The sequence below is a fragment of the Pseudomonas paraeruginosa PA7 genome, from assembly GCF_000017205.1.
Lineage (GTDB): Bacteria > Pseudomonadota > Gammaproteobacteria > Pseudomonadales > Pseudomonadaceae > Pseudomonas > Pseudomonas paraeruginosa.
The window spans coordinates 810,001-1,035,813 of sequence record NC_009656.1; the positions used below are offsets into that span (position 1 = coordinate 810,001).

Genomic DNA, 225,813 nt, shown 5'->3' on the forward strand with positions numbered 1-225,813 from the left:
CCAGAAGTGCCGAGCATGGGAGACACACGGCGGGTGCTAACGTCCGTCGTGAAAAGGGAAACAACCCAGACCGCCAGCTAAGGTCCCAAAGTTGTGGTTAAGTGGTAAACGATGTGGGAAGGCTTAGACAGCTAGGAGGTTGGCTTAGAAGCAGCCATCCTTTAAAGAAAGCGTAATAGCTCACTAGTCGAGTCGGCCTGCGCGGAAGATGTAACGGGGCTCAAACCACACACCGAAGCTGCGGGTGTCACGTAAGTGACGCGGTAGAGGAGCGTTCTGTAAGCCTGTGAAGGTGAGTTGAGAAGCTTGCTGGAGGTATCAGAAGTGCGAATGCTGACATGAGTAACGACAATGGGTGTGAAAAACACCCACGCCGAAAGACCAAGGGTTCCTGCGCAACGTTAATCGACGCAGGGTTAGTCGGTTCCTAAGGCGAGGCTGAAAAGCGTAGTCGATGGGAAACAGGTTAATATTCCTGTACTTCTGGTTACTGCGATGGAGGGACGGAGAAGGCTAGGCCAGCTTGGCGTTGGTTGTCCAAGTTTAAGGTGGTAGGCTGAAATCTTAGGTAAATCCGGGGTTTCAAGGCCGAGAGCTGATGACGAGTCGTCTTTTAGATGACGAAGTGGTTGATGCCATGCTTCCAAGAAAAGCTTCTAAGCTTCAGGTAACCAGGAACCGTACCCCAAACCGACACAGGTGGTCGGGTAGAGAATACCAAGGCGCTTGAGAGAACTCGGGTGAAGGAACTAGGCAAAATGGCACCGTAACTTCGGGAGAAGGTGCGCCGGCTAGGGTGAAGGATTTACTCCGTAAGCTCTGGCTGGTCGAAGATACCAGGCCGCTGCGACTGTTTATTAAAAACACAGCACTCTGCAAACACGAAAGTGGACGTATAGGGTGTGACGCCTGCCCGGTGCCGGAAGGTTAATTGATGGGGTTAGCGCAAGCGAAGCTCTTGATCGAAGCCCCGGTAAACGGCGGCCGTAACTATAACGGTCCTAAGGTAGCGAAATTCCTTGTCGGGTAAGTTCCGACCTGCACGAATGGCGTAACGATGGCGGCGCTGTCTCCACCCGAGACTCAGTGAAATTGAAATCGCTGTGAAGATGCAGTGTATCCGCGGCTAGACGGAAAGACCCCGTGAACCTTTACTGTAGCTTTGCACTGGACTTTGAGCCTGCTTGTGTAGGATAGGTGGGAGGCTTTGAAGCGTGGACGCCAGTTCGCGTGGAGCCATCCTTGAAATACCACCCTGGCATGCTTGAGGTTCTAACTCTGGTCCGTGATCCGGATCGAGGACAGTGTATGGTGGGCAGTTTGACTGGGGCGGTCTCCTCCTAAAGAGTAACGGAGGAGTACGAAGGTGCGCTCAGACCGGTCGGAAATCGGTCGCAGAGTATAAAGGCAAAAGCGCGCTTGACTGCGAGACAGACACGTCGAGCAGGTACGAAAGTAGGTCTTAGTGATCCGGTGGTTCTGTATGGAAGGGCCATCGCTCAACGGATAAAAGGTACTCCGGGGATAACAGGCTGATACCGCCCAAGAGTTCATATCGACGGCGGTGTTTGGCACCTCGATGTCGGCTCATCACATCCTGGGGCTGAAGCCGGTCCCAAGGGTATGGCTGTTCGCCATTTAAAGTGGTACGCGAGCTGGGTTTAGAACGTCGTGAGACAGTTCGGTCCCTATCTGCCGTGGACGTTTGAGATTTGAGAGGGGCTGCTCCTAGTACGAGAGGACCGGAGTGGACGAACCTCTGGTGTTCCGGTTGTCACGCCAGTGGCATTGCCGGGTAGCTATGTTCGGAAAAGATAACCGCTGAAAGCATCTAAGCGGGAAACTTGCCTCAAGATGAGATCTCACTGGGAACTTGATTCCCCTGAAGGGCCGTCGAAGACTACGACGTTGATAGGCTGGGTGTGTAAGCGTTGTGAGGCGTTGAGCTAACCAGTACTAATTGCCCGTGAGGCTTGACCATATAACACCCAAACAATCTGATGATTGTGTGTTGTAGGGTGAAGTCGACGAACCGAAAGTTCGCATGAACCGCAAACACCTTGAAATCACATACCTGAATCCGGATAGACGTAAGCACAAGCAAACGGATATCCAACCGAATTGCTTGACGATCATAGAGCGTTGGAACCACCTGATCCCTTCCCGAACTCAGAAGTGAAACGACGCATCGCCGATGGTAGTGTGGGGTCTCCCCATGTGAGAGTAGGTCATCGTCAAGCTCCTATCCCAAAACCCCTGGCCAGCAATGGCCGGGGGTTTTGCTTTGGCGCGCGGAAAAGTCTGCCAGAATCCGTCCAAATGGCCGCGTTATAACAGGGCTTTTCGTAGGCAAAGCGCAAGTGCCTCTATATGATGCGTGCCTGGCTAGTGTGGGGCGTCTATGCAGACCTTGCTGAAAATACTTCAAGACGGGCGATTTCACTCCGGAGAGGAGCTGGGGGCCGTGCTGGGCATCAGCCGTAGCGCGGTCTGGAAACGCCTGCAGCATCTGGAGGCCGAACATGGCCTGCAGTTCCACAAGGTGCGTGGACGGGGCTACCGCCTGGCGAGCCCCATCAGCCTCCTGGATCCGCAACGAATCGAGGGGTTCTGGCCCGTCGAGATTCTTTCCGCCATCGACTCGACCAACAGCGAGGCCATGCGCAGGCTGGCGGCAGGTGCTTCGACGCCTTTCGTCCTCGTCGCCGAGCAGCAGACGGCCGGACGAGGGCGGCGTGGCCGCGTCTGGATCAGTCCCTATGGAGAGAACCTCTATTATTCTCTGGCCGTTACCGTCAGGGGTGGGGCCCGGGAGCTCGAAGGGCTGAGCCTGGTCGTCGGCCTGGCGGTGCTCAAGGTGCTGGATCTGCTGCAGGTCTCCAAGGCAGGTTTGAAGTGGCCGAACGACCTCCTGCAGGATGGTCGGAAAATCGCCGGAATACTGCTGGAACTCAGTGGGGATCCGGCGGACCTGTGCCAGGTCGTCATCGGCATCGGCATCAACGTCAATATGAAGGTTGCCACCGATATCGACCAGCCATGGACATCCTTGCGCGAGGCGCTGGGTGGGTTGGTGGATCGTTCGCACCTGCTTTCCGTGCTCAATCAGCAACTGGCGTGGTACCTGGACAGGCATTCGCGTGAGGGCTTCGCGGCGAGTCGCGAGGAATGGGAGGCGCGCAATCTCTGGCAAGGTGCCCTCGTCAGCCTGTCGACTTCCTCGACGTCCATCGAGGGTCGGGTGTTGGGCGTCGACGCTCGAGGTGCGTTGCGCCTCGAGGTGGGAGGAGTGGAGCAGAGCTTCAGTGGGGGAGAGCTAAGTTTGAGGTTGCGCAATGATTCTTGAGCTCGACTGTGGAAACTCGCTGATCAAGTGGCGGGTCATCGATGGGGGCGGCGGACGCTCGGTCGCGGGTGGGTTGGCGGACTCCGACGAAGCCCTCGTCGAACAGCTTTCCCTGCGCCGGGGCCTGCCGGTTCGTGCCTGTCGTCTGGTGAGCGTGCGCAGCGAGCAGGAAACCTCCCAGCTGATCGCTCGGCTGGAGCGGCTGTTTCCGGTTTCCGTCCTCGTTGCCGCGCCGGGACGGCAACTGGCCGGTGTGCGCAATGGTTATCTCGACTACCAGCGCCTGGGACTGGATCGCTGGCTCGCCCTGGTCGCCGGCCATCACCTGGCGCAGAAGGCCTGCCTGGTCATCGACCTGGGCACGGCGGTGACCTCCGACCTGGTCGCGGCGAATGGCACCCACCTGGGCGGCTATATATGCCCGGGCATGTCGCTGATGAGAAGCCAGCTACGTACCCATACGCGGCGGATTCGCTACGACGATACCGAGGCCCGCCGGGCGATGGGTAGCCTCCATCCCGGGCAGGCAACTGCCGAGGCGGTGGAGCGTGGCTGTCTGCTCATGCTCAGGGGGTTCGTTCGCGAGCAATACGCCATGGCCTGCGAGTTGCTAGGCGCGGACTGTGAAATCTTCCTGACGGGAGGCGATGCCGAGTTGGTTCGCGACGAGTTGGCTCGGGCCCGGATCATCCCCGACCTGGTGTTCGTGGGGCTGGCTCTTGCCTGTCCGATAGAATGAGGGATCTATGCGCTGGTTTTTCCTGTTTCTCCTGGCCCTGAACGTTTTCTATTACGTATGGCATCAACAGCAGTCTCCGCTTCGGGCCAAGGAAATCGCCCCGCTGGGGCTCTATAAGGACGGGCAGAAGAACATTCTGCTCCTGGCCGAAAGCGACCTTGCCGGCAAGGCGCACACGGAGCGGACGCAGGTGCCGACGATGCCTCCCGCGCAAGCTGAAACACCGGCTGGCTCCGAGTCAGCCTGCCTGTATCTGGGAGGCGGCGGGGCGGAGGCGGACGCTCGGCGACTCCAGCAGCGCCTGTTGGGGTTGGATATCGAGGCTGAGGTCGAGGCCCGCGGTGAAATGAGCGTCGATTATTGGGTCTATCTTCCTCCCCTGGCTTCGCGGGAGGCGGCTCTGCGGCAGTTGAAAGAACTCCAGGCGCGCAATATCGACAGCTATCTGATCGGTGAGGGCGCGCTGGCGAACGGCGTTTCCCTGGGAATGTTTTCCGCCCGGGACTCGGCCGAAAGCGCGCAGGCGCGGCTCAAGACAGCCGGCTACGAGGCGGAGCTGAAGGAGTTGCCGCGCGGGCAGCGCGATTTCTGGGTGCGGGTGGCGCCCGCCAGCCGCCGCCTGGTGGACGAGCAGTTGCTCCAGGAGCTGGCCCGGGACTTCAAGGGGCTGCAACATCAAATAATGTCGTGCAAAGGTGTTGCATCCCCCTGACGCATTGCATAGAATGGCGCCCGCTTCGCAGGGGGAAGGCTGAAAGACTCCGACTACGAAGTTGCTGTTGAAACCTAAGTTCAGGTTTTTTAAGAGAAAACTCTTGACAGCAAGGTGGCAGACGTAGAGAATGCCGCCCACCAGTTTGGAGGGATTCCCGAGTGGCCAAAGGGATCAGACTGTAAATCTGACGTCATAGACTTCGAAGGTTCGAATCCTTCTCCCTCCACCAGTTTAAAAGCGTGAGCTTCGGGCTCCGCGGGTATAGTTCAGTGGTAGAACCTCAGCCTTCCAAGCTGATGATGCGGGTTCGATTCCCGCTACCCGCTCCAGTCAAGTCGCTTGTGTTTTGCTCATGTAGCTCAGTTGGTAGAGCACACCCTTGGTAAGGGTGAGGTCAGCGGTTCAAATCCGCTCATGAGCTCCATTTATTCAAGGGCAGATATGAAAATATCTGCCCTTGTTCTAATGGTAGCGTGATCCGCTCAATTCCTTGAAGGGGATGGTCTCCATGGCTAAAGAAAAATTTGAACGGAACAAGCCGCACGTCAACGTCGGCACCATCGGTCACGTTGACCATGGCAAGACCACTCTGACCGCTGCACTGACCAAGGTCTGCTCCGACACCTGGGGTGGTTCCGCTCGTGCCTTCGATCAGATCGACAACGCGCCGGAAGAAAAGGCCCGCGGTATCACCATCAACACCTCGCACGTTGAGTACGATTCCGCTGTTCGTCACTACGCTCACGTTGACTGCCCCGGTCACGCCGACTACGTGAAGAACATGATCACCGGTGCTGCCCAGATGGACGGCGCGATCCTGGTTTGCTCGGCTGCCGACGGCCCCATGCCGCAGACTCGCGAGCACATCCTGCTGTCCCGCCAGGTAGGCGTTCCCTACATCGTCGTGTTCCTGAACAAGGCCGACATGGTTGACGACGCCGAGCTGCTGGAACTGGTCGAGATGGAAGTTCGCGACCTGCTGAACACCTACGACTTCCCGGGCGACGACACCCCGATCATCATCGGCTCCGCGCTGATGGCGCTGGAAGGCAAGGACGACAACGGTATCGGCGTAAGCGCCGTGCAGAAGCTGGTAGAGACCCTGGACTCCTACATTCCGGAGCCGGTTCGTGCCATCGACCAGCCGTTCCTGATGCCGATCGAAGACGTGTTCTCGATCTCCGGCCGCGGTACCGTGGTAACCGGTCGTGTGGAGCGCGGCATCATCAAGGTCCAGGAAGAAGTGGAAATCGTCGGCATCAAGGCGACCACCAAGACCACCTGCACCGGTGTCGAAATGTTCCGCAAGCTGCTCGACGAAGGTCGTGCTGGCGAGAACGTCGGTATCCTGCTGCGCGGCACCAAGCGTGAAGACGTAGAGCGTGGCCAGGTTCTGGCCAAGCCGGGCACCATCAAGCCGCACACCAAGTTCGAGTGCGAAGTGTACGTGCTGTCCAAGGAAGAAGGTGGTCGTCACACCCCGTTCTTCAAGGGCTACCGTCCGCAGTTCTACTTCCGTACCACTGACGTGACCGGTAACTGCGAACTGCCGGAAGGCGTAGAGATGGTAATGCCGGGCGACAACATCAAGATGGTTGTCACCCTGATCGCTCCGATCGCCATGGAAGATGGCCTGCGCTTCGCGATCCGCGAAGGCGGCCGTACCGTTGGCGCCGGCGTGGTTGCCAAGATCATCGAATAATATCGGTTGATCTTCCCTCCTCAGGCCGGCATAATGGCCGGCCTGATTTTGCTTCAGGCCAGTAGCTCAATTGGCAGAGCGGCGGTCTCCAAAACCGCAGGTTGGGGGTTCGATTCCCTCCTGGCCTGCCAGATTTCAAAAGTAAATCTGGCTTTTCTTCACGAGATTCCTAACAGATGAATGCCAAGGCAGAAGCCAAAGAATCACGTTTTGATCTCTTGAAATGGCTCTTGGTTGCCGTTCTGGTTGTGGTTGCCGTCGTAGGTAACCAGTACTTTTCGGCTCAACCAATCCTGTATCGCGTTCTCGGTATTCTCGTTCTAGCGGTGATCGCTGCTTTCCTGGCGTTGCAAACGGCCAAGGGGCAGGCCTTCTTTAGTCTTGCTAAGGAAGCGCGCGTCGAGATTCGCAAGGTCGTATGGCCGAGTCGTCAAGAAACAACTCAGACCACGCTGATCGTGGTCGCGGTAGTGCTGGTGATGGCGCTGCTGCTGTGGGGGCTCGATTCCCTGCTGGGTTGGTTGGTTTCCATGATTGTAGGTTAAGGGTGCGCCGTGGCTAAGCGTTGGTACGTTGTGCATGCATACTCGGGTTACGAGAAGCATGTCATGCGCTCGCTGATCGAGCGTGTCAAGCTTGCTGGCATGGAAGAAGAGTTCGGCGAGATTCTGGTTCCCACCGAAGAAGTGGTGGAGATGCGGAACGGCCAGAAGCGCAAGAGTGAGCGCAAATTCTTCCCTGGCTATGTGCTGGTTCAGATGGAGATGAACGAAGGCACCTGGCACCTGGTGAAGGACACTCCGCGTGTCATGGGCTTCATCGGTGGAACCGCCGACAAGCCTGCTCCGATCACCGATCGGGAGGCCGATGCCATTCTGCGTCGCGTCGCCGATAGCGGTGACAAGCCCAAGCCGAAGACCCTGTTCGAGCCGGGCGAGACCGTTCGTGTCATCGATGGTCCGTTCGCCGACTTCAATGGTGTCGTCGAAGAAGTCAACTACGAGAAGAGCCGGATCCAAGTGGCCGTGCTCATCTTTGGCCGCTCTACTCCGGTAGAGCTGGAGTTCAGTCAGGTCGAAAAGGTCTAGCTGAAAACGCATCCCTCACCCCGCAGCCCAAGGCTGCGGGGTTTTGTCGTCACTGGGATAAACGCGAAAGCAACCGGGGAGCCTTCAGGCGCTTGTACCCGAATTTGGAGTAGCAAATGGCTAAGAAAATCCAGGCTTATATCAAGCTGCAAGTAAAGGCCGGCCAGGCCAACCCGTCGCCGCCGGTCGGCCCTGCCCTGGGTCAGCACGGCGTGAACATCATGGAGTTCTGCAAGGCGTTCAACGCCAAGACCCAAGGCCAAGAGCCGGGTCTGCCGACTCCTGTGATCATCACCGTTTACAGCGACCGTAGCTTCACCTTCGAAACCAAGAGCACCCCGGCTGCCGTCCTGCTGAAAAAAGCAGCTGGCATCACCAGCGGCTCCGCTCGTCCGAACTCCCAGAAGGTCGGCACCGTTACCCGTGCCCAGCTGGAAGAGATCGCCAAGACCAAGCAGGCTGACCTGACCGCTGCTGATCTGGACGCTGCTGTACGTACCATCGCTGGCTCCGCGCGCAGCATGGGCCTGAACGTGGAGGGTGTGTAATGGCTAAGCTGACCAAGCGCCAGAAGGCGATTGCCGAGAAAGTAGTTGCCGGCAAGCAGTACAGCTTCGAAGAGGCCGCCAAGCTGCTGGCCGAGCTGTCCACCATCAAGTTCAAGGAGTCCGTGGACGTTGCCGTCAACCTCGGCGTCGATCCGCGTAAATCCGACCAGGTCGTTCGTGGTGCCACCGTTCTGCCGAACGGCACCGGCAAGAGCGTCCGCGTTGCCGTCTTCACCCAGGGTCCGGCCGCTGAAGCCGCTCTGGCTGCCGGCGCCGACAAGGTGGGCATGGACGAACTGGCTGCCGAAATGAAAGGCGGCGACCTGAACTACGACGTCGTCATCGCCTCCCCGGACGCAATGCGTGTCGTTGGTCAGCTGGGCCAGATCCTCGGCCCGCGCGGTCTGATGCCGAACCCGAAAGTCGGTACCGTGACCCCGGACGTCGCCACCGCGGTGAAGAATGCCAAGGCTGGTCAGGTACGTTTCCGTACCGACAAGAACGGCATCATCCACAGCTCCGTTGGCAAGGTCGATTTCGAGCCGGCCAAGCTGCAGCAGAACGTCGAAGCTCTGCTGGCGGACCTGAAGCGCCTGAAGCCGTCCTCGTCGAAAGGCGTGTACGTCAAGCGCGTGACCCTGAGCACCACCATGGGTCCGGGCCTGCAGATCGACCTGGCTTCCCTGGAAGCCTAAGTGACATCGTGCAGCGGGTTCTGCCCGCTGCACAGGTATTGGGGTCCCTGCCTGGCGGGGGCTATCCAAGACCGTAGGTGGCGCGAGCCTTAAACCACAAGCCTACGCAGATGGTGCTCCCGATTCGGTTACCGAATCAGACACCAAAACGACGTCCGGCCCCGGCTGGACGAAACGGTAACATCCAGGAGTAAACCCGTGGCAATTAAACTCGAAGACAAGAAGGCCATCGTCGCTGAAGTCAACGAGGCTGCCAAAGCTGCCCTGTCCGCTGTCGTGGCCGATGCCCGTGGCGTGACCGTAGGCGCCATGACCGGACTCCGTAAAGAGGCCCGCGAAGCTGGTGTGTACGTGAAAGTCGTACGTAACACCCTGCTCAAGCGCGCCGTTGAAGGCACCCAGTTCGACGTGCTCAACGACGTGTTCAAAGGCCCGACCCTGATCGCTTTCTCCAACGAACATCCGGGCGCTGCCGCTCGTATCTTCCGTGAGTTCGCCAAGGGTCAGGACAAGTTCGAGATCAAGGCGGCTGCCTTCGAGGGTCAGTTCCTCGCAGCCAATCAGATCGACGTACTGGCAAGCCTGCCGACCTACGACGAAGCCGTATCGCAGCTGATGAGCGTGATTCAGGGCGCTACCAGCAAGCTGGCTCGTACTCTGGCGGCCATTCGCGACCAGAAAGAAGCTGCTGCCGCCTGAGTCGGCTCGCAACCTCTTTCAATCTTATTTGTTTAATACGATGGCCGCAGGCCGTCCCCCAATACAGGAATTAGAGTCATGGCTCTGACCAACGAAGACATCATCAACGCCGTATCCGAAATGTCCGTCATGCAAGTGGTCGAACTGATCAAGGCGATGGAAGAGAAGTTCGGCGTTACCGCTGCTGCCGCTACCGTTGCCGCTGCTGGCCCGGCTGCTGCCGCTGCCGAAGAGCAGACCGAGTTCACCATCGTCCTGGCCGAAGCTGGCGACAAGAAAGTGAACGTGATCAAGGTCGTTCGCGAACTGACCGGTCTGGGTCTGAAAGAAGCCAAGGCTGTCGTAGACGGCGCTCCGGGCGTGGTGAAGGAAGGCGCTTCGAAAGAAGAAGCCGAAGCTGCCAAGAAAGCCCTGGAAGAAGCAGGCGCCAAAGTCGAGCTCAAGTAAGCGACGACCTTGCGTCTACAGCCCGAGCGTCAAGCGAAAGGCTGATGGCTGGTGGCTTTTGCCACCGGCCTTTTTCCGTTCTGGGTGGACTCGCCTCGGGCGTTCCACCCAAGACGTGAAAGTGCCCCGAGTGGGCAATGCAGGCCAAGGGGTCTGCAAGATTTTCCGGCTGCTCCCGTCGGAGACGCCAAACAAGCAGGTGACCAAGCTGGGGAACGCTGATGGCTTACTCATACACTGAGAAAAAACGTATCCGCAAGGACTTTAGCAAGTTGCCGGACGTCATGGATGTGCCGTATTTGCTGGCCATCCAGCTGGATTCCTATCGCGAATTCCTGCAGGCTGGCGCAACCAAGGAGCAGTTCCGCGATATCGGTCTGCACGCGGCCTTCAAGTCCGTTTTCCCGATTATCAGCTATTCCGGCAATGCTGCCCTGGAATACGTCGGCTACCGTCTGGGTGAGCCGGCATTCGATGTCAAGGAGTGCGTGCTGCGCGGCGTGACCTTCGCCGTACCGCTGCGCGTGAAAGTCCGCCTGATCATCTTCGACCGCGAGTCGTCGAACAAGGCGATCAAGGACATCAAGGAACAAGAAGTCTACATGGGGGAAATCCCCCTGATGACCGAGAACGGTACCTTCATCATCAACGGTACCGAGCGCGTCATCGTCTCCCAGCTGCACCGTTCCCCGGGTGTGTTCTTCGACCACGACCGTGGCAAGACCCACAGCTCCGGCAAGCTGCTGTACTCCGCGCGGATCATTCCTTACCGCGGCTCCTGGCTGGACTTCGAGTTCGACCCGAAGGACTGCGTGTTCGTCCGTATCGACCGTCGCCGCAAGCTGCCGGCCTCGGTACTGCTGCGCGCGCTCGGTTACAGCACCGAAGAGATCCTCAACGCCTTCTACGCGACCAACGTCTTCCACATCAAGGGCGAGACCCTGAACCTGGAGCTGGTCCCGCAGCGCCTGCGCGGTGAAGTCGCGAGCATCGACATCAAGGACGGCAGCGGCAAGGTCATCGTGGAGCAGGGTCGCCGTATCACCGCCCGCCACATCAACCAGCTGGAAAAGGCTGGCGTGACCCAGCTGGAAGTGCCGTTCGACTACCTGATCGGCCGTACCATCGCCAAGGCGATCGTGCATCCGGCCACCGGCGAGATCATCGCCGAATGCAACACCGAGCTGACCCTCGACCTCCTGGCCAAGGTGGCCAAGGCTCAGGTCGTGCGCATCGAGACGCTGTACACCAATGACATCGACTGCGGTCCGTTCATCTCCGATACCCTGAAGATCGACAACACCAGCAATCAGCTGGAAGCCCTGGTCGAGATCTACCGGATGATGCGTCCGGGCGAGCCGCCGACCAAGGAAGCCGCCGAGACCCTGTTCGGCAACCTGTTCTTCAGCGCCGAGCGTTACGACCTGTCGGCCGTGGGCCGGATGAAGTTCAACCGTCGTATCGGTCGTACCGAGATCGAAGGTCCGGGCGTCCTGAGCAAGGAAGACATCATCGATGTGCTCAAGACCCTGGTCGACATCCGTAACGGCAAGGGCATCGTCGATGACATCGACCACCTGGGCAACCGCCGTGTCCGTTGCGTCGGCGAGATGGCCGAGAACCAGTTCCGCGTGGGCCTGGTGCGTGTCGAGCGCGCGGTCAAGGAACGCCTGTCGATGGCTGAAAGCGAAGGCCTGATGCCGCAGGACCTGATCAACGCCAAGCCGGTGGCTGCCGCGATCAAGGAGTTCTTCGGTTCGAGCCAGCTGTCGCAGTTCATGGACCAGAACAACCCGCTCTCCGAGATCACCCACAAGCGCCGCGTCTCCGCGCTCGGCCCGGGCGGTCTGACCCGAGAGCGTGCGGGCTTCGAGGTTCGTGACGTACACCCGACCCACTACGGTCGCGTGTGCCCGATCGAAACCCCTGAAGGTCCGAACATCGGTCTGATCAACTCCCTGGCGACCTACGCCCGCACCAACAAGTACGGCTTCCTCGAGAGCCCGTACCGCGTGGTCAAGGACAGCCTGGTAACCGACGAGATCGTGTTCCTGTCGGCGATCGAAGAAGCCGATCACGTCATCGCCCAGGCTTCGGCGACCCTCAACGAGAAGGGCCAACTGGTGGACGAGCTGGTGGCCGTGCGTCACCTGAACGAATTCACCGTGAAGGCGCCGGAAGACGTGACCCTGATGGACGTTTCGCCGAAGCAGGTCGTTTCCGTCGCTGCCTCGCTGATTCCGTTCCTCGAGCACGACGACGCCAACCGCGCACTCATGGGCTCGAACATGCAGCGTCAGGCCGTGCCGACCCTGCGTGCCGACAAGCCGCTGGTGGGCACCGGCATGGAGCGCAACGTGGCGCGCGACTCCGGCGTCTGCGTCGTGGCTCGCCGTGGCGGGGTGATCGACTCGGTCGATGCCAGCCGTGTCGTGGTTCGCGTGGCGGATGACGAGGTCGAGACCGGCGAAGCGGGTGTCGACATCTACAACCTGACCAAGTACACCCGTTCCAACCAGAACACTTGCATCAACCAGCGTCCGCTGGTGAGCAAGGGTGACGTGGTCGCGCGCGGCGACATCCTGGCCGACGGTCCGTCCACCGACATGGGCGAACTGGCCCTGGGCCAGAACATGCGCGTAGCGTTCATGCCCTGGAACGGCTTCAACTTCGAAGACTCCATCTGCCTGTCCGAGCGTGTGGTCCAGGAAGATCGCTTCACCACGATCCACATCCAGGAGCTGACCTGCGTCGCTCGCGACACCAAGCTCGGCCCAGAGGAAATCACCGCGGACATCCCGAACGTGGGCGAGGCTGCGCTGAACAAGCTGGACGAGGCCGGTATCGTCTACGTCGGCGCCGAAGTGCAGGCCGGCGACATCCTGGTCGGCAAGGTCACTCCGAAAGGCGAGACCCAGCTGACTCCTGAAGAGAAGCTGCTGCGCGCGATCTTCGGTGAGAAGGCGTCCGACGTGAAGGATACTTCCCTGCGTGTGCCGACCGGCACCAAGGGCACCGTGATCGACGTACAGGTCTTCACCCGCGATGGCGTCGAGCGCGATTCCCGCGCGCTGTCCATCGAGAAGATGCAGCTCGACCAGATCCGCAAGGACCTGAACGAAGAGTTCCGCATCGTCGAAGGCGCGACCTTCGAGCGTCTGCGTGCCGCCCTGGTCGGTGCCAAGGCCGAAGGCGGCCCGGCGCTGAAGAAGGGCACGGAGATCACCGACGACTACCTGGACGGCCTCGAGCGCGGCCAGTGGTTCAAGCTGCGCATGGCCGACGATGCCCTTAACGAGCAGCTGGAGAAGGCCCAGGCCTACATCAGCGATCGTCGTCAGCTCCTGGACGACAAGTTCGAGGACAAGAAGCGCAAGCTGCAGCAGGGCGACGACCTGGCTCCGGGCGTGCTGAAGATCGTCAAGGTCTACCTGGCGATCAAGCGTCGCATCCAGCCGGGCGACAAGATGGCCGGCCGTCACGGTAACAAGGGTGTGGTCTCGGTGATCATGCCGGTGGAAGACATGCCGCACGATGCCAACGGCACCCCGGTCGACATCGTCCTCAACCCGCTGGGCGTACCGTCGCGTATGAACGTCGGCCAGATCCTCGAAACCCACCTGGGCCTCGCGGCCAAGGGGCTGGGCGAGAAGATCAACCGCATGCTCGAAGAGCAGCGCAAGGTCGCCGAGCTGCGCAAGTTCCTGCACGAGATCTACAACGAGATCGGCGGTCGCGAGGAAAACCTCGACGAGCTGGGCGACAACGAGATCCTCGCGCTGGCCAAGAACCTGCGCGGTGGCGTACCGATGGCGACCCCGGTGTTCGATGGCGCCAAGGAACGCGAGATCAAGGCCATGCTGAAGCTGGCCGACCTGCCGGAAAGCGGCCAGATGCGTCTGTTCGACGGTCGTACCGGCAACCAGTTCGAGCGTCCGACCACCGTCGGCTACATGTACATGCTCAAGCTGAACCACCTGGTGGACGACAAGATGCACGCCCGTTCCACCGGCTCGTACAGCCTGGTTACCCAGCAGCCGCTGGGTGGTAAGGCACAGTTCGGTGGTCAGCGCTTCGGTGAGATGGAGGTGTGGGCGCTGGAAGCCTATGGCGCGGCGTACACCCTGCAAGAAATGCTGACGGTCAAGTCGGACGACGTGAACGGCCGGACCAAGATGTACAAGAACATCGTGGACGGCGATCACCGCATGGAGGCCGGCATGCCCGAGTCCTTCAACGTTCTGATCAAAGAGATTCGTTCGCTCGGCATCGACATCGAACTGGAAACCGAATAACACGTGACGCTAGACGGTGCGGCTGGTCAAGGCCGGTCGCACCGGGTCCGTGAGGAGGAAAGGCCTTGAAAGACTTGCTTAATCTGTTGAAAAACCAGGGTCAAATCGAAGAGTTCGATGCCATCCGTATTGGCCTGGCTTCGCCCGAGATGATTCGTTCCTGGTCTTTCGGCGAAGTTAAAAAGCCGGAAACCATCAACTACCGTACCTTCAAGCCGGAGCGCGACGGCCTGTTCTGCGCCAAGATCTTCGGCCCGGTGAAGGACTACGAGTGCCTGTGCGGCAAGTACAAGCGCCTCAAGCACCGTGGTGTGATCTGCGAGAAGTGCGGCGTGGAAGTCGCCCTGGCCAAGGTGCGCCGCGAGCGCATGGGCCACATCGAGCTGGCTTCGCCGGTCGCCCACATCTGGTTCCTGAAGTCGCTGCCGTCCCGTATCGGCCTGCTGCTGGACATGACCCTGCGCGATATCGAGCGCGTGCTCTATTTCGAGAGCTACGTGGTGATCGATCCGGGCATGACCACCCTGGAAAAGGGCCAACTGCTGAACGACGAGCAATACTTCGAGGCTCTCGAGGAGTTCGGTGACGATTTCGATGCTCGCATGGGCGCCGAAGCCGTTCACGAACTGCTCAACGCCATCGACCTGGAGCACGAGATCGGCCGCCTGCGCGAAGAGATTCCGCAGACCAACTCGGAAACCAAGATCAAGAAGCTGTCCAAGCGCCTGAAGCTGATGGAAGCCTTCCAGGGCTCCGGCAACAAGCCCGAGTGGATGGTCCTGACCGTCCTGCCGGTGCTGCCGCCGGACCTGCGCCCGCTGGTTCCGCTGGACGGCGGTCGCTTCGCGACTTCCGACCTGAACGACCTATATCGTCGGGTGATTAACCGTAACAACCGCCTGAAGCGCCTGCTCGACCTGGCCGCTCCGGACATCATCGTGCGCAACGAAAAGCGCATGCTGCAGGAAGCCGTCGACGCCCTGCTCGACAACGGCCGTCGCGGCCGGGCCATCACCGGCTCGAACAAGCGTCCGCTGAAGTCGCTGGCCGACATGATCAAGGGCAAGCAAGGTCGCTTCCGTCAGAACCTGCTCGGCAAGCGCGTGGACTACTCCGGTCGTTCCGTGATCACCGTGGGCCCGACCCTGCGCCTGCACCAGTGCGGTCTGCCGAAGAAGATGGCCCTGGAGCTGTTCAAGCCGTTCATCTTCGGCAAGCTGGAAGGTCGTGGCATGGCCACCACCATCAAGGCCGCCAAGAAGATGGTCGAGCGCGAGCTGCCCGAGGTCTGGGACGTTCTCGCCGAGGTCATCCGCGAGCATCCGGTTCTCCTGAACCGTGCGCCGACCCTGCACCGTCTGGGCATCCAGGCGTTCGAGCCGGTCCTCATCGAAGGCAAGGCGATCCAGCTGCACCCGCTGGTCTGCGCCGCGTACAACGCCGACTTCGACGGTGACCAGATGGCCGTGCACGTTCCGCTGACCCTCGAGGCCCAGCTGGAAGCGCGCGCGCTGATGATGTCCACCAACAACATCCTGTCGCCCGCCAACGGCGAGCCGATCATCGTTCCGTCGCAGGACGTGGTAATGGGTCTGTACTACATGACCCGTGAAGCGATCAATGCGAAGGGCGAGGGTATGGCCTTCGCCGACCTGCAGGAAGTCGACCGCGCCTACCGCAGCGGCCAGGCGTCCCTGCACGCCCGGGTGAAGGTACGCATCAACGAGAAGGTCAAGGGCGAGGACGGTCAGCTGACCGCCAATACCCGCATCGTCGACACCACCGTCGGCCGCGCGCTGCTGTTCCAGGTCGTTCCGGCCGGTCTGCCGTTCGACGTGGTCAACCAGTCGATGAAGAAGAAGGCGATCTCCAAGCTGATCAACCACTGCTACCGCGTGGTGGGTCTGAAGGACACCGTCATCTTCGCCGACCAGCTGATGTACACCGGTTTCGCCTATTCGACCATTTCCGGCGTCTCCATCGGCGTCAACGACTTCGTCATCCCGGACGAGAAGGCGCGCATCATCAACGCCGCCACCGACGAAGTGAAGGAAATCGAGAGCCAGTACGCCTCCGGCCTGGTAACCCAGGGCGAGAAGTACAACAAGGTGATCGACCTGTGGTCGAAGGCCAACGACGAAGTGTCCAAGGCGATGATGGCCAACCTCTCGAAAGAGAAGGTCGTCGACCGCGAGGGCAAGGAAGTCGACCAGGAGTCCTTCAACTCCATGTACATGATGGCCGACTCCGGTGCGCGGGGTTCCGCGGCCCAGATCCGCCAGCTGGCGGGCATGCGCGGCCTGATGGCCAAGCCGGACGGCTCGATCATCGAGACCCCGATCACCGCTAACTTCCGTGAAGGTCTGAACGTACTCCAGTACTTCATCTCCACCCACGGTGCGCGTAAGGGTCTGGCGGATACCGCGCTGAAGACCGCGAACTCCGGTTACCTGACCCGTCGCCTGGTCGACGTGGCCCAGGACCTGGTGGTGACCGAGATCGATTGTGGCACCGAGCACGGCCTGCTGATGTCGCCGCACATCGAAGGCGGCGACGTGGTCGAGCCGCTCGGCGAGCGCGTGCTCGGCCGCGTGATCGCGCGTGACGTGTTCAAGCCGGGCAGCGACGAAGTCATCGTGCCGGCCGGTACCCTGATCGACGAGAAGTGGGTCGATTTCCTCGAGGTGATGAGCGTCGACGAAGTCGTCGTGCGTTCGCCGATCACCTGCGAAACCCGTCATGGCATCTGCGCCATGTGCTACGGTCGCGACCTGGCCCGTGGCCATCGCGTCAACATCGGTGAAGCGGTCGGCGTCATCGCCGCGCAGTCCATCGGTGAGCCGGGCACCCAGCTGACCATGCGTACCTTCCACATCGGTGGTGCGGCCAGCCGGACCTCGGCTGCCGACAACGTCCAGGTGAAGAACGGCGGCACCATCCGCCTGCACAACCTGAAGCATGTGGTGCGTGCCGACGGCGCGCTGGTCGCGGTATCGCGTTCCGGCGAGCTGGCGGTCGCCGACGACTTCGGTCGCGAGCGCGAGCGCTACAAGCTGCCGTACGGTGCGGTGATTTCGGTCAAGGAAGGTGACAAGGTCGACCCGGGCGCCATCGTCGCCAAGTGGGACCCGCACACCCACCCGATCGTCACCGAGGTGGACGGTACCGTGGCCTTCGTGGGCATGGAGGAGGGCATTACCGTCAAGCGTCAGACCGACGAACTGACCGGCCTGACCAACATCGAAGTGATGGATCCGAAAGACCGTCCGGCTGCCGGCAAGGACATCCGTCCGGCCGTGAAGCTGATCGATGCCGCGGGCAAGGACCTGCTGCTGCCGGGTACCGACGTACCGGCGCAGTACTTCCTGCCGGCCAACGCCCTGGTCAACCTGACCGACGGCGCCAAGGTGAGCATCGGTGACGTTGTCGCGCGTATTCCGCAGGAAACCTCGAAGACCCGCGACATCACCGGTGGTCTGCCGCGCGTTGCCGACCTGTTCGAGGCCCGTCGTCCGAAAGAGCCTTCGATCCTGGCGGAAATCAGCGGCACCATCTCCTTCGGCAAGGAGACCAAGGGCAAGCGCCGTCTGGTCATCACGCCGAACGATGGCAGCGATCCGTACGAGGAGCTGATTCCGAAGTGGCGTCACCTGAACGTGTTCGAAGGCGAACAGGTGAACCGCGGCGAAGTCATCTCCGACGGCCCGAGCAACCCGCACGACATCCTGCGCCTGCTGGGCGTGAGTTCGCTGGCGAAGTACATCGTCAACGAGATCCAGGACGTCTACCGCCTGCAGGGCGTGAAGATCAACGACAAGCACATCGAGACCATCCTGCGTCAGATGCTGCGCAAGGTCGAAGTCAGCGAGTCCGGTGATTCCAGCTTCATCAAAGGCGACCAGGTGGAACTCACCCAGGTGCTGGAAGAGAACGAACAGCTCGGTACCGAGGACAAGTTCCCGGCCAAGTACGAACGCGTTCTGCTGGGTATCACCAAGGCCTCCCTGTCGACCGAGTCGTTCATCTCCGCGGCGTCGTTCCAGGAGACCACCCGCGTCCTCACCGAAGCGGCGGTCACCGGCAAGCGCGACTTCCTGCGCGGCCTGAAGGAGAACGTGGTCGTGGGTCGCCTGATCCCGGCCGGTACCGGTCTGGCTTACCACAGCGAGCGCAAGCGTCAGCGCGACCTCGGCAAGCCGCAGCGTGTGAGTGCCAGCGAGGCGGAAGCCGCACTGACCGAAGCGCTGAACTCGAGCGGTAACTAAGCATCAACGACAAGCCCCGGCTATCCCGATAGCCGGGGCTTTGTCTTGACGGTGTACAAGAACCTCTTTACTATTTTGTACCCCGAAAATTGGCAGGGCGCACGCTCTGTCATTTCGTTTGTGTGTCGTAAGACAATCAGTGGAGCTATAGATGGCAACTATCAACCAGCTGGTGCGTAAGCCGCGCAAGCGCATGGTCGACAAGAGCGACGTGCCTGCGCTGCAGAACTGCCCGCAACGTCGTGGCGTATGCACCCGCGTATACACCACCACGCCGAAAAAGCCGAACTCGGCACTGCGTAAGGTATGCCGTGTACGTCTGACCAACGGTTTCGAGGTTTCCTCGTACATCGGTGGTGAAGGTCACAACCTGCAAGAGCACAGCGTAGTGCTGATCCGTGGCGGTCGTGTAAAGGACCTTCCGGGTGTGCGTTACCACACCGTGCGCGGTTCGCTGGACACCTCGGGTGTCAAGGATCGTAAGCAGGGTCGTTCGAAGTACGGCGCCAAGCGTCCGAAGTAATAGCGTTTTTATATTTATCTGAGTCGATAAGAGTAAGGTCGGGCGTAACTTGATTGTTATGGTCCCGGGCTAACCTGAAGACCGTTTGAGGGCTTATCAATGCCAAGACGTCGTGTAGCGGCCAAGCGTGAAGTGCTGGCTGATCCGAAATACGGAAGCCAGATCCTGGCCAAGTTCATGAACCACGTGATGGAAAGCGGCAAGAAAGCCGTTGCCGAGCGTATCGTTTACGGTGCGCTGGACAAGGTGAAGGAACGCGGCAAGGCCGATCCCCTGGAAACCTTCGAAAAAGCTCTCGATGCCATCGCTCCGCTGGTCGAAGTGAAGTCCCGCCGCGTAGGTGGTGCGACTTACCAGGTTCCGGTCGAAGTCCGTCCGTCCCGCCGTAATGCCCTGGCCATGCGTTGGCTGGTGGACTTCGCCCGCAAGCGTGGCGAGAAGTCCATGGCCCTGCGTCTGGCTGGCGAGCTGCTGGATGCCGCTGAAGGCAAGGGCGCAGCAGTCAAGAAGCGTGAAGACGTGCACCGTATGGCAGAGGCCAACAAGGCCTTCTCGCACTACCGGTTCTAATCGCGCTGCCCAACCCCCGAGGACCTTATTGTGGCCCGTACTACACCCATCAACCGCTACCGTAATATCGGTATCTGTGCCCACGTTGACGCGGGCAAGACCACCACCACGGAGCGGGTTCTGTTCTATACCGGCGTCAACCACAAGCTGGGCGAAGTGCATGACGGCGCTGCGACCACCGACTGGATGGTGCAGGAGCAGGAGCGCGGTATCACCATTACCTCCGCTGCCGTTACCACCTTCTGGAAGGGCTCGCGCGGTCAGTACGACAACTATCGCGTGAACGTCATCGACACCCCCGGTCACGTAGACTTCACCATCGAGGTGGAGCGTTCCCTGCGTGTACTGGACGGCGCTGTCGTGGTGTTCTGTGGCACCTCCGGCGTAGAGCCGCAGTCGGAAACCGTATGGCGTCAGGCCAACAAGTACGGCGTACCGCGCATCGTCTACGTCAACAAGATGGACCGCCAGGGTGCGAACTTCCTGCGCGTCGTCGAGCAGATCAAGAAGCGCCTGGGTCATACCCCGGTTCCGGTCCAGCTCGCCATCGGCGCCGAGGAGAACTTCGTCGGTCAGGTCGATCTGATCAAGATGAAGGCCATCTACTGGAACGATGACGACAAGGGCATGACCTACCGCGAGGAAGAGATTCCTGCGGAGCTCAAGGACCTTGCCGAAGAGTGGCGTTCCAGCATGGTCGAGGCCGCGGCCGAAGCCAACGAAGAGCTGATGAACAAGTACCTCGAAGAGGGCGAGCTCTCCGAAGCCGAGATCAAGGAAGGCCTGCGCCTGCGCACCCTGGCCTGCGAGATCGTTCCGGCCGTCTGCGGTTCCTCGTTCAAGAACAAGGGCGTTCCGCTGGTTCTCGATGCCGTCATCGATTACCTCCCGGCTCCGACCGAGATCCCGGCGATCAAGGGTGTCAGCCCGGACGACGAGACCGTCGAAGACGAGCGTCATGCCGACGACAACGAGCCGTTCTCCTCCCTGGCGTTCAAGATTGCCACCGACCCGTTCGTTGGTACTCTGACCTTCGCTCGCGTTTACTCCGGCGTCCTGAGCTCTGGCGACTCCGTCCTGAACTCGGTGAAGGGCAAGAAGGAGCGCGTTGGTCGGATGGTGCAGATGCACGCCAACCAGCGTGAAGAGATCAAGGAAGTACGCGCAGGCGACATCGCTGCCCTGATCGGCATGAAGGACGTCACCACCGGTGACACCCTGTGCTCGATCGACAAGCCGATCATCCTCGAGCGTATGGACTTCCCCGAGCCTGTGATTTCGGTTGCGGTAGAGCCGAAGACCAAGGCCGACCAGGAGAAGATGGGTATCGCCCTCGGCAAGCTGGCCCAGGAAGACCCGTCGTTCCGCGTCAAGACCGACGAAGAGTCCGGTCAGACCATCATCTCCGGTATGGGTGAGCTGCACCTGGACATCATCGTCGACCGCATGAAGCGCGAGTTCGGCGTCGAGGCCAACATCGGCAAGCCGCAGGTGGCTTACCGTGAGACCATCACCAAGGACAATGTGGAGATCGAAGGCAAGTTCGTTCGCCAGTCCGGTGGTCGCGGCCAGTTCGGTCACTGCTGGATCCGCTTCTCGGCCGCGGACGTGGACGAGAAGGGCAACATCACCGAAGGCCTGGTGTTCGAGAACGAAGTCGTGGGTGGTGTGGTTCCCAAGGAATACATCCCGGCGATCCAGAAGGGTATCGAGGAGCAGATGAAGAACGGCGTCGTCGCCGGCTATCCGCTCATCGGCCTGAAGGCTACCGTTTTCGATGGTTCCTACCACGACGTCGACTCCAACGAGATGGCGTTCAAGATCGCTGCTTCCATGGCGACCAAGCAACTGGCCCAGAAGGGTGGTGGCAAGGTGCTCGAGCCGATCATGAAGGTAGAGGTGGTGACTCCTGAGGACTACATGGGTGACGTGATGGGCGACCTGAACCGTCGTCGTGGTCTGATTCAGGGGATGGAGGACACGGTTTCCGGTAAGGTTATTCGTGCCGAGGTTCCGCTGGGTGAGATGTTCGGTTATGCGACCGACGTGCGTTCCATGTCCCAGGGTCGCGCGAGCTACTCCATGGAATTCTCCAAATACGCCGAAGCTCCGTCGAACATCGTCGAAGCGCTGGTTAAAAAACAAGGTTGATTCAGCCCTTTAAGTAAGAGGTTTACTGTCGTGGCTAAGGAAAAATTCGAACGTAACAAACCGCACGTCAACGTCGGCACCATCGGTCACGTTGACCATGGCAAGACCACTCTGACCGCTGCACTGACCAAGGTCTGCTCCGACACCTGGGGTGGTTCCGCTCGTGCCTTCGATCAGATCGACAATGCGCCGGAAGAAAAGGCCCGCGGTATCACCATCAACACCTCGCACGTTGAGTACGATTCCGCTGTTCGTCACTACGCTCACGTTGACTGCCCCGGTCACGCCGACTACGTGAAGAACATGATCACCGGTGCTGCCCAGATGGACGGCGCGATTCTGGTTTGCTCGGCTGCCGACGGCCCCATGCCGCAGACTCGCGAGCACATCCTGCTGTCCCGTCAGGTAGGCGTTCCCTACATCGTCGTGTTCCTGAACAAGGCCGACATGGTTGACGACGCCGAGCTGCTGGAACTGGTCGAGATGGAAGTTCGCGACCTGCTGAACACCTACGACTTCCCGGGCGACGACACCCCGATCATCATCGGCTCCGCGCTGATGGCGCTGGAAGGCAAGGACGACAACGGTATCGGCGTAAGCGCCGTGCAGAAGCTGGTAGAGACCCTGGACTCCTACATTCCGGAGCCGGTTCGTGCCATCGACCAGCCGTTCCTGATGCCGATCGAAGACGTGTTCTCGATCTCCGGCCGCGGTACCGTGGTAACTGGTCGTGTGGAGCGCGGCATCATCAAGGTCCAGGAAGAAGTGGAAATCGTCGGTATCAAGGCGACCACCAAGACCACCTGCACCGGTGTCGAGATGTTCCGCAAGCTGCTCGACGAAGGTCGTGCTGGCGAGAACGTCGGTATCCTGCTGCGCGGCACCAAGCGTGAAGACGTAGAGCGTGGCCAGGTTCTGGCCAAGCCGGGCACCATCAAGCCGCACACCAAGTTCGAGTGCGAAGTGTACGTGCTGTCCAAGGAAGAAGGTGGTCGTCACACCCCGTTCTTCAAGGGCTACCGTCCGCAGTTCTACTTCCGTACCACTGACGTGACCGGTAACTGCGAACTGCCGGAAGGCGTAGAGATGGTAATGCCGGGCGACAACATCAAGATGGTTGTCACCCTGATCGCTCCGATCGCCATGGAAGATGGCCTGCGCTTCGCGATCCGCGAAGGCGGCCGTACCGTTGGCGCCGGCGTGGTTGCCAAGATCATCGAGTAATCGCTGATCCTGCCATCAGAAAAAGGGGCCCTTCGGGGCCCCTTTTTTCGTTCGTTGGTTAAATATTGACACCCTGTGGGGGCATCCGTACAATTGCGCCTCCTTTTAACGGGCGTAGTCCGTCCGTTGGGAATGGTAAATTGGAGTCTGAGGTCAAATGCAAAACCAACAAATCCGGATTCGGTTGAAGGCTTTTGACCATCGCCTGATCGATCAATCAACCCAGGAAATCGTGGAAACCGCGAAACGTACTGGTGCTCAGGTGCGTGGTCCAATCCCTCTGCCGACCCGCAAGGAACGTTTCACCGTGCTGATCTCTCCGCACGTCAACAAAGATGCGCGTGATCAGTACGAAATTCGTACACATAAGCGTGTACTGGACATCGTCCAGCCGACGGATAAAACCGTCGATGCGCTGATGAAGCTCGATCTTGCTGCAGGCGTTGAAGTACAGATCAGCCTCGGCTAATGCCTTCGGCATTGGTCGTGTAACGCTCTGAAATGGGCGGCCATAGCGGGTGAAAGCCCCGTACACTCAAGAGGTTTACAACATGACAATTGGTGTTGTCGGTCGTAAATGCGGCATGACCCGCATTTTCACCGAGGAAGGTGTCTCTATTCCGGTTACGGTCATCGAGGTCGAGCCGAATCGCGTCACCCAGTTCAAGACTGAAGAAACCGATGGCTACCGTGCAGTGCAAGTCACCGCCGGCGAGCGTCGCGCTTCTCGCGTTACCAAAGCGCAAGCTGGTCACTTTGCCAAGGCGAATGTCGCCGCCGGTCGCGGCGTGTGGGAATTCCGTCTGGGCGAAGAGCAGTATGCCGCTGGTGACCAGATCACTGTCGATCTGTTCCAGGCAGGCCAGATGGTAGACGTTACCGGCGAGTCCAAGGGTAAGGGCTTCGCGGGCACCATCAAGCGCTGGAACTTCCGTGGTCAGGATAACACCCACGGTAACTCCGTTTCCCACCGCGTCCCGGGTTCCATCGGCCAGTGCCAGACTCCTGGTCGAGTGTTCAAGGGCAAGAAAATGTCCGGTCATCTGGGTGCGGAGCGGGTAACCGTTCAATCCCTGGAGATCGTGCGCGTCGATGCTGAACGCAATCTGCTGCTGGTCAAGGGTGCCGTTCCCGGCGCTACCGGCGGTGATGTGATCGTGCGTCCGGCAGCCAAGGCTCGCGGTTAAGGGGGAAGCTGAGATGCAATTGAATGTGAACGGCGCTCAGGCTATCGAAGTCTCCGAGCGTACCTTTGGTGGCGAATTCAACGAGACCCTGGTGCACCAGGCAGTCGTGGCCTACATGGCTGGCGGCCGTCAGGGCAGCAAGGCGCAGAAGACTCGCTCCGAAGTCTCTGGTGGTGGCAAGAAGCCGTGGCGTCAGAAGGGCACCGGCCGTGCTCGCGCTGGCACCATTCGTAGCCCCATCTGGCGTGGGGGCGGCACCACTTTCGCCGCTAAACCGCGTAGCCACGAACAGAAGCTGAACAAGAAGATGTACCGCGCAGCACTGCGCTCCATCCTTGCCGAGCTCGTTCGTCTGGACCGTCTGGTCGTCGTTGCCGACTTCGCTGTCGATGCACCGAAAACCAAGGGCCTGGTTGCCAAGCTGGACACCCTGGGTCTGAAAGACGTGCTGATCGTGACCGATGGTGTCGACGAGAACCTGTACCTCGCTGCGCGCAACCTGGCGCACGTCGATGTACGTGATGTCCAAGGTTCCGACCCCGTCAGCCTGATCGCCTACGACAAGGTGCTGGTCACCGTGTCCGCCGTGAAGAAGTTCGAGGAGCTGCTGGGATGAACCAGGAACGCGTATTCAAAGTGCTGCTTGGTCCGCACATCTCCGAGAAAGCCACGGGTCTCGCGGACGGCAAGAGCCAATTCGTTTTCAAGGTTGCCACCGATGCAACCAAGCTGGAAATCAAGAAGGCCGTAGAAAGCCTGTTCAGCGTGAAGGTACAGCGCGTCACTACCCTGAACGTCAAGGGTAAGACCAAGCGCACCGCTCGCGGTCTGGGCAAGCGTAACGACTGGAAGAAAGCGTACATCGCTCTCCAGCCGGGCCAAGATCTCGATTTCGCCACCAGCGCTGAGTAAAGGGGTGCATCATGGCAATCGTTAAGTGCAAACCGACTTCCGCTGGTCGTCGCTTTGTCGTCAAGGTGGTGAATCAGGAGCTGCACAAAGGCGCTCCCTACGCACCGCTGCTGGAAAAGAAATCCAAGTCTGGCGGCCGTAACAATAACGGTCGTATCACCACCCGTCATATCGGTGGTGGTCACAAGCAGCACTACCGTCTGGTCGACTTCCGTCGCAACAAGGATGGCATCCCTGCCATCGTTGAGCGCGTCGAATACGATCCGAACCGCACTGCACACATCGCTCTGCTGAAGTATGCAGACGGCGAGCGTCGCTACATCATCGCCCCCAAGGGCGTTGCTGCAGGTGACCAGCTGATCTCCGGTATCGGTGCGCCGATCAAGGCAGGCAACAGCATGCCTCTGCGCAACATCCCGGTGGGTAGCACTGTTCATGGTATCGAGCTGAAGCCGGGTAAAGGCGCTCAGATCGCTCGTTCCGCTGGTGCTTCCGCCCAGCTGGTCGCGCGTGAAGGTGCGTACGTAACCCTGCGTCTGCGCTCCGGTGAAATGCGTAAAGTCCTGGCTGAGTGCCGTGCGACCCTGGGCGAGGTCTCGAATTCCGAGCACAGCCTGCGTTCGCTGGGTAAAGCCGGTGCTACGCGCTGGCGTGGTGTTCGCCCGACCGTTCGCGGCGTGGCGATGAACCCGGTCGACCACCCGCATGGTGGTGGTGAAGGCCGTACCTCTGCTGGTCGTCATCCGGTATCGCCGTGGGGTCTTCAGACCAAGGGTAAGAAGACTCGCTCGAACAAGCGTACCGATAACATGATCGTCCGCCGCCGCAAGTAAATAGAGGGATACCACAGTGCCACGTTCACTGAAAAAAGGTCCGTTTATCGATCTTCACCTGTTGAAGAAGGTCGAAGTCGCGGTGGAAAAGAACGACCGCAAGCCGATCAAGACCTGGTCGCGTCGTTCGATGATTCTGCCGCATATGGTTGGTCTGACCATCGCCGTGCACAACGGCCGTCAACACGTACCGGTTCTCGTCAACGAGGACATGGTCGGCCACAAACTGGGCGAGTTCGCCGCTACCCGCACCTATCGCGGGCACGCTGCGGACAAGAAAGCCAAGCGTTAAGGGGTAAGGAAGATGGAAGTAGCCGCTAAGCTGTCGGGCGCTCGTATCTCCGCCCAGAAAGCCCGCTTGGTCGCCGACCAGATCCGCGGGAAGAAGGTGGGCGAAGCGCTCAACCTCCTGGCTTTCAGCAGTAAGAAAGCCGCCGAGATCATGAAGAAAGTGCTGGAGTCGGCCGTTGCCAACGCTGAGCACAACGAAGGCGCCGATGTGGATGACCTGAAGGTTTCCACCGTCTTCGTCAACGAAGGTCGTTCGCTCAAGCGCATCATGCCGCGTGCCAAAGGCCGTGCTGATCGCATCGTGAAGCGGTCTTGCCATATCACGGTCAAGGTTGCGGACAAGTAACGGAGTCGACAGATGGGTCAGAAAGTACATCCCAATGGCATTCGCCTGGGTATCGTCAAGGAGCACACCTCCGTTTGGTACGCAGACCGCAAGAACTATGCGGATTACCTGTTTGCCGACCTGAAGGTGCGTGAGTACCTCCAAGACAAACTAAAAAGCGCGTCCGTAAGCCGTATCGATATCCATCGTCCGGCTCAAACCGCACGTATCACCATCCACACCGCTCGTCCCGGCATCGTGATCGGCAAGAAAGGTGAAGATGTTGAGAAGCTGCGCCAGGACCTGACCAAGCAAATGGGTGTGCCCGTGCACATCAACATCGAGGAAATCCGCAAGCCGGAACTCGATGCCATGCTGGTTGCGCAGAGCGTAGCCCAGCAGCTGGAGCGTCGCGTAATGTTCCGTCGCGCCATGAAGCGCGCCGTACAGAACGCCATGCGCATTGGTGCCAAGGGCATCAAGATTCAGGTCAGCGGTCGTCTGGGTGGGGCTGAAATCGCCCGTACCGAATGGTATCGCGAAGGTCGTGTGCCCCTGCACACCCTGCGCGCCGATATCGACTATGCCACCTACGAAGCGCACACCACTTACGGTGTGATCGGTGTCAAGGTTTGGATCTTCAAGGGCGAGGTCATCGGTGGCCGCCAGGAAGAACTGAAGCCTGTTGCACCCGCTCCTCGTAAAAAAGCTGCTAGGTAAGGAGTACGCAAATGCTGCAACCCAAGCGTACGAAGTTCCGCAAACAAATGACCGGCCACAACCGTGGTCTGGCTCATCGCGGTAGTAAGGTCAGCTTCGGTGAGTACGCACTGAAGGCCACTGGTCGTGGCCGCCTTACTGCTCGTCAGATCGAGTCCGCGCGTCGCGCGCTGACCCGTCACGTGAAGCGTGGCGGCAAGATCTGGATCCGCGTATTCCCTGACAAGCCTGTCACCAAGAAGCCCCTCGAAGTTCGTATGGGTAAAGGTAAGGGCGGGGTCGAGTACTGGGTAGCCCAGATTCAACCGGGCAAGGTCCTGTACGAGATCGAGGGTGTTTCCGAAGAGCTGGCGCGTGAGGCTTTCGCCCTGGCTGCTGCAAAGCTGCCCCTCGCCACCTCCTTTGTTAAGCGGACGGTGATGTGATGAAAGCGAATGAACTTCGTGAAAAATCCGTTGAGCAGCTGAACGAGCAACTGCTCGGCCTGCTGCGCGACCAGTTCAATCTGCGCATGCAGAAAGCAACTGGCCAGTTGGGGCAGTCTCACCTGCTCTCGCAGGTTAAGCGCGACATCGCTCGCGTTAAAACTGTGCTCAATCAGCAAGCAGGTAAGTGATCATGGCTGAAGCTCAGAAAACCGTCCGTACGCTGACCGGCCGCGTCGTCAGCGACAAAATGGACAAGACCGTCACCGTTCTGATCGAGCGTCGCGTCAAGCACCCGATCTACGGCAAATACGTCAAGCGTTCGACCAAGCTGCACGCACACGACGAATCCAATCAGTGCCGCATTGGTGACCTGGTCACCATCCGCGAAACCCGTCCGCTGGCCAAGACCAAGGCCTGGACCCTGGTTGATATCGTTGAACGCGCGGTGGAAGTCTAAGGACTAGGGGTCGGAGAAATTATATGATTCAGACTCAATCCATGCTCGATGTCGCTGACAACAGCGGCGCGCGTCGTGTGATGTGCATCAAGGTGCTCGGCGGTTCCCACCGCCGTTACGCCGGCATCGGCGACATCATCAAGGTCACCGTCAAGGAAGCGATTCCGCGCGGCAAGGTGAAGAAGGGCCAGGTCATGACTGCCGTGGTCGTTCGCACCAAGCACGGCGTACGTCGTACCGACGGTTCCATCATCCGCTTCGACGGCAACGCCGCCGTCCTGCTGAACAGCAAGCAGGAGCCGATCGGCACCCGTATCTTTGGGCCAGTGACTCGTGAACTCCGTACCGAGAAGTTCATGAAGATCGTCTCGCTCGCCCCCGAAGTGCTGTAAGGAGTAGCCGTCATGCAAAAGATTCGTCGTGACGACGAAGTAATCGTCATTGCCGGCAAGGACAAGGGCAAGCGTGGCAAGGTGCTGAAGGTTCTCGCTGACGACCGTCTGGTCGTCGGCGGGGTGAATCTGATCAAGCGCCACACCAAGCCCAATCCGATGCTCGGCCAACAGGGCGGTATCGTCGAGAAGGAGGCGCCTCTGCACGTCTCCAACGTCGCCATCTTCAACACTGAGACCAGCAAGGCTGACCGCGTTGGCTTCAAGGTAGAAGACGGTAAGAAAATTCGTGTCTTCAAGTCGACCCAGAAACCGGTTCAGGCTTGAGGCTGCTAGGTAGATCACCATGGCACGATTGAAAGAAATTTATCGGAAGGAAATCGCGCCCAAGCTGAAAGAAGAGCTTCAGCTGGCGAACGTGATGGAAGTTCCGCGCGTTACCAAAATCACCCTGAACATGGGTCTTGGCGAGGCGGTCGGTGACAAGAAGATCATCGAGAACGCCGTAGCCGATCTGGAAAAGATCACCGGTCAGAAGCCGATCGTGACTTACGCTCGTAAGTCCATCGCCGGCTTCAAGATCCGTGAAGGCTGGCCGATCGGCGTCAAGGTCACCCTGCGTAGCGACCGGATGTACGAATTCCTGGATCGTCTGCTGTCCATCTCCCTGCCGCGCGTGCGTGACTTCCGCGGCCTGAATGCCAAGTCCTTCGACGGCCGCGGCAACTACAGCATGGGCGTGAAAGAGCAGATCATCTTCCCGGAAATCGATTACGACAAGATCGATGCGCTGCGTGGCCTGGACATCACCCTGACCACCACCGCTCGTACGGATGACGAAGGTCGCGCCCTGCTGCGTGCTTTCAAATTCCCGTTCCGTAACTGATTGGAGTAGGAACATGGCTAAAGAGAGCATGAAGAACCGCGAGCTGAAGCGTCAGCTGACGGTAGCCAAGTACGCCAAGAAGCGTGCCGAGCTGAAAGCGATCATCGCTAATCCGAACTCCTCTGCGGAAGAGCGTTGGAATGCCCAGGTCGCCCTGCAGAAGCAACCGCGTGACGCCAGCGCCAGCCGCCTGCGTAACCGTTGCCGCCTGACCGGCCGTCCGCACGGCTTCTACCGCAAGTTCGGCCTGAGCCGTAACAAGCTGCGCGAAGCCGCCATGCGCGGCGACGTACCGGGCCTGGTGAAAGCCAGCTGGTAATCGCAGCGAACGGTGCCGCCAGTCGGCGCCGTTGATCGCGACATCGAATCAAGCCCCTCATGGGGCTTGATTCGTTTTGGCGTGATCTCTAGAATACCCGGCTCCCCTGAGCCTGGGTTTGTTTCGCCTGGCGTTTATGGGCGAATTGAAGTTGAAGGCTTATTCTTTTGTATCAGGAGCGTTAAGCCCATGAGTATGCAGGACCCGTTAGCAGACATGCTAACTCGCATCCGTAATGCCCAGATGGCTGAAAAGACCGTCGTAAGCATGCCGTCCTCGAAACTGAAAGCGGCGGTAGCCAAAGTCCTGAAGGACGAAGGCTATATTGCGGATTTCCAGATCAGCTCGGAAGTAAAACCCCAGCTGTCCATCGAACTGAAGTACTTCGAAGGCAAGCCTGTCATCGAAGAGGTCAAGCGCATCAGCCGTCCTGGCCTGCGTCAGTACAAATCCGTTGAGCAACTGCCGAAAGTTCGTGGCGGCCTCGGTGTGTCGATCGTCTCCACCAACAAAGGTGTGATGACCGATCGTGCTGCCCGTGCTGCTGGTGTTGGCGGCGAAGTGCTCTGCACTGTGTTCTAAGGGGAATCAGCATGTCTCGCGTTGCTAAGAACCCCGTCAAGCTGCCCGCCGGCGTCGAAATCAAACTGGCTGGTCAGCAACTGTCCATCAAGGGCGCCAAAGGTGCTCTGGAGCTCAAGGTCCATCCTTCGGTCGAAGTGATCCAGGACAGCGGTGAGCTGCGTTTCGCTGCGCGTAACGGCGACCAGCAGACCCGCGCCATGGCTGGTACCACCCGTGCTCTGGTGAACAACATGGTAGTCGGCGTCAGCCAGGGCTTCGAGCGCAAGCTCCAGCTGGTCGGCGTTGGTTACAAAGCGCAGGCCAAGGGCCAAGTGCTGTCCCTGTCCCTCGGCTTCTCCCATCCGGTTGATTACGAACTGCCGGCCGGCATCGTCGCTGAGACCCCCAGCCAGACCGATATCCTGATCAAGGGCATCGACAAGCAACTGGTCGGTCAGGTTGCTGCCGAAATTCGCGACTTCCGTCCGCCGGAGCCTTACAAAGGCAAGGGCGTGCGTTACGCCGACGAAGTCGTCCGTCGTAAAGAAGCCAAGAAGAAGTAGGGCATAGCAAATGAGCGTCAAGAAAGAAACCCGTCTGCGTCGCGCTCGCAAGGCACGCCTGAAGATGCGCGAGCTGGAAACCGTACGCCTCTGCGTGTACCGCTCTTCCCAGCACATTTACGCCCAGGTCATTGCGGCCGACGGCGGCAAGGTCCTGGCCAGCGCCTCGACCCTGGACAAAGACCTGCGCGAAGGTGCCACCGGCAACATCGATGCAGCCAAGAAAGTTGGTCAACTGGTCGCCGAGCGCGCCAAAGCGGCCGGCGTCACCCAGGTGGCGTTCGATCGTTCTGGCTTCAAGTACCACGGCCGTGTGAAAGCGCTGGCTGATGCCGCTCGTGAAGGCGGACTGGAGTTCTAAGTTATGGCAAACAACGAGCAAAAGCGCGACGAAGGCTACATCGAGAAGCTGGTTCAGGTTAACCGCGTCGCCAAAACCGTAAAAGGTGGCCGTATCTTCGCTTTCACCGCACTGACCGTGGTGGGTGATGGCAAGGGCCGCGTTGGTTTCGGTCGTGGCAAGGCGCGTGAAGTGCCGGCCGCCATCCAGAAAGCAATGGAAGCCGCTCGCCGCAACATGATCCAAGTCGATCTGAACGGCACCACCCTGCAGTATCCGACCAAGTCCGCCCATGGCGCCTCCAAGGTGTACATGCAGCCGGCTTCGGAAGGTACCGGCATCATCGCCGGCGGCGCCATGCGTGCCGTTCTGGAAGTGGCTGGTGTGCAGAACGTCCTGGCCAAGTGCTATGGCTCCACCAATCCGGTGAACGTGGTGTACGCCACCTTCAAGGGCCTGAAGAACATGCAGGCTCCGGAAGCAGTAGCGGCCAAGCGTGGCAAGAGCGTCGAGGAGATTCTCTAACCATGGCAACTGTCAAAGTCACTCTGGTCAAGAGCCTGAACGGCCGTCTGGCCAACCACAAGGCTTGCGTCAAGGGTCTCGGCCTGCGTCGCATCAATCATACCGTCGAGGTTCAGGACACCCCTGAAAACCGCGGCATGATCAACAAGGCCTACTACCTGCTGCGTGTGGAGGGTTAATCCATGCAACTGAACGATCTGCGTTCCGCGCCGGGTGCCCGTCGCGAAAAGCACCGTCCGGGCCGTGGCATCGGTAGCGGTCTGGGCAAGACTGGTGGCCGTGGTCACAAAGGTCTGACCTCCCGCTCCGGTGGCAAGGTCGCCCCGGGCTTCGAGGGTGGTCAACAGCCCCTGCACCGTCGTCTGCCGAAGTTCGGCTTCGTCTCCCTGAAGGCCATGGACCGTGCCGAGGTTCGCACCTCCGAGCTGGCCAAGGTCGAAGGCGACGTCGTCAGCCTGCAGACCCTGAAGGATGCCAACCTGATCAACCAGCACGTACAGCGCGTCAAGGTCATGCTGTCCGGCGAAGTTGGTCGCGCGGTCACCCTGAAAGGTATCGCCGCCACCAAGGGTGCGCGTGCGGCTATCGAAGCAGCTGGCGGTAAATTCGAGGACTAAATGGCTAAGCAAGGTGCTCTCTCTGCGCTAAGCAACGGCGGTCTGTCCGAGCTCTGGGCACGTCTGCGTTTCCTGTTCCTGGCGATCATCGTCTATCGGATCGGCGCGCACATCCCAGTTCCGGGCATCAACCCCGATCGCTTGGCGGCACTGTTCCGGCAGAACGAGGGGACCATTCTTAGCCTCTTCAACATGTTTTCCGGCGGCGCGCTGGAGCGCATGAGCATTTTCGCACTGGGGATCATGCCGTACATCTCGGCCTCGATCATCATGCAGCTCATGACCGCTATCAGCCCGCAGCTGGAGCAGTTGAAGAAAGAGGGTGAGTCTGGGCGTCGCAAGATCAGCCAGTACACCCGCTACGGTACTGTAGTCCTGGCACTGGTCCAGGCCATCGGCATGTCCGTTGGCCTGGGCAGCCAGGGCGTAGCCTTCTCCAACGACTTCGGCTTCTACTTCGTGGCTGTCACCACCTTCGTGGCTGGTGCCATGTTCATGATGTGGCTGGGCGAGCAGATCACTGAGCGCGGTGTCGGCAACGGCATCTCGATGTTGATCTTCGCTGGTATCGTTGCAGGCCTGCCGCGCGCCATCGGTCAGTCTTTCGAGTCTGCCCGGCAAGGTGACATCAACATCTTCGCCCTGATCGGCGTCGGCCTCCTGGCCGTGGCGATCATCGCGTTCGTGGTGTTCATCGAGCGTGGCCAGCGTCGCATCGCGGTGCATTACGCCAAGCGCCAGCAAGGTCGCAAGGTGTTTGCCGCGCAGACCAGCCATCTGCCGTTGAAGGTGAACATGGCGGGCGTGATTCCCGCGATTTTCGCCAGCAGTATCCTGCTGTTCCCGGCGTCCCTGGGCTCCTGGTTCGGTCAGTCGGAAGGCTTGGGTTGGCTGCAGGACGTCGCGCAAGCGATCGCTCCGGGGCAGCCGCTGAACATCTTGCTGTTCACTGCAGGGATCGTTTTCTTCTGCTTCTTCTATACAGCGCTGATGTTCAACCCGAAGGACGTGGCGGAGAACCTCAAGAAGTCCGGTGCATTTATTCCGGGCATCCGTCCGGGCGAACAGTCCGCTCGCTACATCGATGGCGTGCTGACCCGTTTGACCATGTTCGGTGCTCTGTACATGACGGCTGTCTGCCTGCTGCCCCAGTTCCTGGTGGTTGCGGCGCACGTGCCGTTCTATCTTGGCGGGACCTCGCTGTTGATCGTGGTCGTGGTTGTCATGGACTTTATGGCCCAGGTGCAATCTCACCTCGTTTCTCACCAGTATGAATCCCTGATGAAGAAAGCCAACCTGAAGGGCTACGGCAGCGGCATGCTGCGCTGATAGACCCGTAAGGTTCGAGGAGTTGGTGATGAAAGTTCGTGCATCGGTCAAGAAGCTGTGCCGTAACTGCAAGATCATCCGTCGCGATGGCATCGTGCGGGTGATCTGCAGCGCGGAACCGCGTCACAAGCAGCGCCAAGGCTGAGTGTGATTCACGCGTGATAACCCGGCAGCTAGTGTGCTGCCGGGTTGATTATTTGCTATTACAGCGCTAATATCCGCGCCCTTTCTTGGCTTCCTGGGCGCAGGGTAGCTGTCAATTGGAGTTTTTCTGAATGGCCCGTATTGCAGGCGTCAACATTCCGGATAACAAGCACACTGTTATCTCGCTGACCTACATCTATGGTGTTGGTCGCACTACTGCTCAGAACATCTGCGCAGCTACCGGTGTAAATCCGGCTGCCAAGATCAAGGACCTGAGCGACGAGCAGATCGATCAGCTGCGTAACGAAGTCGCGAAGCACACCACCGAAGGTGACCTGCGTCGCGAAATCAACATGAACATCAAGCGTCTGATGGACCTCGGTTGCTACCGCGGTCTGCGTCATCGTCGCGGTCTGCCGGTTCGCGGTCAGCGTACCAAGACCAACGCGCGTACCCGCAAGGGCCCGCGTAAGCCGATCCGCAAGTAATCGCGTAGGAATCTAGTCATGGCAAAACCTGCTGCTCGTCCCCGTAAGAAAGTCAAAAAGACAGTGGTCGATGGGATCGCCCACATCCACGCGTCTTTCAACAACACCATCGTGACCATCACCGACCGTCAGGGCAACGCACTGTCCTGGGCGACCTCCGGTGGTTCCGGTTTCCGCGGCTCGCGTAAGAGCACTCCGTTCGCTGCCCAGGTAGCGGCCGAGCGTGCCGGCCAGGCTGCCCTGGAATACGGTCTGAAGAACCTGGACGTCAACGTCAAGGGCCCGGGCCCGGGCCGCGAGTCCGCTGTTCGCGCTCTGAATGCTTGCGGCTACAAGATCGCCAGCATCACCGACGTAACCCCGATCCCGCATAACGGCTGCCGTCCGCCGAAAAAGCGTCGCGTGTAATAGGAGACAGTGAGAAATGGCTCGTTACATTGGTCCCAAGTGCAAACTGTCTCGCCGTGAAGGCACCGACCTGTTCCTGAAGAGCGGCGCCCGCGCCCTCGACTCGAAGTGCAAGGCTGAAAACGTTCCCGGCCAGCATGGCCAGCGTCGTGGCCGTCTGTCCGACTACGGTCTGCAGCTGCGTGAGAAGCAGAAGGTCCGCCGCATCTACGGCGTACTGGAGCGTCAGTTCCGTGGCTACTACCAGGAAGCCTCCCGTCGCAAGGGTTCCACCGGTGAGAACCTGCTGCAACTGCTCGAGTGCCGTCTGGACAACGTCGTATACCGCATGGGCTTTGGTTCCACTCGCGCCGAATCGCGCCAGCTGGTGTCCCACAAGGCCATCACCGTCAACGGTCAGACCGTCAACATCCCTTCCTACCAAGTGAAGGCCGGTGACGTCGTAGCTATTCGCGAGAAGTCGAGGAATCAGCTGCGTATCGCTCAGGCTCTGGAACTCTGTGGCCAGCGCGGTCGTGTCGAGTGGGTCGAAGTCGACCTCGACAAGAAGACTGGTACCTTCAAGAGTGTTCCGGCTCGCAGCGACCTGTCCGCTGATATCAACGAAAACCTGATTGTCGAGCTCTACTCCAAGTAAGGGCTAGAAAATAGGTGCATCCATGCAGAGTTCGGTAAATGAGTTCCTGACCCCCCGCCACATCGATGTGCAGGTGGTCAGTCAAACCCGCGCCAAGATCACGCTCGAGCCTCTCGAGCGTGGTTTTGGTCACACCCTGGGCAACGCGCTGCGTCGCATCCTGTTGTCCTCCATGCCTGGCTGCGCAGTGGTCGAGGCCGAGATCGACGGCGTACTCCACGAGTACTCGGCGATCGAAGGTGTGCAGGAAGACGTAATCGAGATCCTGCTGAACCTGAAAGGTCTGGCCATCAAGCTGCACGGTCGTGATGAAGTGACGCTGACCCTGGCTAAGAAGGGCTCGGGTGTTGTGACTGCTGCCGATATTCAGCTGGATCACGATGTTGAGATCATCAACGGTGACCACGTTATCGCCAACCTGGCAGACAACGGCGCGCTGAACATGAAGCTGAAGGTAGCTCGTGGCCGTGGCTACGAGCCTGCCGACGCACGTCAGAGCGATGAGGACGAAAGCCGCAGCATCGGCCGTCTGCAGCTCGACGCATCGTTCAGCCCGGTCCGTCGTGTCTCCTACGTGGTGGAAAACGCCCGTGTCGAGCAGCGCACCAACCTGGACAAACTGGTCCTAGACCTGGAAACCAACGGCACCCTGGATCCCGAAGAGGCTATCCGTCGCGCCGCTACCATCCTGCAACAGCAGCTGGCAGCGTTCGTGGACCTCAAGGGCGACAGCGAACCCGTCGTTGAAGAGCAGGAAGACGAGATCGATCCGATCCTCCTGCGTCCGGTCGATGACCTGGAACTGACCGTACGTTCGGCCAACTGCCTGAAGGCGGAAAACATCTACTACATCGGTGACCTGATCCAGCGCACCGAAGTAGAGCTGTTGAAAACGCCGAACCTGGGCAAGAAGTCCCTGACCGAAATCAAGGACGTTCTGGCTTCCCGTGGTCTGTCCCTCGGTATGCGCCTCGACAACTGGCCGCCGGCAAGTCTTAAGAAAGACGACAAGGCCACTGCCTGATCGTCGTAACTACCGAACGTAAAGTTTGGAAAGGAATTGAACCATGCGCCATCGTAAAAGTGGTCGTCACCTGAGCCGCACCAGCGCGCACCGCAAGGCTATGTTCCAGAACATGGCGGTGTCGCTGTTCGAACACGAACTGATCAAAACCACCCTGCCCAAGGCCAAGGAGCTGCGTCGCGTTGCCGAGCCGCTGATCACCCTGGCCAAGGAAGACAGCGTCGCCAACCGTCGCCTGGCTTTCGACCGTACCCGTTCGAAAGCTGCCGTCGGTAAGCTGTTCAACGACCTGGGCAAGCGCTACGCCAACCGTCCGGGTGGCTACCTGCGCATCCTGAAGTGCGGTTTCCGCGCTGGCGACAACGCCCCCATGGCGTACGTCGAGCTGGTTGATCGTCCGGTCGGCGGTGAAGTCGTGGAAGCTGCCGAATAAGGTAGCTGCCGCATAAGAAACCGGGCCTAGGCCCGGTTTTTTATTGCCCTGTCTTAAAGTTTTTATCTATCGACTCGCTGCCTTTAATAAATTGGATTACTGGAGGGCTGTCATTCATCCTTAACCTGCTTTTACGAAAAGCTACGTTCGGGTAGGCGAGATCAATGCAGCGGGCGTTTGGCACAACCGAGAGGTTGTCCTGCGGCGATCCCTGGTCCACGCTGATGATTTCCGTGTAGCCGCTTCGCTTCATAGCACGTTAGCCGTTGAGGAGAGAGTAAATGGAAGAGAAAACCCGTTTGACCACCGCTGCCGGAGCTCCGGTGGTCGATAACCAGAACGTGCAGACCGCCGGCCCGCGCGGCCCGATGTTGCTGCAGGACGTGTGGTTCCTCGAGAAGCTCGCCCACTTCGACCGCGAAGTGATCCCCGAGCGCCGCATGCACGCGAAAGGCTCCGCGGCCTACGGCACCTTCACCGTCACCCACGACATCACCCCTTATACCCGCGCGAAGATCTTTTCCCAGGTGGGCAAGAAGACCGACATGTTCCTGCGCTTCTCCACGGTCGCCGGCGAGCGTGGCGCAGCGGATGCCGAACGCGACATCCGCGGTTTCTCCATGCGCTTCTATACCGAGGAAGGCAACTGGGACCTGGTCGGCAACAACACCCCGGTGTTCTACCTGCGCGACCCGCTCAAGTTCCCCGACCTCAACCACGTGGTGAAGCGCGATCCGCGCACCAACCTGCGCAACGCCACCTTCAAGTGGGATTTCTTCTCCCACCTGCCGGAATCGCTGCACCAGTTGACCATCGACTTCAGCGACCGCGGGCTGCCGAAGAGCTACCGGCACATCCACGGTTTCGGCAGCCACACCTTCAGCTTCATCAACGCCAGCAACGAGCGTTTCTGGGTCAAGTTCCACCTCAAGACCCAGCAGGGCATCGAGAACCTGACCAACGCCGAAGCCGCCGAAGTGATTGCCCAGGACCGAGAGAGTTCTCAGCGTGACCTCTACGAGAGCATCGAGAAAGGTGATTTCCCGCGCTGGAAGATGTACGTGCAGATCATGCCGGAGAAGGAAGCGGCGACCTACCGCTACAACCCGTTCGACCTGACCAAGGTCTGGCCGCATGGCGACTACCCGCTGATCGAGGTGGGCTTCTTCGAGCTGAATCGCAACCCGGACAACTACTTCGCCGAAGTCGAGCAGGCCGCCTTCACCCCGGCCAACGTGGTGCCCGGTATCGGTTTCTCGCCCGACAAGATGCTCCAGGGCCGCCTGTTCTCCTACGGCGATGCCCACCGCTATCGCCTGGGCGTCAATCACCACCAGATCCCGGTCAACGCCGCGCGTTGCCCGCACCAGGTCTACCACCGCGACGGCGGCATGCGGGTGGATGGCAATAACGCCCACCAGCGCGTCAGCTACGAGCCGAACAGCTTCAACCAGTGGCAGGAGCAGCCGGACTTCTCCGAGCCGCCGCTGAGCCTGGAGGGTGCCGCGGATCACTGGAACCACCGGGTCGACGACGACTACTTCAGCCAGCCGGCCGCGCTGTTCCGCCTGTTCACCGACGAGCAGAAGCAGCGCCTGTTCGACAACATCGCCGAAGACATCCGCGATGTGCCGGAACAGATCCAGCGTCGACAGATCGGCCTGTTCCACAAGATCGATCCGGCCTACGGCAAAGGCGTCGCCGACGCCCTTGGCCTGAAGCTGGACTGATGGCCTGATGAGGCCCGGCCCCCTTTCTTCGCAAAGGGGGCTTTTTTATGGCCGTTCGCTTGACCGGGGTCAGGCGAAGCCGGGAGCATATGCGGCTAGATTCTTTGTTTTCTCCAGGGAGAGCGCCGATGCAAGGCCATCCGGAAGTCATCGACTACCTCAACACGTTGCTGACCGGCGAACTCGCCGCGCGCGACCAGTACTTCATCCACTCGCGCATGTACGAGGACTGGGGCTTCAGCAAGCTCTACGAGCGCCTCAACCACGAGATGGAGGAAGAGACCCAGCACGCCGATGCCCTGCTGCGCCGCATCCTCCTGCTCGAGGGCACGCCGCGCATGCGTCCGGACGACATCCACCCCGGCACCACGGTGCCGGAGATGCTCGAGGCCGATCTCAAGCTCGAACGCCACGTCCGCGCCGCGCTGGCCAAGGGCATCGCCCTCTGCGAGCAACACAAGGATTTCGTCAGCCGTGACATCCTCAAGGCCCAGCTGGCCGACACCGAGGAAGACCATGCCTACTGGCTGGAGCAGCAACTCGGCCTGATCGCCAGGATGGGCCTGGAGAATTATCTGCAATCGCAGATCTGATCTCCCTGTGGATACGAAACGCCCCTGCGCCTCACGGTCGCAGGGGCTTTTTCATGGGCGTCCGCGGATCAGGCGCGATCCCGTTCCAGCAGCGGCTTGAGGAAGTGCCCGGTGTGCGACTGGGACATCTCGGCCACCTGCTCCGGCGTGCCGTTGGCGATGATCTGGCCGCCCTTGGAGCCGCCCTCGGGACCGAGATCGACCAGCCAGTCGGCGGTCTTGATCACGTCCAGGTTGTGCTCGATCACCACCACGGTGTTGCCGTGGTCGCGCAGACGGTGGAGCACGTCGAGCAGTTGCTGGATGTCGGCGAAATGCAGGCCGGTGGTCGGTTCGTCGAGGATGTACAGGGTCTTGCCGGTATCGCGCTTGGACAACTCGCGCGACAGCTTGACCCGCTGCGCCTCGCCTCCGGAGAGGGTGGTCGCGCTCTGCCCCAGCTTGATATAGGACAGGCCGACGTCCATCAGCGTCTGCAGCTTGCGCGCCAAGGCGGGGACGGCGTCGAAGAACTCGCGGGCTTCCTCGATGGTCATCTCCAGCACCTCGTGGATGCTCTTGCCCTTGTAGCGGATCTCCAGGGTCTCGCGGTTGTAGCGCTTGCCCTTGCAGACGTCGCAGGGCACGTAGATGTCCGGCAGGAAGTGCATTTCCACCTTGATCACGCCATCGCCCTGGCAGGCCTCGCAGCGGCCGCCCTTGACGTTGAACGAGAAACGGCCGGGACCGTAGCCGCGCGAGCGGGCCTCCGGCACGCCGGAGAACAGTTCGCGGATCGGCGTGAACAGGCCGGTATAGGTCGCCGGGTTGGAGCGCGGGGTACGGCCGATGGGGCTCTGGTCGATATCCACCACCTTGTCCAGGTGCTGCAGGCCGTCGAACGAATCGTACGGCGCCACTTCCAGGGTGGTCGCGCCGTTCAGCGCGGTGGCGGTGATCGGGAACAGGGTGTTGTTGATCAGCGTCGACTTGCCCGAGCCGGACACGCCGGTGATGCAGGTGAACAGGCCGACCGGGATCTCCAGGTTGACGTTCTGCAGGTTGTTGCCGCGCGCGCCCTTCAGCTTCAGCAGTTTCTTCTTGTCGCGCGGGGTGCGCTTGGCCGGTACCACGATCTTCTTGCGCCCGGAAAGGTACTTGCCGGTCAGCGAGTCGGGGTGGTTCATCACCTGGTCGGGCGTACCTTCCGCCACTACCTGGCCGCCGTGCACGCCGGCGCCGGGGCCGATGTCGACGACGTAGTCGGCGAGTCGGATCGCGTCCTCGTCGTGCTCGACCACGATCACCGTGTTGCCGAGGTTGCGCAGGTGGGTGAGGGTGCCGAGCAGGCGCTCGTTGTCGCGTTGGTGCAGGCCGATCGAGGGTTCATCGAGGATGTACATCACTCCCACCAGGCCGGCGCCGATCTGGCTGGCCAGGCGGATGCGCTGGGCTTCGCCGCCGGACAGGGTGTCGGCGCTGCGGTCGAGGGTCAGGTAGTCGAGGCCGACGTTGACCAGGAACTGCAGGCGGTCGCGGATTTCCTTGAGGATCTTCGCCGCGATCTCGCCACGGCGGCCGGTCAGGCTGAGTCCGGCGGCATACTCGCAGGCTTCGCCGACCGGCATCGCGGTGATCGCCGGCAGCGTCCGGTCGCCGACCCACACATGCCGCGCCTCGCGGCGCAGGCGGGTACCGTGGCAATCCGGGCAGGGCTGGGTGCTGAGGAACTTGGCCAGCTCCTCGCGGACCGTGGCCGACTCGGTCTCGCGGTAGCGCCGCTCGAGGTTCGGCAGGATGCCCTCGAACGGGTGCGAGCGCTTGACGATATCGCCGCGGTCGTTGAGATAGCGAAAGTCGACGTTCTCCCGGCCGGAGCCGTAGAGCACGACCTTCTGGTGCTCGGCGCCGAGCTCGTCGAAGGGCTCTTCCAGGCTGAAACCGTAGTGCTGGGCCAGCGAGCCGAGCATCTGGAAGTAATAGACGTTGCGCCGGTCCCAGCCGCGGATCGCGCCCTCGGCCAGGGTCAGCTCGCCATTGACCACCCGCCGCGCGTCGAAGAATTGCTTCACGCCGAGGCCGTCGCAGGTCGGGCAGGCGCCGGCCGGGTTGTTGAAGGAGAACAGCTTGGGTTCCAGCTCGCTGATCGAGTGGCCGCAGACCGGGCAGGCGAAGCGCGCCGAGAAGATGATCTCCTCGACCTCCTCGTCCTCATCCATCGGCGCCACCAGGGCGATGCCGTCGGCCAGGGCGAGGGCGGTCTCGAAGGACTCGGCCAGGCGTTGCTGGAGGTCGGCGCGGACCTTGAAGCGGTCCACCACCACGTCGATGCTGTGCTTCTTCTGCTTGTCCAGCTTAGGTACTTCGTCGAGCTCGTAGAGCTTGCCGTCGACCCGGGCGCGGACGAAACCCTGCGCGCGCATCTCGTCGAACACCGCCAGGTGCTCGCCCTTGCGCTCGCGGATCACCGGCGCCAGCAACATCAGCTTGCTGCCTTCGGGCAGGGCGAGGACCTGGTCGACCATCTGGCTGACGGTCTGCGCCTCCAGCGGGATGTCGTGGTCCGGGCAGCGCGGGGTGCCGACGCGGGCATAGAGCAGGCGGAGGTAGTCGTAGATCTCGGTGATCGTACCCACGGTGGAGCGCGGGTTGTGGGAAGTGGACTTCTGTTCGATGGAAATCGCCGGTGACAGGCCCTCGATGGTGTCCACGTCGGGCTTTTCCATCATCGACAGGAATTGCCGGGCATAGGCCGAGAGGGATTCCACGTAGCGCCGCTGGCCTTCGGCATAGAGCGTGTCGAAGGCCAGGGAAGACTTGCCGGAACCGGAAAGTCCGGTGATCACGATCAGTTTGTCGCGTGGCAGTGTGAGGTCGACGTTCTTCAGGTTGTGGGTACGCGCCCCACGAATCAGGATCTTATCCACAGCGGCCTCGCATGGCGGGCGAAAACCGCTGAGTATACGGCTGGCCGCTACCGCGCGGCAAAGTGGCGCGCCTGTGCCGCGAGGGGGCGGGCTGGTAGAATGCGCGGCATTTTTCCGGCGCGGGGATCGCCCCGGTCGCCCAGGAGCGGGCGGCGGCGCCATCGGCAGGGGCATGAGGCCTTGCCCAGCAGCGTTTTCTTCCATGAGGGTGTTATGCACGACTCACACACTGAGCGGATGAGCGGTACCGAAACGCGAGCGGCCGTCGGGCTGTCCCTGGTCTTCGCCTTTCGCATGCTCGGCATGTTCATGGTCCTGCCGGTGCTGGCCACCTATGGCCAGGACCTGGCCGGCGCGACGCCGGCGCTGATCGGCCTGGCCATCGGCGCCTACGGCCTGACCCAGGCGATCCTGCAGATTCCCTTCGGGACCATCTCCGACCGCATCGGCCGACGTCCGGTGATCGTCGTCGGGTTGCTGATCTTCGCCGCCGGCGCGGCCCTCGCGGCCAATGCCGACTCCATCTGGGGCGTGATCGCCGGCCGCGTCCTGCAAGGCGCCGGGGCGATCTCGGCGGCGGTGATGGCGTTGCTCTCCGACCTCACCCGCGAGCAGCACCGGACCAAGGCGATGGCGATGATCGGCATGAGCATCGGCGTGTCCTTCGCCGTGGCCATGGTGCTCGGTCCGGTGCTGACCCACCTGTTCGGCCTGCACGGGCTGTTCTGGTTCACCGCCGGGATGGCGCTGGTCGGCCTGCTGCTGATCCTGTTCTTCGTCCCGCAGCCGGACCACATGACCCAGCATCGCGAATCCAGCGTTGCGCGCCAGGCCCTGCTGCCGACCCTGAAGCACGGCGACCTGCTGCGCCTGGACGCCGGCATCCTGATTCTCCACGCCATCCTCATGGCCAGCTTCGTCGCCCTGCCGCTGGCGCTGGTGCACGAGGGCGGCCTGCCCAAAGAGCAGCACTGGTGGGTCTACCTGACCGCGCTGCTGGTCGGTTTCTTCGGCATGGTGCCGTTCATCATCTACGCCGAGAAGAAGCGCCGCATGAAGCGCGTGCTGACCGGCGCGGTGGCTACCCTGCTGGCCTGCGAACTGTTCTTCCTGGCCTTCGGTCACAGCCTGGCCATGCTGGTGGTCGGCACGGTGGTGTTCTTCACCGCCTTCAACCTGCTCGAAGCCTCGCTGCCGTCGCTGGTGAGCAAGGTCTCGCCGGCCGGCGGCAAGGGCACGGCGATGGGGGTGTACTCCACCAGCCAGTTCCTCGGCGCGGCGCTGGGCGGCATCCTCGGCGGCTGGATGTTCCAGCACGGTGGGCTGAGCATGGTGTTCATCGGATGCGCGGTGCTCGCTGCCCTCTGGCTGGCGATTGCTGGTACCATGCGCGAACCGCCTTATGTGACCAGCATCCGCCTGCCGCTCGCGCCCGCCGCGCTGCAGGACGCGGCGCTGGTCCAGCGATTCAGGGCGTTGCCCGGTGTGGCAGACGCCGTGGTGGTGGCCGAGGAGGCCGCCGCCTATGTCAAAGTGGATACCCAACAAGTGGATCGCACCGCCCTCGAGCGCCTGGCCCAGGCCGCGCCGGGCGGATGCTGAACCTTAGGAGAACGTCATGGCCCGTGGGGTTAACAAAGTCATTCTGGTTGGCAACGTCGGTGGTGACCCGGAAACCCGCTACATGCCCAATGGCAATGCGGTGACCAACATCACCCTCGCCACCAGCGAGAGCTGGAAGGACAAGCAGACCGGCCAGCAACAGGAGCGCACCGAATGGCACCGCGTGGTGTTCTTCGGCCGCCTGGCGGAGATCGCCGGCGAGTACCTGCGCAAGGGGTCCCAGGTCTACGTCGAAGGCAGCCTGCGCACCCGCAAGTGGCAGGGCCAGGACGGTCAGGATCGCTACACCACCGAGATCGTGGTCGACATCAACGGCAACATGCAGTTGCTCGGCGGCCGTCCCTCCGGCGACGACTCGCAGCGCGCCCCGCGCGAGCCCATGCAGCGCCCGCAGCAGGCCCCGCAGCAGCAGTCGCGTCCGGCCCCGCAGCAGCAACCTGCGCCGCAGCCGGCCCAGGACTACGACAGCTTCGACGACGACATTCCGTTCTAAGTCGCGACCTTGGCCGCGCGCGGTCCAGGCCGCGCCGCGGCGCTTCTTCGAAGCCCCCTGCACCCCGGGTCGCAGGGGGCTTCGTGTTTCAGGCGACGCCGCGTTGCAACGGTGCCTCGCCCAGGCCGCCGGCGGCGGACAGGGCGTCCTGCATGGCGCTGAGCTTAAGGCAGGTTTCGCGGTACTCGTGGGACGGTTCCGAATCGCCTACCAGGCCGCAGCCGGCGAACAGGTAGCCCTGGCCCGGAGTGAGCAGAGCCGAGCGCAGCGCCACCAGGAAGTCGCCGTTGCCTTCGCCGTCGAGCCAGCCCAGCGGCGCGGCGTACCAGCCACGGTCCATGCCTTCGTGCTGGCGGATGTGGTCCAGCGCCGCGCTGCGCGGGTAGCCGCCCACCGCGGGGGTCGGATGCAGTGCTTCGACCAGGCGCAGGATGCCCTGGCCATCGGCCAGGCGAGCCTGGATCGGCGTGTTCAGGTGCTGCACCCGGGCCAGTCGTTTCAGGGCGGGCGTCGCGGGGATCCGCAACGCTTCGCTGAAGGGCTCCAGGGCCGCGCGGATCGCTTCCACCACCAGTTGGTGCTCGTGTCTTTCCTTGGCGCTGTCGAGCAGCGCCTGGCCGAGCCGGGTGTCTTCCCCGGCGTCGCCGCCGCGGGCGGTGGTGCCGGCGAGGGCGTGGGTGCGCAGCGCGCCGTCGCGCACCTGCACCAGGCGTTCCGGCGAGGCGCCGAGGAAGCAGGCGTTGCCGCGCCGACAGGCGAACAACTGGGCCTCGGCGTGACGCAGGCGCAGTTGTTCGAGTACCTGCCAGGGCTCGACCTCGCCGAGCGGCTGGACCTGGGCGCGGGCCAGCACGACCTTGCCGAAGCGTCCCTGGCGCACGCCGTGAACCGCGTCGGCGACCTTGCCTTCCCACTGCCGGCGCTCCAGCGGCGAGGCGTCCTGCTGTTCGCCGGCGTTCGCCGGCAATGCCCGGCGCCGGGCCGGCTGGCGCAGGCGCAGCAGCGCCGAGCAGTGGTAGGCGGCCAGGGCCAGGGCATCTTCGCCGGGCTTGGCCAGGTGCTGGCAGAGCACCCGGTGGCGATCGCCCTCGCGCAGCACGGTGAGGCTGGCGAGCATCAGGCTGGCGTCGGCGAAGGCCTGCCAGTGTTCCTGGCGCGGGCCGCGCGGATCGAAGCGGAAGCCGCCGCACAGGCGCGGCGCCAGCGGACCCTCGACCACCGCCTCGGCGCAGAGCAGCCGCCAGCTGTCCTCGAGCCGGGCGAAGCGCTGTTCGCCGTGGCCTTGCAGCTCCAGGGCGCAGCCCCAGGCGAAGAACGCCAGCTCGGGCTGTTCCCAGTACAGGCAGGGCGTTTGCCGGTCGTCCCAGGCGCCGAACACCTGCAGTGGGTCCAGCGGGTCGATCTCGAACGAAGCCGCCACCAGGACTGGACGATCGAGCGCCTGCGCCTGGCCGATGGCGTGCTCGAAGGTGCCGCGCAAGGCGTGCAGGCACTGGCTCAGGGGGGCCAGGCAGCTCATGCGGCACCCCGGGTCTGGCGCCAGTACTTGATCTGCTCGGCGATGTACCAGTGGATGATCTGCGCGAACAGGCCCTCGACGAAGGGCGCGTCGAGGCCGTTCTCCTCCGCCCAGCGGGCGCGTTCCGGCAGCATCGCGGCGACCCGCTCGGGCGCCGGGATCGCCGCCTCGCTGGCCTTGAAGCGCGAGGCCGCCTTGACGTAGTCCATGCGCCGGCCGAGGGCCAGGACGATATCGTGGTCGATGCGGTCGATGGCTTCGCGGATATCCGCCAGGCCGGTGTAGTCTTCGGGCATTTTCATCATGCAACCTCTCGAGAACGGGTGTCGGGGTGTTCGAGGCGGCGCAGCAGGTGGTCGATCACCGCGTCGCGTCCCTCGCTCAGGTAGAAGTGCCCGCCGGGAAAGCGCCGCAGCCGCGCCGGGTGCCGGCTGGCGTCGCTCCAGGCCTGCGCCTCGGCGGGGCTGACTTCCTCGTCGCCGTCGCCGAGGAGCACGTCCAGCGGGCAGGCCAGGGCGATCGGCTGCGCCCGGCGGTAGGTCTCGATCGCCTGGTAGTCGGCGCGCAGGAGCGGCAGGAACAGCGCGCGCAGGTCGGCGTCCTCGAGCAACTCGCTGGCGCCACCCTGGCGGCGGACGTCCGCCAGCAGCGCCGTGTCTTCACCGCGGTGCAACACGCCGCCGCGCTGCCGGTGCGGCGCCGGATGGGCCGAGACGAACAGGTGGCGCAGAGGCGCGCCAGCGCTTTCCAGACGCAGCGCGGTCTCGTACGCCAGCGCCGCGCCGAGGCTGTGCCCGAACAGCGCCAGGGGCGCATCGGCGAATTCGCGCAGGGCGAGGGCGGCGCCGTCGGCGAGGTCTTCCAGGCGGGTCGCCGGGGCCTCGTTGAAGCGGTCCTCGCGGCCGGGATACTGCAGCGCCAGGAGGTCGACGTCGGCCGGCAGGCGTTCGCTCCAGCTGCGGAAGAAGCTGGCGCTGCCGCCGGCATGGGGGAAACAGGCCAGGCGCAGGCGCGGCATCGGCGTCAGGCGCAACGGACGGATCCAGGCGGCGTTCATGCGCGGGCCTCCAGCTCGCGGCGCAGGCGCTCGCGCAGGTCCTTCTTGCTGATCTTGCCGATCCCGGTCTGGGGGAAGGCCGCGACCAGCTCGATGCGGTCCGGCACCTTGAACGCGGCCAGTCCGCAGGCGTGCAGGTACTGCTTCAGCTTCAGCGCCGAGGGCGCCGGCTGGCGCGGGATGACGAAAGCGCAGGTGCGTTCGCCGAGCAGGCTGTCGGGCATCGCCACCACGGTGGCGTCGTGCACCTGCGGATGGGCGATCAGCAGGTTCTCCACTTCCTCCGCGGCGATCTTCTCGCCGCCGCGGTTGATCTGGTCCTTGTCGCGGCCTTCCACCACCAGGTAGCCGTCGGCGTCGCGGCTGACCCGGTCGCCGGTGCGGTAGAAACCGTCCGCGCTGAAGGCCTTGGCGTTGTGCTCGGGTAGCCGGTAGTAGCCGCGGATGGTGTAGGGGCCGCGCACGGTCAGCTCGCCGATCTCGCCGGGGCCGACCTCGCGGCCGTCAGCATCGACCACCCGCACCTCGTCGTCCGGCGACAGCGGCCGGCCCTGGGTGTGCAGGACGCGTTCGGGCGGATCGTCCAGGCGGGTATAGCAGATCAGCCCCTCGGCCATTCCCAGCACCTGTTGCAGCCGGCAGCCAAGCACCGGTTCGACGCGCCGCGCGGCACTGCTGCCGAGCTTCGAGCCGCCGACCTGGAGCAGGCGCAGGCTGGATAGATCGGCGCGGCGGCTTTCCTGGGCATCCAGCCAGAGCATCGCCAGCGGTGGCACCAGGGCGGTGTGGGTGACCCGTTCGCGGGCGATCAGCGGGAAGCAGTGCTCGGGATCGGCGCGCTGGCTGACCACCACGCGACCGCCGGCCAGCAGGGTGCCGATCACCCCGGGGCAGCAGAGGGTGAAATTGTGCGCCATCGGCAGGCCGGTAAGGTACACGGTGTGCTCGTCGAAGCCGCAGACCTCGGTGCTGGCGCGCACGTTGTAGAGGTATTCGCGGTGACGCCGGGGAATCAGCTTCGGCGTGCCGGTGGTGCCGCCGGACAGCTGGAAGCAGGCGACGTCCTCGGCGCGGGCGGCGCATTCCTCCAGCGCCGGCGCCTGGTACAGCGGTGCCAGCGTTTGCAGCGGAGCCTCGGCCTCGCCGTGGATCAGCGCCATGCGACAGGCGCCGCTGGCGAGCAGTTCGCCGGCCATCGGCCGCGGGTCGAAACCATCGATCCGCTCGGCGCCGATATAGGCCTTGGCCCCGGCGAAGCGGCAGAAGCCGCCGATCTCGTGCTGGCGGTGTGCGGGCAGGGCCAGTACCGGGCACACGCCGAGCTGGAACAGGGCGAAGCAGGTCTCGACGAAGGCGATTCCGTTGGGCAGGTGCAGCACCACCGTGTCGCCGCGCGCCAGACCGAGCTGGCGCAGGCCGGCAGCCAGGCGGCGACAGCGCAGCAGCAGCTCGGCGTAGCTGAGGCGCTGCTGGTCGGCGCACAGCGCGATCCGTTGCGGATGGCGCGCGGCGCTGGCGGCGAGGGCTTCGGCGAAGCTCTGCTGCTGCCAGTGGCCAGCGGCGATGTAGCGGCGAGCGAAGTCGGCGGGCCAGTCGGGGGCGTCGTCGACGGCCGTTCGAGGGACGGGCGAGGAAGTCATGCGATCTCCGTGGATGCGGTCGATTGCCAAGGCTGGGAAATGAGATTTATTATCATTGGCGGCTGGCAGGGACCGCGCAAGCCCGCGCCTTTCGATTGCGGGGCTTTTTCATTCGCTACAGGGACGGAGTGCCGGATGCTTTGTCCATCTCCGCTAAAAAGTCCCCCCTGTCTCCACGTTTCGAGGAAGGCGTCGCCGCGTCGGTGGCGCCCGGGCTACAGGAAAACCTGATGACCATCACCATCATCGCTCCACAGGCCGACGGTGCCGCGCCGGTGCCGGGCAACCGGCCCGGGGTGGCGCACATCGATCCGAACATGAAGCTGGTGACCGGGACCTTCTGCTCGGCCAGCGAGGACTGGTTCGAGGAACCGCTGGAGCGCGGCCTGCGCCTGATCCTGGTGCAGAGCGGCCAGTTGCGCTGCCGGATTCCCGGCCAGCCCGAGCACCTCATCGAGGGGCCGAGCCTGTGTACCATCGCCAACGACGGCGACTTCACCTCGGCGCAGATCTACGGCACCGACAAGCCGCTGCGCTACACCATCGTCCAGCTCGGCATCGAAGCCCTCGACAGTCGCCTCGGCTGGTTGCCCGAGCAACTGGTGCGGCGCCCCGGCGGGGATCCGCGGATCATGAGCTGCCCGGCGCCGCGGGCGATGCAGGCGCTGGCCTCGCAGATCGCCACCTGCCAGATGCTCGGTCCGACCCGCGACCTGTACCTGGGCGGCAAGGCCCTGGAACTGGCTGCGCTGAGCGCCCAGTTCCTTTCCGGCGAGGCGCGTCCGGCAGAGGAGCGGCGCATCACCTGCACCGAGGTCGAGCGCATCCACGCCGCCCGCGACCTGCTGGTGGGCGAGCTGCAGGAGCCGCCGTCGCTGGACGCCCTGGCCAGCCGCGTGGGGATGAACCCCCGCAAGCTCACCGCCGGCTTCCGCAAGGTGTTCGGCGCCAGCGTGTTCGGCTACTTGCAGGAGTACCGCCTGCGCGAAGCACACCGGATGCTCTGCGACGAAGAGGCCAACGTGTCCACGGTCGCCTATCGGGTCGGCTACAGTCCGGCGCATTTTTCCATCGCCTTCCGCAAGCGCTACGGCATTTCCCCCAGCGAAATCCGCTGAGCCGGAGCGACGCTGCCCCGACCCGGCCGCGGGAGGGGCGTCGTCGTTTCCGGTTGTCCCTGCATCTAACGAAACAGTCCGGCTGGCTAAAGCATTGCCGGCCTGCGTTCCTGCCCAGGTGAGATAAGGTCGCATTTGATAATGGTTGCCAGTAACTGGCGGCCGACCTCCGATGCTTGCCCTAGGGAGCCCCCATGGATCTGCCCCCCGATTCCCGTACCGCCCTGCGCGACTGGCTGGCCGAGCAGCTCGCCGAATTGCTTGGCGAACCGCTCGACGACGTGCGCGCCCTGGCCGACGACGACGATCTGCTGGGTTGCGGCCTCGATTCGATTCGCCTGATGTACCTGCAGGAGCGCGTGCGGGCACGCGGCTTGGCGGTGGATTTCGCCCAGTTGGCGCAGCGACCGAGCCTGGGCGCCTGGCTCGAGCTGCTGGCCGGCGCGGCGCCGCTCGGGGTTCCGCCCGCGGTGGCCGCGCCGCTGGCGCATGACCGGCCATTCGAATTGTCGTCCGTGCAGCAGGCCTACTGGCTGGGGCGCGGCGCCGACGAGGTGCTGGGCAACATCAGTTGCCACGCGTTCCTCGAATTCCGCGCTCGCGACCTCGACCCGCAGCGCCTGGCCGCGGCGGCGGAGTGCGTGCGCCAGCGACATCCGATGCTGCGCGCGCGCTTTTTCGACGGCCTGCAGCAGGTCCTCGCTGCGCCGCCGCTGCCGTGCTTCGACCTGCAGGACTGGCGCGCGCGGCAAACCGACGAAGCCGAGCACGACTGGCGGGCGCTGCGCGAGTGGCGCGCCCATGAATGCCTGGCGGTGGAGCGCGGCCAGGTGTTCCTGCTCGGGCTGGTGCGCATGCCGGGCGGCGAGGACCGCCTCTGGCTGAGCCTCGACCTGCTTGCCGCCGATGTCGAAAGCCTGCGCCTGCTGCTCGCCGAGCTGGGCGCCGCCTATGTCGCGCCGGAACGCCTGGCGGAACCGCCGGCGCTGCATTTCGCCGACTACCTGGCGTGCCGTGCGGCGCAACGCGCCGAGGCCTCGGCGCGGGCCCGCGATTACTGGCTGGAACGCCTGCCGCACCTGCCGGACGCGCCGGCCCTGCCGCTGGCCTGCGCGCCGCAAAGCATCCGCCAGCCGCGCACCCGGCGCCTCGCCTTCCAGCTTTCCGCCGGCGAGAGCCGGCGCCTGGAGCGTCTCGCGGCGCAGCATGGCGTGACCTTGTCCTGCGTGTTCGGCTGCGCCTTCGCGCTGGTCCTGGCGCGCTGGAGCGAAACCCCGGAGTTTCTCCTCAACGTACCGCTGTTCGATCGGCATGCCGACGACCCGCGTATCGGCGAAGTGATCGCCGACTTCACCACCCTGTTGCTGCTGGAGTGCCGGATGCAGGCCGGGGTGTCCTTCGCCGAGGCGGTGAAGGGCTTCCAGCGCACCCTCCACGGCGCCATCGACCATGCCGCCTTCCCCGCCCTCGAAGTGCTGCGCGAGGCACGCCGGCAGGGCCAGCCGCGTTCGGCGCCGGTGGTGTTCGCCAGCAACCTGGGCGAGGAAGGCTTCGTCCCGGCGGCGTTCCGCGAAGTCTTCGGCGATCTCCACGACATGCTCTCGCAGACCCCGCAGGTCTGGCTCGACCACCAGCTCTACCGGGTGGGCGACGGTATCCTGCTGGCCTGGGACAGCGTCGTCGGCGTGTTCCCCGAAGGCCTGCCGGAAACCATGTTCGAAGCCTACGTGGGATTGCTCCAGCGTCTCTGCGACAGCGCCTGGGAGCAGCCCGCCGAGCTGCCGCTGCCCTGGGCGCAGCAGGCGCGCCGGGCCGCGCTCAACGGCCAGCCGGCATGCGCCACGGCGCGCACCCTGCATCGAGACTTCTTCCTTCGTGCCGCCGAGGCGCCGGATGCCGACGCGCTGCTCTATCGCGACCGACGTGTCACTCGCGGCGAACTGGCCGAGCATGCGCTGCGCATCGCCGGCGGCCTGCGCGAGGCCGGGGTACGCCCTGGCGACGCGGTCGAGGTCAGCCTGCCGCGCGGGCCGCAGCAGGTCGCGGCGGTATTCGGCGTGCTCGCCGCCGGCGCCTGCTACGTGCCGCTGGACATCGACCAGCCGCCCGCACGGCGGCGCCTGATCGAAGAGGCCGCCGGGGTATGCCTGGCGATCACCGAGGAGGACGATCCGCAAGCCTTGCCGCCGCGCCTGGACCTCCAGCGCCTGCTGCGCGGCCCGGCGCTGGCCGCCCCCGTGCCGCTGGCGCCGCAGGCGAGCGCCTATGTGATCTACACCTCGGGTTCCACCGGGGTGCCGAAGGGCGTCGAGGTCAGCCACGCGGCGGCGATCAATACCATCGACGCGCTGCTCGACCTGCTGCGGGTGGACGCATCGGATCGCTTGCTGGCGGTCTCCGCGCTGGACTTCGATCTGTCGGTCTTCGACCTGTTCGGCGGCCTCGGCGCCGGTGCCAGCCTGGTCCTGCCGACCCAGGAACAGGCGCGCGACGCCGCCGCCTGGGCGGAGGCCATCCAGCGGCACGCGGTGAGCCTGTGGAACTCGGCGCCGGCCCTGCTGGAGATGGCCCTCAGCCTGCCGGCGAGCCAGGCCGACTACCGCAGTCTGCGGGCGGTGCTGCTGTCCGGCGACTGGGTGGCCCTGGACCTGCCCGCCCGGCTGCGCCCGCGCGGCTCCAGCGAGTGCCGCCTGCATGTGCTCGGCGGCGCCACCGAAGCGGGTATCTGGTCGAATCTGCAGAGCGTCGATACGGTGCCGCCGCACTGGCGTTCGATTCCCTACGGCCGGCCGTTGCCGGGACAGGCCTACCGGGTGGTCGACGCGCACGGGCGCGACGTGCCGGACCTGGTGGTCGGCGAACTGTGGATCGGCGGCGCCAGCCTGGCCCGTGGCTATCGCAACGACCCCGAGCTCAGCGCCCGGCGTTTCGTCCACGATGCCCAGGGCCGCTGGTATCGCACCGGCGATCGCGGGCGCTACTGGGGGGACGGCACCCTGGAATTCCTCGGCCGGGTCGACCAGCAGGTGAAAGTGCGCGGCCAGCGCATCGAGTTGGGCGAGGTGGAGGCCGCGCTGTGCGCCCAGGCCGGCGTGGAAAGCGCCTGCGCGGCGGTGCTCGGCGGTGGCGTGGCGAGCCTCGGCGCGGTGCTGGTAGCGCGCCTGGCGCCACGGGCCGAAGGCTCCATGGAGCTGCCGGCCGCACAGCCTTTCGCCGGCCTGGCAGAGGCCGAGGCGGTACTCACCCGGGAGATCCTCGGCGCGCTGCTGGAGGCGCCGCTGGAGCTCGACGACGGTTTGCGCCGGCGCTGGCTGGACTGGCTGGCGGACTCCGCCGCCAGCGCGCTGCCGCCGCTCGACGAGGCGTTGCGCCGGCTCGGCTGGCAGGCCGCGGGGCTGACCGCGATGGGCAACGCCTTGCGCGGCCTGCTCGCCGGCGAACAGGCGCCGGCCGCGCTGCTCCTCGATCCCTGGCTGGCGCCGCAGGCGGTGGCCGCGCGCTTGCCGGACGGCCGCGAGGCCCTGGCGCGCCTGCTCGAGGCGTTACCGACGCCGGCTGCCGGCGAACGCCTGCGGGTGGCGGTGCTGGACACCCGCGCCGGGCTCTGGCTCGACCAGGGCATGGCCTCGCTGCTTCGTCCGGGGCTGGAACTGACCCTCTTCGAACGCAGCCGCGTCCTCCTCGACGCCGCCGCCACCCGCCTGCCGGAGCGGATCGCGGTGCAGGCGCTGGACGACGGCCTGCTACCTGCCGAGCACCTCGGTCGCTACGACCGGGTGATCAGCTTCGCCGCGTTGCACGCCTACGACGCCAGCCGCGATGGCCTGGCGCTGGCCGCGGCGTTGCTGCGCCCGCAGGGCCGCCTGCTGCTGGTCGACCTGCTGCGCGAGTCGCCGCTGGCGTTGCTCGGTGCGGCCCTGCTCGACGACCGGCCGCTGCGCCTGGCGGAACTGCCGAGCCTGTTGGCCGATCTCGCCGCTGCGGGACTGGCGCCGCGTTGCCTGTGGCGCAGCGAACGGATCGCCCTGGTCGAGGCGCTGGCGCCGGGGCTCGGGCTCGACGCCGCCGCGCTCCAGGCCGGACTGGAGCAACGCCTGCCCCAGGCGATGCGGCCCGAACGCCTGTGGTGCCTGCCAAGCCTGCCGTTGAACGGCAATGGCAAGGTCGACCGTCGCCGCCTGGCCGGGAGCATGACCCGCGCGCTCGGCGAGTGTCGCGACGAGCCCTCGGCGGAGGAGCCGCTGGAAGCCCATGAGCAGGCGCTGGCCGACTGCTGGGAAGCGGTTCTCAAACGCCCGGTGCGTCGTCGCGAGGCGAGCTTCTTCAGCCTCGGCGGCGACAGCCTGCTGGCGACCCGCCTGCTGGCCGGCATACGCGAGCGTTTCGGCGTACGCCTGGGCATGGCCGATTTCTATCGCCAGCCGACCCTGGCCGGGCTCGCCCGCCACTTGCAGGCGCAGACCGACGAAATCGAGGAAACCCAACTGGAAGAGGGCGTGCTATGAGCCTCGGCGAACTGCTGGAAACCTGCCGCCGCCGGCGCATCGAACTCTGGAGCGAGGCGGGCCGCCTGCGCTATCGCGCCCCCCAGGGCGCCCTCGACGCCGGCCTCGCCGAGCGCCTGCGGGCCGAGCGCGAGGCCTTGCTGGAACACTTGGAAGGCGGCCCTGGCTGGCGCGCCGAGTCCGAGCTGGCCCACCAGCGTTTCCCGCTGACCCCGGTGCAGGCCGCCTACGTGCTGGGCCGCCAGGCGGCCTTCGACTACGGTGGCAACGCCTGCCAGCTGTACGCCGAGTACGACTGGCCGGCGGACACCGATCCGGCGCGCCTGGAGGCGGCCTGGAACGCCATGGTCGCGCGCCACCCGATGCTGCGCGCGGTGATCGAGGACAACGCCTGGCAGCGCGTCCTGCCCGAGGTGCCCTGGCAGCGGCTGACCGTGCATGCCTGCGCGGAGCTCGACGAAGCCGGTTTCCAGGCGCACCTGGAGCGGGTCCGCGAACGCCTCGACCACGCCTGCGCGGCGCTCGACCAGTGGCCGGTCCTGCGCCCCGAGCTGAGTATCGGCCGGGATGCCTGCGTACTGCACTGTGCGGTGGATTTCACCCTGGTCGACTACGCCAGCCTGCAACTGCTGCTTGGCGAATGGCGCCGCCGCTATCTCGATCCGCAATGGACGGCGGAACCGCTGGAGGCGACCTTCCGCGACTATGTCGGGGTCGAGCAGCGTCGACGCCAGTCGCCGGCCTGGCAGCGCGACCGCGACTGGTGGCTGGCACGCCTCGACGCGCTGCCGGGGCGTCCCGACCTGCCGCTGCGGGCGCAGCCGGACACGCGCTCCACGCGCTTCCGGCACTTCCACGCGCGCCTCGACGAGGCCGCCTGGCAGGCGCTCGGCGCGCGCGCCGGCGAACACGGCCTGAGCGCTGCCGGCGTGGCCCTGGCGGCCTTCGCCGAGACCATCGGTCGCTGGAGCCAGGCACCGGCGTTCTGTCTCAACCTGACGGTACTCAACCGGCCGCCGCTGCATCCGCAGCTGGCGCAGGTGCTCGGTGACTTCACCGCGCTCAGCCTGCTGGCGGTGGACAGCCGCCACGGCGAGAGTTTCGTCGAGCGCGCCCGGCGCATCGGCGAGCAGATGTTCGACGACCTCGACCACCCGAGCTTCAGCGGCGTCGACCTGCTGCGCGAACTGGCGCGCCGGCGCGGTCGCGGCGCCGACCTGATGCCGGTGGTGTTCACCAGCGGCATCGGCAGCGTGCAACGCCTGCTCGGCGATGGCGAGGCGCCGTGCGCGCCACGCTACATGATCAGCCAGACCCCGCAGGTCTGGCTGGACTGCCAGGTCACCGACCAGTTCGGCGGCCTGGAGATCGGCTGGGACGTACGCCTGGGGTTGTTCCCCGAGGGCCAGGCGGAGGCCATGTTCGACGACTTCGTCGGGCTGCTCCGGCGCCTGGCGCAGAGCCCGCGCGCCTGGACCGACGGCGATGCCACGGAACCCGTCGAGGCGCCGCCGCAGGCGTTGCCCGGCAGCGCCCGGAGCATCGCCGCCGGTTTCGCCGAGCGTGCCCTGCTGACCCCCGACGCCACGGTGATCCACGATGCCGCCGGCAGCTACAGCTACCGCCAGGTCGCCCAGCATGCCAGCGCCTTGCGCCGGGCCCTGGAAGCGCACGGCGCGGGCCGTGGCCGACGGGTCGCGGTGATGCTGCCGAAAAGCGCCGCGCAACTGGTCGCGGTGCTCGGCATCCTCCAGGCCGGCGCCGCCTATGTGCCGGTGGACATCCGCCAGCCGCCGCTGCGTCGCCAGGCGATCCTCGCCAGCGCCGAAGTGGTCGCGCTGGTCTGCCTGGAAAGCGATGTCCCGGACGCCGGCTGCGCCTGCGTGGCCATCGACCGGCTGGCCGCCGACAGCGACTGGCCGCCGCCGCCCGCGGCGGAGGTGGCGGCGGACGACCTCGCCTACGTGATCTACACCTCCGGCTCCACCGGCACGCCCAAGGGCGTGATGCTCAGCCATGCGGCGGTATGCAACACCCTGCTCGACATCAACCAGCGCTACGGCGTCGATGCCAACGACCGCCTCCTCGGCCTCGCCGAGCTGAGCTTCGACCTCTCGGTCTACGATTTCTTCGGCGCCACCGCGGCGGGGGCCCAGGTGATCCTGCCGGACCCGGCGCGCGGCAGCGATCCGTCGCACTGGGCGGACCTGCTGGAACGCCACGCCATCACCCTGTGGAACTCGGTGCCGGCCCAGGGGCAGATGCTCATCGATTACCTGGAGAGCGAGCCGCAACGCCACCTGCCGGGACCGCGCTGCGTGCTCTGGTCCGGCGACTGGATTCCGGTCAGCCTGCCGACCCGCTGGTGGCGGCGCTGGCCGGACAGCGCGCTGTTCAGCCTGGGCGGCGCCACCGAGGCGGCGATCTGGTCGATCGAGCAGCCGATCCGCCCGCAGCACACCGAGCTGGCCAGCATTCCTTATGGCCGTGCCCTGCGCGGGCAGAGCGTGGAAGTCCTGGATGCCCGCGGGCGACGCTGCCCGCCGGGCGTGCGCGGCGAGATCCACATCGGCGGGGTGGGCCTGGCGCTCGGCTACGCCGGCGATCCGCAGCGCACCGCCGAACGCTTCGTCCGTCATCCCGATGGGCGCCGCCTGTATCGCACCGGCGACCTCGGCCGCTACCTGGCCGACGGCAGCATCGAGTTCCTCGGCCGCGAGGACGACCAGGTGAAGATTCGCGGCCACCGCATCGAACTGGCCGAACTGGACGCCGCGCTGTGCGCCCATCCGCAGGTCAACCTGGCGGCCACCGTGGTGCTCGGCGAGACCCACGAGCGCAGCCTGGCCAGTTTCGTCACCCTGCATGCGTCGGCGGAGGCTGGCGAGGATCCGCGTACGGCGCTCGACGCGGTGCGCCAGCGGGCGGCCCAGGCGTTGCGCCGCGACTGGGGCAGCGAGGAGGACATCGCCGCGGCGGTGGCCGCCCTCGACCGCGCCTGCCTCGCCTCGTTGGCCGCCTGGCTGGCCGGCAGCGGGCTGTTCGCCAGCGCGACGCCGCTGGATTTCGCCACCCTCTGCCAGCGCCTGGGTATCGCCGAGAAGCGCCAGCGCCTGCTGCGCCACTGGTTGCGCCAGTTGGAGGAGGGCGGCTACCTGCGCGCCGGGGGTGACGGCTGGCTGGGCTGCGCCGAGCGTCCCGCGCAGAGTCCGGAGGACGCCTGGGCGGCGTTCGCCGGCTGCGCGCCGGAGGCGCTCTGGCCGGCCGAGCTGGTCGCCTACCTGCGCGATAGCGCGCAATCCCTCGGCGAGCAACTGGCCGGGCGGATCAGCCCCGCGGCTCTGATGTTCCCGCAGGGCTCGGCGCGCATCGCCGAGGCCATGTACAGCCAGGGCCTGCATGCCCAGGCGCTGCACGCGGCGATGGCCGAGGCCATTGCCGCGATCGTCGAGCGCCAGCCGCAACGGCGCTGGCGCCTGCTGGAGCTGGGCGCCGGTACCGCCGCCGCCAGCCGCGCGGTGATTGCCCGGTTGGCGCCGCTGGTGCAGCGAGGGGTGGAGGTGGACTACCTGTTCACCGACGTTTCCAGCTACTTCCTCGCCGCCGCCCGCGAGCGCTTCGCCGACCAGCCGTGGGTACGCTTCGGCCGCTTCGACATGAACGGCGATCTCCTCGACCAGGGCGTGGCGCCGCACTCGGTGGATATCCTGCTCAGCTCCGGGGCGCTGAACAACGCGCTGGACACCCCGGCGCTGCTGGCCGGTCTGCGCGAGTTGCTGGGCGCAGACGCCTGGCTGGTGATCCAGGAACTGACGCGCGAGCACAACGAGATCAGCGTCAGCCAGAGCCTGATGATGGAAAACCCGCGCGACCTCCGCGACGAGCGCCGGCAACTGTTCGTCCACACCGGGCAATGGCTGGAGTGGCTGGCGGGACAGAGCGGCGACCTGGCTTGCGGCGTGGTCCCGCCCGGCAGCGCTCTCGACCTGCTTGGCTACGATGTCCTGCTGGCCCGCTGCAAGACCGACCGCGCCCGCCTGGAGCCGGCCGAGCTGCTGGCCTTCGTCGAATCGCGGGTGCCGCGCTACATGCTCCCGGCGCAGTTGCGCGTGCTCGAACGCCTGCCGGTCACCGGCAACGGCAAGATCGACCGCAAGGCCCTGACCGGCTTTGCCCGCCAGCCCCAGGCGGACCTTCGGCGTGGCGTCGCGCAGGCGCCGGCCGACGAACTGGAGAATGCGCTGCTGGCGCTCTGGCGCGAGGTGCTGGACAACCCGTCGCTGGGTGTCGAGCAAGACTTCTTCGCCGCCGGCGGCGACTCGCTGTTGATCGCCCAGTTGATCGCCCGCTTGCGCGAACGCCTGGAAAACGCCCGCCGACATCCGTTCGATCGCCTGCTGCGCTGGGCGCTCAGCCAGCCGACCCCGCGCGGCCTGGCCGAGCGCCTGCGCGGCGCGCCGGAAGAGGGCCGCGGGCCAGCCCTGGCAGCGTCGCGCGGCGTCGCCCCGGTGCACGCCGGCCTGTCGCGCGCACCGCTCGCCGAGGGGGCGGTGGCGCTCGATCCGCTGGTGCGCCTGGTGCCCGGCGAGGGCGTGCCGCGGGTGCTGGTCCACGAAGGCCTCGGTACGCTGCTGCCGTACCGCCCGCTGCTTCGCGCCCTGGGTGAGGGGCGGCCGTTGCTGGGGCTGGCCGTGCATGACAGCGACGCCTACCTGGCGATCCCCGCCGAGCATCTCAACGCCTGCCTCGGCCGCCGCTACGCCGAGGCGCTCCACGGCGCCGGGCTGCGCGAGGTCGACCTGCTCGGCTACTGCTCCGGCGGGCTGGTCGCCCTGGAGACCGCCAAGTCCCTGGTCCAGCGCGGGGTGCGCGTACGCCAGCTGGATATCGTCTCCAGCTACCGGATTCCCTACCGGGTGGACGACGAGCGCCTGCTGTTGTTCAGCTTCGCCGCCACATTGGGCCTGGATACCGCGACGCTCGGCTTCCCCGCGCCGGAGCGTCTTGGCCAGGCGGTGCAGGCGGCGCTCGCGCAGACACCGGAACGTCTGGGCGCCGAGGCGCTGGCGGGGCTACCGGGCCTGGCCGATCTCGTCGCCCTGCGCGGCCGCGTGCTGCAGGCGGCCAGCGGTAGCGCCGACGCCGCCAGCGTCGAGCGCGACACCCTCTACCGCCTGTTCTGCCACTCGGTGCGTGCCAGCCAGGCCGAGGCGCCGGAGCCCTACGTCGGCGCCCTGCGGCTGTTCGTGCCGGACGCCGGCAACCCATTGGTGCCGCGCTATGCCGAGGCCCTGGCGAACCACTGGCGGACCGTCGCGCTCGGCGCGTGCGGCATCCACGAGGTGCCCGGCGGGCACTTCGACTGCCTGGGCGAGGCCCTGGCGCAATCCCTGTCCCAACCCATGCCAGAGGAGGCGAGTCGATGAGCGACGTCCGTTCCGTGGTGGTCGCCGGTTCCCGGTTCGGCCAGTTCTATGCCGCCGGCGTCGCCGCCGATCCACGCTTCGTCCTGCGCGGCATCCTTGGCCAGGGCAGCCGGCGTTCGCGGGCGCTGGCCGAGCGTCTCGGGGTGGAGTCCTGGCGCGAGGTCGAGGCGCTGCCGGACGATGTCCGCCTGGCCTGCGTCGCGGTCGGCGGCGCGGCGCGCGGCGAGCAGGGCCCGGCGCTGGCCGAGGCGCTGATGGCGCGTGGCATCGACGTGCTGATCGAGCATCCGTTGCTGCCGCGCGAATGGCAGGACCTGCTGCGCAGCGCCGAGCGCCTGGGCCGGCGCTGCCTGCTCAACACCTTCTATCCGCAGTTGCCGGCGGTGGCGCGTTTCATCGAACTGGGCCGCCAGTTGCACCGCCGGCGCGGCATCCGCCACCTGGACGCGGCCTGCGGGGTGCAGGTCGGTTTCGCCACCCTGGACATCCTCGCCGCGTTGCTGGAGGGCGTCGGCCCCTGGTCGCTGGAATCGCCATCGAGCGACCTGTCGGCGATGCGCGGATTATCCCTGGTGCTGGCGGAAGTGCCGTTGAGCCTGCACGTGCTCAACGAACTGGCGGCCGCCGACGACGGGCGCATGACCCTGTTGCAGCGCGTCAGCCTGACCACCGACCGTGGCACGTTGAGCCTGCTCAGCCCCCATGGCCCATTGTTGTGGACGCCTGCGGTGGCGGTACCGGCCGAGGATGACGACGGCCTGTTCGCGCTGTTCGACGAGATACCCGGTGAACCGCTGCCCAGCGCCCAGCTCTGGTATGCCGAACCGTGCAACTGGGCCCAGGTGCACCAGCGCCTGTGGCCGGCGGCGGCGGCCGAGGCGCTGGCGCTGCTCGCCGACGGCGACGCGGTGCGCCGGCGCAACCAGCGCAGCCTGGAGGTCGCCGCCCTGTGGCAGCGGATCGGCGAGCGCCTCGGTTTCCCCGGGGCGCCGCCGGCATCGCTGGCGCCGGCGAGCCTGGAACAGGTGCTGGAGCAAGCCTCGTGACCCCGGTGCTGTGGCGCCTGCTGCGCGCCTATCGCTGGCGGATGGTGGCGGCCATGGGTTTACAGGCCCTGGCCGGGCTCTGCTCGCTGTTGCCCTGGATGCTTCTCGCCTGGCTCGCCGAGCCGCTGGCGCGCGGTCAGGCGCAGCCGGCGCTGCTGGCCCTGGTGCTGCTGGCGGTGCTGGCCTGGCTGGGCTGCCAGGCGTTGGCCGCGCACCTGGCCCACCGGGTCGACGCGGATCTCTGCAACGACTTGCGCCTGCGCCTGCTGGCGCACCTGCAACGGCTGCCGCTGGACTGGTTCGGCCGCCAGGGCCCGGACGGCGTGGCGCGCCTGGTGGAGCAGGACGTGCGGGCCCTGCACCAACTGATCGCGCACGCTCCCAACGATCTCAGCAACCTGCTGGTGGTGCCGCTGGTCGCGCTGCTCTGGCTGGCCTGGCTGCAACCCTGGCTGTTGCTGTTCTGCCTGCTGCCGCTGGTACTGGCCGTCGCCGGCTTCCTGCTGCTGCGCTCGGCGCGCTACCGCGAGCAGGTGCTGCGGCGCAACGCGGCGCTGGAGGCGCTCTCGGCGGAATACGGCGAGTTCGCCCACAACCTGCTGCTCGCCCGGCAGTACCCCGGGGCCGGCGTGCAGCGGGGTGTCGAGGCCGCGGCGGCGGACTTCGGCGCGGCGTTCGGCGCCTGGGTGGCGCGGGTCGGGCATCTCGCCGCGCTGGTCTACGTGCAACTGTCGACGCCCTGGCTGCTGGCCTGGATCCTGCTCGGCGCGCTGGCCCTGGACGCCCTCGGCATGCCCCTGGCGCTCGGCCAGGCCTGCGCCTTCCTGCTCCTGTTGCGGGCGCTGGCGGCGCCGGTGCAGGCCCTCGGCCACGGCGGCGACGCCTTGATCAGCGCACGCGCCGCCGCCGAGCGCCTGCAACAGGTGTTCGACCAGCCGCCGCTGGAGGAGGGACGATGCGCCACCGAGCCTGCCGACGGTTCGGTCTCGCTGCGTGGCCTTGGCCACGCCTACGACGACCGCGAGGTCCTCGCCGACATCGAGCTGGAACTGGCCGACGGCAGCCTGGTGGCCTTGGTCGGCCCTTCGGGTTCCGGCAAGAGCACCCTGCTGCACCTGTTGGCGCGCCACATGGACGCGACACGCGGCGAACTGCGGGTCGGCGGCGTGGCGCTGCGGGACATGCCTTCGGCCATGCGCCACCGGCATCTCGCGCTGGTCGGCCAGCAGGCGGCGGCGCTGGAGATCTCCCTGGCCGACAACATCGCCCTGCTGCGTCCCGCTGCCGATCTTCAGGAGATTCGCCAGGCGGCCCGTGACGCCTGCCTCGACGAGCGCATCATGGCCCTGCCGCGCGGCTATGACAGCGTGCCGGGACGCGACCTGCAACTGTCCGGCGGCGAACTGCAACGCCTGGCCCTGGCCCGTGCGCTGCTATCGCCGGCGCGCCTGTTGCTGCTCGACGAGCCGACCTCGGCGCTGGATCCGCGGACCGCCCGGCAAGTGCTGCGCAACCTGCGCGAGCGCGGCGGCGGCCGGACCCGGGTGATCGTCGCCCATCGCCTGGCCGAAGTCAGCGATGCCGACCTGATCCTGGTGCTGGCCGACGGTCGTCTGGTCGAACGCGGCGAGCATGCGGCGCTGTTGGCGGCGGACGGTACCTATGCGCGCTTGTGGCGCGAACAGAGCGGCACGGAGGTGACGGCATGAACCTGTTCGAACGAATGCGCGCGCTGCCCGAGGAGTGCCGTGCCGCGTTGCGCCGGGCGAGCGCCTGGGCGGTCCTGGCGGCGCTGCTGGACGCCGCCTGCGGCGTATTGCTGGTGCCGCTGGTCGAGGCCTGGTTCGCCGAAGGCGCGTTGCCCTGGCGCTGGCTCGCCGCGTTGCTCGGCCTGAGCCTGGCGCAGGCGCTGGTGCAATACCTGGCCCTGCGTCGCGGTTTCGCCGCCGGCGGCTCGCTGGCGGCCGGGCTGGTGCGCAGCCTGGTGGCGCGCTTGCCGCGCCTGGCGCCGCCGGCGCTGCGCCGGGTCGCGCCGGCCGAAGGCCTGCTGCGCGGTCCGGTGCTGCAGGCGATGGGCATCCCGGCGCACCTGCTGGGGCCGCTGATCGCCGCGTTGGTGACGCCGCTCGGGGTGATCCTCGGGCTGTTCCTGATCGACCCGTCCATCGCCCTCGGCCTGCTCGTCGCCAGTGCCGCCCTCGCCGCGCTGCTGCGCTGGAGCGGGCGGCGCAACCTGGCGGCGGAGGATGCCCGGTTGGCCGCCGAGCGCGACGCCGCGCGGCAGTTGCAGGCGTTCGCCGAACGCCAGCCGCTGCTGCGCGCGGCGCAGCGCGAAAGTGTCGCCCGCCAGGGCCTGGAAGAGGCCTTGCGCAGTCTCCATCGCAGCACCCTGGAACTGTTGCGGCGCAGCCTGCCCAGTGGGCTCGGCTTCGCCCTGGCGGTGCAGGCGGCGTTCGCCTTCGCCCTGCTCGGCGGCGCCTGGGCGGTGGAGCGGCAATGGCTGGACGGCGCGCGACTGGTGGCGGTGCTGGTGCTGCTGGTGCGCTTCATCGAGCCGCTGGCCCAGCTCACCCATCTCGACCAGGCGTTGCGCGGCGCCTGGCAGGCGCTGGACAGCCTGCTGCGGGTGTTCGCCCTGGCTCCGCTGCGCAGCCCCGAGCCGGGCGAGCGGCCGCACGACGCCAGCCTGGCGGCCGAGGCCGTGGAATTGCGTCTGGAAGATGGCCGCGCCTTGCTTGAGGACATTTCCCTGAGGCTGGAGCCGGGTACGCTGAACGTCCTCGTCGGCCCCTCCGGGGCCGGCAAGAGCAGCCTGCTGGCGCTGCTCGGGCGGCTCCACGACGCCGACGGCGGGCGCGTCCTGCTGGGTGGCGTGGATGTCCGCCGGTTGAGCGAAACGGCCCTCGCCGCCAGTCGCAACCTGGTATTCCAGGACAACGGCCTGTTCCGCGGCAGCGTCGCCTGGAACCTGCGCATGGCGCGACCCGACGCCGATCTCCAGGCGCTCCGGGAGGTGGCGCGGGCGGTTGGCCTGCTGGAAGAGATCGAGGCCTGGCCGCAGGGCTGGGACAGCGATGTCGGCCCCGGCGGCGCGCTGCTTTCCGGCGGCCAGCGGCAGCGCCTGTGCCTGGCGCGCGGCCTGCTTTCGACGGCGCCGCTGCTGCTGCTCGACGAACCCACCGCGAGCCTCGATGCCGCCAGCGAGGCGCAGGTGCTGCGCAGCCTGCTCGGGTTGCGTGGCCGCCGCACCCTGCTGGTAGTGACCCATCGCCCGGCGCTGGCGCGCCTCGCCGACCAGGTGCTGGTGCTGGAGGAGGGCCGCCTGCGCGCGCGCGGCGAGCATGCCGGGCTGAGTGCCGGCGATGCCTGGTACGCCGCTTTCGCCGGCGCGGCGGCGGGGGAAAGTTCCACGTCCGCCGTGGATCGATAGAGAAAGGCCGGCAATCGAAAAAGCCCGGGGGATGAATTCTTCATAATGATAAGCATTATCAAATCGTATATCCCCCGAGGCTGTCGAACGATGAAGACGGAGACGAAGGTGAACAAGGGACGCCAGGGTATCGCCCCTACTCGGCATGCCCCGCTGTGCCTGGGCCTGCTGCTGGCGCTGAGCCCGCTGGCGATGGCCGTGGCCGACGCGCGCAAGGACGGCGAGACGGAGCTGCCGGACATGGTGATCAGCGGCGAAGGCACTTCCGCCAGCCAGCCGCCGGGGGTGACCACCCTGGGCAAGATGCCGCTCAAGCCACGGGAAATCCCGCAGTCGGCCAGCGTCATCGACCGCGAGCGCCTCGAGCAGCAGAACCTGTTCAGCCTCGACGAGGCCATGCAGCAGGCCACCGGGGTCACCGTGCAGCCGTTCCAGCTGCTGACCACCGCCTACTACGTGCGCGGCTTCAAGGTCGACTCCTTCGAACTGGACGGGGTGCCGGCGCTGCTCGGCAACACCGCCAGCTCGCCGCAGGACATGGCGATCTACGAGCGGGTGGAGATTCTCCGCGGCTCCAACGGCCTGCTGCACGGCACCGGCAACCCGGCGGCCACCGTCAACCTGGTGCGCAAGCGCCCGCAGCGCGAGTTCGCCGCCAGCACCACGCTCAGCGCCGGGCGCTGGGACCGCTATCGCGCCGAGGTCGATGTCGGCGGCCCGCTGAACGCCAGCGGCAACGTGCGCGGCCGCGCAGTGGCGGCCTACGAGGACCGCGACTATTTCTACGACGTGGCCGACCAGGGCACCCGCCTGCTCTACGGGGTGACCGAGTTCGACCTGAGTCCCGACACCCTGCTCACCGTTGGCGCGCAGTACCAGCACATCGACTCGATCACCAACATGGCCGGTGTGCCGATGGCCAAGGACGGTTCCAGCCTCGGGCTGTCCCGCGATACCTACCTGGACGTCGACTGGGACCGCTTCAAGTGGGATACCTACCGCGCCTTCGGCTCCCTGGAGCAGCAACTGGGCGGCGGCTGGAAGGGCAAGGTCAGCGCCGAATACCAGGAAGCCGACTCGCGCCTGCGCTACGCCGGCTCGTTCGGCGCCATCGACCCGCAGACCGGCGATGGCGGCCGGCTGATGGGCGCCGCCTACAAGTTCAAGAGCATCCAGCGCAGCCTCGACGCCAACCTCAACGGGCCGCTGCAACTGTTCGGCCTGACCCACGAACTGCTCGGCGGGATCACCTACGCCCAGGGCGAGACCCGCCAGGACACCGCGCAACTCCTCAACCTGGCGGACACCCCGGTCAACGTCTACCGCTGGGATCCGCACAGCGTGCCGCGTCCGCAGATCGGCGCATATCGCTCGCCTGGCACCACCACGACCACCCAGAAGGGCATCTATGCCCTGGGCCGGATCAAGCTGGCCGAGCCGCTGACCCTGGTGCTCGGCGGCCGCGAAAGCTGGTGGGACCAGGACACCCCGGCGACCCGCTTCAAGCCGGGCCGCCAGTTCACCCCCTACGGCGGCCTGATCTGGGACTTCGCCCGCGACTGGTCGTGGTACGCCAGCTATGCCGAGGTCTACCAGCCGCAGGACCGCCAGACCTGGAACAGCGAACCGTTGCGCCCGGTGGAAGGCAAGACCTACGAGACCGGGATCAAGGGCGAGCTGGCCGATGGCCGCCTGAACCTGTCGCTGGCGGCGTTCCGCATCGACCTGGAGAACAACCCGCAGGAGGATCCGGACCATCCCGGACCGCCGAACAACCCGTACTACATCAGTGGCGGCAAGGTCCGCAGCCAGGGCTTCGAACTCGAAGGCACCGGCTACCTGACGCCCTACTGGAGCCTGTCGGCGGGCTACACCTACACCAGCACCGAGTACCTCAAGGACAGCCAGGTCGATTCGGGTACGCGCTATTCCACCTTCACCCCGCGGCACCTGCTGCGCCTGTGGAGCAACTACGACCTGCCCTGGCAGGACCGGCGCTGGAGCGTCGGCGGCGGGGTCCAGGCGCAGAGCGACTACAGCGTCGACTATCGCGGCGTGGACATGCGCCAGGGCGGTTATGCGCTGGTCAACCTGCGCCTGGGCTACAGGGTCGACGAGCACTGGACGGCGGCGGTCAACGTCAACAACCTGTTCGACCGCACCTATTACCAGAGCCTGTCCAACCCCAACTGGAACAACCGCTACGGCGAGCCGCGCAGCTTCAACGTCAGCCTGCGGGGCACCTTCTGATGCCCCGGCGGTTCGCTGGCCGCCGCCCGCAGGCGCCCGCCATTCCTTCCCGCCTCCCCGGAGACCGCCATGCTTGAGCTGTATCGCCACCGTCGCCTGGTCATCACCCTGGCGTTGCTCTACCTGTCCCAGGGCATACCCATCGGCCTGGCGATGGACGCCCTGCCCACCCTCCTGCGCCAGGACGGCGCGCCGTTGCAGGCGCTGGCCTTCCTGCCGTTGGTTGGGCTGCCGTGGGTGGTCAAGTTCCTCTGGGCGCCCTGGGTCGACAACCACTGGTCGCGCCGGCTCGGCCGGCGGCGCAGCTGGATCCTGCCGATGCAGTGCCTCGTCCTCGCCTGCCTGCTCGGCCTGGCGGCGCTCGGTCTCGGCGTGGCCAGCGCCGGCTGGGCGGTCGGCCTGCTGGCGCTGGCTTCGCTGGCCAGCGCGACCCAGGACATCGCCACCGACGGCATGGCGGCCGAGCACTTCAGCGGCGAGCTGCTGGCCAAGGTCAACGCGGTGCAGATCGCCGGGGTGATGATCGGCTTCTTCGGCGGTGGCGCCGGCAGCCTGATCCTTGCCGGCCACTTCGGCCCGCGCGCAGCCTTCCTGGTCATGGCCTGCGTGCCGCTGGCAAGCCTGTGCTGCGTGCTCGCCCTGGGCCGTGGCGATCCCCACGAACTACCCCCGGCGCCGGCCGCCAAGGCCAGCCTGCTGCGCTTCCTGCGTCGGCCGCTGGCGCCTTCGCTGCTGGCGCTGGCGCTGCTGTCGGCGATGACCGCGGTATCCGGCTTCGGCCTCTCCAAGCTGTACCTCAGCGATGCCGGCTGGTCCTTGCAGGACATCGGCCGGCTGGGCATGAGCGGCGGCCTGGTCACGGTATTCCTCGGTTGCGGCGGCGGCGCCTGGCTGGTCCGGCGGATCGGCCTGTGGCGCGGTTTCGCCCTCGGCGTGGTGCTCGCCGGCTGCTCGGCGCTGCTCTGGTATCTGCAGGCCAGCCGCTGGTTGGCGCTGAGCGAAGGACTGGCCTGGGCCTGCGTGCTGATCGGCTCGCTGGCTACCGGCATCACCTCGGTGGCGATCCTCACCGCGGCGATGCGCTTCGCCGGCCAGGGCGATCAGGCCGGCACCGACGTCACCGCGGTGCAGAGCACCCGCGACCTCGGCGAGATGCTGGCATCTTCGTTCCTGGTCAGCCTCACCGCACAGATGGGCTACGCCGGCGGCTTCCTCAGCGGCAGCGCCCTGGCGGTGCTGGCCCTGCTGCTCGCCCTGCGACTGCAGGCCCGCGAAGGGCGCGGGGAGTGGAAGGGGCGGGCGGAAGAGGCCTGAGACGCTGCCGATAGGAGCGCTGCGCCCGGCACCGCACGGACGCCACCTCTCCCGCTCGCGGGAGAGCTGGGAGAGGGCAGGCGCGGCGGCCTGCCCGGCCTTGCTAGCGCGGCCGTTCCACCTGGTTGCGGTAGCTGCCGGTGATCGCCTCCAGCGCCGCGCTCTTCTCGGTTTTCGGCCGCGAGGCAGCGGCCCATTCCTCTTTTTCCCGTTCGCGGTTGGCCAGGATGATCTTGTTGGCCATCGGCCGCCGCGCCTCCTCGTATTCGCGCAGGGCTCCGGCCACGTCGGCGTTGCGCGCCAACGCGGCGGCCAGCTCGATGCCGTCGAGGATCGCCTGCGAGGCGCCGTTGGCGCCCATCGGATACATCAGGTGGGCAGCGTCGCCGAGCAGGGTGATGCGTCCCCGGCCCCAGTGCGGCAGCGGATCGCGGTCGACCATCGGGTACTGCAGGATCAACTGGTTGCGGGTCAGCAGGTCGCGGATGTCGAACCAGCCCAGGTCCCAGTCGGCGAAGAACGGCAGCACGTCTTCCAGGCGCCCGTCACGGTTCCAGTCGGCCTCGTTGTCGAGCTGGCCGACGGCGGCGCTCGGCACCATGCACACCCAGTTCACCAGCGACTTGCCTTCGGCCGCGTGGCGCGCCGAGATGGGGTAGGCGACCAGGCGCGACCAGTGCTCGTCGTTGGCGACGATCATGGTCTTGCCGTCGAGGAAGCGGTCGAACTCGGTGACGCCGCGCCACATGGTGATCCCACCATGGGACAGCGGCCCCTGGTCGGGATGCAGGTGCGCGCGCACCTTCGAATGGATGCCATCGGCGCCGACCAGCACATCGGCACCGAGCGCCTGGGGCTTGCCCTGTCCGTCGCGGGCACCGATCAGCACGCGGCCGTCGCGCTCCTTGATGCGCTCCACGCCGAGGCCGGTGCGTACCGCCTGTTGGCCGAGGCGTTCGCGCACCGCGGCGAGCAGGATCATCTGCAGTTCGCCGCGGTGAATGGAGTACTGCGGATAGGCGTTGCCGGCTTCCACCCCGCGCGGCTCGGACCACACCGTGGCGCCGCTCTGGTCGATGTAGCGCAACTCGTGGGTGGGGATGGCGGTTGCCGCCAGCGCCGGGCCGAGGCCCAGTTCGGCGAGGGCCTCGACCGCCGCCGGCTGGATATTGATGCCGACGCCGAGGGGGCGTATCTCGCTGCTGCTTTCCAGCAGCGTGACCTTGCCGATGCCGGCCTGGTGCAGGGCCAGGGCGCAACTGAGGCCGCCGATGCCGGCGCCGGCGATGAGGATATCGATGGGTTCGCTCATGGGTGCTTCCTTTTCTCGAGTGTTCGAATCGATGGATGTTCGGTTGCGACGGATGAGCGCTTGCGATCATCCGCCGTGAAACGCCGATGGCGGTATTCGCCCTACGGCCCGATTCCGAGACCGCGTGCGGTTAACCACCGTGAAACGGGTGGGCTCCGAGGCCGCGTGGGGCGAATAACCGCTTGCGGTTATCCGCCATGAAACGTCGGCGCAGCGGCGGATAACGCCGGTGGCGTTATTCGCCCTACGGCCGGATTCCGAGGCCACGTGCGGTTAACCACCGTGAAACGGGTGGGCTCCGAGGCCGCGTAGGGCGAATAACCGCGTGCGGTTATCCGCCATGAAACGCCGACGCTACGGCATCGTCACGGTTGCAGGTAGCGGTGCCTCCAGCCTCCCTCGTCGCGGTCGTAGCGCAGGCGTTCGTGCAGGCGCTCGGTGCCGTTGCCCCAGAACTCCACCGACTCCAGGCACAGCTCGAACAGGCAATAGCCCGGCGGGCGCGGCAGCGGGCCGGCGGTTTCGGCCAGGCGGCGGGCCTCGGCGCGCAGGGCGTGGATGTCGGCGAGGGTCTGGCTCTGCCGCGAGGCGATCGACATCGGGTGGGTCTGGTACGGGCGGCTCAGCCACTGGGCGTCGGCACGCTCGTCGGGCAGGCGTTCGGCGATGCCGTTGAGGATCACCTGCTGGCTGCTCTCGCGCCAGTACAGCACTCCCGAGGCCCAGGGGTTCTGCGCCAGTTCGCGGCCCTTCTGGCTGTCGGCGTGGGTGGCGAACACCACCCCGCGCTCGCCGAGTTCGGCGATCACCACGATCCGCGTCGATGGCCGGCCCTGCCCGTCGACCGTGGCCAGGGCCAGCGCCCGCGGCTCGCGCACGCCATAGCGGCGGGCGCGTTCCAGCCAGTTGCGCAGGACCTGCATGGGGTTCGCCGGCGGCGCCTCGAACTCCGGGAAGGCGGCTTCGATGGTCCCGGTGAGGGACTCGGAGATGTTCGGGTTCACGCCCATGGCGGCGCTCCTTTGCTCTGGGGGTTCACAGGTAGGCCCGGCCTTCGGCGAAGGCCGCGCCGTTGCCCGACACTTCCACCGCCGAGACCCGTTCGCCGGCACCCTCGGCGCGCGCGTACATGCGCGACGGCCGGCCGATCTCGACGCCCTGGAGGATCTCGATCTGCTGCCCGTAGGGGATCTGCCGGTGGCGCGCCAGGTGGATCGCCAGCGGCCCGGCGGCGGAGCCGGTGGCGGCGTCCTCGACCACGCCGTAGGCCGGCGAGAACATGCGGCTGCGCCAGTGCCGCCCGGCGCCGGCGAAGCAGTTCACCGCCAGGTCCGGGAAGTCGCACAGGGCGCGGTGGTCGGGGTGCAGCGCGGACAGCGCGGCGACGCTCTCCAGGCCGACGAAGACGTGGCGCGGACCGTTGCGGTAGACCTCGATGGGAAAGGTCGAGCCCTTCAGGCCGAGGGCGGCGAGCAGCTCGGCCGGGCGGCCGAAGTGCTCCCAGGTGGGGATCGGCTGCCGCATGCTGCAGGCCACCACCTTGCCGTCCTGGCGCTCCAGGGTGAAGGGCACGGTGCCCATCCTGGTCTCCAGGAACAGGCTGTCCTTGTCGGTCTCGGCGCCCAGGGCGATGGCGGTGCCCAGCAGCGGGTGGCCGGCGAACGGCAGTTCGTTGACCGGGGTGAAGATGCGGATGCGCGCGTCGCCGTCCTCTTGCGGGCGGAGCACGAAGGTGCTCTCCGACAGGTTCATCTCCCGCGCCATGCGCTGCATGCGCTCGCCGCTGAGGTCGTCGCAGTCGAAGAACACCGCCACCGGGTTGCCTTGCAGCGGTTCGCTGGCGAAGGCGTCTATCACGACATATCTGTGCATGGGGTCTCCTGGCTCAGGGCCGCCGCTCGACCAGCGCGTGGCGCAGCAGGTCGGCGATGATGCGCGGACCCTCGCGGGTCAGCACCGATTCGGGGTGGAATTGCATGGAGGCGAAGCGCGGCCCGCGCAGGGCATGGACCTCGCCGGTCTCGCGGTCGCGGCTGATCTCGATCGGGCCGACCTCGGGGATCTCGATGCGGTCCTGCAGGGCGCGCGCGGCGAAGGTGTTGTAGAAGCCGACGCGCTCGGCGGCGCCGAACAGGTCGATCTGTTTCTGCACGCCCTGGTTGGGCTCCTGCCGGCGTTGCAGGTCCAGGCCCAGGCACAGGCTCAGCACCTGGTGGCTCAGGCACACGGCGAGGAACGGCCGGCGCTCGCTGAGCAGCGAGCGGATGGCCAGGTGCAGGTGGCCGATCTTCGGCTGGCCGACCTCGGTGGGGTTGCCCGGGCCGGGGCCCATGATCACCAGGTCGTAGCCGTCGAACGAGTACGGCTCCTGGAAGCCGCGCACGCTCACCGCCAGGCCCAGCGACTTGAGCTGCTTGGCGATCATCGAGGTGAAGGTGTCCTCGGCGTCGACGATCAGCACCTCGCGTCCGGAGAGGTCGGCCTGCAACTGCTGGCGCTCGCTGGCGCCGCGCAGCCAGAAGTCGGCGATCGGCGCGTTGCGGCTGGCCAGCGCCGCCACCACGTGCGGATGCGAGCCCAGGCGCTGCGGTGCCTGGCTCTTCAGCGCGGCGATCAGCCCGGAGGCCTTGGCGCGGCTTTCCGCGGCCTCGCCGCGGGGATCGGAGTGGCGCACGATGGTCGAGCCGACGCCGATGCGCAGGCGACCGTCGGCCTCGATCTCGGCGGTGCGGATCAGGATCGCCGAGTCCAGCGTGCGCCCGCCCTGGCCGTCGCCGCCAATCAGCGCCGCGACCCCGCTGTAGTAGCCGCGCCCCTGCGGCTCGTAGCGGCGGATCACCCGGCAGGCGCTTTCCAGCGGGCTGCCGGTGACGGTCGGGGCGAACAGCGTCTCGCGCAGGATCTCGCGCACGTCGCGGTTGCTCTGGCCCTCGATGAAATACTCGGTGTGCGCCAGGTGCGCCATCTCCTTGAGGTAGGGACCGAGCACCCGGCCGCCGTCCTCGCAGATCCGCGCCATCATCTTCAGTTCCTCGTCGACCACCATGTACAGCTCGTCGGCTTCCTTGCGGTTGTCGAGGAATTCCATGACCTCGGCCAGGTCCGGCCCGCTCGGCGGATAGCGGTAGGTGCCGCTGATCGGGTTCATCACCGCCAGGCCGTCGCGCACGCTGATGTGCCGCTCGGGCGAGGCGCCGACCAGGGTGCGTTCGCCGGTGTGGATGATGAAGGTCCAGTAGGCGCCCTTCTCACGCAGCAGCAACTGGCGGAAGAAGCTCAGCGCGCTGGCCGTGGCGTAGCCGTCGATGCGCGCCTGGAAGCGCCGCTTGATCACGAAGTTGGCGCCTTCGCCGCGGCCGATCTCGTCGGCGATGACCCGCCGGACCACCTCGGCGTATTCCTCGTCGTCGAGGTCGAAGCCTTCCTCATCCAGGGCCAGTGCCTGGTTCGGCAGCAGCGCCAGGGCCTGTTCCAGCGGCAGCAGCTCCTGCTCCAGGACCTTCAGCGCCAGCAGCGGCGCGCCGTCGTCGAGCGCCTCGAAGCCGCGCTCGGCGATCTGCCGGTAGGGAATCAGCGCCAGCAGGTCGTGGCGCGGCAGGCCGGCGCCGGGCTCGTCCAGCGGCAGGTCGGCCAAGCTGCGCAGCTCGTGCGCCTCGCCACGGATCACGTCGAGCAGGCCCGGGCCATTGCTTTCCGGACGGTAGAGCAAGGCGAACGGCGCCGGCCGCTCGAGCAGGCGTTGCAGCAGCGATGGGGGCAGGCCGTTCATGCGAGCACCTCGTCGGTGGTGACCACCATCGCGCAGCGGCTGGCGGCGTATTCCAGGGCCATGCGGTGGTGCGCCTCGCTGAAGTCGGCGATGGCGTCGGCCACCAGGAACGGCTGGATGTCGTTGGAGTAGGCGTCGACCGTGGAGATCAGCACCCCGACGTGGGCATACACGCCGCACAGCACCAGTTGGTCGCGGCCGGCGGCGCGCATGCGCTGCAACAGGTCGGAGTGGAAGAAGGCGCTGTAGCGCCACTTGGTCAGCAGCCAGTCGTCCGGCCCCGGCGCCAGCTCCTCGACCACCTCGCGGTCGGCGGGGCTGGCGCGCATGCCCGGGCCCCAGAAGTCCTTGAGCAGGCCGCGCTGCTCCTCGGTCATGCTGCCCGGCTGGGCGGTGTAGGCGATCTGCACGCCCTGCCCGGCGCACCAGCGGCGCAGCCGCGCGGCGTTGGCCACCAGGTCGGCGCGCAGGCTCGCCGGCAGCGGGCGCAGGAAGTAGCGCTGCATGTCGTGCACCAGCAGCACCGCGCGCGCCGGCTCCAGGTTCCAGCGCGCCAGGTTGGCCGGCAGCTGGCCGGCGGTCGGCAAGGGATAGGCGAGGATTTCGGGAATGCCGCTCATGCCACGGTCTCCAGGGGGAAGGTTGCGCTCGGGATCGCCTGCGCGCCGGACCAGGCCATCACCGCGCTGAGCGCCTGCCAGGGGTTGAGCCGCGGATCGCAGAGGCTGGTGTAGTGCCGGCCGACCTGGTGCAGGCCGCTGGAATCGGCGACGCACTCGGTGACGTCGTCCGGGGTGGTCTCCAGGTGCAGCCCGGCGGCCACCCCGCCGGAGCCGGACACCGCCAGGCGGAACGCCGCCACCTCCTCGGCGATGCTGCGCACCAGGCGGGTCTTGTTGCCGCAGGGGGCGACGATGGTGTTGCCGTGCATCGGGTCGCTCAGCCAGATCACCGGGTGCCCGGCCGCGCGCACCGCCTCCACCAGCGGCGGCAGGCGCTCGCCGACCTTCTGCGCGCCCATCCGCGCGATCAGCGTCAGGCGCCCCGGCTCGCGGCGCGGATCGAGGCGCTCGCAGAGCGCCAGCAACTGCTCGCGGCCGATCTCCGGGCCGACCTTGCAGGCCACCGGGTTGAGCACCTCGGCCAGCAGCGCCACGTGGGCGCCGTCGACCTGGCGGGTGCGCTCGCCGATCCACGGCCAATGGGTCGAGCCGAGGTAGACCCGGCGCTGCTCGTCCTCGCGCAGCATCGCCAGCTCGTAGTCGAGCAGCAGCATCTCGTGGCTGGTCCACACCGGCGAGGCGTTCGCCTCCTGCCCGGAAGCGGCGTCCCAGCCCAGGTGGCGCATGACGTTGCGCGCCGCCGCGTAGCCCTTGAGGATCCGCTGCGGATCGGCCTGGCGCCGCTCGGCATGGGCCTCGCGGCCGTTGACCATGTCGCCGCGGTAGACCGGCAGGGTCTGCCCGTCGACCTGCTCGTGCGGCTTGGAACGCGGCTTGGCGTACTGCCCGGCGATGCGCCCGACGCGGATCACCGGACGCTTGCCGGCCAGGCGCAGGGCGCCGGCCAGTAGTTCCAGCACCGCCGCCTTGCGCGCCACGTTCTCGGCATGGTGGTCGTCCATGTCCTCGGCGCAGTCGCCGCACTGCACCACCAGCGCCTCGCCGCGCGCCACCCGCGCCAGGGTCGCGCGCAGGGCCAGGATGTCGCCGGCGCGGATCAGCGCCGGGCTGCCGCGCAGGTACGCCTGCACCTCGCGCAGCCGCGACGCATCGCCCCACTCGGGTTGCTGCAGCGCTTCGCAGCGCCGTACGCGTTGCAATAGATCGTCCATGCTGGGTCCCCCTTCGGCCGGAGATATCGATTCGATCAAGTGGGAATGCCTTCGCGTTTTATTTCCGGAACCGGAATGCTCAAGGCGCGCAGTTGCTGGAATACATTCATGAACTCGCGGTTGCGTTTTATCTTGCCGTCTTCGAGTTCGAAGGAATGCAGGAAGTGATTTTCGTAATAACCTTCGGGATAACCTGGAAAGAGAATCTTGCCGTGGCCATCGCATTCGACCCAGAAATGATTGGGGTCGTCGGTTCCGAATATCTTGATGTTGTACCACTCCCAGTCGGGAAAACATTTCAATGACCAGACGGCATGTTCTGCAAGTTTGTCCTTGCCGCGAATGACGATCGGTTCGCCGGTATCGGTGGTCCACAGGCCGCCGCAACCATCCTCGACGAAAAGTTCATGGCGGCGCAGGCGATCCTGGCCCTTGGTATTCATGTATTTTTCTACGGTGGCGCGATTCTTTTCGCGAAGTTGCTCGGTTTCGCTGTAGTTGGAAAGGCTGGTCGTGTCGGGCATCTTTGCTACTCCATGGCGGTCGATGACATTCGAACTGGGAAGGCCTTCACGTTTTATTGAAGGCACGGGAATTCCCAGGGCGCGGAACTTCTGCAACGGATTCATGAACTCGCGATTGCGTCTTATCCGGCCGCTCTCGAGTTCGAAGGAATGGATGTAGTGGTTCTCGCAATAGCCCTCCGGGTAGCCGGGCAGCAGCACCTTGCCGCGTCCGTCGCACTCCACCCAGAAGTGGTTCGGATCGTCGGTCTCGAAGATCCGCACGTTGTGCCACTGCCAGTCGGGAAAGCACTCCTCGAGCCAGCGCTCGAGCCGCGCCAGGCTCTCGTGGCCTTGGAAAACCAGGGGCTCGCCGCTGTCGGTGGTCCAGTTCCCGGCGCAGCCATCGGCGTGGAACAGGCGGTGCCGCTGCAGCCGCTCGGCGCCCTTCAGCGCCATGTAGCGCTCCACCGTGGCGCGATTCAGGCGCCGCATTCGCTGGATGTCGACCGGGGTATCGCTGTAGCGCTGGCCGCTCATGCCTGCCTCCGGGAGGTCTCTCGGGTATGCCGGGGGAAAACTTCTTCCATGCGGCAGTCGTCATTCGTCGAGGCGCGGGAGTTCGTCGCTCCGCAAAGGAGCGAGATTCGATGCGCACACTATTTACAGGGGCCTTGAAATCCCGCGTTACATGTCGTCGTTCGCGTTTTCGACTTTTCGAAAGGCAATAGAAATTCCCTGTCGGGTTTCCATTGGAAACCTTTTGGTAATGAGTTCGTAATGCTTTCGTTAAGTTGCGACGGACGAGGTCGCGGAGACTTTCAGCGTGATTCCGTGAAGTAGTTCAAATAGCCAGCATCCCTGTTCGCTGATGTGGATTGCATAAAACACAGAACGATCGTGCCGGCTCAACTACAAGATCTGGTAGGTGCCAGACAGGGTATCCGTAATTGCTAAGCTGGGCTTCCCCGCACCGTCGCTGGCTGTGGCGAAGTTGTCATTTCGTACTTTCGATAGACGGGGAATAGCTCTGGAACGGGCGCTTCGAATATTCCGGAGTTGTTGTTGCACCGAGATCCAGGTGGCGCTGGCCCCCAAGGGGTGGGCGCATTTTCTTCTCAATGATCCGAATGAACTTTTGCGTTCTGTGGTGTTTTTCGCCATGGCGGTGAAAAGTGCGAGTTAGAGCGCTCGGATAGTTCTCGGGTTACAGAAATGTGTAACGAGAGAGAATAAAACATGAACAACACGAATCTTGCTGCTGCGCGCGATTTGATACAAGTTGTTACGGGGGAATGGAAGTCGCGTTGCGTCTACGCCGCCACGCGGCTGGGGCTGGCCGACCTGATCGAAAGCGGGGTCGACACCGACGAAGCCCTGGCCGCCGCGGTCGGCTCCGATGCCGAACGCATCCACCGGCTGATGCGCCTGCTGGTGGGCTTCGAGATATTCCAGGGCGATGCCCGTGGCGGCTACACCAACACCCCCACCAGCCAGTTGCTGCGCGAAGCGCCCGGCTCCTTCCGCGACATGGTGCTGTTCTACGGCGAGGAGTTCCATGCCGCCTGGACCCACGCCTACGAAGCCCTGCTCGGCGGCACGCCGGGATTCGAGCTGGCCTTCGGCGAAAGTTTCTATGCCTACCTGCGTCGCTGTCCGGACGCCGGCCGGCGCTTCCTGCTGGCGATGAAGGCGAGCAACCTGGCCTTCCACCAGATCCCCGATCTCCTGGACTTCCGCGAGTGCTGCTTCGTCGACGTCGGTGGCGGTTCCGGCGAACTGACCAAGGTGATCCTGGAAGCCGAGCCCAGCGCACGCGGGGTGATGCTCGATCGCGAAGGTTCGCTCGCCGTGGCCCGCGACAACCTCGCCGGCCTGCTGGCGGGCGAGCGTGTCAGCCTGGTGGGCGGCGACATGTTGCGCGAGGTGCCGGCCAACGGCGACTTCTACCTGCTGTCGCGGATCATCGGCGACCTCGACGAGGCCGCCAGTCTCGTCCTGCTCGGCAACTGCCGCCAGGCGATGGCCGAGGACGGCCGGGTGGTGGTGATCGAGCGGACCATCTCGGCCAGCGAACCGTCGCCGATGTCGGTGCTCTGGGACGTGCACCTGTTCATGGCCTGCGACGGCCGCCACCGCACCACCGAGGAGGTCGTCGGGCTGCTGGGGCGTGGCGGCTTCGCGGTGGAGCGGATCGTCGACCTGCCGATGGAGACGCGCATGATCGTCGCCGCCAGGGCCTGAGCCGGCCGCCTCAGCGGCCTTCGCCGGCGGCCAGTTGGCGGACCTCCGGCAAACGACTGTCGGTGCCCCAGCCGAGTGCCTTGTAGAGGGCGATGACGTTGACGAACGAGGCGGTCTCCGCCTGTGCCAGCTCCTCGCGGATCTGATACAGCGCGCGCTGGTTCTCCAGCACCGCCAGGTAGCTGCCGGCGCCGGCGCGGTAGCGCTCGTTGGCGATCTCCAGGGCGTTGCCGGCGTGGCTCGCGGAGCGCACCAGGGCGACCAGCCGGCGCTGGTGCTCGGCCAACTGGTTGAGAGCGTTGCCGACATCCTCCTGGGCCAGCAGCAGGGTGCGCTGGTAGCGCGCCAGGGCGGCGTCGGACTGCGCCTCGGCGGCGCGCAGGCGCGCCCGCACGTTGCCCAGGCGGAACGCCGGCCAGCTGACCGCGGGCGCCAGTTCGAAGGCACGCGAAGCGCTGCCGAGGTCGCCGCTGCGCAAGGCGAAGAAGCCGATGAAGCCGCCCAGGTCGAGGCGCGGATACAGCTCGGCGGTGGCCGCGCCGACATCCTCGCTGCTCGCCGCCAGTTGCCGTTCGGCGCTGATGACGTCGGGGCGCTGGAGGATCAGGTAGTCGACGTCGCCCAGCGGCAGGTTCTTCGCCAATGGCGCGGCGCCGCCGTCGAGTACCGGGGCGCCGCTGCCCGGCGCCTCGCCGCGCAGCACGTCGAGGCGGTAGCGAGCGGCCTCCAGCGCGCTGGTCAGCGGCGGAACCGCCGCTTCGCTGCGCGACAGGTTGGCCTGGGCGTTCTCCACCTCTTCCGGCAGGCCGCTGCCCAACTGCAGGCTGCTGCGGGTCAGTTCCAGGGTGTCGCGCCAGCTGCGCACCTGGGCGCGGGCCACGTCCAGGCGGCGCTGGTAGCCCTGGACCTCGAAGTAGGCGCGGGCGGTGTCGGCGGCGATGCTCAGGCGCGCCAGCTCGAGGTCGGCACTGGCCGCTTCGGCACGCGCCAGGGCGGCATCGGAAAGATGCCCGAGGCGGCCGAACAGATCGATTTCCCATTGCGCGTCGAAGCCGGCGCGGTAGCTCTCCGAAAGTCTCCGGCGCGGCTCGCCGTCGTAGTCCGCCTGCTGCGCGAGGCTGCGGTTGTAGCCGGCCTGGCTGGTCACCTGGGGCAACTGGTCGAGCCAGCGCTCGTCGTACAGCGCGCGGGCGCTGCGCAGGTTGGCGCGGGCCTCGCGGATATCGTGGTTGCGCGCCAGCGCCTGGTCGACGAGGCGCACCAGTTGCGGGTCGTCGAAGAAGCTCCACCAGGGCGCCTGCCGCCGCTCGGCGGAGAACTCGCCGGCGTGCTGGCTGGCGATGCGTGTCGCCGGTGTCTGCGGGCGCTGGTAGTCGGGGCCGACGCTGCAGGCCGCCAGGCTCGCGGCGATGCCCAGGGCCAGCGCCAGGCGCGGGAAGTGCGGATGCTTCATGTCTTGTTCACCAGGAGGTCGGCCTCGGCCAGTTGGCGGTTGCGCGGGCTCTGGTCGACTTCCGCGTGGTTGCGCGCCAGCAGGGTGTAGACGGTGGGCAGCACGAACAGGGTGAAGAGGGTGCCGACCAGCATCCCGCAGACGATCACCACGCCCAGGCCGAAGCGGCTGGCGGCGCCTGCGCCGCTGGCGAAGAGCAGTGGCACCAGGCCGAAGACCATCGCCGCGGTGGTCATCAGCACCGGTCGCAGGCGGATCTGCGCGGCGCGCAGGATCGCTGCGCGGCGGTCGAGGCGCTCGTGGACCTGCAGTTCGTTGGCGAACTCGACCATGAGGATGCCGTGCTTGCTGATCAGGCCGATCAGGGTGACCAGGCCGATCTGCGTATAGATGTTCATCGTCGCGTAGCCCAGCGCCAGCGGCAGCAGGGCGCCGCAGATCGACAGCGGCACGGTGATCAGGATGATCAGCGGGTCGGCCAGGCTCTCGTACTGCGCGGCGAGCACCAGGTAGATCACCACCAGCGCGGCGAGGAAGGCGAAGGCCAGGGTATTGCCTTCCTGGGTGTACTGCCGCGAGTCGGATTGCCAGTCGTGGCTGAAGCCGGCCGGCAGGCCGCGCGCCACCTCGTCGAGGAAGGCCACCGCCTGGCCCATGGAGACGCCGGGCGCGGGAATCGCCTGGAGGGTCGCGGCGTTCTGCTGGTCGAACTGGATCAGCTTGTTCGGCTCGACCTTGAGTTCCACCCGTACCACCGTCGACAGCGGCACCAGATTGCCGTCCTGGGTGCGCACGAACTGCCGGGCCAGCGCCTGCGGGGTGAAGCGCTGGTCGCGCAGGCTCTGCGGGATCACGTCGTAGGAGCGGCCTTCCATGCCGAAGCGGTTGATGTAGTTCTCGCCCACCAGCACCGCCAGCGACTCGCCGATGTCCTGCATGCGGATGCCCAGGCTGTTGGCCTTGGCCCGGTCGATACGGATCTGCACCACCGGGTTGTTGTAGTCCAGGTCGCTGTCGACCACCACGAACAGGCCGCTCTGCCGGGCCTTCTGCTTGATCTCTTCCATGGTCCGGTAGAGCACCGGGTAGTCCTGCGGGCTGCGCAGCACCAGTTGTACCGGCAGGCCGCCGGTGGAGCCGGGCAGGGCGGCCAGCTGGAAGGCGAAGATACTGCTGCCCTCGACGTCGCCGACCTTGCCTTGCAGCTCGGACTGGATCGCCGAGGCGTCGCGCTCGCGCTTGTCCCAGGCCGCCAGGTTGATCCCGCCGAAGCTCGCCGCCGGTCCGTCGGTGCCGTTGATGATCCAGGTGCCCACGGTTTCCGGGATGCTGGTGTAGACCTGGTCGAGCTTGCGCGCGAACAGTTCGACGTAGTCGAGATTGGCGTGCTGCGGCGCCTTGATCGCGGTGAGCACCGCGGCCTGGTCCTCGGTCGGCGCCAGTTCGCGCTTGGGCATCGAATACAGCAGCGGCAGGCTGATGCACACCAGCAATGCCAGGCCGCCGGTCAGCCAGCGGTGGCCCAGGGAGAATTCCAGGACCTGCCCGTAGCGCCGCGTCAGGCCGCCGAAGAACCATTCGGCGGCGCGGCCCATGCGGCCCTCGTTCTGGTGGGCCTGGAGCAGCAGCGAACTCATCACCGGCGACAGGGTCAGCGCCACCACCCCGGAAACGATCACCGCGCCGGCCAGGGTCAGGGCGAACTCGCGGAACAGCGCGCCGGTGAGGCCGCCCATCAGGCCGATGGGGGTATATACGGCGGCCAGGGTGATGGTCATGGCGATCACCGGGCCGGCCACTTCGCGGGCGCCGATCAGCGCCGCCGCCACCGGCGACTTGCCTTCCTCGATGTGGCGGTGGACGTTCTCCACCACCACGATGGCGTCGTCCACCACCAGCCCGATGGCCAGCACCATCGCCAGCAGGGTCAGCAGGTTGACGCTGAAGCCGAAGGCCAGCATCAGCGCGGCGGCGCCGAGCATCGACAGGGGAATGGTCGCCACCGGGATCAGCACGCTGCGCAGCGAGCCGAGGCAGAGGTAGATCACCAGCACCACGATCACCAGGGCCTCGACCAGGGTCCGCACCACCTCGTCGATGGACGCCTGGATGAAGCGCGAGGTCTCGTAGGCGAGGTCGACGCGGACGTCCGGCGGCAGGGTCTTCTGGATCTCCGGCAGCAGCTTGCGGATGCCGTCGACGATCACCAGCGGGTTGCCGGTGGGCGTCGGGAACAGCCCCAGGTGCACCGCCGGTTCGCCGTCCATCAGCGCGCTGGTCTCGGTGGCCGCGGCGCCCAGCTCGACGGTGCCGACATCGCGCAGGCGGACCAGGCCGTTGCCATCGTTGCGGATGACCATCTCGCGGAAGTCGTCGACATTGGTCAGGTCGGTGTTGACCCGCACGTTGGACAGCACGTACTGACCCTTCACCATTCCCGGCGCGGCCTGGTAGTTGTTGCGGCGGATCGCCTCGGCCACGTCGGAGGCGGTCAGGCCGCGCCCGGCGAGGCGATCGGCGTCGAGCCAGAGGCGCATGGCCAGGCGCTGGCCGCCGAAGGTCTGGACCTTGGCCACGCCGTCGATGGAGGAGAACATCGGCTCGACCACCCGCGACAGGTAATCGGTCAGCGCCGGGATCGGCAGGGTCTTGCTGGAGAAGCCGACATAGGCCACCGCGGTGGTCTCGCCGGAAGAGCGCTCGATCACCGAGTCGTAGGCACGCTCGGGCAGCTTGTAGCGCACCGAGTTGACCTTGGCCATGGTCTCGGTCATCGCCTGGGTCGAGTCGCGGTTGAGCAGCATGCGGATGGTCACCACGCTGCGCCCCTGCACCGAGGTCGAGGACAGGTAGTCGATGCCTTCCACCGAGGACACCGCCTGGGCGATCGGCTGGGTGACGAAGCCCTGCATGAGGTCGGCGGAGGCGCCGGGATATTCGGTGGTGACGGTGATGGTCGAGCTTTCCAGCAGCGGATACTGGCGGATCGGCAGCTTGCCCAGGGAGAACAGGCCGAGCAGCAGGATCAGCGTGCTGACCACCAGCGCCAGCACCGGCCGGCGGACGAACAGGTCGGTAAAGGTCATCGCGGGTTTCCTTCAGCGGCCGGCGACCGGCACGGGGGGCACGGCGCTGCTCAGGGTGTCTTCCTTGACCGGTTCCACGGCCATGCCGTCGCTCAGGTTGATCTGCCCGGAGGTCACCACCCGGTCGCCCTCGGCGAGGCCCTGGAGGATTTCCACGCGACCGTCCCAGCGCTCGCCGACCCGCACCGAGACGCGCCTGGCGCTGAGCGGCTGGTCGCCCTCCTGGCGGGCGACGAACACGGTGTCGCCGTAGGCGGTGTAGGTGACCGCGGTTTCCGGCACGCTCAGCGACGGTGCGTCGGCCTTGCGCGAGACGCGGACGCTGGCGAACATCCCGGCGGCGAGCAGGCCCTCGGGGTTCTCCAGCACGGCCTGGACCTGCACCGTGCGCGACTTGCCGATCAGCGGGTCGATGGCGCTGATGCGCGCCGGGAAGCTGCGCCCCGGGTAGGCGTCGACCAGCACCTCGAGGGTCTGTCCGACCTTCAGCTCGGGGCTGGTGCTTTCGTCCAGGGAAAAGTTGCTCTTGAGGGTTCGCGCATCTACCAGGCTGGCCACCGGCTCGGCGATGCCGAGGTATTGGCCGAGGTGCACGCGGCGGATGCCGAGCCGGCCGGAGAAGGGCGCGCGGATCGCCTTCTGCTCGATCAGCGCCTGGGTCTGGCGCACCGCGCCGAGCGCCATGTCGCGGGCGGCGACGGCATTGTCCAGCTGCTCCTGCGAGGCGACGTTGCGCTCCACCAGCTTGCGCGCCCGGGCATGCAGGATCTCGGCGTTGCGCAACTGCGCCTTGAGACGGATCAGGTCGGCCTGTTCCACCGCGTCGTTGAGCTGCACCAGCAACTGGCCCCGCTCGACCTGCTGGCCGGACTCGAAGGCGATGCGGGTGATCCGTCCGGCCGCTTCGGCGGCCACCTGGACCTGGCGGCCCGCTTCCAGTTCGCCGACGCCGTCGAAGAGACGCGGCACCACCCGCCGCTCCACCGTGGCGAGGGCGACTTTCACCGGTGGGTAGCCGGCGAAGCCGCCGGTGTCTTTCTTCGCCGAACCGGTGGCGTACACGGCGATGCCGACGACGGCCGCGCAGAGCAGCGCGGCGCTGGCGATCAGGACGGGTTTCTGCATGATTGCCTCAGGCCTTCTGGTAGGTGGCGGCGACGGGCGTTTCCTGGCGCAGTCGCTGGCGCAGCGCGCTGGCGATCGCCGTGGCGATCAGGCCGCCGATCACCGCGATGTGCTCGAGGGCGAAGAACATCGCCAGCTTGGCTTCGACGCCGGTCTTGCTCCAGAAGGTATGGACGATGAGGATGGTCAGCAGCAGGAACACCGCCAGCGCCCCGGCGCCGAGCCAAAGCTTGCGGTCCAGCAGGACCAGCGCGGAGCCGGCCAGCAGGGTGATGGCGGTGGCGATGTTGAACAGCCAGGCCGGCTCCAGGCCGGCGGCGCGCATTTCCTCCAGGCTGGCCTGGTAGTCGAACAGCTTCGCCAGTCCCGAGGCGACGAACATCAGGGCCAGGCAGATCCGGGCGGTGAGCCAGAGCCAGTTGCTTTCGAGCGAGTTATCGATGAAGCGCTGCATGTGTCGTTCCTTGTGCTGGGCGCCATCCGGCGTCGCGAAGCGGCCGCCGGGGCTGTTCGTGGTCCTTGGGGAAACGGAGCGGTGCGACCGCTGCGGGGACTATAGAACCTCAACTTAAGTTGAGGTCAAGGGCGCCGCGGACAGGGCTGGAGGGCTTGGCGGGCGCGGGCTGCGGGCGGATTTGCGGGCGCCGTTGAGCTGTGGGAGGAGGGGGCTGGCGATTTGTCGCAGGGGGAGGGTGTCGCTCAAAGCTTGGGTGGGCGTCAGGCTGGGTGGTCTGGCTGCTTGCCGTGCCTGCCCCGACGTCCTGTTTCGCCTTCCCGGGCGAGTCACTTCTTTCAAGCGAAAGAACTAACCAGGAGCGTTCGCCCCGGCATCCGGCCCCAGCCGCTGCGCGACCGGGGTTCCAGCCTTCGGCTGTTACTGCGTTTCCCTCGCTCCACCGATTGGCGGGCAAGCATGGCTTCGTGCATGCCAGGCCGCCACAGGTCGAGCCGGGTTCCGTGGGGCGGATGACCGCTTGCGGTTATCCGCCGCTCATCCGGGGTTTCGGCGGATACCGCCTATGGCGGTATTCGCCCTACGGCTCTATATCGCTCGCGACTTGGCTGCCTGCATGGCAGTTAACAACTGAGGGAGGGTGTCGCTTAAAGCTTGAACGGGCTTCAGGCTGGGCGGCCTAGCTGCTTGCCGTGCCTGCCTCGGCGTCTTGTTTCGCCCTCCCGGGCGGCGTACCTGTCTCACCAGCGGGCCGAACGCGAACTCACGGCACCGCCACGAACCGCAAATCACTCGGCGAGCCCACCTCGACGCTCTGCAACGTCTTGCCCACCTGCCCGCTCTGCGGATCGCGAGCGAACACCCGTAGCTGGTTGCTGTTCTGGTTGGCCACGAGGACGAAGCGCCCGCCGGGCGCGAAGGCGAACTCGCGCGGTTCCGCGCCGTCCATCGAGCGCCGCTCGACGAAGCGCAGCTGGCCGCTGGCCGGATCGACGGCGAAGGTCACCAGGTGGTTGTCGTCGCCACGGTTGAGCACGCCGAGGAAGCGGCCGTCGGCGGACAGGTGCAGGGCGCCGGCGCCGACCTTGCCCTGGAAGCCGGCCGGGGCCAGGTCGTAGGTCTGCAACTGGCGCAGGCGACCAAGGCCTTCGTGGGCGAAGACCATCACCTGGCCGCTCAGCTCCAGGGTCAGGTAGGCGAAGCGTCCGTCGGCGCTGAAGACCAGGTGGCGCGGACCGCTGCCGGGAGGGGTGGGGACGAACGCCGGGTCGGCCACCTGCAGCGGGCGCTCGGCCTGCTCCGGGGCGTAGCGGTAGACGAACACCTTGTCGGCGCCGAGGTCGGGGGCGAACAGGTACTGGCCGTCGGGCGAGGACACCACCGAATGCACGTGGCCGGACGCCTGGCGCGGCTGCACCTTGCTGGCCTGGTGCGATTCCACCTGCACCGCCGGCGCCAGCGAGCCGTCCGCGCGCACCGGCAGTACCGCCACCGAGCCTTCCGGCTGCACCGAGTAGTTGGCGACGAACAGGTAGCGGCCGTCGTGGCTGAGGCTGCTGTAGGTCGGGTGGTCGCCGAGGGTCTGGACCTGGCTGATCTGCTGCAGGCGGCCGCTGATCGGGTCGAAATGGTAGGACGTGGCACGACCGATGGTATCGCCCTTGCCGCCACGGCCGTTCTCGTTGACGACGAACAGGGTGCGCTGGTCCGGGGCGAAGGTCAGGTACGAGGGATTGCTGGTGTGAGCCACGCGCAGCGGGCCTTTCACCGAGCCGTCGGCACCGTCGAAGCGGTACACCTGGATACCCTCGCTGGAGCCTTCGGTATAGGTCCCCACCAGCAGGTTGTAGAGGCTGGCGGCCTGGGCCTGGGGCGCTACGCCGGTGAGCGGCGCGAGGGCCAGCAGGCAGAGGGTGGGCAGTCTTCTCATGGGCAACTCCTTGGCTCGCTATTGTTCTGGTGGCTCGGGGTTGGACCGGAGCCGGGCCAGCGGGTTCGCCCTCGGCGCTCAGCCGCCGCTTTCACCCAGCAGGCCGCGCCAGCGTTCGAAGGCGGCGGTCGCGTAACCCTCGCGCCAGACCAGCCAGGTGTCCACCTCCGCGAGGGACAGGCTGCGCACCGGTGCCGCGCCGAGCAATTGCAGCACCGAGCGCGGCAGCACGCCGACACAGGCGCCGGCGGCGACGCAGGCGAGGATCGCATGGTAGGAGCCGACTTCCTGCACCGTCAGCGGTGCGCCGAGGCTGTCCTCGGCCAGTTGCCGGTAGGTACAGCCGCGGGCGAAGCCGGCCAGGGTGCGCAGGCGTACCTCGGCGACATCGTGGACCGGCGGGTGTTCGGCCGGCAGGATCATCAGCAGTTCCTCGCGGAACAGCGGCTCGCCGCGCAGGCCGCTGCCATCGAGCTCACCGGCCCAGCCCGGGCCGGCGGCCACCAGCGCGCAGTCCAGGCGCCGCGCCCGCACCCCGTCGAACAATGCGCGACTGGTACCGGTGGAGACTTCCAGGACGACCCGCGGACAGGCCTTGTGATAGGTCGCCAGCAGCGCCGGCAGGCGGCTGGCGGCGGTGCTTTCCATGCTGCCCAGGCGCAGGCGTCCGCCGGGCTCGGCGGGATGCATCGACTGCCGTGCCTCGTCGGCGAGAGCCAGCAGTTGCTCGGCGTAGGCGAGGAATTGGCTGCCGCGTTCGGTCAGGCTCATGCGCTTGCCGTCGCGCAGGAACAGTTCGACGCCCAGGTCCTCCTCGAGCTGGCGGATCCGCGTGGTGACGTTCGACTGCGCGCGCTGCAACCGCTGCGCGGCGCGGGTGACGCTGGCTTCGCCGGCGACCGCGCGGAAGATTTCGAGGGAGGAAAGGTCCACCTGTTTATCTCTTTTTGAGAATATCCTGTTAAAAATATTCTTTTATGAAGATATATTGGTCAAGCGTCGGCCGACGCGGTGTCGTCCGACCGGGAGAGGGAATCGCCATGACTGACCGCTTCACGCGCCTGCTCGGCATCCGGCAGCCGATCGTCCAGGCCCCCATGCTCGGCGTCTCCACGCCGGCGCTGGCCGCCGCCGTGTCGAATGCCGGCGGGCTCGGTTCGATCGCCATCACCGGTAGCGCCGCCGAGAAGGGCCGGGCGCTGATCCGCGAGGTGCGCGGGCTGACCGACAAGCCATTCAACGTAAACCTGTTCTGCCACCGCCCGGGGCGGGCCGACCCGTCCCGCGAGCGCGCCTGGCTGGACTACCTGAAGCCGCTGTTCGCCGAGTTCGGCGCCGAGCCGCCGGCGCGGCTGAAGAACATCTACCTGAGTTTCCTCGAAGACCCGACCCTGCTGCCGATGCTGCTGGAAGAGCGGCCGGCGGCGGTCAGCTTCCATTTCGGCGCGCCGCCCCGCGACCAGGTCCGCGCGTTGCAGGCGGCGGGCATCCGCGTACTGGTCAGTGCCACCACGCCGGAGGAAGCGGCCCTGGTGGAGGCTGCCGGCGCCGATGCGGTGGTCGCCCAGGGCATCGAGGCCGGTGGTCATCGCGGGGTGTTCGAGCCGGAGCGCGGCGACGCCGCCATCGGCACCCTGGCGCTGGTCCGCCTGCTGGCGGCGCGCGGTTCGCTGCCGGTGGTCGCCGCCGGCGGGATCATGGACGGACGCGGCATCCGCGCCGCCCTGGAGCTGGGCGCGAGCGCCGTACAGATGGGCACCGCCTTCGTCCTCTGCCCGGAGTCCTCGGCCAACGCCGCCTACCGCGAGGCGCTGAAAGGGCCGCGCGCGGCGCGCACCGCGCTGACCCTGAGCATGTCCGGGCGCAGCGCCCGCGGCCTGCCCAACCGGATGTTCTTCGACCCCGCCGCGCCTGGCGTGCCGCCGCTGCCGGACTATCCGTTCGTCTACGACGCGACCAAGGCGTTGCAGGCCGCGGCATTGGCTCATGGCAACCATGATTTCGCCGCCCAGTGGGCCGGCCAGGGCGCGGCGCTGGCGCGCGAGTTGCCGGCCGCCGAGCTGTTGCGCACGCTGGTCGAGGAGTTGCGCGGCTGAGCCTGACCGTTCGTTCCGCGCGGCGATGACTGTGTCTGTTCAGCCGCCCCTGTGTTGTGCTTTTCTGCCTCCAGCACTGGAACGACAGGTGGAACATGGGACAGGACAAGTTGAAGGTCGCCGTTCTCTTCGGCGGCAGCAGTGAGGAGCGGGACGTCTCCATCGCCAGCGGCGCGCAGGTGATCCAGGCGCTGCGCAGCGCCGGCCACGAGGTGCTGGCGGTGGATACCGCCAGCGGCCTGCTCGGCGCGGAGGAAGAGCGGCGCCTGCTGGCGAGCAAGGTGAAGGAGGTTCCGCCGGATTCCGACTCGCTGGCGATCATCCGCAGCGGCAAGCAGGGCCTGCTGAGCGCCGGCGAGCTGGCCGGGGTCGACGTGTTCTTCCTCGCCCTGCACGGCGGCACCGGCGAGGACGGCACCCTGCAGGCGCTGCTGGATGCCGGCGGCTTCGCCTATACCGGCAGCGGCCACCTGGCCAGCGCCATGGCGATGGACAAGGACGTGGCCAAGCGCCTGTTCCTCGCCGCCGGGGTGGAGACCGCCAGCTGGCTGATGGCGCCGGCCTCGGAAGAGGCGGTGCGCGAGCAACTGGGCTTCCCCCTGGTGGTCAAGCCGAACAGCCAGGGCTCCACCGTGGGGCTGTCCATCGTGCATTCCCAGGCCGAATTGCAGCCGGCCATCGAACTGGCCGGGCGCTATGGCGACGAGGTGATGCTGGAGCGCTTCGTCGCCGGCCGCGAGGTCACCGTCGGGGTGCTCGACGACCAGGCGCTGCCGGTGGGCGAGATTCTCCTCGGCGGCCAGGAAGTCTTCGACTACGAGCACAAGTACCAGGCCGGCGCGGTGCGCGAGGTGTTTCCCGCCGACCTGCCGCCGGCGGTCGCCGCCGAGGCCCAGCGCCTGGCGCTGAAGGTGCACCGGGCGCTGAAGCTGAGCGGCTACAGCCGCACCGACTTCCGCCTCGACGAACAGGGCCGGCTCTGGTGCCTGGAGGTCAATACCCTGCCGGGAATGACCGCCACCAGCCTGCTGCCGCAGGCCGCGGCGGCGGCCGGGATCGGTTTCGCCGAACTCTGCGAGCGGATCTGCCGGCTCGGCATCCAGCGTTGCAAGGGCGCGCGCAAGGCGCGTTGCTGATTCCCGCGGCCCGCCGCCGGGGCGGGCCGCGCCTTTCGCTCAGGCCTGGAGGTTCTCGACCCGCTCGACGGTGTCGTAGAGGCTGTAGCGCTCCTGTTCGTCGCGTCGCACCCGGCCCATGGCGACGCTCGGGTCATGGGTGAAGACCAGCCGGCCGTTGCGGGCGATCAGGCTGTCCAGCAGGCGTTCCTTCTCCTCGATCAGGCCTTCCGGGAAGCGGTCGTAGCCCATGGTCAGCGGCAGGTGCACCCAGGGCGCGCCGGGGATCAGGTCGCCGCTGAATACCACCGGGCCGTCGGGCATGGCGATCTCCGGGAGCATCTGGCCCGGGGTATGGCCTTCGCTGAAATGGAAACGCCAGCCTTCGCCCAGGTGCGCCGAGCGCTCGCCGTCGTCGAGCAGCTCCAGGCGCCCGCTGGCCTGCAGCAGGTCGAGCAGCTCCGGCACGAACGAGGCACGGTCGCGCGGGTGCGGCTGGCGCGCGCGTTGCCAGTGGCGGCGGCCGCTGACGAACTGCGCGTTGGGGAACAGCAGGCGCGCCGGCTGGCCTTCTTCCCAGGCGGCGAGCAGACCGCCGGCGTGGTCGAAGTGCAGGTGGGTGAGCAGTACCACGTCGATGTCGGCGTCGCCCAGGCCGGCCGCGGCGAGGCTGTCGAGCAATACGTGGCGCTCTTCCTGGACGCCATAGCGCTGGCGCAGGACGGGCGGGAAGAAGGCGCCGATACCGGTCTCCACCAGTACGTTGCGCTCGCCGTCGCGCACCAGCAGGGCACGGCAGCCGAGGTCGATGCGGTTCTCCGCGTCGGGCTGCATCCAGCGTGACCAGAGCGCGCGCGGGGCGTTGCCGAACATGGCGCCGCCGTCGAGTTTCTGGCTGTTGCCGAGGAGGGTGGTGAGGGTTCGCATGGATAGGTCCTTGTTCCTGGTCTAGCGAATAACCGACGGTTGCGTCGTTTTTCAGGAATACCTGGCCGGCTTCCCGGGAGTCGCAGGGCGAATAACCGCTTCGCGGTTATCCGCCGTTATCGCGGGCTGTCGGCGGACAACGCGCGACGGGCGTTTCAGAACTGCTCCGCCTCCAGGCCGTACAGGCTTTCGCTGCCGGCTTCGACGGCGGCGGCGAGGGAGTGCACGCGGGGCAGGATGCGGGCGAAGTAGAAGCGCGCGGTGGCCAGCTTGCCGTCGTGGAACGCCGGGTCGGCGTCGCGCTGGCGCAGCGCGGCGGCGGCCATGCGTGCCCAGAGGTAGGCGTAGGCGGTGTAGCCGAACAGGTGCAGGTATTCCACCGAGGCCGCGCCGATCTCGCGCGGGTCGTTGCCGGCGCGGGCGACGATGCCCTGGGTGAGGTTGTCCAGCAGGTCCAGGGCGGCCAGCAGCGGGGTGGTGAATTCCGCCAGCCCGGCGCCGGCCCCGGCGGCGAAGGCGCGCACCTCGCGGCTGAAGATGGAGAGGAACAGCCCGCCGTTGGCGACCACCTTGCGGCCCATCAGGTCGAGCGCCTGGATGCCATTGGTGCCTTCGTAGATCTGCGCGATGCGCACGTCGCGCACCAATTGTTCCTGGCCCCACTCGCGAATGTAGCCATGGCCGCCGAACACCTGCTGGCCGAGCACGCAGCTCTCCAGGCCGGTATCGGTGAAGAAGGCCTTGGCCACCGGGGTCAGCAGGGCCACCAGGGCTTCGGCCTGGCTGCGTTCCTCCTGGTCCTCGGCGTACTTGGCCAGGTCGAGCTGCTGGCCGACATAGGTGGAGAAGGCGCGGCCGCCTTCGGTCAGCGCCTTCATGGTGAGCAGCATGCGGCGCACGTCGGGGTGCACGATGATCGGGTCGGCGGCCTTGTCCTTCGCCACCGGGCCGGTCGGCGCGCGACTCTGTAGGCGTTCGCGGGCGTAGGCGACGGCGCCCTGGTAGGACATCTCGGCGCAGCCGATGCCCTGGATGCCGATGGACAGGCGCTCGTAGTTCATCATGGTGAACATCGCCGCCAGGCCCTTGTTGACTTCGCCGACCAGCCAGCCGCTGGCGCCGTCGAAGTTCATCACGCAGGTGGCCGAGGCCTTGATCCCCATCTTGTGCTCGATGGAGCCGCAATGCACCGGGTTGCGCGCGCCGAGCGCGCCGTCGTCGCCGACCAGGAACTTCGGCACCAGGAACAGCGAGATGCCGCGCGAACCGGCTGGGGCGTCGGGCAGCTTGGCCAGCACCAGGTGGATGATGTTCTCGGTGAGGTCCTGCTCGCCGCCGGTGATGAAGATCTTCGTCCCGCTGATCCGGTAGGAGCCGTCGGCCTGCGGTTCGGCCCTGGTGCGGATCATGCCCAGGTCGGTGCCGGCGTGCGGTTCGGTCAGGCACATGGAGCCGGCCCAGGTGCCGGCGTACATGTTCGGCAGGTACCTGTTCCTCAGCTCCTCGCTGCCGTGGGCATCGAGGGCCAGGCAGGCGCCGGCGGAGAGGGTCGAGTAGAGGCTGAAGCTGGCGTTGGCCGCGTACATCATTTCCTCGAACTGCACCGCCAGCATCTTCGGCATGCCCATGCCGCCATGGGCCGGATTGCCGGTAAGGCCGACCCAGCCGCCCTCGGCGTAGGTCGCGTAGGCCTCGCGAAAGCCGGCCGGGGTGCGCACCGCGCCGTCCTGCCACTGCGCGCCTTCCTCGTCGCCGCTGCGGTTGAGCGGCGCGAGCAGACCGCCGGTGACCTTGGCCGCTTCCTCGAGGATGGCGTCGGCGGTGTCGGCGTCGATCCGCTCGGCCAGTCGCGGCAGGCGCTGCCAGAGGGCGGGGGCGTCGAACACGTCGTTGAGCAGGAAGCGCATGTCGCGCAGCGGGGCGTTGTAGTCAGGCATTGCACACCTCGTCGGTGAGCGGCCGGCGGAGCGGCCGCAGGTACAGGTTCGTCCGTGCCCATCCTGCCTACGGCCGCCGTGGCACGGCCGCTGCACGGGCAATTCGGCGGGCGGCGCTCAGAGGGCGGCGGCCCACTCGCGCAGCACGTATTTCTGGATCTTGCCGGTGGAGGTCTTCGGCAGCTCGGAGAACACCACGGTACGCGGAATCTTGAACGCGGCCAGGTGTTCGCGACAGAACGCGACGATCTCGCTCTCGGCGATTCCCTGATGATCGCTCTTCAGGGTAATGAACGCACAGGGCGTTTCCCCCCACTTTTCGTCGGGACGCGCCACCACCGCCGCCTCCAGCACCGCCGGATGGCGGTAGAGCACGCCCTCCAGTTCGATGGTGGAGATGTTTTCGCCGCCGGAGATGATGATGTCCTTGAGCCGGTCGCGGATCTCGATGTAGCCGTCCGGATGGCAGACCGCCAGGTCGCCGGTATGGAACCAGCCGCCGGCGAAGGCTTCCTCGGTGGCGCTGGGATTCTTCAGGTAGCCCTTCATCACGGTGTTGCCGCGCATGAAGATCTCGCCGATCGACTGGCCGTCGCGCGGCACCGGCTCGAGGGTCTTCGGATCGGCCACCATCACTCCTTCGAGAGTCGGATAGCGTACGCCCTGGCGCGACTTGATCGCGGCGCGCCGCTCCAGCGGCAGTTCGTCCCATTCGCCGTGCCAGGCGCAGACCGTGACCGGCCCGTAGACCTCGGTGAGGCCGTAGACGTGTGTGACGCGAATGCCCATCTCCTCCACGGCGCCGATCACCTTGGCCGGCGGCGCGGCGCCGGCGACCATGGCGTGCACCGGATGGTCGATGGCGGCCTTGGCCGAGTCGGGCATGTTGATCAGCGCGTTGAGCACGATGGGCGCGCCGCACAGGTGGCTGACCTGGTGTTCGCGGATCAGGGTGAGGATCTTCTGCGGATCGACCCGCCGCAGGCAGACGTGGACGCCGGCCAGCGCGGTCACCGTCCACGGATAGCACCAGCCGTTGCAGTGGAACATCGGCAGGGTCCAGAGGTACACCGGGTGCTGGCCCATCGACCAGGTCATCTGGTTGCCCAGCGCGTTCAGGTAGGCGCCGCGGTGGTGGTAGACCACGCCCTTGGGGTTGCCGGTGGTGCCCGAGGTGTAGTTCAGCGAGATCGCCTGCCATTCGTCGCGCGGCCACTCCCAGGCGAACTGCGGGTCGCCCTCGGCGAGCAGCGCCTCGTAGTCCAGCTCGCCCACCGGGCGGCCTTCGCCGTATTCGGGATCGTTGACGTCGACCACCAGCGGCGGGTGGTCGAGCATGCCGATGGCGGCGTGGATCACCTCGTGGAACTCGTAGTCGGTGATCAGCACCTTGGCTTCGCCGTGCTGCAACATGAAGGCGATGGCTTCGGCGTCGAGGCGTACGTTGAGGGTGTTCAGCACCGCGCCGATCATCGGCACGCCATAGTGCGCCTCGAGCATCTCGGGGATGTTCGGCAGCATCACCGCTACCGTGTCGCCCTGGCCGATGCCGCGTCCGGCCAGGGCCGAGGCCAGGCGCCGGCAGCGTTGGTAGGTCTGCGCCCAGTCGCGGCGGATGTTGCCGTGGATCACCGCGGGGTAGTGCGGATAGACGCTGGCGGTGCGCTCGATGAAGCTCAGCGGCGTCAGGGCGATATGGTTGACGGAGGCGGGCGCGAGACCCTGTTCGAAGATCGACATGAAGAGTACCCCGTGGCTGATTGTTAGCTCTGTTCTGGGTAAGGGTCACGATTTGCTGGATGTCGGAAAAACCGCGTTGAAATCGCGTGTCTTTGCCTGGCTCGGCGGATCGTGAACAGCTTCCAGGGGTTTCCCTGGGTGGGTGCGATTTATAGCAACGATGAAAAATATATGGAAGTTAAACCATAAGCTTATAGTATAAATACCATATGCATTTGCAGAGTCCTCTTCCGTCCATGAGTCCGCTTCCCGCCTCACCGGCCCTCAACAGTCTCCTGCGCCTGCTGCGCGAGGGCGCGCCGCTGGCCGAGCGGGTCGGCGCGCTGCGCCGCCTGCTGCTCGAACATCCGGGCACGCGCCAGGCCTGGTACCTGGCCTGGCAGCCGCAGGCGCAGAGCTATACCCCGGTACCGCCGTCGCCGGCCCTGCCGCCGGGCGCCGGCGAGCCGAACCGGGCCAGCGACCTGGCGTTGCGCGAGCGCCTGGCGCGCGAGGGCCGGCTGACGCTGGACGAATTGCGGCGTTCGGCTTCCTGGCTCGGCGCGCGCCTGCGGCGCGCCGGCGTGGAGCATGGCATGGCCCTCGCCCTGGATTTGCAGGCTGGCGACGAAGGCCTGCTGCTGGTGGCCTGCGATACGCCGCAGAGCGCCGCGCTGGACTGGCTCGGCCTGCTTCTCGCTCCGTTGCTCGCCGCCGCCCGCGGCGTCACCCGCGCCGCGCCGTTCCTCGCTGCCGACCCGCAGCCGGCGCTGCTGCTCGACGGCCAGGCGCAGGCGGTGGAATTCAACCAGGCCTTCCTTGCCTTGCTTGGCGAGCGTCCGCGCGAAGCCTGGCGCGCTTTCCTCCCGGCCAACCATGGGCAACTGGTGCGCGCCAGCCTGGGCCAGGCGCGCGCCCTCGGCGAAGTGGAGGCGGAGTGCGACGGGCGCATCCTGCTCTGGCAGTTCATTCCCGACAGCGCCGAGGGCCGGGTGCTGGCGCGCTGCCGCGACGCCACCGCCAGCCTGCGTGGCGAGCGCGAGGCGGCGCGGGCCAGCCGGCTGTACCGGCTGATCACCGAGAACACCACCGACCTGATTTCCCGGCACACCCTCGACGGCGTCTTCCTCGACGCCTCGCCAGCCTCCTGGACCCTGCTCGGCTACTGGCCGGAGGAGCTGCGCGGGCGGCCGGCGCAGGCGCTGTTCCATCCCCGGGACCGCGGCCAGGTGGCGCTGCGCGCGCGCGAAGCGCTGGAGCAGGACGGCTACCTGACCATCACCTACCGCATCCGCCATCGCGACGGCCGCTACCGCTGGTTCGAGACTGCCAGCCGGGCGATCCGCGAGACCTACACGGGAGCGGTGGTGGAGGTGGTCAGCGTATCCCGCGACGTCACCCGGCGGGTCGAGGCGGAGGAGAATCGCCGGCGCCTGGCCGAGGTGGTCGAGGCGAACACCGATCTGGTGCTGTTCGTCGACGCCGGCGGCCGCCTCACCTACCTCAATCCCTCGGCGCGGACGGCCCTCGGCATCGCCGACGGCCTGGCGCCGCCGGCGCTGGAGCGCCTGCTGGCCGCCGACACGCTGGCGCGGCTGGCCGAGGAGGGCTGGCGGCAGGCTGGCGAGCGCGGCGTCTGGAGCCGCGAAGGGCGCCTGCAGCCGCAGGACGGGCGGCCGCCGCTGCCGGTTTCGCTGGTGCTGCTGGCCCACCGCGGCAGCGGCGCGGAGCGCTACTACTCGCTGGTGGCCCGCGACATGACCGAACGCGAACTGCGCGAGGCGCAGCAGCGCCGCCACCAGGACGAGCTGGCGCACACCGCGCGGCTGGTCACTCTCGGCGAGCTGGCCTCGGGCATCGCCCACGAGATCAACCAGCCGCTGGCCGCGGTGATGAACTACGCCGGCGCCAGCCAGCGCTACCTGGCCGGCCTCGGCAGCCAGCCGCAAGCCGCCGAGCGGGTCGCCGAGGGCCTGGCGCGGATCGCCGAGCACGCCGGTCACGCGGCGGAGGTGATCAGGCGCCTGCGCGCCTTCCTGCGCAAGGGCCAGCGGCGCCTGCAGGCGCTCGACGTGAACCAGGTGGCGCGCGAGGCCATCGGCCTCTGCGCCTGGGAAGCCAGCCACTGGCAGGTGGCGGTGGAGGAGGCGATGACCGACAATCCGCCGCCGCTGTACGCCGACCGCGTGCTGCTCGAACAGGTGTTCCTCAACCTGCTGCGCAACGCCATCGAGGCCAACCGCGAGGCACACCCGGGGGCGCCGTCGCGGGTCGTCATCGGCAGCCGCGTCGAGCCCGGCGGGCTGCTCTGCCTGTGGGTCCGCGATGAAGGCCCGGGGGTGCCGGCGGATCAACTGGAACACATTTTCACGCCGTTCCACACCAGCAAGGCGGAAGGGCTGGGCCTGGGCCTGTCGATGAGCCGCAGCATCGTCGAAGGCTTCGGCGGCACCCTCGAAGCCGGGCTGCCGGCGGATGGCGGATTGCTCATGAACTGCCGGCTGCCGTTCGCCGCCGGCGCCACCGGAGGAAAGGATGGCGATGCCTGACGAAGCGCTGGTCTACGTGGTCGACGACGACCAGGGCATGCTCGAATCGACGGTCTGGCTGCTGGAGTCGGTCGGCCTCAAGGCCCTGCCCTTCACCCAGGGCCGGGCCTTCCTCGACGCCTGCGAGGGCGGCCGCCACGCCTGCGTCCTGCTCGACGTGCGGATGCCAGGCATGGGCGGGCTGAACGTGCAGGACGAACTGCTGGCGCGCGGCATCGACCTGCCGGTGATCTTTGTCAGCGGCCACGCCGACGTGCCCATCGTGGTGCGCGCCTTCAAGGCCGGCGCGGTGGATTTCATCGAGAAACCCTACAACGAACAATTGCTGCTCGACAGCGTGCAGCAGGCCCTCGATCGCCACGCCCGTCGGCGCCGGCACCGCGATCTCGACGCCGGGTTGCGCGAACGCCTGGACAGCCTCACCCCGCGCGAGCGCGACGTGCTGCTGCCGCTGGTGCGCGGCTACACCAGCCGCGAGGTGGCCGAGCAACTGGAGGTCAGCGTGAAGACCGTCGACCTCTATCGCGCACGGGTGATGAGGCGCATGCAGGCGCAGACCCTGGCGGACCTGGTGGGCATGGCCATCGCCGCCGGGCTGGTGGATCCGCTGCGCCTGCGCGAGGGCTCCTGAGCGCGCGCTGGATCAGTTGCGCGTAAGCTCCCGGGACGGCGACCGCACCGGCTGGTAGGAACGCTCGCCGCCCAGCGCTTCCGGCGCCCGGCTGCTGCCTTGCAGGGCGGTGTCGAAGACCCCGGCGAAGCGCTGGCGGTCTTCCAGGCTGGTGGCCAGCGCATGTCCATACGAGACGATCGCCTGGTTCACCGGGAAGCGCTCGGCCTGGTAGCCGGCCAGGGCTTCCTCCAGCGCGCAGGCGTCGCGCAGGGCCAGGTCGAGGGCGTCGGCCAGGGCGCTGGCGTCCTCGATGGCCAGGTTCATGCCCTGGCCGGTGATCGGATGCACGTTGTGGATAGCGTCGCCGAGCATCGCCACGTTGCCCGCCCAGTAGCGGTCCAGGTTCAGGTAGCCGATGGGGATGCCCTTGAAGCGCGAGGTGCCGGTGACGGCGGCGATCGCCTCGGCGCTCTCGTCGCCGACGAACCGTTGCAGGCGCCGGCGCAGCGACTCGCCGCGGGTGTCGGCCATCAGCTCGCGCGACTCCTCCCTGGGAAAGCTCACCACCAGTCGCGCGCGGTCGAAACCGATCGGATAGAAGTAGGCCAGCCCGCCGCGCGAGTCCACGTACAGCCGGTTGCGCTCGGCCACGCAGGGCGCCAGGGCGAAGGTCCCGACCAGCATCGGCGACGGGTAGGGGTGGCGCTCCACCTCGATGTCCAGCAGCCGGCGGCGCACGTAGGAGGCGATACCATCGGCGCCCACCACCACCCGTGGACGCAGCACGCGGCCGTCGTTCAGGCGCACCTGGCCGACCGCATGGCGCTCGTCGCGCTGCACCGCCTCGATGCGGGTCTCGAACAGCATCTCGACGGTCGCTTCGCCGTCGATCTTTTCCAGTACCAGGCGGCGCAGCGACTCGCAGGGCATGAGGATGAAGTAGCCGCGCGGGTCGACGCTGGAATAGTTGAAATGGCGAAGCAGCTCGCCGTCGTGATAGACCTCCAGCTCATGGCGGACCCGTCCGCCGCGGCGGGTCACCTCGGCCAGCAACCCGGCCGCCTCGACCACCCGGATGCCGGCCGGCTTGAGCAGGTCGGCGCCGTTGATCGCGCGTTCCCGCCGTGCCTGCTCCACTACCACCACGCGGTGGCCCTGGCGGCCGAGCAGGTAGGCGAGCATCGCCCCGCCGATGCCGCAGCCGTTGATGAGTACATCGATATGGTTGTCCGTCATGGATGAGTCTCCGTGTCGTTCCTGGCGGAAAAGGGAAGGGTGGAGGCAGCAGCATAGCGACGGAACGTTATGCAGAATGGGTGTTGTCCTGCACCTGGTCGCCTGTTCGGCGAACCGGCGACACCGGTTTTCTGACTCGTCCTACATAACCGGAACGGCGCCATCGCTAGATTCCCCCGCGCCGGCATCGCCGGCATTTCAGCGAAGCGCGGCTGTCCGCCTGCCACGTCCGGCGTGGGGTGGCGTGGCCAGCGGCGACTGCCCGTGGGGGATGGATGACGACGAAAAACCTTTGTGTCCTGGCCTGCGCGCTGGGTCTGGCCGGCTGCCTGCAGGGCGCCGTGGTCGAGCGGCCCGACGCGCATGGGGAAACGCTGGCGCCGCCGCCGCTGGCGATCGACTACAACAGCTACCGGACCAGCGCCGCCTACAACAAGAGAGTGCGCTACCTGGTACTGCACTACACGGCGCTGGACTTCTCGCGTTCGGTGGAGATGCTCACCCGGGGGCCGGGCAGCGCCCACTACCTGGTGCCTTCGCCGGCCGACGCCAGCTACCGCCGGGCCGGCTTCAGCGGGCAGCGGATCTTCAACCTGGTCGACGAGAACGACCGCGCCTGGCATGCCGGGGTCAGCAGCTGGGGCGGACGCGAAGGGCTGAACGACAGTTCCATCGGCATCGAGATCGTCAACCTCGCCCGCGACGACGATGGCGTATTCACCTTCCCGGACTACGAACCGTCGCAGATCGAGGCGCTCAGGCAACTGGCGCGGAACATCCTGCAGCGCTACCCGGACATCTCACCCAAGCACGTCCTCGGGCATTCAGATATCGCCGTGGGGCGCAAGTCCGACCCCGGTCCGAAACTGCCCTGGAAGGAACTCCACGACGCCGGCATCGGCGCCTGGTACGACGACGCCACCCGCGATCGCTACCAGGCACGCTTCGAACGCGACGGGCTGCCGTCGCGCGCAGAGTGGCTGGAAGCCTTGCGCCGCTATGGCTACGCCGTGCCCGAAAGGGGCAATGACGAGGACTTCGCCAATCTGCTGCGGGCATTCCAGATGCATTTCCGCCCGGACAACCACGACGGCGTGGCGGATGCCGAGACGGCGGCGATCCTCTATGCGCTGAACGAGCGCTACTCCTGAGCCCGGATTCCGCGACAGCGCTGCTCCGGTGCTACTGCAAGCATCCGTCTTGCGCCTATCATGGGGCTTCGCCGAAGCGAAGGCCTGTCGAAACCAGCCAGGCATCGCTGCCTGTTTCGCTGTGCTTCGCTGGCGAACGAACCAGAAGAAAAACAAGAGGCCGCAAGCGATGCAAAGAAGGCGTTTCAGCGCCGCCCTGCAAGGGCAGAACCTCAGGTTCACCGGGGCCGGGGAGGGGGGCTCGGCACGGGCGCGGGTGGGCTTCCTGCTGCTCGAGCATTTTTCCCTGCCGGCCTTCACCCAGGCACTGGACTCCCTGGTGACCGCCAACCTGATCCGCGGCGAGTCCTTCGCGGTGAGCAATTTCAGCCTCGGCGGCGAGCCGGTGACCAGCGACCTCGGCCTGCTGATCTGCCCGGACCTGGCGCTCTCCGCGACGGCCGTGGAAGGGCTGGACCTGCTGGTGGTGTGCGGCGGGCTGCGCACGCCGCTGCGTTCCTCCGGCGTGCTGGGGGAGGCGTTGCGGGAGGCGGCGGCGCACGGCATCGCCCTGGCCGGGTTGTGGAACGGTGCCTGGTTCCTCGGCGACGCCGGCCTGCTGGATGGCTACCGCTGCTGCATCCATCCCGAGCACCGCGCCGCGCTCGCCGAGATCGCCCGCCACAGCCAGGTGACCAGCGACAGCTACATGGTCGACCGCGACCGGCTGACCGCGGCCAGCCCCACCGGCGCCTTCAACCTGGCGCTGGAGTGGATCGCCCGGCGCCACGGGCGCGACCTGGTGGAGGCGGTGGTGGACATCCTCGCCTTCGAAGAGTCGCGCTACCGACGGGTGCGTCCGGCGTTGCACGAGAAGATGAGCGAGCCGCTGCGCGAGGTGATCAACCTGATGGCGGCGAACATCGAGGAGCCGCTCAGCCAGGAACAGCTGTCCCAGTACGTGGGTCGCTCGCGGCGGCAGATCGAGCGGCTGTTCCAGCAGCAGCTCGGCACCACCCCGGTGCGCTATTACCTGGAGCTGCGCATCACCGAATGCCGGCGCCTGCTACAGCACTCCGACCTGACCATGCTCGAGGTGCTGGTCGCCTGCGGCTTCGTCTCGCCCAGCCATTTCAGCAAGTGCTACACCGCCTTCTATGGCTATCCGCCGTCGAAGGAAGTGCGCTACGGCAACGTCCGCTCGGCGAAATGAAGGCGTTTTACCTGCTGCCGGACGGCCGGTGGCGGAGTTCGTCCACCACCGGCCGCAGCCGGGCGAGACCGGCGGGACCTGAGCGAGGCCCTCAGGGACGTCCCGCGGTGACCCCGCCGTCGACCGGCAGCACGGTCCCGGTGATCCAGCCGGCGGCGTCCGAGGCGAGGAACAGGATGGCCGCGGCGACGTCGCCCGGCTGGCCGTTGCGCCCCAGGGGATGGAAGGCGTTGAAGCCGGGCAGCACCTCGCGGACCTGTTCGGGGTCCATGAAGGTGGCGTAGACCGGGGTCTCGACCACAGCCGGCGCCACGGTATTGATGCGGATATTGGCGCCGGCCAGTTCCAGGGCGAGGTTGCGGGTCAGCGCGTGGACCCCGGCGTTGGCCGCCGAGTAGGCGGCCGAGGGCGTCGCGCCGACGGCCTGGATCGCCCATAGCGAGCCGGTCTGCACGATGGCCCCGGCGCCGCGCCGGAGCATGGCGCGGGCGGCGGCCTGGGCCATGAAGTACTTGCCCTTGAGGATGGTATCGAGGAAATCGTCGTACTCCTCCGGGGTGACCTCGAGGAACGGCTTGGGACGGAAGATCCCGGCGTTGTTGACCAGGATGTCGACGCCGCCGAAGGTGGCGCTGGCCAGGTCCACCAGCGCCTGGGCGGTGGCCGGGTCGGCGATGTCGCCGGCGAGGGTGCGGACGCTGTCGCCGACGGGGTCGATGTCACGGGCGGCGCGCTCCAGCTTGGCCGCGTCGCGGCCGCCGATGACCACCCGTGCGCCGGCCTCGACCAGGCGCCGGGCGACCTCCTTGCCGATCCCCGAGCCGCCGCCGGTGACGATCGCGACCTTGTCAGAAAAACTATTCATGATGGACCTCCCCCAAGCGGGTTGGGCGAAACTGTTACGTTTGTGGGAAAGAGGCCACGTCTCTCCCGCAAAGCTGCTATTTTCGGCAAGAGGCGCGACCTGTGCGGAGCGGATTGTCGAACCGCGGGGATGTCGCCACAACGCATGAGTTCTTTCCTTGCGGAAAAGAAAAACTATCGATGAACGGTCCCGTGTATCTCAACGCCCTGCGCGCCTTCGAAGCCGCCGCGCGGCACCTGAGCTTCTCCGCCGCGGCGGCCGAGCTGAACGTCACTCCCGCCGCCGTTGGCCAACAGGTGCGCAATCTCGAGGCCTGGCTGGGCAGCGAATTGTTCATCCGCGCCGGCCACGGTGCCGCGCGCCTGACGCTGACCGAGGCCGCGCGCGCCGCGTTGCCGGATATCCGCGCCGGCTTCGAGCGCCTGGCCAGCGGCCTGGCCAGGCTGAAGGACAGCGGCCGCCAGGCGGGCCTGACGGTGACGGTCAGCCCGGCCTTCGCGGCGAAGTGGCTGCTGCCGCGCATCGAGCGTTTCCAGCAGGCTCACCCGCGCATCGACGTGTTGCTGGACACCAACTCGCGCTCGCTGGATTTCCATCACGAGCGCATCGACATTGGCGTGCGCTACGGCGCCGGTCGCTGGCCGGGCCTGGCCGCGATCCGCCTGCTGGACGAGGTGATGTTCCCGGTCTGCGCGCCCGGCTATCCGCCGTTGCGCAACGGCCGGCTGAGCCGCGCGGCGCTGGCGCGCTGCACCCTGATCCATGACCTGTCGATGGCCAGCGATCCCGACTATCCGACCTGGCGCACCTGGCTGGACGCGGCGGGACACGGCGATCTCGGCGCCGACCACGGCCTGGCGATCAACAACTCGGCGGCGGTGCTGCAGGCGGCGATGGACGGCCAGGGGCTGGCCCTGGCCCGCAGTGTGATGGTGCAGGACGACCTGGCGGCGGGCCGCCTGGTCCGCCCGCTGATCGGCCGCAACGGCACGGAGCGCGCGCTGGCCCAGGCCTACTACGTGGTCTACCGGCCCGAATGCGGGGCGCTGGAGAAGGTCCGCGCGTTCCGCGACTGGTTGCTGGGCGAGGCCGGCAGGCCGGCCGTGGGCTGAGGTGCGTTCAGCCGCGCCTTGCCCGCGCGCAGTCGCCCATGGCCGCGCCGAGCGCCTGCTCGCCGCGCGCCAGCAGCGCCTCGCTGGCGCCCTGGATGTCGCGGGCTTCCTTGTTCTGGCTGAGCTTGAACTTGCCGACCAGGCGGGTGATCTCGACCTCGATGCCGACGATCAGCCGGAGCATCTCGTCGATGTACTCGGCGGGGCCGTCGGTCATCTTCCAGGGCTGCGCCTGGGACGCCTCGTGGGTGCGCGTCAGGCGCGCCACCAGGCCGCGCACGTAGCGTTGGTCGTCGCGAATCCGCACCCGGCCGTGGGCGTGGACCACCCGGTAGTTCCAGGTCGGCACCTGGCGGTGGTGCTCCTGCTTGCTCGGGTACCACTGCGGCGAGATGTAGGCGTCGCCGGCGCGGAACACCACCAGCACCTCGTCGCCGTCGCGCAGCTCGCGCCACACCGGGTTGTTGCGCGCGACATGGGCTTCCAGGGTGCCTTGCGCGCCCTTTTCCGGGCTCAGCTCGAACGGCAGGTGGTTGGCGTCCAGGCCCGCTTCGCCGTGGGTCAGCAGCAGGCCCAGCGGGTATTCGCGGATCAGCGCGTGCAGCGCCTGCGGGTCGGGCTCTTCGAAATGCGAAGGCAGGTACATGTTCCGTTCTCCTCTCGGGGCAGCGCCTTTATACGCTTTCCGCGGGCGATGCCGCCACGGGCAACAGGCGCGCGTCGGCGCGCATGCCGGGCATCATCAGGCGCAGTTCGTCGAGCAGCAGGTCGCCCGCTTCGTACAGGGCTCGCAGCGGCATCTCCGGCAGGCTCTCGAGGATGAACCACATGCGCCGGGCACTGGCGTCCAGGCGGGTGCGCACGCCCTGGCGCCAGTTCCAGCGGCGGCAGGTGACGCCGAGGTCGTCGCGCCAGACCACCTCGCCGGCTTCCGGCGACTCGACCACCGCCTCGCCATTGCTCAGGGTGTCGAAGGTTTCGCTGCCGTCGGCGAGCACCAGGCGCGGCGTGCCGGCATAGGCGGCGAGGTTCTCGCCGCCTGCCGGAATGGCGAACTGCACGCTGATGGCGTTGTACAGGTCCACCACCGGGTCGATGCCCGGCAACCTGCCGTCGCGCAGCGCGCGCTTGCGCAGGGCCTCGGCGGAGCAGGGGGTGCGCTGCGGCTTGGCGCCGAAGCGGCGGAAGGTCTCGGCCCAGGCCGCCAGGTGCGCCTCGGCCCAGGCCGGTTCGCCTCGCGCCAGCGCCTGGCAGGCGCGTTCCATGGCGCGGCCGGCGATTTCCGGACGAACGATCGGCGCCGCTTCGACGGTGAGGCTCAGGGCGCGGAAGCCGGGGGCGAGGGCAGCCACCTCGGCGGCGATGACGGGGATGTTCGGGGCGTGGTCGGGCATGGGCGTCTTCTTGTTCGATGGGAGACAGGAGGGGAGCATTCAGGATGGCGGGCCCGGGAAGCGGCGGGTGGATTTCTACCATCCGGGCATCGGCCTCGCCATGAAATCAGCGAATGAATTATTAGCTGTGCTGATGATCGGGCAGGTGGCTTCAGCTGCGCTGATGATCGTTGGCGGCCGCCGCGTGCCGGCGAAGCCGACGCCAGAGCCTGCCGCCGGCCAGAAGGGCTGGACAGCGCGACGCCAGGGGCGCAGTGTTCGAGCGGTCAGAAATCGCCACCACCCGAGGTAATACGCAGATGGCCAAGGCAGCCGATGTGGTTGTGCAATGCCTGGAGAACGAGGGCGTGCAGTACGTCTTCGGCATTCCCGGCGAGGAAAATCTCGACCTGCTGGAATCCCTGCGCAAGTCGCAGATCCGCCTGGTGCTGACCCGCCACGAGCAGTCGGCCGGCTTCATGGCCGCCACCTACGGGCGCCTCACCGGCAAGACCGGGGTCAGCCTGTCGACCCTCGGCCCGGGCGCCACCAACCTGGTCACCGCCGGCGCCTACGCCTACCTGGGCGGCATGCCGATGCTGATGATCACCGGGCAGAAGCCGATCAAGAAGTCCAAGCAGGGGCGCTTCCAGATCCTCGACGTGGTCGGCATGATGCAGCCGCTGACCAAGTACACCCATCAACTGGCCTCCGCCGACATCATCCCCTCGCGGGTCCGCGAGGCGTTCCGCCTGGCCGAGGAGGAGAAGCCCGGCGCGGTGCATCTGGAGCTGCCGGAGGACATCGCCGCCGAGCAGACCGACAGCCTGCCGATCCCGCCGAGCCTGAGCCGCCGGCCGCTGGCGGAATACAAGGCGATCTGCGCCGCGGTGGAGAAGCTGCGCGCCGCGCGCAGTCCGATCCTGGTGATCGGCGCCGGGGCCAACCGCAAGATGACCGCCAAGGTCCTCAAGCAACTGATCGACAAGACCGGTATTCCCTTCGTCACCACCCAGATGGGCAAGGGCGTGGTCGACGAGCGCCACCCGCGCTTCCTCGGCAACGCCGCGCTGTCCGCCGGCGACTTCGTGCACCGCGCGGTGGAGGCGGCCGACCTGATCGTCAACATCGGCCACGACGTGATCGAGAAGCCGCCGTTCTTCATGGTTCGCGGCGGTACCGAGGTGATCCACGTGAACTTCCGTTCCGCCGAGGTGGACCCGGTGTATTTCCCGCAGATCGAGGTGGTGGGCGACATCGCCAACGCCGTCTGGCAGATCGGCGAGGCGTTGGACGATACCGCGCACTGGGACTTCAGCCGCCTGCTGGCGATCCGCGAGGCCAACGAGGCGCAGGTCGCCGAAGGCGCCGACGACCCGCGCTTCCCGCTCTATCCGCAGCGCCTGGTGGCCGATGTGCGCCGGGCGTTGCCGTCGCAGGGCATCGTTGCCCTGGACAACGGCATGTACAAGATCTGGTTCGCCCGCAACTACAAGGCGCACATGCCCAACACCGTGCTGCTGGACAACGCCCTCGCCACCATGGGCGCCGGCCTGCCCTCGGCGATGGCCGCGCACCTGGTCTACCCGGACCGGCCGATCGTCGCGGTGTGCGGCGATGGCGGCTTCATGATGAACAGCCAGGAACTGGAAACCGCGGTGCGGCTGAAGATGAACCTGACGGTGATCATCCTGCGCGACAACGGCTACGGGATGATCCGCTGGAAGCAATCGAACATGGGCTTCGTCGACTTCGGCCTGGACTACGGCAACCCGGACTTCGTGCGCTACGCCGAGGCCTACGGCGCCCACGGCCACCGGGTCGACAGCGCCGAGGGCTTCCTGCCGCTGCTGGAGCGCTGCCTGGGCACGCCCGGGGTGCATGTGATCGATTGCCCGGTGGATTACTCGGAGAACGACCGCATCCTCAACGTCGAGCTGCGCGAACGCGCCCTGGCGGTCTGAACCGCCGGGGCGTCGCGCCGGCGTGCGTTGCGGCGCGACGGCTCAGAACAGCGACAGGTTGTAGCTGGCGATCAGGCGCACCTCGTCCACGTCGCGCGCCGAGCGCTCGAAGTCGGTGCGGTAGGTGGCGTTGCGCAGGCGCAGGCTGAGGTCCTTGAAGCGGCCGCTCTGTACCACGTACTTGAGCTCGACGTCGCGCTCCCACTCCTTGCCCTCGTCGCCGTTGGCCAGGCGGATATGGTCGCCGTTGACGTAGCGGGTCATGAAGCTCAGGCCGGGCACGCCGACGCTGCGCAGGTCGAAGTCGTAGCGCAGTTGCCAGGAGCGTTCCTCGGGGTTGGCGAAGTCGTTCACCTGCAGGTAGTTGGCCAGGTACGGATTGCTGCCGTCGAGGTAGGGCATCGAGCTGGCGCCGTTCATCCGCTGCCAGCCGGCGCTGAGCGTGTGGCCGCCCTGGGCGTAGGCGAGCAGCAGGCTGAGGGCGCGGTTGTCGATCCTGCCGGCGCGGGCCGCGCCGGCGTCCTCGCTGTCGAACCAGCGCAGGTCGGCGCTCAGCTTGCCGGCGCCGAGCTGCCGCTTGCCCACCGCGCCGAGGTAGCGCTGGCGATAGACGTTGCGCAGGCCGCCCTGGGCGTATTGCAGCAGCAGGCCGTCGTTGACCTGGTAGTCGAGCTGGTAGGCGTCGAAGCGGCTGCCGGTGATGTCGCAGGCGTAGCGCTTGTTCTTGCAGTGCACGCGGATATCCTGGGCGTCGCTGGAGTCACGCGCGGTGTAGCGTTCCAGGCGGGTGGCGGAGAGCCTGAGCCCGGCGATCTCTTCGCTGGTCAGCTGCGCGCCGTGGAATAGGGTCGGTAGCAGGCGTCCGTCGTTGTATTTCAGCAACGGCATGTCCGGCAGCATCGCGCCGTACCTGAACTGTGTCTGCGAGAAGCGCATCTTGCCGGCGACGCCGGCCTTGGCGTACTGGTCGACCGAGCGACGCGGATCGTGGCCGCTGGAGGGCAGCAGGCCGCTGTTGCTGTCCGCGGGGCTGGAGTCGAGCTTGATCCCGAGCATCGCCAGGGTGTCCACGCCGAAGCCCAGCGCCCCTTCGGTATAGCCCGAGCGCAGGTCGAGGATGAAGCCCTGCGCGGCTTCCTCGCGCTTGGCGGCGCCCTGCGGGCTGGATGAGCTGCCGTCGCGGAAATCGCGGTTGAAGTAGACGGTGCGCGCCTCCAGGCGCGCGCTGCTGTCCTCGAGGAAGGCGGCGCTGGCCGGGGTGACGAAACCGCCACACAGGGCGAGGGCGCCCAGGCCGCGGAGCGTGCGGGACGAAGGAGGGGAAAACGGGGCAGACATGCGGTGACTCTCGACAGCGGGGGTAAAAAAAGCGCGCGAAGGTGTCACAGATGACCGGCGGGGTCTTTGCGACCTTGGTCTAGCCGAAGGTGGCGTCACGCTCCGCAGGCATCCCCGGCACCGTTGCAGTCTCGCACCCATCGTTCGGTCGGGGATTGATTACAAGAAAATCATTGATGTGAATCTGAATGTAATATTACAGTTGTTTGCATCGAATGATAAAAGAAGTCATGAAAATGTCCCCCGCTCCCCGCGACCTGATCCTCAAGTTCCTCCTGAGCGCCGACGACGGCCAGTTGACCGCGCGCGACGCGGTGGCCGCCTGCGCGCTGTTCGGCATCCGCGAGAACAGCGTCAGGGTCGCGCTGGTGCGCCTGGCCGCCGCCGGCATGATCGAGGCAGCCGAGCGCGGCGCCTATCGCCTGGGTGCCAATGCCAGCGACCTGGCGGAGGACGTGCGCGACTGGCGCAACGCCGAGTCGCGCGTGGGACCCTGGAGCGGTGCCTGGATCGTCGCGCATTGCGCCGGCCTGGGACGCACCGATCGCGCACAGCTGCGCCGGCGCGAACGAGCGCTGGAACTGCTGGGGTTCCGCGAGCTGGAGCGCGAGTTGTTCGTGCGTCCGGACAATCTGCTGGGCGGCGTGACGATGGTCAGGGAGCGCCTGCTCAAGCTCGGCCTCGAACCTTCGGCCTGTGTGTTCCTGGCGATGCAGTTCGACCCGACCCGCGAGGCGCGCGCGCGCGGCCTCTGGGATGGCAAGGGCCTCGATCGCGGCTACCGCAGGACCGCCGAGAAGCTCCGCGGCTGGATGGCGCGGGCCGATGCGATGGAACCCGAGGTGGCGGCGCGCGAGTCCTTCCTGCTCGGCAGCGCGGCGATCCGCCAGTTGGTCTACGACCCGCTGCTCCCCGAGCCGCTGGTTGATCCGCACGAGCGCCGCGCCTTCATCGAGGCCCTGTTGCGCTACGACGATGCCGGCCGAGCCATCTGGCGCAGCCTGCGAGCGCCGGCGCTTGCCGGGGCGCCGGCCGGCAGCGCCGCCGAACCTGTCCGCCACTGACCGTCACGAGGTTGCCATGCTCCAGGATGCCGCCGTTCGCCAGGAAAGTTCACCCGCCACGCGCCGCAAGCTCACGCAGTTGTTCAGCCGCGACGAAATCCGCATGCTGACCCGGCGCTCGGATCTCATGGGATTCGCCGCGGTCGGCTTCACCTGGGGCGTCATCGCCCTGGCGTTCGCCGCCATGGCCTGGGCCAGCGGGCAGGCGCCGGCGCTGGCGGTCCCGGTGTTCCTGCTCGCCATCGCACTGATCGCCGGGCGGCAACTGGCCCTGGCGATACTCATGCACGATGCCTCCCACGGCACCTTGTTCAGGCATCGCTGGCTCAACGAGGTCTTCGCCGACTGGGTGTGCGCCAGGCCGATCTGGAACGACCTGAAGAAATACCGCAGCCATCATCTCGCGCATCACGCCCGGACCGGCCAGGCGGACGATCCGGATCTCTCGCTGGTGGCGCCCTTCCCGACGACCCGGGCGTCGCTGGCGCGCAAGCTGCTGCGCGACCTCAGCGGCCTGACCGGGGTGAAGTTCTTCATCGGTCGCTTTCTCATGGATGCCGGCTACCTCAGGTGGACGGTGGCCAACGAGCGGGTCAGGCTGCCCGCCGACGGGCAGACGTTCGCCAGCCGTGGACTGCTGTTCCTGCGCAACGCGACGCCCACCCTCATCACCAACGCGCTGCTCTTCGGCCTGCTCTGGACCGCCGGACATGCCTGGCTGTACCTCGCCTGGGTGGTCGCCTACATGACACCCTTCGCCGCCTTCGTGCGTATCCGCTCCATGGCCGAGCATGCCTGTACCGAGAACGTCGCCGACAACTTCCTCAACACCCGCACCACCCGCGCCGGCTGGATCGCCAGGGCCACGGTGGCGCCCATCAACGTGAACTACCACATCGAACACCACGTGATGGCCTCGGTGCCGTACTTCCGCCTGCCGTTGATGCATCGGATGCTGCGCGAGCGCAACGCCACCGGCGCGCCGCCAGGCTACCTGGAAGTGCTGCGGATCGTGTCGTCGCGCCGGGCCGCCTGAAGCCTCCCGAGCGCCGGCTCGCGCAGGGCTTGCGGCCTAGCGCCTGACGCAGACGAACAGCGCGTTGCCGGAGTCGCCGTCCCAGGGAGTGATCCGCTGGTAGTCGTGCTCGAAGACCTGTACCTCGAAGTGCGGCCGCAGCAGTTCCAGCAGCTCGCCGAAGCCGAGGGCGACCATGGGGTGTTCATCCTGCCAGGCCTGGGTGGTTCCCGCCGTGGTCTTCTCGATGCCGAGGCGCAGCGTCTGTCGCTCGCCCTCGCCGCCGTAGTGCCAGCCGGAGCCGAAGGTGAAGCGACTGCCCTCGTGTTCCAGGGTGTGGCGGACGAACGAACGGTTGTCGATCCGGTGCTTGTCCACCGCGTTGAAGCAGAAGACCCCGCCGTCTCCAAGCGCCTCGTGGACGCTCGCCAGGCAGGCCCGCAGGGGGGCCAGGCCGGCGTTGTAGTGGATCGAGTAGAGGAAGCAGGTGATCAGGTCGAGCGTTTCCTCGACCTGGAAGTCGGCCATGTCCTGGCGACTGAAACGTGCCTCGGGGCAGCGCTGCCGGGCGAGGTCGAGCATCGGCTGGTTGATGTCCAGGCCGGCGCTGCGGTAGCCGAAGTCGAGGAAGTGGCGCACGTGCGGGCCGGTGCCGCAGGCCAGGTCCAGGTGGCGGCGCCCCTGGTTGCCGAACAGCTGGTGCAGGCGCCGCACGCAGTGGCTCTGCGCCTGGTAGTCGATGTCGGCGCACATCAGGTCGTAGTAGGCGGACAGGTCGGTGTACAGCGCGTTGGAGGACATGGACGGGAGGTCGACGGCGGTTTCGGCGCGGCATGGTACCCCAGTCCCGGGCGCTACCGGCTAAAAACCGCCCGCCGGCCGGCGGATCGCCACCGGGCGCTCAGTCGTGCCGTGGCCAGTCATCGGCGATCCGGTACCAGCAGGCCCGCGACGCCACCTGGACGTGCTTCTGCTTCTGCGTGGGGAGCGGCGTGTCCAGGCTGGCCGGGGCGTCCGTGGTTGTGCGAAGGGGGCCGAGTCAAGCAGGCCGTGTCGCGGTTGTCGAGCCTCCCCGCGGGCGCGGGTTGTCGGTGCCGGGCTGGATGTCTGCTAGGCTCTGCGCTTTCAACCGAGGAGTACCCCCCATGGCCCGAGCCACTGCCCGCCACATCCTGGTTTCCAGCGAAGCCAAGTGCAACGAACTGAAGACCGCCATCGAAGGCGGCGCCGACTTCGCCGAGATCGCCCGCCAGCATTCGACCTGTCCCTCCGGCCGCGACGGCGGCAACCTCGGGTCCTTCGGGCCCGGCCAGATGGTCCGCGAATTCGACCAGGTGGTCTTCAGCGCGCCGCTGAACGTGGTCCAGGGACCGGTTAAGACCCAGTTCGGCTACCACCTGCTGGAAGTCACCAGCCGCCAGGACTGAACAGACGGCGTGGATCGGCGCATGACGCCACCGGCGTCATGCGCCCTACGTGTCCCTGACCGACGAAAGAAACCGCATTTCCACGCGCCGATCCAGGCGTAGGGCGAATAACCGCCGCGCGGTTATCCGCCGGTGCGCGGGTTGCCGGCCCCGCGCGCTCGGTAGCCTGCCCGGTCTTCAGGGCGCGAAGTAGCGGGCGATCTGCGAGTAGACGCCGCTGAAGTCGGAGAAGTAATCGTTGCGCTTGGCGGTCGGTGCGCCGCAGTACGAGGGGCCGCCGTAGAGGCCGCCGCGCAGCTGGTAGGAACCGTCGCTGGCCTGGGTCAGCAGGCCCGAGCCGGACGAGCCACCCTCGACCACCGCCGACGGCCAGTCGACGCGGGTCAGGGCGGTATGCCCGTCGTAGGTGACGCCCACCGCCGTGACGTTGCCCTGCGAGTACTTCTTCGCGTCGCCGCGCGGATGGTGGATGTCATGGCCGAGCGCGCCGTTGGCGATCGGCGTGGCGCTCCAGCCCTGGTAGAACACGCCGGCTGGCGGGGTACGCTTGAGTTCCAGCAGCAGGGTGTCGCGCTTCTCGTCGCGGTGCAGGATGTTCGCCCCGCCGGTCAGCACGGTGACGCTCTGGTTGATGGTCGAGGCGTCGCCGTAGCACTGGGTGGTGTTGTAGAACCAGATGGTCTGCAGCGTCGCGGCGGTAGCCTGGTCCTCGATGCAGTGCGCGGCCGACCAGAACAGCTGGCGCTTGGGCGAGTTGCCGTTGTTCAGCAGGGTGCCGGTGCAGATGTAGCTGCCGCCGTCGGCCGAGTTGGTGAAGACCATCTTCGCCACCGCGGCGGTGGCGTTGTCGTAGGCCGGCGTGCCGCTCTGGGTCGCGCAGACCGCATCCACCTCGCAGCTGCCGCTGGCACCGAAGCCGTCGCGGTAGCCGGCCTTGTACAGCGAGTCGGCGAAATACGATACCTGGGGTACCGACAGGCGCAGGTCCCCCGGTTGCAGGCTGGCCGGCAGGACCAGCTCCACGGTCAGGGTGTCGCCCTCGATCACCGGGCTCCAGTAGGGGCGGTTGGGCGACAGATCCTTGCCGCTGGCCTCGAAGATCTCCTTGCCGGCACCGGCGAAGTGCAGCACGACGTCGTCGGGCAGCGAGCCGCTGCGGGTTTCCAGGCGAATCGCGGCGCGCAGGCTGGCGGCCCCCGCGGCGCTGATCGGGAAGCGCGCGGTATGGCGGCCGTCCGGGGTGTCGATCCACTCGAGGGTGGCCAGGTCGATTTCCGGCGTCGCCGTCTTCAGACCCACGCCCACTTGCAGCGGCGTACCCGGTTTCGGCGCCAGCGGCGCGGCGCGTGCCACGCGGCGGGCGGGGGGCGCGGCGAAGTGGATACCGGCCGCCGAGGTCGCTGCGTTGGGGTTGGCGAAGCGGGCGTGACCGGTGCTCGCCGGAGAAGCCTGGAGCACGGCGACGTCGCCAGCCATTTCGTTCGCACCGGGCGCCGCCGAGGCCTGGTTCGCGCCGACAGTCAGCGCGAGAACCAGGCATGCATTCAGGTATGTAAGCTTATGCATGAATCGACTCCTTGAGTGTGGGGGAGGGCAACTTCCTTAATCATTCGCGTGGCGAAAGATATGCAGGGGTGACGGAGTCGTTCAAATATTTTTTATGTTCGTTTCTGTTAGCTATTAATTCTGCGCAAGTGTGGCTGGTTAGCAAAAGGAATAGCTATTAGTGCGGGCTGGATGAATATTTTGAAGTTCGTCGGAATCCAACGGAAGTTCGGGTTGCAGGCGCTCTGCAATGCGCACTTGTTAGGTTCATGCCTAGAGCTTTGCCGAGCGATGGCGCACTTTCCTGGTGCGCTATGGATTGTGACGGAGTTAACGAATATGAACTTGGAGTATTCGGACTTTTCCGCCGGGCGGCGCTTTGATTGGTTGGTTTGTTTTCGGTTGGAATTTATATGTCTTATTTCTTTTGATGCATCTTGATTTGATGCTTTCTTATAATTGCCGGATATATACCGCTCAGCGAGCGGATGGCGCCGTGCCTGATACTGGGGCCGGCAAGGCGGTACGAGATTACTCATGTTCCGCTGAGGTCAGGACCGTTTGGCACAGGGGACCATCACGCTGTCGATGAAGGGCGCCTTGCCGGCGAGGTACTCGCCGATGCCGCCGGTATTTTCCGCCTCCAGGGCCAGCTTGAGGTCCTGGTAGCGTTGGCGCAGGAGCGAATCCTTGCGCAGCAGGTCGCGGAAACGCAGCATCCTGTCGATCTGTGCATGACCCTCGGTGCAGACATGAATCTTGTGAGTGCGCACGCCGTCGACGTCGCGCCGATGGAAATGGTGCCCCGCCGACAGGTCGCTGCCGCGCACATAACCGAGGTCGCGCAACGCCTCGTCGCGGCGGACCTCGTCACGCTGTGCCGAAACCACCACCAGCAGGTCGATCTCCGGCTTGGCCGCGAGCCCCGGTACGGCGGTGCTGCCGACATGATGGATGGCCAGCAGCTCGTCGCCGAAGGCACCAGCGATCTGTGCGCGGGCGACCTGGAAGCGTATGGGCCAGCGCTCGTCGTAGAGGGTGATGGTGCTGGTCAGGACCATGGGGTGGCGCCTCGCGAGGGGACGGTGGGACGTTTCGGTCGGGCGATGCTACTACCCCGCCGCCTGCCCTGGCGAGCCTGTCCTGGCAGGCTCGGCGGAGCGCCGTCGAACCAGGAACGATAAGTGGCCGATGAAGGCTGCCGGCGCTTACCGTTCCTGCGTCGTCCGGCGTGGCGCCGCGACACGGTCAGGGTCGGCGCAGGCTTACCCAGGCCGGCGCGTGGTCGCTGGCGTGCTCCTCGCCGCGCACCCAGCGATCCACCCCGGCGTCTTCCAGGTGGTCCGCCAGGCTGGCGCTGAGCAGCAGGTGGTCGATGCGCAGCCCGGCGTCGCGTTGCCAGTGCTGGCGGAAGTAGTCCCAGAAGGTATAGAGGCGCCGGTCGGGGAAACGCTGGCGCAGCGCGTCCACCCAGCCCTGCCGCAGGAGGCGCTCGAAGCACTCGCGGGACTCCGGCTGGAGCAGGGCGTCCTTTTTCCAGGAGCGGGTGTCGTAGATATCGAAGTTGCTGGGCACCACGTTGAAGTCGCCGGCCAGCACCACCGGGTGGCCGCTCTTCATCAGCTCGGCGGCGTGTCGGATGAGGTGCTCGAACCAGGCCAGCTTGTAGTCGAACTTCGGTCCCGGCTGGGGATTGCCATTGGGCAGGTACAGGCTGGCCACCAGCAGGCCGTCGACGGCCGCTTCGAGGTAGCGGCTGTGGGGATCGCTGGCGTTGCCCGGCAGGCCGCGGCGTACCTCCAGCGGCTGGCTGTCGCGGGCGAGGATGGCGACGCCGTTCCACGCCGACTGGCCCTGCCAGATCGCGCCGTATCCGGCCTTCTCCAGCGCCGCGGCGGGGAAGCGCGCGTCGGGCGTTTTCAGTTCCTGCAGGCAGACGATGTCCGGCGCTTCCCGCTCCAGCCAGGCCAGCAGCGCGGCCAGCCGGGTCTGGATGCCGTTGACGTTGAAGGTGGCGATCTTCAGGGTGCCCACCGATTGTCTCCACGAGCGACGATCAGGCCGCCGCCCGCAGGGCCTCGCCGATGGCCTGGTTGAACGCCTGCAGGTCGCCCGGGTTGCGCGAGGTGATCAGGGTCCAGCCGTTCGCCGGACAGGTCTTCACCTGGGCGTCGACCCAGTCGGCACCGGCATTGCTCAGGTCGATGCGCACGCTGGAATAGGAGGTCAGGGTCTTGCCGCTGGCCACGCCCGCATCGATCAGCAGCCACGGGCCGTGGCAGATGGCGGCGACCGTCTTGCCCGCTTCGCTGAACTCCTTGACCAGGCGCCGGGCCTCGCTGTCCTGGCGCAGGGTGTCGGCGTTCACCGTGCCGCCGGGCACCAGCAGCAGGTCGTAGTCCTCGGCGCGCTGGCCTTGCAGCCGGGCGTCGGAGTCGACGATCAGGTCTTTCTCGCGGTCATGTACCCAGGTCTGCGCCTCGCCGCCTTCGATGGTCGCATGGGTGACCGCGGCGCCCTGTCGCTTCAGGGCTTTCAGCGGTTCGAGCAACTCGTCGCGCTCGATCCCGGCATTGGCGGTGATGACCAGTACCTTCTTGCCTTGCAGGTTCGTGCTCATGGTTTTCTCCTTTGTCGGGGCGCCCGTGACGGGCGCCGTGGCGTGACATGCAGGAGAGTGGAAAGCTGGAGCGCCGGGGAGTTCGAAAGATTTGCCGGGCGGTGGGCCGCTCCTTGGCCGCCGGCTCCGCCGTCAGCGGAACAGCAGGGAATGATGGACCGCGCCACCGGTGCGCGCGCCGTCGCCCACTGCGATGGCGACGTTGCCGGCCGCCAGCGCCGCGTCGCCGCAGGCGAAGACGCCGGGAACGCTGGTTTCGCGCATGCCGTCGGTCCTGATGAACGGCCCGCTCGGTCCATCCTCGAACTCGCAGCCGAGCAATGCCGCCAGCGGGCTGGCCCATGCGCGTACGTGGCTGGGTGAACAACCCCGCGAGCGGAATCGTGCGTCCGCTGGCCAGGATCACGTCGGCGCGCACGCCGCCCAGAGCGACCACGGCTTCGCGCTCGATCGCCACGCCGCGCCGGTCCAGCCTGGACATTTGCTCGGCATCAGGTTCGAAGACGCCGTTGAGGAAGAAGGTGGTCGTTCCCCAGTCGGGCAACATCAGGGCGTGGTGGATGGCCAGCGGCGAGGCCGCCAGTACGCCAATCGGCCCACCGTCCAGTTCGTAGCCGTGGCAATACGGGCAATGGAACACGTGCCGGCCCCAGCGCTCCGCAAGACCGGGGATCTCCGGCAGGTCGTCGGCTACCCCGCTGGCGAGGATCAGCCGGCGTGCGGTGAAGCGTTCTCCGTTGGCGGCCTTCACCACGAAACCGTCAGCCTCCTTCTTCGCCGCGACGGCGGCTTCGGACAGCCACTCGACGCTGGGATAGGCCAGCAACTGTGCGCGGGCGTCATCGGCGATGGCCGCCGGATCGCGGCCGTCCTGGCCGAGAAAGCCATGGGAGGCCCGGGCGAAGCGGTTGCGTCGCAGGCCCGTATCCATCACCAGCACCCTGCGCCGCGCCCGCGCCAGTTGCATGCCCGCGGAGATGCCGGCATAGCTGCCGCCCACGATGATCACGTCGAAAGTCATGGCGTATCTCCCATTCGGATAGTCATGAAACAACATAAGTTTCATGATATGGGCTTGTCAACGCTCTCGTAACTTTTTCTGTAGCGAGAGATACTCATGGCCTTTCCGTCTCCACGAGCCCGCCGTCCATGAGAAACGACACCCGCCTCTCGCGCATGCTCCATGTGCTGATCCATATGGCCCGCCACGAAGGGCCGGCGACCTCCGAAGCCATCGCGCATATGCTCGGCACCAACCCGGTGGTGGTGCGGCGGACCATGGCGCTGTTGAAGAACGAAGGCTACGTGAGTTCGGAGAAGGGTCATCGCGGCGGTTGGAGGCTGGCCAAGCCGCTGGCGGACATCACTTTGCTGGATATCCACCAGGCACTGGGAGCGTCCTCGATCTTCGCCATCGGCCTGTCTACCGACCATCCGGAATGCCTGGTCGAGCAGGCGGTCAACGAAGCGCTCGGCGAAGCGTTCGAGGCGGCGCAGGCGCTGCTCCTGGAGCGCCTGGGTAGCGTTACGCTGGAGCAGTTGGCGAGCGAGTTCGAGCGCCGCTACCGGCCCTGCTGAGGCGGCTGGAAGGGGTGTTCGAACAGCGCCGCCGCGCCTGTGGAGGCTCGGCGGCGGTCCGAGCCCGGAGCGTGTACTTCACCGTGGACATCAGGTTGCGCGGCTCGCCGTAGTTGAGGTTGCCGAAGTCGATGCCGCTGTAACGGTACTTGTCGCACAGGCTGCCCCGGCCGCCATGGCCGTCGAGGCGAAGCCGATGAACTGCGTTCTGCCAGAGGCTGGCGATTTCCGCTGGAGACCTCCAGTGAAGGCCTCCTTGATTCGTGACTCCAGCGCAAATGAATTTGCTCCATTCTCGTCTTAATCGAAGAGTTGCAAGCCGCCACACTGCGCTTCATTCGAGCCATCCCGCCCACGGAGCGCAACCATGTCTTCCACCGTCCACTCTTTCCCGTCCTTCGGCCTCGGCACCTTCCGCCTGACCGGCCAGGCCGTCATCGACTCGGTGCGCAGCGCCCTCGAACTGGGCTACCGCGCCATCGACACCGCGCAGATCTACGGCAATGAAGCGGACATCGGCCAGGCCATCGCCGAGAGCGGCGTAGCCCGTTCCGAGCTGTTCCTGACCACCAAAATCTGGGTCGATCACTACGCCAGGGGCAGGCTGGTCGCCAGCCTGCGCGAGAGCCTGGAAAGGCTTCGCACCGACCAGGTCGACCTGACCCTGATCCACTGGCCGGCGCCGGGCAACGGCGTTGAGCTACCGGAATACATGGCGGCGCTGGCCGAAGCCAAGGCCCTGGGCCTGACCCGCCGGATCGGTGTCTCCAACTTCAATATCGAGCTGACCCGCCAGGCCATCGCCGCGGTCGGTGCGGGCGAGATATCCACCAACCAGATCGAGCTCAGCCCCTACCTGCAGAATCGCGCGCTGACCGCCTTCCTCGAGGAGCAGGGCATCGCGGTCACCTCCTACATGACCCTGGCCTACGGCAAGGTCCTGAAGGACCCGCTGCTGGCCGGCATCGCCGCCAAGCACCAGGCCACCGTGGCCCAGGTTGCGCTGGCCTGGGCGATGCAACTGGGCTACGCGGTGATCCCGTCCTCGACCCGCCGCGAGAACCTTGCCAGCAACCTGCTGGCCCGCGACCTGCGCCTGGACGACGAGGACATGGCGCGCATCGCCGGTCTCGAGCGCAACGGCCGAGAGGTCAGTCCGCAGGGCCTGGCGCCGGCCTGGGACTGAGCCGGCCTTCCCATCCTCCCGGCGCGCCGCAGCGGTGCGCCGTCGACCCCAATGCCTTCCACCCGACGCCGGGCGAGGACGCTCCGCGTCCCCCCGCCGGTCTCGACGAACACAGGAGAATCACCATGAAAACCTTCGCCATGCTCGCCCTGGCCGCCGCGCTGCCGTTCGCCGCACAATCCGCCGCGGCCGCCGACTGGTACCCTTCCGCCTACGGCGCGAAGGACGAAATCGGCGCCGCCAACCTGCTCACCCCGGAAGTGGTGAAACAGGCGGTCGGCCTGGTCAGGACCGGCAAGACCTACCCGCTGGCGGTGCCGGTGGACAAGAACCTTCCGGCCTTCCGCCACCGCAGCTTCCGCCTCTACAACATCCAGCCGGGCGAACAGGCCGGGCAGTCCCTCGGCCCGAACAGGTTCACCTTCAACGACGAACTGGTGAACGCCTGGACCGGTGTCGGCACCCAGCTCAACGGCATCGGCCACATCGGTATCGACAACCGCTACTACAACGGCAACCAGGCCGCCGACTTCGTCACCGTCGAAGGCGTGAAGAAACTCGGCATCGAGAAGGTCCCGCCGTTCGTGACCCGCGGCGTGGTGCTGGACATGACCGCCCACTATGGCAAGGACATCGTCCCCGGCGGCACCGAGTTCAGCGTCGCCGACATCCAGGCGGTGCTGAAGAAGCAAGGCCTGGCCCTGCGCAAGGGCGACGTGGTGCTGTTCAACACCGGCTGGCTGGAACTGATCGGCAGGGACAACAAGCAGTTCCTCGAAGTCGAGCCGGGCATCGGCATGGAGGCCGCGAAGTGGCTGGCCGACCAGGGCATCGTGGCCTTCGGCGGCGACACCTGGGCCTCCGAGGTGTATCCCAACCCGCACGGCAAGGACGAATTCCCGGTCAACCAGTACATGCTGGCCAAGCGCGGCATCTACAACCTGGAGCTGATCGACAGTCGCGCGCTGGTTCGCGACCAGGCCTGGGAGTTCCTCTTCGTCCTCGGCCAGCCGCTGTACGTCGGCTCGACCCAGGTCAACATCAACCCGGTGGCCATCCGATGAACCGTTCCACCCAGGCGGTGCGCCCGGCACCTTCCTTCATCGAATCGGCGGGGCGCATGCCCCGGGAGCCATCGTGATGGCCAAGGCCCGTGCATCCATCGATCTACGCAACGACGCCGAACAGGTCTGGCGCCTGGTCGGCGGTTTCGACGCGCTGCCTGACTGGCTGCCGTTCATCCTGCAGAGCGTGCCCAGCGAGGGCGGCCGGGTCCGAACGCTGGAGAGCGTCGAGGGCGGCACCAGCGTCGAACGCCTGCTCGACTTCAGCGAGGCTGGGCGCAACCATACCCACGCCATCCTCCAGGACCCGGCCCCGGTGCGCGACTGCCAGGCGACCCTGCGCGTCCTGCCGCTCGCCGACGGCCGTCGACCATTGCCCTGCGACCTTCCGCGGTGCGCATTGGTCGGAACGGCCGGGGCCGAGGCTGGCGCAGACGAAGAGTCGAGGCACCGAGAACTACCTTGGACGGAAGAACAAGGCCGGGAGGCGGGGGCCTCCCGGCCAGAGGGTCACTCGCGTACCAGCGGCGGCGTGCGCGGCGGCACGATGCGCCGCGCGCCGGTCGACTCGAAGGCCGCGGCGAAGCGCAGCAGCGCCGAGTCGTCGTAGGCGCGGCCGGCGAAGGTCAGGCCCACCGGCATGCCGATGTCGGCCATCACCCCCATCGGCACGGTGACGGTGGGCACGCCGAGGTGGCGGATGGCGAGGTTGCCGTTGGCGACCCAGACGCCGTTGCTCCAGGCGATGTCGGCCGAGGCCGGGTTGACGTCGGCGTCCGCCGGGCCGACGTCGGCGACGGTGGGGAACAGCACTGCGTCCAGGCGCAGGCCCTGCATCCACTCCTCGAGGTCGATCCGCCGGGTTTCCTCGAGGCCGCGCAGGCCATCGGGCAGGGTCGCGATCCGATCCCAGGGCTTGATGCCGCGCTCGGCCATCCGCACGTATTCGTCCATGCCGGCGGCCAGGTCGCCCTCGCGGTTGGGCAGGGTGCCGGGGTCGTGGGGGAAGATCTGCGGGCCGTCGACATCCGCCAGGCGGTTCAGCTTCGGATCGCCATTGGCGCGCAGGAAGTCGTCGAAGCCCCAGGCCGAGAGTTCCCACAACTCGTCGTGGAGGAATTCCTTCGACACCAGGCCTCGGTTGAACACGGTGGGCGCGCCGGGGCGGTCGCCCTCGCAGTTCGAGACCAGCGGGAAGTCCACCTCGATCACCTCCGCGCCGGCGGCTTCCAGGGCCTTGCGCGCCTGTTCCCAGAGGGCGATGACCGAGGGCCGGGTCTGGATGCGCTGGCCGGTCGGGCCGCCGATCCCGGGGGATTCGCTGGTGCCCGCATCGGGGTCGGCGTTGATGAACATGCGCGGCACGCCAAAGCGCTTGCCGGCCAGGGCCTCGGCGCCTGCCGCCAGGGCCGGGTAGCTCGCCGGGCGCACCTCGGAGGCCTTGGGGATCGGCACCCAGGGCTGCATGCGCCAGAGGTCGCCGCGGGTATCGGGATCGTCGGCGACCACCACGTCGAGGATCTCCAGGAGGTCGGCCATGTTCCGTGCGTAAGGCACCACCACGTCCATGGTTGGCGTCAGCGGCCAGTTGCCACGCACCGAGATCACCCCGCGCGACGGCGTGTAGGCGCACAGCCCGTTGTTCGACGCCGGGCCGCGCCCGCTCGACCAGGTTTCCTCGGCCAGGCCGAAGGCGGCGAAGCTGGCCGCGGTGGCGGTGCCGGCGCCGTTGGAGGAACCCGAGGCGAAGGGCGCGGTGAGGTAGGCGGCGTTGTAAGGACTCTCCGCGCGGCCGTAGACGCCGCGCTGCATGCCGCCGTTGGCCATGGGCGGCATGTTGGTCTTGCCCAGGCAGATCGCCCCGGCGGCACGCAGGCGCTCGACGGTGAAGGCATCGCGCTGGGCCACCAGGTCCTTGAACGCAGGGCTGCCGGAGGCCGCAGTGAGGCCCTTGACCAGGTAGCTGTCCTTGGCGGTGTAGGGAATGCCGTCCAGCGGGCCGAGGGTCTCGCCACGCGCCCGGCGGGCGTCGGAGGCCTGCGCTTCGGCCAGCGCGTCGGGATTGCGCACCACCACCGCGTTCAGCGCGGTGGGCGTGCCGGGCGCATCGTAGGCGTCGATCCGCGCCAGATAGGCCCGGACCAGTTCGACCGCCGTGGTACGGCCGGAGTCGAGCGCGTCACGCAGCTCGGCGATGGAAACCTCGGTGACCTCGATCATGCTGTCACCGCCTGGCGTATGGATGCGGGGATACCGTTAGCGACGCTCATCATCGTTCCTCTTGTTCACTGCTTGCTGCGACGGGGGCGAGCCCGCGCCCGGTTGCCCGGCCCTTCGCCCGGCGCCGGATCGTCGCCGGAAGCGCCAGTGTACCAACTTGGCCGGTGGCGGCGCTGTCCGGCCGGCGTGTCGCGACCGTCCCTGGCCAGGCCTGGCCTCAGGGCAGCCGGGGAGGATTGGTGGTGCTGAAGATGTAGCGGGCGAAGCGCCATTGGCCGTCGTTTTCGCGGTGCAGGAGGAACACCTCCTGGTTGGCCTCGGCGTCTGCGGGAGCGTCGACGCCCAGCACTTTCAGCGTACCGTTGGAGCGGGTCCGGGCGAAGGCCCAGTCCGGGCCCAGCGGGCGGATCTCGTCGATGCTGAAGTCGATGTCCAGGCGGATCTTCGCGAACACCTGCCGGTAGGCCGCGCGTACCGCCTCGCGGCCCACCGCGGGCAGGCTGTGTTGCGGCATGAACACCGGGTCGCGGGCATAGAGTCTCATCACCGCGTCGACGTCGGAGGCGTTCAGCGCCTCTTCATAGCGTTCCAGCTGCCGGGTGACGGCGGCCTCGATGGTGGGGTCCGCTGCGGCGGCGTGCGCCGCGAATGGTGAGAGGGTGGTGCACAGGAACGGGAGCGCCAGTCGGGCAAGGGGAATATGAAGCATGGTCGGCTCTCCTCTAGACGCGGACCACGAACTTGCCGAAGGCGCGATTGGCCTCCATGAGGCTGTGGGCGCGGGGCAGGTCGTCGAAATCGAAGGTGGCGGACAGCAGCGAGGGCAGGCGGCCGCTGGCCAGTTCCTGCACCACCCAGCCCAACGGCGAATCGCCCAGGTCCAGGTACGCGCCGCCGAGCAGGTCGCTGGGGAAGAAGCTCAGGCGGGCCGCGCCGGGCAGGTCCTGCATCAGTTGGAACCGTTCGAGCGATGGCGGGCCACCGAGCAGGCCGATCACGCATACCGAGCCGAACGGGCGCAGGCTGCGGACGCTGTCGCGCAGGGTTGGCGCGCCGACCACCTCCAGCGCGGCGTCCACGCCCTCCGGCAGCGCTGCGAGGATCGACGCGGAGAGCTCGCCGTTGTCGACGAATACCAGGTCGGCTCCCAACTGCCGCAGGCGCTCCGTGTTTTCCGCGCTGCGGGTGCTGGCCAGCACCCGCAGGCCGCGTGCCTTGGCGTAGGTCAGGGCGGCCAGGCCGACCGAGGAGGTGGCGCCGCGTACCAGCAGGGTCTGCCCGGGTTGGATCGCCAGGCTGCGATCCAACGCGCCCCAGATGGTCAGGTAGGCTTGCGGCAGTGCTGCCAGCTCCTCCCAGGACAGATAGGTGTCGGGCAGGGCGAGCACATTGCTGCGCAGGACCGTGACCTCTTCCGCGTAGCTGCCGTTGCGGCTGAACTGCAGGCCACCCATCGCGGTGGCGACCCGCTGGCCGACCCGGAAGCGCCCGGACGGGTCCAGCAGGACCTCGCCGACCGCTTCGATGCCGGGAACTACCGGCCCGGTGATCGGACCCATCTTGCCGGCGCGCCGATAGAGCTCGGCGCGGTTGAGGCCGAAGGCGCGCACGCGGATCCGCACTTCGTTGGCGTTCGGTTCCGGCGAGGCGATGTCGCGCAGGCGCAGGACTTCCGGACCGCCGGCTTGTTCGATGACATAGGCTTTCATGGCGGTGGTTCCTCAGGCGCGCGACTGGTTGGTGGCGAAGAGATAACGGTGGATCTTCCAGTGACCCTGTTCGCGCCGGAACACGAACAGCTCGTTGTTGCCCTCGGCGATTTCCACGCCGTCGGCCAGCAGACGGGTGCGCCCGGCCGAACTGGTGCGGGCCCAGGCCCAGTCGCCGGCGACCTCGTGGATGTCGAAGCGGACCTGCAGGCTGATGCTGGCGAACACCTGCCGGTAGCCGGCGCGCACCGCTTCGCGGCCGACCAGGGCCGGGGCATGCTGCGGCATGAACACCGGCGCGTCGCCGTAGAGTTCGAGGATGGTGTCGATGTCGTTCGCGTTGAGTGCGGTCTCGTAGGATCGCAGGATGGACTGGATGCTCATGGACGGAATCTCCCGTGGTGGACGGTCGTTACCTTCCTCCTTCCGCATTCGATAAAAAATGCACAAGATAGAGAAGATGGTTTCCATCAATGAGAGGTAGGCATGGACCTGAACGCGCTTCGCATGTTCGTTGGCGTAGTCCAGGCGGGTAGCCTGTCGGCCGCCGCCGGTCGCCTCGGGATTCCCCTGCCGACGCTCAGCCGGCGGGTCCGCGACCTGGAGCGCCAGCTCGCTGTGCAGTTGCTTGAGCGTTCGGTGCGCGGGACGCGGTTGACCGAGGCGGGCATGCGGCTCTACGAGAATGCCTCTCGCGGTGTCGAGATGCTGCACGAGGCGGAGCAGGCCCTGGTCTCGGACCAGGCGCGGCTCAAGGGTCGCCTGCGGCTGTCACTGCCGCCCGGTTTCGAACCCTGGTGGGAGTTGCTCGGGCTGTTCCAGCGGCGCTATCCGGAGATCCGCGTGCAGGTGTTCACCACCGAACGGCGCATCGACCTGATCGAGGATGGCGTCGACGTGGCCCTTCGGGTCGGCGCGGTCGCTCATGAGACGATGGTGGCGCGTCGCCTGCTGGCCTACCGACATGTACTGGTGGCCAGTCCGCGCCTGCTCGAGCGCGAGGGCCTGGCGGAGACGCTCGATGACCTGCGCCGGTTCCCGGCCGGCATGTGGTCCCCCGGCGGCAGCGGCGAGGGTGCCTGGTCGCTGGGCGGGCAGCCGGTCAAGCCGCGGGTGGTGCTGGCGACCAACGACTACGCGCATCTGCGCGCCCGTGCCCTGGCCGCCGAACTGGTCGCCGAGTTACCGCCGTTCATGGCCGCCGCCGCGGTACGGGCCGGGGAACTGGTCGAGCTGCTGCCGCGGTCGCCGTTGCCGGAGCAGGAAATCCACCTGCTCTATCCGTCGCACCGACATCCCTCGACCCTCGTCAGGACCTACCTGGATTTCTGCCAGCAGCACCTGGACCTGTTGCGCGAGGCCTGCGGGCTGGACGAGCCGCCGCCCGCCGAGGGCTGACAGGGCGCCGCCCGGCTCGCGATGTCACTCGGTCTCGGCGAGCGGCCCGGCCGGGAGCTCGGTTTGCCATGTGTGCGGGCTGCCATGGCAAGCTGCCCGCGGCGCTGTCGGAGGCGGTTTGCCGCTGGCGCGGAAATCCGAGGATGATTCCGAGGATCGATCCGCAGGGGCCTCGCTTCCGCATCGCATCGGGCCTGCGTGAACGGCGAAATTTTATTGTTACAACCATCCATCCATTCCTGCGGAAACGAGTGAACTCAATCCCACCGGACGCTGTCTGTCAGCCGTCGGCCCAACCGGGCCGGGCGCATGGCCCTTGGCCATGCGGTAGCCCCGTCCCGGTCGCGCGCTTGTCCATAACAATTCGACTGGCCGGCTTTTTCGCTCCCCTTTGCGGGTTTCGTTCTCTCGCCATGTGAAGATTGCCATGTCCCTATCCCGTCGCTTCCCCGCCGCTCTTTCCCCGTTCCAGAACCGCGTCATCGGAGCCTGCCTGCTCGGCGGCCTGCTGGCGGCCGGCGCTCCGGCGCAGGCCGAGGAGGCGACCGGCAACGCGCGCTGGGTGAGCGACAGCCTGACCACTTTCGTGCGCAGCGGCCCCACCGATGGCTATCGCATCGTCGGCACCCTCACTTCCGGGCAGAAGGTCGAGTTGCTCGGCACCCAGGGCAACTACAGCCAGGTGCGTGGGGAGAACGGCAGCACCGTGTGGATCCCCAGCCGCGACCTGCAGGAGGTCCCCGGCCAGGCCGAACGCCTGCCGCAGCTGGAACAGAAGGTGGCGGCGCTGACCGCCGAGCTGGACGGCATCAACGACACCTGGAAGACCCGCGTGCAGGGCATGCAGGAAACCCTCGACACGCGCAAGAAGCTGATCGACGAATTGCAGGCGGCGCGCAGCAACCTGGACGCCGAGCTCGGCAAGGCCCGCTCCGACCTGCGTGCGGTGCAGGCGCAACTGGGCGACGAGAACAAGCAGGTGCTGATGCGCTACATGGTCTACGGCGGCAGCATCGCCGGCGCCGGCCTGTTCGCCGGGCTGATCCTGCCGTCGCTGCTGAGGGTGCGGCGCAAGCGCAACGACAAGTGGTTCTGAGCCTCCGCCCGCGTCTCTGCGTTTCGTAAAGCAAGCCCCGCCGGCCGCGGGGCTGCGTCGCAAGCGCGACAAGGGCTGAAGCGTCAGCCGCCCGGCGAGACGATGATCTTCACGTTGTGCTCCTTGTTGTTCACCAACTCTTCGAAGCCGCGTTCGACGATTTCCTCCAGGCCGATCCGACCGGTCACCAGCGGCGCGATGTCGAGGCGGCCGTCGGCGATGAAGGCGATCACGTCGGCGAACTCGCCGTTGTAGGCGAGTGCGCCGAGCACCTGCTTCTCGGTGGAAACCAGCTCGAAGAAATTGAATTCGCTGGGCTCCTCGAAGATTCCCACCAGCACGCACTTGCCGGCCTTGCGGATGGCGTCGATGGCCAGCCTGGCGGTGTGCTTGTTGCCGATGCACTCGAAGCTGACGTCGGCGCCAAGCCCGCCGGTGAGGGCGCGGATTTCGCCGAGGGCGTCGCACCGCGAGGGGTCCAGCACCTGGCTGGCGCCGACCTCCAGGGCCTTGGCCTTGCGCGCCGAGGACATCTCCAGGGCGATCACCTGCGCCGCGCCGGCGGCGCGCGCGCACATGATGGTGCACAGGCCGATGGTGCCGGCGCCGACCACCACCACGTTCTGCCCGAGCAGGCTGCCGGCCTTCTTCACCGCATGCATGCCCACCGCCAGCGGCTCGATCAGCGCGCCGGCCTCGCTGGGAAATCCGGCCGGCAGGGCATAGAGCAGGTTGGCCGGGACGTTGACGTACTCGGCGAAGGCGCCGTTGTTCATCAGCCCGGTGAAGGCCAGGTTCTCGCAGATGTTGTACAGCCCGTGGCGGCAGTAGTAGCAGGTGCCGCAGTGCTGGCAGGCATCTGCGGCTACCACCTGGCCGACGGCGAAGCCGGCCACGCCGTCGCCGAGGCGGACGATCTCGCCGCTGAACTCGTGGCCGAGGATGCACTGGCCCTTGAGGCCGGTGAGCGGGTGCGGCGTCTCCACCGGGATGAACACCGGGCCGGCCAGGTATTCGTGCAGGTCGGAACCGCAGATGCCGCACCAGTGCACGCGGATCTGCACCCAGCCGGGCGGCGGTTCGCCCGGGAGCGGCACGTCTTCCACGCGGATGTCGTGGCGACCGTGCCAGACGGCGGCGCGCATCGCCGCGTTGGCTTGCGGGAAACTGTTCATGGCGGTCGTCTCCTCAGTGCTGGCGGAGGAAGTCGAGCAGCAGGCGGTTGACCTGCTCGGCGGCTTCCATCTGCACCATGTGCGCCTGTCCGGGAATGATCTCTACCTGGGCCGACAGGCCCTCGGCATGCCGCGCCGGGATGATCGCGTCATCGCCGCCCCAGATCGCCAGGACCGGCTGGCGGCCCTCGCTCGCCACGGCACGCAGGTCGTTGCGCTGGCGACCGTCGGCGAACAGGTTGTCCAGCAACTGGCGCAGGGCCGCATCGACGCCCTCCAGGCGCTTGTAGCGGAGCATGTCCTCGAGCATCTGCCGGGTGACCAGCGCCGGGTCGGAGAACAACTGCACCAGTTGTGGCTTCAGCGCGTTGCGGTTGGCCGCCTCGACGAAGCCGCGCAGGTAGTCGCCGTTGATCTCCTCGCCGAGGCCGGCGCTGCCGATCAGGCTCAGCGACAGCACCCGCTGCGGCGCCAGGCGCGCGCAGTTCAGCGCCACCGCGCCGCCCATGGAGTGGCCGGCCAGGTGCGCGTGTTCCAGTTCGAGGTGATCGAGCAGGGCCAGCACGCTGGCGCTGAGTTCGTCGAGGTCGCCGCGCGCCAGGAGCTTGCCGGACTCGCCGTGGCCCGGCAGGTCCAGGGCGATCACCCGACGCTCGGCGGCCAGCGCCTCGTGGTTGAACAGCCAGTTGTTCAGGTCGCCGGCGAAACCGTGGATCAGCAGTAGCGGCGCATCTCCCTCGCCACGGTCGAAGTAGCGCAGGACGCGGCCATCCAGCTCGACCTTGCGGGGGGCCGGTCCGCTGTCCGCGGCGTCCTGGTGGCCGGGGACGAACTCGGCCTGGAAGCGTTGCACCACGGCGTCGATCTCCTCCTCGCTGGCCTCGCCCTCGACCACCACGCCGAGCAGCGCGCCGACCGCCAGGGTCTCGTCCGCGCGCGCCACCTGGCGCCGCAGCACGCCGGAGAAGGGCGCCTCGACGCTGCTGGAGATCTTGTCGGTCTCCACGTCGAGCACCTCGTCGCCTTTCTCGATGTGCGCGCCTTCTTCCTTGAGCCAGGCATCCACCCGGCCCTCGCTCATCGACAGGCCCCACTTGGGCATGGTCAGCGTATGGATCCGGCTCATGCCGCGTCCCTCCCTTCCAGGGCCTGGCGCACGGCCGCCTCGATCTTCGCCGCGTCGGGGATGTAGAGGTCTTCCAGGGCGTCGGAGAAAGGCACCGGCGTGTGCGGCGCGGTGACCCGGCGGATCGGCGCGCGCAGCGCGGAGAAGGCCCGTTCGGCGACCAGCGCGGCGATGTCGGTGGCCATCGAGCAGCGTGGGTTGGCTTCGTCGATCACCACCAGGCGGCCGGTCTTTTCCACGCTTTCGAGAATGCTGTCCTCGTCCAGCGGGCTGGTGCTGCGCAGGTCCAGTACCTCGCAGGAAATGCCCTGGCGTGCCAGGCTGGCGGCGGCGTCCATGGCCAGGTGGACCATGCGGCCGTAGGTCACCAGGGTGACGTCGTCGCCGTCGCGGAGGAAATTGGCCTCGCCGAAGGGCACCGTGTACAGCTCCTCGGGTACCTCCCCCTGCATCGAGTAGAGCAGCTTGTGTTCGCAGAAGATCACCGGGTCGTTGTCGCGGATCGCCTGGATCAGCAGGCCCTTGGCATCGTAGGGCGACGACGGGCAGACCACCTTGAGGCCGGGGATGTGGGTCCATAGCGAGGTGAGCATCTGCGAATGCTGGGCGGCGGCGCGCAGGCCGGCGCCGACCATGGTGCGGATCACCAGCGGGGTGACCGCCTTGCCGCCGAACATGTAGCGGAACTTGGCGGCCTGGTTGAGGATCTGGTCCAGGCAGCAGCCGGCGAAGTCGACGAACATCAGTTCGCACACCGGGCGCATGCCGCGGGTGGCGGCGCCGACCGCGGCGCCGACGTAGCCGATCTCCGACAGCGGGGTGTCCAGCACGCGGCCGGGGAACTGGTGGTAGAGGCCCTTGGTGACCCCCAGCACGCCGCCCCAGGCGTCGTCCTCGCCGGGCGCGCCGGCGCCGCCGGCATTGTCCTCGCCCATGATGAAGACGCTCGGGTCGCGGCGCATTTCCTGGGCCAGCGCCTCGTTGATGGCCTGCTGGTAGCTGATCTTTCTCGCCATGATGGTTCTCCTCGTTCTTGTTGTCGGGCGGCTCAGGGATAGGACACGTAGACGTCGCGCAGCAGGTCGGCCGGCTCCGGCTTGGGATCGTTCTTGGCGCGCTGTACGGCATCCTCGATATGCGCTTGGACCTCGGCGTCGATGGCGTCCAGGTCGCCGATGGAGAGCAGGCCGGCATGGCTGGTGCGTTCGCGGAACTGCTCGAGGCAGTCGCGGGTTTCCCGGTAGTGCTTCACTTCGCCGGGGTCGCGGTAGGTCTGCGCGTCGCCCTCGAAGTGACCGTAGTAGCGGGTCAGCTTGACTTCGATCAGCGACGGCCCCTCGCCGGCGCGGGCGCGCTCGATGGCGGCACCGGCGGCTTCGTGGACGGCGAAGAAGTCGAAGCCGTCGACGGTCACCCCGGGCATACCGAAGCCGGCGGCGCGGTCGGCGATGTGGTCGCAGGCCACCGACCAGTTGGCCGCGGTGGCCTCGGCATAGCCGTTGTTCTCGGCGACGAACAGGCACGGCAGGTTCCACACCGCGGCCAGGTTCATCGCTTCGAACACCGCGCCTTCGTTGGAGCCGCCGTCGCCGAAGAAGGCCACCGCCACCGCATCGCTGCCTTTCAGCCTGGCCGCCAGCGCGGCGCCGGCGGCCAGCGGCGCGCCGGCGCCGACGATGCCGTTGGCGCCGAGCATGCCCTTCTCCAGGTCGGCGATATGCATGGAGCCGCCCTTGCCCTGGCAGACGCCGGTCTTCTTGCCGTAGATCTCCGCCATCATGCCGTGCACGTCGACGCCCTTGGCGATGCAGTGGCCGTGGCCGCGGTGGGTGGAGGCGATGCAGTCGTCGTCGCGCAGGTGCGCCATCACGCCGGCGGCGGAGGCTTCCTCGCCGGCGTAGAGGTGGACGAAGCCGGGTATCTCGCCCGTGGCGAACTCGACGTGCAGGCGTTCCTCGAAGGCGCGGATGGTGCGCATCACGCGGTAGGCATGGAGCAGTTGGTCGGTGCTCAGAGTGGACATCTTGTTGTTCTCCAGGTTGTCTTCACGGGGTCATCGGGGTTCGCTGGCCGGCCAGCAGGCGATGGCGGGCGGCGTAGGCGAGGGTGGCCGGCACATCGACGCTGAACGGGCCGGAAGGGTCGAGGGTGATGCTCGGGCGGTCGGTGGCGCTGAACTCGATCTCGCGCTCGCCGTCCAGCGCCAGGGTCCCGCTGGACAGGCTCGGCGCGTGGGCCACGCCCGGTTGCAGGTAGCCGGCGGCAGAGACCCCGCAGTCCACCAGCAGGCCCGGCGCCAGCGGCACCAGCAGGCTCTCGCGGGCGTCCGGATGCAGGCGCATCCAGGCGCCGTGGGGCTCCTCGCGGCTCACCGGCGACCATAGTCCGCAAAGCGCCGAGAGGCCGATGGCGTGGGGTTCGGCGAAGCTGACGAAGACTTCGGCGAGGTCTTCGGCGCGACTGATGGCGCGGGCGCCGATGAACGGCTGCGGCGACACCGCGACGTCCACCAGCGCCCACTCGCAGAGCCCGCGGCGCGCCTCGCGCACCAGCAGGCGCTTGTTGCGTCGCAGGCCGATCTCCGGCGGCACCCGGCCGCTGGCGCAGAGGCCGCCGGCGAGCCCCGCGCCAGTGGCTTCGCGTAGCTCCGGGAAGGCGTTGTTGGTCCCGGTGGACAGCGCCAGCAGGGGGATGTCGCCGACCTCGGCGGCCACCGCCTTGTGCGTGCCGTCGCCGCCGAGCACGGCGATCAGCGCCACGCCGCGCTCGACCATGCGCCGCGCCGCCAGGCGGGTATCCTCGACGCTCTGGCGCAGCGGCATGTCGAGGAACTCCAGGAACGGCCAGTGGCCGTCGCGGGCCTGGCGGGTCTGGCTGGCCCGGAGCACGGCGGCGGCGATGCCGGTCATGTCCGGCGGCAGCAACGCGTGGCGGATGCCGGTGGCGCCGAAGGCGGCGAGCAGGCGTTGCACCACCGATGCCTTGTCGGTGCTGGAATGCAGCCCGGCATGCGCGGTGAGGCGACGCAGGTCGCGCCCGGAGGCCGGGTTGGCGATGATGCCGATGAGCGGCGAGGTCGGCTTCATAGCGAGAAGCCGCCGTCGACGGCGATGCCCCGGCCGATGCCGCGCCCGGCGCCGGTCACCAGGGTGACCCGGGAGTGCAGGGAAAAATCGTCGGACGACGTAGCGTGCATGCTTCACCTCTGATTGTTCTTGTGGGTGGTATGCGGCGGGGCGTTGGGAGGAGCGGACAGTCCGCCCTGCCGTCGCCGTGGCTGGAGCAAGGCCGATGCCAGGTTGCGGCGTGGCGGCCGGAAGGCCCGTCGTAGAGCGCCGGCATGGGAAGGCCGGCGACCGCCGGGGCGACGTCCGGCGAGACAACCCATGTCATCGCGCACGGGTTCCCGGCGAGACGCTGAGACGCTTCGTCTCAGTCGTCGGCCGGGGTCGCCCGGCGCTTGTCGAGGGGCATCGATGGGCGCTTAATGGGCGGCACAACAACAAGATGCCGAGCAACGGAGGCCCCATGCTTTCCGCACACTCGAAGGACCATGTGGACTGTGTCAGCCGTGTCCTGAGGAACGCCGCGCGCCTGCCGCAGGCGCCGGTGCCGACGCCGATCCTCGACTCCTGGCGGCGCTCCATGGAGCAGCACCACCTCGACCCCGGTTCCCTGCAAGGACCGCGGATCCTCTCGCAGACCCTCCTCGACGAATGCCGCGAGCGTTCCGAACTGTTCCTGCGCATCGCCAGCGAAGAGGTGGCGCGACTGCATGGACGGGTGCGCGATGCCGACTATTGCGTACTGCTCACCGATGCCCAGGGGCGGACCATCGACTACCGTGTCGAGTCGACCATCCGCAACGACTGCCGCAAGGCCGGGCTGTACCTCGGCACCTGCTGGTCGGAAGGCGAGGAGGGCACCTGCGGGGTGGCCGCCGTGCTCACCGACCGGGCGCCGGTGACGGTGCACAAGCGCGACCACTTCCGCGCCGCCTTCATCGACCTGACCTGTTCCGCGGCGCCGGTCTTCGATCCGCAGGGCGAGTTGCTCGGTGTGCTCGACGTTTCCGCCGTGCAATCGCCGGACGACCGCCGCAGCCAGCACCTGATCCGGCAGATGGTGGCGCAGAGCGCGCGGGAGATCGAGAACGCCTTCTTCATGCACAGCGCCCAGGGCCATTGGGTGCTGCGCGCGCACCGCGCGCCGGGCTATGTCGACAGCCAGCCGGACTACCTGTTCGCCTGGGACGCCGACGGGCGCCTGCTGGCGCTGAACCCGGCGGCGCGGCACTTCCTGCGGCAGCGCCTGGGGCGGTTGCCGGGCCACATCGGCGAAGTGTTCGACCTCGATGCCCTGCATGCCGCCGCCGACCAGGCGCCGTGTCTGCTGCGCGGCCAGGCCGGCGAACTGCACGTGCGCCTCAGCGCGCCGCGGGTGAAGGCGCGGCGGCTGGAGCGCGAAGTGGCCGCTGACACAGCGCTCGATCCGCGCATCGCCGAGAGCCTGCGCCTGGCGGTGCGGGTCAAGGACCGCAACCTGCCGGTGCTGATCCAGGGCGAGACCGGCGCCGGCAAGGAGGTCTTCGCCCGCCAGTTGCACCAGGCCAGCGCCCGCCGCGACAAACCCTTCGTCGCGCTGAACTGCGCGGCGATTCCCGAAAGCCTGATCGAGAGCGAGCTGTTCGGTTATGTCGCCGGGGCTTTCACCGGCGCGGCGGCGAAAGGCATGCGCGGCCTGCTGCAACAGGCCGACGGCGGCACCCTGTTCCTCGACGAGATCGGCGACATGCCGCTGGGCCTGCAGACCCGCCTGCTGCGCGTGCTCGCCGAGGGCGAGGTGGCGCCGCTGGGGGCGGCGCGCCGGCAGGCTGTGGATATCCAGGTGATCTGCGCCACCCACCGCGACCTGGCGGCGCTGGTGGCGGCCGGCGGCTTCCGCGAGGACCTGTACTTCCGCCTCGGCGGCGCGCGCTTCGAGCTGCCGCCGCTGCGCGAACGCAGCGACCGGCTGGCGCTGATCCGGCGCATTCTCGACGAGGAAACCGCGCACTGCGGCGTGCGCATCGAACTCGGCGAGGCGGCGCTGGAGTGCCTGCTCGGCTACCGTTGGCCAGGCAACGTCCGCCAGCTGCGCCATGTGCTGCGCTACGCCTGCGCGCTGTGTGGCGGACCCACCCTGCAACTCGCCGACCTGCCGGCGGAGCTGCGCGGCGCCGGCCAGGCTCCGGTCAATCCAGTGGAGAGCGGCGGTGGCCCGGAACGCGACGCGTTGCTCGACGCCCTCGTGCGGCATCGCTGGAAACCCCTGGCCGCAGCCCGTGAGCTGGGCATCTCGCGCGCGACCCTGTATCGGCGGGTGCGCCGGCATGGCATCCGCATGCCGGGCCAGGCGGGCGACTGACACGCACCTGCGGATGGCGCGGTCGTCAAGCACGGAAAATCAAAACCAGCCTTGAGTCCTGCCCCGTTAAAGCTCGGGGGCTTTCCCTGTAGCGTTCCGGGCAGCGGCGCGCCCCGTTCGGGCGCGCCCCGCCAGGAGCCTACGGAGGAACCCCGATGCCCGCCCCGCACCAGCCAGCCCGCAACCCGACCGGGGAGTTCGACCCATGCCGCTAGCCCTGCTGCTCGCCATGGGCGCGTTCTCCCTGGGCATGTCCATCTCTCCCGGCCCGGTGAACCTGACCATCGTCGCCTCCGGCGCCAACCATGGCTTTCGCCGGACCCTGCCGTTCGTTTCCGGGGCCACCCTCGGCTTCGTCCTGCTGCTGGCGTTCGTCGGCTTCTGGTTCGTCCGCCTGATCGCGGCCTACCCGCGCTTCTTCGACTATCTGGGCGTCGCCGGAGCGGCGTTCATCGCCTATGTCGGCTACCGCATCGCCACCGCGGATCCACGCCTGGCCCTCGAGGAAAACGGGGTCCCCGGGTTCTTCCAGGGCGTGTTCCTGCAATGGCTCAATCCCAAGGCCTGGATCGCCTGCGCTTCCGGCGTGGCAATGTTCGCCAGCCCGGGCACGCACGCGCCGCTGCTGGTCTTCATGGCCATCTACCTGGTGGTCTGCTACCTCTCGCTAGCCGCCTGGGCGCTGCTCGGCGACCGCGTGGCGCTGCTGCTCGACAGCCCCCGGCGGGTGCGCCTGTTCAACCGGGCGATGGGCGCGACGCTGGTGTTCACCGCCGGCTACATGCTTTACCTGCAGTTCGCCGCTAGCCCGGGTTGAACGCGTCGTGCAGGTGCTTGATGAGGCGGTAGGCGATGCCGCTGGCGGGAACGTTCGGCGGCCACACCGCATACACCTTCAACGGCGCCAGGCGCCATTCCGGCAGCACCGCGCGCAACTCGCCGCGGCGTATCGGTTCGTCGCCCAGGTAGGTCGGCGGCGCGGCCAGGCCGACGCCGAGGCGCGCCAGGCGACAGGAGGCCTCGACACTGTCGACGCGTATCCGCGGGGTGTAGCGGACCTGCGCTTGCTCGCCGCTGGCGGCGTGCTCGAACACGCGGCTGTCGGGGCGCATGTCGAGGCCGATCCATTCCAGGCGTTCGAGGTCGCGCGGATGTTCCGGCGGCGCCTGGCGGGCGAGGAACGCCGGGCTAGCCACCACCTGGCGCGGCAGCAGGAACAGGTGGCGGGCCTTCAGCGAGCTGTCCGGCAGGTCGCCGATGCGGAAGGCGATGTCGATGCCGTCGGCGATGATGTCGTGGCGGCTGTCGTCGCAGGCGACGCTGAGATCGAGGTCCGGATGTTCCTCGATGAAGCTCGCCAGGTGACGGGTGAAGTCGCCATTGATGAACACCGCGGGCATCGAGATGCGCAGGCTGTTGCGGGTCGAGACGGCGCGCTGGCGGAACTCGATGAAGCCCTTTTCGTAGAGTTCCAGCATGGATCGCGCGGTTTCCAGCAGGCGGCTGCCATCCTGGGTCAGGGACAGCTTGCGGCTGTTGCGGTAGAGCAGCGCGCAGCCGAGGTTCCTTTCCAGCCTGGACAGGTGCAGGCTGGCGGTCGCCGCGCTCAGGCCGAGCGCCTCGGCGCCGGCGGAAATGGAACCGCTCTCGGCGATGCGGGCGAATACGATCAGGTAGCGGATATCGTCGATCATGCGGGCTCTCGTCGCGGTGGCTGGGTGCATCCTGCGCGAAGGCGGCCAGCCGGACAAGCGCGAGAGATAGCGGGCGGCGGCGAACTCCGGGCGTTTCAGCGCAGGCTCCAGAAGCCCAGGCGACCCAGGCTCGCCGCCAGCCGCAGGCGCGAAGTCTGCCAGTTGCCGAGGGCGCGGATGTGTTGGTCCTCGGCGCTGGCGTAGGCGGTCAGGGCGTTGAGCAGTTCGATCATGCTGCCGACCCCTGAGCGGTAGCGGCCCTGCACCACCTCCAGGCTTTGCCGCGATTGTTCGACCAGTTCGCGGGTGCGCGCCAGGCTGCGGGTCTCGACGCTGAGCGACTGGTAGTTATTCCACACCTCCAGCGAAACCTGCTGCTCGGTGTCGGCCAGCTCCGCTTCGCTGGCTTCGCGCCGGGCCAGCGCGTTGCGGACCTGGTAGGTACGTTCGAAGCCTTCGAACAACGGGATGTTCAGTTGCAGGCCGATGCTACGGTCGCGCCCGCGGGTATCGCCCCCGGCCGCCAGCGACTGGTCGGTGTAGCTGCGTGCCAGGTTGGCGCTCAGCGCCAGGCTCGGCCGGCCGGCGGCGCGGCTTTCCTCCACCGAGGCGGCGGCGGCCTTCAGCCGCGCCTGGGCGGCGAGCATGGCCGGATGCTCGCGGCGGGCCTCGGCGAGCATCGCGTCGATGGCCTTGACGAAGCCGGTGTCGGGCTGTGCTTCCAGTTCGCCGGAGAGATGCAGCGGGGTGTCCGGCGCCAGGCCCATGCGCAGGGCGATGACGCCCAGGGCGTTGCTCAGGGCGCCCTCGTCGCGGACCTGGGCGAGGCTCGCCTGGGACAGCGCGGTCTGCGCCTGCAGGCGGTCGGAGAGGGCGGCGGCGCCGGCCTTGTACTTGGCGTCGGCGGCCTCCAGGTTCTGCGCCGCCAGTTCCGCCACCTGTCGCGAGGCGGCCAGGCTGCGCTGGGCGGCGAGGGCGTCGTAGTAGGCCTGGGCGGCGAGGGCGAAGGTGTTCTGCAGCGTCGCGTCCTGGCTGGCGTTGGCCGCCAGCAGCAACTGCTGGGCGTTGCGCAGGGCGGCGCTGCGGCGGCCGAAATCGAACAGTACCCAGCTCAGCCCGACGCTGGCGCCCCGTTGGCGGCGATGGCTGTCGGTGGACGGGTAGGGTGCTTCGCGGTAGTCCAGGTCGCTGTCGCTACGGCTGGCGTCGAGGCGGCCGTCCAGGCGTGGCAGGTAGGCGGCCTTGCCGAGCCCGACCTGGGCCGCCTGGGCCTTGGCGTTGGCCCAGGCGAGGCGGGTCTGCGGGTCGTGGCAGAGAATCCGCTCGATGGCTTCCTCCAGGCTCAGCTCGGCCGGCGGTGGCCCGCCACGACACGGCAGGCCGCTGCCGCCGAGGTCGTAGACCGCCTGGCCGGCGACCTGGCCGGCGGTGCCGAACACGTCCGGTTCGTAGGCCGCGGCGCCGGGAACCAGGCCGAGCAGCCCGCACAACAGGCCGGCGAGCGCGCCACGCATCAGGCCTGCTCCCGCGCCGCGGCGGCCTGGCGTTCGGCCAGGCGCGCGGTGCTTTCGTCGAGCGTCACCTTGCCCTGGCCGAGGACCACCACGCGATCCGCCGAGGCGATGGTCTCGGGACGGTGGGCGACCATGATGCGGGTGATGCGCAGCGCGCGGATGGCGGCGTTGACCCGCTGTTCGCAATGCACGTCGAGGTGGCTGGTGGCTTCGTCGAGGAACAGGATGCGCGGCTTCTTGTACAGCGCCCGGGCCAGCATCACCCGCTGCTTCTGGCCGCCGGAGAGCACCGTGCCCATGTCGCCGACCAAGGTGTTGTAGCCCATCGGCATGGCCTGGATGTCGTCGTGGATCGCGGCCATCTGCGCGCACTGCAGCAGCCAGGGCAGGTCCGGCTGCGGGTCGAAGAAACTGATGTTGTCGCTGAGCGAGCCGGCGAACAGCACGTCGTCCTGCAGCACCGTGCCGACCAGTTCGCGCAGGCCGTCCAGGCCCAGCTGGGAAAGCTCCAGGCCGGCCATGCGGATCTGTCCCTCCACCGGCGGGAGGATGCCCAGCAGGACGTTGAACAGGGTGCTCTTGCCGCAGCCCGAGGGGCCGACGATGGCCACCGACTCGCCGCCGCCGATGCGCAGGTCGAGGCCGTCGAGGACCCAGGGCTCCTGGTCCGAGTAGCGGTAGCGCAGGCCCTGGATCTCGATGCTCGCCTCGCGCTCGCGGAGGTTGTCCGGGAGGGTGTCGCCGTGGTTGGCCTCCGGGGCCTGGAGGACGATGTCGGCCAGGCGCTCGCCCTGCAACTGGAGCATGCGCAGCTCGAAGAACTTGTCGATCAGGCTGCCGACGCGGCCGTCGAACTGCGACTTGTAGGCGTTGAAAGCCATCAGGATACCGACGCTGAACTGGCCGTCCATCACCATGGTCGCGCCGAGCCAGATCACCAGCAGGTTTTCCACGCCGAACAGCAGGCCGTTGAGCTGCTGGTAGAACAGTTGCAGCTTCTGCGTGCGCAGGCCGGCGTTGATCTGTTCCACCAGCAGGCCGAGCCACACCGAGCGGCGCTCGTCCTGGCGCTGGAACAGCTTCAGCGGACGGATGCCGCGCACCGTCTCGAGGAAATGGCTCTGCTGGCGCGCGGCGTGGACGATCTGTTCCTCGGTGGCGTTGCGCAGCGGGCGGTACCAGATCCACCGGCCGAGGGCGTAGAGGCTCATGGCGGTGATGGCGATGGCCGCCAGCGGCGGGCTGTAGAGCAGCATCATGGCGAGGGTGGCGAGGGTCATCAGGCCGTCCAGCACCGCCGAGAGGAAGGCCGCGGTGAGGGTCTGCTGGATGCTGTTCACCGCGCCGAAGCGCGACACCACGTCGCCCAGGTGGCGCTTCTCGAAGTACTGCGCGGGCAGGCGCAGCAGATGGCTGAAGACGTTGGCCTGCCACTGCACGCCGAGCAGGGTGCTCATGTGCATCATCACCCAGGCGCGCACCCCGCTGACTGCCTGCTGCATCAGCAGCAACAGGCCGAAGCCGATGGCCAGGGTACTGAGCAGATCGCGGTCCTCGCTGACGATGACGTTGTCGATGGTCCATTGCAGGAAGAACGGACTGACCAGCGAGAACACTTCCAGCGCGCCGGCCAGCAGCAGGACCTGGGCCAGCGAGCGGTACAGCCCGGTGACCTTGCCGAGCATGCCCAGCAGCCTGATCCGCGGCGGCGCCTCCTGTTTCTCGAAGCCGCTCTCCGGCCACAGTTCCAGGGCCACTCCGGTGAAGCTCCGCGACACCTCATCCAGGCCCAGCCGGCGCAGGCCGTGCGCGGGGTCGTGGAGCACCACGCCACGGCCATCGACGGCCTTGAGCACGACGAAGTGATTGAAGTTCCAGTGCAGCACGCAGGGCAGCTTGAGCTTGCCCAGGTCGGCTAGCTCGAGCTTCACTGCGCGGCTGCCCAGGCCGAGGCGGTGGGCGGTGTGGATCAACTGCTTGAGGGAGATGCCCTTGAGCGATACCGAGAAGCGCCGGCGCAGTTCCATCAGACCGGTGTGGTGGCCGTGGTAGCCGGCGATCATCGCCAGGCAGGCCAGGCCGCATTCGGTGGCTTCGGTCTGCAGTACCAGCGGTAGGCGCCGGCCCAGGCGCAGGGCGAGGGTGTCGAGAAAGGCCATGGCTCGTTCCTAGAGTTTGCCGGTCAGGCTGTAGAGCGGTTCCAGCACCCACTCGTAGAGGCGCCGGGTGTCCTGGAGGATGTCGGCCTCGAGCAGCATGCCGCTCTGCAGCGGGCGCGGCTGGCCGTAGGCGGTCACCGCCTGGTCGTCGAGGGTTACCCGCAGTCGGTACAGCTGCTCGCCATCCTGGCCGAGTCCCGGTACGCCGCCGACCATGCTGGAAAGCTCGGCGTAGGAGACGCTGGCGCGGGAGATCGACCGCACCTTGCCGTGGTACTGGCCGAACTTCTGGTACGGATAGGCCTGGTAGCGGATCAGCACCGCGTCGCCCGGCCGGATGAAGCCGATGGACTTGCTCGGCGCATAGAGTTCGGCCTGCAACGGGGTGTCGGCGGGAACGATGCTCAGCAGCGGACGCGAGCTGTCGACGGTCTGCCCGGCCTCGGCGAGCACGGCGGTGGCGATGCCGCTCTCCGGCGCGGTGACCAGCAGGGTGCGCTTGGCTTCGCTTTCGGCCAGGTCCTGCTGCACCGCGCTGAGCTGGCGGCGGGTTTCCGCGAGCTGGTTGGCCTGTCGCGCGGAAAGCCCGGCGAGTTCGTTGCGGCGCTCGGTCAGTTGCTGTTCCAGCGACGTGCGCTCGCGGGCCAGTCCCTGCAGGGTCTGGCGCTGGCCGAGAAGCTCGGCCTGGCGCTGCTGCAACTGGTCCATGGAGATGTAGCCCTTGTCCATCAGCCCCTGGTAGCGCGCGGCGGCGTCGCTGGCCAGTGCCAGCAGGCGCTGCTGGCTGTCGGTCTGGGCGGCGAGGGTGGCCAGCTCGCGCTGCAGGCTGGCGACCTTGCTGGCCAGGCTGGCGCGCTCGTCGTCTTGCAGGCGGCGAAGCTTTTCCAGTTCGTCGCGCAGGGAGTCGCGGCGCTGTTCCAGCTGGCGGCTGATGCCGGCCTGCACCGGTCCGGCGTCGCTGCCGTAGCGTTCGCTGGAGAGCACCATCAGACGCTCGCCGCGCCGTACCGCCTGGCCTTCCTCGACGAACTTGCGCAGCACGATGCCAGCCTGTGGCGCGTGCACCTTGACCTGGCCGCGGGCGGGAACCAGCTGGCCGCTGACGGTGCTGCGCTTGGTGTAGCTGCCGAACAGGAAGAAGCCGACCACCAGTAGCGCCATCGCCGCGGCCAGCAGGGTGAGAAAAGTGAAGGAGACCGGGCGGATCAGCACGATCCGGCCGAGGCTGCCGGCGTGCTGGGCGTCCAGGGCTTCCTGGCGGAACAAGGGGGGACTGCTCATCGAGGGGACATACCTCTGGCTGGAAAGGCGGCAGGCGGGTGCGGGAGGCCACGCTCTGATGATTCATGGCGCCTTCGAAGGGCGCGGAAGGAGCCCGCTCCGGAGATACCGGCTGGCGAGGGTGCCGATATTCCGGAGCCGCGACGGAACCGGTCACTATTGTTCGGAGCGGTTTCCGACCTTTCCTGAAAGTTCAGGAAACAGCCCGTTTCACAAGTTGCAACTGGAACTTCTCGTGCGTGTTGCATTGCACTCGAGGTGTGCGGGAAGTTCGGCGTTCAACTTGCTCTTTCAATATTGAAACTGAATCAGCAGGGCCGCGGACGGCACGGCGGAGGCGGACATACCGGCGGCATCACCGGCCGGCAGTTCCACCAGGGCCAGAAGCCCCTGGCCAGGCGGGTTCCGTCGAAGCCCGGATCGATCTCGCCTAACCCGCGCGCCTTGGCGCCGGGGAAGGAGGGGACCGGCGTTCCCCACACATCGCCGCCCGCTACGTTTTCCATCTCGCTTTCATTCAAGAGTTCCATGATTACCTCACTGGTTGATAGTAACTTTCCTTTGCGAATGAGACGCTGTCTGCATTCGGCGAGGATAATCGCTGGGAATTTGCCGGGCATGAAATAGTAGGGCTCTGAATTTTCCGGATTCCGCTTTATCAAGTTGGTTATCGGGTGTCGCACAGGAAACTGTTTATCCGAATGAATGATTCGATTCGCCACCCGGCTAATTACCGGGGTGGCGAACCGCTCAGATGCCTCCGACCTTCCTCAGGGCATCAGCCGTTCGAGCAACGGTGAACTGAACAAGCGGTGCGGATCGGCTTCGTTGAGCTGGCGCACGGCGCTGTCCCAGTCGTCGCCGGCGACCAGTCCCTGGCGCAGCGACTGCGCGACCAACTGGTCGACCACCGCCGGTTCGTCCCAGGCGGCCGCGGGGCTGTAGCCCCAGCCCTTGCTCCATTCCACCCGCAGCGAGGCGTAGTCGCCGCTGAAGTGGCTGAACAGCCAGGTCTCGAACTCATGGTAGAAAGCGTTGGCCTGCGGGGTTCCGGGCAGGCTGAGGATGTCCAGCCAGATCGCCGTGTCCCATTCCGGCTGGTCCGGGCGCGGGCGGATCGCCGACAGGCTGGGAGCCTGGGCGCCGGGGACGATCGATTCGCCCGGCTGGTCGAGCCCGGTGACGCGGATCTCCACCGGCCCGTTCATCGGGTAGTGGCCGTTGGCGCGGTAGCGGTCGACCATCGCCTGGTACTGCTGGTAGAAGTCGTTGATCACCCGCTGCACGTCGCGTCGCCGGGTCAGCACCGCGTAGCCGTTGGCGGTGACGCGCAGGGTGCTGGGCTTGATGTACAGCAGCAGGTCCTTGCTCCAGCCCCACAGGTCGTAGCCCAGGGTCAGCGCCATGCCGCTCACCACCAGGTCGTACTGCAGCTTGCCGAGCAGCGGGGTGAGTTCCGGGTGGCCGGTGTTGATCGAGGCGAGCAGGTCGGAGACGACCTTGGGGATGTTGTCGGAGAACGGGTAGTTGAACGGTCCGTTCACCGCGCGGGCGCCCAGCGGGCAGCGCGGGGTCGGGGTCCAGACCTTCAGCCACGGCTTGTCGGTGAAGGGGAACCAGATGGCCTCGGCGCGTCCGCTCTTCTGCAGGAAGCTGTCGAAGGTCCGTCCGCCGCTGCCGGCGGGAGCGAACATCTCGCGGGCGGGGATGTTCACGTAGCTCTGGCAGCGCATGCGCTTGTTGACCCCGGCCTGCAGGGTCGCCTCGACGATGAAGGCGCGGCCGAGGTGGGTGAGGAACGGCGCGCAGGCCGGATCGTCGCGGCGGAAGGTCTTCAGTGCGTATTGCCCGGCGGCGCCGTCCCAGACCACCGCGGTCAGCGCCACGATGCTGTTGCTCAGGGAGCCGTAGCTCTGTCCCGGCAGGCGCGTCTCGCCCCGGGCCGGGATGCCGGTGCCGTGGCCGTCGATGGCGAGTACCCCGCCGAGGGTCAGGTCGCCGGGCGCCGGGGTGGCGACGAAGCCGAGCCTGACTCGCTCCAGCTGCTTCAGCAGTGCCTCCATGGTCACTCCGGCCTGGGCGGTGAACAGGCCGAACTCGCCCTGGGCGTCGATCTGCACGCGGGTCAGGTAGCGGCTGGTTTCCACCAGCACGATGCGGCTCTCGCAGTTCTCGCCGCCTTGCAGGAGCAGGGGGGACCAGTTGTGGCCCATGCCGCGGGGGCGCACCTTGAAACCGTTTTGCCAGGCCCAGTTGACCACCGCGAGGACTTCCTGGTTGTTGCGCGGGGCGCAGCTCCAGAGGTCGTCGGCGGCGATTTCGCCCGACCAGTTGCGGAACGCCCTGCGATACAGCTCGAGGCCGGCCGGGAAGCCCGCCGGCGCCGGGCAGCTGCTGGCGGCGGCTTCGGCCGGCTGGATGACGAAGGCCGGCGTCCAGCCGGCGAGCAGGCCGACCGCGCCGAGCGTGGCGCTCTTGCCGAGGAAGTCGCGCCGCGACAGGCCGGCGGCGTCGGCAGCGGGCGAGGCGGGGGTGGTTTGCTGGATGGGGTCGTGCATGGAGGTTCTCCTGACGGGGCGTTCATCCGCCCCTTCCCGTCGTCGGGTCCTTGGCCGTCGCCGTGGCGTTCGGGCCGCTGGCTGGGGGAAAGCCCGCCCCGAAAGGGAGCGGGCGGGGGCCCGGGATCAGGTCCACTCGGTGTCGTAGTGGTAGTCGATGCGGCTGGTGTCGCCGCCGAGCAGGCCGCCGATCGCGGCGACGCCCTTGAACACGCCGTAGCCGAGGGTGTCGGCCAGTTGATGGATGGGCGTCAGGCCGATGGCATTGAAGACCTTGCCGACCGAAGAGATGACCGAGGTATTGAGTACGTCGTTGGACACCTTGACCACATCGACGATGGCATCGCCGACGAAGCTGAAGAGTCCGGCGCCCGATACCTGGTCGATTTCATCGAGATTCAGTTCCTGAAGCGTGGCGAGTTGCATGGCGCTATTCCTTCATCAATCAAGTTTTGAGCGATAGCCGGCCATCTCGCGTAAATCGAAAGTTTGCGCGAAGGGGAGTTGGCTATCGGTTGCCAGCCGCTCTGGAGAGGCACTTTGCCGGCTGGTCATTAAAAATTACTGAGACGCTGGTGACGGTGTCAATGCGGGGGATTGATAGGATGAAAGTTCGATATTGGAATGGCGCCGATATTTTGTCGCTGGGGTGGAAGATATTTTTTCGAAGGCTGCCGATAAGGTATCCGCAGGTGGTTGTTTTAGATTTTCCGGGTGTTCGGTTCAACTCGGTCTGTATTTTTACGATGCGTCGCGACAATGGCTTGCTTATGTCGGGATTTGGTTTTTCAGAAAATTTCAAGTTCCTTGCTGATAGGTTTCGCATCGTAGTAATAGCAAATTAGAGGCCTATTCAAAGTTGGGTTTTCGAAGTTGGCGAAGTGGCGTCAGAAAACCGTGTGGAGAATATTTTTCGAGCTTCTTTGCCTGGCTTCGACCTCCGCGGGGGATAATCGGCGAAGCGCCTTTGCGGCTTGACAGCACGGCGCGGGCGGGTAGAGTGCCCCGCATGAAACGCGCAGCCTTTTCCTTCGATCGTTATTACGCCTATCTGCTCCCTCATTGAGGCGGTAGGTGCGTCGCTGCATTCCCGAACCGCCCGAGGCGGCGGTCCGGTGAACCCACTCCCAACCAGTCTCCTCGGGCACCCACCGTGCCAAAGGAGATATCCGTGTCCGCCCCGACCCATCAGCAAGACCTGATCGCCCTGCTCGAAGAGCGTGGCTTCGTCCACCAGTGCACCGACCGCGAAGGCCTGGCCGCGCACCTGGCCGCCGGCCCGGTGACCGCCTACCTGGGCTTCGACGCCACCGCCGACAGCCTGCACGTCGGCCACCTGCAGGGCCTGATGCTGATGCGCTGGCTACAGAAGGCCGGGCACCGCCCGTTGCTGCTGATCGGCGGCGCCACCACCCGGATCGGCGATCCGAGCTTCCGCGATTCGAGCCGGCCGATCCTCGGCGAGGCGCAGATCCAGGCCAACATCGACGGCATCGTCCGGGTCTTCTCGCGCTACGTCGCGCTGGACGAGGGCAGCCTGGTGAACAACGCCGAGTGGCTTGACGGCGTCGGCTACCTGGAATTCCTCGACCAGGTCGGCCGGCATTTCTCGATCAACCGCCTGCTCACCTTCGACGCCATCAGGCAGCGCCTGGACCGCGAGCATTCGCTGTCGTTCCTCGAGTTCGGCTACACCCTGCTGCAGGCCTACGACTTCGTCGAACTGTCGCGCCGGCGCGGCTGCACCCTGCAACTCGGCGGCGCCGACCAGTGGGCGAACATCATCAACGGCGTGGAGCTGTCGCGGCGCCAGGGCGGCGCCCAGCTGTTCGGCCTGACCATGCCGCTGCTGGCCACCCGTGACGGACGCAAGATGGGCAAGTCGGCGCAGGGCGCGGTCTGGCTCAACGCCGAGCGGCTGGCGCCGTTCGACTTCTGGCAGTTCTGGCGCAACTGCGACGATCGCGATGTCGCTCGCTTCCTCGCCCTGTTCAGCGAATTGCCGATGGACGAGGTGCGCCGCCTGGGCGCCTTGCAGGGCGCCGAGCTGAACGAAGCGAAGGTGGTCCTGGCCAATGCCGCCACCGCCCTGGCCCACGGCGCGGACGCCGCGCGGGCCGCGGCCGATGCCGCACGCGGAGTGTTCGCCGATGGCGCGCGGGACGCCGGGCTGCCGCTCGTCAGGATCTCCCGCGAGCGCCTGGCGCAGGGCCTGTCGCTGACCGAGCTGCTGGTGGACAACGCCCTGCAAGCCTCCCGTGGCGCGGTCCGTCGTCTCGCCGCCGGCGGCGGCCTGCGCCTGGACGGCATGCCGGTCGCCGACCCGGACGCGCCGCTGACGGGTGAGGTGGATGGCCGGCGCCTGAGCCTGGGCAAGAAGCAGCACCTGCAGTTGCGCCTCGATGACTGAGGAACTCGCGGCCCCGGGCGGGCCGCGTTTCACCAGAGCTTCAGGGTGTAGTTGACGATCAGGCGGTTCTCGTCCAGGTCCGTGCCGTAGCGACTGCGGTAGGTGACGTTGCGCCATTTCAGCGCGACGCTCTTCAGCGGCCCGCTCTGGATCACATAGGACAGGTCGCTGTTGCGCTCCCACTCGCTGTCGTCGGCGCGGCCGGCGCCGCGCTCGATGTCACGGCCCTGCACATAGCGGGTCATGAAGTTCAGGCCGGGCAGGCCGAGGCCGGCGAAGTCGTAGTCGTAGCGCAGCTGCCAGGATTTCTCCTGCGGCCGGGTGAAGGTCTGGTAGGTCATCAGGTTGGCCACGTAGGGTGGGGTGTAGCCGTTGAGCACCGGGAAGGCGTCGTTGCCGATCATCTTCTGCAAGCCGACGCCGAAGGCATGGGCGCCGGCGCGCAGGGTGAACATGCCGTTGAGATTGCGGTTGTCCACCGGCCCGGAGATCGCCGCGCCGTCCGCGTCGCTGTCGAAGAAGCGCAGGTCGCTGCGCAGCGAGAGGCCTTCGCCCAGCGGCAGGCTGTGCAGCAGGCCGAGGTAATGCTGCTGGTAGATGTCCTTCAGCTGACCGTAGTAGTAGCTGGCGCTGAGCCGCGGGGTGAGGGCATAGGTCGCCCCGGCGAGGTTGAACTCGTCGCTGGCGTGGGCCTTGTCGCGGCCCATGATGTACATGTCGTCGCTGCCGGCCGATTCGCGGGTGCGCGATTTCCACAACTGGCCGGCGCTGAGGGTCAGGCCGTCGAACTCGCTGGAGGTCAGCAGCGCGCCGTCGAAGGTCTGCGGCAGCAGGCGCATGTCGTCGCGGAACACCACCGGCAGTTGCGGCATGAGGATGCCGACCTGCAGCAGGGTCTTCGAGTGACGCAGCTTGGCGGTCAGGCCGAGGTGGCTGTAATCGTCCACCGGTTGCTTCGAGTTCGGTCCGAACGGCAGCGTGCCGTCGTTGCTGCGTCCGCGTCCCGAGTCGAGCTTGACGCCGAGCAGCCCGGTGGCGTCCAGGCCGACGCCCAGCGGTCCCTCGCTGAAGCCCGATTGCAGGCGCAGGACGAAGCCCTGCGACCAGTTGCCGGCCTGCGCCTGGGGCGCGGCGTGCTGGCGGTAGTCGCGCAACTGGTAGAAGTTGCGCAGGTCGAGGTGGGCGCTGCTGTCCGCGAGGAATTCCGCCTGCGCGGCGAGGGGCAGGAGGCCGAGGCCGAGCGCGTAGCCGCGCCAGGCGTGCGGCCGGGGGCTTGCCGTGATCATCGATTCTTCCCTTGGTTGTTGTTCTTGTAGGTCTGGGTGACGCCGATTGCACGGCGAGTTCTATCATATTGTTAACTTGTTAATGAAGTGCTGGCGATCCTGCCCGGAAGCGGTGGTCGGGACGAGGTTGGAAAAAAGCGTTTCCTCGTGGGCTTCCGCTGCCGGCATGCAAGGGGCGCCGTCTCTTGCCGCCGCCAGGACGCGCGGATCGTGGCCAGCATGGTTTTCGTTGTTTCGTTAACCTGTTAACGTTGTGCCGCCGGCGCGGTCGAAGGCGAACGACGTCGCGCCACCGGGATTTCCCGGGCGCCGGCATTGAATCCCTGTGCGCGCGGGTATTGCCTGGAGGCAACGGCCATGGGCCGGGACAGCGAAGAAGAAAGGAGCGAGGGCATGCCGGCGAGTGCAGCGAAGAACCATCCCGGGGGCGCCGGACGCCACCTGTTGCCGCTGTTGTCGGCGCTGGTGGCGTTCGGCCCCTTGTCGATCGACATGTACCTGCCGAGCCTGCCGGCGATCGCCGCCGACCTCGGCGCCAGCGATGCGCAGGTGCAGCGGAGCATCAGCGGTTTCCTGGTCGGCTTCTGCGTCGGCATGCTGTTCTACGGGCCGTTGTCCGACCGTTTCGGCCGGCGCCCGGTGCTGCTCGCCGGGATCGCCCTGTACCTGGCCAGCAGCCTGGCCTGCGCCCTGGCCGGCAGCGCCGGGCAACTGCTGTCGCTGCGGGTGCTCCAGGCTCTCGGCGGAGGTGCCGCCTCGGTACTGGCGCGAGCCATGGTGCGCGACCTCTATCCGCTGGACGAGGCCGCGCGGATGCTGGCGCTGATGCATCTGGTGACCATGCTGGCGCCGCTGGCCGCGCCGCTGCTCGGCGGCTACCTGATGCTCTGGGCCGGCTGGCGCGCGCTGTTCGTGGCCCTCGCGCTGTTCGCCGGGCTCTGCCTGCTGGCGGTCTGGCGGGTCGCCGAAAGCCATCCGCCGGAGCGCCGCGGCGGCAGCCTTGCCCAGGCCTTCCTTGCCTACGGGCGGCTGCTCGGCGACCGTCGCGCGCTGGGCTACGTGTTGTGCATGGGCCTGGCGTTCGCCGGAATGTTCGCCTACATCAGCGCCGCGCCCTTTGTGTTCATCGAGCACTTCGGCGTGCCGGCGGAGCGCTTCGGCTGGTTCTTCGGCCTGAACATCCTCGGCGTGATGCTCGCCACCTGGAGCAGCGCGCGCCTGGTGCGTCGCCTCGGCCCGCGACCGCTGCTGCTGGCCGGCAGTCTGCTGGCGTGCGTCTCCGGCCTGTTCCTGCTGGCCCATGCCGCGCTCGGCGAGCCGGGCGGATTGTGGGCGCTGGTGCCGGGACTACTGTGCTTCGTCAGCGTCACCGGCCTGCTCGGGGCCAACTGCATCGCCAGCCTGCTGGCGTTGTATCCCGGGCAGGCCGGGGCGGCGTCGGCGGTGGCGGTGTCCGGCCAGTTCGGCCTCGGCTGCCTGGCCAGCCTGGCGGTCGGCTGGCTGGCGTTGCCGGGCGTGCTGCCGATGGCGCTGGTGATGGCCATCTGCGGCATCGGCAGCCTGCTGGCGCTGGGCCTTGCGCTATTGCACGGAGGCCGTTGATTTCCTGCTGCATGCCCGCATGCAGCCTGTGTTTTTTCCGCTACTCTTCTGCACTTTCGAAACCAGCCATCCAAGCTCGGACCCTATGTCGACGCCAAGACCCTCCCTGACCCTGACCCTGTTGCAGGCTCGCGAAGCCGCGATGAGTTTCTTCCGCCCCTCCCTCAACCAGCATGGCCTTACCGAGCAGCAGTGGCGGGTGATCCGCATCCTGCGCCAGCAAGGCGAGATGGAGAGCTACCAGCTGGCCAACCAGGCCTGCATCCTGCGCCCGAGCATGACCGGCGTGCTGGCGCGCCTGGAGCGCGACGGCATCGTGCGGCGCTGGAAGGCGCCCAAGGACCAGCGGCGGGTCTACGTGAACCTGACCGAGAAGGGCCAGCAGTGCTTCGTCTCGATGAGCGGTGACATGGAGAAGAACTACCAGCGCATCCAGGAGCGCTTCGGCGAGGACAAGCTCGCGCAGCTACTCGATCTGCTCAACGAGCTGAAGAAGATCAAGCCCTGAGGCGACTGGCCGGCGTCATGCCGGCCAGTCCTTGTCCCAGTGCCGGCAATCGCCCTGGCAGCGACCGGGGCAGCCGCAGCCGGTGCGGCTCCTGCCGGTTTCCCGCTCGACCCGGCGGGCCACTTCCTCGTCGTCGGCGAACGGCAGCATGCTCGCCTGGTCCAGGGTCTTGGCGTGGCGCAGGCTCCAGTGCACGCCGAAGAACAGCACGGCGACCGCCAGCAGCTCCGGCAGGAGCTCGCTCCAACTGAATTCCATGATGATTCTCCTCGTCGGTTGACGAACCTTGCCCGCAGCGTGGCGGGCGAGGACCGGGGAGGGAAGGGAGGCGCCGTCGCGACTCAGGCCATGCGGGCCGCCGCGAGGACTCCTTCCGGGCGCGCCTGGCGCACCGTGCGCCAGGTGTTGTAGCTCATCAGCAGCATGCCGGTGAGGAAGAACCCGCCGCCGACCAGGCGCACGATGAAGCCCGGGTGGCTGGCCACCAGGGATTCGACGAACGAGTAGGTCAGCGTGCCGTCCTCGTTGACCGCGCGCCACATCAGGCCCTGGGTGATGCCGTTGACCCACAGCGAGGCGATGTACAGCACGGTGCCGATGGTGGCCAGCCAGAAGTGCGCGTTGATCAGGCCGACGCTGTGCATCTTCTCCACCCCGTAGACCTTGGGAATCAGGTGGTAGAGCGAGCCGATGGTGATCATCGCCACCCAGCCGAGGGCGCCGGCATGGACGTGGCCGATGGTCCAGTCGGTGTAGTGGGAGAGGGCGTTGACGGTCTTGATCGCCATCATCGGGCCTTCGAAGGTGGACATGCCATAGAAGGCCAGGGAGACCACCAGGAAGCGCAGGATCGGGTCGTCGCGCAGCTTATGCCAGGCGCCGGAGAGGGTCATCATGCCGTTGATCATGCCGCCCCAGCTCGGCGCCAGGAGGATCAGCGACATCACCATGCCCAGCGACTGCGCCCAGTCCGGCAGCGCGGTGTAGTGCAGGTGGTGCGGGCCGGCCCAGATGTACAGGGTGATCAGCGCCCAGAAGTGGACGATGGACAGCCGGTAGGAGTAGACCGGGCGCCCGGCCTGCTTGGGCACGAAGTAGTACATCATGCCGAGGAAGCCGGTGGTCAGGAAGAAGCCCACCGCGTTGTGCCCGTACCACCACTGGACCATGGCGTCGGTGGCGCCGGAGTACATCGAGTAGGACTTGAACCAGCTCACCGGCAGCGACATGTGGTTGACGATGTGCAGCATCGCGGTGGTCAGGATGAACGAGCCGAAGAACCAGTTGCCGACATAGATGTGCCTGACCTTGCGCTTGAGCAGGGTGCCGAAGAACACCACCGCGTAGGCGACCCAGACGATCGCCAGCCAGACCGCGCCGGTGAACTCGATCTCGGCGTATTCCTTGGTGGTGGTATTGCCCAGCGGCAGGCTGATCAGCAGGATCACCGCCACCGCCTGCCAGCCCCAGAAGGTGAAGGCCGCCAGGGTATCGGAGAACAGTCGTACCTGGCAGGTGCGCTGCACCGTGTAGTAGCTGGTGGCGAACAGCGCGCAGCCACCGAAGGCGAAGATCACCAGGTTGGTGTGCAGCGGCCGCAGGCGGCCGAAGCTGGTCCAGGGCAGGTCGAAGTTCATCTGGGGCCAGACCAGCTGCGAGGCGATGAGTACGCCCAACCCCATGCCGATCACGCCCCATACCACGGTCATGATGGCGAACTGGCGAACCACCTTGTAGTTGTAGGCAGGTTCCGTCGTTGCTTTGTTCATCTGTACAGTCCCGAAAGAAAGGAACAGCCGGCGACCGCCGTCGAGGGGGGAGACGGGGCGCCGGCCGGAGCCTGCAATCTAAGGGCTGGGGCGGGGGTAAAACAGCTTCAGGTCGATATGGAATTTGGGTATCAGATGCGGCAGGAGAATGCGTTTGCGCAGGGCGGCGGCGCATACCGGGATGGGGGGACGCGAGCCGATCAGGGCGGATAACCGCGTGCGGTTATCCGCCCTACACCGGGGTGGCTTTCCGTCTGCGGGGCGTCATCCCGCCAGCGACTGGGCGATCCGCCCGAGGGTTTCCATCGCCTTCTCCTGCCGCGCGCTCCACGGATGCCCGTAGTTGAGCCGGGCGCAGTGGGCGAAACGGCGGGTGGCGGAGAAGATCGGCCCTGGGGCGAGGCTGATGCCCTGGGCCAGGGCCAGTTGGAACAGGCGCAGCGAATCGACCGCCTCGGGCAGTTCCAACCAGAGGAAATAGCCGCCGCTCGGGCGGCTGACCCGGGTCTGCTCGGGGAAGTAGCGCGCCACCGCCGCGAGCATGGCGTTCTGCTGGGTTTCCAGGGCGTAGCGCAGCTTGCGCAGGTGGCGATCATAGCCGCCGTGCTGGAGATAGTCGGCGATGGCCGCCTGGGCCGGGATCGACGCCGACAGGCTGGTCATCAGCTTCAGCCGCTCGATCTGCTCGGCATAGCGCCCGCCGGCCACCCAGCCGACCCGGTAGCCCGGCGCCAGGCTCTTGGAGAAGGAGCTGCAGTGCATCACCAGGCCTTCCTGGTCGTAGGCCTTGACCGGCTTCGGCGCCTGCTGGCCGAAGTACAGCTCGGCGTAGACGTCGTCCTCGATCATCGGCACCTGGTGGCGCGCCAGCAGTTCGGCGAGGGCGCGTTTCTTCTCGTCGTCCATGCTCGCGCCCATCGGGTTCTGGAAGTTGCTCATGAACCAGCAGGCCTTGATCGGCAGGCGCTGCAGGCTGTCGGCGAGCACCTCCAGGTCGATGCCCTCGCGCGGGTGCACGGGGATCTCCACCGCCTTCAGCTTCAGCCGTTCCAGCACCTGCAGGGTGGCATAGAACGCCGGCGCCTCGATGGCCACCAGGTCGCCGGGACGGGTGACCACCTGCAGGCAGAGGTTGAGCGCTTCCAGCGCGCCATTGCTGATCACCAGTTCTTCCACCGGCAGCAGCAGGCCGCCGACCATGTAGCGCAGCGCGATCTGCCGGCGCAGGCCGTGGTTGCCGGGGGTCATGTCGGCGACCACCGACTGCGGGTCCATGTCGCGCACCGCGTGGGCCATGGAGCGCGCCAGGCGCGGCAGGGGGAACAGCTGGGGGCTGGGGAAGGCCGAACCGAAGGGCACGGTGTCCGGGTCCTTGATCGAGCTGAGCACGGAGAACACCAGCTCGCTGACGTCGACCTCGGTGGCGTCGGCCTGGCGCGGGCTGATCTCCGGTTCCGGCAGCGGCCGTTGCACGTGCTGGCAGACGAAGTAGCCGGAGCGCGCGCGGGCCATGATCAGCCCGCGGCTTTCCAGCAGGTAGTAGGCCTGGAACACGGTGGACGCGCTGACCCCATAGGTGCGGCTGGCGTGCCGCACCGAAGGCACCTTTTGCCCGGGGGCGAGGACGCCGGTACGGATCAGCTCGGCAATCTCGTCGGCGAATTTCTCGTAGCGCTTCATCTTGTCCTGGCCGCTGTCCTGGCTGGCCGTGGGCACGGCCGCTGGCGCCCACTCTATGCGCGCCGGGACCGTGTTGTCATGCCTCATCGCGGCCTCCTCAGCGCGCCGGCGAAACGAAGGTGCTGGTGCTGCCGACCGCCAGGCCCGGGTCGTCGATGCCGCGCAGGCTGAACGCCAGCGGTTGCGAGCCGGCCCTGGCGCGTTCGGCGGTGGAGGCCACCGACACCGGGAAGTCGAGGATCTCGCCGGGCTTCAGGCTCAGGATGTGCTCGCCCTGCAGGCGGAACTCCGGCGCGTCGTCGAGTTGCAGGCGGTAGCGCTGTGGCTGCTGGGTCTTGTTGATGACCTTGAGGGTGTAGATGTTCTCGATCTGCCCGGCGGCGTTCTCGCGGAACAGCCCACGGTCGCGGGTCACGTCCAGCGAGGCCAGCGGGCGGGCATCCAGGGCGACGACGAAGGCGCCGATCATCGCCAGCATCACCGCCGCGTAGCCGACCAGGCGCGGACGCAGGAAGCGGGTCCTGCCACCTTCCAGGGCGCGTTCCGAGGTGTAGCGCACCAAGCCGCGTTCGTAGCCCATCTTGTCCATGATCGAGTCGCAGGCGTCGACGCAGGCGGCGCAGCCGATGCAGGCGATCTGCAGGCCGTCGCGGATGTCGATGCCGGTCGGACAGACCTGCACGCATTGCTGGCAGTCGATGCAGTCGCCGAGCCCCTGGGCGCGCGGATCGCTGCCTTTCTTGCGGGCGCCGCGCGATTCGCCGCGGGCGGCGTCGTAGGAAACGATCAGGGTGTCCTTGTCGAACATCACGCTCTGGAAGCGCGAGTAGGGGCACATGTGGATGCACACCTGCTCGCGCAGCCAGCCGGCGTTGACATAGGTGGCGGCGGTGAAGAACAGCACCCAGAACAGGCTTTCCAGGTCCAGCTGGAAGCTGAACAGGTCGGCCACCAGCGGCCGTACCGGGGTGAAGTAGCCGATGAAGGTGATCGCGGTGACCAGGCTGACCCCCAGCCACAGCGCGTGCTTGGCGGTCTTGCGCAGAAGCTTGGCGGCGCTCGCCGGGCCCTGGTCGAGCTTGATCCGCGCGTTGCGGTCGCCCTCGGTGACCTTCTCGCACCGCATGAACACCCAGGTCCATACGCTCTGCGGGCAGGTGTAGCCGCACCAGACGCGGCCGGCGAACACGGTGATGAAGAACAGGCCGAAGGCGGCGATGATCAGCAGCGCCGAGAGCAGGATGAAGTCCTGCGGCCAGAAGGTCGCGCCGAAGATGTAGAACTTGCGCTCGGGCAGGTCCCAGAGCACCGCCTGGCGGCCGTTCCAGTTCAGCCACAGGGTGCCGAAGAACAGCAGGAACAGCAGGCCGCCGCCGAGCCGGCGGAAATTGCGGAACAGACCGGTGAAGCTGCGGGTGTAGATCGGGCCGTTCACCGCCGACGGCAGTTTGCCGGGCGCGGGCGGCTGTTTCGACGGAGCGGCCGGTGCGGCGGGCTCGACCTGGATCGCGGGAATTCTTTCGCTCATTTTTCGTAGGCCCATCAGGCTGGAGAGGCGGTTGCGACTATAGGAACCGGCTGATGGGCGAAACAGCGGCAGATCGAGCGGGAAAAACCGTATCAGATGCCTCCGCAAAGCGCCGGCCCAGCGTTGCCGCGGGTTGCCGGGCGACTTCGGGCAGTACAGATATGCGCCCCGTGGCAACCGGTCGCAGGCGGCGCGAATTCGCCGCCGTCGGCCATCTGATGTGTTTTTTTCGGCGGAATCTGCCGCTGTTTCGCTGTCTGTACGCAGGCGATAGTGGACGCCAGTGAACACCGGCCCATCCTGTCGCCAGAAACAGGGGCGCAGCCGGTCCCCGGTTTCTTCGCCCGCACCCTGCCCGTCCTCGGTGGAGAAACCCTGTCGATGAGGGCTTTGCGATGTACCAGTACGACGAATACGACCAGGCGCTGGTGAGCGAGCGGGTGGCGCAGTTCCGCGACCAGATCGCCCGCCGCCTTGGCGGCGAACTGAGCGAGGAGGAGTTCCTCCCGCTGCGCCTGCAGAACGGCCTGTACCTGCAGAAGCATGCCTACATGCTGCGCGTGGCGATTCCCTACGGCACCCTGTCGGCGCCGCAGTTGCGCGCCCTGGCGTATGTCGCCCGGCGGTACGATCGCGGCTACGGCCACTTCACCACGCGGCAGAACATCCAGTTCAACTGGATCGAACTGGAGCAGGTCGGCGACATCCTCGAACATCTCGCCGGCGCGCAGATGCACGCGATCCAGACCTCCGGCAACTGCGTGCGCAACATCACCACCGAAGCCTTCGCCGGGGTCGCCGCGGACGAGTGGACCGACCCGCGGCCGCTGGCCGAGATCCTGCGCCAGTGGTCGACGGTGAACCCGGAGTTCCTGTTCCTGCCGCGCAAGTTCAAGATCGCCCTCAGCTCGGCGGTGGAGGACCGCGCCGCGGTGCAGATGCACGACATCGGCCTGTACCTCTACCGCCACGCCGAGGACGGCGAGCTGCGCCTGAGGGTGCTGGTCGGCGGCGGCCTGGGACGCACGCCGATGCTCGGCCAGGTGATCCGCGACGACCTGCCCTGGCAGCACCTGCTGTCCTACGTCGAGGCGATCCTGCGGGTCTACAACCGCCACGGCCGGCGTGACAACAAGTACAAGGCGCGGATCAAGATCCTGGTCAAGGCGCTGGGCATCGAGGCCTTCGCCCGCGAGGTGGAGGAAGAGTGGCAGCACCTGCGCGACGGCCCGGCGCAACTGACCGCCGAGGAGTGCCAGCGGGTCGCCGAGCGTTTCGTATTGCCGCGCTACCTGGCCCCGGCCGGCGGCGAGCTGGCCTACGGCAGCGCCCGCGCGGCCGATCCGGCGTTCGCCCGCTGGGCCTCGCGCAACGTCCAGGCGCACAAGGTGCCGGGCTATGCCTCGGTGGTGCTGTCGACCAAACCCGGCGCCAGCGCGCCGCCCGGCGACGTCACCGCGGAACAGATGGAGCGGGTCGCCGACTGGGCCGAGCGCTACGGCTTCGGCGAGATCCGCGTGGCCCACGAACAGAACCTGGTGCTGCCCGACGTGCGCCTGGAGCACCTCCACGCGCTCTGGCTCGAAGCCTGCGCCGCGGGCCTCGGCACGCCGAACCAGGGTCTGCTCAGCGACATCATCGCCTGCCCCGGCGGCGACTACTGCGCGCTGGCCAACGCCAAGTCGATCCCCATCGCCCAGGGCATCCAGCAGCGCTTCGAGGACCTCGACCACCTGCACGACATCGGCGAGCTGAGCCTGAACATCTCCGGCTGCATGAACGCCTGCGGCCACCACCATATCGGCAACATCGGCATCCTCGGCGTCGACAAGAACGGCAGCGAGTGGTACCAGGTCACCCTCGGCGGCGCCCAGGGCAAGGACAGCGCGCTGGGCAAGGTGATCGGCCCGTCGTTCAGCGCCGCCGAGGTGCCGGCGGTGATCGAGCGGATCGTCGAGACCTTCATCGACCTGCGGGTCGGCCCGGAGCGCTTCATCGACACCTTCAACCGGGTCGGCCTGGAGCCGTTCAAGGTCCGGGTCTACGCCAGGACGGAGGAACCGGCATGAACAACCTGATCCGTTTGCGCGATGGCGTCGCCGAGGTCTGCCGCGAGGATCCCTGGCAACTCCTGCGCGAGGTGCCCGAGGCGCTGCCGCCGGGGCCGCTGCTGTTGCCGCTGGCGGCGTGGCTGGAGCGCCGTGGCGAGGGCGGATCCGTGGCGCCCTGGCTGGCGCCGGACGACGAGGTGGAGGTGCTGTTGCCGTACTTCGCCGAGCTGCCGCTGATCGCCGTCGACTTTCCCAGCTTCCGCGATGGCCGTGGCTACAGCCTGGCCTACCTGCTGCGCGTGCGCCTGGGCTGGAGCGGCGAATTGCGCGCGGTGGGCGACGTGTTGCGCGACCAGCTCAGCCACATGCGCCAGTGTGGCTTCGATGCCTTCGCGGTGCGCGAGGACAAGAACGTCGAGGACGCGCTCAAGGGGCTGGCCGGGCTGAGCGTGCTCTATGGCCGCTCGGCGATCGAGCCGCGACCGTTGTTCCGCCGGCGCTAGGCACAGGCTTTGCGGACTGGGCCGCTGCCTGGCCGCAATCTCGGTCGTCCCCTCTCCCGCAAGCGGGAGAGGGGATAGGGCGCGGTCTTCAGCCGTAGACCGAGGAAGCGGCGGACGGCGCGCCGCCCTTGAAACGCCCGGCCAGTTCGCGCAGCGAACGCATCAGCAGGCTGGTGTCCACGCCCACCGCGACGAACGCGCAGCCCAGCTCCAGGTAGCGCCGCGCCAGCGCCTCGTCGGCGGAGAGGATGCCGGCGGCCTTGCCGGCCGCGCGGATGCGGCGGATGGCGTCCTCGATCGCCGCCTGCACCTCGGGGTGGCCGGGATTGCCGCGATGACCCATGGCTGCGCTGAGGTCGGCCGGACCGATGAACACGCCGTCGACGCCATCGACGGCGGCGATCGCGTCGAGGTTGGCCAGGCCCTCCAGGTTTTCCACCTGGACCAGCAGGCACATCTGCTCGTCGGCGTGGTCGAGGTACTCCGCCACGCTGTTCCAGCGCGAGGCCCGGGCCAGCGCGCTGCCGACCCCGCGCACGCCCGCTGGCGGATAGCGCACGGCGCGCACCAGCCCTTCGGCCTGGGCGGCGCTGTCCACCATCGGCACCAGCAGGGTCTGCACGCCGATGTCGAGCAGTTGCTTGATCAGCGCGGTGTCGCCCTGCACCGGGCGGATCACCGGCTGGCCGGGGTAGGGGGCCAGCGCCTGCAACTGGCCGAGCAGGCTGCGCAGATCGTTGGGCGCGTGCTCGCCGTCCAGCAGCAGCCAGTCGAAGCCGGCGTTGGCGGCCAGTTCCGCGCAGTAGGGATCGGCCAGGCCGAGCCACAGTCCGATCTGCGCCTCGCCGCCGCGCAGGCGTTGCTTGAAGCGATTGACGGGCAGGTCCATGGAAATGCCTCCTCAGACGAAACGGCAGGAGATGCTGCCGAGCAAGTCGTAGTCGACGTGGAAGGTGTCCCCCGGCGCGGCCGCCACCGGGCGGGTGAAGGAGCCGCCGAGGATCACCTGGCCGGCCTCCAGGCAGACGCCGTGGGGCGCCAGCTTGTTGGCCAGCCAGGCGACGCCCTTGGCCGGGTGGTTGAGCACCGCGGCGGAGACCCCGGACTCTTCGATCACGCCGTTGCGGTAGAGGATCGCCGGCACCCGCCGCAGGTCGATCTCGCCCGGTCGCACGGCGCGGCCGCCCATCACCACGCCGGCGTTGGCGGCGTTGTCGGAGATGGTGTCGAAGACCTTGCGCGTGACTTTCGTCTGCGGATCGACCTGCTGGATGCGCGCATCGATGATCTCCAGCGCCGGGATCACCCACTCGGTGGCCTCGAGCACGTCGAACAGGGTGCAGCCCGGTCCCTTCAGCGGCTTGCCGAGGATGAACGCCAGCTCCACCTCGACCCGCGGCACGATGAAGCGCTGGAAGGGGATATCGCTGCCCTCCTCGAAGAACATGTCGTCGAGCAGGGCGCCATAGTCCGGTTCGCTGATATTCGACGAGACCTGCATGGCGCGCGAGGTCAGGCCGATCTTGTGGCCCTTGAGCACGCGCCCGTCGGCGATCTTGCGCTCGACCCAGGCGCGCTGGATGGCGTAGGCGTCCTCGATGGCGATGTCCGGGTAGTCGAGGGAGAACTGCCTTACCTGCTGGCGCGAGCGCTCGGCGGCGTCGAGGCGGTTGGCGGCGTCCTGGATCAGGCGGGGATCGAGCATGGTCGGGGTCTCTCGGTTCAGCGTGGGTTGACCACGGCGGCGGGGGTCCGCAGGACCAGGCCGGCGCCGAGGGCGATGAGGATGGCCAGCAGGTACAGGGCCAGGCTGGCGCTCTGGGTGGTGTCGCGCATCCAGCCGATCAGGTAGGGCGCGAGGAAGGCGGCGATGCTGCCGAAGGAGCTGATCAGGGCGATTCCCGCGGCGAGGGTGGCGCTGGAAAGGAAGGCCGGCGGCAATTGCCAGAACATCGGCAGGGCGGCGCTGGCACCCATCCCGGCGATCACCAGGCCGGCCATCACCAGCCAGGCGCTGGTCGGCGCCAGGGCTGCCAGGCTGAGACCGGCGGCGGCCATCAGCAACGGGATGCCGAGGTGCCAGCGGCGCTCGCGCAGGCGGTCGGAGGAGCGGCCGATGAAGATCATGAAGGCGCAGCCGGCGAGATAGGGCACCGCGCTGAGCATGCCGATGCGGCTGTCCCGGGCGATGCCGGCGCCATGGATCAGGCTCGGCATCCAGAACGCGATGGTGTTCACCGCCAGCATCACCGCGAAATAGATCGCCACCAGCAGCCACACCTGGGGATTGCTGAAGATCCCGGAAAAGGAGGTGATGGTCTTGCGCTGCTCCTCGCCGGCCAGTTCTTCGCGCAGCACGCGCTTCTGCTCGTCGCCGAGCCAGGCCACCCGTTCGAAGCTTTCCGGCAGCGCGCACCAGACCACCACGCCGAGCAGCACTACCGGCAGGCCTTCGATCAGGAACATCCATTGCCAGCCGCGCAGGCCGAGGGCGTCGTGGAAACCCTCGAGGATCCAGCCCGACAGCGGTCCGCCGATCACCCCGGCCATGGGCACGGCGATGGCGAACAGGGCGGTGACCTGCCCGCGTCGACGCGCCGGGAACCAGCGGTTCAGGTAGACCAGGATACCGGGGAAGAAGCCGGCCTCGGCGACCCCCAGGAGCAGGCGCAGCAGGTAGAAGCCGCGCGCGCTCTCCACCAGCAGCATGGCGGTGGAGAGACAGCCCCAAACCACCATGAGGCAGGCGATCCAGCGGCGCGGGCCGATCCGTTCCAGCATCAGGTTGCTGGGCAGGCCGAACAGCGCGTAGGCGATGAAGAACAGCCCGGCGCCGAGACCGTAGACGGTGTCGCTGAAGTGCAGGTCGGCGCTCATCTGCAACTTGGCGAAACCGATGTTGATGCGGTCCAGATGGGCGAACACGTAGCACACCAGCAACAGCGGCATCAGCCGCCAGGTGACGCGGCCGTGGGTGCTGTCGCTGAGAGGCGGGGTGGTGCTGTTCAGGGTGCTGGCTGTGCTCATGATCTTGTACTTTTTGTGAGCGCCCGGACGTCCTGGCGACCTGTCGGTGGCCGGGAGGCGAGCTGGGTGAGTGCAGCGTTATGGCGGGCCGGTCAGCCCGCCGGGTTGTTCAGGAATTCATGCACGTTGTTGCGCTTGTAGTTCAGCTCCGCGTCCAGTTCGCTGAGTTCGAAGGACAGCGCCAGCAGGCGTCGCGCCTGGAGCTCGGCGAAGTGCGCGGTGATCACCTCGAAAAGTGCCTCGGCGACTTGCCGGCGAGTCTCCAGGTCGCGACCGGCGCCGACTTTCAGGGTCATGTGGACGAAGGCGTAGTCGTGCCTGCCGTCGGCCATGCGCCAGGTGTCCAGGCGTACGCCGCGGCTGCGGATGCCGCCGAGCGGGAACACGCCGCTGGCGCCGAGGCAGGCGTGGACCTTCTCGAACAGGCCGGGCAGGTCGGCCTCGGCTTCGATGTTGTCGGTGTATTCGGCGATGAAGTGCGGCATGGCGGCGTCCTCAGAGGCGACTGGCGCAGCTGGCGCCGGCCGGGTTGCCGGCCTGGGCGGCGGGGATCGCCGCGCCGTCCTGGGCGGTGACCGGGAAGACCGCGTTGATCTGCCCGGTGCCGGAGGAGCCGAAGTAGGGCGTCACCACCTCCGCCTTGCCGTCGTAGTCCGACCAGCCGAGGGCACCGAGGAGCATCGCGGTGTCGTGCATGAAACCTTCGCCATGGCCCTTGGAGGCGTACTCCGGGAGCATCCCGCAGAACTCGGCCCAGCGGCCCTCCTGCCACATCTGCACGACTTCATGGTCGAGGACCTCGAGGAACGGGCTCCAGATGCGGTCGGAGAAGTCCGGCGCCTGGCCGTTCTGGGCGAAGCGGTGGGACAGCGAGCCGCTGGCGAGGAACGCCACCGTGCCGTCGTAGTGTTCCTCCACCGCCTTGCGCATGGCCCAGCCCAGGCGCGCGCTGTCGTTCAGGTAATGCACGGTGCACAGGGCGGAGACCGAGACCACCTTGAAGTGGCGGTCCTGGTTCATGTAGCGCATCGGTACCAGGGTGCCGTACTCCGGGCCGAGGGTGGTGGCGTCGTGGGCCAGGGTCTCCACGCCGAGTGCGTTGCAGCCCTCGGCGAGGATGCGGCCCAGCTCCGGGTTGCCGGGGAAACCGTACTCCATGTTGGCGATGAAGTGCGGCAGCTCGTTGCTGGTGTAGAGCCCCTCGAAGTGCGGCGCGCAGTTGATGTGGTAGCCGGCGTTGACCAGCCAGTGGGTGTCGAACACCACGATGGTGTCGACCCCCAGTTCGCGGCAGCGCCGGCCGATCTCGCGGTGCCCGTCGATCGCCGGCTGGCGGCAGCCGTGGCGCGGGCCGGGCAGCTCGGACAGGTACAGCGAGGGTACGTGGGTGATCTTGGCAGCCAGAGCGACTTTGCCCATGACGATTCTCCTGGTGGCCCGTTGGGCCTGGCAGCGGGCGCGGCCGTTGGCGGCTGGCCCGGATTCTTCTGATTGTGTCTGCACGCCGGCGCTGCTGGCGGCCTCGGGCGGCCGCTCTGCACGAGCGCGCCCTACACGCCCCAGCGGGGGATGTGATGGCTGCCCATGGATATACACACGTTCTTGATCTCGGCGAATACCTCGAAGCTGTATTCGCCGCCTTCGCGTCCGGTGCCCGAGGCCTTCACCCCGCCGAACGGCTGGCGCAGGTCGCGCACGTTCTGGCTGTTGATGAAGACCATCCCGGCCTCGATGCCACGCGCCAGGCGATGGGCCTTGCCGATGTCCTGGGTCCAGATGTAGGAGGCCAGGCCGTATTCCACGTCGTTGGCCAGGCGCAGCGCCTCGGCCTCGTCCTTGAACGGGATCAGGCAGGCCACCGGGCCGAATATCTCTTCCTGGGCGATGCGCATGCGGTTGTCCACGTCGGCGAACACCGTGGGCTGGATGAATTGCCCCTTGCCCAGGTGCGCCGGCAGCCCGGCCGGACGCTCCAGGCCGCCGGCCACCAGCCTGGCGCCTTCCTCGAGACCGATGCGGATGTAGCCGGTGACCTTGTCGTAGTGGGCCTGGGTGATCATCGAGCCGACCTGGGTCTTCGGGTCCTGCGGGTCGCCGACGACCAGGCGCTTGGCGCGCGCGGCGAATTCGGCGACGAACCGCGGGTAGACGCTTTCCTGGACGAAGATGCGGCTGCCGGCGGTGCAGCGCTCGCCGTTCAGCGAGAAGATGGTGAACAGCGCGGCGTCCAGCGCGCGCTCGAGGTCGGCGTCCTCGAAGACCAGCACCGGCGACTTGCCGCCCAGCTCCATCGAGTACTTCTTGATCCCGGCTGCCTCCATGATTCGTCGCCCGGTGGCGGTGCCGCCGGTGAAGGACACCGCGCGCACGTCGCGGTGGCGGACCAGCGCGTCGCCGGCGCTGGCGCCGTAGCCCTGGACCACGTTGAACACCCCCGGCGGGATGCCCGCCTCGTGCACCAGGCGGCCCAGCTCGTTGGCGGTCAGCGGCGACAGCTCGGACATCTTCAGCACCGCCGTATTGCCCAGCGCCAGGCACGGCGCGGTCTTCCAGGTGGCGGTCATGAACGGTACGTTCCACGGCGAGACCAGCCCGCAGACGCCGACCGGCTGGTACAGGGTGTAGTTGAGCATCTGGTCGTCGACCGGATAGCTGTGCCCGTTCATTCGCGTGCAGACCTCGGCGAAGAACTCGAAGTTGTGCGAGGCGCGCGGGATCAGCACGTTCTTCGTCTGGTGGATCGGCAGGCCGGTATCGAGGGTTTCCAGCTCCGCCAGGTGCGGCACGTTCCGGTCGATCAGCTCGCCGAGGCGGCGCATCAGGCGCGCGCGCTCCTTGGCCGGGGTATTGGCCCATTTCGGGAAGGCTTCCCGGGCCGCCGCCACCGCCGCGTCGATTTCCGCCGCGCCGCCGCTGGCGACCTCGCCGATCAGCTCGCCGGTGGCCGGGTTGTAGTTCTCGAAGACGTCCTTGCTTTCGACCTCGCGGCCATCGATCCAGTGTTTGATCATTCTGCGTGCTCCTGTGCGCGGGCGCGGAAGAACTCGGCCTCGCTGACGATTCGGTTGACCAGGCGACCGACGCCTTCCACTTCCACCACCACTTCGTCGCCGGGGACCACGTCGGACAGGCCTTCCGGGGTGCCGGTGGCGATCATGTCGCCCGGCTGCAGGGTCATGAAGCTGGAGAAGTATTCGATCAGGTAGGGGATGTCGAAGATCATGTCCGCGGTGCTGCCTTCCTGGCGCAGCTCGCCGTTGACCCAGGTGCGCAGGGCCAGCCGGTTCGGTTCCGGCACGTCGGCCGCGTCGACGATCCACGGTCCCACCGGGGTGGTGGCGTCGCGGTTCTTCACCCGCAGGTTGGGCCGGTAGTAGTTCTCCAGGTAGTCGCGGATCGCGTAGTCGTTACACACCGTGTAGCCGGCCAGGTAGCCGAGGGCGTCCTCGCGGCGGACGTTGCGCGCCGGCTTGCCGATCACCGCCACCAGTTCGCACTCGTAGTGCATGTAGTCGACGTTGTCCGGGCGCCAGCTGACCTGGCGGTGGCCGGTGTAGGTGCCCGGCGACTTGATGAACGCCAGCGGTTCGCTGGGCGCCTTGAACGACAGTTCGGCGGCGTGGTCGGCGTAGTTCAGGCCGAGGGCGAACATGCTCCCGGTGGCCGGCGGCAGCCACTCCACCCGGTCCTCGGCGAGCAGGGTGCCGTCGGCCAGGCGCACGGCGTTGGACTCTTCCACCGTCACCTGGTGGACCTGGCCCTGGTAGCGGATGCGTGCGTGTTTCATGGTCGGTTCCTCATTCCGCGACGATGCTGTTGGCGAGGCGGCCGAGGCCGTCGACCTCGACCTCGACGCGGTCGCCGGGATGCACGTCGACACGGCCCTCGGGGGTGCCGGTGATCAGCACGTCGCCGGCATGCAGGGTCATGAACTCGCTGATCTCGGCGATCAGCTGGGGAATGCCGCGCACCAGGTTGGCGGTGCTGTTGCGCTGGCGCAGTTCACCGTTGACGTACAGCTTCAGCTCCAGCGCATGGGGGTCGACGATCTCTTGCGCCGGCACCAGTTGCGGACCGAGCGGGCAGAAGCCGTCGCGGCACTTGGCTTTCACCGCCGGGCGGTAGTAGCTGTCTTCCGGCAGGCTGAACTCGTTGACGATCACGTAGCCGGCGACATGCGCCATGGCTTCCCCGGCTTTCACCCGGCTGGCGTCGCGACCGATCACCACGCCCAGCGCCGGGCCCGGTTGCAGGCGCTCGACGCCGCGCGGGAAGACCACCGCGGCGCCATGGCCATTGCGGGTGTTCGGTGTCTTGATGAACAGCACCGGCTTCACCGGCGGCTTCTGGTACGGCGGCTGGCGGAACTCCGGCAGGCGGCTGTCGAGCAGGCCCTTGTAGTTCAGCGCGACGCCGAACAGGGTGCCGGCGGCGACGTCATTCAGTGCGCGGCTCATTGTGGTTGGTGTCTCCTGGCGCGATGGGCGGACGGCCAAGCGGCTGTCCTGGCGAAAACTCGTTAATGTGTTAACGTTATATTTAACATGTTAATGATCGTCAAGCCCGAACGCCCCGCCATTCGTCCCGGCCAGGTGGCAAGAGGCGCCGCCTGCGGTATACGGATGCCCGCGACGGCTTGCGCACGCAGCCGCAAGAACAACAAGAGAAGATTGCCATGCCAGAGCGCCAGCCGATCCCCAACATCAACATCGGGCAGGTCTACGACCAGCGCTACAGCGATGCCGAGGTGCACTACGACGCGCTCGGCAACCTCGCCGGCTTCTTCGGCCGCAACATGCCGGCGCACCGCCACGACCGGTTCTTCCAGGTGCACTACGTGAAGCGCGGCACGGTGCGGGTGTTCCTCGACGACCGGCGGTACCTGGAGTCCGGGCCGATGTTCTTCCTCACCCCGCCGACCGTGCCGCATGCCTTCGTCACCGAGGCGGACGCCGACGGTCATGTGCTGACCGTGCGCCAGCAACTGGTCTGGAGCCTCCTCGAGGCCGAACCATGCCTGGCGCCCGGTCCGCAGGTGGCGCCGGCCTGCGTGGCCCTGGGCGGCCTGGAGGGAGCGGCGGCCGAGGAGGGCGCACGCCTGGCGCTGCTCTTCGATCAGTTGCGCAGCGAATCGATGGCCAGCCGGCCCGGTCGCCAGCAGACGCTGCTGGCGCTGACCCGCCTGGTGATGATCAGCCTGCTGCGCCTTTCGACCAATCCGGTGGCGGCCCGGCCGATGCGTCACGAAGACCTGCAGATCTTCCAGCGCTTCAATGCGCTGATCGAGGAGCGCTACGCCGAGCACTGGCCGCTGTCACGCTACGCCAGCCGGATCGGTGTCACCGAGGCGCGCCTCAACGATGTCTGCCGGCGCATCGCCGACCTGCCGTCGAAGCGCCTGGTCTACGAGCGGCTGATGCAGGAGTCCAAGCGCCTGCTGCTGTTCACCGGCGGGTCGGTGAACGAGATCTGCTACCAGCTGGGCTTCAAGGACCCGGCCTATTTCAGCCGCTTCTTCGTCCGCTACGCCGGCATGACTCCCAGCGCCTACCGGCAGCGGCAGGTCGACGGAACGGCCGGTCGCTGAGTGGGAGCGCGGGTATACTCGCGCTCCCACTCGAAAGGAAAGCTCTTCCATGCATGACGCAGCCGCCTCCCTACCGCCCCAGGCGCCCGCCGCCTGGGCCGATTATCTTTCCGGCTACCGCTGGCAGGCACAGCGCGAAGGCTGCTCAGCGGCCGCTGTCCATCGTCTCGATGCGGCCCGGCGGCCGACCCTGTTCGTCAAGCACGAGGCGCTCTCCGAGCAGGCCGAACTGCCCGACGAGATCGCTCGCCTGCGCTGGCTGCACGGTGCCGGCATCGACTGCCCGCAGGTACTGAACGAAACCCAGGGTGGTGGTCGGCAGTGGTTGCTGATGAGCGCCGTAGCGGGAGACACGCTCTCCGCGCTGGCGCAGCGCGGCGAGCTGGAGCCGGAGCGCCTGGTGCGTCTGGTGGCCGCCGCCCTGCGCCGGCTGCACGACCTCGACCCGGCCGCCTGCCCCTTCGACCACCGCCTCGAGCGGCGCCTGGAAAGCGTGCGCCGGCGGGTCGAGGCCGGGCTGGTGGAGGAGACGGACTTCGACGACGAGCATCGCGGGCGCAGCGCCGTGGAGCTGTACCGCCTGCTGCTCGACCGGCGCCCGGCGGTCGAGGACCTGGTAGTCACCCATGGCGACGCCTGCCTGCCCAACCTGCTGGCCGAGGGCCGACGCTTCAGTGGCTTCATCGATTGCGGCCGCCTCGGCGTCGCCGACCGCCACCAGGACCTGGCACTGGCCGCGCGGGACATCGAGACCGACCTCGGCGCGCCCTGGGCCGAGGCCTTCCTGGAGGCGTACGGCGGCGATATCGACGGCGAACGACTGGCGTACTTCAGGCTGCTGGACGAGTTCTTCTAGTCGGGCCGGTTCGGATCCGGCCTGCCGTTGCGCGCAAACGGAGGTACAACGGCACCAGCCACCGTCGCGAACGGCAGCGCGCCTTCTCTCGCCTGTTCCGTGGAATCGCCGGCTCAGTTCAGCCGGTATTGCGCCAGTTCCTTCGCCGAGAGCACGCGCATCCGCTTCGGATCGGTGCTTTGCATGGCCTGTACCAGGCTGCTCGGGACATCCATTTCGCGGAAGTAGGCCGCGGAGTCGTAGCGCATGCCGTTGGCCGAGCGCGAGTGCAGCGAGTCGCCGTGGGCGTAGTAGGGACGGTGCAGGCCGACGTAGCCGCGCACGGTCTTGCGCTTGCCGGCCGCCAGCAGGTAGACGCAGGTGCCCTGGCAGACGCTGCTCGACGGCACCAGCGCGTCGAAGCCGGTCTCGCGCAGCAGGCGGCCCATGCGGATCGCCTCGGGCACGCTGCCGCCGATGCTATCGAGCAACAGCAGCTTGCGCGAGAAGGTACCCGGATTGTTGCGCAGGCCCTTGAGCAGGGTCTCGTAGTCGCCCGGCGCTATTTCCTCGGAGACCCGTACCGTCAGCACCCGGCCCATGCTCTTGTGCTGCAGGGAGTGCACCTCGACCTTGGCCAGTGCGGGGGCCGAGCAGAGCGCGGCGAGGCAGGCGAGGGCGGTGCGGAGGCGGAGACGGCGCATGGAGCGGAACGATCCTGTCAGACGGTGATGGCTGCCGAAGATACCTGCAAGCGTTGCATTCCGCACGGTCCTCGTCGTCAGGACGAGGATCCCGCCGCCTCCCGGCTCGCCGGCAGACGCAGGCAGAAGCTGATGACGTCGTCCTGGCAGTCCACCTCGATGCGCCCCCGGTGGGCCTGGGCGATGGCCTGGGAAATGTACAGGCCGATGCCCAGGCCGTTGCGATTGCGCTGGTTGTCCGCCGATTCGCGCTTGAACGGCTCGAACAGGTTGGCCAGCTGCGCCTTGGACAGGCCGCTGGTTTCGTTGAGCACGCTCAGGCAGACCTCGTCGCCCTGGCGGGTCAGCGTCACCAGTACCGGCCGTCCGGGCAGGCCGTGATGCCGGGCGTTGCTCAGCAGGTTGGCGGCGACCTGGGCGTAGCGGTCCGGGTCGACCACGGCGCGGACCTGTGGGTCGATGGCGACTTCGATCACCAGGCCGGGATAGGCGACGTCGGTCTCGCAGACGATCTGCCGTACCAGCTGCGAAACGTCGGTGTCCACCGGCGCCACGGTGAGGCCGATGCCCGACTGCAGGCGGCTCATGTCGAGGATCTGGCTGACCAGCCGCTCCATGCGGCTGCTGGAGGCGGAAATGTGCTGGCGCAGCTCGGTGGTGCGGGTATCGCTGGAGGAGAGCAGGGCGGCGGCCATCGAGATCGACTGCAGCGGGTTGCGCAGGTCGTGGCCGAGCACCGCGATCAGGCGCTGGCGCATGCGGTCGATCTCGGCCGCATGGTTGAGGCACAGTTCCATCAGGTCCAGGCGCAGCTTCTCGGCGATCGCCAGGTCGGTTTCGCTCCACGGCGTGGAGTGGCCGCGGACCACTTCCTCCCAGGCCTCGAACGAGCCGCGCGGGGTCAGGCGCGGGCCGGAGGGACCGATGCTCAGCAGCTTCTCCGGCTTGCCGCCCCAACGGATACGGTGCACCTCCTCGTGGCGGAACCAGAAGATCCAGCCGGATTCCTGGCGGTGGAAACGGATCGCCAGCACCCCGCAGCAGTCGCCGCCGTCCGGTGAGTCGGCGCTGGGTTGCGGCCAGTTGTCGGTGTGGTAGATGTCCTGCTCGGGGTCGCGCTGCAGGCGCTGCAGGACGTTGCCGGCCTGGCGCTCGAAGTCGCCGCGGATGCTCAGAGTGCGTCCGCCGAGCATGACCAGCGCACCGTCGCAGGGAATCAGCCCGGCGATGCCGTCGTCCGGGTGGGCCAGGGCGCCGAACAGGTCGTCGGCGTCCCGCGCGCGTCGCACCAGGGCAAGCCGGCGCTCGGTGGAAACGCGCAGCAGTTCGGCGATGCGCCCCTGCTCGAGGCGGTCGACGATGGCGCTGCAGACCTGCGAGAAGATCTGGAACGACATGCGCACCGGGTAGGGAATCAGCTTGGGCGACATGTGGTGGCAGGAGAACAGGCCCCAGAGCTTGCCGCCGACCACGATGGATATGCTCATCGAGGCGCGCACGCCCATGTTGGTCAGGTACTCGCAGTGGATCGGCGAAACGCTGCGCAGCACGCTGTAGCTCAGGTCGAAGGACCCGCCGCTTTCCGGATTGAGTGTCGGAAGCACGCGCATCGGGATGTAGGCCACGTCGGCGATCAGCCGGATCGGGTTCTGGATGTACAGGCGGCGCGCCTGTGCCGGGATATCCGAGGCCGGGTAACGCTGGCCGAGGTAGCTTTCCAGGTCGTCGCGACGGCTTTCGGCGACCACCTCGCCGGAATCGTCATGGCGGAAGCGGTAGGCCATCACCCGGTCGTAGCCGGTCATCCGGCGCAGCTCCTCGGTGACGCTGCTGAGCAGGGTCGCGGTGTCGTTGTGCAGCTGCACCTGGGCGATGATGCGCTGGGCGTTGAGGGTGAAGGACGTGATCGACAGGGTATCCGTGGTGCGGACCTCGAACTCCAGGTAGAACACGTCCTTGTAGCTGTGCCCGATCACATCGAACAGGTGCTCGCCGATCCGCGTCTCCACGCTGTTCGCCCAGGGGCCGCCGCCGAGCAGTCCGTCCTCGAGCATGCGCAGGACCTCGGCGCCCACCTGCTGTTCCTGCAGGTAGCTGCCCGGCGCGGCGACGAAACCGAGCAGCGCCTGGATGTTCTCGCTCGCGGCGAGCACCATGCCATCCGCGCGCAGGGCGAGCAGCGCGCCGTGCGGCTGGATCGCGCCGGGCACGTGGATGGGTTCGTCCTCGCAGTTCGCCAGGGTTACCGGGGTGATGCTCGTCATCTGTCGTCCAGCCTGGAGCCCAGGCGATCAGGCTTCGTCGATGACCCACCGACGAAACGAAACAAAGGTAGCCCGTGCCGCGTCCTGCGCCAGGCCAATGGATTCGGGGCTGACGACCTGGCGGGCGAGCTGCTCGAGAAAGTCCTGCCAGCGCGGCCCGGTGGCCTGGCCGTAGCCTTGCAGCCACTGTAGCGGCAGACCTGGCAGGCGGGGAGCTAGTCGTTTGTAGAGAAACGCGCCGCCCAGCGTCGCACCCTCCATCACGTAGGCCACGCCGAAGGCCTGCGCGGCGCGTGTCGCGACGGGCAGGTCGGCGCAGCGCGGCAGCGCCTGCACCTCGGCATGGCTCAGGCCGCCGGCCAGCAGGTCGCTTTCCAGCCAGGCGCTTTTCACCAGCCGCGCCTCGGCTCCCAGGGTCGCCGGCCAGCCGCCGCGGTTGTCACGAAACGCGCGTTCCAGGGGTTCCAGCCAGCCCAGGATGCGCCCGGCATGTTCGAGATAGTCCCGCTGGTCGAGATCCTCGGCGCCCAAGGGCGAACGGCGGTCCAGCTCGGCGTGCAGGTCACGGGTGGCGTCGCGTAGTGCGGCGAGGGCTGGCGAAGGACGTGGGGACATGGTGTCAGGGCCAGCGTTTCGGGGGGTGAGCGCAGAGAGTAGCAGGAAGCCGGGGAGCTGGCTGCAAATAAAAAAGCCTCCCCGCGCCGGGGCGCAGGGAAGCCGCGCGGGAGGACTCAGGCGGCCTCGGTCTGCACGACGCGGTAGCAGGGCACATAGGCCGCGCCACCGGGCAGCTTCATCCGGTGCTGCTTGACGAACGCCTGCAACAGGCGGTCCAGCGGCAGCATCACCGCCGGATCGCCGTGGATCTCGTAGGGCCCGTACTGTTCGATCATGCGGATGCCGTTGTCCTTGACGTTGCCGGCGACGATCCCGGAGAACGCCCGCCGCAGGTTGGCCGCCAGTTCATGCGGAGGCAGGCTGCGGCTGAGCTGGAGGCTGGCCATGTTCTCGTGGGTCGGCTCGAACGGGCGCTGGAAGCTTTCGTCGATCTTCAGCAGCCAGTTGAAGTGGAAGGCGTCGTTGCGCTCGCGGCGGAACTGCTTGACCTCCTTCAGACCCTGGGCCATCTGCTTGGCCACCTCGGCCGGGTCGTCGACGATGATCCGGTAGTGGCGCTGCGCCGCGTTGCCGAGGGTGGCGCCGACGAACTCGTGGAGCTGCTGCAGGTAGGCCTCGGCGCTGCGCGGGCCGGTGAGGATGACCGGGAAGGGCACCTCCTGGTTGTCCGGATGCATGAGAATGCCCAGCAGGTAGAGGAATTCCTCCGCGGTGCCGGCGCCGCCGGGGAAGATGATGATGCCATGTCCTACGCGGACGAAGGCTTCCAGGCGCTTCTCGATGTCCGGCAGGATCACCAGCTCGTTGACGATCGGGTTCGGCGCCTCGGCGGCGATGATCCCTGGCTCGGTCAGGCCCAGGTAGCGGCCACCGACGATGCGCTGCTTGGCGTGGCTGATGGTGGCGCCCTTCATCGGCCCTTTCATCACTCCCGGCCCGCAGCCGGTGCAGACGTCCAGGCTGCGCAGGCCGAGCTCGTGGCCGACCTTCTTGGTGTACTTGTACTCCTCGCTGCTGATCGAGTGGCCGCCCCAGCAGACGACGATCTTAGGCTCGACGCCGGGGCGCAGGGTACGGGCGTTGCGCAGCAGCTGGAAGACGTAGTCGGTGAGGCCCTGGGAACTGTCCAGGTCGACGTGCTGGCTGTCCAGCCCGCTCTGCGTGTAGACGATGTCGCGCAGGGCGCTGAAGAGCATCTCGCGGGTACTGGCGATCATCTCGCCATCGACGAAGGCATCGGCCGGCGCGTTGATCAGTTCCAGGCGCACGCCACGGTCCTGCTGGTGGATGCGCACCTCGAAGTCCTTGTAGGCGTCGAGGATGGTCTTGGCGTTGTCGCTGTGGGCGCCGGTGTTGAGGATCGCCAGGGCGCACTGGCGGAACAGTTGGTAGGTCTTGCCGTTGGCGGTTTCGCTGAGTTGCTGCACTTCGCGTTGGGAGAGGGTTTCCAGGGTGCCTTTGGGGCTGACCGAGGCATTGATCACAGGACGATGGGACATGTGCGATTCCATGCAGGGGAGGCGGGGGCGGTGGGCGCCGCCGCGTCCGGGTAAGGGAGCGCCGGGCGGGTTGCGTGCCGGGAGAGAGGGCGATCAGCCGTCGGAGTGGGGCGACGAGGCAACCGTGCGCTGGGGCTTGGCTCCAGGGGTCATGATTGAACGTAATAGCGAGAACCTGACTGATCTGACAAGGAAAATCTCGAATTTATCTGTCGATGGCCTGGCCGCGGGATAATCCTGTCGTCGACCGCGGGCGAAAAAGTCCGCCATCGGCCGGGATAATCTGCCCTTCTCCTGATATCGTTGCGCTTCCGCCGGATGCTCGGCCAGTCGAAGGGAGGAACGAACCATGACGTATGAACAGTCCAGCAGCGTACGTAGCGACTTTCTTTCCTCCTTTTTCCAAGAGCCTGTCATCCATGATCGAACTCAGAACCATCACCCGCGACGACTGGGAAACCTGCATTGACCTGAAGGTCGCCCGCCACCAGGCGCACTTCGTCGCTTCCAACCTCTATTCGCTGGCCCAGAGCCGCTTCCTGCCGGGGTTCCGCGCGGTCGGCATCCACCACGGCGGGCGCATGGTCGGCTTCGCCCTCTACGGTCCCGACGCCGACGACGGCCACTATTGGCTCTATCGCCTGATGATCGATCGTCGCCACCAGGGCAAGGGGCACGGCCGCGCCGCCCTGCAACGGATCATCGCCAGCGTGCGCCGGACGAGGCGGCGCAGCGACCGGCTGATGGTCGCCTACGCCGTCGACAACGATGTGGCCCGCCAGCTTTATCGGGACGCCGGCTTCGTCGAGCAGGGCCTGGCGCCCTGGGGCGAGACGATGGCCTGCCTGATGCTGCCGGAGCCGTCCTATCGGTCCGGGACGCCGGGCGTGCGTGCAGCGAGCGGCTTCCCGGCGTAGAATCGGGACATTCGGCAGCTCCCCCCTATACCTACAACGACTACCCAACGCGCAACGCCGCCCCGGACTCCTCCGTCCGGGGCGGTTTCCGTCGTGCGCGACCTGGGCGCGGGGCCTGCCCGTCCGTCCCCTGCTCCGGAACCGAATACCCCATGCACAGCACCTCCGAAACCCGCAGCGGCAGCTGGCTGAGCGTGATCGCCCTGGCCCTGGCCGCCTTCATCTTCAATACCACCGAGTTCGTCCCGGTCGGTCTGCTCAGCGACATCGGGCACAGCTTCGACATGCCCACCTCGCAGGTCGGCCTGATGCTGACCATCTACGCCTGGGTGGTGTCGCTGGCTTCCTTGCCGATGATGCTGCTGACCCGCAATATCGAGCGGCGCAAGCTGCTGGTCGGGGTGTTCCTGCTGTTCATCGCCAGCCATGTGCTGTCCGGGCTGGCCTGGAACTTCCCGGTGCTGATGCTCAGCCGGATCGGCATCGCCTTCGCCCATGCGGTGTTCTGGGCCATCACCGCCTCGCTGGCGGTGCGCGTGGCGCCGCCCGGCCAGCAGGCCAAGGCGCTCGGCCTGCTGGCTACCGGCACCACCCTGGCGATGGTCCTCGGCATCCCGCTGGGGCGGGTGGTCGGCGAGGCGCTGGGCTGGCGCACCACCTTCATGGCCATCGCCGGGCTCTCGGTGCTGACCCTGCTCTACCTGGTGCGCTCCCTGCCGCCGCTGCCGAGCCAGAACTCCGGCTCCCTGCGCAGCCTGCCGATGCTGTTCCGGCGACCCGCGCTGGTCTGCCTGTACATCCTGACCGTGGTGGTGATCAGCGCCCAGTTCACCGCCTACAGCTACATCGAGCCCTTCGCCAGGCAGGTGGCGCAGATGGGCGGCGAAGCCACCACCCTGCTGCTGTTGCTGTTCGGCGGCGCCGGGATCTTCGGCTCGCTCCTCTTCAGCCGCTACAGCGAGGCCTTCCCGCGCGGTTTCCTGCTCGCCGCGATCCTAGCCCTGGGCACCAGCCTGGCGCTTCTGCTGCCGTTTTCCGCGCAGCCGACCTGGCTGATGGCGCTCAGCGTGCTCTGGGGCATGTCGATCATGTGTTTCGGCCTGGCCCAGCAGTCCCGTGTGCTGCGCCTGGCCTCGGACGCCACCGACGTGGCCATGGCGCTGTTTTCCGGCCTGTACAACGTCGGCATCGGTGCCGGCGCCCTGCTCGGCAGCGTGGTCAGCGAACGCCTGGGGCTGGCCGCGATCGGCTACGTCGGCGCCGCGCTGGCGCTGGCCGGCCTGCTGCTGGCGCTGTTCACCGCGCTGCGCTACGCAGGGGCGTTGAAAACGACCTCGTTGTAAGAGCCCATTCACTGGCCCGGATCACTCGGCGGTGGAATCCGCCTGCTTGATCTAGTCTTCTGGAACCAAGGCGCAGGGACCGCAGGGCTGACCGGCGCTGCACTGGCAGGGATGGACGAACCGGGTGAACGTACGACAGAGCAAGTTCAAATTGAGCCGCTGGGCCGGCGCGACGCTGCTGCTCGGCCTGCTGCTGTCCGGGCTGGGCGCCTGGGGCCTGGCGCTGGTCAACCAGCAGCAGGCGCGGGCGGCGCTGGAGCGTGAGGCTGAACTGGTGGCCGAGGCGGTGACGCGGCGCATCGAGCTTTACCAGTATGGCCTGCGTGGCGTGCGCGGGGCATTGCTGACCGCCGGCGAGGCGCACATCGACCGCGAGCTGTTCCGTCGCTACAGCCTGACCCGCGACATCGACCGCGAGTTTCCCGGCGCCCGCGGCTTCGGTTTCATCCGCCGGGTGGCGGCCGCCGACGAGGCCGGGTTCCTGGGCCAGGCGCGGGCCGATGGCCAGCCGGAGTTTCGTATCCAGCAACTGACTCCGCACGATGGCGAGCGCTACGTCATCCAGTACATCGAGCCGCTGGCGCGCAACGACCAGGCTCTGGGCCTGGACATCGCCTCGGAAACCAATCGTCGCGAGGCCGCCCGCGCCGCCCTGGAAAGCGGGCAGGTGCGCCTGACCGGGCCGATCACCCTGGTCCAGGCCAGCGGCCTGCGCCAGCAGTCGTTCCTCATCCTGATGCCGATCTACCGTAGCGGCACCACCCCGCCCGCCGGCGCCCAGCGCGAACTCGAAGGCTTCGGCTGGAGCTACGCGCCGCTGCTGACCAGCGAGGTGCTGGCCGGGCTGCCCATCGACAACGCCGCGATCCACCTGGAGCTCAGCGACGTCACCGGCGATGGCGCCGCCGTGCCGTTCTTCGTCAACGGCGCCGCGGCCCCGGGCCAGCGCCTGTTCGGCCAGGAGTTGCAGCGGGAGATATACGGCCGCCACTGGCAGATGCAGTTCAGCGCCCTGCCGTTGTTCGTCCAGCGCCTGCACCAGCCGTCCCCGCGTATCCTGTTCCTGGCCGGCGGCCTGGTCAGCCTGCTGCTGGCGGCGCTGGTCAACGCCGGAGCCCTCGGCCGCCAGCGCCGGCGGCGCGAGGCGGCGACCCAGGCGCGGCTGGCGGCGATCGTCGGCAATTCGGCGGACGGCATCATCGGCGCCGCGCTCGACGGCACCATCACCGACTGGAATCGCGGCGCCGAGGCATTGTTCGGCTACCGCGAGGAGGAGGCGGTCGGGCGGCGGGTGGTGGACCTGCTGGTGCCGCCATCGAAGGAGAGCGAGGAACTCGACATCCTCGCCCGCATCGCCCGCAACGAACAGGTGGTCAGCTTCGACACCGTGCGCCGGCACCAGGACGGCCACCTGCTCGACGTGGCGGTGACCGTCTCGCCGATCCTCGATGGGGAAGGCAGGGTGGTCGGCGCGTCGAAGACGGTGCGCGACATTTCCGCGAAGAAGGCCGCCGAGGCGCGCATCCGCGAACTCAACGCCGGTCTGGAACACCAGGTCGCCGAGCGTACCGCCGAACTGCGCCGGCTCAACGTGCTGCTCGGCAGCGTGCTGCAGGCGGCCTCCGAGGTTTCGATCATCACCCTCGACCGCGACGGCATCATCAGCGGTTTCAACCTCGGTGCCGAGCGGATGCTCGGCTACCGCGCCGAGGAAGTGGTCGGCAAGGTCTCGCCGACTCTCCTGCACAGCGAGCGGGAACTGCTCGCCCGTGGCCGCGAACTGGGCGAGCAGGGTTTCCGCGTGCTGGTGGCGCGCGCGGAGCGGGAAGGCGCCGAGACCCGCGAATGGACGTACCTGCGCAAGGACGGTTCGCCACTGAGCGTGACCCTCTCGGTCACCGTCCTGCGCGACGAGGCCGGGGCGATCAACGGCTACCTGGGTATCGCCGTCGACGTCACCGAGTGGCGCAACGCCGAGCGCGAGATGGCCGCGGCGCGCGACCAGCTGCAGATGGCCGCCGACGTGGCGCGCCTGGGCATCTGGCGCTGGACCCTGGCCGACGACAGCCTGCAGTGGAACGAGCGCATGTGCGAACTGTATGGCCAGCCGCTGGCGCTGCGCGAAGGCGGGCTGGTCTACGAGCACTGGCGCAGCCGCCTGCATCCGGAAGACCTCGAGCGCACCGAGGCCAGCCTGCGCGCGGCGGTGGAAGGGCGCGGCAACTACGACGTGATCTTCCGCGTGCTGCTGCCCGACGGCGGCATCCGCTTCATCCAGGCCGGCGCCCAGGTCGAGCGCGACGCCGACGGCACGCCGCTGCAGGTCACCGGGATCAACATCGATATCACCAGCGACCAGCAGTTGCAGGCGCGCCTGCGCGAGGCCAAGGAGCAGGCGGACGCCGCCAGCGCGGCGAAGTCTTCGTTCCTGGCCAACATGAGCCACGAGATCCGCACGCCGATGAACGCCGTGCTGGGCATGTTGCAGCTGGCCCGGCAGACCGACCTCAACGAACGCCAGCGCGATTACCTGGACAAGGCCAGCTCGGCGGCGACCTCATTGCTCGGCCTGCTCAACGACATCCTCGACTACTCGAAGATCGAGGCCGGCAAGCTGCTCCTGGAAATGCACCCGTTCGAGCTGGAGCCGCTGATGCAGGACCTCGCCGTGGTGCTCTCCGGCAACCAGGGCGACAAGGACGTGGAGGTGATCTTCGACATCGATCCCGAACTCCCCAGCGCGGTGGTCGGCGACCGCCTGCGGCTGCAGCAGATCCTCATCAACCTGGCCGGCAACGCGCTGAAGTTCACCGCCCACGGTCATGTGCTGGTCAGCCTGCGGCGGCTGGCGCACGACGCGCATCGGGTAGGCCTGCGCGTCCTGGTGGCGGATACCGGCATCGGCATCAGTGCCGAGCAGCAGCAGCGTATCTTCGAAGGGTTCACCCAGGCCGAGGCGTCCACCTCGCGGCGTTTCGGCGGCACCGGCCTCGGCCTGTTCATCTGCAAGCGCCTGGTCGACCTGATGGGCGGCCGGTTGCAGGTGGAAAGCTCGCCGGGAAGCGGCAGCCGGTTCTGGTTCGACCTGGACCTCGACGTGGCTCGCGGCGAACCGCTGCGCGCGGCCTGCCCTGGAGTCGGCGAACCTCTGCGGCTGCTGGTGGCCGACGATAACCTGATCGCCGGCGAGCTGCTCGAGCGCACGGTGGGAGCCCTCGGCTGGCGCGCCGACTGTGTCGGCAGCGGCAGCGAGGCGGTGGCGCGGGTACAGGCGGCGATGGCCGAGGGTCGTCGTTACGACGTGGTACTGATGGACTGGCGCATGCCCGACCTCGACGGCCTGAGCGCGGCGCAACTGATCCGCCAGTTGCAGGGCGACCTGCCGCCCCCGATGGTGATCATGATCACCGCCTATGGCCGCGAGGTGCTCGCCGACGCCCGCGACCACAGCGCGCCGCCCTTCGTCGACTTCCTGACCAAGCCGGTCACCCCCAAGCAACTGGCCGACTCGGTGCTGCACGCGCTGCACGGCGAACAGGGCGCCCCGGCCAATCCGCCGCCGCGCCCGCAGGAGCGCCCGCAACGCCTGCGGGGCGTACGCCTGCTGGTGGTGGAGGACAACGCGCTGAACCGTCAGGTCGCCGCCGAGCTGTTGAGCAGCGAGGGCGCCCGGGTATCCCTCGCCGATGGCGGGCTGGCGGGCGTGCAGCAGGTGCTGGAGGCCGGCGTGCCGTTCGACGCGGTGCTGATGGACATGCAGATGCCGGATATCGACGGCCTCGAGGCGACCCGGCGGATCCGCGCCGACGGCCGCTTCGCCGGGCTGCCGATCCTGGCCATGACCGCCAACGCCTCGCTGTCCGACCGCGAGGCCTGCCTGGCGGCGGGGATGGACGATCATGTGGCCAAGCCCATCGACAAGGAGCGTCTGGTGCTCTGCCTGCTCGGTCATCTCGGCCGGTCCGTCGACACGGCTGCGGTGCCGGCGCCGGCGGCGGAGACGACCGAACTGGTCGAGGCGCGTGGCGACATCGTCGGCCGCTTCGGCGGCAGCCTCGAGCTGATCGTCCAGGTGCTGCGACGCTTCGTGCCGGACATGCAGGAACTCCTCGGCCAGCTCGAACGCCAGTTGGGCGAGGGAGATATCCAGGGCTGCGCGGCGACCCTGCACACCATCAAGGGCAGTGCCGCCACCGTCGGCGCCAGCGCCCTGGCCGGTCGCGCCGGCGAGCTGGAACTGGCGCTGCGTCGCGTCGATCCGCTGGACGGCGCGGAGTGCCTGGCCGGCATCCGCCTCGACGAGCTGCGCGCCCTGCGCGATACCTGCCTGCAGCGCCTGCAGGGAATGTTCGGCGACGTGCAGGCGGAATCGGCGAGCTGAACGCCGGCGGGACCAGGCGCGGCCCCGTCGGAACGCCAGCAGCAAACGCCTCTGCGAATAGCGTCCTAAGGGTCAGCCGGGACCGTTGCAGCGACAGCGTTCGCGATTTTGGGGTTGCCTGTACGGCAGTGAATCGAGGTTTCCTGCTTTTCCCGGATCGCTGGTACTTTTCTTCGCTGCCTGCACGGCAGTGACACAGGGGGAGGATGCAGCTTCAAGCCTGAGTGTGCTTCAGGCTGGGTGATCTGGCTGCTTGTCGTGCCTGCCTCGACTTCCTGTTTCGCCCCCCCGGGCGAGTTCCTTTTGCAAGCGTCCAAAAGGAACCGAAAGACTCGCCCCAGCCGCTAGGCGACTGGCGTGCCCTCGCTCCACCGCCGCGCCGGGGGCCCGCCGCCACGGTCCGTCCTGGACCAAGGCGGCTTTCGCGGCATCACCGTCGCTCAACCCCCTCCACGACGACTCCGCTCGGCCTCCTGACGGGGCGGGTTCGCCGCCTCCACACTCCGATGTCGGGTTCGTAGGGTGAATAACCGCTTGCGGTTAACCGCCGCTTATCCGGGGTATCGGTGGATAACGCCCACGGCGTTGTTCGCCCTACATGCCCTGGAAACGCCGGACAACTCCCCCGGACATTTCCCCAGCCTCTCTCGGACGCCCAGGAATTGGAGAAAAACCCAGTAGGAGGATGATGGAGGGGTCGCCAAGACCATCTTCCAAGATGCGTTCCAGCGCCCGAAACGACACGGGCCGCAGGTGCTTGCAACACCCACGACCCGCTAACCACAACCCAGCTTAATAGGAGCTGACCCATGGCTAAGCCGAATGATACGTCCACCCCTTCCGTCACAGAACGTCCCTCCGCTTCATCCCGCTGCTGCCCGCCTCGCAGGCCAACTGGTTCCCACGCAACGCCACGCTGTACCTGGACGCCCAGGCGCCACGCGGCCAGTTGTTCGAGAGCGCGAAAGCGCGCCTGCAATCGGCGCTCAGCATCCTCGCCCCGACCCGCCTGCTCGACGAGAACGAGGAGCCCAACTAGGAAACGCCCGGCATGACGTCGCCGTGGGTGCGGCCGGGTTCACCGCCATAGCGACAACCAGGAAATCCATAGGGCTGCATCGGTGCAATGGCCCGGATCCGCTGCCGTGCCGTTCAGGCGTCGCGCAGCAGGTCGTGGGCGTTGAGCAGGGCGTAGGCGATTTCCGGGCGTTTCTCCAGGCCACGGCGGATGGCGGCGGGAATCGCCTGGCGGGTCTTGCGGCAGAGCCCCGGCTGTTCCTCGAAATGCATGCGGATGCCGCGCATGCTACGCACTTCGCCGAACGCCGGGGCGATCCGCAGGCGGATGCCCAACTGGTCTTCCATGCGCCGCAGCAGGTGCTGCAGGTCATCCAGGCTGCGCAGGACCTCCAGGCGCGCCAGCAGGCGCTGTTCTTCCTGGCGGGTCAGGAGGAGGATGCGGCGGTCCGAGCCGGGTGCCTCCAGGCGCTCGCGTTCGCAGACGCAGGCGCCGGGCGGGCAGGGCTGGCGGAGGGGCGGGGAGAGGGTCATGGCTCCATCATAGCCATGACCGGCGCTCCGTGCCGCAACGCGCCATCGTCGCGCGAGAGGGCTCAGCGCACCAGCGGTACCTTGGCCTGCTGTTCCAGGCCGCTGAGGATGGCGTAGGCGATCTTCACCCGCTCGGCATTGGGGTAGTTGCGATTGGCCAGGATCACCAGGCCGACGTCGCGTCCCGGGATGAACGCCAGGTAGGCGCCGAAACCGTTGGTGGAGCCGGTCTTGTTCAGCAGGCGCTGGCCGTCCAGGGCTTGCGGCGCCGGCAACCTGGCGACCTTGTGCGCCTGCAGCGCCATCGGCGCCGAGTTGCCCGCCTGCAGGCGCTTCAGGTCGATCGGCCAGTCGTAGGCTTCCCAGCCCAGGCCCTGGGTCATGTCGCCCACCTTGTAGTAGCCGCGATGGGTGGCGTCGAGGGCCTGCGCCCAGGGCTTCTCCAGGCGCTCGGGGTGCAGGTTGGCCTCGACGAAGCGCAGCAGGTCCGCAGCGCTGGACTTCAGCCCGTAGGCCTCGGCGTCCAGCGGACCGGGTCCGACCCGCAGCGGGCGGTCGTCCTTGCCGTAGCCCTGGGCGTACAGCCCCTGCTGCGCGGCGGGCACCCGGATAAAGGTGTGCTCCAGGCCGAGCGCCGGGAACAGCTGCCGTTCCATGCTGCGCTCGAATGGCTGGCCCAGGCTGCGCGCGGCGAGATAGCCGAACAGACCGATGCTCGGGTTGGAGTACTGGCGGTGGCTGCCCGGGGCGTAGGTCGGTTGCCACTGGCGGTAGTAGTCGCGGATCTGCGCCGGATCCTTCTGCACCGCATCGGGGAACTGTAGCGGCAGGCCGCCAGCGCTGTAGGTGCCGAGGTCGAGCAGGCTGATACCGTCGAAGCGGCTGCCCTGCAGGGCGGGCCAGTGCCGGCTGGCGCGGTCGTCGAGGCGCATCTTGTCCTGGGCCAGGGCGTAGCCGGCGAGGGTGGCGGTGAAGGTCTTGCTCACCGAGCCGATCTCGAACAGGGTCTCGGGGGTCACCTTGCGGGCGTCCTCCTTCGAGGCCACCCCATAACTGAAGTAATGCGGTTCGCCCTTGAGAGTGATGGCGACGGCCAGTCCCGGGATATCATTGGCCTTCATGACCGGTTGCACGGCGGCGTCCACCAGAGCCTTCAGGCGCTCCGCCGGCGCCTCCGTGGCGAAGGCCGATGTTGTCGCGAAGAACAGGGTGGAAGCGGCGAGGCCGCACAGGTTGAGGATTGTCGCATGGCGCATGGGGATTGGCGTCCTATGTCGTTGGCTGCAGGGAAAACCGCCCCGGGAGCGCTCCTTCGTCGGCGGGCGAGGAAAATCTAGGCTTGCGCGGCTCGTTGGGCAAACGATGAATACTCGCAGTAGCCATTAGAAAAATTTGGAGCAGACATGGTTCGACCGCACTTGCCGCTGAACGCCCTGCGGGCCTTCGAGGCTTCCGCCCGGCACCTGAGCTTCACCCGCGCGGCCATCGAGCTGTGCGTGACCCAGGCGGCGGTCAGCCACCAGGTGAAGAGTCTCGAGGAGCGTCTCGGCGTGACCCTGTTCAAGCGTCTGCCGCGCGGGCTGATGCTGACCCATGAAGGCGAAAGCCTGCTGCCGGTGCTGTGCGACTCCTTCGACCGCATCGCCGGGCTGCTGGAGCGTTTCGAGGGCGGCCACTATCGCGACGTGCTCACCGTCGGCGCGGTCGGCACCTTCACCGTCGGCTGGCTGTTGCCGCGTCTCGCGGACTTCCAGGCGCGCCATCCATTCATCGACCTGCGCCTGTCGACCCACAACAACCGTGTCGATATCGCCGCCGAGGGCCTCGACTACGCGATCCGTTTCGGCGGCGGTGCCTGGCACGGCACCGAGGCGCTGGCCCTGTTCGAGGCGCCGCTGACGGTGCTCTGCTGCGCCGAGCTGGCGACCCGGTTGCGCAGCCCCGCCGACCTGCTGCAACACACCCTGCTGCGCTCCTACCGCGCCGACGAATGGCCGCTGTGGTTCCAGGCCGCCGGCCTGCCGGCGCATGTGCCGCTGACCCGCAGCATGGTCTTCGACACCTCCCTGGCCATGCTCGAGGCGGCGCGGCAGGGTGTCGGGGTGGCCCTGGCGCCGGCGGCGATGTTCGTCCGGCAACTGGCCAGCGAAAGCATCCGGCGGCCGTTCGCCACCGAGGTGAGCACCGGCAGCTACTGGCTGACGCGCTTGCAGTCGCGGGGGGAGACCGGGGCCATGCTGGCGTTCAGGGAGTGGTTGCTGGAACAGGCTTCTGCCGAAGTCGGTAAGAGATAGCGCTTAACCAGCGTTTGGAATAGTAAGGAAGAAGCGATCTTCCTGTTCGGACTCTTTTTTGTACGCGATGGCATTTCCGAGATTGATACGGTTCCTGGCGTCGGGGTTGTGATTGGAGTCGCTGACAGCATGGCGGATATGGCGTGGCTCGTCAGCGTTGCTGGTCGGTCCGTCAAGCGTCAGCCCCAGGCTGGCGGTATACGCCCGGCGTGCCGCAACGATCTCGCTCTCCAGCATGCCTTCTTTCCCTGCCGCGGCAACGACGGCAAGTTCGCATAGGCGGCCAGCCTTCCTCGGGGAAAGCCTCAGATCGGCGCCTGCGGACCGCAGGGCAAGCAGCGCTTTGGATTGAGCACAGCCATTTTTGCTGTGCTCTTCGATGGTCTTCAGGAGCGGGCTCATATGGCCTCTTGAAGATTGTCGGCGGATCGCCAGCAGTATTGACGATGGCGCGCTTGAAGCAATCGGGAGCAGGCGATGGCTGCGGCGAAACGGCGGATAACGCTTCGCGTTATGCGTCCTACGGGAGCGGCGTCCCGGCGTCGCCGGCGGAAGGCGTCTACGGTTTCCCCGTTCCCGTGTCGAAATACGATCCGCCGCTGCCGGGCAGCCCCGTCCACAACTCATCGAGATTGCGGAAGTTCCACGCCTCCGCCGGCTCGAAACCGACGATCCGGTCGGTCTGCCCGGCCTGACCGAGGTCCACCACCTGTTGTGGGATCGGCACCTTCGAGCGGGCCGAGAAGAATACCCTGACCCGTGGCGTCAGCAGCGAGCGACCGTGTTGTTCGAGGACCACGCCGAGGCGCCCGCTTTCCAGCCGGACCAGTACGCCGACCGGGTAGATGCCCACCGCCTTGACGAAGGCGCGGAACACCTGCGGGTCGAAGTGCCCGTTCCATTCGGCCATGCGCCGGATCGCCTCGGCGGCGTTCCAGCCCTTCTTGTAGGGGCGGTCGGAGGTGAGCGCGTCGTAGACGTCGCAGACCGCGCCCATTCGCGCCAGCAGGCTGATCTGCTCTTCGGCCAGGCCGAAGGGGTAGCCGGTGCCGTCGACGCGTTCATGGTGGTGCAGGCAGACATCCACCACCAGGGCGCTGACCTGGCGGCAATCGAGCAGCATCCGCGCGCCGTTCTGCGGATGCCGGCGGACCAGGCCGAACTCCTGTTCGGTGAGCTTGCCGGGTTTGCTCAGGATCGGTTCCGGCACCGCCATCTTGCCGATGTCGTGGAGCAACCCGGCGAGCCCCGCTTCGCGCACCAGCGGCTCGGCCAGGTCGAGCTGGCGGGCGAGGGCGATCATGAGGGCGCAGACCGCCACCGAGTGCATGTAGGTGTACTCGTCCGAAGTCTTCAGCCGCACCAGGCTGACCAGGGCGTTGGGGTGGCGCAGCACCGAGGCGGAGATGTCGTCCACCAGCGCGGCGGCATGCGCGGTGTCGATGGCCTGGCCCATGCGCGCGTCGCGGAACATGCTGACCACCGCGCGCTTGGCCTTGCCACAGAGCAGGGCGGCCTGGCGGATTTCTTCCTCCAGGGCGACCCGCGCCGGCGCTGGCGCGGCCGGCATGGTCACCGGCAGCACGGCCGCCGCCGCGGCGGCTTCGGTGGGCAGGTCGAGGCCCTTGCCGACATCGATCCAGACCTCTTTCACCGCGCTTTCGCGCAGGCGTTGCAGGTCGGCCTGGTTATCGAGCAGGAAGCTGCCTCTTTTCCAGAACGGATGGTCCAGCCAGGAGCCGCACAGGCTCTGGATGAACATGCCGGGGCGAAGCTGGGTGACCGGAATGCGTTTCAGCACGATGGAGGTGATCTCGTGGCAGGCCCAGGGGGCTGTCTCCATACGGTAGCCGAGTTGCTCCGGCGGAAACGAGCGTTATCCGCCACTTCCCGGCATGGCGAGACGGCCGGTCGCGGCGTTCGCCGCGTATCGCTCTGTATCTGCGCCCAGCGCCGATACGAGCGGGGTACAAATCGATGCGCCGGGCGATACATCGCCGATACATCTTCCAGGCGAAATGGGCCCGTCCGAACCGGGACGGGCGAGTCGGCCAGACAAGGTCCCGCCGCCCGGTTCGAACCGGCGCCGAAGGCGGCGCCGCGCCTGCGGCCCGGCCGCGTTCACTGTGGAGAAGAAGCATGTCCGTTTTCGATTCGCGTCAAAAGACTTCCGCCAGCCTGCTCGGCGCCGTGCTGGTGGGGGGAATGCTGCTCGGTGGTTCGGCGTTCGCCGTCGAGCCGCTCGGGCAGGGCCTGCAACTGGCGGCGGCCAGCGCCGGCGAAGGCAAGTGTGGCGAGGGCAAGTGCGGCAGCGGCGGGGCGCAGGCCTCGGCCAAGGCTGGCGCCGAAGGCAAGTGCGGAGAGGGCAAGTGCGGTGACGCCTCGTTCGCCCGTACCGATACCGACCACGATGGCAAGGTTTCGCGCGCCGAGTTTCTCGCGGTGGCCAAGGAGCGTGCCGGCGAGTTCGACAGCATCGACACCGACCACGATGGCTTCATTTCCGAAGCCGAGGCCTACGAGCACCTGCGCAAGACCTACGAGGCCAACGGCAAGCCGATGCCCGCAGGGCTGTTCAGCAGGCTGGAACAAGGCCGGCACTGAACCTTCCCTCACCCTGGCGGCGCCCTCTCTTTCCTCCGGGAAAGCGGGGGCGTCGCCGTTTCCGGAGCGATCCCATGACCCTGATCGACAATGCCGCCGGCCTCGGCCTGAGGCGCGGCCTGCTGCCCCAACTGTTGGCGATGGAGGCTGGCGCGGTGGACTTCCTCGAATGCGCGCCGGACAACTGGATCGGCGTCGGCGGTGCCTTCGGCGCCGACCTGGAGCGCCTGGTGGAGCGCTTTCCGCTGACCTGCCACGGCCTGTCGTTGTCCCTCGGCGGTCCCGCGCCGCTGGACGGCGCCTTCCTCGGACAGACCCGGCGCTTCCTCGACCGCCACCGGGTAGCGTTGTACAGCGAGCACCTCAGCTACTGTTCCGACGATGGCCATCTCTACGACCTGTTGCCGCTGCCGTTCACCGAGGCTGCGGTGCGCCATGTCGCCGCGCGCATTCGCGAGGCGCAGGAACGGCTGGAGCGGCGCATCGCGGTGGAGAACATTTCCTACTATGCCGCGCCGTACCGGGAGATCAGCGAGATCGAGTTCGTCAACGCGGTACTCGACGAGGCCGACTGCGACCTGCTGCTGGACGTCAACAACCTGTTCGTCAACGCCTGCAACCATGGCTACGACGCCTTCGAGTTCCTCGCCCGGCTGCCGCCCGGGCGGGTCGCCGCCTACCATGTGGCGGGGCACTACGACGAGGCGCCGGACCTGAAGATCGACACTCACGGCGCCGCCGTGAAGCCCGGCGTCTGGTCCCTGCTCGGCGCCGCCTACCGGCGCTTCGGCGTGCGCCCGACCCTGCTCGAGCGGGACTTCAACTATCCGCCACTGGGCGAACTGCTGCGGGAAGTGGAGCAGATCCGCCAATGGCAACGCGAAGAGGGGCGCCGTCATGGATGAGCGCCTGCGCCAACAGCAGTTCAGCCTCGCCAGGCACCTGCGCGACCCGCTTGGCAACGCGCCGCCGCCGGGTCTCGAAGAGCGGTGCCTGCGGGTCTACCGCGAGCTGTTCTACAACGCCATCGAAGGGGTTCTCGCCAGCGGCTTCCCGCGTTTGCGCGGACTGCTTGGCGACCCGGACTGGCATGGCCGGGTGCGTGAGTTCTATCGCGAGGAGAGAAGCCATACCCCACTGTTCACCCGCATCGCAGGGGTGTTCGTCGACTACTTGCAGGCGAACGTCGGGGCCGACCAGGCCTGGCAGGCGGAGCTGGCCCATTTCGAGTGGAGCGAGACGCGCCTCTATCTGGCCGAGCCGGACGACCCGCCGCACCGGCCTGATGGCGAGCTGCTGGACGAGGTGCCGCTGTTGTCGAGCCTGGCGTTGCCGCTCGGCTATCGCTGGGCGGTGCATGACCTCGACGCGGATCCTGGCGAACCGGCAGCGGCACCGACTCTGCTGCTGATGCGTCGCGACTCCTCGCATCGCGTGCACACCGCGCGCCTGACCCCGCTGGCCTATCGCCTGCTGGTGTCACTGGCGAGCCGGCGCCTGAGCGGGCGCGAGCATCTGGCGGCGCTGGCGCTCGAAGCGGGGCGCGCGCCCGGAACCTTCGACGCGGCGGGGCTGGCGTTGCTGGAAGAGTTGCGGACCCAGGGTATCGTGCTCGGAACCCTGGATCGCGATCCGGCGGGCGAATGACGACGCTGCCCTGGCGCAGGGCGTATGTCCGCCTGCGGTTATCCGCCGTGGCGGGTCCGGTGCATCGGCGGATAGCGCCGTCGGCGCTATTCGCCCTACGCGGTGCGCGGGTTGGCCCTGGCTGGCTGTCCCGACGAAGAAAAACCCCGGAGGCGATCGCCTTCCGGGGTTTTTCGTGGCTGGCCGATTCCTAGCGGGACAGGCCCAGGCGTCGCCCGAGCCAATGGTCGAGGCTCAGCTTCCCCGCTCCCGCCAACAGCAGCGGCAGCAGTGCCGCCAGGTAGATCGCCGGGAGCTTGAAATTGCCGAAGCCGTGGTCGGTGATCGAGTAACCGCGGGCCAGTTCCGCCAGGCTCGACCACTCGGCCGGCCAGTGTACGGCGGCGGTCGCCACCAGGGTGACGACGATCAGCACCAGGGCGCTCAGGCGGGTACCGAGGCCGAGCAGGAGCAACAGCGCGCCGAGCAGTTCGGCCCACATCGACAGTTCCCAGTTGAGGACGGCGGGCAGGCGGTCGAAGGGGAACGGGAAGGCCGACTGGATGTCGCCGAACCAGTTCTCGCCGTTCCACTTTTCCCAGCCGGACTCGAAGAACTCCCAGGCCAGGAACAATCGCAGGGACAGGTCGGCGCACCAGCCGCCGCAGCGGTCGAGCAGGACGAAGGGGAGGCGCCAGGCGCGCAGGTCGGATGCTTGCATGATCGATGTCTCGTAGAAGGGGCTGGATGGGTCAGGCAGGCTGGGCGTCGCGACGACGCAGGCGCACGGCGAGCTTGGCGGTGAGCTTGAGGACGATGGCGGAGAAGATCGTGGCGAATGCCAGCGCGTACCAGCCGCCCATGGGGATGCGCTTGAAGAACGACAGGCAGAAGATCCCCGCCAGCACCCAGGTGCCGGTCGAGTGCAGGGCTTTCCAGGCGCGTGGGCCGAGCAGGCGGGCCGGGGCGCGGAAGGAGGTGAGGGTGAGCAGGAGGATGAACAGGTAGCCGATCGAGCCGGGGATGTTCGCTGTCACCGAACGGCCATTCCAGAAGGTATCCGGGTACAGTTTCCAGTAGGCCAGGATCAGCAGCGCATGGACCGCGTGGGAAAAGGCAAAGGCCAGGCCCAGGTAGCGACGTTCGCGAAGCAGCGCGCGGGTACCCGGTCCGGGCACCAGGATCGCCAGCGAAGACGCGAGGAAGGCGGCGAGAAACAGCGCGAAGGAACTGCGCGCGGTGGCGCGGATGGCGCTGCGCAGGCCTTCCACCGCCTGCGGCTGGAGGGCCAGGACGAGGGCGGTCATGGCGAGCACGGCGATAGCGAGGACGGCGAACAGGCGCCAGCCGTGCCAGGGGGATTGCAGGGATCGGGTGGTCATGGTGGGGCTCCTGGTGGCGGGAGCGGCTCGGCGATGTGCCGCCGCTTCCCGTGGCCAGGAGTGTTGCAAGCGGGTTTATCCGCAGTGTGTCCGCCGCGGGCGGTTATGTATCGCTCTGTACCAGCGTCTCAGGCGTCCAGTTCGATGCGCGCGCAGAGCCCTCCAGCAGGGCGGTTGGCCAGGCTCAGGCGAGCGCCGATGGCCAGGGTCAGTTGCTGGGCGATGGCCAGGCCGAGACCGGTGCCGCCGGTGTCGCGGTTGCGCGAGTTCTCCACCCGGTAGAAGGGCTTGAGCACCTCGTCGAGTTCCCCGGGGGGAATCCCGGGGCCATTGTCCAGCACCTGGATTCGCGTGCCGCCATCGGCGCGGCGCTCCACTTCCAGGCGCGCGGCGCCGGCGAACTTCAGCGCGTTGTCGATCAGGTTCACCAGCACCCGGCGCAGGGCGTGCGGACGGGTGTCGATCACCGCTGCGGTGCGACCGTCGAGCTGCACCTGCTTGCCGCTGTCCTGGTAATCGAACACCAGGCTGTCGAGGAAGGCATCGAGATCGACCCGGCAACTGGCCTCGGCGCTGCCATGCATGCTGCGGGCGTAGGCCACGCCTTCGCGGACCAGGTGCTGCATTTCTTCGAGATCGTTCCAGAGCTTGTCCCTGTCGCTGGAAGCGTCCATGAACTCGACGCGCAGCTTCATCCGTGTGATCGGCGTCTGCAGGTCGTGGGAAATCGCCGCCAGCAGTTGCATGCGTTCCTTGAGGTGTTCGGCGATGCGCACCTGCATGGCGTTGAAAGCCGCCGCAGCGTGCGCCACTTCGCGTGGGCCGGTTTCCGCGAGCGGTTGTGCGGGACGATTCGGATCGAGGTGTTCCACGGCCTTCACCAGCCGGGTCAGCGGGCCGATGGCGGTGCGCACCGCGAGTCCGGTGCAGAGCAGCAGGAGGGCCAGTTGCACCAGCAGCACCAGCGGCAGCCAGCCGGACAGCGGTACCGGCGCCGGCGTGACATCGATGGTCAGCGGGCTGCCGTCGCGCAGGCTCAGGCGGACCTGGAAGTGCGGTCGGCTGTCGGTCACCGTCTGCAGGGCCAGGGGGTATTGCCCGTCGAGGGCGCGCTCGATGGAGTGCGCGGCGACCGGCGCGTCGGCCAGTGCCAGCGGCTGGCCGGGCTCGCCGGCGTCGAGGCGGTAGCGGTAGGTGCGTCGCTCCAGGCGCGGCAGCCAGGCCTGGCGCTCGGCGGGCGTCAGGCGGTCGAGCATGGCCACCGAGATCGCCACGTCCTGTTCGAGGCTGTCGAGCATCATGTGCTTCGCGGTCTGGTAGCGCTCGTAGAACTGCGAGGCGAAGGACAGTCCGTAGGCCAGCACCAGCCCGGCGAAGAGAATGAGCGCCAGGCGCGCGGCGAGGCTGCGCGGACGCGGCACGGCAAGCTTCATGGATGGGCCTCGAGCAGTCGTACCGGTAGCGAGAACACATAGCCTTCGCTGCGCACGGTCTTGATGTACTCCGGCTCGCGGGCGTCGTCGCCGAGTCGTTGGCGCAGACGGCTGACCAGCAGGTCGATGGAGCGATCGAAGATGTCCGCCTCGCGGCCCTGGGTCAGGTTGAGCAACTGGTCGCGGCTGAGCACCCGCTGCGGGTGGTCGAGGAATACCCGCAGCAGACGGTACTCGGCGCCGCTGAGGGCGACCACGGTGCCCGCGCCGTCGAGCAGGTGGCGCGCGCTGGTATCCAGCTGCCACTGGCCGAAGCCGATCAGGCGGCTGCTTTCGGTCACGGTCAGGTTCGGCGGCAGCATCCGCGTGCGCCGCAGCACGGCGTTGATCCGCGCGAGCAGCTCGCGGGCGGAGAAGGGCTTGGTCAGGTAGTCGTCGGCACCCATCTCCAGGCCGATGATGCGGTCGGTCTCGTCGTTGCGCGCGGTGAGCATCAGCACCGGCGTGGCCTTGTGCTTGCCGACGCGCAGCTCGCGACAGAGCAGCAGGCCGTCGTCGCCGGGCATCATGATGTCGAGGACGATCAGGTCCACCGTGTTGGCTTCGAGGAACGCGCGCATCTGCCGGCCATCGGCGACGATGGTGGTGCGCAGGCCGTTCTTCTTCAGGTAATTGCCTACCAGCTCGCGAATCTCGCGGTCATCGTCGACGATCAGGACGTGATCGACATGCTCCATTGCCCGGCTCCCGTGGCGGTTGGTGTGATTGCAAGCAGTGTATCCGCGCTCGCGGCGCTTGCCTGCCGGGGTTTGTATTGCACTGTATCCGGTACCGGGGCGAATACCGGGGCGTGCAAAAAAACCGGCTGTCACTGCCGCGAGCGGGACGCTGGCAGCTGGCGGTGCGCGTGTTCGTCGCGTGGCCGTGGGCGTGGCGAATGTACGTGCGTGTATCGGTCGGCGGCGGCGATACAGCGACTGACGAACCGGGCGTTCCGGTGACACATGCGGGACAACTCCCTGGCCTGGAATAGGCATCGACGAAGGCACGTCGCCTTCCACCGATGCGGACCTGCCGCCAGGAGAACCACCATGACTCGCACCCTGCTCGCCACCACCCTGTTCGCCGCCCTGGCGGCTCCCGCGTTCGCCGCCCAGCCCGCCGCGCCGGTGGCGACCGAAAGCTACCACTACGGCATGCCGCTGGATGTGCGCAAGGTCGTGGCGACCCAGGAACAGGCGTCGACCACCTGCGAGATCGTCGATGCGCGGATGGACTACCTCGATTCCTCCGGCAAGCTGCACTCGCTGGCCTACCGCAAGTACGCCAGTGCCTGCAGCCAGGGCGGCTAGCCAGGCGTGGGACGGCGGCTGGAACATCGGCTTGCGCCGGTCGAACCAGGGGGCGGCCTGGCCGGGGACGACCAGCGCATCGCCGCCGATGGGGCGGGGCGCCCGCTAGGCGTCGGCGAGTGCCTCCCGGAGCGCTTGTCCTGTGGCGCGCGCCGCCGGCGCCGGCTTGCCGAGGATCAGGTCGGCGGCCTTCTCGCCGATCATGATCGCCGGGGCGTTGGTGTTGCCGGTGATCAGCGTCGGCATGATCGACGCATCGGCCACCCGCAGGCCCTCCAGGCCGTGCACGCGCAACTGGTCGTCGACCACGGCGAGCTCGTCGTGGCCCATCTTGCAGGTGCCCACCGGATGGAACACGGTGCCGAGGCTGGCGCGGATCCAGGCCTCGATCTGGCCGCGGCTGGAGACCTGCGGGCCCGGCACCAGTTCGCCCTTGAGGTGGCGGGCGAAGCTGCGGCTGGCGGCCAGCCTGCGGATCAGCTGGAAGCCCTGGACCAGGGTGTCGAGGTCGGCCGGATGGCTGAGGAAGTTGGCCTCGACCAGCGGCCGGTCGTGCGGGTCCGGCGAGTTCAGGCGGATCCTCCCGCGACTCTGCGGATGCATCACCGCCACATGCAGGCTGACCCCATGGCCGAAGGGGACCAGCCGCCGCGGCTGGTTCTTCAGTGCCGGGGCGACGATCAGGCCGAGCTCCGGGGTCGGTGCCTGCGGGTCGAGGCGGAGGAAGCCGCCGGACTCGACGGTATTCGAGGTCAGCGCCCCGCGCCGGCCGAACAGGTACTGCCAGGGCGAGCGCAGCAGCGGCAGCCAGCCCCTCGGCGAGAGGCCGAGGCCATAGCCGAGGTCGGCCTCGGTGCGGTACATCAGCACGATGTCCTGGTGGTCCTGCAGGTTTTCGCCGACCCCCGGCAGCTCGTGGCGCTGGACGATGCCGTGGCGCGCCAGTTCCGCCGCCGGGCCGATGCCCGAGAGCAGCAGGAGCTGCGGCGAGTTGATCGAGCCGGCGCTGAGGATCACCTCGCGGCGCGCCTGCAATCGCACGACTTCGCCAGCCTGGCTGATCTCCACGCCGCTGGCGCGGGTGCCTTCCAGCAGCACGCGCAGGGTCAGCGCCGGACTGAGCACGGTGAGGTTGGGCCGCGCCAGGGCCGGGTGCAGGAAGGCACGCGCCGCGCTGCAACGCTCGCCGTTGACCTGGGTGACGTGGAACGGTCCGACGCCTTCCTGTCGTTCGCCGTTGAAGTCGGCGTTGTAGGGCCAGCCCATTTCCTCGGCGGCCTGGAAGAACACCTGGTTGATCGGGCTCGGGCTACGCTGTTCGGCGACGTTCAGCTCGCCGCCGCGGCCGTGCCAGGGGGATTCGCCCGGCTCGAAATGTTCCGAGCGGCGGAAATAGGGCAGCAGTTCGTCGTAGCTCCAGCCGCGGTTGCCCAACGCCGCCCAGCGGTCGTAGTCGTGGCGGTCGCCGCGGATGTAGATCATTCCGTTGATCGCGCTGGAACCGCCCCAGACCTTGCCGCGCGGGCAGGCGATCGGCTGCCCGGCGGTGCCGGGCTGGGCGGCGAAACGGTGCATCCAGTTCCATTTCGGATTGGCGATCAGGCGGATGATCCCGGCCGGCGTGCGGATGTAGGCGGCGGGCAGCGGCGTGCGGTCGCTCGGTCCGGCCTCGACCAGGCAGACGGAAACGGCGGGGTCGGCGGACAGCCGGTTGGCCAGGACGCAGCCGGCGGAACCGGCGCCGACCACGATGTAGTCGAACGCGCGGCGGGCAGTGGAAGTCATGTCGGCACCTTTCTGGGTGTGCTGCCGGGCCTCGCCCGGCGTTCTTTTCGTCCGCGCCCATGGGCGCGACGCTACTCCATTGGACGGGGAAGCGCGCCCGGCCGCTTGTCCCAGCCTGCCGGCGGGATTGACCGAGGCTGCCAGGCGGCGCGCTAAAGCCCCAGCAGCGAGCCCATGTCGACCATCAGTTGCAGGCCGACGACGAAACCGTCGCCGCTCAGTTCGCGGGCGCCGGGGTTGTAGTAGTTGTCCGGGTTGAAGATGTACTGCACCGAGGGTTCCAGGGCGATGTGCGGGGTCAGGGCGATGTGCGCATTGGTTTCCAGGGCGTACACGTCGCGCTGGCCCAGGCGCGGATCGCCGCCGGCGGCGACTCGCGCCTGGCGCTGGAATTCCAGCTGGTGGTCGTTCAGGCGCAGGTAGCTGGCCTTGAGGTTGAGCTTGTCCAGCGGCCGGTCGAAGGGCGCGTAGTAGGTCAGGCCCAGCTCGGCGAAGTGGCGGAACGGCTGCTTGGCGTCGGCCGACACCGAGAGCGAGCCGAACATCCCCAGCGCCCGTGGCGAGTCGAGGCGGCCGCCGTCGGCGCGCCAGAACAGCTGCTGGAACTTGAAGAACCCGCCGGCACTGCCGTGGTCGCGGGCGCCGGTGAGCGGGTCGACCTGGCTGGCGGTGTTCAGGTAGGCGTTGAGTTCGTAGTGCGAGCGGTAGGGATCGAGGCTTTCCTCGCGCTTGTCGCCGATCCCCAGCAGCAGGCTGGTGCCGCTGGCGTCGTCGGTGCTGAAGTCGAGGCCGTGGCGCTTCTTCAGGTAATCCACCGGGTTGGACTCGAAGGCCCCGGCGTGCAGGTACAGCGCCGGGGTCGCCTGGTATTTCAGGTAGCCGCCCCAGGCGCCGTAGGGTGGCGGCAGGATACCGGTGGAGGCGTCGATGACCGGGTCGTTGCAGGTGACCACGGTCTCGCAGTTGTAGACCAGGAAGTAGCGCCGCGCATTGGTCCGTCCGAGGTGGCTGGCGAGGCGTCCGTCCAGCCATTTCTGCTGCCAGGTGAGCAGGCTCAGCTGGTTGGCGCCGATGTCGTTGTGCAGCGGCGCGCCGCCGAAATAGCTGCCCACCGCGCCCTGCCAGCTCGGCCCGGTGGGCTGGCCGGTGCCACGGTCGAGGATGAACACGGTCTCCTCGACATGCAGCGAGGCGCCGTCGATGCCGGCAAGGGTCGCGAGGTCGAGATCGGCGCCGAGGAACAGGTCGCCGCTGTTGCCGAAGCTGTGCGGGCGCGGACCGGTGTCGAGGTTCTTCAGCGACAGGCTCCAGAACTGCGCGTGGGTCTTCACGCCATGCCGTTCGAGCTGTGCGCCGAGACCGGCCAGCGGACCGCCGCGGGGACTTTCGGCGGCCTGCGCGGACAGGCCGAGGAGACCGGCGCAGAACAGCGCCGGCAGGGTACGGAGGGTTTTCATGGCAAGGCACTCGTCTTGTTGTTGTTCTGTCGTGCGAATCGCTGTCCGCTCCAAGCGGACGGGTACATCCGGAGCGAAGGCGGCTCAGGCGCAGAGGTAGCCGCCGTCCACCGCCAGCACGGCGCCGGTGACGAAGCTGGCGCCGGGACCGCAGAGGAAGGCCGCGGCGCTGGCCACCTCGGCCGCTGCGCCCCAGCGCGCCAGCGGCGTGCGCTGCATGATCCGCCGGGTGGCTTCGGCGTCGGCCTTGAGCCCGGCGCCCAGCGGCGTGTCGATCCAGCCGGGGGCGATGGCGTTGACCCGGATGCGCTGGCCGGCGTACTCGCAGGCCAGCGATCTGGTCAGTTGGACGATCGCGCCCTTGCTGGCGCTGTAGGCCGGGCGGTCGGCGGAGCCGAAGGTGCTGTACATCGAGGCGATGTTGAGGATGCTGCCACCGCGCTGCGCAAGCAGCGGCCGGGCCAGCTGGCTGGCGAGCATGGCGGCGCTCAGGTTGAGGCGCAGCACCCGTTCGAAGGTAGCCAGGTCGTATTCCTCGCGGTCGCGGCTGATGCCGGCGTTGTTCACCAGCACATCCAGGCGCGGTAGCTCTTCGAACAGCCGTTGCAGGCGCTGGCTGTCGGTGATGTCCAGTTCTTCCCGGCGAATCCGCGGGTGGCGCGGGGCGTGCACGCCGTCGGCATCCAGGCCGAGGGCGACGACTTCGGCGCCGAGTTCGGCGAACTGCATGGCGATGGCCGCGCCGATGCCGGAGCTGCCGCCGGTGACCAGCACCTGCTGGCCGGCGTAGAGATCTTTCTGGAAAACCATGGGCGGATGCTCCTTCAGGCGTCGGCCAGGGCCGGGTTGGGATTGACCAGTACCTTGACCTGCGACTTGTCCCGCAGCAGCGCTTCGAAACCGTGCTCCACCGCCTGCTCCAGGGACACGCTGCGGGTCACCACGCGGGCCAGGTCGAGGCGACCCTCGGCGAGCAGCGCGATCAGCTCCGGATAGGCGTGGCGGTAACCGACGCTGCCGAGCAGGCGCAGTTCGCGGTTGACCAGGTCGAAGGCGTCCAGCCGGACCTCGCCCATCAGGCTCACCAGCACCAGCTCGCCACCCTTGCGCAGGCTGGCCAGGGCCGCGTCGAGGCTGGCCTGGCTGCCGGCTGCCTCGAACGCGCAATCGAGCGCGCCGCCCTCGCTCAGGCGCGTCGCCACCCCGTCGTCGCGGGCGTCGAGTACCCGGCTGGCGCCGAACCCGCTGGCCAGGGCCAGGCGTTCGGGACTGACGTCGACCGCCGCGATGTCCGTTATCCCGCGCAGGCGGGCGAGCATCACCAGCAGCAGACCGATCGGCCCGAGGCCGAACACCGCGCAGCGCTGTCCCGCCTCCAGGCTGCTCTGGCGCAGGGCATGCAGGGCCACGGCGGCCGGTTCGAGCACGGCGGCCTGGCGGAAGCTGACCGTGTCCGGCAGGCGATGCAGCATGTAGGCCGGCACCCGCGCGCGCTCGGCGAAGCCGCCGTCGCCCATCAGGCCGATGAAACCCATCGACTCGCAGAGGTTGTAGCGGCCTTCGCGGCAATAGCGGCATTCGCCGCAGCGGTATTCCGGCTCGACCGCGACCCGCTCGCCGAGCGCCAGTCCCTCGACTCCGGGACCGAGGCCGACGACCACGCCGCAGAATTCGTGGCCGAGGGTCAGCGGCGCGCGGCAGCCGGACAGGGGATGGGGAGCGGCGTGGGGGATCGAGTGCGGGCCGTCCTGGTATTCATGCAGGTCGCTGCCGCAGATGCCGCAGTAGGCGACTTCCAGTTCGACTTCGCCGGGCCGCGGCGCCTGGCGTTCCAGCTCGCTCAGGCGAAGGTCGCGGGCGGCGTGCCAGCGCAGTGCGTTCATGGTTGGTTTCCTTGCAGGATGGAAGCGTTCGGCGTGCCGCGGCGGGCCAGCGCGGCCGGCGCGGTTTCGCGCAGGAACAGCGAGAGGACGGCGGCGAGCAGGGCGCCGCCGCAGGACATCCACATGACCACGGAAAGGCCGAAGCGGTCGGCGGCGAAACCGGCGACGGTGGGCGCGACGAAGCCGCCGATCAGTTCGCCCAGGCCCATGATCAGGCCGAGGGCGGTGGCGATGGCGGTACGCGAGACGGTTTCCGCCGGGATGGTGGCCATGAACAGGGTGAAGCAGCCGAGCCCGGTGTAGGTCAGCAGCAACAGCAGGCCGAGGCTGGTCGCGGTCGGCGCGTAGAGCAGCGCCAGCGGGCAGCAGGCGGCGAGCAGCGAGAACGCCACCAGGGTCGGCCGGCGGCCGAGGCGGTCGGAGATCGCCGGCACGGCGAAACCCCAGATCACCCAGGCGACGCCCAGGCAACTCATCAGCCTGCCCATGGTCGCCGGGCTGAAGCCGCGGGCATTGACCAGAAAGGTCGGGGTAAAGGAAATCAGCACGATGAACCAGGTGACGAATACGCAGCTGATCAGGGTGCAGAGCAGGATGTTGCGGCTCTTCAGCAGTGCCAGGCGGCTGCCTTTCGCGGCGTGCGCGTGAATTGCCGGGACCCGTTCGCGGGGTGGATCGGGGCGCACGTGGCGCCAGATCAGCCAGGCGATCAGCAGCCCCGGCAACAGCGAGACGATGAAGGCGTGGCGCCAGCCGAAGGCTTCGGCCAGGGCCACCAGCAGCGGCGGGCCGAGCACCGCGCCGAGCAGGCCGGCGGCCGAGCCCTGCAGCAGGCCCATGTTGAGGCCGCGGCGATGCGCCGAGGAGGCCTCGACCATCAGCGATTGCGAGAGCGGCAGGATCGGCCCCTCGGCCAGCCCCATGATGCCGCGGAACAGCAGCAGGCCGAGGAAGCCGCCGACCAGCCCGGACAACGCCGAGCACAGCGAGAACAGGATCACCGCGACGATCAGCAGCGGCTTGCGCTGGCCGCGGCGGTCGGACCAGGCGCCGACCAGCGCGCCGGATACCGCCCAGGCCAGGGCCAGCACCGAGGAAAGCATGCCCAGGTGGCTGTTGCTCAGTTGCAGCTCCTGTTCCATGAAGGGAAACAGGAAGGACAGCGCCAGGCGGTCGAAGAAGACGAAGCCGAAGGTCAGGAACAGCACGCAGAGCAGGACGTTTTCGTAACTGGCGGAATTGTTGTTATGCGCCATGTCGGTCTCCAGGCCGGGCGGGCCGGCCGGCGGGGAGGCGCGCGTCCGCATGGGCGGCGCGCGCCCGGGGTCAGCGGAACAGGGAGTCGATGTAGGCGGCGCCGACGCCGATCTTGTCGTAGTGGGCGCGGCACATCGCGATGTAGTCGTGGACGTCGAAGATGCCGTCCGCGTTGCCCTTCTCGTCGAGCCAGACCAGCGGGCCCTTGACGATGAAGAACGCGCGCATCGGCTGCTCGTGCTCGTAGGCCACCAGGGTATGGCCCTCGCCGGGCGTCTCGTAGACGAAGTCGCCGGCGGTGGCGGTCCAGTCGTGCTCCAGGTAGCCCCACTTGCCGCTGATGGTGTAGGCGAACACCTCGTGCGGGTGGTAGTGGCGGTTGACCAGGCCGGCGCTCGTCGCCATCAGGATGTCGCACCAGCGGTTCTCGCTTGGCGAGATCCACAGCGGGCGCGACTTCACGGTCTCGGTGAAGGGCACGTAGAGGCGCTCGTCCTCGGTCGGCGCGTTGCGCAGGTAGACCTCGGGCTTGGCGTCCGGCTTGAAGCAGTCGGGAATCGGTTGCAGGTCTTTCCAGAATTCACGGGTGGCGAGTTCGGGCATGGGGCGGCCTCTGTCATTGTTGTCGTCGGGCCGACTCTAGCCAGGCATGGGCGTGCGGGTTTGACCCTGGCGGCCGGGATGCTTGCGCTTTTCGGACATCGCCTGGCGCGCCCGTCGCCGCTGCGCCAACCTGGCCAGCCCGCCGTCGGCGAGGGCCGGCGGGCGATTGACGGGGGCGAGGATTCAGATGTTAATGAAGGAGCGCCGCCACTGTCCGACCGCCCGAGGTTGGCCGGGCACCGCGGCGCCTGGCCCCGGATGCCTTGCCTGAGCCCCGGGTGGTCCACGCAGCGTTCGACGAGAAGAATAAAAATGCCCGCACATGCCTTGCTCGAAACCCGGCGGGCCAGCACCCAGGACATCCCCCTGGAGCAGCGGCTGGCGTTCTGGGAGGACTACAACGCTTCCATCCTGGTCGGCCTGAAATGTTCCTCGTACTCCCAGGCCGGCTTCGCCGCTACCCAGGACAACCTCTGCCTCGAACGCCTGCGGATGGCCCGCATCGGCGGCACCGAGCACGTGGTGGAACGCGACCGCTCGATGATCCGCGCGGTGCCCAAGGAGTCGATCTTCGTTTCCCTGGTGCTCGGCAGCCAGTCGTTCTTCTACCAGGACAATGGCTGCAACCTGCTGCAGCCGGGCGAGCTGATGATCTACCGGACCGACAAGCCCTACCTGTTCGGTTTCTCCGGACCGATGCGGCAGTTCATCTTCGACATGCCCCAGGACGACTTCGCCGAGCGCTGCCTGCGCGATTTCAAGGGACCGCTGAAGATCGGCGCGGAAAGCCCGGTGCAGCGCCTGCTGGTGCGTACCCTGGGGACGCGCGCCCAGGGCTTCTTCGACCGTCCCGACGGCGCTGGCGCGGCCCGTTTCCAGGAGGAGGCCTACGACCTGCTGGCGAGCATCATCAGCGACCATGCCGGCGAGCACCGCGCCAGCGCGTTGAGCGCCTCCTACCTGCTGGCGGCCAAGCAGTACATCCAGCAGCACCTCGACGATCCGGCCCTGAGCTGCGAGCGGGTGGCCGCCGCCACCGGTGTCTCCAGCCGGCACCTGGCGCGGCTGTTCGCCCAGGAAGGCAGCTCGCCCGGCCGCTACCTGCAGGAGCGGCGGCTGGAGCGCGCCCGCCAGTTGCTCGCTTCGCCCCAGGGCCGGCGCCTGGATGTCGCCGAGGTCGCCTATCGCCACGGCTTCTCCAGCCAGGCGCATTTCGCCCGGGCCTTCAAGGCGCGCTACGGAGTGACGCCGAGCGAGGCGCGTGGCCGCTAGATCCGATTGCCGTATCCTTCCTCCTACTGCCAAGGACAGTTCCGTGACCGACAAGAAAGAGCAGATAGCCCGTTTCATCCAGCACGAATTTCCCCAGACCCGGGTCGTGGTCGAAGCCGTCGGCGAGCGTAGCGCCACGGTCTGGCAGGCGGTCGACGCCAGCGACCTGCGCCCCGGCGGCACGGTTTCCGGGCCGACCCTGATGGCCATCGCCGATGTCGCGCTGTACGTGGCGGTGCTCGGCGAGATCGGCATCGTTCCGCTGGCGGTGACCACCAGCCTGACCATCAACTTCCTGCGTCGCCCGGCGGCGGACCGGCGGATCGTCGCCGACTGCCGGCTGATGAAGGTCGGCAAGACCCTGGCGATGGGCGAGGTGGCGTTGTTCTCCGAGGGCGACGCGGAGCCGGTGGCGCATGTGGTCGGCACCTACTCGATCCCGCCGGCGCATCGGCGCTGAGCGGGAGGCGGCGTGGCGGCGCGGCCTGCGTGTTCAGGCCGCGCGGCGGTCCCGTTGCAGGCGGTGGAAGCCACGGCTGAAGTAGACCAGCCCGTCGCCCTGCTCGAGCACCTGGATATCCTCCAGTTCCAGCAGCAGTACCGAGTGGGTGCCGATTTCCTGGACCTCGGCGATGCGTCCCTGCAGGTTGGCCAGGGCGCCGTGCAGCAGCGGCAGGCCATGGATGCCGTCGCGCCAGTCGTGCAGGGCGAAGCGCCGCTCCATCGCCACCCCGGTCATGCCGGCGAAATGGCGCGCCACTTCCTCGTGCTCGCCGCTGAGGACGTTCACGCAGAGCCGGCCATTGGCCTTGAACACGGGGTTCATCTCGCTGTTGCGGTTGATGCAGACCATCAGCGTCGGCGGGCTGTCGGTGACCGAGCAGACCGCGGTGGCGGTGATCCCGCAGCGTCCGGCGGGGCCGTTGCTGGTGATCACGTTGACTGCCGCCGAGAGATGCGCCATGGCGTTGCGGAAGGCTTGCTGCCTGGGTTCGAGCTGGGTCATGGGAAAAACCTCCGGACGCGACGCGGGCGTCATTGGCGGATGCGATCGAGCACGTTGATGTCGTCCGGGTTGTGCAGGTGCGGCACGGTCCAGCCGTTCTCGTCGTAGTCACCCATGCACTGCTCGACCATGCCGAGCATGCCCTTCATCGCGCCGCTGCCGAGCGCCTGGCGCAGGGCCTGCATGCGGATCTCGTCCTGGCTGCCGGCGTAGTTGATCTCGTACAGCTCGTGGCGGCCGCCGAACTCGCTGCCGATGGCGTCCCAGAGCAGCTTGAGGATCTTGATCCGCTCGCGGTGCCCCATTCCGCCGGAGCCGCGGCAATAGGTGGAGAGGTACTTGTCGAGCTGCGGGTTGTGCAGGTCGCGGACGCCGGAAGGCAGGTAGATCAGGCCGCTGGCGACCACCTGCTCGATGGTCTTCTTGATTTCCGGATAGGCCTGCGGCGCGAGCACCCGGTAGGCCTGCAAGGCCTCGGCGCTGGGCAGGAAGGCGCCGCCGTGCCACTCGCTGGCATTGCCGTGCATGGCGTCGGTCAGCGACCAGAACAGGTTGCGCCAGGCCACCACCTCGCCGACCTGCGCCTGCACCCCGCGGAACTCCAGGGAACCGGTGCACTGCAGGGCCTTGTAGAGGGCGCCGGTGATGAAGTCGAGCTTGACCGCCAGACGGGTGCAGCCCTGCATCGGGAACAGCCGGCCGAAGCCGCCCTGGGGGAACCACTGCTTGCAGCGCTCGAAGTCGCGGTAGATCAGTACGTTCTCCCAGGGGATGAACACCTTGTCCATCACCAGGATCGCGTCGTTCTCGTCGAAACGGCTGGACAGCGGGTAGTCGAACGGCGATCCGGCGATACCCGCCACCAGTTCGTAGGAGGGGCGGCAGATCAGCTTCATGCCGGGGGTGTTCATCGGTGCGATGAACATCAGGGCGAAGTCGGTGTTGTCGCCGAGCAGCTGCGCCGAGCCCTGGCCGACGAAGTTGTAGTGGGTCAGCGCGGAGTTGGTGGCGACCACCTTGGCGCCGCTGACGATGATGCCTCCGTCGACCTCCTCGTCCACCGAGATGAACACGTCCTTGACCTGGTCCACCGGCTTGTCGCGGTCGATCGGCGGGTTGACGATGGCGTGGTTGAGATACAGGCAGGCTTCCTGGATGCGTTTGTACCAGGTCCTCGCGTTGTCCTCGAACTTGCCGTAGAAGCCCGGGTTGGCGCCCAGCGCGCTGCCGAAGGCGGCCTTGTAGTCGGGGGTGCGGCCCATCCAGCCGTAGGTCAGGCGCGACCACTCGGCGATGGCGTCGCGCTGCTGGCGCAGTTCGTCGGCGCTGCGCGCGTAGCGGAAGAACTTGTGGGTATAGCCGCCGTTGCCGGTGTCGGTCTCCCAGCAGAGCCTGTCCTTGCTCTGCGGATCGTGCAGGGCGTCGTAGAGCCGGGCCATGGAGGCGGCCGCGTTGCGGAAGGCGGGGTGGCTGGTGACGTCCTTGACGCGGTCGCCGTAGATGTAGATCTCACGGTCGTCGCGCAGGCTGGCGAGGTATTCCTCGCCGGTGAACGGACGGGTGGCAGAGGCACGGAAATCTTCGGGTTTCATCATCGACTCCAGTCATTGTTGTTATCTGCGCGAGAGCGCCTGGAGACGATGATGGGACGCGGGGAGAGCGAGCTGAATGGCTTTTCCGGGGAATGAATTGCACTTTTCATGGTGGCCATGACGCCGGTCGCCAGGGGGCGGCCGGGTGGCCAGGCGCTCAACTGTCGGCGGCTTGCCAGCTGATTTCCAGGCTTTCGCTGCTGGCCATGCGCTGCAGGTGGTCGGCGACCACGTTCTGCATGTGCGCGAGGCTGTCCTCGTCGGGGCTGTTGAGAACCAGCAGTACATGGTCGGGATGGGCCAGCAGCTCGCAGTTGGAGTCGCCGAAGTCGATGAAGCCGCGCTCGGCGCTCAGCTCGACCTCGAACTTGTGCCCCCAGTGCTTGCACAGGCGGTTGATGTAGCGGGCGGCCGATTCGGTACGGACATGGGACATGGAGCGGAACATGAAGCGAATCCTCTCGGTTGGGATTTCCGATACTAACCCGCTGAGAGTCGTTCTTATTCATCCATTTTGCAGGGGCTTTCGATAATCGCCCGGCAAATTGGCGGTCCTCGCCCGCGCGGCAGGGCGAGGGCGCTTGCCGCATGCACCCCACGGTCCCCTCCAGGGAGAGGGCGGGGGACGGCAGGCCTGGCGGATAACCGCGAGCGGTCATTCGCCCTGCCGGAGCCGCGGCGGGCGGAGGTGCTTGCCGCGTGCGCCGAACGGCTCCTCTCCCTTCAGGGAGAAGGCGGGGGAGAGGGCGAGCCAGGCCGACGAGCGCCAGAGGTGGGTGGGCGCTCAGGCCAGTCCGCCATTCTCCGGTAGCAGCGCGCCGCCATCCACCACCAGCGTCTGTCCGGTGATGTAGCTCGCCTCGTCGGACGCGAGGAACAGCATGGCGTGGGCGATATCCCGTGGCTGGCCGACGCGGCCGAGAGGGATGTGCGCCGCGAGACGGCCGGCGTCGCCGAGGTTGCCCAGCGCCGGGGTGGCGATGAGGCCGGGTTCGACGCCGTTGACGGTGATCCCGTCGCCGGCCAGTTCCAGCGCGGCGGCGCGGATGAAACCGTTGACCCCGGCCTTGCTCGCTGCATAGTGGGCGAGTCCGGCGATCGCCGTGCGCGGACCGGTCACCGAGGATGTCACCAGTACCCGCCCCGCCAGGCTGCGCCGCAGGGCGGGAAGGGCGGCCTGGGTCAGCCAGAAGCAGCTTTTCAGGTTCACCGCGAGGGTTTGCTCCAGCGTCTCGTCGCCCAGGTCGGCGAGAGTGCACTGGGCGAAGGCCGCGGCATTGTGGAGGAGGATGTCCAACTGGCCGAAGCGCTCCAGGGTGGCGAGCACCGCGCGCTCGGCGGCGTCGCGGCTGCCCAGGTCGACGGCCAGCAGTTCGGCTTCGCCCCCCGCCGCGCGGATCGCCGCCAGGGTGGCCTGGCCGCTGCTGGCGGTGCGAGTCGCCAGCAGCACCCTGGCGCCTTGCGCGGCGAAGTGCTCGGCGATGGCGCGGCCGATGCCCTGGCCAGCGCCGGTGACCAGCGCGACGCGACTTTCCAGGCGCCTCATGCGTCATCCTCCAGCAGTTCGCCCAGGCAGTCGCGCAGCAGGCGGTTGTGCAGGTCAACATCTTCTGTCCGGGTCGCCGGGCAGACCAGCGCCATGTTGTGGAAGGGCGTCAGCAGCACCCCGCGGTTCAGCAGGTAGAGATGCAGGTATGCCTCGATCAGCCCGTGCCGCGCATGATGGGCTTCGCCACCGTTGCGCGGGGCATGGGTCATGAACAGGTATTCGACGCGCGCGCCGATGCGTGTCACGTGCCAGGGCAGGCGCATGTCCTCGAGTATCGCCCGGACACCCTCTTCGAGCCGGGCGGCGAGTTCGAACATGTGCCGGTAGGCGACTTCGGTCATCACCTCGGCGAAGGTCGCGCGCATTGCCGCCAGTTGCAGGGCATTGCCGGCCAGCGTGCCGCCGAAGCCGAAGTGGTTGATCGCCTGTCCCGGGCGAAAATGCGGGAGCACCACCCAGATGCGCTCCGCCAGCGCCTGGCTGCAACCCCAGACCGCGCTGGGAATGCCGCCGGCGATGCATTTGCCGAGGACCAGGAAGTCCGGCTCCAGGCCATGTGCGCCGCTGTAGCCGGAAGAGCCGCAGGAGATGGTGTGGGTTTCGTCGATGACCAGGGACACGCCGTGGCGGCGAGTCAGTTCGCGCAGGCCGGCGTGGAAACCCTCGGCTGGCGGGACCATGCCGACATTGGTCATGAACGGCTCGGTCAGCACTGCGGCGACGTCGCCATGGGCGAGGGCGGCTTCCAGCGCGCCGAGGTCATTGAACTCCACCAGGCGGGTGGTGGCGTCGTGGCGCACGCCGTTGGGATGCACGCCGTCGCGCGGGACCATCCGGCCCTCGCCGTCGAACTCCACCTGCGATTCGTCGACGCTCCCGTGGTAGTTGCAGTTGAAAACCACCACCTTGTCGCGGCCGCTGAGCATCCGGCACAGGCGCAGGACGAAGCGGTTGGCATCGGTCGCCGAGGTGGTCACCTGCCAGTAAGGCAGGCCGAAGCGGCGCGCCAGTTCGGCGCCCACCCACAGGCTGTCCTCGCTCGGCAGCATCAGGGTCGAACCGTGCCGCGCCTGCCGGGCGATGACCTCGGCCACCGCCGGTTGGGCGTGGCCGAACATGGCGCCGGTGTCGCCGAGGGCGAAGTCGACATAGTGGTGTCCGTCGATATCGGTGACTCGCGCGCCCCAGGCGTCCTTGACCACCAGCGGGCAATTGCCCGGCCATTGCTGCATCCAGTGCAGCGGGGCGCCGTACAGCCAGTGACGGAGATTCTCCCGGTATGCCGCCATGGAACGCGGATGCAACGCGTCGAAGCACCGCAGTTCGCGCTGGAACAGGGTTTCGACACGAGCCAGGTCGAGGCCGAGGATGTTGTTTTCCATGCTGGCCTCACTGTTCGTGGCGGGTCTGGCCGAGTACCCGGGCGAGGGCGCCGACCGGGAAGTTCACCGGGGTGGCGAAGTCGTCGCCCTGGTAGCCGAAGATCTTGCCGTCGGTACGCCCGGCTTCGAGGTCGATGAGCAGCACGCCGAGGGTCGGCACGATCTTTTCGCGCCAGACGAAGAGGTACAGACGCTCGGCCAGTCGGTAGTGGTGGCAGCGGTCGGTGTCGGCCAGGCCCTGCTCGGCGCCGCGCAGGCAATGCCAGGTATAGAAGCGCGGATTCAGGTAGATGTGCTCGTAGGCCTCGCTGGCGCTGTAGACGTACTGGTTGCGCAGGCCGAGCAGTTCTTCGCTGGGCGCGTGCGGGCAGGCGCCGGGCTGCCAGGGACGCCCGAGGCTGCCGTGCAGGAACCCGGCCTCGACGCCGGTCGGTTCCTGGCCGCTGAGCGCACGGCTGAACAGGCCCTGCTCGCAGGTGGCGCGGGTTGGCAACCGGCCGAGTACCGCGGTGAATGCCAGGTGGTGGAAATCCAGCACCAGGCTGACCGACACCGTCCGGCCGTCTTCCTGCTTGAGGAAGTCCACCAGGTAGATGTTTTCCCGCAGCGAACTGGCGCGATAGGCCGACTCGCCGCTGACGCTGCCGTCCGCCAGGCGCCAGCGCAGGCGTTGCCGGCCGAAGGCGTGCTGGATGATCCAGCCGTTGGCGAAGTGCAGGACCAGCTCGCGTCCGTCGAGGTCGAGGCTGGCGGGCAGGACGTGGCTGTCCGGGGCGAAGCTATCGGCCAGGGCGCCGACGGTGATCCATTCGGGGTGGGGGGAGGCGGGCATGGCGAGTCTCCGGTCGTTGGGAAAGCGCCATGCTGGCGTGTCGCGACGTCGCACGGTATCGACCGGATGGTTGAGGTGCCGATGCGGTCTACGGACATTTCCTTGAATAACGTGAAAGTTTGCGTAGGAAAATACTTTTGGTAGTTCGAATGATTGGTCTGATATTGAAAATTTAATGTTTTTCTGTTGCGAATCTTGATGTGGAAGTGCTTTAAGCATTGCTCTCGGAAAAGGACTACATATATTTTCGTATGTTTATTATTTTTATGATTTTCCTTTCTTTCTAACATCTTTCTTCGCGCTTCGAGCGATGTTCTCCAACTGCCCCGCAGTCATGGTCGCTCGCAGTGGCTGTTCCTTATTTGCACGAAAAGACTTGGCTCGCCCCATTCGATCCGAACTTGCAGCGGATCTCGACGGTGTTGTCAGGATGTTCCATCCACTTGAAAGGAAATCAGATGAACATGTTCAAGCGTAGCGTTCTCGCTCCCCTCGCCGTTTCCGGCGCTCTCCTGGCCATGGGATCTCCCGCGTTCGCCGCCGATGGCGTGGTCAACTTCATGGGCAGCATCTCCGACGTGACCTGTGACATCAACGGCCAGGCGCCGGGTATCGGCAACGTCACCCATGTCGACCTGGGTACCGTAGCTCCCGGCGTATTCACCGCGGTCGGCACCGCATCCCCCTTCAAGAACTTCGACCTGGTCCTGTCCGGCGCCGGCTGCACCGATGGCAAGAAGGCTTCCATCGCCTTCGACGCCGTGACCAACGTGGACCAGTCCACCGGCAACCTGAAGCTGACCAGCAACTCCCCGGCTGGCGGCGTGCAGATCCAGATCTACAACAACGCCGGCAACAATTCCAAGATCCCGCTGGGCTCGGCCGAGGCTTCGCCGCAACAGGCCGAGATCAAGAACAACACCGCGACCCTGAAATACAAGGCGTCCTATGTCTCCACCGCCGCCACCGTCACTCCGGGCAGCGGCGTGTCCCATATCCGCTACGTGCTGGCGTACCAGTAAGCAGCTCGGACACAGGGGCGCGACCATGGCTTCGCCAATGCACAATGTTCTCCTCTCTTGGGTTGCGGCGAGCGCCGTGGTCTTCGCCCTGGGCGTCTCCCCGGCCGAGGCCGGGTTGGTCGCCCAGGGTACCCGGGTCGTGTTTCCTGGCAATGAGCGCGAAGTCACCCTGCGGGTCAACAATACCTCCAGCGTGCCGGTGCTGGCGCAGGCCTGGATCGACGATGGACGCGAGGATGTGCCGCCCGAGCAACTGAACATGCCGTTCAGCATCACCCCCGCGGTCGCCCGGGTGGAGCCCAACGGGGGCCTGGTCCTGCGCGTCGCCTACCTCGGCACGGCATTGCCGAAGGACCGCGAGTCGGTGTTCTGGCTGAATATCCTGGAAGTGCCGCCACGGGACGAGAGCGACGAGAATGCCTTGCAGTTCTCTTTCCGTTCTCGCCTCAAGTTGTTCTTCCGTCCCAGCCAGTTGAAAAGTGCCGAATCCGCACCTGAAAAGCTCCGCTGGAAGTTGGTTGGAAGTGCGGGACGAAGTCCAGTCGTTCGAGTCGATAATCCCACGCCGTATTTCGTTTCTTTCTCCGACGTCGAGGTGCTTGTCGATGGACGCGCCGTCTCGATCGGCAATGGCATGGTTTCCCCGTTCTCCCGGAAGGACTTCGGCGCAAAGAAGAACATGCCGCTCGATAGCCGGAACGCTTCCGTCCGCTTCGAGGTGATCAACGATTACGGCGGCCGTTCCACGCTCGAGCGAGCGCTCGGCGAGTAAAGCGGTTTCCCGCGGTTTCTCTCTCTGGTTCGACATATGGGTGGCGATTATCCATCGCCGCAGGGATTACATATGCCTAAAGTTTTTCGTCATGGGGGGCGGTCGGCTCGTGGCTCGGGCCGGGGGCAGCTTCTCCCGTCGCGCATGGCGGAACAAGGATGTTTCTCCATGCGCACCCGGTGCCTTGTTCTTGTGCTCATGTCGTTGCCTTCCCTTTCCTGGACCGGCAGCGCCAGTGCCGGGCCGCGTGAAGGAGCGCCACGGCAGGCCGAGCCCGTGGCTGCGAACGGCCCCGTGTTGCCGGCGACGCCTGCCGCCAGGGGCGCGCCGCCGCGCCGGATCGTCTTCGATGCGCAGATGCTGTCGCTGGGAGCGGGGGGCCGCGCCATCGACACTTCGCGCTTCGAGCGCGGCAACGTCATCGAGCCGGGGCGCTATCGTCTCGACCTGCTGGTCAACAACCAGTGGCGGGGTGTCGAGGACGTCGAGTTGCGCCGCGAGCCGGGCCAGGACAGCGCGGTGCTCTGCTACGACCGGCGCCTGCTGGAGCGGGCCGGTATCGACCTGGCCAGGAGCGCGCGCGGGCAGGACGGCGTTTCCGGCGGCGTCCCGCTGCCCGAGGGACTGGCCTGCGAGCCACTGGCGCGCCACGTGCCGGGCGCCACAACCAGGCTGGACATCGCCGAGCAGGCCATCTATCTCTCGGTGCCCGAGTTTTACCTGAGCCTGGCCTCCTCGAAGACCTACGTCGATCCGTCGAGCTGGGACAACGGCATTTCCGCCGCGCTGCTCAACTACAACGCCAGCCTCTACAACACCGATACCCGCGGCAGGAGCGACACCAGCGGTTATGCCGGGCTGAACGCCGGCCTGAATCTGGGCCGGCTGCGCCTGCGCCACAACGGCACGGCCACCTGGTCGCGGCGCAACGGCAGCCACTACCAGCGCAGCGCCACCTACGGCCAGACCGATCTTCCGGCCTGGCGCTCGCAACTGCTGGTGGGGGAAAGTTCGACCAGCAGCGAGTTCTTCGACCCGGTGTCGTTCCGTGGCGCGCGGCTTTCCAGCGACGACCGGATGCTGCCCGACTCGCTGCGCTATTACGCGCCGGTGGTGCGCGGAACGGCCAACACCAATGCGCGGGTCTCGGTCTACCAGCGCGGCTACCTGATCTACGAGACCACCGTGGCCCCCGGCGCCTTCGCCCTCGACGAACTGCAGGCCGCAAGCTTCGGCGGCGACCTGGAAGTGCGAGTGGCCGAGGCCAGTGGCGAGGTGCGCACCTTCATCGTGCCGTTCGCCACCACGGTACAACTGCTGCGTCCCGGCACCACGCGCTACAGCCTGACCGCCGGGCAGGTCAACGATCCCAGCCTGGAGCGGCGACCGAACCTGGTGCAAGGCGTCTACCAGCGCGGCCTGGGCAACGACCTGACCGCCTATGGGGGCGGGGCCTTCACCGGCAGCTACATGTCGGCGCTGCTGGGCCTGGCCCTGAACACGCCGATCGGCGGCTTCGCCGGGGACGTGACGCTGGCGCGAACCGACGTGCCCGGCGGTGGCGGCCAGTTGAACGGTTCGAGCTACCGGCTTTCCTACAGCAAGAACCTGCCGAACACCGGCACCAACTTCTCGCTGCTCGCCTACCGCTATTCCACCAGTGGCTACCTGGGGCTGCGCGACGCGGTGTTCATGCAGGACCGGGTGGACAGGGGCGAGCCGCTGGAGTCGTTCTCGCGCCTGCGCAATCGCGTGGATGCCAACATCAGCCAGCAGCTCGGCGCCGGCGGGGGCCACCTGTACCTCAACGGTTCCGCGCAGCGCTACTGGAGCCATGGTGGCCGGGCCGTGAACTTCTCGGTCGGCTACAGCAACCAGTGGCGCGACGTCAGCTATACCCTCTCCGCGCAACGTCTGCGCAGCCAGTACGAGGGCTTCTCCGACCGTGAGCGCGGCGGCGCCAGCAGTACCCTGTTCAGCCTGAGCGTTTCCATTCCGCTGGGCGGTCCCGGCCGTGGCTCGCCGACCCTGAGCAGCTACCTCACCCATGACAGCGCCAGCGGCACGCAGCTCACCAGTGGGGTGTCCGGCCTGCTGGGCAGGCGCGATGAGCTTTCCTACGCGCTGTCGGCCTCCCACGATCGCGAGCGCGGAGAGACCTCGAAGAACGCCAGCCTCGACTACCGCCTGCCGCAGGTGGAACTGGGTTCGAGCCTGTCGCAGGGCCCGGGTTATCGCCAGGTGTCGCTCAAGGCGTCCGGCGGCCTGGTCGCCCATGCCGGCGGGCTCACCGCCACCCAGATGCTGGGCGAGACCATTGCCCTGGTGCATGCCGCCGATGCCCTGGGCGCACGCGCCGGCTATGCCGGCAACAGGGTCGACCGCAGTGGCTACGCGGTGGTCCCCAACCTGATTCCCTACCAGTCGAACAGTATCGACCTCGATCCCCTCGGGATGCCCGAGGCGGTGGAACTGAAGGCCAGCTCGCGCAACGTGGCGCCCACCGCCGGGGCGGTGGTGCGCCTGGAGTATCCGACGCGGATCGCCCGCCCGCTGCTGGTCGACAGCCGGATGCCCAGCGGCGAGCCGCTGCCCTTCGCCGCGGAAGTCGTCGATGCGCAGAGCGGAGAGAACGTCGGTGCCGTCGGCCAGGGCAGCCGCCTGGTGCTGCGCGTCGAACGGGAACGCGGCACGTTGCGCGTGCGCTGGGGCGACGCGCCCGACCAGCAGTGCCTGCTGGACTATGCGTTGCCGGCGCGCGCGCAGACCTCGACGGTCCTGAAGCTGGCGTGCCGGCCGGTGGCCGGAGGACTGCGCTCGTGATCCGCCGATGCCTGCATCGCTGCGGCTTGGCGCTCGGCCTTTCTCTCGCGCTGCCGGCGAGCGTCGACGCGGCGCTGAACGTGGTCGGTAGCCGCTTCATCTATCCGGCGCAGAGCGACGCCCTGAGCATCCGTATCGGCAATGGCGGCCAGCGGCCGATCCTGGTCCAGGCCTGGCTGGATCGCGGCGATGGCTCCGCCGACCCGAGCACCGTCCAGGTGCCCTTCGTCCTGTCTCGGCCATTGTCGCGTGTCGAGCCGCAGGAAAAGTACGCGTTGCAGCTGCGCTACACCGGCGAGCCGCTGCCGGACGACCGTGAATCGCTGTTCTGGCTGAACCTGCTCGAGGTGCCATCGCGGGACGAGGGCCGCGACAACCTGCTGCTGCTGAGCTACCGCCTGCGGATGAAGGTCCTGTTTCGCCCGCGGGGATTGCCCGGCGATCCACGGGCGGCCGCCGGACAGGTGGCCTGGCGCCTGTTGCCGGCCGCGTCGCCGGGGAAGCTGGCGGTGCTCGAGGCCGACAACCGTTCCCCCTATCACGTTTCCCTGACCCGCCTGGAACTGCGCGAGGGGGACGTGGCGATCGCCCTTGGCAACCCGACCCTGCCGCCATTCAGCCGTACCCCGCTGCCACTGCCCAAGCCGGCGCGCGCGGGCGCGCGGGTTCACTACGAGGTCGTGGATGACCAGGGCCGGATCGAGGTCGGCGTGGCGTCGACCGGCCCGCCCGTGGCGGAACACCCCTAGGAGTTCGGCAGGGCCCGGGGAGATGGGGCGCTGCCGCAGCATGGCCCTGCAAATAGGTTGCGGGGCTTCATTGGAGAGGAAGTAGACAGATGAACAAATGCTATGCACTGGTCTGGAACGCATCCCAGGGCTGCTGGAACGTCGCCAGCGAAGGTAGCCGTCGGCGTGGCAAGACCGCTGGCGTACGGGCGGTGGCGGCCTCGCTCCTCGCCCTGATGGGCGCGGGCGCCCTGGCTCCGGCCTATGCACTGCCGACCGACCCCAAGGTGGTGGCCGGCAGCGGAGACATCCAGTTGGTCGGCGCCAAGAGCATGTCGATCAACCAGCACACCGAGAAGCTGATCACCAACTGGGATTCCTTCAGCGTCGGCGCCGGCGAGCGAGTAACCTTCAACCAGCCAACCTCGGCTTCGATTGCCCTGAACCGGGTGCTCGGCACCAGGGCCAGCGATATCCAGGGCAATATCGACGCCAACGGCAAGGTATTCCTGGTCAACCCCAACGGCGTGCTCTTCGGCCGTAATGCCCAGGTCAACGTCGGTGGCCTGGTGGTTTCGACGCAGGACATCAAGGACGCCGATTTCCTGGCCAGCAAGTTCCAGTTCTCCGGCTCGTCGACCAGCGAAGTGCTCAACATGGGGCGCCTGAGCGCGGCGGAAGGGGGATCCATCGCCTTGCTGGGCGCCCGGGTCGACAACCAGGGGACGATCCTGGCGCAGATGGGCACCGCCGCTCTCGGCGCAGGTGGCGATTTCACCCTGAACTTCGATGGCAACCGGCTGCTCGATATCCAGGTCAACGGCGCCGTCGTCGGTGCGCTGGCGAAGAACGGCGGCCTGCTGAAGGCCGATGGCGGCCAGGTGCTGATGACCGCCAGGGCAACCACCACGGTCCTCGGCTCGGTGGTGAACAACCAGGGCGCCATCGAGGCCAGGAGTCTGCGCGGCCAGTCCGGCAAGATCATCCTCGATGGCGGTTCGGGCAAGGTGCTCGTGGCCGGCGCGCTGTCCGCCAACGCGCTGAACGAGCCGGGCCACGGTGGCACGGTGGAGATGAAAGCGGCCGAGGTCGAGGTCAACCTGGCGACCCAGGTGAACACCCTGGCCAGCAACGGCAACAATGGCATCTGGAAGATCAGCGCCGACAAGGTCGACGTCCATCGCACGGCGCTGGCCAGCGGCGGCACCGTGCATGTCGATACCCTGTCGCGCAACCTGGCGACCACCAATATCGAACTGAACTCGACCAAGGGCGACCTGAACCTGAATGGTCCGGTGGCCTGGGCCTCGGGCAACCGGCTGGCGCTGAACTCCGCCGGCGACCTGAACCTGAACGGCAAGCTGACCGCTACCGGCGTCAATGCCAGGCTGGGTCTGCAGGCCAAGGGCGGGATCGAGATCAACGACAAGATCGTGATCAGCGGCGCCTCCAGCGGCATGAGCCTGGAGGCCGGCAACGGACATCGGGTGAACGGCAATGCGTCGGTCACGCTGTCCGGCGCCAATGCGAGCTATGTCTCGGGCGGTTATTACTACACGGTGGTCCAGACCCTGGCGCAACTGCAGGCGATCAACACCAACCTGGACGGCCTCTACGTCCTCGGCAACAACATCCTGGGCAGCTACTACTGCACGGCATTGCAGTCCATTGGCGGTCCCGCCGGCGTCTTCACCGGAACCCTGGATGGTCTGGGCAACACCATCGGCAACCTCTCGATCACCAACACCGGGGCCAACGTCGGCCTGTTCGCCCGCTCTTCCGGCACCCTGTCCAACCTGAAGCTGGACAACCTGCGGGTCTCCGACAGCAACTACGGCGCCGGGCCGTCCTCCCTCGGCGCGCTGGTGGGTATCAACAACGGCCTGGTTTCCAATGTCACCGCCACCCGGATCAGCGTCAATGGCAGCAGTTCGCGCTCCAACGCCGTGGGCGGCCTGGTCGGCCGCAACAACGGCGGGCGGATTCGCGCCGCCAGCGTCAGCGGCACGGTCAGCGGCTACGCGCCCACCACCGCGATCGGCGGTTTGGTCGGCGAGAACGCTTCCAATGGTCGGCAGGCGCTGATCGAGGACAGTAATTCCAGCGTGCAGATCGCCGCCAGGTCCACCGAGCGCAACAGCCTGGGCGGCGTCGGCGGCCTGGTCGGGTTGAATTCGCGCGGCGTGATCAACAACTCCCATAGCCAGGGCCGGGTCGATGCCTCCAGGGCCGGCCTCAACGTGGGTGGCCTGGTCGGTTTCAACCTGATGGGCGAGATATTCCGCAGCAGCGCCAGCGGCCAGGTGGTGGCGGGCAGCGCCGGCTATACTGGCGGCCTGATCGGCTTGAACAGCAACGGTGTGATTTCGCAGTCCCAGGCCAGCGGCATGGTTTTCAGCAGCAGCGGCCTGGCGACCGGCGGGTTGGTGGGCAGGAACGAGGGCGACAGCGAGCTGAGGAACGTCAAGGCCAGCGGCAATGTCACGGACAGCTACGGTACGGACATCGGCGGCCTGATCGGAGTCAATACCGCCGCGCGGGTGGATACCGCCGAGGCGACCGGCAAGGTCACCGGGGGCGCCAACAGCCGGGTCGGCGGTCTGGTCGGCAGCAACATCAGCGCCTCGCTCGATCATGTGATCGCCCGCGGCGCCGTGTTCGGCGGCATCAACAGCCAGGTCGGCGGAATCGCCGGCAGCAACAGCGGCGAGATCTCCAGCGCGGATACCCGCGGCATCGTCTCCGCTGGCTCGAACAGTTCGCTCGGCGGCCTGGTAGGGACCAACTTCGGCAGCATCATGGCATCCAGCAGCAAGAACGACGTGCGGGGCGGGAGCCGCAGCCGCATCGGCGGTCTGGTGGGCGAGAACCAGATCCAGGGACGAATCAGCTCTTCCAGCTCGGAGAGCACCGTCAGCGGCGACTACTACACCACCATGGGCGGTATTGCCGGAGTCAACCTGGGGCGGATCGAGTACTCCGGCGTCAGCGGCAGGATCAACTTCAGGCCGCAATCCAACTATGGGCAGATCTACGGCTCCCTGGTGGGCGAGAACCGTGGCGTCCTCGTCGGCAACTACGTGACCGGCGAGGCGGCGGTCCTGCCGCCTGCCGGCGTCGACTACGGGCAAATCTGGTAAGGCAGGCGGGGAGCCTCCCCGGCAGGGGGGCTCCCTTTCCGCGTCGACGGCGGCCTTCCGGATTCCTGCGGCGGCCGCCTTTTCCACAAGAACATCCTGGAGAATCCCATGAGCGCGAGGTCTTTTCCCTTCGGCCATATCCCCGCCGGACGTGCCTGCCGGCCGCTGCTTCTGTGCTCCCTGCTCGCCGGGCTGTCCCTGCAGCCGGCCTCGGCGCTGGACGAGATCGCGCGCGACTGCACCTTCCGCAACGGCCTGGGAGGCCCCTGGCGCGCAGTCAACGACCTGACCAGCAACACGCCCAAGGGCACCGTGTTGTTCATCAGGCCGGTCAACCTGTTTATCGACTACAAGGTGTCGTACTCCGCGGAGCCGCATGAGTTGATCCTGGGGGGAAACTGGAGCGGGGTCGGCTATCCGGAATCCTTCGGGACGGTACAGACCAACATCCACGGGATCGGCTACCGGATCTCCATGGATGCCCAGGATGGCGTCAAGCGACCGATCCCCATCGATAACATTCCTCACGCCCTCGATCGACGCGCGACCGTCAATGCCGGCGGCGCGGTCAACGACTACCTGCAGGAACTGGTGCTGACGGTCGATCCCAGGGACCTCCCCAGTGGCGAACTGCTGGTCACCCGCGTTTCCGGCAGTGCGATGCTGAACCTCTGGGCGGTGGACATGCTCAAGGGCGAAACGTCCTTGGGGGGGCGCTTCGACATTCCCACCAGCAACACGCCGGTTGGTGTATGCCGGACGCCTTATCGGCTGGTCGGGCCGGAGGCGATCAATATCGGCGGCGGACCGCCGCCGCTGATTCCTAACAAGTGCAAGGTCGAGGTCGGGCAGACCATCCCGGTCGAGCTGGGCAGCGTCGCGCTGAAGGATTTTCCGCAGATCAACGATACCTCCAGGGCGCGCCACTTCAGCATCACCCTGAGCGAATGCGCGGCGGCGGCGAAGCCGCAGGTGGCCTTCCAGGACAAGTACGCCTCCGTGGCCCCGGCCGATCCGACGATCCTCAGCCTGAAGAACGGCGGTGCCAAGGGTTTCGGCATCGTCGTCGAGAACGGCCTGGACAGCGGCAGGCGCATCCGCTTCGACGGCACGCCTTACCCGATGCGCCGCGTCGGCGACACCGCCGACATTCCCCTGAGCGCCGCCTACATCCGTACCGGCACCGCGGCCGAGCTCAAGGCCGGGGTGGCCGACGGCGCGGCCGAGTTCAGCTTCACCTTCCCCTGAGCGGAGCGGGCGAGGGATTCATGGGGGAGATCACGCCATAGGTCTGCTCCGGTTCCAGAATCGCGGGCTCCACCCCAAGCACAGGTCTAGGGGCGGCGAGCCATCCAGCGAATCCTCGGTACAAGCCCTGGAGAGCGCGCTGCAGCTTGCCATCAGGCGCACTTCGCCGACCATGTGCGCCATGCCTTGCAGGCGATGGAGGATACCGCCCAGGGCCGCGATGTCGCCTGGCATGGCCAGCCCGCGCAGGTTCGCCGGAAGGGCACGGGGTTCGCCACTTGAGGCTGGCACCTCGGCGCCCAGGCGATCCTTGAGCAACGAGGCGATGTCGGCGCTCAGCCGGTCATGGCCGCCGTCGCGGTAGACGATGGCCAGCGGCGGGAAGTCGCGGGTGGTGGTGCCGAGACTGGGTGCGCTTGCGCGGCAGCCAGGCCCGGTTCGTCTTGTCCTGCTGCACGCCCGACCTTAAACGGCAAGTTGATATCGCAACGACCGCCAGTCCGCTGGCTCCAGGCGGATCAGTGCTTCTGTCCCAGGCAATAATGCATGAAGTCGCGGCCGCTCATGGGCGGGGCGAGGGCGACCCCCTGGCCGAGCGCCACGCCCAGTTCGCCGAGCAACAGGCGCTGCTCGGCGCTTTCCACGCCGGTGGCCACCAGTTGCACGCCGAGGCTCCTGGCCAGTAGCACGGTGGCGTGGATGATGGCCTGGCAATCGGGGTTTCCCAGCAGGTGGTGGGTGAAGGGAATGGCCAGCTTTATCTGGGTGAATGGCAGGTCGAGCAGGCGTTCCAGAGAGGAATGGCCCGAGCCGAAGTCATCCATGGCCAATCCGCAACCGAGCATGCGCAGGCGTGTCAGGTTCTCCAGCAGCAGGGTGGGCGAGTCCGCGAAGGGTTCTTCGGTGAGTTCGAAAAGGACATGTTCGGCGCAGGCGCGATGGCGCCGCAGGGTCTGCGCGAGGAACTCCATCAGGCCGGGCGAGATCGCCTGGGCCGGCGCCAGGTTGAAAGCCAGCTCCACCGGTTTTCCGTACGCGTAGCGGCGCAATTGTCGTTGCCACTCCAGCCCCTGGCCGAGCAGGCGGCCCAGCAGATCGTCGGCGAGTCCCGCTGCCTGCAGCACTTCCAGGAAGGATCCCGGGGTCAGCAGGCCCAGGCGAGGATGGTTCCAGCGGGCGAGTATTTCCGCGCCCTGTATCTGGTTGCCCCGTAACAGGAGCTTGGGCTGGTAATAGGCTTCGAACTCGTTGCAGGCCAGGCCGCGACGGACGTCCGCCGGCGACGGCGTGGGTCTTTGCGGCAAGGCGGGAAGAGCGGGCGGGAGCGGCCTGGGCATGTTCCTGAAGACGGACAGCGCATCGAGCACGGCCCGAGTATCGAAGGATTTGCCGAGGTCGCCGATGAAATCCAGCCCGAGGCGCTGGATCAGGCTGGTGGCCGCCGTCCGCAGCGGGCTCTCCACCGAGGAACTCAGGGCGACGGCCCGCACCAGGCCGACTTCGCTCACCGCCCGGATGAAAGCCAGGCCATCCATTTCCGGCATCTGCAGGTCGCAGATGGCGATATCCACCCCACCGCGTTGCTTGAGCAGGGCCAGGGCCTCGCTGCCGTTCTGCGCTTCGTGGATGTCGACGAGACCCGCCCGGCGCAGGGCGGTGACCGCTGCCAAGCGTAGGAACGGATGATCTTCCAGAACCAGGACGCTGATCTGCCGCATGAGTTACAGGCTTTTTAAATGTTTTTTAATCTTTATGGTGGAGCGATTGTTGGGTAAATAGTCGGTTTCCGTATTTTTTGTAGAAATTTTCCTATTGGATTTCGGTTTTTTTAATTGCTTGGATTTTTTGTTTGGAAAGTGCCTGGAGGTTTCTTCTGTTGGGTGGTTTTTCGGTTTTTATATATCTTCAGGTTATGTGGGTAAGCGGTTTCCAGAGGCTTTTCAAGTGTCTTTGTTGTTAGTTTTCCAAATGGAAAAATAGTAGTTTTACTATGTAAAGCGTGGCGGGGTTTACTAGAGAATACACTCGTTCACTTGGGGTCGGGACATGTGCTGTACGGGCTCCCGGTCCGTGCTTCCTTGCCTGCGGATCGGCACGCCGTTCCCGCGCTGCGCGGATGGTGCCTCGCCGGAGCATGGACAGCGCGGGTCGAGCTTCCCCGTTCCCTGGCGATGCTGTTCCCCGGCCATGCCGTGTGTAGTTTAAGGAGAAGCAAGGATGTCCGTACATAGCATTCGTGTCATGGTTGCGGATGATCATCCCGCCATCTCGCTAGGTATTTCCTACGAACTGAGTCGGAATGATTCGCTGGAAGTACTTGGACAAGTTTCGAATTCTACCGAACTGATCGCGCAACTCAATGAACATGTCTGTGACGTGGCTATCGTGGATTATACGATGCCCGGCGGAAAGTATGGTGATGGGCTGACGTTATTGTCATTGCTGCGGCGGCGTTATCCTCGCCTGCAATTGGTGGTTTTCACCATGTTGAATAATCCGGGACTTATCCGGGCCATTCTCAAGCAGGGAATCAACTGCATCCTGAGCAAGTCCGACTCGACCAGTCATCTGCTGATGGCGGTGAGTGCGGCCTATTCGCGAAACCAGTATTTCTCCCCGTCCATCAGGGACATCTTCGTCAACCAGGTTCTCTCTTCCCACACCGAGCGCCTGACCGCGCGCGAGGCGGAGATCGTCCGGCTGTTCGGTTCCGGACTGACCATCACCGAGATCGCCGAGCAGTCGCACCGTAGCGTGCAGACCATCAGCACGCAGAAGGTCAGCGCGATGAAGAAGCTGGGGATCAAGCGCGACGCCGACCTGATCCGCTACGCGGCGGAAGGCGACAGTCGCGTTCGCTGAAGCGCCGGATGGCGCGGCTTCACCACGGCAGCGGCTGGTTCCGGTAGTCGACGAAGCGGCAGGCATTCGCGCCCGCGGCATCCTCCACCGCGGCGACCAGTCCGGCGGAGCTTTCCTCGACGCTCAGCGGCGCGCTCTCGCCGCCCATTTCGGTACGTACCCAGCCGGGATGCAGGAGCAGCAGGCTGAACGGCAGTTCTCCCAACTCCGCCTGCCAGCTGCGCACCAGGCTGTTCAGCGTAGCCTTGCTGGCTCCGTAGAGGGGCATCGTGGCCGAGAGGCCCAGCCCAAGGCTGGCCATCTGCGAACTCATGAAGGCCACCACGCCGCCTTCGCGCACCTTCCCGGACAGGGCCCTGGCCAGGCGCAGCGGGGCGATGGCGTTGGTGAGGAAGAGCTGGGCGATCTGGGCGCCGTCGATCGTCGTCACATCCTGGTCCGCCGGACCATAGACACCGGCATTCACCACCAGCCGATCGAGCCGCTCCTCCGCCAGTGCGTGCAGGATGGCGCCGGCGCACTGCGCGTCGTCGAGGTTGCCGGTCACCAGTTGCAGGCGATCACCGCTGGCGTGCCGCAAGGCCTGCAGGCCCGCGGAGTCTTCCGGCCGGCGGGCCACGGCGTAGACCCGGGCGCCGCTGTCGAGGTAGCGTGCCACCAGGCCCAGGCCAATGCCGCGCGAGGCGCCGACGATCAGGACGTTGTGCATGGGGTTCTCCCGTCGAAAAGAACCCAGCATACCCAAGCGCGCCGCGCGGCGGTAAGCATGCCGCGCCCGCCGCGGCGATCGACCGCGACGGACGGCTTCAGCGGGTAGCGGCGGCGCCGGTCAGGCTGGCGAGATAGAGGTCGAGCAGGCGGGCGTCGAACTCCGGCTCGCGTATGCCGCTGCCGCGCAGATGCTCCTCGACGTTGGCGCAGTCCCACAGGTAGGTGTCCTGGTACAGTTCGACGGTGCTGCGGCCGGCATACATGTTGTCGCGGAACATGCTCAGCAGGGGATGGAGCGGAGCGTCGCGATTCTCCTCCCAGAGGCTGACCCAGTCGTGGAAGGGCATAGGGCGCAGCGGCTGGCCGGCGCGTTCGCCGAGGCGGGCGAAGAACTCCTCCAGGGTCAGGCAGCGAGGGATGCTCGGCACCAGGTTGAATTTCTTGCCCAGCGCCGTCGGCTGGCGGGCGATGGCGCTGATCGCGCCGACCATGTAGTCCACCGTGGTGAGGCCCTCGCGCAGTTCGCGCAGCAGCGGCACCGCCCGGTATTCCAGGCAGGTCCGCGCCAGCCGGCTCCACCACTGGTAGTCGGCATGGGCACCGCTGCGGCTGTGGCAGGTGGCGTAGCCGAGGCGGAAGGTCATCAGCGCCAGGCCCCGTTCGGCGGCGAGGTCGGCGATCTTCTCCATCACCCATTTGCTGCGCACGTAGCCCATGTCGGTGAGCACCGCCGGCAGGTTCTGGTCGAGATCGTCGTCCTCGCGCATCAGGCGCTTGCCGGTGTGCAGGTGCCCCCAGCTGTACACCGAGATGCTCGACAGCAACATCAGCGGCTTGGCCTGGCCGCAGGCGCAGAAGCGCAGGACCTGTTCGAGTCCCTGGACGTTGTCGCGCTTCATGTAGCTGTACGGCTGGATGAAGTTCACCGCGCTGGCGGAGTGGAATACCTGGTCGACGCTGCCGGCCAGTTCGCGGTAGGTCTCCACCGGTAGACCGAAGCCTGGTTCGGCGAGGTCGGCGGCGTAGGCCCTGACCCTTCGCCAGTCCGTCTCGGCGAGTTCGATGCGGTATTGGCGCGTGGCCTGGCGCAGGCGCTCGAGGGCGTGCGCGTCGCTCTGCGCGCGTACCGGGCAGTGCAGCTCGGCATCGCGGCTGGCCAGCAGTTCGGCGAGCAGGTGCGCGCCGATCAGGCCGGTGGCCCCGGTCAGCAGGAGGTGCCGTGGCGTCTGCAACTGCTCGGGGTGTGGGGAGCGGCCGAAGTCGAGGCCTTCCGGCAGGCGCACGTCCTGCCGCAGCTCCTGGGCCGGCTCGCTGTCCAGTTCCGCCGGCGCCTGTCCGGCGCGTCGAGCCAGGCTGGCGGCCTGCTGCCGCACGCTGGGCGTGCGATAGACGTCGTGGATATAGGCGCGGCTGCCGAAGCGCCGGCTCAGCTCGCGGACCAGCGCCGCGGCCAGCAGGGAGTGCCCGCCGACATCGAAGAAGCTGTCGTCGAGGCCGAAGTCGTTATGCCCCAGCACTTCCTGCCAGGCCAGGGCCGCCTGCAGTTGGTCCGGCGTCTCGCAGCGCTGGGTGTCGAGCCGCTCATGCCGGTGTTCCGCGAGGCTCCGCCGCAGGGCCTGGCGATCGGTCTTGCCGTTGGCCGTGGTCGGCAGCCGCTCCAGCAGCAGGTAGCGGCTGGGCAGCATGTAGTCGGGCAACTCCTGGCGCAATCCCGACTTCAGGGCGGCGAGCAGGGCCGCGGGGGCGACGGCGCGCTCGCGGGGGACGACGAAGGCGCTCAACTGCTGGCTGCCGGAGCTGTCGTCGGCGTGCGCCAGCACCACCGCGCCATGGATCGCCGGCTGGCGCAGCAGTGCGGCTTCGACGTCGCCGAGCTCGACACGGTTGCCGCGGATCTTCACCTGGTCGTCCAGGCGGCCGAGGAATTGCAGGCTGCCATCGGCCAGCCAGCGGGCGCGGTCGCCGGTGCGGTAGAGGCGACGCCGGAGGTGCGGGGCGTGATGGAAACGACGCTCGGTCATCACCGGGTCGTTCAGGTAGCCGCGCGCCAGGCAGATCCCGGCCAGATTGAGCTCGCCGGGTGTGTCGCCGCGACATGGGCGGTCCTCGGCATCGAGGATGAATGCCTCGCAGCCGCCGATCGGCAAGCCGATCGACGCAGGTCGCCGGTAGGCCTCGGCGTCGACGACGCGGCAGGTGGCGAAGACCGTGGCTTCGGTCGGTCCGTAGTAATCCACGAGGGTATAGGGCAGGCTGCCGGTGGCCACCGGTGGCAGCTTTTCCCCGGCGCAGAACAGGTAGTGCAGCGCCAGCGAGGCCGGGACGGGGCGCTCCACCAGCGCGGGGACCATCACGGTAGGGGCGAAGGCGTGGCTGATCCGCTGTTCGGCGAAGAACGCCAGCAGCGCCGCGGGATCGGGGCGGACGTCCTCGGGCACCAGGTGCAGGCAGGCGCCGGCGCACAGGGTGGACCATATTTCCCACTGGGATACGTCGAAGCCGACGCCGGCCATCAGGGTGGTGCGGCTCTGCCCGGACATTTCGAAGCGCCGGTTGTGCCAGCGCACCAGGTTGGCCAGGGAGCGGCTCTCGACCACCACGCCCTTGGGTTCGCCGGTGGTGCCCGAGGTGAAGATCACATAGAGCGCGTCGCTGCCGCCAGGCTCCGGACCCGCCGGGCTTGCCCGGGTGGCCTGGTCGAGGAGCTCCGCGATGGTCTCGACGGCGTGCCCCGGCAGCTCCCCGGCCTGGGTGGCAAGGACCAGCGGCGCCCGGCATTGCCGGAGGATCTCCTGCTTGCGCTTGTCCGGCTGCCGCCGGTCTACCGGGACATAGGCCGCCGCGCACTTGGCCGCCGCGAGGATGGCGATGACCAGCTCGGGCGAACGTTCGGCCAGCAGGGGCAGCAGGGCGCCCTTGCCGACGCCGCGCCCGGCGAGCCGGGCGGCAAGCCGGTCGCTGAGCCGGTCCAGTTCGCGATAGGTGAGCGAGCGCGCGTGGTCGACGATGGCCAGGCGCTCGGGATGGCTCTTCGCTTGCTGGCTGAACAAGCCCAGAACAGAATCTTTCGACATGGCTGGCGCTCCAGGTTGAAAGGACGTTATTCCGTGGTTTTTCAGCGTATCGAGCGGGGACCAGGCGATGGCTGGCGATAGGCCTGACCCTCAACCTAGCAGTGGCGGGAAATACGGCAACTGCCATTTGCGACAGGGGGCTCGCTTCGGCCGTGGCGGGTGGGGCGCGCCAAGCCGTCTCCCTGCCTGGCGCGCAAGCGTGGCGGGGTGTCAGTCGGGGTGCTGTTCCCGGTCGTCGAATATCGCTTCTATCGCCAGTCCGAAGACCCGGGCGAACCTGAAGGCCAGCGGCAGGCTGGGGTCGTAGCGGCCGGTCTCGATGGCGTTCACCGTCTGCCGCGATACCTCCAGCTTCGCCGCCAGGTCGGCCTGCGACCAGCCATGCTCCGCGCGCAGCTCGCGGACCCGGTTCCTCATGCGTAGCGCCTCAGCGCCAGGACGCAACCGATAGCCCAGGTCGCGCCCATCAGCGGCCAGACGAAGAACATCGAGAGCTTCGGAAAACCGATGGTTTCGAGGAATCCGTAGGCGAAGGTGAGCAGGGCGGTGCAGACGAAGGCCAGCGCGAGCGCTTCGAGGTGGATACGCCGGCCCATCTCGTCGAGTCGCCGTAACTGGCGGATCACCACCAGGGCCATGGCGATCATCGGCGGCACCGGCAGCAGGGCGAGGAGCACGCGGCCGGCGCCCGCCTCCAGTCCGGCGAGGAACCGGCCGGAGAGGAGAACGGCGGCGGCGTAGGCCGCCAGCGCGAGAAGCAGTTCGAGGAAAAAGCGCTTGCAGGTCATTGCGGGATCATCCGTGTAAAGTGAGCTTTACATTGGTCCGGATTGATCAGCTTTGTCAAGCGTGCTTTACATCGCGCTCCAGGCCTGGCTCGCTGAACGGCCCGGCGAAGGTAGCGGGCGGTCTCGCGAGGAGGTGCGCAAGGCCTCGGTGGCGCCTGCCGCTTTGCCGAGGCCTAGAGGAACAACTGCCGCACCAGCTCCGTACGGTTGTGCGCTCCGGTCTTGCGGAACAGATTGAGCAGGTGGGTCTTCACCGTCGGCAGGCCGAGGCCGAGTTGCCGGGCCAGGCACTTGTTGCTGACTCCGTCGCGCAGCAGCAGGGCGATCTGCCGTTCCCGCGGCGTCAGGCCGTGCAGGCGGTCGCCGTGCGCCGGTTCGTCCACCCAGGCCTGCGCGGCCAGTTCCATCAGGCCATGCAGGGCCTGTAACTGCTGCAGGTCATGGCCGGAAAAGGCGCCGAGTTCGGTACCGCGCAGCAGCGACAGGGCGGCCACCGGGCGATCCTGCGCGCGGGCCAGCACCTCGACCACATCGCAGACCCCGTGGCGGCGCAGGAAACCCTGGTACAGCGCGGTGTGTCGCGCATCCTGACGGGCCATGCCCTGGCGCAATGGCACCACCGGCGAGGCGCTGGCCAGACAGTGGCGCGGTAGCAGCGGGTCGTAGTCGCGGTAGTGGCGCAGGTAGTCGCGGTGCATGGAGGCCGGCATTCGCAGCAGCTGGAAGTCGTGCGCGCGGTATTCCCGGTCGATGCGGTAGAACACGCACAGGCTGGCCGGCACCACCTGGGTGAAGGCCTGCATGCAGCGTTGGCCGAGGTCGGGCGAGAGGGTCGAAGGCATGGCGCGGGCTCCCGTGGGGCGAGGCGGCGGGATGGTCACTGTCCCGCCTGCGGGACAGCTTGTCCAGGCTTCGGCATGGCGTCTTGTTTGCGCCTGCCGGAGTTGGCAGGCAACGGCAAGAAACCCGGCAGGCTGGGTCAAGCGGGCGTGGCGTGGGCGGGTCCAGAGTATTCCCCGGGTAGTAGGCGCCTGCACGATGCAGCGCCGTCGCACAGCCGAGGAGCACTCATGAGTATTGCCATCGACCCGTCCGTCACCGCGTTCCTGCGTAGCCACCATGGGCTGCTGATCGACGGTGAGTCCAGGCCGGCGCGCTCCGGCGCCGACATGCCGCTGTACGACCCCGCCAGCGGCGCCGAGCTGGCCCGGGTGGCGCGCGCCGCTGCCGACGACGTCGACCTGGCGGTCGCCGCGGCGCGGCGTGCCTTCGAGGGCAGCTGGGCGCAACAGCGCCCGGCCGATCGCGAGCGCCTGCTGTTGTGCCTGGCCGAGCGGCTGGAGGCGCATGGCGAGCAACTGGCGCAGCTGGAGACCCTGAACAACGGCAAGTCGATCAACCTGTCGCGGGCGCTGGAGGTCGGCGCCTCGGTCGAATTCATCCGCTACATGGCCGGTTGGGCGACCAAGATCGAGGGCCGCAGTCTCGACCTGTCGATCGCCGCGGTTCCCGGCGCGCGCTACCGGGCCTACACGGTGCCGGAGCCGGTGGGGGTGGTGGGGGCGATCGTGCCGTGGAATTTTCCCCTGCTGATGGCGGTCTGGAAGATCGTCCCGGCCCTGGCCTGCGGCTGCACCGTGGTCCTCAAGCCGGCCGACGAGACGCCGCTGACCGCCCTGCGCCTCGGCCAGTTGTGCCTGGAGGCGGGGATTCCGCCAGGGGTGGTGAACATCGTCACCGGCACGGGCGCCGAGGCCGGCGCGGCGCTGGCGGCGCACCCGGGCATCGACAAGCTGGCATTCACCGGCTCGACCCCGGTGGGCAAGCTGATCGGGCATGCCGCGGTGGAGAACATGACGCGTTTTTCCCTCGAACTCGGCGGCAAATCCCCGGTGATCATCCTCGATGACACCAGCCTGGACATGGCTGCCGCCGGTTCCGCCGCCGCGATCTTCTTCAACCAGGGGCAAGTCTGTACCGCCGGCTCGCGTCTCTATGTACAGCGCAAGCGCTTCGAGCAGGTGCTCGAGCGCCTGGCGAGCATCGCCGCCGACCTGAACATCGGCCCCGGTCTGGACCCCGCGGCGCAGATCAATCCGCTGGTATCGGCCAGGCAGCAGGGCCGTGTGCTGGGAATGATCGAGGGCGGCGTGGCGGAGGGTGCCCGCGTGGTCTGCGGCGGAGCGCGGGCGGGCGAGACGGGTTTCTACGTACAGCCGACGGTCCTCGCCGACGTCACCCCGCGGATGCAGGTGGTGCGCGAGGAAATCTTCGGCCCGGTCCTGGTGGCGACGCCCTTCGATGACCTGGACGAGGCCGTGCGCCTGGCCAACGACAGCATCTATGGACTGGGCGCGAGCATCTGGTCCAACGACCTGCGCCAGGTAATGGACCTGCTGCCGCGGATCAAGGCCGGCACGGTATGGGTGAACACCCACAACATGCTCGATCCGTCGATGCCCTTCGGCGGCTTCAAGCAATCCGGCATCGGCCGCGAGATGGGCCATGCGGCGATCGAGGCGTACACCGAGAACAAGTCGGTGTGCATCGCCTACTGAGGGAGACGATAGGGAGGAGCCGATGCGCTCGGCTCTTTCGCTGCCCTGCCGGGGCAGCCGTTCATTCGATGCGCCGTGCCACGCCAGGCGCGGCGCGCGGGGCGCCGACACGCCGCGCAGGGAGCCGCCGCTCCCGCCAGGAGCCTGACGCAAGAACAACAACGCCAACCCTGCCGTCGAGGATATGTCGATGTCGAACTCCAGACTCACCCAGCACCTGCTCCGGGGACGGGTCGGTTTTCCCACCGCCCTGGCCAGTTCGGTCGGGCTGATCATGGCCAGCCCGGTGATCCTCACCGCCACCACCGGCTTCGGCCTGGGGGGCGGGACCTTCGCGGCGGCGATGCTGGTGGCGCTGCTGCTCATGCTGGCGCAGTCCACCACCTTCGCCGAGGCCGCCTGTCTGCTGCCCACCCGCGGCTCGGTCTACGACTACCTGTCGTGCGGCCTCGGGCGTTTCTTCGCGATCACCGGCACGCTCTCGGCCTACCTGATCGTCCATGTGTTCGCCGGCACCGCCGAAACCATGCTCAGCGGGACCATGGCGCTGGTCAACTTCGAATCGCTGAACACCCTCACCGAACCCGGGGGCGGCGCCTGGCTGGTGGGTGTCGGCATGGTGCTCGGCTTCGGCCTGCTCAATGCGGTGGGGGTCACCGCCTTCAGCCGCGCCGAGGTGATCCTCACCTTCGGCATGTGGAGCACCCTGATGATCTTCGCCGTGGGCGGTCTGCTGCGCCTACCCGTGGTGGAGTCGCAAGGCTGGTTCGGCGCATCGATGGTCGGCAGCGACCTGCCGACCCTGCTGTCGCTGGTGGGCATGGCGATGTTCATGTTCGTCGGTTGCGAATTCGTCACTCCGCTGGCGCCGGAGGTACGCCACGCTTCGCGGACCTTGCCGCGGGCGATGGCGCTGGGGCTGGTCGGGGTGGCCAGTTGCATGTTCCTGTATGGCGCGGCGATGCGCCGGCAGGTGGAGAACCTCGACCTTGGCGGCGGCGTGCACCTGCTGGAGACGCCGATGGCGATCCCGCGATTCGCCGAGCAGGTGATGGGGCCGTTCGGCCGCGTCTGGCTGGGCGTCGGCCTGCTGTTCGCCGGGGCCGCCACCATCAACACGCTGATGGCCGGACTGCCACGGATCCTCTACGGGATGGCGCTGGATGGCGCCTTGCCGAAGGCCTTCACCTACCTGCATCCACGCTTCAAGACGCCGCTGCTGTGCATCGCCGTGGCGGCTGCGATCCCCTGCCTGCATGCCTGGTGGTTGGGCGGCGACAGCGAAGGGATCATCCACCTGGTGCTGGCGGCGGTCTGCGCCTGGGGTACCGCCTATCTGCTGGTGACCCTCTCGGTGGTGCTGCTGCGCATCCGCCGACCGGATCTGCCGCGCGCCTATCGCTCGCCGCTGTTCCCTTTGCCGCAGCTGTTCTCCAGCGCCGGAATCCTGCTTGGAATGTGCTACATCACGCCGCCGGGGATGGACCCCGCCGACATCTACCTGCCGTTCGCCCTGATGCTCGGGCTGGCAGCCGCCTATGCGCTGTTCTGGACCCTGTGCGTACAGCGGGTCAACCCGTTCCGCCCGCTGTCGGTGGAGGAGGTGCTGGAGAAGGAGTTCGCCGTGGAAGAACTGCAACAGCAGCGGGAGAGGGCGAATGTCCGCCTGGGCGCGCTGGTATGAGCGCTACTGGCGCGAGTGGTTGCCCTCGGCCTATCGACCGGGCGCGACCCTGGCGCTGGTGCGTCGAAACCTGGCGGGTATCGACTGCGTGGAGCAGGATGGCAGGCTGTTGCTGCATACGAAGGATCTGAGTATCGAGGTCCGCGAGCGGGTCCAGGCGCACCTGCTGATGCATATCGTCACCACCGAGTTCCGCCTGTTCGTCCCGGCTCCGGGATATCCGCCGGTCAGCCTGGAGCTGCGCCATGACGGCTGGCTGCGCCGCCGCGGGATCGTCTGCGTGGTGCGTCGTGGCGGTGTTCCCGGGCCGTTGCCGGCGATCCTGGAGGAGGACCGGGCCTTGCGGGAGCAGCTCATGCCCCTGGATTTCCGCAGCCTGCGCCTGCGCCGCGACAGCCTGGGCTGGAACCTGAGCCTGGAGCACCTGGGGGCCTGCGAAGTGGTCAACCGGATGCCCGCCTACCGCCGCTACATTCCCCTGGTCGGCGAGCAGCGCCAGGCGCTGCTGGGGACCTTCGTGCAATTGCAGCGCCTGCTTTCTTCCTCCTGAGCCCACCACCCCGGTACGCTTCCGAGCGTCCATTCCGGTAGCTTGTCGGCATATCGATAACATGTTAATCATGTCGCTAAAGCGGCGTGGCCACATCTCCTGCCGCCCATACAACAATAACGATGGCCATTGCCGTCAGGAGGTGCCCGGTGCATACCCTGTCTTCCGCACCCAACAGCTTCGAGGCCTGGGACCGGGCATTGCGCCAGGTCTGCGGTCGCTTCGAGTCGCAGCCCGCGCTGAACCGGACGCTGTTCATCGGCGATATATCGCGGCAGGATCTCGGCGGCCTGGAGCTTGCGCAGATCCGCACCAACGCCGGGCGCATCGCTCGCCAGACCACCCATGCCGACCATGACGACGACCGCCACTGCTTCCTGGTCGTCCAGCGCAGCGGCCATGCGCAACTGCGCCAGGGTGGGGACAGCATGGAGCTGGCGCCAGGGGAGATGGCGCTGATGGACTCCGCGGGCGGCTGCGAGATCATTCCCCACGGCCTCATCGAACACACCTCGTTCCATCTCTCCCGCGAGCAGGTATGCCGACAGCTGCCACCCAGCCAGCGGGCCTTTGGCAAACTCTCGCCGAACTGCGCCAGCGGTCGTCTCCTGCTCCTGCTGGTGCAGCAGGTGTGCGCCGGCGAACTGCAGCCGTGGGCGCTGGCGGGTGAGGGCGGGGCGTTGCAGGAGGCGCTGATCGCCCTGCTCGGGCCGGCCCTGCAGCACGCCGGCGAGGCGCAGGATGGGGCACTGGCCGGGCTCTACGGCTACAGCCTGCGGCGTCATGCGGAGCGGCTCATCGAGCAGTCGTTGCAGGAGCCGCGCCTGAGCCCGGATATGCTCGCCGCGCGCCTGCGCATTTCGGTGCGCCAGCTGTACCGGTTGTTCGAGGACCAGGGTGACAGCGTCTGTCGCTACATCCTCCGCCAGCGCCTGGGGCGCAGCGCCGCCGATCTCGGCAACCCGGCGCTGCGCGGCGAGTCGATCACCTCCATCGCGTTCAAGTGGGGCTTCAGCGACTCGGCGCACTTCAGCCGGGCGTTCAAGAAGCAGTTCGAGGTTTCGCCGAAAGACTATCGGGCCGCCGCACTACCGGCCTGATTCCTCCACGCGCTGCCATTCGTCACGCTGATCCGCGCCGCTGGCGGAGCTGGCCCGGTGAATGCTTGACGCTGTACCGAAGGCACAGCAAGAATGCGGCGTGTCAGGTTGCATGAAAATAACGGCGGCGCTGCCCGGGATACTTGCCGCGATAAAGCAGCACCCGATGC

The 225,813-nt window shown here is 67.2% G+C and carries 195 protein-coding genes, 4 tRNA genes, 2 rRNA genes and 5 pseudogenes (1 of these 206 only partly in view); 111 read left to right on the top strand and 95 right to left on the bottom strand.

Annotated elements, in window-relative coordinates; all coding sequences use genetic code 11:
* The 52 genes from PSPA7_RS03880 to bfr form a co-directional block, all read left to right on the top strand.
* Positions 1-1,981 (top strand): 23S ribosomal RNA (locus PSPA7_RS03880); it begins 910 nt to the left of the window's first position.
* 143 nt (positions 1,982-2,124) lie between these two features.
* Positions 2,125-2,240, top strand: a 5S ribosomal RNA gene (gene rrf, locus PSPA7_RS03885).
* Positions 2,241-2,401: 161 nt separating this feature from the next.
* Positions 2,402-3,346, top strand: a complete 945-nt coding sequence (birA, locus tag PSPA7_RS03890; RefSeq protein ID WP_003157426.1) for a bifunctional biotin--[acetyl-CoA-carboxylase] ligase/biotin operon repressor BirA — start codon at positions 2,402-2,404, stop codon at positions 3,344-3,346.
* Positions 3,336-4,085 carry a pantothenate kinase gene (locus tag PSPA7_RS03895; RefSeq protein ID WP_012074225.1) on the top strand — a complete coding sequence of 250 codons (750 nt, stop codon included), beginning with the start codon at positions 3,336-3,338 and terminating at the stop codon, positions 4,083-4,085. The genes birA and PSPA7_RS03895 overlap by 11 nt, the downstream gene beginning before the upstream one ends.
* A gap of 7 nt (positions 4,086-4,092) precedes the next feature.
* Positions 4,093-4,797: an SPOR domain-containing protein gene (locus PSPA7_RS03900; protein WP_003157424.1), complete on the top strand. Its 705-nt coding sequence runs from the start codon at positions 4,093-4,095 to the stop codon at positions 4,795-4,797.
* A 147-nt stretch (positions 4,798-4,944) separates the two neighbouring features.
* A tRNA-Tyr gene (locus tag PSPA7_RS03905) sits at positions 4,945-5,029 on the top strand.
* A gap of 26 nt (positions 5,030-5,055) precedes the next feature.
* Positions 5,056-5,129 (top strand) — tRNA-Gly (locus tag PSPA7_RS03910).
* 19 nt (positions 5,130-5,148) lie between these two features.
* Positions 5,149-5,224, top strand: a tRNA-Thr gene (locus PSPA7_RS03915).
* Between the two features lie 84 nt (positions 5,225-5,308).
* A complete protein-coding gene (gene tuf, locus PSPA7_RS03920) occupies positions 5,309-6,502 on the top strand; it encodes an elongation factor Tu (RefSeq protein ID WP_003115146.1) in 1,194 nt (397 codons plus the stop codon).
* 55 nt (positions 6,503-6,557) lie between these two features.
* Positions 6,558-6,633 (top strand) — tRNA-Trp (locus PSPA7_RS03925).
* Positions 6,634-6,678: 45 nt separating this feature from the next.
* Positions 6,679-7,047 (top strand): preprotein translocase subunit SecE, encoded by a 369-nt coding sequence (gene secE / locus PSPA7_RS03930; RefSeq protein ID WP_003108030.1) that lies wholly within the window; start codon positions 6,679-6,681, stop codon positions 7,045-7,047.
* 9 nt (positions 7,048-7,056) lie between these two features.
* Positions 7,057-7,590, top strand: a complete 534-nt coding sequence (gene nusG / locus PSPA7_RS03935) for a transcription termination/antitermination protein NusG (protein WP_003108028.1) — start codon at positions 7,057-7,059, stop codon at positions 7,588-7,590.
* A 116-nt stretch (positions 7,591-7,706) separates the two neighbouring features.
* The gene (gene rplK / locus PSPA7_RS03940) at positions 7,707-8,138 is read left to right on the top strand and encodes a 50S ribosomal protein L11 (RefSeq protein ID WP_003093751.1); all 432 of its coding nucleotides are present in this window, start codon (positions 7,707-7,709) and stop codon (positions 8,136-8,138) included.
* Positions 8,138-8,833: a 50S ribosomal protein L1 gene (gene rplA, locus PSPA7_RS03945; RefSeq protein ID WP_003093749.1), complete on the top strand. Its 696-nt coding sequence runs from the start codon at positions 8,138-8,140 to the stop codon at positions 8,831-8,833. The genes rplK and rplA overlap by 1 nt, the downstream gene beginning before the upstream one ends.
* Before the next feature lie 198 nt (positions 8,834-9,031).
* Positions 9,032-9,532, top strand: a complete 501-nt coding sequence (gene rplJ / locus PSPA7_RS03950; RefSeq protein ID WP_003093748.1) for a 50S ribosomal protein L10 — start codon at positions 9,032-9,034, stop codon at positions 9,530-9,532.
* A gap of 78 nt (positions 9,533-9,610) precedes the next feature.
* Positions 9,611-9,979 (top strand): 50S ribosomal protein L7/L12, encoded by a 369-nt coding sequence (gene rplL, locus PSPA7_RS03955; protein WP_003093747.1) that lies wholly within the window; start codon positions 9,611-9,613, stop codon positions 9,977-9,979.
* Between the two features lie 221 nt (positions 9,980-10,200).
* On the top strand, positions 10,201-14,274 hold the full coding sequence (gene rpoB / locus PSPA7_RS03960) for a DNA-directed RNA polymerase subunit beta (protein ID WP_012074226.1): 4,074 nt from the start codon (positions 10,201-10,203) through the stop codon (positions 14,272-14,274).
* Between the two features lie 65 nt (positions 14,275-14,339).
* Positions 14,340-18,539 (top strand): DNA-directed RNA polymerase subunit beta', encoded by a 4,200-nt coding sequence (rpoC, locus tag PSPA7_RS03965; protein WP_012074227.1) that lies wholly within the window; start codon positions 14,340-14,342, stop codon positions 18,537-18,539.
* 151 nt (positions 18,540-18,690) lie between these two features.
* Entirely contained in the window at positions 18,691-19,062 is a 372-nt protein-coding gene (gene rpsL, locus PSPA7_RS03970) for a 30S ribosomal protein S12 (protein ID WP_003093744.1), read from the top strand.
* Between the two features lie 99 nt (positions 19,063-19,161).
* A complete protein-coding gene (gene rpsG, locus PSPA7_RS03975) occupies positions 19,162-19,632 on the top strand; it encodes a 30S ribosomal protein S7 (RefSeq protein WP_003093742.1) in 471 nt (156 codons plus the stop codon).
* Between the two features lie 30 nt (positions 19,633-19,662).
* Positions 19,663-21,783: an elongation factor G gene (fusA, locus tag PSPA7_RS03980; protein WP_003149316.1), complete on the top strand. Its 2,121-nt coding sequence runs from the start codon at positions 19,663-19,665 to the stop codon at positions 21,781-21,783.
* A gap of 30 nt (positions 21,784-21,813) precedes the next feature.
* A complete protein-coding gene (gene tuf / locus PSPA7_RS03985) occupies positions 21,814-23,007 on the top strand; it encodes an elongation factor Tu (RefSeq protein ID WP_003115146.1) in 1,194 nt (397 codons plus the stop codon).
* A gap of 157 nt (positions 23,008-23,164) precedes the next feature.
* The gene (gene rpsJ, locus PSPA7_RS03990) at positions 23,165-23,476 is read left to right on the top strand and encodes a 30S ribosomal protein S10 (protein ID WP_003103876.1); all 312 of its coding nucleotides are present in this window, start codon (positions 23,165-23,167) and stop codon (positions 23,474-23,476) included.
* Between the two features lie 82 nt (positions 23,477-23,558).
* Positions 23,559-24,194 carry a 50S ribosomal protein L3 gene (gene rplC / locus PSPA7_RS03995; protein ID WP_003103877.1) on the top strand — a complete coding sequence of 212 codons (636 nt, stop codon included), beginning with the start codon at positions 23,559-23,561 and terminating at the stop codon, positions 24,192-24,194.
* A 13-nt stretch (positions 24,195-24,207) separates the two neighbouring features.
* Complete coding sequence (gene rplD, locus PSPA7_RS04000) at positions 24,208-24,810, top strand: 50S ribosomal protein L4 (RefSeq protein WP_003093737.1); 603 nt, start codon at positions 24,208-24,210, stop codon at positions 24,808-24,810.
* Positions 24,807-25,106, top strand: a complete 300-nt coding sequence (rplW, locus tag PSPA7_RS04005) for a 50S ribosomal protein L23 (protein ID WP_003093736.1) — start codon at positions 24,807-24,809, stop codon at positions 25,104-25,106. The genes rplD and rplW overlap by 4 nt, the downstream gene beginning before the upstream one ends.
* Positions 25,107-25,117: 11 nt before the next feature.
* Positions 25,118-25,939, top strand: coding sequence for a 50S ribosomal protein L2 (rplB, locus tag PSPA7_RS04010; protein ID WP_003103878.1), 822 nt, complete (start codon positions 25,118-25,120; stop codon positions 25,937-25,939).
* Between the two features lie 16 nt (positions 25,940-25,955).
* Positions 25,956-26,231 (top strand): 30S ribosomal protein S19, encoded by a 276-nt coding sequence (gene rpsS, locus PSPA7_RS04015; RefSeq protein ID WP_003093734.1) that lies wholly within the window; start codon positions 25,956-25,958, stop codon positions 26,229-26,231.
* A 12-nt stretch (positions 26,232-26,243) separates the two neighbouring features.
* On the top strand, positions 26,244-26,576 hold the full coding sequence (gene rplV, locus PSPA7_RS04020) for a 50S ribosomal protein L22 (RefSeq protein WP_003103908.1): 333 nt from the start codon (positions 26,244-26,246) through the stop codon (positions 26,574-26,576).
* Between the two features lie 12 nt (positions 26,577-26,588).
* The gene (gene rpsC, locus PSPA7_RS04025; protein WP_003093727.1) at positions 26,589-27,275 is read left to right on the top strand and encodes a 30S ribosomal protein S3; all 687 of its coding nucleotides are present in this window, start codon (positions 26,589-26,591) and stop codon (positions 27,273-27,275) included.
* 11 nt (positions 27,276-27,286) lie between these two features.
* Entirely contained in the window at positions 27,287-27,700 is a 414-nt protein-coding gene (gene rplP, locus PSPA7_RS04030; RefSeq protein ID WP_003152269.1) for a 50S ribosomal protein L16, read from the top strand.
* On the top strand, positions 27,700-27,891 hold the full coding sequence (gene rpmC, locus PSPA7_RS04035; RefSeq protein WP_003093720.1) for a 50S ribosomal protein L29: 192 nt from the start codon (positions 27,700-27,702) through the stop codon (positions 27,889-27,891). Before rplP ends, rpmC begins: the two co-directional genes overlap by 1 nt.
* A gap of 2 nt (positions 27,892-27,893) precedes the next feature.
* Entirely contained in the window at positions 27,894-28,160 is a 267-nt protein-coding gene (gene rpsQ, locus PSPA7_RS04040) for a 30S ribosomal protein S17 (protein ID WP_003093717.1), read from the top strand.
* Positions 28,161-28,183: 23 nt separating this feature from the next.
* Positions 28,184-28,552 (top strand): 50S ribosomal protein L14, encoded by a 369-nt coding sequence (rplN, locus tag PSPA7_RS04045; protein ID WP_012074228.1) that lies wholly within the window; start codon positions 28,184-28,186, stop codon positions 28,550-28,552.
* 12 nt (positions 28,553-28,564) lie between these two features.
* Positions 28,565-28,879: a 50S ribosomal protein L24 gene (gene rplX / locus PSPA7_RS04050; RefSeq protein ID WP_003093711.1), complete on the top strand. Its 315-nt coding sequence runs from the start codon at positions 28,565-28,567 to the stop codon at positions 28,877-28,879.
* 19 nt (positions 28,880-28,898) lie between these two features.
* On the top strand, positions 28,899-29,438 hold the full coding sequence (gene rplE, locus PSPA7_RS04055; RefSeq protein WP_003152266.1) for a 50S ribosomal protein L5: 540 nt from the start codon (positions 28,899-28,901) through the stop codon (positions 29,436-29,438).
* A gap of 13 nt (positions 29,439-29,451) precedes the next feature.
* Positions 29,452-29,757 (top strand): 30S ribosomal protein S14, encoded by a 306-nt coding sequence (rpsN, locus tag PSPA7_RS04060; protein WP_003093701.1) that lies wholly within the window; start codon positions 29,452-29,454, stop codon positions 29,755-29,757.
* A 189-nt stretch (positions 29,758-29,946) separates the two neighbouring features.
* Positions 29,947-30,339 carry a 30S ribosomal protein S8 gene (gene rpsH / locus PSPA7_RS04065; protein ID WP_003093700.1) on the top strand — a complete coding sequence of 131 codons (393 nt, stop codon included), beginning with the start codon at positions 29,947-29,949 and terminating at the stop codon, positions 30,337-30,339.
* 11 nt (positions 30,340-30,350) lie between these two features.
* A complete protein-coding gene (gene rplF, locus PSPA7_RS04070; protein ID WP_003093699.1) occupies positions 30,351-30,884 on the top strand; it encodes a 50S ribosomal protein L6 in 534 nt (177 codons plus the stop codon).
* A gap of 10 nt (positions 30,885-30,894) precedes the next feature.
* Entirely contained in the window at positions 30,895-31,245 is a 351-nt protein-coding gene (gene rplR, locus PSPA7_RS04075; protein WP_003093698.1) for a 50S ribosomal protein L18, read from the top strand.
* 3 nt (positions 31,246-31,248) lie between these two features.
* Entirely contained in the window at positions 31,249-31,749 is a 501-nt protein-coding gene (rpsE, locus tag PSPA7_RS04080; RefSeq protein ID WP_003093697.1) for a 30S ribosomal protein S5, read from the top strand.
* Positions 31,750-31,751: 2 nt separating this feature from the next.
* Positions 31,752-31,928 (top strand): 50S ribosomal protein L30, encoded by a 177-nt coding sequence (rpmD, locus tag PSPA7_RS04085; RefSeq protein WP_003093696.1) that lies wholly within the window; start codon positions 31,752-31,754, stop codon positions 31,926-31,928.
* Positions 31,929-31,931: 3 nt separating this feature from the next.
* Positions 31,932-32,366: a 50S ribosomal protein L15 gene (gene rplO / locus PSPA7_RS04090; RefSeq protein ID WP_003093695.1), complete on the top strand. Its 435-nt coding sequence runs from the start codon at positions 31,932-31,934 to the stop codon at positions 32,364-32,366.
* Positions 32,367-33,695 carry a preprotein translocase subunit SecY gene (secY, locus tag PSPA7_RS04095; protein WP_003093694.1) on the top strand — a complete coding sequence of 443 codons (1,329 nt, stop codon included), beginning with the start codon at positions 32,367-32,369 and terminating at the stop codon, positions 33,693-33,695. It begins immediately after the preceding gene.
* A gap of 28 nt (positions 33,696-33,723) precedes the next feature.
* Positions 33,724-33,840, top strand: a complete 117-nt coding sequence (rpmJ, locus tag PSPA7_RS04100; RefSeq protein ID WP_003093693.1) for a 50S ribosomal protein L36 — start codon at positions 33,724-33,726, stop codon at positions 33,838-33,840.
* 130 nt (positions 33,841-33,970) lie between these two features.
* On the top strand, positions 33,971-34,327 hold the full coding sequence (gene rpsM / locus PSPA7_RS04105; RefSeq protein ID WP_003152262.1) for a 30S ribosomal protein S13: 357 nt from the start codon (positions 33,971-33,973) through the stop codon (positions 34,325-34,327).
* 18 nt (positions 34,328-34,345) lie between these two features.
* Positions 34,346-34,735 carry a 30S ribosomal protein S11 gene (gene rpsK / locus PSPA7_RS04110; protein WP_003093689.1) on the top strand — a complete coding sequence of 130 codons (390 nt, stop codon included), beginning with the start codon at positions 34,346-34,348 and terminating at the stop codon, positions 34,733-34,735.
* A 16-nt stretch (positions 34,736-34,751) separates the two neighbouring features.
* Positions 34,752-35,372, top strand: a complete 621-nt coding sequence (gene rpsD, locus PSPA7_RS04115) for a 30S ribosomal protein S4 (protein WP_003152258.1) — start codon at positions 34,752-34,754, stop codon at positions 35,370-35,372.
* Between the two features lie 22 nt (positions 35,373-35,394).
* Complete coding sequence (locus tag PSPA7_RS04120; RefSeq protein WP_003093675.1) at positions 35,395-36,396, top strand: DNA-directed RNA polymerase subunit alpha; 1,002 nt, start codon at positions 35,395-35,397, stop codon at positions 36,394-36,396.
* Positions 36,397-36,439: 43 nt separating this feature from the next.
* Entirely contained in the window at positions 36,440-36,829 is a 390-nt protein-coding gene (gene rplQ / locus PSPA7_RS04125) for a 50S ribosomal protein L17 (RefSeq protein ID WP_003093672.1), read from the top strand.
* Between the two features lie 281 nt (positions 36,830-37,110).
* On the top strand, positions 37,111-38,559 hold the full coding sequence (gene katA / locus PSPA7_RS04130) for a catalase KatA (RefSeq protein ID WP_012074231.1): 1,449 nt from the start codon (positions 37,111-37,113) through the stop codon (positions 38,557-38,559).
* Positions 38,560-38,687: 128 nt separating this feature from the next.
* On the top strand, positions 38,688-39,152 hold the full coding sequence (gene bfr / locus PSPA7_RS04135; protein WP_003093668.1) for a bacterioferritin: 465 nt from the start codon (positions 38,688-38,690) through the stop codon (positions 39,150-39,152).
* Positions 39,153-39,220: 68 nt separating this feature from the next.
* Here the strand turns inward: bfr and uvrA are convergent, their stop codons facing one another.
* The gene (gene uvrA / locus PSPA7_RS04140) at positions 39,221-42,058 is read right to left on the bottom strand and encodes an excinuclease ABC subunit UvrA (protein WP_012074232.1); all 2,838 of its coding nucleotides are present in this window, start codon (positions 42,056-42,058) and stop codon (positions 39,221-39,223) included.
* A gap of 213 nt (positions 42,059-42,271) precedes the next feature.
* Between uvrA and PSPA7_RS04145 the strand changes: the two genes are divergently transcribed.
* Complete coding sequence (locus PSPA7_RS04145) at positions 42,272-43,660, top strand: MFS transporter (protein WP_041025285.1); 1,389 nt, start codon at positions 42,272-42,274, stop codon at positions 43,658-43,660.
* 16 nt (positions 43,661-43,676) lie between these two features.
* Entirely contained in the window at positions 43,677-44,174 is a 498-nt protein-coding gene (gene ssb, locus PSPA7_RS04150) for a single-stranded DNA-binding protein (protein WP_003114685.1), read from the top strand.
* An 88-nt stretch (positions 44,175-44,262) separates the two neighbouring features.
* On the opposite strand, the gene PSPA7_RS04155 is transcribed toward ssb, so the two are convergent.
* Genes PSPA7_RS04155 through PSPA7_RS04170 form a run of 4 tightly spaced genes read right to left on the bottom strand, consistent with a single transcriptional unit; the run spans position 44,263 to position 48,390 of the window.
* Entirely contained in the window at positions 44,263-45,693 is a 1,431-nt protein-coding gene (locus PSPA7_RS04155; RefSeq protein WP_012074234.1) for an isochorismate synthase, read from the bottom strand.
* Complete coding sequence (gene pchB / locus PSPA7_RS04160) at positions 45,690-45,995, bottom strand: isochorismate lyase PchB (RefSeq protein ID WP_041025451.1); 306 nt, start codon at positions 45,993-45,995, stop codon at positions 45,690-45,692. The genes PSPA7_RS04155 and pchB overlap by 4 nt, the downstream gene beginning before the upstream one ends.
* Positions 45,995-46,750, bottom strand: a complete 756-nt coding sequence (locus tag PSPA7_RS04165; protein WP_003157554.1) for a thioesterase II family protein — start codon at positions 46,748-46,750, stop codon at positions 45,995-45,997. The genes pchB and PSPA7_RS04165 overlap by 1 nt, the downstream gene beginning before the upstream one ends.
* Positions 46,747-48,390 carry a (2,3-dihydroxybenzoyl)adenylate synthase gene (locus PSPA7_RS04170; RefSeq protein WP_003157555.1) on the bottom strand — a complete coding sequence of 548 codons (1,644 nt, stop codon included), beginning with the start codon at positions 48,388-48,390 and terminating at the stop codon, positions 46,747-46,749. Before PSPA7_RS04170 ends, PSPA7_RS04165 begins: the two co-directional genes overlap by 4 nt.
* Positions 48,391-48,620: 230 nt before the next feature.
* Between PSPA7_RS04170 and pchR the strand changes: the two genes are divergently transcribed.
* The 8 genes from pchR (at position 48,621) to ftpX (ending at position 67,479) form a co-directional block, all read left to right on the top strand.
* Positions 48,621-49,508, top strand: coding sequence for a pyochelin biosynthesis transcriptional regulator PchR (pchR, locus tag PSPA7_RS04175; protein WP_003157556.1), 888 nt, complete (start codon positions 48,621-48,623; stop codon positions 49,506-49,508).
* A gap of 194 nt (positions 49,509-49,702) precedes the next feature.
* Positions 49,703-54,013 carry a pyochelin non-ribosomal peptide synthetase PchE gene (gene pchE, locus PSPA7_RS04180; RefSeq protein ID WP_012074236.1) on the top strand — a complete coding sequence of 1,437 codons (4,311 nt, stop codon included), beginning with the start codon at positions 49,703-49,705 and terminating at the stop codon, positions 54,011-54,013.
* The gene (pchF, locus tag PSPA7_RS04185) at positions 54,010-59,439 is read left to right on the top strand and encodes a pyochelin non-ribosomal peptide synthetase PchF (protein WP_012074237.1); all 5,430 of its coding nucleotides are present in this window, start codon (positions 54,010-54,012) and stop codon (positions 59,437-59,439) included. Before pchE ends, pchF begins: the two co-directional genes overlap by 4 nt.
* Complete coding sequence (gene pchG, locus PSPA7_RS04190; RefSeq protein ID WP_012074238.1) at positions 59,436-60,485, top strand: pyochelin biosynthesis thiazoline reductase PchG; 1,050 nt, start codon at positions 59,436-59,438, stop codon at positions 60,483-60,485. The genes pchF and pchG overlap by 4 nt, the downstream gene beginning before the upstream one ends.
* Positions 60,482-62,194, top strand: a complete 1,713-nt coding sequence (locus tag PSPA7_RS04195; RefSeq protein ID WP_012074239.1) for an ABC transporter ATP-binding protein — start codon at positions 60,482-60,484, stop codon at positions 62,192-62,194. The genes pchG and PSPA7_RS04195 overlap by 4 nt, the downstream gene beginning before the upstream one ends.
* Positions 62,191-63,915, top strand: a complete 1,725-nt coding sequence (locus tag PSPA7_RS04200) for an ATP-binding cassette domain-containing protein (protein WP_012074240.1) — start codon at positions 62,191-62,193, stop codon at positions 63,913-63,915. Before PSPA7_RS04195 ends, PSPA7_RS04200 begins: the two co-directional genes overlap by 4 nt.
* 90 nt (positions 63,916-64,005) lie before the next feature.
* Positions 64,006-66,165, top strand: coding sequence for a Fe(3+)-pyochelin receptor FptA (gene fptA, locus PSPA7_RS04205; protein WP_034000074.1), 2,160 nt, complete (start codon positions 64,006-64,008; stop codon positions 66,163-66,165).
* A gap of 69 nt (positions 66,166-66,234) precedes the next feature.
* Positions 66,235-67,479 (top strand): Fe(3+)-pyochelin uptake protein FtpX, encoded by a 1,245-nt coding sequence (ftpX, locus tag PSPA7_RS04210; RefSeq protein ID WP_012074242.1) that lies wholly within the window; start codon positions 66,235-66,237, stop codon positions 67,477-67,479.
* Positions 67,480-67,582: 103 nt separating this feature from the next.
* Here ftpX and phzM read toward each other — a convergent pair whose 3' ends face one another.
* From phzM to PSPA7_RS32365, 8 genes and pseudogenes are all read right to left on the bottom strand, one after another.
* On the bottom strand, positions 67,583-68,791 hold the full coding sequence (gene phzM, locus PSPA7_RS04215; RefSeq protein WP_012074243.1) for a pyocyanin biosynthetic protein PhzM: 1,209 nt from the start codon (positions 68,789-68,791) through the stop codon (positions 67,583-67,585).
* Between the two features lie 365 nt (positions 68,792-69,156).
* Positions 69,157-69,801: a phenazine biosynthesis FMN-dependent oxidase PhzG gene (phzG, locus tag PSPA7_RS04220; RefSeq protein ID WP_012074245.1), complete on the bottom strand. Its 645-nt coding sequence runs from the start codon at positions 69,799-69,801 to the stop codon at positions 69,157-69,159.
* Between the two features lie 25 nt (positions 69,802-69,826).
* On the bottom strand, positions 69,827-70,663 hold the full coding sequence (gene phzF, locus PSPA7_RS04225; RefSeq protein ID WP_012074246.1) for a phenazine biosynthesis protein PhzF: 837 nt from the start codon (positions 70,661-70,663) through the stop codon (positions 69,827-69,829).
* Positions 70,664-70,676: 13 nt separating this feature from the next.
* A complete protein-coding gene (phzE, locus tag PSPA7_RS04230; protein ID WP_012074247.1) occupies positions 70,677-72,560 on the bottom strand; it encodes a phenazine biosynthesis protein PhzE in 1,884 nt (627 codons plus the stop codon).
* On the bottom strand, positions 72,557-73,180 hold the full coding sequence (gene phzD, locus PSPA7_RS04235) for a phenazine biosynthesis protein PhzD (protein ID WP_003157855.1): 624 nt from the start codon (positions 73,178-73,180) through the stop codon (positions 72,557-72,559). The genes phzE and phzD overlap by 4 nt, the downstream gene beginning before the upstream one ends.
* Complete coding sequence (gene phzC, locus PSPA7_RS04240; protein WP_012074248.1) at positions 73,177-74,394, bottom strand: phenazine biosynthesis protein PhzC; 1,218 nt, start codon at positions 74,392-74,394, stop codon at positions 73,177-73,179. The genes phzD and phzC overlap by 4 nt, the downstream gene beginning before the upstream one ends.
* Before the next feature lie 35 nt (positions 74,395-74,429).
* Entirely contained in the window at positions 74,430-74,918 is a 489-nt protein-coding gene (locus PSPA7_RS32360) for a phenazine biosynthesis protein (protein WP_041025452.1), read from the bottom strand.
* A gap of 33 nt (positions 74,919-74,951) precedes the next feature.
* Positions 74,952-75,437: pseudogene (locus PSPA7_RS32365) on the bottom strand (PhzA/PhzB family protein); the annotation flags it as partial.
* Between the two features lie 699 nt (positions 75,438-76,136).
* On the opposite strand from PSPA7_RS32365, the gene PSPA7_RS04255 reads away from it, so the two are divergent.
* Entirely contained in the window at positions 76,137-77,141 is a 1,005-nt protein-coding gene (locus PSPA7_RS04255) for a methyltransferase (RefSeq protein WP_012074250.1), read from the top strand.
* Positions 77,142-77,151: 10 nt separating this feature from the next.
* Here PSPA7_RS04255 and PSPA7_RS04260 read toward each other — a convergent pair whose 3' ends face one another.
* The 6 genes from PSPA7_RS04260 to nmoR all read right to left on the bottom strand — a co-directional run bounded on the left by PSPA7_RS04260 (position 77,152) and on the right by nmoR (position 86,122).
* Positions 77,152-78,594: an efflux transporter outer membrane subunit gene (locus tag PSPA7_RS04260; RefSeq protein ID WP_012074251.1), complete on the bottom strand. Its 1,443-nt coding sequence runs from the start codon at positions 78,592-78,594 to the stop codon at positions 77,152-77,154.
* Positions 78,591-81,680: a multidrug efflux RND transporter permease MexI gene (gene mexI / locus PSPA7_RS04265; protein WP_012074252.1), complete on the bottom strand. Its 3,090-nt coding sequence runs from the start codon at positions 81,678-81,680 to the stop codon at positions 78,591-78,593. Before mexI ends, PSPA7_RS04260 begins: the two co-directional genes overlap by 4 nt.
* Positions 81,681-81,692: 12 nt before the next feature.
* Positions 81,693-82,805: a multidrug efflux RND transporter periplasmic adaptor MexH gene (mexH, locus tag PSPA7_RS04270; RefSeq protein WP_012074253.1), complete on the bottom strand. Its 1,113-nt coding sequence runs from the start codon at positions 82,803-82,805 to the stop codon at positions 81,693-81,695.
* Between the two features lie 7 nt (positions 82,806-82,812).
* Positions 82,813-83,259 carry a multidrug efflux RND transporter inhibitory subunit MexG gene (gene mexG / locus PSPA7_RS04275; RefSeq protein ID WP_012074254.1) on the bottom strand — a complete coding sequence of 149 codons (447 nt, stop codon included), beginning with the start codon at positions 83,257-83,259 and terminating at the stop codon, positions 82,813-82,815.
* A gap of 763 nt (positions 83,260-84,022) precedes the next feature.
* Complete coding sequence (gene ppgL / locus PSPA7_RS04280; protein ID WP_012074255.1) at positions 84,023-85,189, bottom strand: gluconolactonase PpgL; 1,167 nt, start codon at positions 85,187-85,189, stop codon at positions 84,023-84,025.
* A 78-nt stretch (positions 85,190-85,267) separates the two neighbouring features.
* A complete protein-coding gene (gene nmoR / locus PSPA7_RS04285) occupies positions 85,268-86,122 on the bottom strand; it encodes a LysR family transcriptional regulator NmoR (protein WP_012074256.1) in 855 nt (284 codons plus the stop codon).
* A 107-nt stretch (positions 86,123-86,229) separates the two neighbouring features.
* On the opposite strand from nmoR, the gene nmoA reads away from it, so the two are divergent.
* Both nmoA and PSPA7_RS04295 read left to right on the top strand, forming a co-directional pair.
* Complete coding sequence (nmoA, locus tag PSPA7_RS04290) at positions 86,230-87,285, top strand: nitronate monooxygenase (protein ID WP_012074257.1); 1,056 nt, start codon at positions 86,230-86,232, stop codon at positions 87,283-87,285.
* Positions 87,286-87,380: 95 nt separating this feature from the next.
* Complete coding sequence (locus tag PSPA7_RS04295; RefSeq protein WP_012074258.1) at positions 87,381-88,421, top strand: D-alanine--D-alanine ligase; 1,041 nt, start codon at positions 87,381-87,383, stop codon at positions 88,419-88,421.
* Between the two features lie 39 nt (positions 88,422-88,460).
* Here the strand turns inward: PSPA7_RS04295 and PSPA7_RS04300 are convergent, their stop codons facing one another.
* The 3 genes from PSPA7_RS04300 to PSPA7_RS04310 form a co-directional block, all read right to left on the bottom strand.
* Positions 88,461-89,327: an MBL fold metallo-hydrolase gene (locus tag PSPA7_RS04300; protein WP_012074259.1), complete on the bottom strand. Its 867-nt coding sequence runs from the start codon at positions 89,325-89,327 to the stop codon at positions 88,461-88,463.
* A 155-nt stretch (positions 89,328-89,482) separates the two neighbouring features.
* Positions 89,483-91,264 carry an acyl-CoA dehydrogenase C-terminal domain-containing protein gene (locus tag PSPA7_RS04305; protein WP_012074260.1) on the bottom strand — a complete coding sequence of 594 codons (1,782 nt, stop codon included), beginning with the start codon at positions 91,262-91,264 and terminating at the stop codon, positions 89,483-89,485.
* 117 nt (positions 91,265-91,381) lie between these two features.
* Positions 91,382-93,004, bottom strand: a complete 1,623-nt coding sequence (locus PSPA7_RS04310) for an acyl-CoA synthetase (protein ID WP_003151352.1) — start codon at positions 93,002-93,004, stop codon at positions 91,382-91,384.
* 236 nt (positions 93,005-93,240) lie between these two features.
* Between PSPA7_RS04310 and bfiS the strand changes: the two genes are divergently transcribed.
* Together bfiS and bfiR are read left to right on the top strand one after the other, a co-directional pair.
* Positions 93,241-95,532, top strand: coding sequence for a two-component system sensor histidine kinase BfiS (gene bfiS, locus PSPA7_RS04315; RefSeq protein WP_012074262.1), 2,292 nt, complete (start codon positions 93,241-93,243; stop codon positions 95,530-95,532).
* Positions 95,519-96,163 (top strand): two-component system response regulator BfiR, encoded by a 645-nt coding sequence (gene bfiR / locus PSPA7_RS04320; RefSeq protein ID WP_033998380.1) that lies wholly within the window; start codon positions 95,519-95,521, stop codon positions 96,161-96,163. Before bfiS ends, bfiR begins: the two co-directional genes overlap by 14 nt.
* 12 nt (positions 96,164-96,175) lie before the next feature.
* Here the strand turns inward: bfiR and pqsL are convergent, their stop codons facing one another.
* Positions 96,176-97,381 carry an FAD-dependent monooxygenase PqsL gene (pqsL, locus tag PSPA7_RS04325; RefSeq protein ID WP_012074264.1) on the bottom strand — a complete coding sequence of 402 codons (1,206 nt, stop codon included), beginning with the start codon at positions 97,379-97,381 and terminating at the stop codon, positions 96,176-96,178.
* Positions 97,382-97,656: 275 nt separating this feature from the next.
* On the opposite strand from pqsL, the gene PSPA7_RS04330 reads away from it, so the two are divergent.
* Together PSPA7_RS04330 and souR are read left to right on the top strand one after the other, a co-directional pair.
* The gene (locus PSPA7_RS04330; RefSeq protein WP_012074265.1) at positions 97,657-98,532 is read left to right on the top strand and encodes an N-acetylmuramoyl-L-alanine amidase; all 876 of its coding nucleotides are present in this window, start codon (positions 97,657-97,659) and stop codon (positions 98,530-98,532) included.
* 169 nt (positions 98,533-98,701) lie between these two features.
* Complete coding sequence (gene souR / locus PSPA7_RS04335) at positions 98,702-99,724, top strand: transcriptional regulator SouR (protein ID WP_041025286.1); 1,023 nt, start codon at positions 98,702-98,704, stop codon at positions 99,722-99,724.
* Positions 99,725-99,815: 91 nt separating this feature from the next.
* Here the strand turns inward: souR and PSPA7_RS04340 are convergent, their stop codons facing one another.
* A complete protein-coding gene (locus PSPA7_RS04340) occupies positions 99,816-100,589 on the bottom strand; it encodes an SDR family NAD(P)-dependent oxidoreductase (RefSeq protein WP_012074268.1) in 774 nt (257 codons plus the stop codon).
* Between the two features lie 179 nt (positions 100,590-100,768).
* Here PSPA7_RS04340 and gcvA point away from each other — a divergent pair, with 179 nt between their 5' ends.
* Positions 100,769-101,701, top strand: coding sequence for a transcriptional regulator GcvA (gcvA, locus tag PSPA7_RS04345; RefSeq protein ID WP_041025287.1), 933 nt, complete (start codon positions 100,769-100,771; stop codon positions 101,699-101,701).
* A gap of 7 nt (positions 101,702-101,708) precedes the next feature.
* Here gcvA and PSPA7_RS04350 read toward each other — a convergent pair whose 3' ends face one another.
* Both PSPA7_RS04350 and PSPA7_RS04355 read right to left on the bottom strand, forming a co-directional pair.
* On the bottom strand, positions 101,709-102,347 hold the full coding sequence (locus PSPA7_RS04350; protein ID WP_012074270.1) for an FMN-binding negative transcriptional regulator: 639 nt from the start codon (positions 102,345-102,347) through the stop codon (positions 101,709-101,711).
* Between the two features lie 28 nt (positions 102,348-102,375).
* On the bottom strand, positions 102,376-103,095 hold the full coding sequence (locus PSPA7_RS04355; protein ID WP_012074271.1) for a B3/B4 domain-containing protein: 720 nt from the start codon (positions 103,093-103,095) through the stop codon (positions 102,376-102,378).
* A 67-nt stretch (positions 103,096-103,162) separates the two neighbouring features.
* On the opposite strand from PSPA7_RS04355, the gene PSPA7_RS04360 reads away from it, so the two are divergent.
* Together PSPA7_RS04360 and PSPA7_RS04365 are read left to right on the top strand one after the other, a co-directional pair.
* Positions 103,163-103,387 carry a hypothetical protein gene (locus PSPA7_RS04360; protein WP_012074272.1) on the top strand — a complete coding sequence of 75 codons (225 nt, stop codon included), beginning with the start codon at positions 103,163-103,165 and terminating at the stop codon, positions 103,385-103,387.
* A gap of 7 nt (positions 103,388-103,394) precedes the next feature.
* Positions 103,395-105,038, top strand: a complete 1,644-nt coding sequence (locus PSPA7_RS04365) for an acetolactate synthase large subunit (RefSeq protein ID WP_003157460.1) — start codon at positions 103,395-103,397, stop codon at positions 105,036-105,038.
* Between the two features lie 42 nt (positions 105,039-105,080).
* On the opposite strand, the gene PSPA7_RS04370 is transcribed toward PSPA7_RS04365, so the two are convergent.
* Complete coding sequence (locus tag PSPA7_RS04370) at positions 105,081-106,376, bottom strand: OprD family porin (protein ID WP_012074273.1); 1,296 nt, start codon at positions 106,374-106,376, stop codon at positions 105,081-105,083.
* A 236-nt stretch (positions 106,377-106,612) separates the two neighbouring features.
* Between PSPA7_RS04370 and PSPA7_RS04375 the strand changes: the two genes are divergently transcribed.
* Positions 106,613-107,440, top strand: a complete 828-nt coding sequence (locus PSPA7_RS04375; protein WP_003157459.1) for a PaaX family transcriptional regulator C-terminal domain-containing protein — start codon at positions 106,613-106,615, stop codon at positions 107,438-107,440.
* A 16-nt stretch (positions 107,441-107,456) separates the two neighbouring features.
* Positions 107,457-108,476, top strand: a complete 1,020-nt coding sequence (locus PSPA7_RS04380) for a fatty acid desaturase family protein (protein ID WP_012074274.1) — start codon at positions 107,457-107,459, stop codon at positions 108,474-108,476.
* Between the two features lie 36 nt (positions 108,477-108,512).
* On the opposite strand, the gene PSPA7_RS04385 is transcribed toward PSPA7_RS04380, so the two are convergent.
* Positions 108,513-109,256 carry a class I SAM-dependent DNA methyltransferase gene (locus tag PSPA7_RS04385; RefSeq protein WP_003157457.1) on the bottom strand — a complete coding sequence of 248 codons (744 nt, stop codon included), beginning with the start codon at positions 109,254-109,256 and terminating at the stop codon, positions 108,513-108,515.
* Between the two features lie 100 nt (positions 109,257-109,356).
* A pseudogene (locus PSPA7_RS31810) lies at positions 109,357-109,467 on the bottom strand (GFA family protein); the annotation flags it as partial.
* A 133-nt stretch (positions 109,468-109,600) separates the two neighbouring features.
* Here PSPA7_RS31810 and PSPA7_RS04390 point away from each other — a divergent pair.
* Positions 109,601-109,882, top strand: a complete 282-nt coding sequence (locus PSPA7_RS04390) for a peptidylprolyl isomerase (protein ID WP_003157456.1) — start codon at positions 109,601-109,603, stop codon at positions 109,880-109,882.
* A 177-nt stretch (positions 109,883-110,059) separates the two neighbouring features.
* On the opposite strand, the gene piv is transcribed toward PSPA7_RS04390, so the two are convergent.
* The 5 genes and pseudogenes from piv to PSPA7_RS04420 form a co-directional block, all read right to left on the bottom strand.
* Positions 110,060-111,448, bottom strand: coding sequence for a protease IV (piv, locus tag PSPA7_RS04395; protein ID WP_012074275.1), 1,389 nt, complete (start codon positions 111,446-111,448; stop codon positions 110,060-110,062).
* A 530-nt stretch (positions 111,449-111,978) separates the two neighbouring features.
* Positions 111,979-112,488 carry a GrpB family protein gene (locus tag PSPA7_RS04405; protein WP_004368830.1) on the bottom strand — a complete coding sequence of 170 codons (510 nt, stop codon included), beginning with the start codon at positions 112,486-112,488 and terminating at the stop codon, positions 111,979-111,981.
* A 187-nt stretch (positions 112,489-112,675) separates the two neighbouring features.
* Positions 112,676-113,461 (bottom strand): exodeoxyribonuclease III, encoded by a 786-nt coding sequence (xth, locus tag PSPA7_RS04410; protein WP_012074276.1) that lies wholly within the window; start codon positions 113,459-113,461, stop codon positions 112,676-112,678.
* A 22-nt stretch (positions 113,462-113,483) separates the two neighbouring features.
* Positions 113,484-114,047 carry a DJ-1/PfpI/YhbO family deglycase/protease gene (locus PSPA7_RS04415; RefSeq protein ID WP_012074277.1) on the bottom strand — a complete coding sequence of 188 codons (564 nt, stop codon included), beginning with the start codon at positions 114,045-114,047 and terminating at the stop codon, positions 113,484-113,486.
* Between the two features lie 132 nt (positions 114,048-114,179).
* Positions 114,180-115,113, bottom strand: a pseudogene (locus PSPA7_RS04420) (NAD(P)/FAD-dependent oxidoreductase).
* A gap of 83 nt (positions 115,114-115,196) precedes the next feature.
* Between PSPA7_RS04420 and PSPA7_RS04425 the strand changes: the two are divergent.
* The gene (locus PSPA7_RS04425; protein ID WP_003157314.1) at positions 115,197-115,625 is read left to right on the top strand and encodes an Rrf2 family transcriptional regulator; all 429 of its coding nucleotides are present in this window, start codon (positions 115,197-115,199) and stop codon (positions 115,623-115,625) included.
* A gap of 67 nt (positions 115,626-115,692) precedes the next feature.
* Here PSPA7_RS04425 and PSPA7_RS32965 read toward each other — a convergent pair.
* A pseudogene (locus PSPA7_RS32965) lies at positions 115,693-115,785 on the bottom strand (hypothetical protein); the annotation flags it as partial.
* Between the two features lie 207 nt (positions 115,786-115,992).
* On the opposite strand from PSPA7_RS32965, the gene dkgB reads away from it, so the two are divergent.
* The 3 genes from dkgB to PSPA7_RS04440 all read left to right on the top strand — a co-directional run bounded on the left by dkgB (position 115,993) and on the right by PSPA7_RS04440 (position 118,485).
* Positions 115,993-116,811, top strand: coding sequence for a 2,5-didehydrogluconate reductase DkgB (gene dkgB / locus PSPA7_RS04430; protein WP_012074279.1), 819 nt, complete (start codon positions 115,993-115,995; stop codon positions 116,809-116,811).
* 125 nt (positions 116,812-116,936) lie between these two features.
* Complete coding sequence (locus tag PSPA7_RS04435) at positions 116,937-117,875, top strand: cyclase family protein (protein ID WP_003157311.1); 939 nt, start codon at positions 116,937-116,939, stop codon at positions 117,873-117,875.
* Between the two features lie 76 nt (positions 117,876-117,951).
* On the top strand, positions 117,952-118,485 hold the full coding sequence (locus tag PSPA7_RS04440) for an SRPBCC family protein (protein WP_041025289.1): 534 nt from the start codon (positions 117,952-117,954) through the stop codon (positions 118,483-118,485).
* Here PSPA7_RS04440 and PSPA7_RS04445 read toward each other — a convergent pair.
* The 4 genes from PSPA7_RS04445 to PSPA7_RS04460 all read right to left on the bottom strand — a co-directional run bounded on the left by PSPA7_RS04445 (position 118,386) and on the right by PSPA7_RS04460 (position 122,188).
* Entirely contained in the window at positions 118,386-120,095 is a 1,710-nt protein-coding gene (locus PSPA7_RS04445; RefSeq protein ID WP_012074280.1) for an amidase, read from the bottom strand. The two genes, PSPA7_RS04440 and PSPA7_RS04445, sit on opposite strands and share 100 nt — an antisense overlap.
* A 217-nt stretch (positions 120,096-120,312) precedes the next feature.
* On the bottom strand, positions 120,313-120,804 hold the full coding sequence (locus PSPA7_RS04450) for a YybH family protein (RefSeq protein WP_003151790.1): 492 nt from the start codon (positions 120,802-120,804) through the stop codon (positions 120,313-120,315).
* 13 nt (positions 120,805-120,817) lie between these two features.
* Positions 120,818-121,804 carry a zinc-binding alcohol dehydrogenase family protein gene (locus PSPA7_RS04455; protein ID WP_012074282.1) on the bottom strand — a complete coding sequence of 329 codons (987 nt, stop codon included), beginning with the start codon at positions 121,802-121,804 and terminating at the stop codon, positions 120,818-120,820.
* Positions 121,805-121,816: 12 nt separating this feature from the next.
* Positions 121,817-122,188: a YybH family protein gene (locus PSPA7_RS04460; RefSeq protein WP_012074283.1), complete on the bottom strand. Its 372-nt coding sequence runs from the start codon at positions 122,186-122,188 to the stop codon at positions 121,817-121,819.
* A 102-nt stretch (positions 122,189-122,290) separates the two neighbouring features.
* Here PSPA7_RS04460 and PSPA7_RS04465 point away from each other — a divergent pair, with 102 nt between their 5' ends.
* Positions 122,291-123,202 (top strand): LysR family transcriptional regulator, encoded by a 912-nt coding sequence (locus PSPA7_RS04465; RefSeq protein WP_012074284.1) that lies wholly within the window; start codon positions 122,291-122,293, stop codon positions 123,200-123,202.
* 427 nt (positions 123,203-123,629) lie between these two features.
* Positions 123,630-124,298: a TIGR04211 family SH3 domain-containing protein gene (locus tag PSPA7_RS04470; RefSeq protein ID WP_003151799.1), complete on the top strand. Its 669-nt coding sequence runs from the start codon at positions 123,630-123,632 to the stop codon at positions 124,296-124,298.
* A gap of 83 nt (positions 124,299-124,381) precedes the next feature.
* Here the strand turns inward: PSPA7_RS04470 and PSPA7_RS04475 are convergent, their stop codons facing one another.
* The 6 genes and pseudogenes from PSPA7_RS04475 to PSPA7_RS04500 form a co-directional block, all read right to left on the bottom strand.
* A complete protein-coding gene (locus PSPA7_RS04475; protein WP_225317491.1) occupies positions 124,382-125,443 on the bottom strand; it encodes a 2,3-butanediol dehydrogenase in 1,062 nt (353 codons plus the stop codon).
* Between the two features lie 43 nt (positions 125,444-125,486).
* Positions 125,487-126,599, bottom strand: coding sequence for an acetoin dehydrogenase dihydrolipoyllysine-residue acetyltransferase subunit (locus PSPA7_RS04480; RefSeq protein ID WP_012074286.1), 1,113 nt, complete (start codon positions 126,597-126,599; stop codon positions 125,487-125,489).
* Positions 126,596-127,615, bottom strand: coding sequence for an alpha-ketoacid dehydrogenase subunit beta (locus tag PSPA7_RS04485; RefSeq protein ID WP_012074287.1), 1,020 nt, complete (start codon positions 127,613-127,615; stop codon positions 126,596-126,598). The genes PSPA7_RS04480 and PSPA7_RS04485 overlap by 4 nt, the downstream gene beginning before the upstream one ends.
* Before the next feature lie 32 nt (positions 127,616-127,647).
* Positions 127,648-128,622 carry a thiamine pyrophosphate-dependent dehydrogenase E1 component subunit alpha gene (locus tag PSPA7_RS04490; protein ID WP_012074288.1) on the bottom strand — a complete coding sequence of 325 codons (975 nt, stop codon included), beginning with the start codon at positions 128,620-128,622 and terminating at the stop codon, positions 127,648-127,650.
* Between the two features lie 22 nt (positions 128,623-128,644).
* On the bottom strand, positions 128,645-129,685 hold the full coding sequence (locus PSPA7_RS04495; RefSeq protein ID WP_012074289.1) for an ATP-NAD kinase family protein: 1,041 nt from the start codon (positions 129,683-129,685) through the stop codon (positions 128,645-128,647).
* 17 nt (positions 129,686-129,702) lie between these two features.
* Positions 129,703-129,795: pseudogene (locus tag PSPA7_RS04500) on the bottom strand (SDR family NAD(P)-dependent oxidoreductase); the annotation flags it as partial.
* Between the two features lie 332 nt (positions 129,796-130,127).
* On the opposite strand from PSPA7_RS04500, the gene PSPA7_RS04505 reads away from it, so the two are divergent.
* Both PSPA7_RS04505 and PSPA7_RS04510 read left to right on the top strand, forming a co-directional pair.
* The gene (locus tag PSPA7_RS04505) at positions 130,128-132,005 is read left to right on the top strand and encodes a sigma-54-dependent Fis family transcriptional regulator (protein WP_012074291.1); all 1,878 of its coding nucleotides are present in this window, start codon (positions 130,128-130,130) and stop codon (positions 132,003-132,005) included.
* 205 nt (positions 132,006-132,210) lie between these two features.
* Positions 132,211-132,822, top strand: a complete 612-nt coding sequence (locus tag PSPA7_RS04510) for a LysE family translocator (RefSeq protein ID WP_012074292.1) — start codon at positions 132,211-132,213, stop codon at positions 132,820-132,822.
* Here the strand turns inward: PSPA7_RS04510 and PSPA7_RS04515 are convergent.
* From PSPA7_RS04515 to PSPA7_RS04540, 7 genes are all read right to left on the bottom strand, one after another.
* Positions 132,809-133,699: a LysR family transcriptional regulator gene (locus PSPA7_RS04515; protein ID WP_012074294.1), complete on the bottom strand. Its 891-nt coding sequence runs from the start codon at positions 133,697-133,699 to the stop codon at positions 132,809-132,811. The two genes, PSPA7_RS04510 and PSPA7_RS04515, sit on opposite strands and share 14 nt — an antisense overlap.
* Positions 133,700-133,794: 95 nt before the next feature.
* Positions 133,795-135,213 (bottom strand): TolC family protein, encoded by a 1,419-nt coding sequence (locus PSPA7_RS04520; protein ID WP_012074295.1) that lies wholly within the window; start codon positions 135,211-135,213, stop codon positions 133,795-133,797.
* Entirely contained in the window at positions 135,213-137,372 is a 2,160-nt protein-coding gene (locus PSPA7_RS04525) for a peptidase domain-containing ABC transporter (protein WP_012074296.1), read from the bottom strand. Before PSPA7_RS04525 ends, PSPA7_RS04520 begins: the two co-directional genes overlap by 1 nt.
* Before the next feature lie 9 nt (positions 137,373-137,381).
* Positions 137,382-138,638 (bottom strand): HlyD family secretion protein, encoded by a 1,257-nt coding sequence (locus PSPA7_RS04530; protein ID WP_003157611.1) that lies wholly within the window; start codon positions 138,636-138,638, stop codon positions 137,382-137,384.
* A gap of 323 nt (positions 138,639-138,961) precedes the next feature.
* Positions 138,962-139,183: a hypothetical protein gene (locus tag PSPA7_RS31945; RefSeq protein ID WP_012074297.1), complete on the bottom strand. Its 222-nt coding sequence runs from the start codon at positions 139,181-139,183 to the stop codon at positions 138,962-138,964.
* A gap of 240 nt (positions 139,184-139,423) precedes the next feature.
* A complete protein-coding gene (locus PSPA7_RS04535; RefSeq protein WP_012074298.1) occupies positions 139,424-141,211 on the bottom strand; it encodes a cholesterol oxidase substrate-binding domain-containing protein in 1,788 nt (595 codons plus the stop codon).
* Between the two features lie 126 nt (positions 141,212-141,337).
* Entirely contained in the window at positions 141,338-141,637 is a 300-nt protein-coding gene (locus PSPA7_RS04540) for a hypothetical protein (protein ID WP_012074299.1), read from the bottom strand.
* 745 nt (positions 141,638-142,382) lie between these two features.
* Between PSPA7_RS04540 and tyrS the strand changes: the two genes are divergently transcribed.
* Positions 142,383-143,621: a tyrosine--tRNA ligase gene (gene tyrS, locus PSPA7_RS04545; protein ID WP_012074301.1), complete on the top strand. Its 1,239-nt coding sequence runs from the start codon at positions 142,383-142,385 to the stop codon at positions 143,619-143,621.
* A gap of 29 nt (positions 143,622-143,650) precedes the next feature.
* Here the strand turns inward: tyrS and PSPA7_RS04550 are convergent, their stop codons facing one another.
* Positions 143,651-144,907: an OprD family porin gene (locus tag PSPA7_RS04550; RefSeq protein WP_012074302.1), complete on the bottom strand. Its 1,257-nt coding sequence runs from the start codon at positions 144,905-144,907 to the stop codon at positions 143,651-143,653.
* Positions 144,908-145,300: 393 nt separating this feature from the next.
* On the opposite strand from PSPA7_RS04550, the gene PSPA7_RS04555 reads away from it, so the two are divergent.
* The gene (locus tag PSPA7_RS04555; protein WP_041025290.1) at positions 145,301-146,509 is read left to right on the top strand and encodes a Bcr/CflA family multidrug efflux MFS transporter; all 1,209 of its coding nucleotides are present in this window, start codon (positions 145,301-145,303) and stop codon (positions 146,507-146,509) included.
* Positions 146,510-146,594: 85 nt separating this feature from the next.
* Positions 146,595-147,017, top strand: a complete 423-nt coding sequence (hpaR, locus tag PSPA7_RS04560) for a homoprotocatechuate degradation operon regulator HpaR (RefSeq protein WP_012074305.1) — start codon at positions 146,595-146,597, stop codon at positions 147,015-147,017.
* A 15-nt stretch (positions 147,018-147,032) separates the two neighbouring features.
* Here the strand turns inward: hpaR and PSPA7_RS04565 are convergent, their stop codons facing one another.
* The 4 genes from PSPA7_RS04565 to ccoG form a co-directional block, all read right to left on the bottom strand.
* Positions 147,033-147,275: a hypothetical protein gene (locus PSPA7_RS04565; protein ID WP_012074306.1), complete on the bottom strand. Its 243-nt coding sequence runs from the start codon at positions 147,273-147,275 to the stop codon at positions 147,033-147,035.
* 83 nt (positions 147,276-147,358) lie between these two features.
* Entirely contained in the window at positions 147,359-148,786 is a 1,428-nt protein-coding gene (gene ccoN / locus PSPA7_RS04570; RefSeq protein ID WP_012074307.1) for a cytochrome-c oxidase, cbb3-type subunit I, read from the bottom strand.
* Positions 148,787-149,050: 264 nt separating this feature from the next.
* A complete protein-coding gene (mapR, locus tag PSPA7_RS04575; RefSeq protein WP_033998400.1) occupies positions 149,051-150,466 on the bottom strand; it encodes a GntR family transcriptional regulator MpaR in 1,416 nt (471 codons plus the stop codon).
* A 97-nt stretch (positions 150,467-150,563) separates the two neighbouring features.
* Positions 150,564-152,285: a cytochrome c oxidase accessory protein CcoG gene (ccoG, locus tag PSPA7_RS04580; protein ID WP_079262153.1), complete on the bottom strand. Its 1,722-nt coding sequence runs from the start codon at positions 152,283-152,285 to the stop codon at positions 150,564-150,566.
* Positions 152,286-152,389: 104 nt separating this feature from the next.
* On the opposite strand from ccoG, the gene nirA reads away from it, so the two are divergent.
* Both nirA and PSPA7_RS04590 read left to right on the top strand, forming a co-directional pair.
* The gene (gene nirA, locus PSPA7_RS04585; RefSeq protein WP_012074311.1) at positions 152,390-154,063 is read left to right on the top strand and encodes a nitrite reductase NirA; all 1,674 of its coding nucleotides are present in this window, start codon (positions 152,390-152,392) and stop codon (positions 154,061-154,063) included.
* Entirely contained in the window at positions 154,060-154,548 is a 489-nt protein-coding gene (locus PSPA7_RS04590) for a DUF934 domain-containing protein (RefSeq protein ID WP_012074312.1), read from the top strand. The genes nirA and PSPA7_RS04590 overlap by 4 nt, the downstream gene beginning before the upstream one ends.
* Positions 154,549-154,636: 88 nt before the next feature.
* On the opposite strand, the gene hpaI is transcribed toward PSPA7_RS04590, so the two are convergent.
* From hpaI to PSPA7_RS04630, 8 genes are all read right to left on the bottom strand, one after another.
* Positions 154,637-155,437: a 4-hydroxy-2-oxoheptanedioate aldolase gene (hpaI, locus tag PSPA7_RS04595; RefSeq protein WP_012074313.1), complete on the bottom strand. Its 801-nt coding sequence runs from the start codon at positions 155,435-155,437 to the stop codon at positions 154,637-154,639.
* Between the two features lie 12 nt (positions 155,438-155,449).
* Positions 155,450-156,253, bottom strand: a complete 804-nt coding sequence (gene hpaH, locus PSPA7_RS04600) for a 2-oxo-hept-4-ene-1,7-dioate hydratase (RefSeq protein ID WP_003157584.1) — start codon at positions 156,251-156,253, stop codon at positions 155,450-155,452.
* A gap of 17 nt (positions 156,254-156,270) precedes the next feature.
* Positions 156,271-157,575 (bottom strand): MFS transporter, encoded by a 1,305-nt coding sequence (locus tag PSPA7_RS04605; protein ID WP_012074314.1) that lies wholly within the window; start codon positions 157,573-157,575, stop codon positions 156,271-156,273.
* A gap of 92 nt (positions 157,576-157,667) precedes the next feature.
* The gene (locus tag PSPA7_RS04610; protein ID WP_012074315.1) at positions 157,668-158,060 is read right to left on the bottom strand and encodes a 5-carboxymethyl-2-hydroxymuconate Delta-isomerase; all 393 of its coding nucleotides are present in this window, start codon (positions 158,058-158,060) and stop codon (positions 157,668-157,670) included.
* 10 nt (positions 158,061-158,070) lie between these two features.
* Entirely contained in the window at positions 158,071-158,994 is a 924-nt protein-coding gene (gene hpaD / locus PSPA7_RS04615) for a 3,4-dihydroxyphenylacetate 2,3-dioxygenase (RefSeq protein ID WP_012074316.1), read from the bottom strand.
* Between the two features lie 131 nt (positions 158,995-159,125).
* Positions 159,126-160,586 carry a 5-carboxymethyl-2-hydroxymuconate semialdehyde dehydrogenase gene (gene hpaE, locus PSPA7_RS04620; protein WP_012074317.1) on the bottom strand — a complete coding sequence of 487 codons (1,461 nt, stop codon included), beginning with the start codon at positions 160,584-160,586 and terminating at the stop codon, positions 159,126-159,128.
* Positions 160,583-161,362, bottom strand: a complete 780-nt coding sequence (locus PSPA7_RS04625; protein WP_012074318.1) for a fumarylacetoacetate hydrolase family protein — start codon at positions 161,360-161,362, stop codon at positions 160,583-160,585. Before PSPA7_RS04625 ends, hpaE begins: the two co-directional genes overlap by 4 nt.
* A gap of 10 nt (positions 161,363-161,372) precedes the next feature.
* Positions 161,373-162,032, bottom strand: coding sequence for a fumarylacetoacetate hydrolase family protein (locus PSPA7_RS04630; protein ID WP_012074319.1), 660 nt, complete (start codon positions 162,030-162,032; stop codon positions 161,373-161,375).
* 218 nt (positions 162,033-162,250) lie between these two features.
* On the opposite strand from PSPA7_RS04630, the gene hpaA reads away from it, so the two are divergent.
* Both hpaA and PSPA7_RS04640 read left to right on the top strand, forming a co-directional pair.
* Complete coding sequence (gene hpaA / locus PSPA7_RS04635) at positions 162,251-163,162, top strand: 4-hydroxyphenylacetate catabolism regulatory protein HpaA (RefSeq protein WP_033998328.1); 912 nt, start codon at positions 162,251-162,253, stop codon at positions 163,160-163,162.
* A 49-nt stretch (positions 163,163-163,211) separates the two neighbouring features.
* Positions 163,212-164,018, top strand: a complete 807-nt coding sequence (locus PSPA7_RS04640; RefSeq protein ID WP_003157056.1) for an APH(3')-II family aminoglycoside O-phosphotransferase — start codon at positions 163,212-163,214, stop codon at positions 164,016-164,018.
* Between the two features lie 113 nt (positions 164,019-164,131).
* Here the strand turns inward: PSPA7_RS04640 and PSPA7_RS04645 are convergent, their stop codons facing one another.
* From PSPA7_RS04645 to ppnN, 4 genes are all read right to left on the bottom strand, one after another.
* Positions 164,132-164,701 (bottom strand): COG3904 family protein, encoded by a 570-nt coding sequence (locus PSPA7_RS04645; protein WP_003157057.1) that lies wholly within the window; start codon positions 164,699-164,701, stop codon positions 164,132-164,134.
* 77 nt (positions 164,702-164,778) lie between these two features.
* On the bottom strand, positions 164,779-166,965 hold the full coding sequence (gene bphP / locus PSPA7_RS04650; RefSeq protein WP_012074321.1) for a bacteriophytochrome BphP: 2,187 nt from the start codon (positions 166,963-166,965) through the stop codon (positions 164,779-164,781).
* A gap of 27 nt (positions 166,966-166,992) precedes the next feature.
* On the bottom strand, positions 166,993-167,580 hold the full coding sequence (locus PSPA7_RS04655) for a biliverdin-producing heme oxygenase (protein ID WP_012074322.1): 588 nt from the start codon (positions 167,578-167,580) through the stop codon (positions 166,993-166,995).
* Between the two features lie 116 nt (positions 167,581-167,696).
* Entirely contained in the window at positions 167,697-169,082 is a 1,386-nt protein-coding gene (ppnN, locus tag PSPA7_RS04660; RefSeq protein WP_012074323.1) for a nucleotide 5'-monophosphate nucleosidase PpnN, read from the bottom strand.
* Positions 169,083-169,501: 419 nt separating this feature from the next.
* Here ppnN and PSPA7_RS04665 point away from each other — a divergent pair, with 419 nt between their 5' ends.
* From PSPA7_RS04665 to PSPA7_RS04675, 3 genes are all read left to right on the top strand, one after another.
* Positions 169,502-169,999, top strand: a complete 498-nt coding sequence (locus PSPA7_RS04665) for a GNAT family N-acetyltransferase (protein WP_012074324.1) — start codon at positions 169,502-169,504, stop codon at positions 169,997-169,999.
* Between the two features lie 152 nt (positions 170,000-170,151).
* Positions 170,152-171,342: a sugar transporter gene (locus PSPA7_RS04670; RefSeq protein WP_003157060.1), complete on the top strand. Its 1,191-nt coding sequence runs from the start codon at positions 170,152-170,154 to the stop codon at positions 171,340-171,342.
* A 124-nt stretch (positions 171,343-171,466) separates the two neighbouring features.
* A complete protein-coding gene (locus PSPA7_RS04675; RefSeq protein ID WP_012074326.1) occupies positions 171,467-175,723 on the top strand; it encodes a PAS domain-containing hybrid sensor histidine kinase/response regulator in 4,257 nt (1,418 codons plus the stop codon).
* 1,152 nt (positions 175,724-176,875) lie between these two features.
* Here PSPA7_RS04675 and PSPA7_RS04685 read toward each other — a convergent pair.
* Together PSPA7_RS04685 and PSPA7_RS04690 are read right to left on the bottom strand one after the other, a co-directional pair.
* Positions 176,876-177,274, bottom strand: a complete 399-nt coding sequence (locus tag PSPA7_RS04685; RefSeq protein WP_003157568.1) for a hypothetical protein — start codon at positions 177,272-177,274, stop codon at positions 176,876-176,878.
* A 62-nt stretch (positions 177,275-177,336) separates the two neighbouring features.
* Positions 177,337-178,530 (bottom strand): class C beta-lactamase PDC-33, encoded by a 1,194-nt coding sequence (locus PSPA7_RS04690; protein WP_012074328.1) that lies wholly within the window; start codon positions 178,528-178,530, stop codon positions 177,337-177,339.
* A gap of 147 nt (positions 178,531-178,677) precedes the next feature.
* Between PSPA7_RS04690 and ampR the strand changes: the two genes are divergently transcribed.
* Positions 178,678-179,568, top strand: coding sequence for a LysR family transcriptional regulator AmpR (ampR, locus tag PSPA7_RS04695; RefSeq protein WP_012074329.1), 891 nt, complete (start codon positions 178,678-178,680; stop codon positions 179,566-179,568).
* A gap of 3 nt (positions 179,569-179,571) precedes the next feature.
* Here the strand turns inward: ampR and PSPA7_RS32370 are convergent, their stop codons facing one another.
* Together PSPA7_RS32370 and PSPA7_RS04705 are read right to left on the bottom strand one after the other, a co-directional pair.
* Positions 179,572-179,970 (bottom strand): hypothetical protein, encoded by a 399-nt coding sequence (locus PSPA7_RS32370; protein WP_171941851.1) that lies wholly within the window; start codon positions 179,968-179,970, stop codon positions 179,572-179,574.
* Positions 179,971-180,127: 157 nt separating this feature from the next.
* Entirely contained in the window at positions 180,128-181,369 is a 1,242-nt protein-coding gene (locus tag PSPA7_RS04705; protein ID WP_033998394.1) for a cyclic di-GMP phosphodiesterase, read from the bottom strand.
* 338 nt (positions 181,370-181,707) lie between these two features.
* Between PSPA7_RS04705 and PSPA7_RS04710 the strand changes: the two genes are divergently transcribed.
* From PSPA7_RS04710 to PSPA7_RS04720, 3 genes are all read left to right on the top strand, one after another.
* Positions 181,708-182,172, top strand: coding sequence for an HvfA family oxazolone/thioamide-modified RiPP metallophore (locus PSPA7_RS04710; protein ID WP_003157571.1), 465 nt, complete (start codon positions 181,708-181,710; stop codon positions 182,170-182,172).
* 74 nt (positions 182,173-182,246) lie between these two features.
* A complete protein-coding gene (locus PSPA7_RS04715; RefSeq protein ID WP_012074332.1) occupies positions 182,247-183,077 on the top strand; it encodes an HvfB family MNIO-type RiPP peptide maturase in 831 nt (276 codons plus the stop codon).
* Positions 183,070-183,819 (top strand): HvfC family RiPP maturation protein, encoded by a 750-nt coding sequence (locus PSPA7_RS04720; protein WP_012074333.1) that lies wholly within the window; start codon positions 183,070-183,072, stop codon positions 183,817-183,819. The genes PSPA7_RS04715 and PSPA7_RS04720 overlap by 8 nt, the downstream gene beginning before the upstream one ends.
* Positions 183,820-184,009: 190 nt before the next feature.
* Here the strand turns inward: PSPA7_RS04720 and PSPA7_RS04725 are convergent, their stop codons facing one another.
* The 4 genes from PSPA7_RS04725 to bfmR form a co-directional block, all read right to left on the bottom strand.
* Positions 184,010-184,519 (bottom strand): HvfX family Cu-binding RiPP maturation protein, encoded by a 510-nt coding sequence (locus PSPA7_RS04725; protein WP_012074334.1) that lies wholly within the window; start codon positions 184,517-184,519, stop codon positions 184,010-184,012.
* A 31-nt stretch (positions 184,520-184,550) separates the two neighbouring features.
* Positions 184,551-185,180, bottom strand: a complete 630-nt coding sequence (locus PSPA7_RS04730) for a ferric reductase-like transmembrane domain-containing protein (protein WP_012074335.1) — start codon at positions 185,178-185,180, stop codon at positions 184,551-184,553.
* Positions 185,181-185,308: 128 nt separating this feature from the next.
* Positions 185,309-186,613 (bottom strand): sensor histidine kinase, encoded by a 1,305-nt coding sequence (locus PSPA7_RS04735; RefSeq protein ID WP_012074336.1) that lies wholly within the window; start codon positions 186,611-186,613, stop codon positions 185,309-185,311.
* Complete coding sequence (bfmR, locus tag PSPA7_RS04740; protein WP_012074337.1) at positions 186,610-187,350, bottom strand: two-component system response regulator BfmR; 741 nt, start codon at positions 187,348-187,350, stop codon at positions 186,610-186,612. The genes PSPA7_RS04735 and bfmR overlap by 4 nt, the downstream gene beginning before the upstream one ends.
* A gap of 354 nt (positions 187,351-187,704) precedes the next feature.
* On the opposite strand from bfmR, the gene PSPA7_RS04745 reads away from it, so the two are divergent.
* Complete coding sequence (locus PSPA7_RS04745) at positions 187,705-187,965, top strand: DUF2790 domain-containing protein (protein WP_012074338.1); 261 nt, start codon at positions 187,705-187,707, stop codon at positions 187,963-187,965.
* 105 nt (positions 187,966-188,070) lie between these two features.
* On the opposite strand, the gene PSPA7_RS04750 is transcribed toward PSPA7_RS04745, so the two are convergent.
* The 6 genes from PSPA7_RS04750 to PSPA7_RS04775 form a co-directional block, all read right to left on the bottom strand.
* The gene (locus PSPA7_RS04750) at positions 188,071-189,750 is read right to left on the bottom strand and encodes a GMC family oxidoreductase (RefSeq protein WP_012074339.1); all 1,680 of its coding nucleotides are present in this window, start codon (positions 189,748-189,750) and stop codon (positions 188,071-188,073) included.
* A 152-nt stretch (positions 189,751-189,902) separates the two neighbouring features.
* A complete protein-coding gene (locus tag PSPA7_RS04755; protein ID WP_003157626.1) occupies positions 189,903-191,207 on the bottom strand; it encodes a carbohydrate porin in 1,305 nt (434 codons plus the stop codon).
* 84 nt (positions 191,208-191,291) lie between these two features.
* Positions 191,292-192,017, bottom strand: a complete 726-nt coding sequence (locus tag PSPA7_RS04760) for an SDR family NAD(P)-dependent oxidoreductase (protein ID WP_012074342.1) — start codon at positions 192,015-192,017, stop codon at positions 191,292-191,294.
* 14 nt (positions 192,018-192,031) lie between these two features.
* Complete coding sequence (locus tag PSPA7_RS04765; protein WP_012074343.1) at positions 192,032-193,090, bottom strand: 2,3-butanediol dehydrogenase; 1,059 nt, start codon at positions 193,088-193,090, stop codon at positions 192,032-192,034.
* The gene (locus tag PSPA7_RS04770) at positions 193,087-194,346 is read right to left on the bottom strand and encodes an MFS transporter (RefSeq protein ID WP_012074344.1); all 1,260 of its coding nucleotides are present in this window, start codon (positions 194,344-194,346) and stop codon (positions 193,087-193,089) included. Before PSPA7_RS04770 ends, PSPA7_RS04765 begins: the two co-directional genes overlap by 4 nt.
* A gap of 70 nt (positions 194,347-194,416) precedes the next feature.
* Positions 194,417-194,950, bottom strand: coding sequence for a 2,4'-dihydroxyacetophenone dioxygenase family protein (locus tag PSPA7_RS04775; RefSeq protein WP_003093399.1), 534 nt, complete (start codon positions 194,948-194,950; stop codon positions 194,417-194,419).
* Between the two features lie 312 nt (positions 194,951-195,262).
* Here PSPA7_RS04775 and PSPA7_RS04780 point away from each other — a divergent pair, with 312 nt between their 5' ends.
* Together PSPA7_RS04780 and PSPA7_RS04785 are read left to right on the top strand one after the other, a co-directional pair.
* A complete protein-coding gene (locus tag PSPA7_RS04780) occupies positions 195,263-196,222 on the top strand; it encodes an AraC family transcriptional regulator (protein ID WP_012074346.1) in 960 nt (319 codons plus the stop codon).
* A gap of 43 nt (positions 196,223-196,265) precedes the next feature.
* Complete coding sequence (locus tag PSPA7_RS04785; RefSeq protein WP_003157014.1) at positions 196,266-196,682, top strand: PaaI family thioesterase; 417 nt, start codon at positions 196,266-196,268, stop codon at positions 196,680-196,682.
* Between the two features lie 33 nt (positions 196,683-196,715).
* On the opposite strand, the gene hpaC is transcribed toward PSPA7_RS04785, so the two are convergent.
* The 6 genes from hpaC to PSPA7_RS04815 form a co-directional block, all read right to left on the bottom strand.
* The gene (gene hpaC / locus PSPA7_RS04790) at positions 196,716-197,228 is read right to left on the bottom strand and encodes a 4-hydroxyphenylacetate 3-monooxygenase, reductase component (protein ID WP_003157013.1); all 513 of its coding nucleotides are present in this window, start codon (positions 197,226-197,228) and stop codon (positions 196,716-196,718) included.
* Positions 197,229-197,257: 29 nt separating this feature from the next.
* Positions 197,258-198,820, bottom strand: a complete 1,563-nt coding sequence (gene hpaB / locus PSPA7_RS04795) for a 4-hydroxyphenylacetate 3-monooxygenase, oxygenase component (RefSeq protein ID WP_003157012.1) — start codon at positions 198,818-198,820, stop codon at positions 197,258-197,260.
* Between the two features lie 157 nt (positions 198,821-198,977).
* Positions 198,978-199,268 (bottom strand): DUF2218 domain-containing protein, encoded by a 291-nt coding sequence (locus tag PSPA7_RS04800; RefSeq protein ID WP_012074349.1) that lies wholly within the window; start codon positions 199,266-199,268, stop codon positions 198,978-198,980.
* A 336-nt stretch (positions 199,269-199,604) separates the two neighbouring features.
* Entirely contained in the window at positions 199,605-200,366 is a 762-nt protein-coding gene (locus PSPA7_RS04805) for an SDR family oxidoreductase (protein ID WP_012074350.1), read from the bottom strand.
* Positions 200,363-201,751 carry an aspartate aminotransferase family protein gene (locus tag PSPA7_RS04810; RefSeq protein ID WP_012074351.1) on the bottom strand — a complete coding sequence of 463 codons (1,389 nt, stop codon included), beginning with the start codon at positions 201,749-201,751 and terminating at the stop codon, positions 200,363-200,365. The genes PSPA7_RS04805 and PSPA7_RS04810 overlap by 4 nt, the downstream gene beginning before the upstream one ends.
* A gap of 7 nt (positions 201,752-201,758) precedes the next feature.
* The gene (locus PSPA7_RS04815; RefSeq protein WP_012074352.1) at positions 201,759-202,583 is read right to left on the bottom strand and encodes a molybdenum cofactor biosynthesis F family protein; all 825 of its coding nucleotides are present in this window, start codon (positions 202,581-202,583) and stop codon (positions 201,759-201,761) included.
* A 458-nt stretch (positions 202,584-203,041) separates the two neighbouring features.
* Between PSPA7_RS04815 and PSPA7_RS04820 the strand changes: the two genes are divergently transcribed.
* The 6 genes from PSPA7_RS04820 to PSPA7_RS04845 all read left to right on the top strand — a co-directional run bounded on the left by PSPA7_RS04820 (position 203,042) and on the right by PSPA7_RS04845 (position 212,316).
* On the top strand, positions 203,042-203,605 hold the full coding sequence (locus tag PSPA7_RS04820) for a fimbrial protein (protein WP_012074354.1): 564 nt from the start codon (positions 203,042-203,044) through the stop codon (positions 203,603-203,605).
* 25 nt (positions 203,606-203,630) lie between these two features.
* Positions 203,631-204,377 (top strand): fimbrial biogenesis chaperone, encoded by a 747-nt coding sequence (locus PSPA7_RS04825; protein WP_012074355.1) that lies wholly within the window; start codon positions 203,631-203,633, stop codon positions 204,375-204,377.
* A 294-nt stretch (positions 204,378-204,671) separates the two neighbouring features.
* Entirely contained in the window at positions 204,672-207,200 is a 2,529-nt protein-coding gene (locus PSPA7_RS04830) for a fimbria/pilus outer membrane usher protein (RefSeq protein WP_012074356.1), read from the top strand.
* A complete protein-coding gene (locus tag PSPA7_RS04835) occupies positions 207,197-207,949 on the top strand; it encodes a fimbrial biogenesis chaperone (protein ID WP_012074357.1) in 753 nt (250 codons plus the stop codon). Before PSPA7_RS04830 ends, PSPA7_RS04835 begins: the two co-directional genes overlap by 4 nt.
* Before the next feature lie 89 nt (positions 207,950-208,038).
* A complete protein-coding gene (locus tag PSPA7_RS04840) occupies positions 208,039-211,068 on the top strand; it encodes a two-partner secretion domain-containing protein (RefSeq protein ID WP_012074358.1) in 3,030 nt (1,009 codons plus the stop codon).
* A gap of 108 nt (positions 211,069-211,176) precedes the next feature.
* A complete protein-coding gene (locus PSPA7_RS04845) occupies positions 211,177-212,316 on the top strand; it encodes a fimbrial protein (protein WP_012074359.1) in 1,140 nt (379 codons plus the stop codon).
* A 518-nt stretch (positions 212,317-212,834) separates the two neighbouring features.
* Here the strand turns inward: PSPA7_RS04845 and PSPA7_RS04850 are convergent.
* Complete coding sequence (locus PSPA7_RS04850; protein WP_012074360.1) at positions 212,835-214,034, bottom strand: EAL domain-containing response regulator; 1,200 nt, start codon at positions 214,032-214,034, stop codon at positions 212,835-212,837.
* Positions 214,035-214,533: 499 nt separating this feature from the next.
* On the opposite strand from PSPA7_RS04850, the gene PSPA7_RS04855 reads away from it, so the two are divergent.
* A complete protein-coding gene (locus tag PSPA7_RS04855; RefSeq protein WP_012074361.1) occupies positions 214,534-215,178 on the top strand; it encodes a response regulator in 645 nt (214 codons plus the stop codon).
* 19 nt (positions 215,179-215,197) lie between these two features.
* Here PSPA7_RS04855 and PSPA7_RS04860 read toward each other — a convergent pair whose 3' ends face one another.
* From PSPA7_RS04860 to PSPA7_RS04880, 5 genes are all read right to left on the bottom strand, one after another.
* Complete coding sequence (locus PSPA7_RS04860) at positions 215,198-215,887, bottom strand: SDR family oxidoreductase (protein WP_012074362.1); 690 nt, start codon at positions 215,885-215,887, stop codon at positions 215,198-215,200.
* A 97-nt stretch (positions 215,888-215,984) separates the two neighbouring features.
* Positions 215,985-218,963, bottom strand: coding sequence for a thioester reductase domain-containing protein (locus PSPA7_RS04865; RefSeq protein ID WP_012074363.1), 2,979 nt, complete (start codon positions 218,961-218,963; stop codon positions 215,985-215,987).
* Between the two features lie 210 nt (positions 218,964-219,173).
* Positions 219,174-219,380, bottom strand: a complete 207-nt coding sequence (locus PSPA7_RS04870) for a helix-turn-helix transcriptional regulator (RefSeq protein WP_012074365.1) — start codon at positions 219,378-219,380, stop codon at positions 219,174-219,176.
* Complete coding sequence (locus tag PSPA7_RS04875; protein WP_003150646.1) at positions 219,377-219,751, bottom strand: hypothetical protein; 375 nt, start codon at positions 219,749-219,751, stop codon at positions 219,377-219,379. The genes PSPA7_RS04870 and PSPA7_RS04875 overlap by 4 nt, the downstream gene beginning before the upstream one ends.
* Positions 219,752-219,924: 173 nt before the next feature.
* Complete coding sequence (locus PSPA7_RS04880) at positions 219,925-220,593, bottom strand: helix-turn-helix transcriptional regulator (RefSeq protein WP_003150644.1); 669 nt, start codon at positions 220,591-220,593, stop codon at positions 219,925-219,927.
* 228 nt (positions 220,594-220,821) lie between these two features.
* On the opposite strand from PSPA7_RS04880, the gene PSPA7_RS04885 reads away from it, so the two are divergent.
* The 4 genes from PSPA7_RS04885 to feaR all read left to right on the top strand — a co-directional run bounded on the left by PSPA7_RS04885 (position 220,822) and on the right by feaR (position 225,643).
* On the top strand, positions 220,822-222,309 hold the full coding sequence (locus PSPA7_RS04885) for an aldehyde dehydrogenase family protein (RefSeq protein WP_012074366.1): 1,488 nt from the start codon (positions 220,822-220,824) through the stop codon (positions 222,307-222,309).
* Positions 222,310-222,499: 190 nt separating this feature from the next.
* Positions 222,500-223,993, top strand: coding sequence for an APC family permease (locus tag PSPA7_RS04890; protein WP_012074367.1), 1,494 nt, complete (start codon positions 222,500-222,502; stop codon positions 223,991-223,993).
* On the top strand, positions 223,968-224,543 hold the full coding sequence (locus PSPA7_RS04895) for a DUF3156 family protein (protein ID WP_003153853.1): 576 nt from the start codon (positions 223,968-223,970) through the stop codon (positions 224,541-224,543). Before PSPA7_RS04890 ends, PSPA7_RS04895 begins: the two co-directional genes overlap by 26 nt.
* 149 nt (positions 224,544-224,692) lie before the next feature.
* The gene (feaR, locus tag PSPA7_RS04900; protein ID WP_003153851.1) at positions 224,693-225,643 is read left to right on the top strand and encodes a transcriptional regulator FeaR; all 951 of its coding nucleotides are present in this window, start codon (positions 224,693-224,695) and stop codon (positions 225,641-225,643) included.
* Positions 225,644-225,813 lie beyond the last annotated feature (170 nt).

Coding starts and splice junctions, on each gene's coding strand:
- rplB (WP_003103878.1), top strand. CDS start 25,118: ATGGCAATCGTTAAGTGCAAACCGACTTCCGCTGGTCGTCGCTTTGTC.
- phzE (WP_012074247.1), bottom strand. CDS start 72,560: ATGAACGGCCTGCCCCCATCGCTGCTGCAACGCCTGCTCGAGCGGCCG.
- PSPA7_RS31945 (WP_012074297.1), bottom strand. CDS start 139,183: ATGGAACTCTTGAATGAAAGCGAGATGGAAAACGTAGCGGGCGGCGAT.
- bfmR (WP_012074337.1), bottom strand. CDS start 187,350: ATGGAGCATGTCGATCACGTCCTGATCGTCGACGATGACCGCGAGATT.
- pqsL (WP_012074264.1), bottom strand. CDS start 97,381: ATGACGGACAACCATATCGATGTACTCATCAACGGCTGCGGCATCGGC.
- hpaB (WP_003157012.1), bottom strand. CDS start 198,820: ATGAAACCCGAAGATTTCCGTGCCTCTGCCACCCGTCCGTTCACCGGC.
- PSPA7_RS04540 (WP_012074299.1), bottom strand. CDS start 141,637: ATGCAACTCGCCACGCTTCAGGAACTGAATCTCGATGAAATCGACCAG.
- PSPA7_RS04380 (WP_012074274.1), top strand. CDS start 107,457: ATGCTCCAGGATGCCGCCGTTCGCCAGGAAAGTTCACCCGCCACGCGC.
- PSPA7_RS04550 (WP_012074302.1), bottom strand. CDS start 144,907: ATGATCACGGCAAGCCCCCGGCCGCACGCCTGGCGCGGCTACGCGCTC.
- PSPA7_RS04810 (WP_012074351.1), bottom strand. CDS start 201,751: ATGGAAAACAACATCCTCGGCCTCGACCTGGCTCGTGTCGAAACCCTG.
- katA (WP_012074231.1), top strand. CDS start 37,111: ATGGAAGAGAAAACCCGTTTGACCACCGCTGCCGGAGCTCCGGTGGTC.
- hpaC (WP_003157013.1), bottom strand. CDS start 197,228: ATGACCCAGCTCGAACCCAGGCAGCAAGCCTTCCGCAACGCCATGGCG.
- PSPA7_RS04455 (WP_012074282.1), bottom strand. CDS start 121,804: ATGAAAGCCTATGTCATCGAACAAGCCGGCGGTCCGGAAGTCCTGCGC.
- PSPA7_RS04120 (WP_003093675.1), top strand. CDS start 35,395: ATGCAGAGTTCGGTAAATGAGTTCCTGACCCCCCGCCACATCGATGTG.
- PSPA7_RS04305 (WP_012074260.1), bottom strand. CDS start 91,264: ATGCCTGACTACAACGCCCCGCTGCGCGACATGCGCTTCCTGCTCAAC.
- hpaA (WP_033998328.1), top strand. CDS start 162,251: ATGCCAGAGCGCCAGCCGATCCCCAACATCAACATCGGGCAGGTCTAC.
- PSPA7_RS04170 (WP_003157555.1), bottom strand. CDS start 48,390: ATGACTTCCTCGCCCGTCCCTCGAACGGCCGTCGACGACGCCCCCGAC.
- rpsN (WP_003093701.1), top strand. CDS start 29,452: ATGGCTAAAGAGAGCATGAAGAACCGCGAGCTGAAGCGTCAGCTGACG.
- rplA (WP_003093749.1), top strand. CDS start 8,138: ATGGCTAAGCTGACCAAGCGCCAGAAGGCGATTGCCGAGAAAGTAGTT.
- PSPA7_RS04520 (WP_012074295.1), bottom strand. CDS start 135,213: ATGCGTGGCGCGCTCGCCGGCCTGTTGTGCGGGCTGCTCGGCCTGGTT.
- PSPA7_RS04725 (WP_012074334.1), bottom strand. CDS start 184,519: ATGCAAGCATCCGACCTGCGCGCCTGGCGCCTCCCCTTCGTCCTGCTC.
- rplC (WP_003103877.1), top strand. CDS start 23,559: ATGACAATTGGTGTTGTCGGTCGTAAATGCGGCATGACCCGCATTTTC.
- PSPA7_RS04870 (WP_012074365.1), bottom strand. CDS start 219,380: ATGAGGAACCGGGTCCGCGAGCTGCGCGCGGAGCATGGCTGGTCGCAG.
- PSPA7_RS04590 (WP_012074312.1), top strand. CDS start 154,060: ATGAACAACCTGATCCGTTTGCGCGATGGCGTCGCCGAGGTCTGCCGC.
- PSPA7_RS04775 (WP_003093399.1), bottom strand. CDS start 194,950: ATGCCCGAACTCGCCACCCGTGAATTCTGGAAAGACCTGCAACCGATT.
- PSPA7_RS04665 (WP_012074324.1), top strand. CDS start 169,502: ATGATCGAACTCAGAACCATCACCCGCGACGACTGGGAAACCTGCATT.
- rpoB (WP_012074226.1), top strand. CDS start 10,201: ATGGCTTACTCATACACTGAGAAAAAACGTATCCGCAAGGACTTTAGC.
- piv (WP_012074275.1), bottom strand. CDS start 111,448: ATGCATAAGCTTACATACCTGAATGCATGCCTGGTTCTCGCGCTGACT.
- PSPA7_RS04155 (WP_012074234.1), bottom strand. CDS start 45,693: ATGAGCTGCCTGGCCCCCCTGAGCCAGTGCCTGCACGCCTTGCGCGGC.
- rpmJ (WP_003093693.1), top strand. CDS start 33,724: ATGAAAGTTCGTGCATCGGTCAAGAAGCTGTGCCGTAACTGCAAGATC.
- PSPA7_RS04640 (WP_003157056.1), top strand. CDS start 163,212: ATGCATGACGCAGCCGCCTCCCTACCGCCCCAGGCGCCCGCCGCCTGG.
- PSPA7_RS04480 (WP_012074286.1), bottom strand. CDS start 126,599: ATGAGCCGGATCCATACGCTGACCATGCCCAAGTGGGGCCTGTCGATG.
- PSPA7_RS04415 (WP_012074277.1), bottom strand. CDS start 114,047: ATGAGCACGAACCTGCAAGGCAAGAAGGTACTGGTCATCACCGCCAAT.
- PSPA7_RS04565 (WP_012074306.1), bottom strand. CDS start 147,275: ATGGAATTCAGTTGGAGCGAGCTCCTGCCGGAGCTGCTGGCGGTCGCC.
- rpsL (WP_003093744.1), top strand. CDS start 18,691: ATGGCAACTATCAACCAGCTGGTGCGTAAGCCGCGCAAGCGCATGGTC.
- PSPA7_RS04340 (WP_012074268.1), bottom strand. CDS start 100,589: ATGAATAGTTTTTCTGACAAGGTCGCGATCGTCACCGGCGGCGGCTCG.
- PSPA7_RS04715 (WP_012074332.1), top strand. CDS start 182,247: ATGACCCTGATCGACAATGCCGCCGGCCTCGGCCTGAGGCGCGGCCTG.
- PSPA7_RS03895 (WP_012074225.1), top strand. CDS start 3,336: ATGATTCTTGAGCTCGACTGTGGAAACTCGCTGATCAAGTGGCGGGTC.
- birA (WP_003157426.1), top strand. CDS start 2,402: ATGCAGACCTTGCTGAAAATACTTCAAGACGGGCGATTTCACTCCGGA.
- PSPA7_RS04330 (WP_012074265.1), top strand. CDS start 97,657: ATGACGACGAAAAACCTTTGTGTCCTGGCCTGCGCGCTGGGTCTGGCC.
- phzD (WP_003157855.1), bottom strand. CDS start 73,180: ATGAGCGGCATTCCCGAAATCCTCGCCTATCCCTTGCCGACCGCCGGC.
- rpsH (WP_003093700.1), top strand. CDS start 29,947: ATGAGTATGCAGGACCCGTTAGCAGACATGCTAACTCGCATCCGTAAT.
- rpsK (WP_003093689.1), top strand. CDS start 34,346: ATGGCAAAACCTGCTGCTCGTCCCCGTAAGAAAGTCAAAAAGACAGTG.
- PSPA7_RS04555 (WP_041025290.1), top strand. CDS start 145,301: ATGCCGGCGAGTGCAGCGAAGAACCATCCCGGGGGCGCCGGACGCCAC.
- rplN (WP_012074228.1), top strand. CDS start 28,184: ATGATTCAGACTCAATCCATGCTCGATGTCGCTGACAACAGCGGCGCG.
- PSPA7_RS04720 (WP_012074333.1), top strand. CDS start 183,070: ATGGATGAGCGCCTGCGCCAACAGCAGTTCAGCCTCGCCAGGCACCTG.
- hpaR (WP_012074305.1), top strand. CDS start 146,595: ATGTCGACGCCAAGACCCTCCCTGACCCTGACCCTGTTGCAGGCTCGC.
- ampR (WP_012074329.1), top strand. CDS start 178,678: ATGGTTCGACCGCACTTGCCGCTGAACGCCCTGCGGGCCTTCGAGGCT.
- rplX (WP_003093711.1), top strand. CDS start 28,565: ATGCAAAAGATTCGTCGTGACGACGAAGTAATCGTCATTGCCGGCAAG.
- gcvA (WP_041025287.1), top strand. CDS start 100,769: ATGAACGGTCCCGTGTATCTCAACGCCCTGCGCGCCTTCGAAGCCGCC.
- secY (WP_003093694.1), top strand. CDS start 32,367: ATGGCTAAGCAAGGTGCTCTCTCTGCGCTAAGCAACGGCGGTCTGTCC.
- PSPA7_RS04300 (WP_012074259.1), bottom strand. CDS start 89,327: ATGCGAACCCTCACCACCCTCCTCGGCAACAGCCAGAAACTCGACGGC.
- rpsJ (WP_003103876.1), top strand. CDS start 23,165: ATGCAAAACCAACAAATCCGGATTCGGTTGAAGGCTTTTGACCATCGC.
- PSPA7_RS04350 (WP_012074270.1), bottom strand. CDS start 102,347: ATGTACCTGCCTTCGCATTTCGAAGAGCCCGACCCGCAGGCGCTGCAC.
- nirA (WP_012074311.1), top strand. CDS start 152,390: ATGTACCAGTACGACGAATACGACCAGGCGCTGGTGAGCGAGCGGGTG.
- pchE (WP_012074236.1), top strand. CDS start 49,703: ATGGATCTGCCCCCCGATTCCCGTACCGCCCTGCGCGACTGGCTGGCC.
- ppgL (WP_012074255.1), bottom strand. CDS start 85,189: ATGAGAAGACTGCCCACCCTCTGCCTGCTGGCCCTCGCGCCGCTCACC.
- PSPA7_RS04710 (WP_003157571.1), top strand. CDS start 181,708: ATGTCCGTTTTCGATTCGCGTCAAAAGACTTCCGCCAGCCTGCTCGGC.
- mapR (WP_033998400.1), bottom strand. CDS start 150,466: ATGAAGCGCTACGAGAAATTCGCCGACGAGATTGCCGAGCTGATCCGT.
- hpaD (WP_012074316.1), bottom strand. CDS start 158,994: ATGGGCAAAGTCGCTCTGGCTGCCAAGATCACCCACGTACCCTCGCTG.
- rplF (WP_003093699.1), top strand. CDS start 30,351: ATGTCTCGCGTTGCTAAGAACCCCGTCAAGCTGCCCGCCGGCGTCGAA.
- ccoN (WP_012074307.1), bottom strand. CDS start 148,786: ATGAACAAAGCAACGACGGAACCTGCCTACAACTACAAGGTGGTTCGC.
- rplP (WP_003152269.1), top strand. CDS start 27,287: ATGCTGCAACCCAAGCGTACGAAGTTCCGCAAACAAATGACCGGCCAC.
- PSPA7_RS04860 (WP_012074362.1), bottom strand. CDS start 215,887: ATGCACAACGTCCTGATCGTCGGCGCCTCGCGCGGCATTGGCCTGGGC.
- pchR (WP_003157556.1), top strand. CDS start 48,621: ATGACCATCACCATCATCGCTCCACAGGCCGACGGTGCCGCGCCGGTG.
- PSPA7_RS04800 (WP_012074349.1), bottom strand. CDS start 199,268: ATGTTCCGCTCCATGTCCCATGTCCGTACCGAATCGGCCGCCCGCTAC.
- PSPA7_RS04845 (WP_012074359.1), top strand. CDS start 211,177: ATGAGCGCGAGGTCTTTTCCCTTCGGCCATATCCCCGCCGGACGTGCC.
- rpmD (WP_003093696.1), top strand. CDS start 31,752: ATGGCAACTGTCAAAGTCACTCTGGTCAAGAGCCTGAACGGCCGTCTG.
- PSPA7_RS04805 (WP_012074350.1), bottom strand. CDS start 200,366: ATGAGGCGCCTGGAAAGTCGCGTCGCGCTGGTCACCGGCGCTGGCCAG.
- rplO (WP_003093695.1), top strand. CDS start 31,932: ATGCAACTGAACGATCTGCGTTCCGCGCCGGGTGCCCGTCGCGAAAAG.
- phzF (WP_012074246.1), bottom strand. CDS start 70,663: ATGCACAGATATGTCGTGATAGACGCCTTCGCCAGCGAACCGCTGCAA.
- mexH (WP_012074253.1), bottom strand. CDS start 82,805: ATGCAGAAACCCGTCCTGATCGCCAGCGCCGCGCTGCTCTGCGCGGCC.
- PSPA7_RS04475 (WP_225317491.1), bottom strand. CDS start 125,443: ATGCGCGCCGCCGTCTGGCACGGTCGCCACGACATCCGCGTGGAAGAC.
- bfr (WP_003093668.1), top strand. CDS start 38,688: ATGCAAGGCCATCCGGAAGTCATCGACTACCTCAACACGTTGCTGACC.
- PSPA7_RS04310 (WP_003151352.1), bottom strand. CDS start 93,004: ATGTCGATCTTCGAACAGGGTCTCGCGCCCGCCTCCGTCAACCATATC.
- ppnN (WP_012074323.1), bottom strand. CDS start 169,082: ATGTCCCATCGTCCTGTGATCAATGCCTCGGTCAGCCCCAAAGGCACC.
- rplD (WP_003093737.1), top strand. CDS start 24,208: ATGCAATTGAATGTGAACGGCGCTCAGGCTATCGAAGTCTCCGAGCGT.
- PSPA7_RS04470 (WP_003151799.1), top strand. CDS start 123,630: ATGTCCCTATCCCGTCGCTTCCCCGCCGCTCTTTCCCCGTTCCAGAAC.
- PSPA7_RS04255 (WP_012074250.1), top strand. CDS start 76,137: ATGAACAACACGAATCTTGCTGCTGCGCGCGATTTGATACAAGTTGTT.
- rplL (WP_003093747.1), top strand. CDS start 9,611: ATGGCTCTGACCAACGAAGACATCATCAACGCCGTATCCGAAATGTCC.
- PSPA7_RS04815 (WP_012074352.1), bottom strand. CDS start 202,583: ATGCCCGCCTCCCCCCACCCCGAATGGATCACCGTCGGCGCCCTGGCC.
- tuf (WP_003115146.1), top strand. CDS start 5,309: ATGGCTAAAGAAAAATTTGAACGGAACAAGCCGCACGTCAACGTCGGC.
- PSPA7_RS04760 (WP_012074342.1), bottom strand. CDS start 192,017: ATGGTTTTCCAGAAAGATCTCTACGCCGGCCAGCAGGTGCTGGTCACC.
- PSPA7_RS04745 (WP_012074338.1), top strand. CDS start 187,705: ATGACTCGCACCCTGCTCGCCACCACCCTGTTCGCCGCCCTGGCGGCT.
- rplR (WP_003093698.1), top strand. CDS start 30,895: ATGAGCGTCAAGAAAGAAACCCGTCTGCGTCGCGCTCGCAAGGCACGC.
- ssb (WP_003114685.1), top strand. CDS start 43,677: ATGGCCCGTGGGGTTAACAAAGTCATTCTGGTTGGCAACGTCGGTGGT.
- PSPA7_RS04405 (WP_004368830.1), bottom strand. CDS start 112,488: ATGGTCCTGACCAGCACCATCACCCTCTACGACGAGCGCTGGCCCATA.
- PSPA7_RS04425 (WP_003157314.1), top strand. CDS start 115,197: ATGAGAAACGACACCCGCCTCTCGCGCATGCTCCATGTGCTGATCCAT.
- PSPA7_RS04685 (WP_003157568.1), bottom strand. CDS start 177,274: ATGACCCTCTCCCCGCCCCTCCGCCAGCCCTGCCCGCCCGGCGCCTGC.
- rpsC (WP_003093727.1), top strand. CDS start 26,589: ATGGGTCAGAAAGTACATCCCAATGGCATTCGCCTGGGTATCGTCAAG.
- PSPA7_RS04855 (WP_012074361.1), top strand. CDS start 214,534: ATGTCCGTACATAGCATTCGTGTCATGGTTGCGGATGATCATCCCGCC.
- PSPA7_RS04445 (WP_012074280.1), bottom strand. CDS start 120,095: ATGATCGAGGTCACCGAGGTTTCCATCGCCGAGCTGCGTGACGCGCTC.
- rpsD (WP_003152258.1), top strand. CDS start 34,752: ATGGCTCGTTACATTGGTCCCAAGTGCAAACTGTCTCGCCGTGAAGGC.
- hpaE (WP_012074317.1), bottom strand. CDS start 160,586: ATGATCAAACACTGGATCGATGGCCGCGAGGTCGAAAGCAAGGACGTC.
- PSPA7_RS04610 (WP_012074315.1), bottom strand. CDS start 158,060: ATGCCGCACTTCATCGCCGAATACACCGACAACATCGAAGCCGAGGCC.
- mexI (WP_012074252.1), bottom strand. CDS start 81,680: ATGACCTTTACCGACCTGTTCGTCCGCCGGCCGGTGCTGGCGCTGGTG.
- dkgB (WP_012074279.1), top strand. CDS start 115,993: ATGTCTTCCACCGTCCACTCTTTCCCGTCCTTCGGCCTCGGCACCTTC.
- PSPA7_RS04645 (WP_003157057.1), bottom strand. CDS start 164,701: ATGCGCCGTCTCCGCCTCCGCACCGCCCTCGCCTGCCTCGCCGCGCTC.
- PSPA7_RS04865 (WP_012074363.1), bottom strand. CDS start 218,963: ATGTCGAAAGATTCTGTTCTGGGCTTGTTCAGCCAGCAAGCGAAGAGC.
- PSPA7_RS04375 (WP_003157459.1), top strand. CDS start 106,613: ATGTCCCCCGCTCCCCGCGACCTGATCCTCAAGTTCCTCCTGAGCGCC.
- PSPA7_RS04165 (WP_003157554.1), bottom strand. CDS start 46,750: ATGAACGCCGCCTGGATCCGTCCGTTGCGCCTGACGCCGATGCCGCGC.
- secE (WP_003108030.1), top strand. CDS start 6,679: ATGAATGCCAAGGCAGAAGCCAAAGAATCACGTTTTGATCTCTTGAAA.
- PSPA7_RS04465 (WP_012074284.1), top strand. CDS start 122,291: ATGGACCTGAACGCGCTTCGCATGTTCGTTGGCGTAGTCCAGGCGGGT.
- PSPA7_RS04690 (WP_012074328.1), bottom strand. CDS start 178,530: ATGCGCCATGCGACAATCCTCAACCTGTGCGGCCTCGCCGCTTCCACC.
- PSPA7_RS04820 (WP_012074354.1), top strand. CDS start 203,042: ATGAACATGTTCAAGCGTAGCGTTCTCGCTCCCCTCGCCGTTTCCGGC.
- PSPA7_RS04460 (WP_012074283.1), bottom strand. CDS start 122,188: ATGAGCATCCAGTCCATCCTGCGATCCTACGAGACCGCACTCAACGCG.
- mexG (WP_012074254.1), bottom strand. CDS start 83,259: ATGCAGCGCTTCATCGATAACTCGCTCGAAAGCAACTGGCTCTGGCTC.
- PSPA7_RS04770 (WP_012074344.1), bottom strand. CDS start 194,346: ATGGCGCATAACAACAATTCCGCCAGTTACGAAAACGTCCTGCTCTGC.
- PSPA7_RS04535 (WP_012074298.1), bottom strand. CDS start 141,211: ATGCACGACCCCATCCAGCAAACCACCCCCGCCTCGCCCGCTGCCGAC.
- ftpX (WP_012074242.1), top strand. CDS start 66,235: ATGCTTGAGCTGTATCGCCACCGTCGCCTGGTCATCACCCTGGCGTTG.
- rpmC (WP_003093720.1), top strand. CDS start 27,700: ATGAAAGCGAATGAACTTCGTGAAAAATCCGTTGAGCAGCTGAACGAG.
- PSPA7_RS04605 (WP_012074314.1), bottom strand. CDS start 157,575: ATGAGCACAGCCAGCACCCTGAACAGCACCACCCCGCCTCTCAGCGAC.
- rplQ (WP_003093672.1), top strand. CDS start 36,440: ATGCGCCATCGTAAAAGTGGTCGTCACCTGAGCCGCACCAGCGCGCAC.
- PSPA7_RS04355 (WP_012074271.1), bottom strand. CDS start 103,095: ATGCCCGACCACGCCCCGAACATCCCCGTCATCGCCGCCGAGGTGGCT.
- PSPA7_RS04365 (WP_003157460.1), top strand. CDS start 103,395: ATGGCCAAGGCAGCCGATGTGGTTGTGCAATGCCTGGAGAACGAGGGC.
- PSPA7_RS03900 (WP_003157424.1), top strand. CDS start 4,093: ATGCGCTGGTTTTTCCTGTTTCTCCTGGCCCTGAACGTTTTCTATTAC.
- PSPA7_RS04440 (WP_041025289.1), top strand. CDS start 117,952: ATGGCCAAGGCCCGTGCATCCATCGATCTACGCAACGACGCCGAACAG.
- PSPA7_RS04850 (WP_012074360.1), bottom strand. CDS start 214,034: ATGCGGCAGATCAGCGTCCTGGTTCTGGAAGATCATCCGTTCCTACGC.
- PSPA7_RS04765 (WP_012074343.1), bottom strand. CDS start 193,090: ATGAACGCACTGCGCTGGCACGCCGCCCGCGACCTTCGCCTGAGCGAG.
- PSPA7_RS04670 (WP_003157060.1), top strand. CDS start 170,152: ATGCACAGCACCTCCGAAACCCGCAGCGGCAGCTGGCTGAGCGTGATC.
- hpaH (WP_003157584.1), bottom strand. CDS start 156,253: ATGCTCGATCCCCGCCTGATCCAGGACGCCGCCAACCGCCTCGACGCC.
- souR (WP_041025286.1), top strand. CDS start 98,702: ATGCAAAGAAGGCGTTTCAGCGCCGCCCTGCAAGGGCAGAACCTCAGG.
- PSPA7_RS04435 (WP_003157311.1), top strand. CDS start 116,937: ATGAAAACCTTCGCCATGCTCGCCCTGGCCGCCGCGCTGCCGTTCGCC.
- PSPA7_RS04890 (WP_012074367.1), top strand. CDS start 222,500: ATGTCGAACTCCAGACTCACCCAGCACCTGCTCCGGGGACGGGTCGGT.
- PSPA7_RS04755 (WP_003157626.1), bottom strand. CDS start 191,207: ATGAAAACCCTCCGTACCCTGCCGGCGCTGTTCTGCGCCGGTCTCCTC.
- phzM (WP_012074243.1), bottom strand. CDS start 68,791: ATGAGCGAACCCATCGATATCCTCATCGCCGGCGCCGGCATCGGCGGC.
- rplE (WP_003152266.1), top strand. CDS start 28,899: ATGGCACGATTGAAAGAAATTTATCGGAAGGAAATCGCGCCCAAGCTG.
- rpsQ (WP_003093717.1), top strand. CDS start 27,894: ATGGCTGAAGCTCAGAAAACCGTCCGTACGCTGACCGGCCGCGTCGTC.
- PSPA7_RS04780 (WP_012074346.1), top strand. CDS start 195,263: ATGCCCGCACATGCCTTGCTCGAAACCCGGCGGGCCAGCACCCAGGAC.
- PSPA7_RS04485 (WP_012074287.1), bottom strand. CDS start 127,615: ATGGCGAGAAAGATCAGCTACCAGCAGGCCATCAACGAGGCGCTGGCC.
- PSPA7_RS04525 (WP_012074296.1), bottom strand. CDS start 137,372: ATGGCCTTTCTCGACACCCTCGCCCTGCGCCTGGGCCGGCGCCTACCG.
- PSPA7_RS04260 (WP_012074251.1), bottom strand. CDS start 78,594: ATGAAGCATCCGCACTTCCCGCGCCTGGCGCTGGCCCTGGGCATCGCC.
- rplV (WP_003103908.1), top strand. CDS start 26,244: ATGGAAGTAGCCGCTAAGCTGTCGGGCGCTCGTATCTCCGCCCAGAAA.
- rpsE (WP_003093697.1), top strand. CDS start 31,249: ATGGCAAACAACGAGCAAAAGCGCGACGAAGGCTACATCGAGAAGCTG.
- PSPA7_RS04515 (WP_012074294.1), bottom strand. CDS start 133,699: ATGATCGACGATATCCGCTACCTGATCGTATTCGCCCGCATCGCCGAG.
- PSPA7_RS04895 (WP_003153853.1), top strand. CDS start 223,968: ATGTCCGCCTGGGCGCGCTGGTATGAGCGCTACTGGCGCGAGTGGTTG.
- rplK (WP_003093751.1), top strand. CDS start 7,707: ATGGCTAAGAAAATCCAGGCTTATATCAAGCTGCAAGTAAAGGCCGGC.
- nmoA (WP_012074257.1), top strand. CDS start 86,230: ATGACTGACCGCTTCACGCGCCTGCTCGGCATCCGGCAGCCGATCGTC.
- PSPA7_RS04625 (WP_012074318.1), bottom strand. CDS start 161,362: ATGAAACACGCACGCATCCGCTACCAGGGCCAGGTCCACCAGGTGACG.
- PSPA7_RS04735 (WP_012074336.1), bottom strand. CDS start 186,613: ATGAAGCTTGCCGTGCCGCGTCCGCGCAGCCTCGCCGCGCGCCTGGCG.
- pchF (WP_012074237.1), top strand. CDS start 54,010: ATGAGCCTCGGCGAACTGCTGGAAACCTGCCGCCGCCGGCGCATCGAA.
- PSPA7_RS04495 (WP_012074289.1), bottom strand. CDS start 129,685: ATGAAGCCGACCTCGCCGCTCATCGGCATCATCGCCAACCCGGCCTCC.
- PSPA7_RS04885 (WP_012074366.1), top strand. CDS start 220,822: ATGAGTATTGCCATCGACCCGTCCGTCACCGCGTTCCTGCGTAGCCAC.
- PSPA7_RS04630 (WP_012074319.1), bottom strand. CDS start 162,032: ATGAGCCGCGCACTGAATGACGTCGCCGCCGGCACCCTGTTCGGCGTC.
- PSPA7_RS32370 (WP_171941851.1), bottom strand. CDS start 179,970: ATGAGCCCGCTCCTGAAGACCATCGAAGAGCACAGCAAAAATGGCTGT.
- PSPA7_RS04385 (WP_003157457.1), bottom strand. CDS start 109,256: ATGTCCTCCAACGCGCTGTACACCGACCTGTCCGCCTACTACGACCTG.
- bfiR (WP_033998380.1), top strand. CDS start 95,519: ATGGCGATGCCTGACGAAGCGCTGGTCTACGTGGTCGACGACGACCAG.
- pchB (WP_041025451.1), bottom strand. CDS start 45,995: ATGAAAATGCCCGAAGACTACACCGGCCTGGCGGATATCCGCGAAGCC.
- PSPA7_RS04370 (WP_012074273.1), bottom strand. CDS start 106,376: ATGTCTGCCCCGTTTTCCCCTCCTTCGTCCCGCACGCTCCGCGGCCTG.
- PSPA7_RS04750 (WP_012074339.1), bottom strand. CDS start 189,750: ATGACTTCCACTGCCCGCCGCGCGTTCGACTACATCGTGGTCGGCGCC.
- hpaI (WP_012074313.1), bottom strand. CDS start 155,437: ATGGACCTGCCCGTCAATCGCTTCAAGCAACGCCTGCGCGGCGGCGAG.
- pchG (WP_012074238.1), top strand. CDS start 59,436: ATGAGCGACGTCCGTTCCGTGGTGGTCGCCGGTTCCCGGTTCGGCCAG.
- PSPA7_RS32360 (WP_041025452.1), bottom strand. CDS start 74,918: ATGCCCGACACGACCAGCCTTTCCAACTACAGCGAAACCGAGCAACTT.
- PSPA7_RS04145 (WP_041025285.1), top strand. CDS start 42,272: ATGCACGACTCACACACTGAGCGGATGAGCGGTACCGAAACGCGAGCG.
- PSPA7_RS04510 (WP_012074292.1), top strand. CDS start 132,211: ATGCCGCTAGCCCTGCTGCTCGCCATGGGCGCGTTCTCCCTGGGCATG.
- PSPA7_RS04390 (WP_003157456.1), top strand. CDS start 109,601: ATGGCCCGAGCCACTGCCCGCCACATCCTGGTTTCCAGCGAAGCCAAG.
- PSPA7_RS04200 (WP_012074240.1), top strand. CDS start 62,191: ATGAACCTGTTCGAACGAATGCGCGCGCTGCCCGAGGAGTGCCGTGCC.
- PSPA7_RS04490 (WP_012074288.1), bottom strand. CDS start 128,622: ATGTCCACTCTGAGCACCGACCAACTGCTCCATGCCTACCGCGTGATG.
- PSPA7_RS04825 (WP_012074355.1), top strand. CDS start 203,631: ATGGCTTCGCCAATGCACAATGTTCTCCTCTCTTGGGTTGCGGCGAGC.
- bfiS (WP_012074262.1), top strand. CDS start 93,241: ATGAGTCCGCTTCCCGCCTCACCGGCCCTCAACAGTCTCCTGCGCCTG.
- rpsG (WP_003093742.1), top strand. CDS start 19,162: ATGCCAAGACGTCGTGTAGCGGCCAAGCGTGAAGTGCTGGCTGATCCG.
- PSPA7_RS04875 (WP_003150646.1), bottom strand. CDS start 219,751: ATGACCTGCAAGCGCTTTTTCCTCGAACTGCTTCTCGCGCTGGCGGCC.
- PSPA7_RS04730 (WP_012074335.1), bottom strand. CDS start 185,180: ATGACCACCCGATCCCTGCAATCCCCCTGGCACGGCTGGCGCCTGTTC.
- PSPA7_RS04655 (WP_012074322.1), bottom strand. CDS start 167,580: ATGTCCCCACGTCCTTCGCCAGCCCTCGCCGCACTACGCGACGCCACC.
- phzC (WP_012074248.1), bottom strand. CDS start 74,394: ATGGACGATCTATTGCAACGCGTACGGCGCTGCGAAGCGCTGCAGCAA.
- bphP (WP_012074321.1), bottom strand. CDS start 166,965: ATGACGAGCATCACCCCGGTAACCCTGGCGAACTGCGAGGACGAACCC.
- PSPA7_RS04505 (WP_012074291.1), top strand. CDS start 130,128: ATGCTTTCCGCACACTCGAAGGACCATGTGGACTGTGTCAGCCGTGTC.
- PSPA7_RS04450 (WP_003151790.1), bottom strand. CDS start 120,804: ATGCTTCATATTCCCCTTGCCCGACTGGCGCTCCCGTTCCTGTGCACC.
- fptA (WP_034000074.1), top strand. CDS start 64,006: ATGAAGACGGAGACGAAGGTGAACAAGGGACGCCAGGGTATCGCCCCT.
- rplW (WP_003093736.1), top strand. CDS start 24,807: ATGAACCAGGAACGCGTATTCAAAGTGCTGCTTGGTCCGCACATCTCC.
- rpsM (WP_003152262.1), top strand. CDS start 33,971: ATGGCCCGTATTGCAGGCGTCAACATTCCGGATAACAAGCACACTGTT.
- PSPA7_RS04880 (WP_003150644.1), bottom strand. CDS start 220,593: ATGCCTTCGACCCTCTCGCCCGACCTCGGCCAACGCTGCATGCAGGCC.
- PSPA7_RS04840 (WP_012074358.1), top strand. CDS start 208,039: ATGAACAAATGCTATGCACTGGTCTGGAACGCATCCCAGGGCTGCTGG.
- phzG (WP_012074245.1), bottom strand. CDS start 69,801: ATGGGCGTGAACCCGAACATCTCCGAGTCCCTCACCGGGACCATCGAA.
- PSPA7_RS04295 (WP_012074258.1), top strand. CDS start 87,381: ATGGGACAGGACAAGTTGAAGGTCGCCGTTCTCTTCGGCGGCAGCAGT.